Source organism: Microbacterium fluvii (assembly GCF_025515205.1).
In the GTDB taxonomy this organism is placed as follows: Bacteria; Actinomycetota; Actinomycetes; order Actinomycetales; family Microbacteriaceae; genus Microbacterium; species Microbacterium fluvii.
Map to the genome: position 1 here is coordinate 284,203 of NZ_JAOPFX010000001.1, position 230,686 is coordinate 514,888.

A 230,686-nucleotide genomic window follows, 5' to 3' on the forward strand; every position below is an offset into this window, starting at 1 on the left:
GACGCTCGCCCAGCCGTGCCCTGCGAGCACGTCGCGCACGAGGCTCAGCCGATGGCTGCTCCAGGTCACCGGCACGGTCACCGCGATCGCCTCGGGAATGCGCCCCTCGCGCTCGGCGACGGTGTCGACCACCCATGCCACGACGAGGGCGAACACCTCTTCCGGTCGCAGCCGCCGGTCGCCGGCGATGAGCGGAACGTCGTCGCCGATGCGGCGCTTGAACTCGCGGATGAGCCGCTCCGGCTCGGTGATCCCCCTGCGCTCGGCCGCATCGCCGAACAGCGGCTCGCCGCCGGCGACGAACATCGCGCTCGGAGCGCTGTCGGTATGGCGCCCCAGGGCGAAAGGGTTCACCTGAAGTGATCCATCGGGCGCCAATCGCGCCGTCGCGGCAGCCGTTCGCGTCATCCCCACGTCGACGGCCAGGTAGTACGACCCAGACATGCTTTCCCCCAGGCCGGATCCCCCCGAATCCGGTCTTTCGCGCCAGGTTCGCGCAACGCTGTGCGAGTGCCCCGGACACGACACCCCGCCCCGAAGGATCCGGTTGAGGGTGATTGAAGCCGATGGTACGCCTGCCGACAGCGCCTGGGAAGAGGCCCATTCGGGCGAATCGGATAATCCCGTTATCCCCTGTGACGCGGGGCTGGCACTCGCGTTGCATGAGTGCCAGCAACTGCCTAGACTGGCGTTAGCACTCTCAGGGTGTGGGTGCTAATCAGCTTTGAGAAAGAGGTAGACCGTGTCGGTTTCCATCAAGCCGCTCGAGGACCGCATCGTCATCAAGCAGGTCGAGGCCGAGCAGACCACGTCCAGCGGTCTGGTCATCCCCGACACCGCCAAGGAGAAGCCCCAGGAGGGCGAGGTCGTGGCGGTCGGCCCCGGTCGCATCGACGACAACGGCAACCGCGTTCCGCTCGACGTCGCCGTCGGCGATCGCGTGATCTACAGCAAGTACGGCGGCACCGAGGTCAAGTTCGGCGCCGACGAGTTCCTCGTGCTGTCGGCTCGCGACGTGCTGGCGGTCGTCGTCCGCTGAGCGGACGCGCACACGCGCTTTTCAGGGACCGGATGCTGCGGCATCCGGTCCCTTCTTCGTGTCGGGGCGGCGCCGGCGGCGACGGCATCCGTTCGCCCGGCTGCTGGCAGGAATCCTGCGACGAGCGGCAGGCGGCGCGGCCGAGGCGCCATGCGACCCGCCGTAGGCTGGGGAGGTGACGCCGATGGATCCCGCCCGTGAACGAGCCCTCGGCGGGGTCTACGCCTTCACCGCGTACCTGCTGTGGGGCTTTCTGCCGCTGTACTTCCTGCTGCTGGCGCCGACCGGCCCGTGGGAGGTCGTGGCGTGGCGGGTGCTGCTGTCGGTGGTCTTCTGCGCGCTGCTGCTCACGGTGACGCGCGGCTGGCCGGCGCTGATGAAGATCCTGCGCACGCCTCGGCTGCTCGTGTGGACGGCCGTGGCCGGAGCCCTCATCTACGTCAACTGGCAGGTCTACCTCATCGGCACCCTCACGGGGCACGTGATCGAGACGAGCCTCGGCTACTTCATCAACCCGATCGTCACGGTGCTGCTGGGCGTCGTCGTGCTGCGCGAGCGGCTGCGCATCACGCAGTGGGTCGCGATCGGCGTCGCCGCGCTCGCCGTCGGGGTGATCGTCGTCGGCTACGGCGCGTTCCCGTGGATCGCGCTGACCCTCGCCTTCTCGTTCGGGATCTACGGTCTCGTCAAGAAGCAGATCGGCCCATCGGTGGATGCGGTCAGCGGGCTGACCCTCGAGACCATGTGGCTCACGCCGGTCGCCGTCGTGCAGCTGCTCATCGTCGCCACGACGACCGGACTCACGATGGGCACGGCGGGCGCGGGGCATGCCGCACTGCTGTGCCTGGCCGGGGTCGTCACCGCCGTGCCGCTGCTGCTGTTCGCCGCCGGTGCCCGGCGGGCGCCGCTCAGCCTCGTGGGCATGCTGCAGTTCGTCGCGCCGATCCTGCAGTTCCTCATCGGAGCGTTCGTGCTGGGTGAGCCCATGCCGCTCGAGCGCTGGATCGGCTTCGGCCTGGTCTGGGTCGCGCTGATCCTGCTGACGGCCGACTCGCTCGTGGCCGCGCGGCGCGCACGCACGGCGGAGCAGCGGGCGGCCGCATCCGACGTCGCCGAGGTCGTGTAGACCCTCAGCGCACGAAGCGGGCGATTGCCTGGGTGGCCTCGGTGATCTTGAGCTCGGCCTCATCGCCCCCGGCGCGCGCCGCGTCGAGCACGCAGTGGCGCAGGTGATCGTCGAGCAGGCCCACCGCGACCGCCTCGAGGGCCGAGGTCAGCGCGCTGATCTGGGTGAGGATGTCGATGCAGTACTTCTCGTCTTCGACCATCTTGTGGATGCCGCGGGCCTGACCCTCGATGCGCTTGAGGCGATTGAGGTACTTGTCCTTGTCGGTGATGTAGCCGTGGTGCGCGTGCGTGGCGGTGTCGGTCATCGTGACTCCTCTGCAGAGCGGAAGCGGCGCAGCCGCAGGCTGTTGCCCACGACGAAGACGCTCGAGAACGCCATCGCGGCGCCCGCGATCATCGGGTTGAGAAGGCCCAGGGCGGCGAGCGGAATCGCCGCGACGTTGTAGGCGAAGGCCCAGAACAGGTTGACCCGGATCGTACCGAGGGTCGCCCGCGACAGCCGCACGGCGTCGGCGGCGGCGCGCAGGTCGCCGCGCACCAGGGTGATGTCGGAGGCCTGGATGGCGGCATCCGTTCCCGTGCCCATCGCGATGCCGAGATCGGCCTGCGCGAGGGCGGCGGCGTCGTTGACTCCGTCGCCGACCATCGCGACGGTGCGCCCCTCGCCCTGCAGGCGCTGGATCTCGGCGAGCTTGTCGGCCGGCAGCACGCCCGCGATCACCCGCTCGATCCCCACCGTGTGTGCCACCTGGCGGGCGACGGCCTCGTGGTCGCCGGTGAGGAGCACGGGCTCCAGACCCAGGTCGCGCAGCCGCGCGACGGCCTCCGCGCTGGTGGGCTTGACGGCGTCGGCGACCGTGAGCACTCCGCGCACCTCGCCGTCGACGGCGACGAACACGGCGGTGCGGCCGGCGGCCGCCGCGGCCTCGGCGGCTTCGCTCAGCGCGGTCGACGGATGCTGCGCCCACTCGGCCAGCAGCCGCTCGGTGCCGACGAGCACCGCGTGGCCCTCGACGGTGCCCGACACTCCGAGGCCCGGCAGGTTCTGGAACTGGTCGACCGGGGGGAGTGCTGCACCCTCCGCCCCGCCGCCGCGCGCGGCGCGGGCGATGGCCTGGGCGATCGGATGCTCGGAGGCGTCTTCGACGGCTCCGGCCAGGCGCAGCAGGTCGGCGGCGGAGGCCCCCGCATCCGTCACGACGTCGACGAGCTCCATGCGGCCGGTGGTCACGGTGCCGGTCTTGTCGAGCACGACGGTGTCGACGCGGCGGGTCGATTCGAGCACTTCGGGGCCCGTGATGAGGATGCCCAGCTGCGCGCCGCGGCCGGTGCCCACCAGCAGCGCGGTCGGGGTCGCGAGGCCCAGGGCGCAGGGGCACGCGATGATCAGCACCGCGACGGCCGCGGTGAAGGCCATCGCGACGTCGGCGCCCGAGACGAGCCAGCCGAGCAGGGTGAGCAGCGCGATCGCGAGCACGATCGGCACGAACACCGCCGAGATGCGGTCGGCGAGGCGCTGCACGGGAGCCTTGCCCGACTGCGCGTCTTCGACCATGCGCGCCATCTGCGCGAGCTGGGTGTCTGCGCCCACGCGGGTCGCGCGCACGACGAGGCGGCCGCCGGCGTTGACGGTCGCACCGACCACGCCGTCGCCGGGGGAGACCTCGACCGGCACCGACTCGCCCGTGATCATCGACGCGTCCACGGCCGACGAGCCCTCGGCCACGATGCCGTCGGTCGCGATCTTCTCGCCCGGTCGCACGACGAAGAGGTCGCCGACCTCGAGGGCGCCGATCGGCACGCGCTCCTCGGTGGTCTGCGTCAGCGGCAGCGATCCGGGGGTCGAGACGGTGCGGGTGCGCAGCACGGCGACCTCTTTCGCACCGAGCTCGAGCAGCGATCGCAGCGCCGCGCCTGCGCGGCGCTTGGAGCGCAGCTCGAAGTAGCGCCCCGCGAGCACGAACGTCGTCACGCCCGCCGCGACCTCGAAGTACACGTTGCCCAGGCCGTCGCCGGGCTGCACGGTCCACTCGAAGCCGTGCGTCATGCCGATCATGCCGGCGTGCCCGAAGAAGAGGGCCACGAGCGACCACAGATAGGCGGCCGAGACGCCGATCGAGATGAGCGTGTCCATCGTGGCGGCGCCGTGGCGCAGGTTGATCCACGTGGCGTGGTGGAACGGCCACGCCGCCCACAGCACCACCGGCGTCGCCAGCGCGAGCGAGACCCACTGCCACGCCGGGAACTGCCACGCGGGCACCATCGCCAGCACGATGACGGGCACGCTGAGCGCGATCGAGGCGATCAGCCGCGTGCGCATCGTGCGCAGCTCATCGCGGTGCGCGGCGGGCTCCGGCTCGGGCAGCTGGGCGGTGTAGCCGGTCTTCTCGACCTCGGCGATCAGCATCCGCGCGTCGACACCGGCGGGGGCGGTGACGAGAGCCTTCTCGGTGGCGTAGTTGACGGATGCGGTGACCCCGTCGATCTTGTTGAGCCTGCGCTCGATGCGGGCCGCGCACGAGGCGCACGTCATCCCGCCGATCTCGAGATCGATGCGGGTGTCGGCGGACATCAGACCCGGGCGGCGTCGTAGCCGGCCTCGTCGACCGCTGCGATCACCGCGGTGTCGTCGAGGGCGCCGGTCGAGGTCACGACGAGCCGGCCGGTCTGTGCGCTGACGTCGATGCCGTCGACGCCGGCGAGCTTGCCGACCTCGGTGCGCACGGCCTGCTCGCAGTGTCCGCAGCTCATTCCGGTCACCTGGAACTCGGTCACGGTCATGGGAATCCTCCTCGGATGGGTGTCTGCGGTACAACAAGGATACCCCTCAGGGGTATTCCCGCGGCGAGGGGCGGAAAACCGTGCGAAGCGGCAGCATCCGACCGTTATCGAAGTGAGATGTGCTTGTTTCACATCGTTAACGAATGGCAACATGCGCGAGACCCGGTCGCAGATAGGTTGAGACAACTGAGGCGGCGCCCGAGCCGTTTCCGTGTCCACCCATAGCAAGGAGCAACATGAGCGTTCTCACCCGCTCGCGCACCGCGAAGGTCCTCGGCGGCATCGCCCTGGTCGGCGCAAGCGCACTCGTCCTGGCCGGTTGTTCCGGCAGCAGCGAGCCCGAGGGCACGACGGCCGCCGAAGGCAGCGGCTTCGAGTTCCCGATCAACTGCGACGAGGCCGAGCCCGCGTCGTACACGCCGACCTACGAGTCGACCTCGACGGGCCCCGCCGAAGACCTCACCTACAAGATCGGCACGGCGCTGCCCGTCACCGGCAACCTCGCCTTCCTCGGCCCGCCCGAGATCGCGGGCACCGAGTACGCGGCTTCGGTCGTCAACGAGGCGGACAAGGGCGTCAACATCGACCTGATCCAGGGCGACTCGGGCGACACCGACAACAAGGCCTACGAGACCGAGATCCCGCGTCTGCTGGGTGAGGGCGCGACCGCCATCATCGGCGCCGCCTCCTCGGGCACCTCGCTGCAGTTCATCGACCAGGTCATCGCCGCCGACGCGATCCAGTTCTCGCCGGCCAACACCTCGGCCGCCTTCACGGGCTACGAGGACAACGGCCTGTACTGGCGCACCGCCCCCTCGGACGTGCTCCAGGGCGAGGTGCTCGGCAACCTGATCGGCGCCGACGGCAACGAGACGCTCGGCATGATCATCCTCAACGACTCGTACGGTACGGGCCTGGCCTGCTTCACCAAGAAGGCCTTCGAGGCTGCCGGTGGAGAGGTCGTCGCGGCGTCGCTCTACAACACGGGTGACACGAACTTCTCGGCTCAGGTCGAGGACGTTCTCGCGGCCAGCCCCGACGCGATCGCGCTGATCACGTTCGAAGAGGTCAAGACGATCATCCCCGAGCTCGTGGGTGCGGACTTCCCCGCCGAGAAGATGTACTTCGTCGACGGCAACCTCGCCAACTTCGGTGACGAGTTCGACGCCGGCACGCTCGCCGGCGCCAAGGGAACCTACCCGGCTGTCGACCCGGCGACCATCGCGGACTTCCGCGATGACCTGCAGGCGTTCGTCAAGAGCGAGGGCGACGCGGAGCTCGAGGACTTCACCTACGCTCCGGAGTCGTTCGACGCCGTGATCCTGCTCGCGCTGGCGGCCCTCGAGGCCGGCTCCTCGGCAGGTCCCGACGTCGCTGCGCACCTGCAGCAGGTCTCGGGCGGCACGGGTGACGGCACCAAGTGCACCACCTACGCCGAGTGCGCCGACATCATCATCGGAGGCGGCGTCGCCGACTACGACGGTGTCTCTGGCCCGATCACGTTCAACGAGGTCGGCGACCCGACCGAGGCGTCGATCGGTGTCTTCCAGTACGGGGACGACAACAACTACTCGTTCCTCAACGTCGGCTGATACCTGACACACAGCACAGGGGCCCCGGTCTTCGGACCGGGGCCCCTTCCTGTTGTGCCCTGCTTTCCTCCATGTGGCACACCTGATGGGGTCGGGGTGGCTCGAGGTCTTCATGTGTGCCACGTGGATGCCGGGGCGTGAAGCCCGGCGGGCCTCACTGCTTTCCATGTGGCACACCTGATGGGGTCGGGGTGGCTCGAGGTCTTCATGTGTGCCACGTGGATGCGGGGGCGTGAAGCCCGGTGGGCCTCACTGCTTTCCATGTGGCACACCTGGCGGGTTCGGGGTGGCCCGAGGCCTTCATGTGTGCCACGTGGATGCGGGGCGTGAAGCCCGGTGCGCGCCACGTGGCACACATGGCGATGTCGGGCGACGCTGAGGTCGTGAGGTGTGCCACCTGGATCACATGGATGCGGGGGCTTGCGCTGCGGAGTGCTTCGGGCGACCGGCGCGCGGGGTGAGGTCAGCCGGCGCGACGCCAACCACGGCGCGCCAGGGCCTCTGCGACGCGTGTGATTCCCGGCCTGCCGCGGCCCCGGATGTGCCCACCCGTGAGGCGCAGCACCTCCCAGCCTTCCGCGGTGAAGGCCGCATGCTTCTCGATGTCGCGCTGCCACTGCTCCCGGCTCACGCGATGCTGGTCGCCTTCGACCTCGACCAGTACGCGCCACTGGTGGTACGCAGCATCCGCGATTCCGAGCAGGGCGCCCGCCGCGTTGCGGATCTCGACGTCGAGGTCGGGTTCGGGCATGCCCGCAGCACAGGAGTGGATGCGGTACTCCGTCTCGAGAACAGACATGCTGCCGACGCGGACGTGGTCGATCGCGGTGAGCAGCCGGCCGGTTCCTGGGCGGACTCCCAACGAGATGGCCTCCCGCAGCTGCGCGATCGTCGTGATCTGCCGCGCCGGCTCGGGTCGACCCCGCTCGCCACGTGGGATGCGCACGAGCTCGTCGCCGAGGCGGATGAGATCGAGCACGTCGCAGTCGCTGCCGAGCGCTGCCCAGGCCGCGGCTGCATCGAGCACCGGAAGCGACTGCGCACTCGTGACACGGGCGAAGGGCTCGAGAAGCTTTCGGCCCCGCACGCCGCGAGCGCGCGGGGCGCGGCGGGGATCGACGACCCCCACCTCGAGGTCGGCGCCGTGACCGAGCGCGGTGGCTCCGTGGATGACGACCGCCGTACGTCCGATGAAGAACGCATGATGCGCCATCACCAGCCTGTAGGTGTGCGCGTCGCGCAGAACTCTCTCGCGCAGCGCCCGGTCGTGGGCGCCGGGCGCATCTTCGGAAGGAGACTCCTCCTTCTTCACGCGGCGCACGCCGTGGAAGGGCTGCTCCAGATCCTTCGCTGCGAGCCGAGAACCCGTGACGCCGAGTGCGCGGGCGGCGGCGGAGGTGAACTCACCGCCCAGCGCAGCGGGGAGGGGGATCGGTGGAACCGGCATCTCCACACGATGCCGCGCTCGCGGGTCGCTCGGCGCCGCGCAAGCGGATCGGGGGACAGTTCGCGGTCGACCCGAGTCAGGGGAGGAGTCTCCCGCGGTCGTGACCTGCCGACTCGGGCAGGGGCAGCATCCGTTCTCTTCCGCCAGGTGTGCCACATGGCGGGCTCGACCTACCCTGAGGTCCTCATGTGTGCCACATGGTCGAGTAGGCGGGAGGGCGCTCTCGCGCCAGGTGTGCCACATGGCGGGCTCGACCTACCCTGAGGTCCTCATGTGTGCCACGTGGTCGAGCAGGGCGGGAGGGCGCTCTCGCGCCAGGTGTGCCACATGGCGGGCTCGACCTACCCTGAGGTCCTCATGTGTGCCACATGGACAGAAAGACCAGGTAAGCAGAAGACAGAAAGACCAGAAGAAGGGAAGCCCCGGGGCAGCAACGACGAAGGGGCGGATGCCGCAGCATCCGCCCCCGAAAACCGCCGGCGTCAGGCGCCCAGGGTGCCCAGGTACAAGCCGATGACCTTGGGGTCGTTCAGCAGCTCGCGACCGGTGCCGGTGTAGGCGTCGCGGCCCTGGTCGAGCACGTATCCGCGGTCGCAGATCTGCAGGCAGCGGCGCGCGTTCTGCTCGACCATGATCGTGGTCACGCCCGCCTTGTTGATCTCCGAGACGCGCAGGAACGCCTCGTCCTGCCGCGAGGGCGACAGGCCCGCAGAGGGCTCGTCGAGCAGCAGCACGTGCGGGTCCATCATGAGCGCGCGGCCCATCGCGACCATCTGCCGCTCGCCGCCCGACAGCGACCCCGCCCGCTGCTGCAGGCGCTTGCCGAGATCGGGGAAGATCGACGTCACGAACTCGACGCGCTCGTTGAAGACCTTAGGCCGCTGGTAGGCGCCCATCTGCAGGTTCTCGGCGATCGTCAGCGAGGGGAACACGTTGTTGGTCTGCGGCACGAAGCCGACGCCCTTGCCGACGAGCCGGTTGGCGCGCAGGCCCGTGATCTCTTCGCCGTTGAGCAGCACCGAGCCCGAGCGCACCTTGACCTGGCCGAAGATCGCCTTGAGCATCGTCGACTTGCCGGCGCCGTTGGGGCCGATGATGCCGATGAGCTCGCCCTTGGCGGCGGTGAGGTTCGCGCCGTTGAGGATGTTCACCCCCGGCAGGTACCCCGCCACGACGTTGTCGAGCACGACGACGTTCTCGGCGGAGGCGGATGCTGCAGCCGCAGGCTGCGTCACGGTGTCGCTCACTTGGTCTCCTCCTCGCCGGAAGCAGCGCCCTCGCCGGAGTCGGCACGCGCCTCCTCGGCCTCGACGGCCGCGTTCAGCTCCTGCGCCGTCTCGACGAGCTCGGCCGCCTCGGCGGTCAGCTCGCCCTCGTAGCGGCCGGTCACGACGCCGAGGTCGACGTCCTGGTGCGCGCCGAGGTACGCGTCGATCACGGCCTGCTCGCGCATCACCGAGTCGGGCGGGCCCTCGGCCACGACCTTGCCCTCGGCCATCACGACGACCCAGTCGGCGATGTGGCGCACCATGTGCATGTCGTGCTCGACGAACACGACCGTCATGCCGAGGTCCTTGAGGTCGAGGATGTGGTCGAGCAGCGACTGCGTCAGGGCCGGGTTGACGCCGGCCATCGGCTCGTCGAGCATCACGAGGGTCGGGTCGCTCATCAGCGCGCGCGCCATCTCGAGGAGCTTGCGCTGACCGCCAGACAGCGACGCGGCGAAGTCCTGCTCCTTGGCGTCGAGCTTGAAGCGGGCGAGCAGATCGCGCGCCTTGTCTTCGATCTCGCGCTCCTGCTTGTTCCACGTGAACGGCAGGATGCTGCTCCAGATGCTCTCGCCGGTCTGCTTGGGCGCGCCGAGCTTCATGTTCTCGAGCACCGTGAGAAGGCCCAGCGACTTGGTCAGCTGAAACGTGCGCACCTGGCCCATGCGGGCCGTCTTGTAGGCGGGGATGCCCGACAGGTTCGTGCCGTCGAACGACCACGACCCCGTGTTGGGCTTGTCGAAGCCGGTGAGCAGGTTGAACAGCGTCGTCTTGCCGGCGCCGTTGGGTCCGATGAGCGCCGTGATGGCGCCCCGCGGGATCTCGAGGTGCTCGACGTCGACGGCCGTCAGGCCGCCGAAGACGCGCTTCACATCGTCGATGACGATGATCGGGTCGACCTTCTCGACACCGGGGCGGATCTCGCCCTTGTGCAGACCGGTCGCCTTCGGACGGGGGGTCGGGGGCACGACGTCAGCGGACAAAGGTCAGCTCCTTCTTGCTACCGAGGATGCCCTGCGGGCGGAAGATCACCAGCAGCATCAGCGCGACGCCCACCAGCACGAACACGAGCATCTGGCTCTGCTCCACCGTGAGGAAGGGCAGCCAGCCGGCGTTGACCATGGCCGGCAGCAGGTTCGAGAGGAACGCGCGCACCATCCAGAACAGCACGGCGCCCAGCACCGGGCCGAAGATGGTCGCCGCGCCGCCGAGCAGCAGGGCCGTCCACACATAGAACGTCTGCGACGTGACGTAGACGTTCGGGTTGACGTTGGTGCCCATCGCGGTGACGATGCCGCCCATCGCGATGATCACGCCGCCGACGATGAGGGCCTGCATCTTGAACGAGAACACGTTCTTGCCGAGCGAGCGGACCGCATCCTCGTCTTCGCGGATGCCGCGGATCACGCGGCCCCACGGGCTGCGCATGAGCAGCCACACGACGAGCATGACGATCGCGATCGTGATCGTGCCGACGATGATGACCCACCACTGGTCGGACTGGTAGGTCCACGGTCCGAAGCCCCACTTGCCCGGGGGCAGCGGGTTGCTCGCCCGGAAGCCGGCCTGGAAGCCCGAGAGGCCGTCGGCCGAGCCGGTGATCTCACGGCCCTTCGAGGTGAGGAAGATCAGTCGCAGCACCTCGGCGGCGGCGATCGTGACGATCGCCAGGTAGTCGCCGCGGAGGCGCAGCGTCGGGATGCCGAGGATGAGGGCGAACGCGACCGCGGCCACCAAGCCCACGAGAGCTGCCACCGGCCAGGCAAGGCCGAAGGTGAGGATCGAGATCGCGAAGCCGTAGGCGCCGATGGCCATGAAGCCGGCGACGCCCATGTTGAGCAGGCCCGCGAAGCCGAAGTGCACCGACAGGCCGATCGCGGCCAGGACGTAGCCCAGGGTCGCCGGGGCGAGGATCTGGGCGAGGGTGTTGTTGAGAATCTGCAGCCAGTTCATGTCTCGCCTATCCGATGCGCTCTCGGCGTCCGAGGATGCCCTGCGGACGGAACAGGAGGATGACGATCAGCACGACCAGCGCGCCGACGTACTTGAGGTCGGAGGGGATCCACAGGGTCGAGACCTCGACCAGAAGACCCACGATGATCGAGCCGACGAGGGCTCCGAACGCCGTTCCGAGCCCGCCGAGGGTGACCGCGGCGAAGATGAGCAGCAGGATGCTGGTGCCCATGTCCCACTTGATGCCGGGGCGGAAGTAGGCCCAGAGCACACCGGACAGACCCGCCAGGGCCGCCGCGACGATCCACACGACCCGCACGACCGCGTCGACGTCGATGCCGCTCGCCGCTGCCAGCGACGGGTTGTCGCTGACGGCGCGGGTGGCGCGGCCGATGCGGGTGCGCATGAGCCACCAGGCGAAGATGAGGATCACGAGGATCGAGACGCCCATGCTCACCACGTCGGTGATCGTGAGGCGGATCGGTCCGAGGCCGGGGATCACGGTCGAGACCGCCCCAGGCAGCTGCTCCGTGCCGCCGCCGATGAACATCTGGTAGAGGTAGCGCAGCGCCAGCGACAGGCCGATCGAGACGATCATGAGCTGGACCGTGCCGAGCCCCTTGCGTCTCAGCGGCCGCCAGAGGCCGGCATCCATTCCCCACCCGAACAGGGCCGAGACCACCACCGCCAAGACGATCGCGATCCAGATGTTCAGGTGCAGGGTCGTCGAGAACAGCAGCGCGGCCAGGGCGCCGAAGGTCACCATCTCGCCGTGCGCGAAGTTCGACAGGCCCGTCGTGCCGAACACGAGCGAGAGGCCGATGGCGGCGAGGGCCAGCATGAGGCCGAAGTTCAGGCCGTTGACCGCTCGTGAGACGAACTGGTCCCAGAAGCTCGCGGTCTGCCGTTCTGCCGCCGCGAGGGTGAAGTTGCGCGTGACGGTGCTCGTCGCGCCGAACTCCACCTCCTGCGTGAACTCGAAGCCCTCGGGGGCGGTCACCCCTGCCGGCAGGCTCGACTGCACGAGCTCGACGGTCCAGGTGCCCTCCTTGGTGGGCACGGGAACCCGCCAGCTGCCGTTCTCGGCGGTGGTCGCCTGGCCGGTGTAGTCGTCGCCGGTGACGACGATGGTCGCCCCCGCGATCGGCTCGCCGGCCGACTTCACATTGCCGGCGATGGCGTAGGGAAAGTCTTCTGGGTCCTCGCTGGCCGCGGATGCCGGAGCGGCGAAGCCGAACAGCAGCGCGAGGGCGAACAGCCCGGCGATCACGGACGCGAACGCACGCGAGGGAACTCTGTCAGCGAGCGATGGTCGGGTGATCGCCACTGGCACCTCCTTAGTGGGTGGTCGGCGCCGCGGAACCCGGAGGTGGCCTCGGCGACACCTGACCGTACCCAGCGATTGTTGCCTGTGTGTTTCCTGACCGCAACCGACGCGCGCACGCAGCGGTCACCGGAATGAAACCGTGATCTGGCGACTTAGAATCGATACGCGCGAAACGATGCAGGAGAACACATGGAGAACAGCGACCCGTTCGGCTTCGTCGGACTCACCTACGACGACGTGCTGCTTCTGCCAGGGCACACCGACGTCATCCCGAGCGAGGCCGATACGTCGTCGCGGGTGACGCGACGCATCACGGTCGCCACTCCGCTGCTGTCTGCGGCGATGGACACGGTGACCGAGGCCCGCCTCGCGATCGCCATCGCCCGAGAGGGAGGCCTCGGCATCCTTCATCGCAATGTCTCGATCGAAGACCAGGCTGCCATGGTCGACCAGGTCAAGCGCAGCGAGTCTGGGATGATCACCGACCCGATCACGACGACGCCCGACACCTCGATCGCCGAGGTCGACGCGCTGTGCGCGCAGTACCGCATCTCGGGGCTGCCGGTCGTCGACGACGACGGCAGGCTCGTGGGCATCGTCACCAACCGCGACATGCGCTTCGTCTCGGGCTTCGAGCGCCAGAGCACCAAGGTGCGCGACGTCATGACCAGCGAGGGCCTCATCACCGGCCCCGTCGGCATCGGCGCGAACGACGTCATCGCGACCTTCGCCAAGCACCGCGTCGAGAAGTTGCCGCTGGTCGACCCCGAGGGGAAGCTCGCGGGGCTCATCACCATCAAGGACTTCGACAAGAGCGAGAAGTACCCGCTCGCGACCAAGGACGAGCAGGGGCGCCTGCGCGTGGGCGCGGCGATCGGCTTCTTCGGCGACGCGTGGCAGCGCGCGGAGGCGCTGCGCGACGCGGGCGTCGACGTGCTCGTGGTCGACACGGCCAACGGCCAGTCGGCGGGCGTCATCGACATGGTGCGCCGCATCAAGGCCGACAGCTCGTTCGACCACATCGACGTCATCGGCGGCAACGTCGCCACCCGCGAGGGCGCGCAGGCGCTCGTGGATGCCGGGGCGGATGCTGTCAAGGTGGGCGTCGGACCGGGCTCCATCTGCACCACGCGCATCGTCGCCGGTGTCGGCGTGCCCCAGGTGACCGCCGTCTACGAGGCGTCGCTCGCGGCCCGCGAGGCCGGCGTGCCGATCATCGCCGACGGCGGCCTGCAGTACTCGGGCGACATCGCCAAGGCCCTCGTCGCGGGAGCCGACACCGTCATGCTCGGCTCGCTCCTGGCCGGCACCGACGAGTCGCCGGGCGAGATCGTGTTCCAGGGCGGCAAGCAGTTCAAGCTCTACCGCGGCATGGGGTCGCTGGGGGCGCTGCAGACCCGCGGCAAGAAGACGTCATATTCGAAGGACCGGTATTTTCAGGCCGATGTGCCCAGCGACGACAAGCTGATCCCCGAGGGCATCGAGGGGCAGGTCGCCTATCGAGGACCCGTCTCTGCCGTCGCGTACCAGCTCATCGGGGGCCTGAGGCAGTCGATGTTCTACGTCGGCGCCCGCACGATCGACGAGCTCAAGGCCAAGGGCCGGTTCGTGCGCATCACGGCGGCAGGACTCAAGGAGTCGCACCCGCACGACGTGCAGATCGTGGTCGAGGCTCCGAACTACAAGCGCTGAGACGGTTCGTTTCGTCTCGCTGCGCTCGCTCAACGCCCGGTGGGTGGCGGGCCAGTTCCGGGCGCCCCGCGAGGAGCGCAGCGACGAGACGAAACGGGGTGCTGTGCCGTTCCGGGCGCCCCGCGAGGAGCGCAGCGACGAGACGAAAAGGGGTGCTGTGCCGTTCCGGGCGTTGAGCGAGGAGCGCAGCGACGAGACGAAACGGGGTCAGGGCAGCCGGAACGCCGGAGCGGCCTGCGCCGTCGGATCCAGCGCGAGATCGGCCAGCACCGCACCGACCCCCGGCGCGAACTTGAACCCCTGACCCGAGAACCCCGCCCCCACCACGACCCGCCCGACCCGGTCGAGCACGAAGGCCTCGGTCGGGGTGGTCGTGTAGGTGCAGCTGATCGGCACGGCGGTGGCGGCATCCAATCCGGGGAACCACTCCCGCACATACTCGGCGAGTTCGGCCTGCCGCACCGGGGTGAAGCGGCGGGCGTCGGGGTCGACCTCGTCGCCGACGCAGTGGAAGCCCACCTTGACCCCCTCGCCGGGCGTCGGCATGCCATAGACGTTCGCCGGCCACGTGCCGGGCTCGACGAAGTGGTTGAACGACGGCCACGGCAGCGCCGGGTCGCGCGGGGCGAAATGCGCGGGGCTCTCTTCGGTGACCCGCAGCGGAGGCAGGCGGATGCCGCCCAGCACCCCCTCCGACCACGCACCCACCGTCACGACCACGACGTCTGCCCGCAGCGCCCCCGCCGGCGTGTGCAGGGTGACGCCGTCGGCGTCCTGCTCGACGGCGGTGACGGGGGAGTCCCACCGCACCTCGCCGCCGGCCGCGACCACCCGGCGCTCGAGCTCCCGCAGCGCCGCGGCCGCCCGTGCGACACCCGCGTCGGGCGAGTACAGCACCGTGTCGTCGAACCGCATGCCGGGCCAGCGCCGCTGCGCCTCGGCGGCGTCGAGCAGCTCGGCCGGGATGCCTCGGTCGCCGAGCGCCTCCGCGATGTCGGCGAGCCCGATGCCGACGCTGCCGAGGGCGGCGCCCGAGCCGTGCGAGACGAGGCCGTGCAGCCGCAGCAGCGGCTCGCCGTCGACCTCGCCGAGGGCGTCCCAGCCCTCGCGGGCGCGGGCGAGCAGGTCGAGGTAGTGCGCGTCGGCGTAGGCGTTGTTGAAGTTGCGGGTCTCGCCGTGCGAGGCGCCGCGGGTGTGGCCTCGGGCGAAGCGCTCCAGCACGATGGGCCGCTCGCCGCGGCGGGTGAGCGCCCAGGCCGTCGACATCCCCATGATCCCGCCCCCCACCACGACGATGCGCCTCGACGTCCGCGTCGGCGATCCAGGTGGCACACCTGGGGCCCTCCGTCGGGGTCGAGGCCGCGATGTGTGCCACATGGTGGGGCTCCTCTCGGCCGGGGTGACAGCATCCATTCTGGCGCCCCGCAGATGCCGGCGGTGCGGCGCCGATTCGGCGCTCAGGGCACCGCGAGTAGGCTGGGACGGTGAGCATGGAGATCGAGCTCGGTCGCGCCAAGCGCGCCCGCCGGGCCTACGCCTTCGACGACATCGCGGTCGTGCCCTCGCGGCGCACGCGCAACCCCGAGGACGTCTCGACGGGGTGGTCGATCGACGCGTTCGGGTTCGACATCCCGGTGCTGGGCGCCCCCATGGACTCGGTCATGAGCCCGCAGACCGCGATCATGCTCGGCCAGCTCGGCGGCCTCGGCGTGCTCGACCTCGAGGGCCTGTGGACGCGCTACGACGACCCCGAGCCGCTGCTGGCCGAGATCGCGTCGCTGGCGGATGCCGACGCCACCCGCCGCATGCAGGAGCTCTACGCCGAGCCCATCAAGCCCGAGCTGGTGCGCGACCGGCTCGCCGAGATCCGCGCGGCGGGCGTCACCGTCGCCGGCGCCCTCACGCCGCAGCGCACTCAGGAGCTCTACGAGACCGTCGTGGCCGCGGGCGTCGACCTCTTCGTCATCCGCGGCACGACCGTGTCGGCCGAGCACGTCTCGAGCGTCGAGCAGCCGCTGAACCTCAAGAAGTTCATCTACGACCTCGACGTGCCCGTCATCGTCGGCGGCGCCTCCACCTACACCGCCGCGCTCCACCTCATGCGCACGGGGGCGGCGGGCGTGCTCGTCGGCTTCGGCGGGGGAGCGGCCTCGACGACGCGCGCGACCCTCGGCATCCACGCTCCGATGGCCACGGCCGTCGCCGACGTCGCCGGCGCCCGTCGCGACTACCTCGACGAGTCGGGCGGCCGCTACGTGCACGTCATCGCCGACGGCGGCGTGGGAACGTCGGGCGACATCGTCAAGGCGCTCGCGATGGGTGCGGATGCTGTCATGCTCGGCGTCGCGCTGGCACGGGCCACCGACGCGCCGGGCCGCGGCTACCACTGGGGTCCGGAGGCGCACCACGCCAAGCTCCCCCGCGGCAACCGCGTGAAGGTCGACCAGGTCACGACGCTGGAGGCCGTGCTCTACGGCCCCGCGCCGATCGCCGACGGCACCGCGAACCTCATCGGGGCCCTGCGCAAGTCGATGGCCACCACCGGATACTCCGACCTCAAGGAGTTCCAGCGCGTCGAGGTCGTCGTCGCCCCCTACAGCGGCGGATGACCCAACCCGCAGTGCCCCCCGCAGACCTCGACCCCGAGGTCTTTCCGCCGACCCTGCGCGAAGTCATGCTGCGGCCGTGGTGGATCGCGATGCTCGGGGTCTGCCTCGTCGTCGCCGGCATCTTCGCGTGGCTCGGGCAGTGGCAGCTCTCGAGCGCCATCGACACCGACCCGCTGCCGCCGGGCACCACCGAGAGCGTCGAGCCGCTCGCCGACGTGCTCGCGCCGGGTGAGTACCTCGCCGAGCCGCTCGTGGGCCAGCGCGTCGAGGTCAGCGGCACGTGGGTCGAAGGCGACTTCATCGTGATCTCCTCGCGGTACAACGACGGCGTCGAGGGGTATTGGGTCACGGGGCAGCTGCGGGTCGACCCCGACACCGACACCGGCGCCGAAGGCCCCACGTCGGTCGCCGTCGCGATCGGGTGGGCGGCCACCGAGGCCGACGCCCAGGCCGCGGTGGATGCGTTGAATGCGCAGGCCACCGCATCCGCCGTCACGATCACGGGACGCATCATCTCGGACGAGGGTGTCGCGGTGCCGCGCGCCGACGAAGACCCGCTGAGTCTCACCCGCATGTCGCCCGCAGCCCTGCTATCGCGCTGGCACGACGTCGAGGGGCTCAACGTCTACCGCCCCTACCTCGCGTCGCAGACCGCCGACGGCGGCCTCATCGACATCGCCTCGCCCGCGCCCGATGAGGGGTCGGGCATCAACTGGCTCAACATCTTCTATGCGATCGAGTGGGCGATCTTCGCGGGTCTCGCGTTCTACATCTGGTACCGCCTGGCCAAAGACGCGTGGGAGCGCGAGCTCGAAGAGCTCGAAGAGGCATCCGCGCCGGGCGGGAGCGCCGCCGCGGGCCTTTAGACTGGAGGCATGCCCGCCCCCAAACTCGCCACGTTTCCGGCGATCCGCGGAGCGCTGAAGTTCTACCAGATCTGCTCGATCATCACGGGCGTCGGCCTGCTGCTGCTGTGCCTGGAGATGGTGCTGAAGTACACGCCGCTCGCGGTCGAGGTCTTCTTGGGCGGCTCCGGCGGATTCCTCTGGCTCGCTCCCGTCGTCGAGGGCCCCGACGGGCTCGTCTCGACCGGCGACGGCATCAACCTGTCGCTGGGCATCCTCATCGTGCACGGCTGGTTCTATGTCGTGTACCTCTTCGCCTGCTTCCGGCTGTGGTCGATGATGCGCTGGCCGTTCTGGCGCTTCCTGCTGCTGGCCTCCGGCGGCATCGTGCCCTTCGCATCCTTCTTCCTCGAGGCCCGAACCGCGCGCGACGTGCGGCGCTACCTCGACGAGCGCGAGGCGGCCGAGCTGCACTCGCGCGCCGAGCACTCGTCACTCACCCAACAGATCCCGACGGAGAACACCCGGTGACCGAACAGACCGAGACCTCCCAGCGCCCCGTGCTGGTCGTCGACTTCGGCGCGCAGTACGCGCAGCTGATCGCCCGACGCGTGCGCGAGGCGGGCGTGTACAGCGAGATCGTGCCGCACACCGCGACCGCCGCCGAGATCGCCGCGAAGGGCCCCGTCGCCCTCGTGCTGTCTGGGGGCCCCTCGTCGGTGTACGAAGAGGGCGCGCCCCGGCTCGACCCCGCCGTCTTCGACCTGGGCGTGCCGACCCTGGGCATCTGCTACGGCTTCCAGGTGATGGCCCAGACCCTCGGCGGCGAGGTCGCCAACACGGGCCTGCGCGAGTACGGAGCGACGGATGCTGCCCTCACCGGCGACGGCGGAGTGCTGCTGGGCGGTCAGCCGGCCGAGCAGAACGTCTGGATGAGCCACGGCGACCAGGTCTCCAAGGCCCCCGAGGGCTTCGAGGTGCTCGCCTCGACCGGCGCGACCAAGGTCGCGGCCTTCGGCAACTACGAGAAGTGCTTCTACGGCGTGCAGTGGCACCCCGAGGTCAAGCACTCCGACTACGGCCAGAAGGTGCTCGAGAACTTCCTGCACAAGGCCGCAGGTCTTGCCAACGACTGGAACAGCGGCAACGTCATCGCCGAGCAGGTCGCCCGCATCCGCGAGCAGGTCGGCACCGGCCGCGTGCTCTCGGCGCTGTCGGGCGGCGTCGACTCCGCCGTCTCGACGGCGCTCGTGCACGAAGCCGTCGGCGACCAGCTCGTCGCGGTGTTCATCGACCACGGGCTGCTCCGCAAGGGCGAGCGCGAGCAGGTCGAGCAGGACTACGTGGCCTCGACCGGCGTCCGGCTCATCACCGTCGACGCCCGAGAGACGTTCCTCTCGGCGCTCGCCGGTGTTTCCGACCCCGAGCAGAAGCGCAAGATCATCGGACGTGAGTTCATCCGCGCGTTCGAGAAGGTGCAGGCCGACCTCATCGCCGAAGCGGCGGCCGAGGGCGACCCCATCCGCTTCCTCGTGCAGGGAACTCTCTACCCCGACGTCGTCGAGTCGGGCGGCGGAACCGGCACCGCCAACATCAAGAGCCACCACAACGTCGGCGGCCTGCCGGAAGACCTGCAGTTCGAGCTCGTCGAGCCGCTGCGCACCCTCTTCAAAGACGAGGTGCGCGCGATCGGCCGCGAGCTCGGACTTCCGGCCGAGATCGTCGGCCGCCAGCCCTTTCCGGGGCCCGGCCTCGGCATCCGGATCGTGGGTGAGGTCACCGCTGACCGCCTCGAGATCCTGCGTGAGGCCGACGCCATCGCTCGGTTCGAGCTGACTCAGGCGGGCCTGGACGGCGAGATCTGGCAGTGCCCCGTGGTGCTCCTGGCCGACGTGCGCTCGGTGGGCGTGCAGGGCGACGGCCGCACCTACGGCCACCCGATCGTGCTGCGCCCGGTGTCGTCGGAAGACGCGATGACCGCCGACTGGACGCGCCTGCCCTACGACGTGCTCTCGAAGATCTCGAACCGCATCACCAACGAGGTGCGCGAGGTCAACCGGGTCGTGCTCGACGTCACGTCGAAGCCCCCGGGGACCATCGAGTGGGAATGAGACCGCTGTGCGCGAGACCGCGATCGCGTGCCGAGACCGGGGCCGCTGATCGCGGTCTCGGCCGGTGTGCGCGGTCTCGCGGTTGACGGGCGCGGTCTCGGTCAGCATCCGCGGTCTCGTCGTGCAGATGCAGTCTCGCGAATGAACCGGTGCGGGCGGCGAGCCCGCGGTGGTACTAATAGCGGTGTGGGGGAGCGGTTCGTCAAGCCGACGGCGATGGATGCTGCATTCAACAAGGCCGTCGGATGGTTCACGCGTATGGGCATGCCCATGGCGGGCAGCCGTGTGCTCGCCGTGCGCGGGCGCTCGAGCGGGCAGTGGCGCACGACCCCGGTCAACCCGCTCCGCGTGGCCGGATCGCGCTACCTCGTGGGGCCTCGGGGGCACGCGCAGTGGACCAAGAACCTGCGCGCCTCGGGCGAGGGCGAGCTGCGCGTCGGCCGCCGCGTCGAGCGGTTCACCGCGGTCGAGGTGCCCGATCATGAGAAGCCGCCGATCCTGCGTGCCTACCTCAAGGCGTGGGCCTGGGAGGTCGACCGGTTCTTCGAGCACCTCGACGCCGATGCGACCGACGCGGAGCTGCTGATCGTCGCCCCCGGCGTGCCCGTGTTCCGCATCGACCCGGCCTGAGGGCGTCGGCCTGCGGCTGCAGTCCGCAGCACCCGTTCGGCGGGGCGGCCTGCAGCATCCGTTCGGCGGCGGCATGCAGCATCCGTTCAGTCGTCGTAAATGGCGGCCTCGCGGCCCCACCCGGTCGCCATATGTGACGACTGAACGGATGGTGCGAACGTTCAGTCGTCGTAAATGGTGGCCTGCCGATCGCTGCGGCCGCCATACGTGACGACCGAGCGGATGCAGCCGGACTACCCGTTCCCAGTCGTCGTATATGGCGAGTTCTGAGTGCTTCCCGGTCGCCATATGTGACGACTGAGCGGATGCTGCGAACGTTCAGTCGTCGTAAATGGTGGCCTGCCGATCGCCGCGGCCGCCATACGTGGCGACTGAGCGGATGCAGCCCACCTCCGGTCACCCTTTAGTGCGACCGCGTCGGCGCTCCGGTCACACTATGTGGCGACCGCGGTCGCGCGGGGCAGGATGGGGGCATGGCGCAGTTCCCCGACGCGGAGTACCTGATCCTCTCGAGCCGGCTCATCCCCGGGCTCGACGGCGGCTACACGATCGCGACGCTCGCCCGCGCGCGGCAGCTCGCGGCGGCGGGCGTGGCCGGAGGCCGCGGGCCGCTGCTGCTGACTGTCGACCCCGGCGACCCCGACGCGCACGCCGAGCACCGGCGCGCCTTCGTGGAGCGGGGGGATGCGGCATCCGCCGAGCTGTTCCGCAACCTGTTCGATGAGGCGCTCGCCGACCGCGGCGGCGCCGCCGACTGGCTGATCGCGGCGGCGCACCCCGGCGATCTCGACCCCGCGCTGACCTACCGCCGCGTGCCGACCGGCGGTGGCGCGGTCGCGCTGCCGGTGATCGTCGGCGACCCCGACTGGCACATCTCGACCGCGCCGGTGGGCGTGCTCGACGCCCGCGGCGGAGTCGCCGGCGTCGTCGACGGGTTCGGCGCGCTGTACCGCGCGTGGCTCGACCACGTCGTGGCGGAGCTGCGCGCCGACGACCCCGCCCGGCCCGTGGTCGTGATCTGCGAATCGCGTCAGCTCGGCGAGCTGCTGGCCGGGTGGGACGACGCCGATGCGCGGCTCGTGCATGCCATCCACACGATCCACCTCGAGCCGCCGTACGCGCCGGATGCGCCGGTCAACGCGCTGTGGTCGCGCTGGTTCGACCTGGCCGAGCGCTTCGACGCCGTGCTGTGGCCGACGGCGCAGCAGCGCGACGAGGCCGCCGCGCGCTTCGGGCACGAGGGCGTGCACCTGGTCGTGCCGCACGCCGTGCCGGCCCTCGACGCCGTGGTGCCGGCCGATCGCCGCGACGCCGGCCGGGTCGTCATGCTCAACCGGCTCGCGCCCGGCAAGCGCATCGATCACGCGATCCGCGCGTTCGCCGAGGTCACCCGGCGCGTGCCAGACGCGACGCTCGACATCTACGGCGATGGCGCGCTCCGTGGGCAGCTGCAGCAGCTGATCGACGAGTCGGGGCTGACGGCATCCGTCGTGCTGCGCGGGGTCACCGATCAGCCCGGACGCGTGCTCGACGAGGCCGCGGTGCTGCTGTCGACCTCGGCCTACGAGGGCCAGGGGCTCTCGATCGCCGAGGCGCTCGTGCACGGCACGCCGGTCGTCAGCTACGACATCCGCTACGGCCCGCGCGATGCACTCGCCGACGGCGGAGGGATGCTGGTGCCCGACGGCGATGAGGCAGCCCTGGTCGAGGCGCTCGTGCGCGTGCTGCTCGACGACGGGGTGCGCACGGCGCTGGCCGCCGAGGCCGTGGTCGCGGCGCGCGCGCTCGACCCCGAGCACGTGATGGCCGCCCTGGCCTCGGCCGTCGCGGATGTGCTCGCGCGCCCCGCCCGCCGCTGACCCTCCACCCCCAGCATCCGCCCACCCCCTCCCCGCAACTTGGCACCTGTGGTCGCCTGAGGCCGGCCGGAAGCGGCAACAGCTGCCAACTCGCGGGAGGGGAGGGACGGCGAAGGGGCCGCTCGGATGAGCGGCCCCTTCGGTTACAGCAGGATCAGCTGTTACAGCAGGATCAGTTGTTCCCGCGGACGATCGCGATGATGCGCAGGATCTCGACGTAGAGCCAGACGACCGTGACCATGATGCCGAAGGCGCCCATCCACGCGAACTGGCGGGGAGCGCCGTTGCGCACGCCCTGCTGGATCGAGTCGAAGTCGAGCACGAGCGAGTAGGCGCCCATGATCACGACGAGCACGCCGATGATCAGGCCCAGCGGGATGCCGGCGATCTGCACCGTCGAGAGCATGCCGAACGCGCCACCGGCCAGCGGCACGTTGAAGAGCATGAGGCCCACGTTGATCAGCGAGAAGACCAGGTAGCCGATCATCGCGATCATGAAGACCTTGGTGGCCTTCTTCGACGCGCGCACCTTGCCGCTGGCGAACAGGGCCAGGGTGACGCCGACGACCGAGAGGGTCGCGAGCGTGGCCTGCAGCACGATGCCGGGCCAGATGAACTCGAAGAACGCCGAGATGCCGCCGACGAACAGGCCCTCGAAGGCCGCGTAGGCGAAGATCGCGCCAGGGCGGATCTTCTTGCGCGAGCCGAAGATCACGACCATCGACAGCACGAAGCCGCCGATCGCGCCGATGAGCCACGGCATCATCGTGGGCGAGGGGTTGGCGGCGGTGACGGGGGCCATCGTCCAGATCCAGCCGGCGACGGCGGTCACCAGCAGGATCGCGAACAGGCCGACCGTCTTGAAGACGGTGTCTTCGACCGTCATGCGGCCCGTGTCGACCGAGCCGGCCGCGGGGGCGGCGTACGCGCCCTCGAGGCGAGCCTGGGCGGCCGCATCGACGCCCTGGTGCGCGGTCGTCGAATACTGCGTAGCAGACCCGATGCCGGCGGCGTTCGCGCCACCGGGGTAGGACTGTACGGCCCGCTGGTCTTGGAAGGCCGGATTGTTGAATGCGGGGTTGGACGATGCCATGGCTTCGAACACACTCCAAAGAGGTTGAGAGGTCACAGCGCGGTGCTGTGAATCCACACTAACGGCACCCCGCCGCGCGCGGCAGTGTTCCGGCTGTGAGAGGCCTCAGAGCGTGCCCACGGGCGGGGCGGATGCGGGGGCCGCGGGTAGCCTGAAACGCATGGCCCGCACGCGCCCCCTCGTGATCGGCCACCGCGGATCGCCCGGGTATCGGCCGGAGCACTCGCGGTCGTCGTATGAGCTCGCGATCGCCTGCGGAGTCGACGCGGTCGAGCCCGACGTCGTGGTCTCTCGCGACGGGGTGCTCGTCGTGCGGCACGAGAACGAGATCTCGGGCACGACCGATGTGGCAGACCGGCCCGAGTTCGCCGATCGGCGCACGACGAAGACCGTCGACGGGGTGCGGCTGACCGGCTGGTTCACCGAAGACTTCACGTGGGACGAACTCTCGACGCTGCGCTGCCGCGAGCGGCTGCCCGCCCTGCGGCCGCACAGCGCCGCCTTCGACGATAGGGAGCCCGTGCTGCGACTGCGTGACGTGCTCGACCTCGTGCGCGCGGACTCCACCGTGCAGGGTCGGCAGATCGGCGTCGTGCTCGAGATCAAACACGCGACCCACTTCGCCGGCGCCGGGTGGAGCATGGCCGACCTCGTCGAGGCCGAGCTGCGCGCAGCGGGCTGGGCGGATGGCGCACTGCCGCTCGTGATCGAGTCGTTCGAGCAGACGGTGCTCGCAGAGCTGAGTGGCCGCGGCATCCGCGCAGAGCTCGTCTACCTGCTCGAGGCGAGCGGTCGGCCCGCCGATCTCGTCGCCGCGCACGGCGCCGCCGCCGCGACCTACGCGTTCGCCGCGAGCCCGCGCGGACTCGACGAGCTGGCCGGCGCGGTCGAGGGCATCAGCGTCGACAAGAAGATGATCCTCGCGCCCGACCGCCGAGGGCACGCCCGGGGGCCGAGCGCCGTCGTCGACGACGCCCACGACCGCGGCCTGCGCGTGTTCGCCTGGACATGCCGGCCAGAGAATACGTTCCTGGTGCGGCAGTTCCGCACCCCCGGCGGAAAGGCCGCGTTCGGAGACTACGAGGCGGAATGGCGGATGCTGGCGAGCTCAGGTGTCGACGGCGTCTTCGTCGACCATGCCGATCTCGGCGTGGAGTTCTTCCGATCAGACATAGCCGACACATAGAGTGGCCGTATGACCTCACCCGGCATCGTCGTCTCCGGCGTCCGTCGATCATTCGGTGCGGTGCAGGCGGTGCGCGATGTCACCCTCGAGGCCGAGGCCGGCAAGGTCACGGGCCTGGTCGGCCCGAACGGCTCGGGCAAGACGACGCTGCTGCTCATGCTCGCTTCGCTGCTGCAGCCCGACGACGGATCGATCCGCATCGACGGCATCGACCCCGTCGAAGACCCGCAGGCCGCCCGCGCCGTGCTCGGCTGGATGCCCGACAGCCTCGGCGCCTGGAACGCGCTGAGCGCCCGCGAGACGCTCGCGGTCACGGGGCGCCTCTACGATCTGCCGAAGGACACCGCCCGTGCCCGCGCGAATGCGCTGCTGGCCGAAGTGGGCCTCGTCGAGCTGGCCGACGCGCCGGCCCGCGTGCTCTCTCGAGGGCAGAAGCAGCGGCTGGGCCTCGCCCGCGCGCTCGTGCACGACCCGAAGGTGCTGCTGCTCGACGAGCCCGCGTCCGGGCTCGACCCGCAGGCGCGCATCGACCTGCGCGTGCTGCTGCGCCGCCTCGCCGACGACGGACGAACGATCCTCATCTCGAGCCACGTGCTGAGCGAGCTCGAAGAGGTCGTCGACGAAGCCGTCTTCCTCTTCCAGGGCGCCACCGTCTCGAGCGACCGCGTCGCCGCCGCGGCGACCCGCGGCCGGGCCTGGCGCATCCGGCTCGACACGACCGATGCCGTCGACGCGCAGCGCGAACGCGTGGGCGCCGCCCTCGGCATCCAGTCGCACCAGATCGGCATCGACCGGCGCGACCTGCTGCTGGCGATCGCGTCCGACGCCGACGCCGCCCGCACCCTGCGCGCGCTCGTGGCCGCCGACGTGCCGGTCGTCGAGTTCAGCGCCGCGACGGGCACGCTGGAACACACCTTTCTCGACCTCGGCGGAGGAGCCGCATGAACGCCGCGCGCATCGGCACTCTCATTCGCCTCGACCTGACGCAGCGTATGCGCAGCGTGGCATGGTACGTGCTGCTGGGCGTCTTCGCCCTCATCCTCGTGATCGTCACGGCCTTGTCGTTCCTCGTGTGGAGCGGCTACGACTACGGCGGCGGCGGGGTGTACTCCGTCGTGGTCTACATGATCCTGCTGCTGGTCGTGCTCGTCTCGCCGACCCTCAGCGGCAACGCGATCAACGGCGAGCGGGATGCCGCGACCCTCGCCCCCGTGCAGGTGACGCTCGTGACCACCGGCGAACTGATCGTCGCCAAGTTCCTCGCGGTGTGGCTGACCGGGCTCTCGTTCGTGCTGCTCGGCGTGCCCTTCATGCTCGTGGCCACCCTCGGCGGCGGCGTCGCGCCGCTGACCGTGCTGATCAGCCTGCTCGTGCTGATCGTCGAGGTCGCCGTCGTCGCGGCGATCGGCGTGGGCCTGTCGGGCGTGCTCGCCCGGCCGCTCTTCTCGGTCGCCTCCACCTATCTCGTCGTCGCGGCCCTGGTCGTCGGCACCCTCATCGCCTTCGGTCTAGGCGGCGCCGCCATCCGCTCCGAGTACACGAGCCATTACCGCTACGCCGAATACGACGAGAACGGCGCCATCGACCGGTGCGGTGAATGGACGACCGACACCTACGAGGTGCCGCGCTTCGATCACGTGTGGTGGATGCTGACGCCCAACCCCTTCGTGATCCTCGCCGACGCCGTGCCCACGACCTACGACCAGTGGGGCAACCCCGACAACCTGTTCGGTCAGATCAAGTACGGCATCCGCAGCGCCCAGAAGGCGCCGGAACTGGAGTCCACGTGGGACGACTGCAACCCCGGCGCCTACCAGGACGATCAGTGGCCGGCGGCGGAAGACGTCATCGACTCGACTGTTCCGAGCTGGTTCGTGGGGCTGGGGCTGCAGCTGCTGCTGGCCGCGGCGCTGCTGTGGTGGGCGTGGGGGCGCACGCGCACGCCCGCGCGCACACTGCCACCCGGCACGCGCATCGCCTGAGCGCTTCTCGCATCGAGGGGCCGCGGCGGCGGGCAGAGTGCGAACATGAGACGCAGATGAGAACGCGCTCGCGCATCTTTCCTGCCCGCACAGCCGCCGCATAGTCTCCGAGGGTCTGTCCCCTTCCCCAAGAAAGGCAGTGCCCCCTTGCAAAAGCGCATCTGGGCGGCGGTCGGCGTTCTCGCCCTCTCCGTGCCCTCGTCGGCGGCCATGGCCGCCTCCACCCCCGACGACGCATCGTCGCGTTTCGAACAGACCGGGTCGAGCGGAGTGATCGACTCGTCGTTCGTGCCCTCGTCGGTCGGCTCCGACGGCCGCGTCACCGTCATCGTCGAGATGACCGGCGACCCCGTCGCCGTCGTCGAAGCCGAGAAAGGTCGCGATCTGACCTCGGCCGAGAAGTCGACGGTCAAGAAGAACCTCAAGAGCAAGCAGGACAGCATCCGCGGCTCGATCACCGGCAAGGGCGGCAAGATCCAGGCCCAGATGCAGTCGGCGTACAACGGCATGCAGATCTCGGTGCCCGTCGCCGCCCTCGACGCCGTGGCAGAGCTGCCCGGCGTCGTCGCCGTGCACCCGGTGCGCACGCATCAGCTCGACAACGCCGTCTCTGTGCCGTTCCTCGGCGTGCCGCAGGTGTGGGAAGACACCGGCTACACCGGTGAGGGCGTGAAGGTCGCGATCCTCGACACCGGCATCGACTACACGCACGCCGACTTCGGCGGCCCCGGCACGGTGGAGGCGTTCGAGGCGGCTGCCGCGACCTCCGACCAGCCGGCCGACCCGGCGCTGTTCGGCCCCGACGCACCTCGGATCAAGGGCGGCATCGACCTCGTCGGCGACGACTACGACGCCGGCGGCGAGGGCGCCGCCCTCACTCCGCACCCCGACGCCAACCCGCTCGACTGCAACGGGCACGGCTCGCACGTGGCCGGCACCACCGGCGGCAGCGGCGTGACGGCAGACGGCGAGACCTACACCGGCGCCTACGACTCGACCACCTCGTCGAACACGTTCCGCGTCGGTCCCGGCGTCGCCCCCGAGGTCGACCTGTATGCCGTGCGCGTGTTCGGCTGCGAGGGCTCGACCGACGTCGTGGTTCCGGCCATCGACTGGGCCGTCGACAACGGCATGGACGTCATCAACATGTCGCTGGGCTCCTCGTTCGGCCGCGGTGACACCCCCGACGCCGTCGCCGCTTCGAACGCGGTCGGCGCGGGCGTGGTCGTCGTCGCCTCGGCGGGCAACTCGGGCCACAACCCGTACCTCACCGGCTCGCCCGGCACCGGCGACGGCGTGATCGCCGTGTCGGCCGTCGACAGCAGCGAGACCTTCCCCGGCGCCACGGTGACCGTCGACGGCAAGGCCGTCACGGCGATCAACGCCAACGGGGCATCGCTCGACGGGCTCGGCACTCTCGAGGTCGTGCGTCTGAAAGACATCGCGGGCACGGCAGAAGACGAGTCGCTCGGCTGCTCGGAGGCCGCCTACACGGCCAACGGGGTCGCCGCGGGCGAAGGTCAGCTCGCCGTCTCGGTGCGAGGCACCTGTGCGCGGGTGGCGAAGGCGATCTACGCGCAGCAGGCGGGCGCCGCCGCGGCGCTCATGGTCAACACGAGCACCGACCTGCCGCCCTACGAGGGCCAGATCACCTCGAACCCCGACACAGGCGAGGCCTACGAGGTGACGATCCCCTTCCTGGGCGTCTCGTCGACCGACGGCCCCACGTTCGTCACGGGCGCGACCGCGACCTTCGCCTCGGCGCAGATCGACAACCCAGGCTTCCGCAAGTACGCGTCGTTCAGCTCGTCCGGGCCGCGCAGCGGCGACAGCGGCATCAGCCCCGACGTCGCAGCTCCCGGTGTCTCGATCGCCTCGGCGGGGGTGGGCACGGGCAACGCCGCGGCCATCTACTCCGGCACCTCGATGGCAGCCCCGCACGTCGCGGGCGTCGCGGCGCTGTCGGTGCAGGCGCACCCGAAGTGGTCGGCGCCTGACGTGGCGGCATCCGTCGTCTCCACCGCCGACCCCGACAAGGTCGACGGGCAGAGCCTGACCCTCGGCGGCGTCGGCCTGGTCGACGCGGCCCAGGCGGTCGCGACGACCTCGACGGCCACCGGAGACGCGTTCCGCACCGACAGCGGCTGGGCGCGCGAGTCGGCGCTGAGCCTGGGCTTCCAGGAGTCCGACCGCTCGTTCGGCGGCATCAAGACCGTCACCGTGAGCAACAAGGGCAAGAAGTCGGTCACCTACACGGCGAGCACCGAAGCCTCGGCGGCATCCGTCGACGCGAAGGTGTCGGTGTGGCCGAAGAAGGTCACGGTGCGCGCGGGCGGCTCGGCGAAGATCTTCGTCAAGGTCTCGGCCGCGGCCTCGGCCGTGCCGGGGTCGCTCGCCGGAGACGAGTTCTCGTTCTCGGAGATCTCGGGCGACGTCGTGCTCACCTCGTCGGCCGAGACGCTGCGGGTGCCCTACCTCGTCGTCCCGCGTTCGCTCAGCGATGTGAGCGCGAAGACGACCACCAAGAAGGGCGCCACGACCGTCACGCTGACCAACCGGTCGAAGGCGCTCGCCGGTGTGGCCGACTTCTACCAGTGGGGTCTGAGCGACAAGAAGGACGCGACGGCGAGCCTGCCCGACACCGGGTACGACCTGCGTGCCGCGGGTGTGCAGAGCTACGACACGCCCTCGGGCGAGCTCGTGGTCTTCGCCCTCAGCACCCACAAGCGCTGGTCGAACGCGGCGGCGAACGAGTACGACGTGCCGATCGACGTGAACGGCGACGGCGAGGCCGACTGGATCCTCCTCTCGGCCGACTCGGGTGCTGTTCGCGCCGGCGACTACGACGGCTCGAGCGAGGTGTTCCTCTACGAGGTCGCCACCGGAGAGCTCAGCGCGACCGGCTTCGGGCCGCAGGCGCCCACCGACAGCAGCACGATCCTGCTGCCGGTGTTCGCCGAGCAGCTCGGCCTCACGGGTGCGTTCTCGTACAGCGCGCAGACCTACAGCTCGGAGGGCGGCGAAGACGCCATCTCGAGCTGGGCTGCCTACGACCTGAGCGCCCCCGCGGTGAGCAACGGCGACTACGTCACGGTGCCCACCAAGGGCAGCGTGAAGGTGCCGGTGTCGTACGACTCCGCGCAGCTGAAGGTGCAGAAGCCCCTCGGCAGCATGGTGGTCGTGGTCGACAACAAGGCCGGTGCGAGCGAGGCGCTGCTCCTCAAACGATGAGCGGATGCTGAACCCGGCGTGAAAGACGGCGGTCCGCTTCGGCGGGCCGCCGTCTTCTACATGCAGAGCTTGGGGGTGTCGGTGCGGCCGAAGCGATAGTCGTAGGTCGTGCCGTCGACCTCGACGATCACCTGCAGCCCCGCGACCTCGGCCTGCGTGTAGGTCTGCCCGGGCTTCGCGCAGCCGAGCGCGCCGTTGGGCCAGGTCACGGCCTCGGCGCTGACGAGGGCAGGCGTGCCGGTGGCGCCGCGCTCGGCGAGGTCGGCCTCGATCGCGGCCCAGCGGGCGGGGGAGACTTCTGTGGGTGCTGCCGACGGGGTCGAGGTCGGGCTCGGGCTGATCGGGCCGGGTGTGGTCGTGCGGAACGGCGGCCGGGTGGTCGCGGCATCATCGGTCATCGGTGCTCCTGCACAGGCGGAGAGGGCCAGGGCGCCGCACATGATCGCCGCGGCAGCGAGTCGTCGGAGCATGTGCACCTCCCCGGGGGTGCCGGCCAGCGTAGGCCGTGCGGCTGGGAGCGGCCTGCGGGCCGGGCGGCGGCATCCGCTCGCTCGGTCGTCACATACGGCGACCTCTTTCGCGCCGCGGTCGCCGTTTACGACGACTGAACAACCACCCTTTGCGTTCAGTCGTCACATACGGCGGCCTCGCGCGGGTTCGGGTCGCCATACGTGACGACTGAGCGGATGCTGCGAGCCACGGCCCCAGCCACGGGCCCAGCCACAGCCACGGCCACGGCACGGGTGAGGGCGGCCGCGAGCATCCGCCGCTCAGCGCGCCGTGGTGAGGATCGCCTCGCGGCGCTGCAGCAGGTCGCGGATGCGGCTCGCCACTGCATCCGCCCGTGCGGCGAGCTCTCCCGAGAGCACGACCAGCCGCGTGCGCAGGGCGTCGGCGTCGACACGGGCGCGGGCGATGCGGTCGCGCACCATCCAGTCGCTGAGGATGTTGTCGAACAGCACGTCGAACACGGCCAGCGTCTCGGAGATCTCGAGCCCGCGCACCCCGGCCGTGCTCAGGTCGGCGAGCTCGGCCGACAGGCGTTCGAGCGCGCGGTTGACGGTCGTGAAGGCGGCGGTCGTCTCGCTGATCCTCGAGTGCTTGATGAGGTCGGCGACCATCCCGCCGCCGAAGAACGTGTCGTAGGTCGACCAGCCGCCGGCGCTGTCGAGCTTGGCCATCGCGACGCCGAGGGCGGCGGATGCCGTCTTCAGCGCCTCGACCGCCTCACCGACTTCACGCTGCTCGGCCGCGGCCACGCCGAGCTCGTCGGCGATGCGGGCGAGCTCGGGGCCGTGCTCGGTCGCACGGAGGGCGGCGTCGTAGTCGGCGAGGGCAGACGCGTAGGCGGTCTCGACCCCGCCGAGCCCATCGCGCTCGGCGCGGATGCGGGTGGCCTCGGCCCTGGCCGAATCGAGCCGCGCCTGTGCCGCCGCGACGGCGTGGGCCGCGGCATCCGCTTCGGCGCGCTCCACCGCGAGGCGGTCGGGCGTGTCGCCGCGCAGCGCCGCCCACACCCGCGTGGGCGAGAAGCCCTCGAGCCTGCGCACATCGGCCTGCTCGACGCTCAGCCGCTGCTGCAGATCGGCCAGCTCGGAGTCGCGGGTGTCGGCGAGGCGCATCGCGACGTCGAGCTGCGCCGTGAGCTGCCCGTGTCGGGTGCGGGCTTCGGCCGCCGCGCGCACGGCATCGGCGAGGTGTGTGAGGTCGGGATCCACTCCGCCACTGTGCCGCAGCGGAGCCGCCGGTGCCAACCCGCCGCTCAGCAGCGGGTGCCCGAGATGCTCGTGGCGCACCCGAAGAAGTGGTGGCGCACCCGCGTGCGCAGCGCCGGGTGCGCTGAGAAGGCCTCGACCGACCGCTCGCCCGTGCCGTAGGCGTCGAGGTAGCGGTGCAGCATCCGATACTCCGCGGGATCCGACAGCAGCACGATGCCCGCCAGCGGCACGATCCAGCGCAGATAGGAGGTGTACGCCAGTCGCAGCAGTCGGTGCGGCGGCATCGTGACGTCGATGAGCGCGAAGACGCCGCCGGGGCGGAGCATGCGCGCGATCTCGTCGGCGAGCACGCGCGACTGCCGGTCGTCGAAGGTCTTGAGGCCGTAGGCGCTCACGACGACGTCGACCGAGGCGTCGGGCACCGAGCTCGACAGCGCATCTTCATGCAGCACGATCACGCGCTCGCCGAAGAGGTCGCGGTTGCGCGCCGCCGAGAGCGCGACCATCTGCGCCGAGAAGTCGATCGCCGTGAGCTCGGCTTCGGGAAAGCGGCGGACGATCTCGCCCCACGTCTCGCCGCGGCCGCTCATGAGGTCGACGACGGAGCGCGGCTGCCCGTCGCCGACCAGGCGCAGCAGCTGTCGGCGCCAGCGCGATGAGAAGCCGAACGACATCACGAGATTCATGCGGTCGTACGAGCGGGCCATGCGATCGAACAGGCCCTGTACGCGGTCTGCGTCGAAGAGGTCGTCGACCGGCGGGGCGAGCGTCACGCGCGCACCTCGCTCACCGGCGCCGGATGCTGCCTCCTGCCGTCGCGCGCGTCGACCAGCGCGCGTTCGAGGTCGGGCTCGCCGAACACGTACCCCGCCTCGGTGAGCACCTGTGGCAGCACCCACCGGCTCTTGGTGACGAGCTCCGGCTCGGTGCGCAGCGCCCACATGCCGAGCTCGAGCATCCCGCGGGTGACCGGCAGGCCGACGCGCGCGCCGGTGACCCGGCGGAGCGTCTGCATGAGGGTGCGGTTGTCGCTCGGCCGCGGCGACGCGATATTGATCGGGCCCGCGAGCCTGTCGTCGTCGCGGATGAATCGGATCGCCCCGACCACGTCGTCGATGTGCACCCAGCTGAACCTCTGGGCTCCGCCGGTGCGGTGCCACGGCGCGCGGCCCTGACCCGTGGGGTGCTCGCCGATGCCGCGATAGCGGCGGTGGGGCGGGCACCAGCCGTCGTAGTGCGTGCCGCCGAGGCCCGATCGGGCGAGGGCCAGCAGCATCCGCGTCGCCGGTCCGTCGCCGATCACGATCGCGATGCGCAGCGCCACGCGGCGCGTGCCCGGCAGGTCGCCGACGAACAGCTCATGCTCCCACGAGGTGGCGACATCGACCGAGAAGCCCTCTCCGAGCTCGCCGTCGGCCTCGGTCTGCGGGCGGTCGGTCGCGTGCCGGTAGATCGTCGCCGTCGACGCGTTGAGCCAGACGCGGGGCGGATGCTGCGCCGCGGCGATCGCATCGTGCAGCATGCGCGTCGTGCGCACGCGCGAATCGAGGATCTCGGCGCGGTTGCGGTCGGTGTAGCGGCAGTCGACCGACCTGCCGGCGAGGTTCACGACGACGTCGGCGCCGTCGACCGCGCGCCGGAGGGCTGCCTGGTCGCTCCAGGTGACCTCGGCGTCGCGGCCGACGCGACGCACGTCGTAGCCGTCGTGGGCGAAGGCGTCGGTCACGGCGCGGCCGATGAATCCGCTGGCGCCGGCGAGCACCGCGACGGGACGTGAAGTGTTCATGTCGCCACCGTATCGCATTTTATGAACGCGTTCAGAAAAATTCGGAGCGGCGATGGCAGACTCGACCAATGGCACCTGGGCAGCTCACTCGGCGATCCGCCGCGATCGTCGTCGCCGCGGTCGGAACGGCCCTCACGTTCGCCTTCGCGGCGTGGGCGGTCGTGCAGATCCTGTGGCTGAATCCGCTCGCGGCGGTGCCGGGGCGCACCTACGCAGAGATCGAGAGCGCACTCGCGCAGGCCAGCGAGACCCTGGCGCCGGGTGTCGTGGTCGGGGTGATGGCGCTCGGGCCGCTGTTCGCGGTCGGCCTGCTGATCGCGACGACGCTGTTCCGCCGGCCCGATCCGTGGTTCACCGGCCTTCTCTACATGGGGCTGCTCACGTTCGGCGCCGGCGCCTATTTCGTCGCGAGCTTCGGCCCCGGCATGGCGCTCGCCGACGCGTTCGGCATCAACGGAGGCGACTATTCACCCTGGGCGCGCCCGCTCTACATCGCGAGTGCGGCGTCGCTGGTGGGACTCATCGTGCTGACGATCGTGGGCGTCGCCCGCGGGTGGAGCGAGAACTCTCCGCAGCGTCGCGCCGGGTGAGCCGCGAGCCGCGGCGACCGCGGGCGCGACCTCACAGCGCCTGAGCCCCCAGCACGCTGAGCAGTCGCAGCTTCTCGGCGCTCTCCGACCCCGGAGCCGCCGTGTAGACGAGCAGGCGGTGCCCGCGGTCTTCGTCGAGCAGGGTCTGGCAGGCGAGGGTGAGCGCGCCGACCTCGGGGTGCACGTAGCGCTTCGTCTCGCGCGGGCGCAGGCCCACCTCGTGCAGCTCCCACACGCGGCGGAACTCGTCGTTCTCGCCCCGCAGCTGCTCGGCGAGGGCGGCGGCGCGGGAGTGCGGCCCGCGGGCCGCCGCGAACTGCCGCAGGCCCGAGGCGAACATCCTGCCGAGATAGTCGTGGTCGCGCGGGTCGTAGAGTGCGCGGGTGTCCGGATCGGTGAACCATCGGTAGCCGATGCTGCGCTGCGGGCCGCGGAAGCGGGTGAGGTCGCCGGTCAGCGCCACCGACGGGCCGGTCTGCCGCAGCGTCTCGCCGAGCTCGGTGACGATCTCGGCCGGGGTGTCGTGCAGCCGGTCGAAGATGCGCAGCAGGCCGGGGGAGACGTGGTCGTCGATTCCGCCGCGCGCCGGCGGCGCATGGCCGGCGAGGTGGAACAGGTGATCCCGCTCGTCGAGGGTCAGGTGCAGCCCCTGCGCGATCGCCGCGATCATCTGCTCGGAGGGCTGCGGCCCGCGCTGCTGCTCGAGGCGCGTGTAGTAGTCGGTCGACATGTGGCTGAGACCTGCGACCTCCTCGCGGCGCAGTCCGCCGGTGCGGCGGCGCGCGCCGGCAGGCAGCCCGACGTCGGCCGGCTGCAGCAGCTCGCGGCGGCGGCGAAGGAAGTCGGCGAGGGCCGGCCGATCGATCTCCATGACTCGTTTCTACCGTCCGGTCGGCGGCCGCATCCAGGGATCGAGCGTCCCTGGATACCTTTCCGGCACGCCGTGACGCTGGAGACATGCCTCGCACACCGATCGATATCGTCCTGCCCGACCTCACCAGCATCCGCGCCGTCGTCACCGGCGCCAGCGACGGGATGGGTCTGGTCATCGCCACCCGGCTCGCCGCGGCCGGCGCCACGCTGATCCTGCCCGTGCGTAACCGGACGAAGGGCGAGGCCGCCGTCGCGCGGATCCGCGCGCAAGTCGCCGACGCGCGCGTCGAGCTGCGCGACCTCGACCTCTCGTCGCTGGCGTCGGTCGCCGCCCTGGGTGCCGAGCTCGTCGCCGAGGGCCGCCCGATCCACCTGCTCGTCAACAACGCGGGCGTCATGACCCCGCCCGAGCGCCAGACCACGGCCGACGGGTTCGAGCTGCAGTTCGGCACCAACCACCTCGGCCACGTCGCCCTGGTCGCGCGCCTGCTGCCGCTGCTGCGGGCGGGGAGCGCCCGCGTGGTGTCGCAGGTGAGCATCGCGGCGAACCAGGGATCGATCAACTGGAGCGACCTCGAGTGGACCCGCAGCTACGACGGCATGCGCGCCTACAGTCAGTCGAAGATCGCGCTGGGCCTGTTCGCCCTCGAACTCGACCGCCGCAGCCGCGCGCTCGGCTGGGGCATCTCGAGCGCGCTGTCGCACCCCGGCATCGCGCCCACGAGCCTGCTCGCGGCCCGCCCCGAGCTGGGTCGCGTCGACGAGACGGCGGGGCGCCGGATCATTCGGATGCTGTCAGCCCGCGGCATCCTCGTCGGCACCGTCGCGACCGCTGCGCTCCCCGCCCTCCTGGCCGCGACGACCGCCGATGCCGGCGGCCGGTTCTTCGGGCCGAGCGGACCGGGGCACCTCGGCGGACGCCCGGCCGAGCAGAGGCTCTATTCGCGCCTGCGCAGCGCCGACGAGGCCGAGCGGGTCTGGCGCATGTCGGCCGAGCTGACCGGGCTGAGCCTCGACGGCACCGAGGGTCGCGGTGCGAGAATGGCGCGATGACGCGACTGGATGACGGCCCCTTCTTCCACGGCACGCGGGCAGTTCTGCAGGTCGGCGACCGGCTCACCGCCGGGCACCGGTCGAACTACCGCGACGAGGTCGTCATGAACCACGTCTACTTCACTGCGCTGCGCGACGGCGCGGGCCTTGCCGCCGAGCTCGCCGTGCTGCTGGGGCCCGCGGATGCCGAGCCGCACGTCTACCGCGTCGAGCCGACCGGCGACTTCGAGAACGACCCGAACGTGACCGACAAGAAGTTCCCGGGCAACCCCACCCGCTCCTTCCGCACGAGCGAGCCGCTGGTGGTCGTCGAAGAGGTCGTCGGCTGGACGCGGCTGACGCCCGCGGCGCTCGCCGAGTGGGCGACGCGGCTGGCCGCCCTGCACGAGAGCAACGCCGAGATCATCAACTGAGCGGCGCGGGCTCGGGCTCAGCCGCGCGACGTCGCGTTGACGCTGCCGGAGCGCTCCTGACCGCTCAGGCCCGCGATGGCCGCCATCATCCGCTCGGTGATCTCGCGCCGCGCCCTGCCGTCGGGAACGCCCTCGAGGTCGGCAAGGTCGAGGGCTTCGCCGAAGCGCACCTCGAGGCGCGGCCTGCCCAGCAGATGGCTCAACGGCGTGGTCGTGCCGGTGCCGATGAGCCCCACCGGCACGATCACCGCGCCCGTGTCGCGGGCCATCCACGCTGCTCCGCCATGGCCGTCGTGCAGCATCCCGTCGCGTGAGCGGGTGCCCTCGGGGAACACCGCGAACACGCTGCCGGCGCGAAGGATGCTGCTGCCCGCGTCGAGCGCCGCCCGGGCGTCGCGGCCGGTCGCCCGGTGCACCGGCACACCGCCGATCGACGTGAAGAACCAGCGTCGGAAGCGGCCGAGCACGCCGGAGCCCGTGAAGAACGACGCCTTGATGAGGAACTGCACGGGGCGTGCCGCGGAGGTCGGGATGATCACCGTGTCGAGCGCCGACAGGTGGTTGCTCGCCAGCAGCACCGGCCCGTGCGCCGGGATGTTCTCGCGGCCGACGATGCGCGGTCGGTAGAGAACCCAGAAGAGCGGCCGCAGCACCGCCCGCCCGATGAAGTAGACGGCGCCCGGTCGCGGAGCCCTGGTGGGGCTCGCCTGGTCAGTCGCGGTCACTTCGCCACCCTATCCGCCGTCTACGACCCGCCTGCGCGCGGTCCGGCTGATTCTCGTGACGCGGCTCAGGCCGCCATCGCCAGCTCGCCCATCCCCAGGGCGATGAGCAGCGACAGCACCGACAGCACCACCGACACCGGCACCATCACGGCGCGCTCCGGCTTGCTCGGCGAGATCGCGTTCATCACGATGCCGATCACGAAGTAGGCGAAGATCACCCACATCGCCACCTCTGAGAACGGCGCCGGAAAGACGTCGACGGCGCCGACGCGGTCCCACGCGATGAGGTCGATCAGGGCGTAGATCACGATCGACACCGCGCTGCCGATGCGCAGCCGCGCGGGCAGCACGCGGTGGCCGCCGCCCCACGCGAACCGGCCGAGCGGCGCGCCCAGGGCCAGTGCCAGCTGGAACACGGCGAGCAGGGCGAGCATCACGGTCAGCGCCAGCGCGAAAGGCATGGCTCTCACCGTAGCGGGGCTGCTATCGAACGGCGGCGAGCACTTCGTGTTCTTCGGCCGGCGTGAGCCCGGCGCGGCGGGGCCGGTCGATGCCGCGCGCGATCTCGTCGGCGAGGGCGCGGGTGAGCGTGTCGGCGAGCGGGCAGAGGGTGCCGCCGGTGGCGAGAAAGGCGGATCCGTCGCGCTGCGCGAACCCCGCATCCTCGATCGGCAGCCAGAGCGGCAGCGAGCGCGGGCCCGCCCAGTAGTTCACGCCGCGGGCGAGCAGTGCGTCGTCGTCGACGGCGACCAGCTCGCCGTCGAAGCCCGTCACGTCGCGGACGGCGTCGAGGAAATCGTGCATCGTGTGCACGGCGCCGACCGCGTTGACGACGCCGGTGAGGGGGATGCTGCCCGCCCGTGTGATCCACTGCGCGAGGTCGGCGACATCGATGACCTGCACGCAGCGCTGCTCCGTCGCGGGGATCAGCACCTCGCCGCCGCGGTGGAACCGCGCGGGCCAGTAGCCGAACCGGTCGCTCGGATCGCCGGGGCCGACGATGAGACCGGGCCGGGCGATCAGCAACCGGTCGCCGAGGCGGGTGGCCGACGCTCGCTCCGCGGCGACCTTCGCGTCGGGGTAGTCGACGAGATCGCGCGGCTCGACGAGCTCTGCTGCCTCATTTGCGCCCGGCGTGCTGTTGTCGGCGTACACCGACACGGTCGAGACGAGGGTCCAGTGGGCTGCGCTGTTGGCTAGAGCATCGACGGCGGGTTCGACGAGCCCCGGCTGGTACGCGAACTCGACCACTTCGTCCCACTCACGCGCTTGCACGCCGTCGTATGCGCCGGGCTCGAGCCGATCCCCGCGCACGAGCTCAACCCCGTGGGGCACGTCGCCCGAAGTGCCGCGCGCGAGGCACGTCACCTCGGCCCCGCTGTCGCGTGCCGCCCGAGCGACCTCGCGCCCGAGCCACCCCGTGCCGCCCAGCAGAAGAACGCGCCTCATGCGTGCCAGCTAACCGGGGATCGATCGCGAGTGTGGCCCCCTTCGCTGTCGGCGGAACCAGGTGTTGCAAAGGCTTGCGCTGGGTTCGCGGCCAGGCGTCGTCTTCCTACCCGAAACGCTGCCCCTATGGAACCGAGTACCCCGGCGCTGCTCGTGCTGGAGGCTGGCGTCAGCCACAAGCGGGTCCGTGACATCCGCCGCGATCTGTACGGGAGGGCCGGGTGGCGTCGAAGCGTCATCCCGCTGACACCTGGTGGCTTGCATGGGCCATATGCTCCTTCCATGGGGGACGAACAACGTTCAGTGCGTGTGAGCGCAATCGCGCGTGTCCTCGGCGCCCTCATCGCGGGCGGATTGCTGTTTGGCCTGGGCAAGGTCTCCGGGTCCCCCAGCGACTGGTGGGGCGACTGGTTGCGGTCGCCCGGTTTCGCCGGGATCGCCGCCGTTAGTGCCGCCGTTATCGCCTACGTGGCAGCCACCCTCACCGCCCGTTCCCAGCGTGATCAGTCCGAGAAGGACCGCGCCGAGCGGGTCAGATCTGAGAGAAAGTCCCAGTGGTGGTCGCGGGCGCAGTGGGCTCTCGACCTCATGAAGGAGTCTGATCCGGCTGCTCGGGAAATGGGCTTGCGATTTCTAGCCGCGCTCGCGCGGAGCGAGTGGGCTGGAGAACACGAGGGGGACATCGTCGCCGCGGCAAGCGGCGAGGCTCTCGACGCCAAGCGGGAACCGTCTTCGGTCGTGGCGCTCCGGCTTCTTCGCACAGGCGCTACACCGGCTGAGCGCCGGAACGGGGCTGAGATCCTGACAGCGCTCTTGCAGAGTGGCGTCGTTGCCGACGAGCTTGGGCCGGACGAAGCCGTTGCAGCGGCATCGGCGATCGCGACCTGGTTCGCCTCCGAAGGCGATCAATCCAACGTGTCTAGCGAACAGCCGTCAGAATGATTGAGAATGGAAGCGTGGAGGGGTCGTGAAATCAGCTCTGCGAAACAAGCGGGTTAGCCGAAAGTCCGGAAAGTCGTCCGACGCTGGCAGAGTCGAATCAAAGACTGGTCAGGACGGTCAGGCGCGTGTCCACCCGAAACCGCGAATGGTCGGGGGTGCCCTCACCGCTGGCAAGAAAGCCAGTGCGCCTAAGGCAGTATCCACCGCAGCGCCGGGTATGCAGATTGTGGACGCCGCCGTACTTGCTCAACTGATCGGAAAAGCAGCCACATCCAAACTGGCTGCCTCGGGGCAGCGACGCAGTGAGGCTCTTGTGGGCCAGTTGAAGACAGCGGGCCCAAATGATGTCGACTTCGTCATCGACGGCATGCCTGTCCAAGTGAAGTTCTACTCCAAGAGCGGGCGCGAGGTCACTCCGCCGGAACGTGCCGCGGCGGCGCAGGCACGCGTGTCGGCGGATGAGAAGCGCGGGCTTGAGACACCCGCTTGGATCAAAGAGCTCTCAAGCGGCGAGGGTTAGGGGAGGGGAGCTTTCTGCTCGGGTGAGTTCAGGCTGGTATACAGCTGGATTTCGACCGTTCTCAGACCACCAGGCCTCCCTCCGCGTCTGTCCACTTTCTGACCTGCGTAAGCACCACCGTTGGTCAGGCGACGAAGAATCACGAAGCCTCGTCTGAAGCATCCCTGCGATCGAACTCCTCCAACAGGTCGTCGTGCCTGACGGGGTGCGCAGTAGATCCCAGCAAGGGCATTGTCGGCGTGAGCTGAGGCAGATTATCGCGGGCGAAGTCAGTCCCGTGAATTGGGGCCCCGTCCGCGTTCCGGGTGGCTCGAAGGAGCCAATCCCACGAGTGGACGGCAATTCGGGAGTTCTCGTCGGAGAGCGCTCGCGAAGCCACCCGCTCCGCCGACGGATCGTCTCTTCCAATAACTACAAGCCCTGGTGCGCGATTGGTGAGACCGAAGAGTCCTAACTCGGTCTGCGCGTACGCGACGTTGGTCGTGAGCCACTCGCGCCAGTCGTTGATCTGTCCGACGGCGTGCCGAGTCGGCGTCGATAGCGAACCATCCCGGTTCAGGATCCTGTGTCGTGTGGCCTCAATCTCCACGGTTACCCACTGCGGCCCGACGCTGTTGAGTCCGAGGATTAGGAAGTCCGGAACCAGCTCCCCGCCGAGTCGCGGCTTGGGCACAACGTAAGTTCTCCACCCACCGACCACTGTCCGCGCGAGGAGCTGAGGGTACTGGGTCAGCACACGCTGAAGAGGCTCCTCCCGGTGCTCGCCAGCCTCCAAGAGTTCCTCGAGCGCCCGAATCCCCTCCGGAGGAGGCTGCAGCGCCGTCAGCTCATACTCGGATAGTCGGGCGTAGTTCGCGAAGTTGGTTGATCTCGAGGTCGTGGCGTTGCGGATCCGGGCGTCGACGGTGCGCTCCTGAGCTTCGTAGCCTTCTGACCCAAACCGAGCAACCACGTTGAGATGGTTCGGCCAGGCGCTTCGGGCGGGATGGCGGCGCATAATCACGCGGCCATCGCTTCGGATGCTACTTATGACCCGGTGGTCCCCACCTGCCCATCCCGGGCTCGTCACGATATCGCCAGGCTCCGGCTGAAGGCTCCGAAGTCCGCGAACCGTCATTACCATGTATCGTGCCGCGAACCACGCCGACACCTCCGCCTTTGTTCCAGTGATGAGGTGAGTGGTGGGTTCGAGACCGAGCTCCTCCTCTATCTCGGAGAGCACCTCGGGGATCTCTCTCGCGGGAGTCATCGTCTCAAGCAAAGCGGTTGACATGTTGGATCGCAGTATTGCCGCGGCGACCGGAGCCGGGGCCTGGGACGGAAGGTCGATGCCTAGCGCTTCGGCCAACGCCCGTTGCGTGTCCGTCGGCCCGCTCACGAGGGCGTCAAGTTTGTCGGCGATGAGCTTCCACTGCGGGATGGACTCAGCCGGCATGGCGGGTGTTCTCTGCTCGTGCAGTCGCGTGCGACCCGCTGCGATTATTGCTTGCAAAGTCGGCCACGCGAATCCGCCGACCGTCAGCCATGTGAGACTTCTCTGTCCCTCAGGTACTCATAGAGCATCGCCGGCAGCGCCTTCCCAAGTTCGGCGAACAGCCCGCTGTCGTTGAAAAGGGCGTCGATGAACGCAGGGGTCTCGTCTCTCACGCCGAGTAGAGCCTTTGTGAAGGCCTTCGGGAGCGCCGGGGATTCCGCGAACTGTTGTGGGCTATTGGCCGCCGCCTGGTTCGCGAGCTCCACATCCAGCGCGAGCTTGCCGACGATGTGGGTCATCTGCAGGTCGATGACGCCGACGCCGTGCTTGTCGCCGAGGCGTTCGTTGAGCTTCTGGATGATCTCTTCGAGCGCCGAGCGATACTTCTCATGGATCGCGCCTGATCCGATTGCGGCGATCGGATCCAAGCCTGGCCCCTGCTCGAGGTTGAGCTTGACCGCTTCGCCGGGGTTGATCTTGTACCCGACGAGCTGCACCTGCGAGATGTCGACCGGTTCGATGTAAGTCGCGGTGGACAGCTGCGGAAGGATACGGCGGAAGAAGTAGTGCCGGCGGGGCAGGTCGGTGTCTTCGAGGTTGCGGGCCTGGGAGATGAAGTCGTAGAACTTCACGAACTGGCCAGCATCCGCCTTGAACAGCTTCAACTCGTCCTGCTCAGCCTTGTCATCATCTAGGACCGCGGCGACCCACCGCTTTGAGAACCGATCTACCGCCGGCGCCGTGGCTGCCGACACCTTCGAGTTCGCGTTCACCCCACCGGCCAAGGCCGCGTCGAACGCCTGCTCCACCTCGGACATGTCGTAGATCCCCGAGCCGTCGAGCTTGCCGACGAGGTCGTAGATGAGGTTCGGGTCAGTCGTCGCGGTCAGCATCGCCTTCCGGTAGTAGGGCAGAAACGCGTCCAGCACCTCCTGGGGCTCATTGACGAAGTCGAGCACGAACGTCTTGCCCTTGCCCGGGTAGGTGCGGTTCAGCCGGGACAGGGTCTGCACTGCCTGCACGCCGCCGAGCTTCTTGTCGACGTACATCGCGACCAGGCGGGGCTGGTCGAACCCGGTCTGGAACTTCTCCGCCACGATCATCACGTTGTACGTCGCCGGCTTGAACGCCTCCGCGAGATCCGACGGCACCCCCGGGTTCTGAGTCCGCTCCGTCAGCCCCTCACCAACATCATCCGGGTCCTCGACAGTGCCGGAGAACGCAACCAGCGACCGCACACCCAACACGCCCGCATCCGAGATGTACTTGTCGAGGTACTTCTTCCAGCGCACAGCCTCGACACGCGACCCGGTAACGACCATCGCCTTCGCCTTGCCATCCAGCAGGGGCTGCACGAAGGTGCGGAAGTGGTCGACGACAATCTTCGCCTTCTGGCTGATGTTCGTCGGATGCAGCCTCACATACTGCACCAGCGCCTTCACCGCGGTCGACTCGTCAACCTCCCCGGCACCGTCGTATTCCGAATCGGGATGCTGCAGCTTCCAGGCCACCTTGTACGGGGTGTAGTTCTGCAGCACGTCGAGGATGAACTGCTCCTCGATCGCCTGCTGCATCGAATACAGGTCGAAGGGCTCCGGCAGATCGCCACCCTCCGGCACCCGCCCGAACAGTTCCAGGGTCTTCGCCTTCGGGGTGGCGGTGAAGGCGAAGTAGGAGATGTTCGGGGCTGAGGCGGTGACCTCCATCGCCCACTGCAGGTACGCTTCCGAATCGATCGGGGCACCCTCAGCGACCGCGGCCTGCTCGTCCGGGGACAGCACCTTCGTCAACGCCCCCGCGGTCGACCCGGTCTGCGACGAGTGGGCCTCGTCGGCGATCACCGCGAACCGGCGCCCCTGCAGCTCGGGCAGGGTCTGGATCGCGGTGATCAGCGCCTCGAACGACTGGATCGTCACGATCACGATGTTCTTGCCACTGGTCAGCGCGGCGGCGAGCTGCTTCGACTTCGCCTCGCCCGCATCCTTCGTGATCGACTGCACCACCCCCGCCTGCTTCTCGAACTGGCTGATCGCGTCCTGTAGCTGCTTGTCCAGCACCGTCCGGTCGGTGACCACCACGACCGTGTCGAACACCCGCGCGTTCGCCTCGTCGTGGAGCTGGGAGAGGCGGTGCGCGAGCCACGAGATCGAGTTCGTCTTCCCCGATCCCGCCGAGTGCTGCACCAGGTACCGGTTCCCCGGCCCTTCCACCCGAGCAGATTCGACCAGTCGGGTGACGGCCCGCCACTGGTGGTATCGCGGGAACAGCACCTTCTCCGTCTTGGTCTTCTTTCCCGTGTCGGGGTCGACATCGACCTCGACCTGCAGGTGCACGAACGACCCCAGCAACTGCAGCCAGGTATCGCGCTGCAGGATCTCCTCCCAGAAGTACGACGAGGCGGACCCGTCCGGGTTCACCGGGTTGCCCGCACCCTCGGCGGCGCCCTTGTTGAACGGCAAGAACCGGGTCGCGGCGCCGGCGAGCTTCGTCGTCATCCGCACCTCGGAGTTCGACACCACGAAGTGCACGAGCGACCGCTTCGCGAACGCGAACAACGGCTCACCCGCCGGTGACCGGTCGAACCGGTACTGGTCCACCGCGTTCCCGATCGGCTGCGTGAAGTCGGTCTTCACCTCGACCGTCGCGACCGGGATGCCGTTCACGAACAGCACCAGATCCAACGCCTTGTTCGGATGCTTCGCCGAGTAGTGCACCTGACGCATCACCCGCACCCGCATCTTCGCGTACGCCTCGAGCGTTTCCGGGTTCTGCGTGGTCGCCGGCCGGAACTGCGCCAACCGGAACTTCACCGCACCGCCATGAAGCGGCACCATCGAGAACCCTTCATGCAGGATCCGGATCGTGCCACCGTTCTTCAACGGGTCCAGATCCAGCGACTTCGCCAGGCGATTCAGGATGCTGGCGCCCGCGGCCGTGCGCTGCGCGTCGGTGTCGCCGGGGCGCACGACCTTCGCGAACTCAGTCGGCTGAGAATCCTCCAGCCAGCCGAGCACGTCGTCGGGGAACAGCGCGAGCTCACGGTTGTAGCCGGTGTCGGTCGGTGAGTACTCCCAGCCGTTCGCGGCGAGATGCTCGGCCATCTCGTTCTCCAGCACCGACTCCAGATGCGCTCCGGCAACACTGCTCATGCAGCCACCCCCACATCGATCTTCCCCGTCACCGCAGCAGAGATCAGCGCGGCGCGACGCTCACGCGCCAACCGGACACCCACCGCAGCGGTTGAGATCGCCTGATCGATCGCCGACGTCGCGCGTGCGATGTGTCTCACGATTGCCTCCTGCTCCTCGACCGGTGGCATAGCAACAACAATCCGTTCGAGCTTTTCGGCAGTGAGGTGCTGGATCGTGGACACGTTCGTGATCATGTCGAGCACCCCCGCCTCACGGATGACGTCGAGTTGGTATCCGAGGAAGCGAGTGAGGTCTCCTCTGATCGCTCGAACTCGGTTGACGGTCTTCTGGAATCCCCAGCCATCCATGTCCTCCTCGATCGGCGCGTTCACGCCGATCGATCCCCCTTCGACAACCACGAGGTCACCGGTCCGCAGGCTGAACTTCGCCTGCTCCGAAGGCGTGAACGGCATCGAGTTCACGTCCGAGAGATCCAATCCCTCGGCCTTTATGTTTGAAGCCCGGACATAGGGCAAGACGTCGCCGACAGTCCCCGCGAACTTTGCCTCATCAAGCATCTTCCCGAGCGTCACCTCGAACCATCGCGACAATCGCGATACCCGCCAATGGGAGGGCACGTCACCAAGCCAGGTCACGCCACTGGCTCGGAGTTCGGCGGCCGCATCAAGGCCACGGAGTACGACCCGTGCGATTACTGCGGCGCGGCGTTCGGTGAGGAGGGTGATGAGTTCCTCGTTCTTCGCGATGAACGCGTCGATCTGCGCCGTCTCCCGATCCAGGTAGTCCGCAATCGCCCGTTGCTCGGGCAGGGAAGGAAGTGCAATGGCAGCGGCCTTGATCGCGGTCGAGGTCATGCTCGGGAGTGCGGTGTCAGTTGCCCAGGCCCCGAACGGCAGCGTCGTCGCCCAGTAGTAGGCGAAACGAGGAAGGAGCCTCGAACGGTCGATGACGCTGTAGAACATCGTGTCGACCGTCCAGAACTTGCCATTGACGTAGAGCGGGCGGTCCACCGTGCCCTTTCTTCCCAAGAGCACCGATTCACCGTCGAACAGATAGCTCGAAGCGCGACGGAATTCGCCACCTGATCCGTAGACCGGGTACCCGCCCTCTTCGACCTCCACGCTGCTGTAATCCGCACCGTTTCCTATGCGCGCGAGACGCCCGAAGGTTGTCTTGCCCCAGCGGTCTGCGGGATGGACTGTCATCGCTCGACCGCCACGAGCATCGCACGGAGTTGGTCCATGACGGCGTCGAGGTCGCGGTCAATCTCCTCGAGCGGGCGAGGAGGGACGTACTGGTAGAAGTGGCGGGTGAAGGGAATCTCCGCGCCTTCCTTGGTCTTGGCGTGGTCGACCCACGCGTCGGGCACGTACGGGAGGACTTCGCGGGCGACGTACGCGTCGACGTCCTCATCCCAGGGCACGTTCTCGGTGTCGCGTAGCGAGGCATCCGGTTCCCGGTTCCCCTTGGCGTCGGTGCAGGTGTCGGCGCTGTCGTCCTGCTCGCCGAGCTCGGTCGTCACGGTCTTGAGCAGCGGTGCGGGGAGGATGAGGCCTTCGGCTTTCGCGGCATCCTTCAGCGCCTCCTGGAATTCGGCCCGGTTCTTCCACACCGTGTCGGTGCCGAGCCTGTCGAGGGCGGTGCGGAGAGCTGCGGCATCCGTCTCATTCAGCTTCTGGATGGCCTTGGCTTCGAAGACGGTGTCGATGCGTTCGGGCGTCGCCTGCCAGTTGAGCTTGAGAGGGCGCTCGACCGTGATGGTCCGGTAGAGGAAGTCCTCGTTGCGGAAGATCTTCGACTGCGCACTGTCCTCGAACCCGGCGTAGAGGCCGACGATGGTTTCGATGTCTTTGGGGGAGAGCTCGTTGCGCTTGGAGCCGAAGCCCTTGCGGAGCTTGGTGAACATCTCGCGGCCGTCGATGAGCTGCACCCGACCCTTGCGGTCGGTGTCCTTCCGGTTGGTGAGGACCCAGATGTAGGTGGAGATGCCGGTGTTGTAGAACATGTCCTTCGGCAGCCCGATGATCGCCTCGACGAGGTCGTTGTCGAGCAGCCACTTGCGGATGTTCGACTCCCCACCACCGGCGCCGCCGGAGAACAACGGGGACCCGTTGAGGACGATCGCCATGCGGGACCCGCCGTCTTCAGGTTTGCGCATCTTCGACACCAGGTGCAGCAGGAACAGCATCGCCCCGTCGCTGACAGCGGGGGTGCCGGCGCCGAAGCGGCCGTTGAAGCCGAGCTTGGTGTGTTCGTCGTCGACGTAGGTGCGCTGGTCTTTCCAGTCAACGCCGAAGGGCGGGTTGGACAGGCCGTAGTCGAACTTCTTGTCGTCGAAGTGGTCTTCGGTGAGGGTGTCGCCGAGGGCGATGTTGTCGACGTCCTGGCCCTTGATGACCATGTCGGCTTTGCAGATCGCGTACGACGCGTCGTTGTAGTCCTGCCCGTACAGGCTCAGCTGGATGCCGGGGTTCATGGTGCGCAGGTACTCGTCGGCGACGGAGAGCATCCCGCCGGTGCCGGCGGTCGGGTCGTAGATGGACCGCACCACACCCGCCTTCGACAGGGCGTCGTCGTCGAGGGCAAACAGCAGCTCGACCATGAGCTTGATGACTTCGCGCGGGGTGTAGTGGTCGCCGGCGGTCTCGTTCGACTTCTCGTTCGCGAACCGGATCAGCTCCTCGAACACGAGACCCATCTGGATGTTGGAGACCGTGCGGGGGTGGAAGTCGGCCTGCGCGAACTTCTCCGTCACCGCGAACAGCTTGTTCTTCTCTGCCAGCTTGTTCAGCGTCTTGTCGAACTCGAACCGCTCGAAGATATCTCGCACATTCGAGGAGAAACCTGCCAGGTAGGACGACAGGTTCGCACGGAGGTCGGCCGGGTCGGCGACAAGCTTGCCGAAATCGAACGGGGACGTGTTGTAGAACTGGTGGCCGGCGGCTTCCTGGAGCTTGATCGCCTGCAGCATCTCGGGGAGCGTCTCGATGCCCTTCGCGGCCTCGAGCACGGCGGGCTTGGTGTCGGCGAGGACGGCGTCGAGGCGGCGCAGCACCGTGAACGGGAGAACGACCGACCCGTACTCCGAGGGCTTGAACGGGCCGCGAAGAGACTCGGCGATGTTCCAGATGAAGGCGACGTGATTCACCACGGGCGGGCACTCCTGCTGTAGAGCTAGCGAAAGCGCGGCAGCAACGCCGCGAACCCTCCCATCCTGGCGTAATCGCAAGACGTTGCGTGCAGTGAGCCGTGGCCGCCCTCAAACTCCTCCGACATTCCTGAGTAGCCGTTCGTTCCGGCCATGCGGCAGAAGACTTCAGCCCCTCAGCGTGGTGCGGGCCCGTTTCTTGGGAAATGGCCACCGGCAGGCAGCCCGCAGGGTGAGCGGTCAGTTCTCCCCCATCGGCAAAGACCGGGCACGAGACAGAGGCGCGGGCCATAGATAACTGTCGGCGGCGTTCGAGAACCATGCCACGACGACGGCTTGTCGCCTATCTGTCAGATTGGAGCGTCGCCGACACAAGCCGCGCTACCTGGATCGACCCACTCCTATAACCAGTACCGGTGATGCTCCGCAACCGGAGCCCTGCAGGAAAACCGACCTAGCAATCCGTAAGCACCGCACTTATAGAAAACAGGAGGTGTCGGCGAGAACCTAGACTCGCGCGAGTCGGCGAAGTGTCTTTCGGTATTCCGCGATGAATGCGTCGATCGGCAGTTTGTCGGTTCCGTAGAAGGCCGCGGAGTCGATCCCGTAATCGTCTGACAGCTGCAACTCTCGTCTCAGCTCCTTAATCCGATTGCGGGCGACCTGCCTCCCGTCGCCGCCGTACGGCAGGTTGTATCGAGCGCGCTCGGACCGGGGCCGCGTACCCAGCAATGAACGGCGATTGACGGTTACCGTTCGCTCGACCACTGCCCGGCCGCCTCGATTGCTTGTTATCTCGACGGAGCAATCGAGCGCAGTGAGTCTTCTGCGCAGCTGCGCGAATGTGATCACCCGCTCGCCAGCTTCGATACCCCGGCTGTGCTGCAGAAGCCACTGGGCCATGAGTTGCACTTCGATGTCGCTCCGGTCTCCGTTGAACTTGTTCGCGCCAAGCCGATGTCCGGCGACTCGGACTGTCCATTTGAACAGTTCATCTTGTGAGGACGTCAGAACCAGTCCGTTCTCATCCATGAACGCCATCATCGAGACCAGTGCGGTGCGCTTGTTGCCGTTGTAGAACGGGTGGTTATGGATGACTGAGTGGGCGAGGGCAGCAGCCGCCATCTCGACCGTCGGATACTTTCGAAAAGTTCCTAGGCCCGCGGAGGGGCGGGCTGCGGCGCTCGACAGCAAGTCCGTGCTCCTGACGCCAGCAGGCGCAATCGGGTCTGGGGTGTCCTTGAAGTCCTGAGCAATCTGGTGGTGAATCTGCTCAATCTCGTCCGCGGTTAGGTATCGCAGCTCCTCCCGTGCGTGGCCTATCTCACGCCACGACATCGGCTGCTTTGCCTGCGAAGCAGCGGCTGTCGCCTCCTGCGCGGCTTCCCCTCGCTGCTGTTGCAAGGCGTCACTAGCCTTCATGGCTCGCTGGAAGCGAGCGAGTGCGCCCTTCGGGAGCCTCCTGGCGTTGGGGCCGATCGTGACACCGAGAGAGGTCGCCCATACCCTCAACTCGTCGCGCGACATGCCAAGAGTGCTGGACCAATACTCGACGAGGAGGCGATCCTTGAGGGGAGCTTCCCCGCACAGCGCGAAGGCGCGTCCGCGGTCCCCGGCACGGATCTCAGAATCGGCCGACGTTGGATAATCGATTCCACCGTCCCAGAGCATTAGGAGGACGTCGTCGACCTCGAGACTAAGCGCTCTCGCGAGACCCATAGGTGTAAGGCTCTTCTTGGCCAAGGCGATCCAATGCAATCCAATTAATGCGCACCGATGCGCAAAGTCCATTCTGTCGTATGCGTCAGGCACCAGCTCGCAGCCGATCGTCGCATAGCTAGGTTCTTCTTTGCGCGGCGCGTCTGGCTCCGTATGTGCGCCTGCACTACTCGCTTGATGCTGGGGCGCGGATGAACCCGACCAAGTCAGGTGCAACTGATAGGGCGCTTAGGCGCCAAGCCCGAGGTTCGCGACTGTTGACCCGGATATCAAGGATCGTGTGTTCCGGGGTGTCGCTCCGCGTCCTCTGTCAATCGCCAGACGCGACGGCGGGAGTCGAACCCGCAACGCACCCGGATATGAGCCGGGGCCCGGGGCCGCCCGGATCGCCGCGATGTGCCCCTTGGGGGGAACGGCTCCACGCTAACCCGGGGTGCCGACAGACACCAGAAGCGTGACCTGTGATTTCGCTTTGCGACGGCGGATTACCCCGGCGGCACCGAAGGCGCGGCGCCCCGCGCGCAGAGTAACGTGATGCCATGACGACGGCGACACGGCGGGGAATCCTCGCCGTCGTCACGGGCATCGTGCTCGTCGCGCTCGGGGCGGGCCTTGCTGCAGGAGTCTCCGACGCGCTCGGCATTCGCACCGAGAGCTCCGACGTGCTGCAGTCGCATGTGCCGGCGGCGACAGCATCCGCCGTCGCGTTCACACCGCCGCCGAGCATCACCGACATCACGACGAGCGCAGACACGCCACGGATGGATGCTGCGCTCGACGAACTGCGCGACGCCCTGGCCGACGCCGGCGCCACCGAGGGCACAGCCACCCTCGCTGTCGCGTGGAGCGAAGACACCGACGACGAGACCTACCGCCTCGCCGGCGCCGCCGACACGCTGCGGATCGAGGGGGCCTCCGAGACGGCGGCCGTGCGCGGCGTGTATGACCTGGCGGCGCAGATCCGCGCGGGGCGGGCGGTCGACGAACACCTGGGGGAGGAGGTGAGCTCGCGGCTGCCGCTGCGGATGGTCGACCTCGGCGCGGTGGGCGTCACCCCCGACGAGGCGGAGTGGGCGGCGGGCGACGACTATTCGCACGCGTCGAAGGCGTTCGCGAACGCGCTGCTGCCCGAGGCGCCCTATGTCGACGAGCAGGCGCTCGCCGCAGACTTCGACGACTTCGACACGTTCCTGCGCCGGTCGTTGGCCATCGGCTACAACGCCGTCGCGTTCCCCGGCTTCGTCGAATACGTCACGTTCGACGACGCACCGGGCGGTCCCGTCTATGCCGAGGGCGACGACCATCGCGACCAGGCGCTCGCGCTGCGCGCGGCGTTCACGCCGTTCTGGGAGCGGGCGCACGAGCTCGGCATGAAGGTGTATCTGCGCACCGACATGCTCACGCTCACGACTCCGCTCGAGCAGCACCTCACCGACGAGTTCGGCTCGCTCGACACGGCGAACCCCGAGCTGTGGCAGGTGTACGCCGCGGGCCTGGATGAACTGTACGCGGCGGCTCCGACACTCGACGGCGTGCTCATCCGCATCGGCGAAGCCGGCGCCGTGTACGACGTCGAGGGGTGGGACTACTACTCGAAGCTCGCCGTCACCGAGGTCGACCAGGTGCGCGCGATGCTCACGACCCTCACGGCGCAGGCCGAGGCGACCGACAACGAGGTGATCTTCCGCACCTGGAGCGTGGGGGTGGGCGCCGTCGGCGACATGCACACCGACCCCGCCGCCTACGACGAGGTGCTCGGCGGCATCGACTCGCCGGCGCTCATCGTGTCGACCAAGTACACGCTCGGCGACTTCTACAGCTGGCTGCCGCTCAACACCACGCTGGCGAGCGGCGACCAGCGCCGCATCATCGAATTCCAGAGCCGCCGCGAGTTCGAGAACTTCGGCGCCTTCCCCAACGACCTCGGCGCCGAGTACCGCTACGCGCTGCAGACCCTGCTCGCCGAGAATCCGCACATCGAGGGCATCTGGACCTGGACGCAAGACGGCGGCCCGTGGCGCGCCGGCCCGATGACGCTCTACCTCAAGACCGGGTTCTGGCAGCTGTACGAACTGAACACGCAGGTGGCAGCATCCCTCGCCCGCGACCCCGATGCCGACACCTCGGCGCTCACGACGGGGTGGGCGCGGCAGTTCAGCGACGACCCGGCGACGGTGCACGCGATCGCCGAGGCGATGACGCACTCGCGCGAGGCGATCACGCAGGGCCTGTATATCGGCCCGTTCGCCGAGAACCGCGTCTTCGCGATCGGGCTCGAGCCGCCGCCGATGATGTGGATCTTCGAGTGGGACATCGTCACGGGCGACTCCGCCGTGCTCGACGTCATCTCGACGATCGTGGGCGATCAGGTCGACGAGGCGATCGCCGGGGGCGAGACCGCGGTCGCGGCGGCCTCCCGCATGCGCGACCTCGTCGCCGGCACCGACGCCGCGACCTGGACCGACGCCGCCCAGCGCGAGGCGTTCATCGGGGCGCTCGACTACGAAGTCGACTCTCTGCGGATGCTGGGCGCCTACCGCGCGATGATCCTGCACCAGGGCGTGTGGCACCAGACCGGCAGCGAGGCCGCGCACGCGCAGTGGCAGCGTGACCGCGACACCTTCGTCGCCCTCGCCGACGAGCACCTCGCCACCTACACCGGCGATGTCGACCACCCCGCCTACAATCTGACCGCGGCCCTCCTCGGGGTCGAGCGCGCGGACCGTGACCTGGCGATGGCGTGGCAGGCCCGGGTGATGCTCGTGCTCGCCCTCGCGTGGCTCGTGATCGGCATGTTCTCGGCCCGCACGCGCCTGGTCGCCAAGCCCGGGGCGGCGGCGGCGCGCGCCTCGTGGCTCGCCTCGACCCGCCCGTGGCGCGCCCGCGAATCGACGCTCGGCATGCTGCCGCTCGACCGCTGGCTCATGGTGCTGGTGCCGGGGGCGCTGCTGGTGGGCACCCGCGGCATCCAGACGTCGTTCCTGTCGTGGGAGCACCTGGTTGTCGTGCTCGGCGCCTGGCTGCTGTTCCTGCTCGTGGTGCGCGCGCTCATCGGCCGGCGCTCGCCGTGGCCCGTGATCGCGGCGGTGGGCGGGGTGATCGTGCTGCGGTCGATCCTGCTGCTGTTCGCCCTGTCGTTCACCGGCCCCGGCGGCTATTGGTACGCGTTCTGGACCAACCCGGCCCTGCGCACCGCCTACATCACGGTCGCGTTCGCCCTCGCGGTGTGGCTGTTCGTCGCGGCGGGGTGGGCGCTGGTGGCGCAGTTCGGCCGGCGCCGGGCGACGGGCATGGTGCTCGCGGGCGTCGGCGCGGGGCTCGCGATCCCCGCTTCGGTGATCGCGGCGACGGGCCTCGAGACGAGCCTGACCGCCTGGAACGACGGCATGGGGCTGCTGCCGTGGGGGCTGTCGCGCATCCTCGGCATCACGGTGTACCTCGAGATCCCGGGCGCCACCGCCTGGTACGCCGCGGCGGCCGGGTTCGTCGTGCTGGCCGTCGGGCTCGGGCTGGCGCTGGTGCGCGGGCGCGGGGCGCAGGTGCCGGGGGAGTAGCGCGGGTCGAGGTGGCGGATCGGCGGGGCGGAGGGGGCAGCATCCGTCACTCCGGGCGGCTTCAGCACCAGCGGTCCGACAGATGAGCGGGCCGGCGGGCCGTCAGGCGACGTCGCGCTCGCCGGCGCGCACCGGCACGCTCCAGCGGTTGCCGGCGGGCGGCAGCACGCACACGTAGTGGTCGCTGAACGCGCACGGCGGCAGGTGGGCGCGGTTGAGGTCGACCGTCACGCGTCCGTCGGCAGACGGATGCGGCAGCCGCAGAAACCGAAAGCGATAGCTCTCTGAACCGCTGGTCGCATCGGCGAAGGCCGCGAACAGCTCGTCGCCGTCTTCTTCCACGGTGAGCTGCAGCTCGGCGCCGTCGAGGGCGAACCGCACGACGCCGTCGTAGGTCGTGGCCGAGGCGTGGCCGTCGACCGAGAGGGTGTCGGCGTCTCGGGCAGCGGGCTCGAAGAACCCCTCGACGTGCAGCGCCGGGTCGTAGTCGAAGCGACGGATGCTGGTGATCCCGCGCCGCGCGGCGGCCTCCGGATCGAGCACCCGCACCGCGACCGCCCCGTCACGCGCGAAGCCGCGCAGACGCAGGTCGCCGACAGTGAGGGTCTCACCGGGCGCGAGCACGACGCGGCCCGTGGGGAGCTCGCCGGTCGCGGCACCACCGTCGGTGTGCCAGAGACCAGGTGCACCCTCGAGCGGGCGGGGCGTCTCGTCGAGCCACTGCGTCAGGGCGAGCGAGGCGAGGCCGTAGGGGCTCAGCGCCGTGTCGTCTCGGCTCGCCCGCCACAGGGCGTCGCGCTGTTCATCGTTCATCACTCCAGCCTTCCGTCGCCCGCGCGAGTGGGTGCACCGTCCGTCATCTCGCGTCATCCGAGGTCACAATCCATATTGATACACCATTGAAACATTGGGATGAATAGCATGTGCCTATGGAAGAGCGAGACAGCGCCGAGATCGACGCGCTGACGCGTGCGCTCGACGTGCATTCCCTGCGCATCCTCGTCGCGATCGACGAGCAGGGATCCATCAGCGCGGCCGCCCGCGCGCTGGGCTTCACGCAGCCCACCATCACCCAGCACGTGCAGCGCCTCGAGTCCAAGCTCGGCGCCGTGCTGGTGGCGCGCACGGCGCGCTCGGCGCGACTCACCCCGGTCGGCTCGCTGCTGGCCGCGCATGCCCCCAGGATCGACGCGACCCTCACTGCGGCGGCCACGGAGCTGGCCGGGGTGTTGGGCAGGCGCGCCGGCACGGTGCGGTTCGCCGCCCCCGGCGATGTCATCGCGACGGTCGTGGCGCCCGCCATGGGGCGGCTCGCCGTCGACCTCGACGGCATCCAGGTGAGCGTGGTCGAGGCCGCCGACGCCGCCGAGGCGATCGAGCTCGTGCGCCGAGGTCAGGCCGACATCGCGATCGGCACCGACATCGCCGCCGCCGGCACCCGCCGCGTGACCCCGCGGCGCTCCGGGCTGCGCTCGACGTTCCTGTTCGCCGAAGAGATCGTGACCCTGACGACCTCCGCGGCCGAGGCGCCGCAGGCGCGCATCGATCCGGCCCTGCTGGTCGAGCGGCCGTGGATCCGCGGAGCCGTCGCCGACGCGATCGCACAGCAGCTCGGGCGCACCGCATCCGATCGAGACATCGTCACCGACCGCCCCGACGCCGCCGTCGCCCTCGCGATGCACGGCCTCGGCGACGCCTTCGTCGCCGAGAGCGCGCTGGCCGGCGTTCGAGTGGGCGAAGGGGTGCGCGCGCTCGGACTGAGCCCCGCCTTCACGCGGCGCACGACGGCGACTGTGCTCGTCGAGGCGGCCTCGATCCCGGCCGTCGCCGCAGCCCTGCGCGTGCTCGCCGACCACCGACCCACCCCCGTCGAGATCGACGCCCTCATCGACGTGCGCCGCCGCGCCGAGGGGCACCGAACCCGATTCCGCACCGCAGCACCCAGCACCACCACCCGCACCACCGCAGCACCCCGCACCACCGCAGCACACAGCATCACCACCGCAGCACCCATTGCACCGCCCGCAGCAACACCCGACGCAGAGGAGAGTCCTGCCATGCCGTTCCCGTCCCCCGCCCGCATCGCCCAGGCCGGAGCCGTCGCCGCCACCAGCGCACTGCTGCTGGCCGCCTGCGCCAGCCCCGCCGGCCCTGCCCCCAGCGGCAGCGTCGGCGCCGACACCGGAGAAGAGATCGACAGCATCACCGTCGCCCTCCCCGGCTCGCTGTCGAACCTCTATGTCGGCCAGGAGGCCGGCATCCTCAACTACTACATCGCCTCGATCGCGCAGGAGGGCCTGGTCTCGATCGATGCGAACGGGCAGCTCCAGCCGGGTCTCGCGGAGTCGTGGGAGCAGACCGACGACGTCACCTACGTCTACGAGCTGCGTGACGACGCCGAGTTCCAAGACGGCACGCCGGTCACCGCCGACGACGTCGTCTTCAGCCTCGAGCAGGCCCGTGACGAGACCAGCTCGCCCGGCCTGTCGTACTACCTCACCAACGTCGACACGGTCGAGAAGACCGGCGACGCCGAGGTGACGATCACCCTCAACGAGCCCGACGCCGCCTTCGCCGCCAACATGAGCACCGGCGGCGCCGCCTTCATCACATCGCAGGCGTTCTGGGAGGAGCACGACGGCGCGGTGGGCACCTCCGAGTCGCTGCTGCTGGGCTCTGGCCCCTACCAGGTCACCGAGTTCGCACCCGACTCGCACGTCACGCTCGAGCGCGTCGACACGTGGTGGGGGGAGCTGCCCAAGGTCAAAGAGATCGTCGTGAACTTCGTGCCAGACGAGTCGACGCGGCTGCTGGCCGCCCAGTCGGGCGACATCGACGTGGCCTTCAACGTGCCGCTCGCGCAGGCGACGCAGTGGGAGAACCTCGACACCATGCGCGTCGAGTACGTCAACGACCTCTCTTATGTGGGTCTCTACTTCAACACGAGCGTCGCGCCCTTCGACGACCCCAAGGTGCGCGAGGCGATCGCCCACTCGGTCGACCGCGAGACGTACGTCGAGAGCCTGCTCCGCGGCCACGGCGAGGCGGCGACGGCCATCATGACGCCCGAGTCGCTGGGCAAGGCCTACTCCGCCGACGAGGCGCGGGCAAAGCTCGCCGAGATCCCGCAGTGGGACTTCGACCTCGACGCCGCGAAGGCGGCACTGGCAGCATCCACCGTTCCCGATGGATTCGAAGCAGAGCTGCTCACCCCGAACACCGGCCCGCAGCTGGGCACCGCCGCGCAGGCCCTGTCGCAGCAGCTCGCCGAGATCGGCATCACCCTGAACGTGCGCGAAGTGCCGATCGAGGAGTGGCTCGCGAGCCTCGACCCCGCCGGCGACCACGGCGTGAACTTCATGTGGTACTTCTCGACGCTCGGCGACCCCGCCGAGGTGCCCAGCTACGTCGTCGGCGCCGGCAACCCCGCCGCCTACGACAACCCCGAGATCGTCGACCTGCTCTCGCAGGCCGGTGCCGAGAGCGACCCGGCGGCCCGCATCGACCTGCTGCTGCAGGTCGAGACGCTGCAGGCGCAGGATGCTGTCAACATCCCGCTCTGGTGGGGTCAGTCGGCGACGGCGTTCGCCAACGACCTGGGCATCAACGACTACAGCTCGTTCGCGTTCATCTCGTCGTGGCCGACCCAGCTGTACCGGGCGGCCGAGTGACCGAGTCGGGTTCACTCCGAGCACGCGCATCGCGCGGGCGACCCCTGGGTCGCCTGCTCGCGGTGCGCGTGCTCGGCATGCTCGCCGTGCTGTTCGTGCTGTCGGTGCTGATCTTCTCGCTCATGCACCTGGCCCCAGGCGACATCGTCAAGAACCTGCTGGGCAACCGCCCCGCCTCGCCCGAGGCGATCGCCGCCGTGCGGGCGCAGTACCGCCTCGATGACCCGCTGCCGGTGCAGTACCTCTCGTGGCTCGGCGGCGTCTTCACCGGCGACCTCGGCCAGTCGATCCGCCTGCAGGTGCCGGTCACTGTCGCGATCGGCAGTCGGATGGGGCTCACCCTGGCCCTCTGCGGCCTCGCCTTCGCCATCGCGCTCGTGGTCGCCGTGCCGCTGGGTGTGCGCAGCGCCGTGCGGGCGGGCGGCGTCGTCGACCGCGTCGCCAACGGCTTCGCGATCATCGGGCTGAGCGCCCCGACCTTCGCGGTGGGCCTCCTGCTGCTGTATGTCTTCGCCTACTACCTGCGCATCTTTCCGGTCTACGGCGCCGGCGACGGCGGCCTCGACACCCTGTGGCACCTCGTGCTGCCGGCCGTCACCCTCGCGCTCGGCCTCGGCGCAATCGTGCTCAAGCTCACCCGCACCGCCATGATCCGCGAGCTCGAGAGCGACTACGTCACCTTCGCGCGCGCCCGCGGCATCGGCGAACGCGCCGTCGAGCGCATCGCGCTGCGGGGGGCGGCCATCCCCATCGTCACCGGTGCGAGCCTCGTGCTCACCTTCCTCGTCGGCGGCACCGTGCTCGCCGAGACGACCTACGCCCTGCCGGGCCTCGGCACCCTCCTCCAGGACTCCGTGCTGTTCAAAGACATCGCCGTCGTGCAGTCGCTCACCCTGCTCATCGCCGTCGTCATCGCCGTGATCGCGCTGCTGGCCGACCTCGCCTACCTCATGCTCGATCCGCGCCTTCGGCGAACGGGGGTGCCGGCATGACCGCCGCCCTCACGCTGCTGCGCGCGACCCGCCCCCGCCGCCGGGCCCTGCCCGTCTCGGTGGTGCTGTCGCTCGGGCTGCTCGTGCTCGTCGTGCTCGCGGTGCTGTTCGGCGGGATGCTGTACCCCGACGCCATGCGGCAAGACATCCTCTCGGCACTTCTGCCCGCAGGAGCCGACGGGCATCCGCTCGGCACCGACGAACTCGGCCGCGACGTCTGGGCGATGACCGTCGCCGGAGCGTCGTCGGCGCTCGTCGGGCCGGTCTGCGTCGCGATCGGATCGATGATCCTCGGCATCGTGCTCGGCACCCTGGCCGGCTACGAGCGCGGCTGGCTCGACACCGTCATCAGCCGCTGGACCGACCTGCTGCTGGCCCTTCCCGTGCTGCTGGCCGCCATCGTCGTGTCTGGGCTGTTCGGCGGCGGCTACTGGGTGACCGTGGCGCTGCTCGTGCTGCTGTTCTCGCCCAGCGACATCCGCATCGTGCGCGCCGGCGTGCTCGAGCAGAGCGCGCGCCCCTATATCGAGGCGGCGCGGATGCTGTCGCTCTCGCGGTGGCGCGTGATGTTCCGGCACATCCTGCCCAACGTCTCGGTGCTCGTGATCACCAACGTCATGCTCAACATCGCCTTCGCGCTCGTCGCGTTCTCGTCGCTGTCGTTCCTGGGCGTCGGGGTCTCCCCAGGCACCGCCGACTGGGGGCGCCAGCTCACCGACAACCGCGCCATCATGTTCGACAATCCGGCGGCCGTCGTCGTGCCGGCCCTGCTCATCATCCTGGTCGCCTCGGCGGTCAACCTCGTGGGCGACTGGGCGGGGCAGCGGCTCTCGCAGGCGGGGAGGCTCACGTGAGCGGGGTCAGCATCCGGGGGCTTCGGGTGATCGGCCCCGAGCGCGAGATGGTCGCCGCTCTTGATGCCGAGATCGCGCCCGGCCACACCCTCGCCGTGATCGGCGAATCGGGCAGCGGCAAGACCCTCACCGCCAAGGCGCTCGTGGGGCTGCTGCCCCGCGGGTTCCGCGCCGAGGGCGCGGCCTCAGTGGCGGGGCGGGAGCTGCCGCTGGCCACGACCGGGTCGGCATGGCGCGCCGTTCGCGGCGGCACGGTCGCGCTGCTGCTGCAAGACCCCTTCACGAGCCTGTCGCCCGTGCACCGCTGCGGCGACCAGATCGCCTGGACCGTCGAGGCTGCCACCGGCGCGCGGCTTAGCCGCGCGGCCCGACTCGAGACGGCCGTCGCGCGCCTGGCCGAGGTCAAGCTGCCGCCCGAGGTCGCCCGCGCCTACCCGCATCAACTCTCCGGCGGCATGCGCCAGCGCGTCGCGATCGCGGCGGCCCTGGCCGCCGACCCCGAGCTGCTCATCGCCGACGAGCCGACCACGGCCCTCGACGCGTCGAACCAGGCGGAGATCCTCGATCTGCTGCGTGCGCTGCAGCAGCGGCGGCAGCTCAGCGTCGTGCTCATCTCGCACGACCTGGGGCTCGTCCGCGGCCGCACCGACGACGTGCTCGTCATGCGCCACGGCGAGGTCGTGGAGCGCGGCCGCACGGCCGACGTGCTGGCTGCGCCGCAGCATCCGTACACCCGTGCGCTGATCGCGGCCGACCCGGTGCTGGCCGCCGGTGCTGCGCCGGTCGTGCGGGATGTTCCCACCGGCCCGGCGCTGGTCGAGGTCTCGTCGCTCGTGAAGCAGTTCGGCGCGCGCACGGTGCTCGACGACGTGGCGCTGCGCATCGGCGAGGGCGAGATCGTCGGCGTCGTCGGAGAGTCGGGGTCGGGCAAGTCGACCCTCGCCCGCTGCATCGCCGGGCTCGAGCAGGAAGATGCCGGAACGATCACGTTCGCAGGCTCCGCCCTCGCCCCCGGCCGCGCGTCGCGCACGCCGGCGCAGATGCAGATCGTGTTCCAAGATCCTTACTCGTCGCTGAACCCGATGATGTCGATCGGGGCGATCCTGCGCGAGGCGCTCGCCGTGGCGAAGCGGCCGGCATCCGATGTCGCCGAGCTGCTCGAGACGGTGGGGCTCCCCGCCGAGTTCGCCGCCAAACGCCCCGCCGAGCTGTCGGGCGGTCAGCGGCAGCGCGTCGCGATCGCCCGGGCGCTGGCGCCGCGCCCGCGGCTGCTCATCTGCGATGAGTCGGTGTCGGCGCTGGATGTGTCGGTGCAGGCGGCGATCCTCGAGCTCATCGGGCGCCTGCGCGACGAGCTCGGCCTGTCGGTGCTGTTCATCTCGCACGACCTCGCCGTCGTGCGCATGCTCGCCGACTCGGTCGCCGTGCTGTGGGAGGGGCGCGTCGTCGAGACCGGCCCCTGCGCGCAGGTGCTGCACGACCCCGCCCACGACTACACCCGCATGCTGGTGGCCGCCGCCGCCCGCGAGAACACCTCGACCCGAGAGGACTGACGTGTCGGTCGCCCCGCTCACCGTCTCTGCCCAGCCCGCCGTCGGCGCGCTCCTGGATCAGGCCATCGAGGCCGTGGGGGAGCCGCGCGCCGAGCGCTGGCGCATCGACCGCACCGGGTATCGGCCCGAGCTCGTGGCGGCTCACGCCGGCGACGGCACGCTCGTCGGCGTCGCACTCACGACCGGTCGCCCCGCGACGGCGGCCACCAAGATCGTCGACGTGTGGGCGGCGGATGCGGGGGCCGCAGCATCCGTCATCGATGCGGTCGTCGCGCGTGCGCGACTGCGCGACGACGCCGTGGTCAAGTGGGAGCTCGCGCCGGGGCTGTCGCTGCCCTCGGCTGCTGTCGGGTTCGCGCCGATGCGCGAGCCGTGGGCCGCGGTGGGCACGGAAGACGTGCGCGGGTTCGCGCGGTGGCTGATCGAGGTGCCCCACGTCGAGCCCGGGTACTACGCGCAGACCACGATGTTCACGTGCGGGGCCGTGGCCGCGCTCATCGCGGCGGACGCCGGCGGGGTCTCGGGCTTCGGTGGGGCGGGGGATCGAGACCTCGAGCTGGAGTTCTGGCGCCGGGCGAGCAACTTTCCCGCGTGCGAGCCGGTCGGCCTCGCCGTCGCGCTGGCCGAGCGGGTCGGCTCGGGCGTCGAGGTCGCGCTCGACCACGACGGGCCCGTGCTGCTGGAGAGCTACGACGGGTTCGATCGGGCGTTCCGCGCCGAGCTGCAGGCCGAGTCGGTGCGCCGCGCCGGCGAGCTGGGCGTGCCGCTGCGGCGCGACCGGGTGGGCGTCGACGAGATCGCCCGCCGCGTGGGGGCGGGGGAGCGCGCGCTGCTGCTGATCGACGAGGAGCCCATGCACGGCGAGCACGGCCCGCACTGGATCGTCGCGCACGCCGCCGCCGGCGACCTCGTGCTCGTGCAGGAGCCCTGGATCAACCGCGCCACCGGTGAGACCTGGGTCGACGCGCACGACCTGCCCATCCGCCTGGCCGACCTCGAGCGGCTGGTCACCTGGAGCGAGTCGGGCTACCGGGGCGTGGTGTTCGCGGGCTGAGGGTCGGACAGGTGTGGTTGCGGTTCAGGTGTCGGATGCGGCGACCGGAGCAGGCAGCATCCGCCGCTCTCGTGTCGCTGCGCCCCAGCGGTCCGACAGATGGACGGTCGGGGCAGGGCTGAGCGGGGCCAGGGTGTTGTGCTCGGGTGTTGTGCTCGGGTGCGGTTGCGGTCCAGGTATCGGATGCGGCGACCTGGGCAGGCAGCATCCGTCACTTTCGTGTCGCTGCGCCCCAGCGCTCCGACAGATGGACGGGCGCGGGCTCAGAGGGTGCGGTCGAACGCGCCGTCGCGGGTCGAGACGATGTCTTTGCCGAGCGGCATGAGCGAGATCGGCACCATCTTGAAGTCGGCGATCGCCAGCGGGATGCCGATGATCGTGATGCACAGCGCGATCCCCGAGGCGATGTGGGCGAGGGCGAGCCACCAGCCGGCGAGGATCACCCAGATCACGTTGCCGAGGAACGAGCCCACGCCCGCCGTCGGCTTCGACACGATCTGGCGGCCGAACGGCCAGATCGCGTAGTTCGCCGTGCGGAACGACGCGATCGCCCACGGGATCGTGATGATCGGGATGAGCAGCAGCACCCCCGCCAGCACATAGCCGAGGAACAGCCAGAAACCGGCGAAGACCAGCCAGATGATGTTCAGAAGCGTGCGCATGGGGCGATTCTCTCAGGAGCGGATGCCGGGCGGCATCCCTTCGACCTCGCCCTCGCCCTCGCCCGAGGCGAGGAGATCGCGGCAGGCGAGGGCGGATTGCGGGGATTCGGTCCTCGCTTCGCGAAACCTCCTCGCCTCGAGCGAGGGCGGGCGGATGCTGCGGAGCACCGGTCAGGGCCGGGCAGCCCGCCGCTGGGCGTGACGCAGCAGGCCGACGAGGCCCGTGACGAGCACGAGCGCCCCCATGCCGAGCAGCCCGTAGGCGACGGCGCTGCCGGCGTCGAGGGTCTCGATCCACGACATGGCGGCGGTGCGACTGCCGGGGTCGCCGAGCGTGCGCAGCGCGATCAGCGCGATCGCGGCGAAGACGGCGCCCCACACGATGCCCGCCCAGCGGATGCGCGGCCGGGGCAGGGCGGTGTCGTCGTCGGGGGCGGCATCCGTCGCCTCATCGGGCGCCTGCGCGTTCAGCTCGAGAGTCTGTTCGATGTCGCTCATGATGCGTCCTCCTCCGCGGCTTCGACCAGGTAGATGCTGATCGATCCGGATGTCTGGTCGAGCGTGACCTGCTGCCGCGTGGTGGGCTCATCGACCGTCGAGAAGCGGTCGTCGAGAGCGAACCGACCGTCGGCGGTCGGGGTGGTCTCGACGCGTTCGACATCGACCGTCGCCCCGTCGGCCCGCTCGCGGTAGAGCTGCACCCAGGCATCGCCGAGGGTGGCCGTCAGATGCACCTCGACGCCCGCCTCGATGCGGATCTCGGTCGTGCCGGTGCCTTTGCGCACGGTGATCGGCTCGCCCTCGCCACCCGTGTCGAGCACGGTGATGCCGAGCCAGCCGAACGGCTGCGCGACGCTGGTGCGCTCGGGGGCCGCGTTGGAGATCCAGGTGTCGCCGAGCACGAGGTTCTTGCCGAGCGGGAGGGCGGCGACGCCTGCTCCGACCACGAGGAGCACGATCGCGACGAATGCGAGGAATCCGCTCCGGCGGCGCAGGGCGCCGGCAGCGAACATGCCGAGGCCGACCACCAGCGTCGCGCAGAACAGGCCCATCGCCGGGGCGAACGACCGGTCGGCGGCGGGCACCGACAGGGCCGTCACGGCTCCGAGCACGGCAGCCGCGCCGAGCACGACGGCGACGAACGCGGCGCTCGTGCGAGGGCTCGTCGCCCGGCGCACCCGCCGCCGCTCGGCCGCTTCTGCGGAGAACTGCGCGCCGTGCGCGTGGCGCTCGCGGCGCGCCTGCTCGCGGGCCGCGCGTGCGGCATCCTGCTGCTCCCGTCGCCACTGCGCGTCTTGCGCACGCCAGGCGGCGTGCTGCTCGCGCCAGGCCGCGAGCTCGTCGCTCGCCTGCTGCGCGTCGATCGGCGCCGAGTCGTCGATCGGCGCGGCGTCGTCGTACGGCTCGGCGCCTGAGTCTGAGGAGGCGATGGATGCCGGCTCGGTGGCGGCAGCATCCATCGCCTCGTCCTCCACCGTCGGATCCGCCCCCGAAGCGGACTCGTCGATGGAGGAGTCCGGGGCCTCGGATGCTGCGGAAGCCGTTCGCAGATCCGGCACAGGGGCACCCGGGGCACGGCGTGCGGAACGCACGATGAAGAAGACGAGACCGGCGATGACGGCGAGCCCGAGCACGCCGAAGAAGGCGAAGACGATCGCGCCGCGGGGATCGGCGAAGAGGGCGAGCGTGGGCAGCCCGAGCGCCACGGCGAGCGGCGCGGGGAGCAGCCCGGCGACGGCGAACAGCACGATGCCGATCGATGCGGCGGAGAAGCGTCCGCGCAGGGCGTCTTGCAGGTGGATGCGCCCGCCGAGGTCGGGGAGCACCGCCCACGCGACGGCGTACGCGAGAAGCGCCGGCAGCCCGAAGAGGGCGGTGACGACCAGGATGCCTCTGACGATCAGGGGATCGATGCGCAGCCGAGCGGCGACACCCGCGGCCACGCCGCCGATCCAGCCGTCGCCGCGCACGATGCCGATGCCCGAGGTCCACGCGAAGAAGCGGTTCGAGCGCGGCGGGGCGAGAGGCGGTGGGCCGGGGTCGGCCACGGCGGTGGTGGTCATGGATCGATCCTCTCGACAGGCCCGCCGCGCTGCCATGGGGGGATCCCCTGACTGACCCCTGATTCCCGCGGCCGCGCGTTCGCGGCGGCGACGCGGAGTGATTGGATGGCGGCATGTCGTCCGGTCCGCTCGTCTCCGCCGTGCGCCCCGCGCGCCCGCCGCGTCCTCCGCGCCCGCCCCGCATCGCCGCGGCCCCGCGCCCCGCGCTCGTGCGCCCGCGGGAATGCGCCGTCTCGGGCGTCTCGGCGGGGCTCGCCCGTCACCTCGGTGCCCCGGTCTGGGCGATCCGGGCGCTGTTCGTCGCGCTCGTTCCCGCTCTCGGGGCCGGCGTGCTGCTGTATGCGTGGTGCTGGGCGCTGATGCCGTGGGAGGCCGGGTCGCAGACGCCCGCCCGCCGAGCGCCCGTGGCGTGGATGCTGGTGGGCACGGCCGCGGTGCTGACGATCGTGGCGATGCCGATGCTGTCTGCGCTGTCGTCGCAGGGGTGGGTGGAAGGCTACGTGCCCTTCGGCGAGCTCAGCCTGACGGCCGTCACGGTCGTGCTCGTCGCGGCGATCGTCGCGCTGTCGGTGACGGCGGCGAGCTGGGCGACCTTCATCGATCGAGGCGACCCGAACCGAGGGCCGCGGCAGTCCGCGGCGGTGCGGTGGTCTGCCGCGGGCGTGCTGGCCGTGCTGCTGACGGTGTGCTGGCTCGCCCAGGGGCTGCGGGTGGTCGGCGTCGGCGTGCTCGTGCTCGGCCTGCTGCCGCTGGCCGGCATCCTGCTGATCGTGCTGGCCCCGCTCGCGGGTGCCTGGCGCGACCTCTCCGGAGAGCGGATCAAGCGCATCCGCGAGGAGCAGCGCGCCGAGATGGCCGCCCACCTGCACGACTCGGTGCTGCAGACGCTGGCGCTGATCCAGAATCGCTCAGGGGCATCGAGCGAGGTCTCGCGCCTGGCCAGGGCGCAGGAGCGCGAGCTGCGGGCCTGGCTCTACGACGGCGACGCGCCCGCCGACAGCGATCTGCCCACCGACCTGCGCGACTACGCCGGCGCGCTCGAACTCGACTACCCCGTGCGCATCGACGTCGTGTCGGCGGGCCTGTCGACCGAGCGCGCGAGCGGCGAGGTCGCCGCAGCGGCACGCGAGGCCATGCTCAACGCCGCGCGTCACGCCGGCGGCGAGGTCTCGGTCTACATCGAGGGCAGCGAGCGCGGCGTCGACGTCTATGTGCGCGACCGCGGAGCGGGATTCGACGTGGATGCCGTCGCCGACGACCGGCTCGGTGTGCGCCAGTCGATCGTCGGGCGCATGCGCAGGGTCGGCGGGTCGGCGACGGTGAAGTCCGGCGAGGGCGGCACCGAGGTGCATCTGAGCTTCACGGCGGGAGATGCCCGTGGCTGACAGCATCCGCGTCGTGATCGTCGACGACCATTCGATCTTCCGGTCGGGCCTGCGCAGCGACCTCGACCCGGCGATCGTCGTGGTCGGCGAGGCGGCGGACGTGCCCGCCGCGCTCGCCGTGATCGCCGACACGCGGCCCGACGTCGTGCTGCTCGACGTGCATCTGCCCGGCGGCGACGGCACCGGCGGCGAAGAGGTGATCCGCGGCAGCGGCGGGGTGGCGACCCGCTTTCTCGCGCTGAGCGTGTCGGACGCGGCCGAAGACGTCGTGCGGGTGATCCGCGCGGGGGCGCGGGGGTACATCACGAAGGGATCGTCGGCGGCCGAGGTGAGCCGGGCGGTTCAGACCGTCGCAGGCGGCGATGCCGTGTTCTCGCCGCGGCTCGCGGGATTCGTGCTCGATGCGTTCGGCGCCGTCGTCGGCGAGACGGCCACCGTCGACGACGAGCTCGACCGACTGTCTGCGCGGGAGCAGGAGGTCATGCGCCTCATCGCGCGCGGCTACGCCTACAAAGAGGCCGCGGCCGAGCTCTACATCTCGATCAAGACCGTCGAGACGCACGTCTCGGCGGTGCTGCGCAAGCTCCAGCTGTCGTCGCGGCACGAGCTGACGGTGTGGGCGTCGGAGCGACGCCTGCTCTGAGGCTGCAGGCCACGGCATCCGACTCGCCCTCGCCCTCGCCCGAGGCGAGGAGATTGCGGCGGGCGAGGGCGGATTGTGGGGATTCGGCCCTCGCTCCGCGAGATCTCCTCGCCTGAAGCGAGGGCGGGCGGATGCTGCGCCGGCGGCCGGGCCCGAGGCTCGGGTGTCGGGGCTCGCGCCTAGACTTGATGAGACATGAGCGACCCCATCAAGCCCGTCATCGTGGGCGCCACACCCGCCGGAGCCCGCCCCGACGAAGACCTGCTCGAGGGGCTCAACCCGCAGCAGCGCGAAGCGGTGACCTATCGCGGCCAGGCGCTGCTGATCGTCGCCGGAGCCGGGTCGGGCAAGACCAGTGTGCTGACGCGCCGCATCGCGTCGCTGCTGCGCGGACGAGAGGCGTGGCCCAGCCAGATCCTCGCGATCACCTTCACCAACAAGGCCGCAGGCGAGATGCGCGAGCGCGTCGAGCAGCTGGTGGGCGACAGTGCGCGCGGCATGTGGATCTCGACGTTCCACTCGGCGTGCGTGCGGATCCTGCGCCGCGAGGCCGAGCAGTTCGGGTTCACCAAGAGCTTCACGATCTACGACTCGGGCGACTCGCGTGCGCTCATCAAGCGCCTGGTCAAGCAGCACGAGGCCGATGCCTACGGCCTCACCCCGGCCGCCGTGCAGGGCAAGATCTCGAAGCTCAAGAACGAGTTGGCGGATGCCGAGAGCTACGCCCGCACGGCGAACCTCTCCGACCCCGCCGAGCGCCTGTTCGTCGAGATCTTCGGCGACTATCAGCGCGAGCTGCAGAAGGCCAACGCCTTCGACTTCGACGATCTCATCGGGCAGACGGTGTTCCTGTTCCGGGCCTTCCCGCACGTCGCCGACGTATACCGGCGGCGGTTCCGCCACATCCTCGTCGACGAGTATCAAGACACCAACCACGCGCAGTACGCGCTGATCCACGAGCTGACCCGGCCCGTGGTGGGCGCAGCATCCGAGCCGTATGCCAGCGGCGGCATGATGATCTTCGAGGCCGACCAGGCGCCCGAGCTCGAGGGGGCGTCGCTGACCGTCGTGGGCGACTCCGACCAGTCGATCTACGCCTTCCGCGGCGCCGACATCCGCAACATCAGCGAGTTCGAGCGCGACTTCCCGGGGGCGAAGGTGGTGCTGCTCGAGCAGAACTACCGGTCGACGCAGAACATCCTGAGCGCCGCCAACGCCGTGATCGGCCACAACTTCGACCGCAAAGACAAGAAGCTGTGGACCGACGTGGGCGAGGGCGAGAAGATCGTCGGCTTCACCGGCTATTCGCAGCACGATGAGGCCCAGTTCGTCGCCGACGAGGTCGAGACACTTCGCCGGGGCGGCCTCGACTATTCGCAGATGGCGATCTTCTACCGCACCAACTCGCAGTCGCGTGCGCTGGAAGAGATCCTCATCCGCGCCGCCGTGCCCTACAAGATCATGGGCGGCACCAAGTTCTATGAGCGCGCCGAGATCAAAGACGCCCTCGCCTACCTGATCGCCGTCGCCAATCCCGCCGACGAGATGGCGATGCGTCGCATCATCAACCGGCCGCGGCGCGGCATCGGCGACGTGACCATCGAGACGATCGCCCGCTACGCCGCCGACGAGCAGATCACCTTCCGCGATGCGCTCGCCAATGCCACCTCGCTCGGGGTCGGCCCCAAGATCCAGACCGCGATCACGCACCTCGACGCCGTTCTCGTGGAGGCGGCGGAGATCATGCTGCCCGCCTCGGGCGAGGTCGCCCCGCCGACGTCGGTGGCCGACGGCCTCAACGTGCTGCTGAACAAGAGCGGCTACCGCGACGCACTGCGCGCGAGCAAAGACGCGCAGGATGAGGCGCGGCTCGAGAACCTCGACGAGCTCGTCGCGGTCGCCCGCGAGTTCGCCCGCAATAACCCCGAGGGCACGCTGCTCGACTTCTTGACCGAGGTATCGCTGGTCGCAGACGCCGACGACCTCGACGACGCGTCGGGCTCGGTCTCGCTCATGACGCTGCACACGGCGAAGGGTCTCGAGTACGACGCCGTCTTCCTCACCGGCGTCGAGGAAGACCTCATTCCGCACCGCATCTCGGCGGGCGAGCCCGGCGGCCCGCAGGAGGAGCGGCGCCTCTTCTACGTCGGCATCACGCGTGCGCGCAAGCGCCTCTACCTCTCGCTCGCGATGACCCGCGCGCAGTTCGGCGAGGTGTCGGTGGCGATGCCCAGCCGCTTCCTGCAGGAGATCCCGGTGGACCTCATGCACTGGCGCCAGTCGCCGGGAGATGTCAACTCGCGCGGTGGCACGCAGTCGCGCGCGCTGAACGCGCGCCGCGGGTTCAGCGGCGGCTCGGGCGGTGGGCGCTACGGCGACGACCTCGTGCCGTTGCCCCGCCGCGAGAAGCCCGCGGGCGACCTCAGCCAGTTCGCCAATCGCATCCCGGCGAAGGTGCGCGACAACGGCGACATGGTCTTGGGCCCGGGTGACCGCATCCGTCACGACGATTTCGGCGAAGGACGCGTGGATGCCGTCACCGGCGAGGGCGCGAAGCGCGTCGCCCATGTGCGGTTCGACTCGGCAGGTGCCAAGAAGCTGCTGATCAAGATCGCCCCGATCGAGAAGCTGTAGATCGACTCCCCGCGCAACGCTTCCTGCTCGCATAGCAATCTGATAGATATGTGGCGAGGGGACCGGGCACTGATGCCCGGCGTCGGCCGAACCCCCGGACGGTCGACAGAGAGGATGGGATGCTCGTTCTCGCGCGTGCGCGGTCGCTGCGAGTGATCGTTCGGTTCGTCGTCGCGTCGCTGCTCGGTTCGCTATGGGTGTTCGGGGCGGCTGCACCCGTCGCCCCCGAAAGCGCCTCGATCTCCGGACGTGTGGAGTTTCCGGTCGGTGTCAGCACCGCCGAGGGGCAGACCTTCGTGGCGCTCTATTACTCGCACAGCCCGACTTGGTCGCTTTCGGAGACGGCGGTCGGGGCCGACGGGTCGTACACGATCAGTGGACTTGCGGCGGGAACGTATCTGGTCGAGTTCCGCTCCTCGGATCGAGCCGTGCTCGATGAGTGGTGGAACGGAGCGGAAGACGATGCCGACGCAGCCACCCGCATCGTCCTGCGTGCGGGAGAGACACGCTCACGCGTCGACGTGGTGCTGGAGGAGTCTGCGGTGCTCTCCGGCACGGTCTCGGTTCCCGACGGGGTAGACCGAGCGCAGGGGTCGACCGATGTCATCCTTCGTGGTGTCGATGGCGGGGGCACCTCATACACCGTGGGCGCCGACGGCGGCTTCCGTTTCATGGGTGTGAGGCCGGGGACGTATCGACTTGAGGTTCGCTCGTTCGACCTGCCGGTGCTGGACCAGTGGTGGGACGGTGGCGACGACTACAGCCACGCCACCCCGATCACACTCGGAACGGCCGAGAAACGAAGCGACATCCTCGTCACGCCCGCCCGGTCCGCGATCATCTCCGGCACCGTGACACTCCCGGAGGGGATCGACCCGGAGGTCGGGTCCACAACGGTTCTGGCGAGAACACTCGACGATCGGCTGCTCGGCTCGGCTTTCGTCGAGCGGGACGGGACGTACACGATCATCGGCCTGCCTCCGGGCCCGGTGAAGCTGAAGTTCGTCTCGAGCGGACGGCAGGTCGCCACCGAGTGGTGGCAGGATCAGCCTGACCTCGCATCGGCGACGGTTCTCAACCTCGCTCCCGAAGAGGTGAGGAACGATGTCGACGCGACGCTGGGCCCGGGGGCATCGATCAGCGGCTCTGTGCAGCTTCCGGACGGCGTGGACGGGAACTCGGGCACTGTCTGGGTATACGCCTACGCGGTGGGTGCACCGGAAAAGGCTGCCGCATCGACTTCCGTGAGGGGGAGCGACGGCTGGTTCTCCTTCCACGGGCTGACCCCGGGTGAGTACAAGCTCCAGTTCGTCCCCCAGAATCTCGCGGCCGTCGGCGAGTGGTGGCGTGATGCGCGCGACTTCTCCTCGGCGACAGTCATCGCCCTCGCGCCGGGGCAGGCGCGTGAAGCGGTGGATGCAGTGCTGTCGTCGCCGCCGCCCGCGACGCTCACGACGGCGACGCCGACGATCTCGGGCACGATCGCGTACGGGTCGACGTTGACGGCGAAGCCGGGTTCGTGGACGAGCGGCACGACCTTCACGTACCAGTGGTACGCGTCGGGCAAGGCGATCTCGGGGGCGACGAAGTCGACCTTCACGCTCGCTTCGGCGCAGAAGGCGAAGACGATCACCGTGAAGGTGACCGGTAAGAAGTCCGGTTACACGACGGTGTCGAAGACTTCGAAGGCCACGGCGAAGGTCGCGACGGTGGCGACGCCGAAGATCAGCGGCACGGCGAAGGTCGGCAAGAAGCTGACCGCGAAGCCGGGCACGTGGACGAGCGGCACGAAGTTCACGTACCAGTGGTACGTCGGCGGCAAGGCGATCTCGAAGGCGACGAAGTCCACCTTCACGCTGACCAAGAGCCAGAAGGGCAAGACGATCACGGTGAAGGTGACCGGCAAGAAGTCGGGCTACGCCACGGTCGCCAAGACCTCGAAGGCCACCGGCAAGGTGTAGCGCCCCGACATCTTCGCGGTCGTGAGTGGCCTCCCCTCATAGCTCTCTGATAGATATGAGGCAGAGACCGGACTGTGGGAGTCCGGCGCTGGGGGCGGGGCCTGGGGGCGCCGTCGAGGGGAATCTGCATGTCTGCACTTCTGCGCCGTCGTTCGGCGCGCTCGATCGCTCGACTCGCTGTCGCTGCGCTGGTGGGTTCTGCCCTCACCTTCGCCGTGGCCGCGCCGTCATCGGCCGCCGACAGCGGTGGCAGCGCACTGCCGGTGAGCACACAGCAGGGCGGCTCCGCTGCGGATGCTGCGCCTCTTGCGCCCCAGCCCGTGCCGGACCCGGCCGCGAACCCCGACCCCGATCCCTCTCCTGCGGCACCGCGCGCCGAGGACGACGCCGCGCACAAGCCGGCCAGTCCGAGCGGGGGCGTCGTCACACCCCGTTCGACCTCGCGGACCACGCTTGCGGCGGCGGCGACAGCATCGCTCTCGGGCACGGTGACGTTGCCGGCGGGTGTCAGCGCAGACCAGGGATCCACCTGGGTCTATGTCTACAAGGCGACCGAGGAATTCGAGACCTCGGGCTCTGCGTGGGTCGAGAACGACGGAACCTTCGTCGTGAACGATCTCGCGCCAGGCAGCTACAAGGTCGAGTTCACTTCCTGGGACCGGCCCGTCTTCGACGAGTGGTGGAACGACCAGCCCGATTTCGACTCGGCGACGACCATCACCCTCGCCTCCGGCCAGGCTCGCACGGGAATCGATGCGACGCTCAGCAAGTCGGCCACGATATCGGGAACGGTGACCTTCCCTGTCGGCGTCGATTCCTCCAGCGGCTACACGGACGTCAGCGTCTATACGGCCGGCGGGGAGTATGTCACCAGCGGATGGGTCGATGAAGAGGGCGACTACCTCGCCACCGGGCTTTCCGCCGGCGACTACAAGGTCAAGTTCGACGCCTCCGGCCTCCCCGTGGTCGACGAGTGGTGGGACGACGCCGCCGATCAGGCCTCGGCCACCGTGCTCACGCTCGCCTCCGGCGAGCAGCGCACCGGCATCGACGCAACGCTGGCGCAGGGTGCCTCGATCTCGGGCAAGGTGACCTTCCCGAACGGCTTCGATACGAGCAAGGGCAGCACCGAGGTCGATGTCTACACCGCCGACGACGGCTACAGCGCGGGCTACGCGAGCGTGGGCGCCGACGGCACCTTCCGCGTCGACGGCCTGCCTGCGGGCGACTACAAGGTGCGCTTCTCGTCGTGGGAGCGTGCGCTCCTCGACGAGTGGTGGAACGACAAGACCGACTTCGACTCGGCGACGACCGTCACCGTGACCACGGGGCAGGCCCTCGCGGGCATCAACGCGGCGCTGGCGAAGTCGGCGACCATCTCGGGCAAGGTCACTTTCCCCTCGGGCATCTCGCTGAGCTCGGGACACACGACCGTCTCGGCGTCGCCGACCGGCGGATCAGGAAACTACGAGTCCGCCTACGTCAACTCCGACGGCACCTACCGCATCACGGGGCTCACCGCGGGCTCGTACAAGGTCTACTTCTCGCCGTACGGCGTCGATGTGCTCGGCGAGTACTGGGACAACAAGGTCACGTGGGAAGACGCGACGATCATCACCCTCGCCGCCGGTGGCAGCAAGACCGGCGTGAGCGCGTCGCTGGCCAAGGCGTCGTCGGTCTCCGGCAAGGTCACCTTCCCGGCCGGCACTGTGCGCTCCGACTACGACACGAGCGTGCAGATCTACTCGACGACGGACTCCAACAGCTACCTGACGTCGGGATCCGTGGCAGCCAACGGCACCTACAAGGTGTCGGGTCTTGCCGCCGGCACGTACAAGGTGAAGTTCTCGACGACCGCCACGGGCGCAGCATCCGAATGGTGGGACAACAAGACCACTTTCGCCGCCGCGTCGAAGCTCACGCTGACCGCCGGTCAGGCCAAGACGGGCGTCAACGCGACGCTGGGGGCAGACGCCACGATCTCGGGCGTGCTCAGCTACCCCGAAGGCACGGAGCGGAGCTCGTCGACGGCGGGATACATCACGGCCCTCGCGGCCAGCGACCAGAGCTACGCCGGTTCGACCTACACGGATGCTGAGGGCAACTACTCGATCGCCGGTCTCGCTCCCGGGTCGTACAAGCTCGTGTTCTACCCGGATGAGTTCGGGTTCGCCCTCGAATGGTGGAACGACAAGGTCGACTTCCAGGCCGCGACGGCGGTGACCCTCACGGCGAACCAGGACAAGACCGGCATCAACGCGACGTTCGGCCGGGGCGCGTCGATCTCGGGCACGGTGACGGGCGGGCAGCTCGCCGACGGATACGGCGGCGCGATCGCCTATCGCCTCTCGTCTGACGGCACGTGGGACTTCGAATACTGGGTGGCCCTGCGCGGCGAGGGGGAGTACACGATCCCCGGACTTCGCCCCGGCACGTACACCGTGCAGTTCACCGATCAGATGGGCATGGGCGGCGGAAGGTCGGTCGAAGCCGCAGCCGAACCGGTGGAGCCGAAGACCGAGTGGTGGAACGACAAGCCCGATCAGCTGTCGGCGACCCGCATCACCCTCACTGCCGACCAGGCCCGCACGGGCATCGACGCCGATATCTCGACGACCGCTCCGGCGACGCTGAAGACGGCGACGCCGACGATCTCGGGCACGGTGGCGGTCGGGTCGAAGCTGACGGCGAAGCCGGGCACCTGGACGAGCGGCACGAAGCTCGCCTACCAGTGGTACGCGTCGGGCAAGGCGATCTCGAAGGCGACGAAGTCGACGTTCACACTGACGTCGGCGCAGAAGGCGAAGACGATCACCGTGAAGGTGACCGGCACGAAGTCCGGTTACACGACGGCGTCGAAGACCTCGAAGGCGTCGGTGAAGGTCGCGACGGTGGCGACGCCCAAGATCAGCGGCACGGCGAAGGTGGGCAAGAAGCTCACGGCGAAGCCGGGCACGTGGACGAGCGGCACCAAATTCACCTACCAGTGGTACGCGAGCGGCAAGGCGATCTCGAAGGCCACGAAGTCGACGTTCACGCTGACGAAGTCGCAGAAGGGCAAGACGATCACGGTGAAGGTGACCGGCAAGAAGTCGGGCTACGCCACGGTCGCCAAGACCTCCACCGCGACCGCCAAGGTCAAGTAACGCCCGCAGCGCGGGCCCGCCGCCCGCGCTGCGCGAGAAACCACTCCCGGTTCGAGACACACCGCCTGGCGCGATGTTTCGACCGGGAGTGGTTTTTCTCGTGGACACGGGCGTCGCCGGTGTGATATCCATCAAGGACGAGTTCGTGAGGGGACGAACTCGCTGCGGATTCTTGGGGGGATTCGATGACTTCTGCGCATCGACGCGCAGCATCCGGGCGCGTGCTCGGAATGCTGACGACAGCAGTTCTGACCGTTGCGGCACTGGTGGGGCTTGCGGCTCCCGCATCCGCCGTGGCGACCGGCACGATCACCGGCACCGTCTGGGACGACGGGGGTGAGCCGGCAGCCGATGTGCACGTCGCCGCGTACGCCGCGGGGCACTCCGCGCCGGCCGCCGAGGTGACGACGGACGACGACGGCGAATACGACCTCGCGGGCCTCGAACCGGGCATCTACACGGTCTCGTTCGAGTCGTGGGCCGAAGAGCCCACGCTCGTGCCGGAGTGGTGGGACGACGCCCCGGCCCGGGCGGCCGCGACGCCCATCACGGTGACGGCGGGCGTGACGACGGCCGACATCAGCCCGTACCTCAGCACATCGGCGGCCATCGAGGGGCGCGTGTCGGACGCCAACGACGACCCGCTCGCCGACGTGCGGGTGACGGCGGTGCCACAGATGCCCGGATACGAGTCATGGCAGCGCGAGACGACGACGGATGCGGCAGGCAACTACCGCATCGACGGTCTCGGTCCTGGCGAATACAAGGTGCGCTTCGAAGCCACCGACGAGTCGCCCAGCGTGCTCGCCGAATGGTGGAGCGACGCCGGCGACTCGGACGAGGCGACCACGATCGACGCCTTCTCGGGCTCGGTGATCAGCGGCGTCGACGCGCAGCTGACGCGCGCCGCCGCCTTCTCAGGTGTCGTCACCACGGCCGACGGCACACCGGTCTCGGGCGTGGACGTCGAGGCCTACTCCTACGACCCGCTCGACGACATCTGGCAGTACACCGCCTCGGTCGCCACCGACGTCGACGGCGCCTATCGCATCGGCGGGCTCGTCGCGGGCGACTACAAGGTGCACTTCGACGCGACGTATGCCGACACGGCCGTCGCGAGCCAGTGGTGGGACGCCGCGCTCACCCGCGGTGCGGCGACCCTCGTCAACGTCGAAGCCGGCAAGACGAACACCACCGTGAGCCCCGTGCTCGCCGCGGCCGGACGCGTTTCGGGGGTCGTCTCGGTGCGTGGGGTTCCCGCCGCCGGCGTCACCGTCACGGCGTACGCCTACGATGCCGAATCGGCGGCGTGGGACGAACTGGCCGAGACGACGAGCGGCACCGCAGGCGCCTACGCGATCGCGGGCCTCGCGCCCGGCACCTATCGCATCGGATTCGACGCATCGGCGACCGCCTACGCCGTCGACGCGGAGTGGTGGAAGGATGCGGCCACCATCGCCGCCGCGAATGACGTGGTCGTGACCGCCGGCGGCACCGTCTCGGGCATCAGCGGTGAGCTCGGCCAGCTCGCCACGCTGAAGTCGGCGACACCCACGATCAGCGGCACGGTGGCGTACGGCTCGACGGTGACGGCGAAGCCCGGCACGTGGACGAGCGGCACGACCTTCGCGTACCAGTGGTACGCGTCGGGCAAGGCGATCTCGGGGGCGACGAAGTCGACCTTCACGCTCGCTTCGGCGCAGAAGGCGAAGACGATCACCGTGAAGGTGACCGGTAAGAAGTCCGGTTACACGACGGTGTCGAAGACCTCGAAGGCCACGGCGAAGGTCGCGACGGTGGCGACGCCGAAGATCAGCGGCACGGCGAAGGTCGGCAAGAAGCTGACCGCGAAGCCGGGCACGTGGACGAGCGGCACGAAGTTCACGTACCAGTGGTACGCCGGCGGCAAGGCGATCTCGAAGGCGACGAAGTCCACCTTCACGCTGACCAGGAGCCAGAAGGGTAAGACGATCACGGTGAAGGTGACCGGCAAGAAGTCGGGCTACGCCACGGTCGCCAAGACCTCGAGGGCCACCGGCAAGGTGAAGTGACGCCCGCGACGTAGGCTGGCCGAATGGCACTGTTCTCGCGCAAGAAAGACCAGCACCCCGACGACGGCGTCGGCGGGGGAGATGACAGCGCCGTTCCGGATGCCGCGCCCGCGGCCTCCGAGCAGGTGCCGGAGGCCGACACGACCCCCGCCCCCGACGTGACGGTGCCCGACGTGACGGTGGAGGCCGTGCCGGCCGTGGGCATCTCGACCACGGCGTTCCGCGGGCTGGGCTCGCAGCATCCGTCGGACGCGCCGGCCGCCGCCGCCCCGACGATCCCCGTGCGCACGCCGCGCCCGCCGGCCGAGGCGCCCGCGCCCACCGAGACCGTCCCCGGACTCAAAGACAACGTGCTGCTGCGCCATGCCCTCGCCCAGCTCGCCGAGCAGAGCACGCCGCAAGACCTCATCCACGTCGGGCGCGCGCTGCTGCAGGGGCACCTTTTTCTGCGTATCAAGGGCGACGCGCGCACGCTCGTCTCCGAAGGCAAAGACCTGCCGCTGGGCATCGCGACCGTCGACGGCAAGCCGTATGTGCTGGCCTACTCGAGCGGCGCCGCGCTGAGCGAGAGCGTCGCGGCAGACGGCGACACCGACACCTCGGCCATGGGACAGCCCGTGACCACCGTGCTGCGCTACGCCCTCGGCGGCACCTACGAGGGCCTCATCATCGACCACGCCTCGGCTCCTCGACGGGCGATCCTGCCGCGGGAGTTCGTGCAGCGCATCATCGACTCGGCCGACCCGCAGCTGACCCTCAAGAAGCTCCTCGCCGCCCCGCGCACGCCCGAGACCGCCGCCGAGGTCGCCGCGGCGCTGACCACCGCGCCGATCTGGGTCGCCGTGAACACCGGCCCCGACGGACGCACCGGCATCGCCGAGACCCGCATGACCGACGGCGCGCGCTACGTCGAGGTGTACTCGCACCCCATCGAGGTCGCCGGCACGGGCCGCAGCGACAAGTCGGCGGCGATCCCGGCGGCCAAGCTCGCCGAGCTGCTGCGCACCGACGCGACGATCACGGGAGTGCTGGTCGACCCCGCGGGGCCGTGGATCCAGCTCGAGCGCGCCGACCTCGGGCCGCTGCTGGCGGTGACCGAGCCGAGCGACGGCGAGGGGTGACGACGGCGCGGCCGTGGCCCTAGGGTCGGACCCATGGCGTCGGAGCGCATCACCCTCACCGTGCCGGGCCCGCAGGGGGACCGCGAGGTGGGGCTGTCGAGCCCCAACCGCGTGATCTGGCCCGAGGCGAGCATCACCAAGCACGAGCTCGCCGAGTACTTCATCGCGGTCTCGGGGCCGTTCCTGGCTGCCAACGGGCACCGCCCGGTGTCGCTGGAGCGCTTTCCGGAGTCGATCGACGGCGAGCGGTTCTTCTCGAAGAACCCGCCGAAGGGCACGCCCGACTACGTCGATTCGGTGATGTGCACCTACAACAGCGGGCGGCGGCATCCGCAATTGGTGCTCACCGAGCCGGCGGCCATCGTGTGGGCCGCGCAGATGAACACCGTCGTGTTCCACCCGTGGGCCTCGCTCGCGGCCGACACCGACAACCCGGTCGAACTGCGCATCGACCTCGATCCGCAGCCCGGGACCGACTTCTCGGATGCTGCCGCCGTCGCCCCCGAACTGCGTGCGGTTCTGCGCGAAGCCGGGCTGGAGCCGTGGCTGAAGACGAGCGGAAACCGCGGCATCCATGTGTTCTGCCCGATCGAGCCGACCCACGAGTTCCTCGACGTGCGCCACGCCGTGATCGCCGCCGGCCGCGAGCTGGAGCGGCGGCTGCCCGACAAGGTGACGACCAACTGGTGGAAGGAGGAGCGCGGCGAGCGCATCTTCGTCGACTTCAACCAGGCCAACCGCGACCGTACGATGGCCGGCGCCTACAGCCCGCGGGCGCTGCCGACGGCGACGGTCGCGACGCCCATCACGTGGGATGAGCTCGCGGCCGGCGTCGACCCCACTGCCTTCACGGTGCGCACGGTGCCCGATCGGCTCGCCGAGATCGGCGACCCGTGGGCGCAGCTGCAGGACGCCCCTGGGCGCATCGACACGCTGCTGGAGTGGTGGCAGCGCGACCTCGACAACGGCCTCGGCGAACTGCCCTTCCCGCCGGAGTTCCCCAAGATGCCGGGCGAACCGCCCCGGGTGCAGCCCAGTCGTGCCCGCAGAGTCGAGGAGTGAGGGTGTTCGACTTCTTCGCCGCGTACCCGACGATCCTGCTGTTCGTGCTGGTCGGCATCGGCGCGGTGCTCGGACGTCTCCACGTGAAGGGGGTGTCGCTGGGGGCAGCGGGCGTGCTGTTCGCGGCGATCGGCCTGAACGCGTGGTCGGTCTCGCAGGGGGTCACCCAGGAGATCCCGGTCGCCGTCGGCGACCTCGGGGTGATCGTCTTCGCGTTCTGCACCGGGGTGATCGCCGGACCGGGGTTCTTCACGGCACTGAAGACGTCGTGGCAGATCATCCTCGCGGTGCTCGGGGTGGTCGTGCTCGCCTCCGTCGCCGGGTTCGCGCTCGGCTCGGCGTTGGGCGTCGCACCGGTCACGATCGCCGGAACGCTCGCCGGCGCCCTCACGAGCACCCCGGCCCTGGCGGCGACGGGCGGCAGCCCGGAGGCCACCGTCGGCTACGCGAGTGCCTACGTCTACGGCGTCGTCGCCGCGATGATCGCGGTGTCGCTGGCCCTGCGCGGACGCGGCTCCGACAGCGACACCCCGCAGCCGATCGTCGACAAGTCGGTGCGCATCGACACGGTCTCGCTGCCCACCGCGGGAGAGATCGCCCACCGCCATGGCGACCAGGTGACGTTCTCGCGCATCCGCGAGCACGGCGGCGCCTCGGCGCACGTCGCCGACGACGAGACGCCGCTGACGCAGGGCTCCGTGGTCAACGTCGTGGGCCCCCGCGACGAGGTCGACGCCGTCACGGCGGAGCTCGGCCACACCTCCTCGATCGACGTCATCGGGGAGCGCTCGACGCTCGACTACCGCCGCATCATCCTGTCGAACTCCCGCCTGGCCGGCCGCTCGATCTCGAGCCTCGGACTCAAGCAGAAATACGGCGCCTCGATCGCCCGCATCCGTCGAGGCGACATCGAGCTGGTCGCGAGCCCCGACATCGTCGTGCAGATCGGCGACCGCCTGCGCGTCGTCGGGCCCAAGAAGTCCATGCGCGACGTCACCGCCTACCTCGGCGACTCCGAGCGCGGCACCACCGACACCAACCCCGCCGCGACGGGGCTCGGCATCGTCGTGGGGCTGCTGATCGGCGTCGTGCAGGTGCCGCTGCCCGGCGGCGGCTCGTTCTCGCTCGGCTTCGCCGCGGGGGCCCTCGTCATCGGGCTGGTCGTCGGCCGCGTGCGCCGCATCGGCCCCGTCTCGATCTCGATGCCCCAGACCGCGGCGACGGTGCTCGCCGAGTTCGGGCTGCTCATCTTTCTCGCGTACGCCGGCACCAAGGCGGGTTCGCAGATCGTCTCGGCGATCGTCTCGGGCGAGGTCTTCACGCTGCTCGGCGTCGGCTTCGTCATGACCACGGTCTGCGTCGTGGGCACGTACGTCGCGGCCCGGCACGTGTTCCGCCTGGGCGGCACCCGCACCTCCGGCATCATCGGCGGCGCGCAGACGAACCCCGCGATCCTCGGCTTCGCCCAGACCCGCACCGACTACGACGCGCGGGTCGCCCTGGGCTACAGCCTCATCTACCCCGCCGCGATGGTGGTCAAGATCGTGCTCGCGCAGGTCATCATCCTGCTGTGAGGTGCAGCATCCGTCGATCGATTGCGGGGCGGCGATGCGGCGGTGGGTACCGGGCTGCGGCCGAGGTGGCGGTTTCGCGAGACCGCGTTCTGTCGCTGAGACCGGCCGCTGCAGGGGTGGTTTCGCGCGCAGGGGTGGGTTTCGGGTGGGCGTGGTGGGGTTTCGGTGCGCGGGGTGGGTCTTGTGGGGGTGCGGGCGGGGGGAGCATGGGCGGGGCGGATGCTGTCGGGCTGCGGCCGGCGTGCCGGTTTCGCGAGACCCGCGTCTGCGCGCGAGACCCTCGGCTGCGAGCGCGGCTTCGCGCGCAGGGGTGGGTTTCGGGTGGGAGTGGCGGGGTTTCGGTGCGCGGGGTGGGTCTTGTGGGGGTGCGGGCGGGGCGTATGCCGCCCGCCGGCTCAGATGCGCGGTGAGCCCCACTCGCGTTCGGTCAGGATGCGGGCGACGGTGAGGCCGATCGCGAGGGCGACCACGACCGAGACCGCCTCGACGCCGTACTGGATCGCGGGCACCGTGTCGCCGTCGATCATCGCGACGATCGCGCGGTAACTCGCCGCCCCCGGCACCATGATGAGTACGGCCGGCACCGTAAGTGTCACCCGCGGGGCGCTGAGCCACCGCGACTGCGTGAACGCGAGCACGCCGACCGCGAGGCCCGCGAGGGCCGCGGCGATGGGGGCGCCCAGGCCCACGTCGACGAGGGCGAGGCGGCCGAGATTGACCACGGCGCCGATCACGGCGGCGATCAGGGCGATGCGCAGCGGGGTCGAGAACAGCAGGGCGAAGCCGATCACGCCGACCGCGCCGGCGACGAAGCGCACGATCGACAGCAGCGGCTGCTCGAACTCGGGCGGCACGATCGTCACGGGGCTGCTGTGGAAGGTCGCCGCCACGGCCCACACCGCCGTGCCGGTGGCCAGCAGCACGAGGCACGCGTACACGACCCTGATCGTGCCGGCGTTGAGGTCGAGCCGTGCCAGGTCGAGGGCTCCGGTCACGAGCGGGAAGCCGGGCACGAGAAACAGCACGGCGCTGGTGAGTGCGGCGTCTTGGGCGGTGTCGCCGCCGAGGGTCCTGGACGCGGCCGAGACGGCCGTGAACACGACGAGCGCCGTCACGGCCGCGAGGAAGACGGTGAGGAACTCGTTCGTGCGGGCTCGTGCCAGCAGCATCCGCAGTCCCTGCCCCGCCGCGACCGCGATGCCGACCGTCAGCGCCTCGAACCAGCCGCCGTTGTTCAGCAGTGCGAAGGCCGCGCAGGCGGCCGCGGCGGCGAGTACCTTGAGCAGCGTCGGGTAGGGCGAGCGGGCGCTCTCGATGGCGTCGAGCTCGCGCTGCAGCTCGTGCGCCGTCGTTCCGTTCTCGACGTCGTGACTGAGCCGCTGCAGCAGGGTGATGCGATAGGCGTCGACCCCGGGGCGCACTTCGGCGACCCGTGTGCGATAGAGCGCGCCGCGGTGCGCCGTGAGCACGATGTCGGTCATGCCGACGCGGGTGTGCAGGTCATCGATGCCCAGGGCGAGGGCGACGCGCTTCATCGAGTCGCGCACGCGCGCCGACGAGGCGCCCGCGCCCAGCATGAGCCTGCCCAGCCGCAGCACGGCGTCGACCCGCGCGATGAAGAGCACGGGTTCGAGGCGCAGCTCGGAGGTCTCGGGGGAGGGGTCGCCGAATGCGTCGGGCATGCATCGATCCTGGCAGTCAGTCCAGCACGTCTGCCAGATCGTAGGCGGTCACGGTCTCGAGCTGGTCGAACGTGCACGATCGGGCGTCGCGGTCGGGCCGCCAGCGCTCGAATTGCACCGTGTGTCGGAACCTCGCGCCCTCGAGCTGGTCGTAGCGCACCTCGAGCACCCGCTCGGGGCGCAGCCGCACGAACGACACGTCTTTCGAGCCGCTGAACCGCGAACGGTCGGTCTCGCCCGTGATCGCGGTGCCCTCGTCGTCGCGCTCGACGAGCGGGGCGAGCTCGTCGACGAGCTCGAGGCGCTTCTGGTCGCTGAACGCAGCGACGCCTCCCACGTTGCGGAGGGTTCCTTCTCGGTCGAAGAGGCCGAGCAGCAGCGAGCCGACGCCCTGCCCCGACTTGTGCACACGGTAGCCGAGGGCGACGACATCGGCCGTGCGCGCGTGCTTGATCTTGAGCATCGTGCGCTTGCCCGGCGCATAGGGCTGATCGAGCGGCTTGGCCACGACGCCGTCGAGGCCGGCGCCCTCGAACTCGGCGAGCCATCGTCGGGCGAGGTCGGGGTCGCCGGTGGTGCGGGTGAGGTGCACGGGGTGCGGCACGGTGTCGAGCAGGTCGACGAGCTCTCGGCGCCGCGTCTCGAACGGCTCGGGCTGCAGGTCGCGCTCGCCGCGGGCGAGCAGGTCGAATGCGATGAACATCGCCGGCGTCTCGTGCGAGAGCAGCTCGACGCGCGATGCCGCCGGGTGGATGCGCTGAGACAGCGCGGGCCAATCGAGCCGCTGCGCACCCGGCTCGCCGAGCGCGACGACGATCTCGCCGTCGATCAGGCAGGGTTCGGGCAGAAGCTCGGCGAACGCGGCCACGAGTTCTGGAAAGTACCGGGTCAGCGGCTTCGCGCCCCGGCTGCCGATCTCGACGTCGGTGCCGTCCCACGACACCAGGGCGCGGAAGCCGTCCCACTTGGGCTCGAAGCTCAGCCCGGGCTTGCTCGGCACGGCGGCCATCGCTTTGGCGAGCATCGGCGCGGGGATCTCGTAGGCCATGCCCCCATCCTGGCCGGGGAGCGCCGCAGGCGGAATCCCCGCGCGGGGTGTCGCGGCAGCATCCGCCGGCCGTCGCGGTCGCCCGGATCAGGAGACTCGGCCGACACAGGTCGATTCGGCAGAATGTGACCTGCCTCGGCCGAATCACCTGATCTCGCACGAGCGGATGCGGTGGCACCCCGCATCCGCACCGTCTCTTCTCCGAGATCACCTGATCTCGCCCGACGGCGGAAGAGCGGCGGATGCTGCCCCTCGCGGCGTCAGTGGGTACGAGGGCGCATCGCGGCGCGCGGCGCCGCTGCGACCTGATGCCGCAGCATCCACACGCCGAATCGGCGGGCGGGCGTCGTCTCGGGCAGTTCGATGGGGCGCGGCGGGCGCTCGGCCCGGGAGAGTCGCAGCGCGATCTCGCGGTCGAGGTCGGCGGCGCGCCAGCGGTTGAGATAGTCGATGGTGTGCAGCGAGTTGTTCATGATCGTCTTCCTGCCGCGCGGTGCACGACGGCACCGGGTGGTCTCTGAGCAGGTTGCGGGCCGCGCAGCGGCGGCCCCGAGAGGTGAGTGCCTCATGCGATGCAGAGGCGGAACTCTGTTCTGTTGACATCCCTGACGTTACGAGGGGGTTCCGACATCGGCGTCGGCACCCGCGCGTGCGTCAGTGTGCGCCGGCGGGGCGATGCCCGTGCCGACGCACGTGGCGACCGGGCGCGGCGGGCGCGGGCGTGAGCGCGCGGCGGAGTCGTGCCCACAGGCCGACGCGTCCGCTCGTGGCGGCGGGCGTCGACTGCGCGGAGCGAGCACGCATCGCGGCGAGCTCACGGTTGGGCTCGTCGTGGCGGGTCGGGGTCAGCAGGGCGCTGACGAACGTGGCGTGGTACATCGTGACCTCCGATGGTCACGGATGAAGAGCGGGTCGGAGCCGTCCTGATACGCGTCAGGCGAAGGCGCTCATTCCGGTGATGTCGCGCCCGATCAGCAGCGCCTGCACGCTCTCGGTGCCCTCGTAGGTGTGGATCGCCTCGATGTCGGCCATGTGCTGCATGACGCCGTTCTCGAGCAGAATGCCGTTGCCGCCGAGCAGATCGCGTGCGGTCGAGGCGATGCGGCGCGCGGCGCGGGTGTTGTGGAACTTCGCGAGCGACGCCTGCGTCGGGCGCAGCCGGCCCGCGGTCTCGAGGTCGGCCATCCAGCGGCAGTAGAGCTGCATCGCGGTGAGGTCTTCGAGCATGTGCGTGAGGCGCTCCTGCACCATCTGGAACTTCGCGAGCGGCTTTCCGAACTGCACACGCTGCTGCGCGTAGCTGAGCGCGGCGTCGTAGCAGGCCGTCGCGTGGCCGAGCGCCGACCAGGCGACGCCGGAGCGCGTCGAGTACAGCACCGTCGAGGCGTCCTTGAAGCTCTTGGCCCCCGGCAGCACGGCATCGGCGGGCACGCGCACGCCGTCGAGCACGATGTGGGCCTGGTGGATGCCGCGCAGCGACGCCTTGCCGGTGATGACGGTGCCCGCGTAGCCGGGGGTCTCCTGCGGCACGAGGAAGCAGCGTACATGGCCGTGCTCGGGCGCCCCCTCGTCGTCGATGCGCGCCCAGACGAACGTGATGCCGCCCGATGCTCCGTTGCCGATCCACTTCTTGGCGCCGTCGATGACCCACCCCGCGGTCGCTGAGCCTGCCGAAGGGTCGCGCCGCGCCACGGTCTCGAGCGACACCGAGTCGGAGCCGTGGTCGGGCTCGGTGAGGGCGAACGAGCCGAGCACCTCGCCGCGGGCGAGCAGCACGAGGTACTGCTCCTGCTGCTGGGGGCTGCCGAAGAGGGCGAGCGTGCGCAGCGCGAGGCCGCCCTGCACCGCGAGGATCGTGCCGAGCGACCCGTCACCGCGGGAGATCTCCATGTTCACCAGGCCCGCCGCCAGCAGCGACATCGGGGTGAGCGAGGGGTGCGCGATGCCGTCGACGAACAGGTCGAGCTCGCCCATGCGGGCGGCCAGCTCCACGGGGTACTCCGCGGTGTCCCAGGCCTGCTGCATCCGATCGCCCACCTCGTCGATGAACGACTGCGCGCGCTGCCAGTGGGCGCGGTCGTCGGCGGGGATGTCGGCGAACGCGGCGTAGTAGTCGGTGCCGCGGCGCGCGAGCACGTCGTAGCCTTCGACCGACTGACCGGGGCGCGGGGTGAACTCGGGCATGACTGCTCCTTCGGGTCCCCCTCAGTGTAATGGAACTCAATCCCGCCCTGCATGGCACTCAGTACCAACCCCCTCCCGCAAGTTGGCACCTCCGGTCGCCTCGGAGCCGGGCGGAGCGGCAAGAGGTGCCAACTCGCGGGGGGAAAGGGCGGATGCTTCGCGCGGCGTAGCCTGAAGGGGTGCCGCAGCTGAGCCCTCACCTGAAGACCGTGCCGGGCAGCGGCATCCGCCGCATCTTCGAGATCGCACTGAACCTCGAGGGCGTCACCTTCCTCGCCGTCGGCGAACCCGACATGCCGATCGCTCCGCACATCGCCGAGGCCGCGAAGCGGGCGTGGGACGACGACGACACGAACTACACCGCCAACGCGGGCATCCCGGCGCTGCGCCACGCCTTCGCCGACCGGTTCGCCGCCGTGCACGGCGCGGCCCTTGACCCCGAGCGGGTGTGGGTCACCGTCGGCGGCACGCAGGCGCTGCACCAGGCGGTCGGGCTCGTGCTCGGCCCGGGCGACGAGGTGCTCGTGCCCGACCCCGGCTACACGACGTTCTCGATGAGCCCGCGGATGCTCAGCGCCGTGCCGGTGCCCTATGCGCTGCGCCCTGAGGCCGCGTTCCTGCCCGAGATCGAGCGGCTCGAGCAGTTGATCACCCCTCGGACCCGCGCGCTCATCGTCAACTCGCCCTCCAACCCGCTCGGCACCGTCGTCGACGAGGCGCTCGCGCGCGAGCTGCTGGCCTTCGCCGAGCGGCACGACCTGTGGGTCATCAGCGACGAGGTGTACGAACAGCTCACGTGGGGCGGCCCGCACGTGAGTCTCACGGCGCTCGACACCGCCGCCGGCGGCGGCCGCGTGCTCGGCGTGTTCTCACTGTCGAAGACATATGCCATGACCGGCATCCGCATCGGCTTCCTCATCACGCCCCGCGGCATCGACCACGAGCTGCGCACCGTGCAGGAGGCGATGATCGCGTGCGTCTCGGTGCCAGACCAGCGCGCCGGCGTCGCCGCGCTCGCCGGCGATCAGTCGGCGGTCGAGGCCGCCCGCACCCATTACCGGGGCAACCTCGAGGCCGCGACCGCGCTGCTCGATGAGCGCGGCATCCGCTATCGCGAGCCCGACGGCGCCTTCTATCTGTGGATCGACGTGTCGCACGCGTCGGGTGGCGACGTCGCGGCGTGGGCCGAGCGGTTCCTGCGGGAGCAGCTCGTCGCCGTCGCACCCGGCTCGGCGTTCGGCGCGGCGGGGGAGGGCTGGATCCGCGTGTGCGCGGCGGCCTCGCGCGCCGACCTGCTGCACGGGCTGAGCCTGCTGCCCGCGCCCTGACCGAGCGGCCTCAGCCGAGTTCGGCGGCGAGCCTGCGGGCGACCTCGGCCGACGGCATCCGCTTCGGGAAGACCGCCACGACGACCTCGTCATCCCCCGCGTCGGATGCCGGCAGCACGCCGAACCGTCGGCGCACGTCGTCGAGCGCGTCGCGCAGGGTCGACGCCGGCACCTTCGCGGTGCCGCGGAGCAGCTGGCGCAGCACGTGGTTGTGCACGGCGGTCACGAGGGCGGCGAACCCCACGGCGTCGAGCGGGTCGATGCCGGGCAGGGCGCGGCGCAGGTAGTCGTCGAAGATGCGCTCGTAGCGGAAGACCATGACGATCTCGCGCTCTCGGAGCGCCGGCACCTCGCGCACGATCGCGTAGCGGCGGCGGGCGAGGTCGGGGTCGGCGGCGAAATGGCGGAAGACGTCGAGCGACACCTCGCACACCGCGGCCCACGGGTCGGGGTGGCGCACATCGAGAGCTGCCGGGAGGCTCTCGAGCAGCGCCTCATGATCGGCGAAGACCACGTCTTCCTTCCCGCCGAACTGACGGAAGAAGGTCGAGCGCGAGATTCCGGCCGCCTGCGCGATCTGCTCGACGCTCGTGGCATCGAACCCCTGGCGCGCGAACAGGTCGATCGCCGCGGCCGCGACGGCCGTGCGGGGGTCGGATGCTGCCAGCTCGCTCATGATGACCAGAGCCTAGCGCCGCATCGCGCACGCTCATCCGAACAGGCCGCGGTCATTCGCGCACAGACAGGGGTATTAGGCTGGGGGATTGGTCGAGATATCTCGACATCAAGACGTTTTTCGCGTCACCACCCACATTCGCCCCACCGAAGGATTGCACTGTGGATCTCTACGAGTACCAGGCACGAGACCTTTTCGAGAAGTACGAGGTGCCGGTGCTCGCCGGCATCGTCGCGGACACGCCGGAGGAGGTGCGGGCCGCAGCCGAGAAGATCGGCGGTGTCGTCGTCGTCAAGGCGCAGGTCAAGACCGGCGGCCGCGGCAAGGCCGGCGGCGTGAAGGTCGCCAAGACCCCCGATGAGGCCTACGAGGCCGCCAAGTCCATCCTGGGCCTGGACATCAAGGGCCACATCGTCAAGCGCGTCATGGTCGCCCAGGGCGCCCAGATCGAGAAGGAGTACTACTTCTCGGTGCTGCTCGACCGCGCCAACCGCTCGTACCTGTCGCTGTGCTCGGTCGAAGGCGGCATGGAGATCGAGGAGCTCGCCGTCGAGCGCCCCGACGCGCTCGCCCGCGTCGAGGTCGACCCGCTGCAGGGCATCGACGCCGCCAAGGCGCTCGAGATCGCGAAGGCTGCGAAGTTCGACGACGAGACGGCCGCCAAGGTCGCCGACGTGTTCGTCAAGCTCTTCGACGTCTACAAGGGCGAGGGCGCGACCCTCGTCGAGGTCAACCCGCTCATCCAGGATGCTGCGGGCAACATCATCGCGCTCGACGGCAAGGTGACCCTCGACGACAACGCCACCGAGGTGCGCCACCCCGAGCACGAAGAGCTCGAAGACAAGGACTCGGCCGACCCGCTCGAGGCCAAGGCCAAGGCTGCCGGCCTGAACTACGTCAAGCTCGACGGTCAGGTCGGCATCATCGGCAACGGCGCGGGTCTGGTCATGTCGACCCTCGACGTCGTGGCCTACGCCGGCGAGAACCACGGTGGCGTCAAGCCCGCCAACTTCCTCGACATCGGCGGCGGCGCCTCGGCGACGGTCATGGCCGCGGGCCTGGACGTCATCCTCGGCGATGAGCAGGTCAAGAGCGTCTTCGTCAACGTCTTCGGCGGCATCACGTCGTGCGTCGCGGTCGCGGAGGGCATCGTCAAGGCCCTCGAGATCCTCGGCGACACCGCCACCAAGCCCCTGGTCGTGCGCCTCGACGGCAACCAGGTCGAAGAGGGCCGCGCGATCCTCGCGGCCGCGAACAACCCCCTCGTCACCCTCGCCGCAGGCATGGACGAGGGCGCCGACAAGGCCGCCGAGCTGGCGAACGCCTGAGCCGCAGCATCCGGAATTCGAAGGACTGAGACAACAATGTCGATCTATCTCAACAAGGACTCCAAGGTCATCGTCCAGGGCATCACCGGCGGCGAGGGCACCAAGCACACGGCGCTCATGCTCAAGGCGGGCACCAACGTCGTCGGCGGCGTGAACGCGCGCAAGGCCGGCACGACCGTCTCGCACACCGATGCCGCGGGCAACCCGGTGGAGCTCCCCGTCTTCGCCTCGGTCGCCGAGGCGATCGCGGCCACCGGCGCCGACGTGTCGATCGCTTTCGTGCCCCCCGCGTTCACGAAGGACGCGATGGTCGAGGCCATCGACACCGACATCCCGCTGCTGGTGGTCATCACCGAGGGCGTGCCGGTGGGCGACACCGCCGAGGCCTGGGCCTACGCCAAGAGCCGCGGCAACAAGACCCGCATCATCGGCCCGAACTGCCCAGGCATCATCACGCCGGGCGAGGCGCTCGTCGGCATCACGCCGGCGAACATCACCGGCAAGGGCCCGATCGGCCTCGTGTCGAAGTCGGGCACGCTGACCTACCAGATGATGTTCGAGCTGCGCGACCTCGGCTTCTCGACCGCCATCGGCATCGGCGGCGACCCGATCATCGGCACGACGCACATCGATGCGCTCGAGGCGTTCGAGGCCGACCCCGAGACCAAGGCGATCGTCATGATCGGCGAGATCGGCGGCGACGCCGAGGAGCGTGCGGCCGAGTACATCAAGGCGCACGTCACCAAGCCCGTCGTGGGCTACGTGGCCGGCTTCACCGCCCCCGAGGGCAAGACGATGGGCCACGCCGGCGCCATCGTCTCGGGCTCGGCCGGTACGGCGCAGGCCAAGAAGGAGGCCCTCGAGGCCGCCGGCGTGCGCGTGGGCAAGACGCCGAGCGAGACCGCCGCTCTCATGCGCGAGATCATCGAGGCTCTGTAACCGGAGTTGTTTCGGAGGGCGGGATGCTGCAGCATCCCGCCCTCCGTCGCTTCCGGGCCGTTATCGTGGACAGATGCCGCTGACCGGACAGTACAAGCCCAGCACCGCCGAATGGGCCCGCACCCAGGCCGAGAGATACGAGGCCTCCGGGGGCACCGAGGCGAACCTGCTGCGCGGCGTGCCGATCATCGTGCTGACCACGGTCGGCGCCAAGACCGGCGGCCTGCGCAAGACGGCTCTCATGCGCGTCGAGCACGACGGCGACTACGCGATCGTCGCGTCGAAGGGCGGCACCCCAGACAACCCCGCGTGGTACCACAACGTCGTCGCGCACCCGCACGTCGAGTTGCAGGACGGCGCAGACAAGCGCGACTACACGGCCCGCGAGCTCGCCGGCTCCGAGCGCGACCAGTGGTGGGCGCGCGCCGTCGCGGTGTGGCCCGACTACGCGACCTACCAGACCAAGACCGACCGGCTCATCCCCGTGTTCGTGCTGGAGCCGCTCGAAGACTGACGATGCGGATGCTGCGGCCGCAGCATCCGCTCAGCTCATGCCACGCCGAGCATCGCCTCGATGGGCCCGCGGGCGAAGAAGATCACGAAGCCGGCGCCGACCACCCACAGCAGCGGGTGGATCTGCTTGGCCTTGCCCGAGAATGCGTGCAGCACGATCCAGCTGACGAAGCCCGCGCCGATGCCGTTGGCGATCGAGTAGGTCATCGGCATGACGGTGGCGGTGAGGAACACCGGCAGCAGCACGCGGAAGTCGGTGAAGTCGATCTTCTGGATCTGCGTGAGCATCATCGCGCCCACGAGCACGAGGGCTGCGGCGGCCACGGCGCCCGGCACGAGCGAGGTGAGCGGTGTGAAGAACATCGCCAGCAGGAACATCGCACCGGTCACGACCGAGGCGAGGCCCGTGCGGGCGCCCTCGCCGATGCCCGAACCCGACTCGACGAACACGGTCGCCGACGACGATGAGGTGCCGCCGCCGACGATGGCGCCGACGCCCTCGACGACGAGCGCCGACTTGATGCGCGGGAAATCGCCCTTCTTGTCGGCGAGACCCGCTTCTTCTGCGAGGCCGGTCATGGTGCCCATCGCGTCGAAGAAGTTCGAGAAGAGCAGCGTGAAGACGAACATCACGAGCGCGACGACCGTCACCCGCTGCAGGTCGAACGAGAAGTCGACGGCGCCGACGAGGCTGAGGTCGGGAAGGGCCACGATGCCGCCGGCGAAGCCGAAGTCGAGACCGAACGGCCAGATCGCGTTGAAGACCACCGCCAGGAGCGTTCCGCCGACCAGGGCGATGAGGATCGCGCCCTTGACCCGCAGCGCGATGAGCACGCCGCCGGCGAGCAGCGTGATGATGAACAGGAGGGTCGGGAGGGTCGCGACCGAGCCGCCGACGCCGAGGTCGACCGGCGGCGAGGCGTTGCCGGTGGCGGTGACGAAGCCGGCGTTGACGAAGCCGATGAAGGCGATGAACAGGCCGATGCCGACCGTGATCGCGAGTTTGAGCTGCACCGGCACGGCGTCGAAGATCAGCTTTCGCAGACCGGTCGCGGCGAGCAGCACGATGATGACGCCGTTGATGATCACGAGGGCCATGGCCTCGGGCCACGTGACCGAGCCGACCACCGAGAACGCCAGGAACGCATTGATGCCCAGGCCCGCCGCGAAGGCGAACGGCAGCCTCGTGATCACACCGAACAGCACGGTCATGACGCCGGCGGTCAGCGCGGTGGATGCGGCGACGGCAGAGCCCGACAGCACGGTGCCGGCGACGTCTTCGGTCGACAGGATCAGCGGGTTGAGGATGACGATGTAGGCCATCGTCACGAAGGTGACCAGGCCGCCTCGGATCTCGGTGCCGATGCTCGATCCGCGGGCGCTGATCTCGAAGAAGCGATCGAGGGTGCCGGGGGATTCGGTCTTCGTGCTGGTCATGTCGCACACCTCCGCGCACGAGGTTACTCGGTAGGGTCGATGGCGCATGTACCGCCTGACCGTCGCAATTCTCGCCGCCTTCGACGCACTCGTCGCGGCGGCCGTCGGGCTCGTCGCGATCCTGGCTCCCCTGACCCTCATCTGGGTCGTGCAGTTCGGCGGCGATTGGGCCGCACTGTGGCCGAGCACCGCCGCGATCTGGCAGTTCGGCCACCTCGTGCCGCTCGCGATCACGCTGCCCGACGAGTATCTGGCCGTCACCGGCATCTCGGCGGATGCGGCATCGTTCACCCTCTCGCTCGCTCCGCTCGCGTTCACGGCCTTCACCGCGATCTTCGCGGCCCGTTCCGGCCGGCGTGCGGCGCGCGCCGACGCCTGGGGCTCGGGGGTGCTCAGCGGCGCCGTGGTGTTCGCCGCGATCGCCTGGGCGGTGTGGTTCACGAGCGGCTCGGCCGTGGCTCAGGTGACGCCGTGGCACGCGATCGCGCTGCCGACGCTCGTGTTCGCGCTGCCCTCGTTGGCCGCCGCCGTCGCGCTGGAGTGGAAAGAGGGCGGCGGACTCATCGCCCGCATCGCCGATCGGTTCGAGGCGATCGAGGGCGGCTGGGGCACGCTGCCCTACGCCACGGCCCGCGGCATCGGCATCGTCGCGATGGGACTGGTCGGGTCGGGGGCCGTGGTGACGGCGCTGGCGATCGTGCTGCACGCCGACCAGGCCGTGGCGCTCTACGAGGCGAGCAACCTCGACGCCGCAGGGGCGACCGTCATGACCCTCGCCCAGCTCGCCTACCTTCCCACCCTGGTCGTGTGGGGGCTGTCGTTCGTCGCCGGCCCGGGGTTCGCGCTCGGCGCGGGCACCGCGGTGTCTCCCGCGGCGACGCAGCTGGGCGTCGTGCCGCCGTTCCCGGTGCTGGGTGCCGTGCCGCAGTCGACCGGTTCGTGGATGCTGCTGCTCGCGCTCCTGCCGGTGGCCGCCGGCGTGCTCGGCGGGCTGCGCACGCGCCGACATTTCGCCGCTCACGGCGATCCGGGGCCGTGGCCGCTGCGCGCGGGCGCCGCGGCGCTCATCGCACTCGTCGCGGCGGGCTTCGCCGCGCTGCTGGCGGCGCTGGCGTCGGGGTCGCTCGGCCCCGGCGTGCTCGCCGTCGTCGGCCCTGAGCCCGGCCCCGTCGCCCTCGCCGTGGGCCTCGAGGTGGCGCTGGGCGCGGGCATCGTGCTGCTCGCACCGCGCTCGAACGCCGACCTCGAGCATCCCCTCGCCTCGGGCGAGGAGTTCTCGCGGAGCGAGGACGCCTTCGGGGCAGGGGGCCCTCTGCTCGCCGGATCTCCTCGCTTCGAGCGAGGAGCGGGGGCGGATGCCGACGCCTTCGCGACCCTCGATCTCACGGCCGAGTCGGTCGGTCTCGGCGAGGCCGAGCCCGCGGCCGCGCCCCCGACGGACGAGGGCCCCGACGGCGAGGAGACGCTGGATCTCGGGCCCCGCGGGCCGCGGCTAGACTGATCCGGTGCTCACGGTCGCCGTCCTCATCTCGGGCACGGGGTCGAATCTGCGCGCGCTGCTCGATGCGGCAGCAGCCGCCGACTTCCCCGCGCGCGTGGTCGTCGTCGGCGCCGACCGCGATGCCGATGGGCTCGCCCACGCCGAGGAGTTCGGCATCCCCTCGTTCACGGTGCCGTTCACGCACTACGCGACCCGCGAGGAGTGGGGCCGCGAGCTCGGTGCGCAGCTGGAGGTCTGGCAGCCCGACCTCGTCGTGCTGAGCGGACTCATGCGCCTGCTGCCGACGGAGCTCGTCGAGCGCTGGGCGCCGCAGCTGATCAACACGCACCCCGCCTACCTCCCCGAGTTCCCTGGAGCCCACGGCGTGCGCGACGCGCTCGCCGCCGGCGTCACCGAGACCGGCGCGAGCGTCATCGTCGTCGACGGCGGCGTCGACACCGGGCCGATCCTCGCCCAGGAGCGCGTGCCCGTGCTCCCCGGCGACACCGAGCACACCCTCCACGAGCGCATCAAGCCCGTCGAGCGGCGCCTGCTGATCGAGACCGTGCGGCAGATCGCCGCGGGCGAGCTCGACCTTGCGGCGACAGCATCCGCCCCGTCTTGAACACCCACCCACAGGAGAACCTCCATGGCCGGACCGAGCCACGACCCGTCCCTCTACCGTGAACGCGATGTCGTGCCGATCCGGCGTGCGCTGGTGTCGGTGAGCGACAAGACGAACCTGCTCGAACTCGCCGAGGCGCTCGCCGGCGCCGGGGTCGAGATCGTCTCGACCGGCTCGACCGCCGCGACCATCCGCGACGCGGGCTTCGCCGTCACCGACGTGGCCGCCGTGACCGGGTTCCCCGAATCGCTCGACGGGCGCGTGAAGACCCTGCACCCCGGCGTGCACGCTGGGCTGCTGGCCGACCGGCGCCTCGAAGACCACGAGCGGCAGCTCGAGCAGCTGGGCATCAAGCCGTTCGAGCTCGTCGTCGTCAACCTCTACCCATTCGTCGAGACCGTCGCCTCCGGCGCGGCCGGCGACGACGTGGTCGAGCAGATCGACATCGGGGGGCCCGCCATGGTGCGCGCGTCGGCGAAGAACTTCGCCAACGTCGCGATCGTCGTCTCGCCCGAGTCGTACCCGGCCGTCATCGCCTCGATCGACGCCGGCGGCACGTCTCTCTCGCAGCGTCGCGACCTGGCGGCCCGCGCCTTCGCGCACACGGCGGCCTACGACCGCGCCGTCGCGGAGTGGTTCAGCGAAGAGACCCTCGCCTCCGAAGAGACCCTGCCGCAGCACCTCACGATCAAGGCCGAGCGCCTCGAGACCCTGCGCTACGGCGAGAACTCGCACCAGCGCGCCGCGATCTACACGCGCATCGGCGGCCACGGCATCGCCCAGGCGACACAGCTGCAGGGCAAGGAGATGTCGTACAACAACTACGTCGACGCCGACGCGGCCCTGCGCGCGGCCTACGACCTGGTCAAGCCCGCCGTCGCGATCATCAAGCACGCGAACCCCTGCGGCATCGCCGTCGCCGCCCCGCAGGCGCTCGACCCGATCGCCTCGGCGCACCTGCGCGCCCACGAGTGCGACCCGGTGTCGGCCTTCGGCGGGGTGATCGCCGCCAACCGCACCGTGACCCTCAAGATGGCCGAGAACCTGCGCGACATCTTCACCGAGGTGATCGTGGCGCCCGACTTCGAGCCCGAGGCGCTGCAGCTGTTCCGCCTCAAGAAGAATCTGCGCGTGCTCAAGCTCCCCGCCGACTGGCAGCAGGAGCGCATGGACGTGCGCCTGGTGTCGGGCGGTCTGCTGCTGCAGGATGCCGACCGGTTCCCGGCCGAGATCGAGTCGCTCGTCGACTCGTGGCAGCTCGTCACGGGCGAGCGCCCCGCCGACGACCAGCTGGCGAACCTCTCGTTCGCGTGGAAGACGTGCCGCGCCGTCAAGTCCAACGCGATCGTGCTCGCGAAGGCCTCGGCGACCGTCGGCATCGGCATGGGCCAGGTCAACCGCGTCGACTCGTGCCGCCTGGCGGTGGAGCGTGCGGGTGAGCGGGCCGCGGGGTCGGTCGCAGCATCCGACGCGTTCTTCCCCTTCGCCGACGGGCCGCAGGTGCTCATCGACGCCGGCATCACGACGATCATCCAGCCGGGCGGATCGGTGCGCGACCAGGAGGTCATCGACGCCGCGCAGGCCGCCGGCGTGACGATGTACTTCACGGGCGAGCGCCACTTCTTCCACTGAGCTCGTCGGGTCGGCCGACTGCCGAGATCAGGTGATCTCGGCAGCGCAGGTCGTTCGGGCGCGGATCGTCCTGTGCTGGCCGAATCACCTGATCTGGTCGAAGCGGATGCTGCCACCGCCGTGTCCGATTTCCGCGAGCCGAGGGGGTCGGGGCGTGTCAGGCTAGGGACATGCCCACCGCAGCCATGACCTTCGACGAGCGCTACCGCGCGATCGACGCGCGCGACGCGCGCTTCGACGGGCAGTTCGTCACGGCGGTGCGCTCCACCGGCATCTACTGCCGCCCGTCGTGTCCCGCACGCACACCGAAGCCCGCGAACGTCACGTTCTACCCGACCTCGGCGGCAGCGCACGAGGCCGGCTACCGCGCGTGCAAGCGGTGCCTGCCCGAAGCCGCTCCCGGCTCGCCGGAGTGGAACCTCCGCGGCGACGCCGCCGCCCGCGCCATGCGGCTCATCGCCGACGGCGTCGTCGAGCGCGAGGGCGTGCCCGGCCTCGCGGCGCGCCTGGGATATTCGAGCCGTCACCTCACGCGGATGCTGTCGGCCGAGCTCGGCGCGGGGCCGCTGGCCCTGGCCCGCGCCCACCGCGCGCACACGGCGCGGATGCTGCTGGTCGGCACCGACCTGCCCGCCGCCGATGTCGCCTTCTCGGCGGGGTTCGCCAGCATCCGCCAGTTCAACGACACGGTGCGCGAGGTGTTCGGGCTCACGCCGCTCGAACTGCGGGCGCGGCGGCCGGCGGGCGGCGTGCGGTCGCGCGGCGAGGGTGACCCCTCGACAGGGCAGGGGACCGGGGGAGGCTCGGCGACCGGGGGAGCGTCAGCGGCGGGAGGCTCGCTCGGCGAGATCGTGCTCGCGCTGCCCTACCGGCCGCCGTTCGACGCCGCGGGGCTGTTCGCCTGGATGTCGGCTCGCGCGCTCCCGGGCGTCGAGCACGCCGACGAGACCTCGTTCGTCCGCACGCTGCGGCTGCCGGCCGGTCCCGCGTGGTTCGAGCTGCGCGCCGACGGCGACCGGATGCGGCTGCGTGCGCGCCTGACGGCCCTCCGCGACCTGCCGGTGCTCGTCGCCCGTGCGCGGCGGCTGTTCGACCTCGACGCCGACCCCGTGGCCGTCGATGCGGCGCTGTCGCAGCATCCGGAGCTCGCACCGCTGGTCGCGCAGACCCCTGGCATGCGTGTGCCGGGAGCCGCCGACCCGCACGAGATGCTCATCCGCGCGATGGTCGGCCAGCAGATCACCGTCGTCGCGGCCCGCACGGCGCTCACCGGCCTCGCCGACGCGCTCGGCGAGCGGGTCGAGGGCGACGGCTGCGAGAGCGTGCTGTTCCCCACGATGGCGGCGATCGCCGAACGCGGCCACGAGGTGCTGCGGGGGCCCGCCGCACGCATCCGTGCGATCACGGGAGCGGCGGCCGCCCTCGCCGACGGCTCGCTCGTGCTCACCTCCGGCGACGACGGCGCGGCCCAGCGCGCGGCGCTGCTCGCGATGCCCGGCATCGGCCCGTGGACCGCCGATTACGTGCGGATGCGGGTGCTCGGCGACCCCGACATCACCCTGCCGGGCGACGTCGCGGTGCGCGCCGGGGCGGCCGCCGTCGGCATCCCGTCCGATCCGCGCGGCTACGAGGCGTGGGCGTCGCGCACCGCGCCGTGGCGCTCGTACGCGACGGCGCATCTGTGGCGCGCCGCGCCGGTGCGGCCTGCCCACGCGGCTCGCGCGAACCGCATCGACCTCCCCGACCCGATCGTGCACAAGGAGCCCTCATGACCGCCCTCATCCAGACCGTCGCGACCCCCGACGGCGCCTTCACACTGCTGGTCGACGACCGGCAGCGGGTGCTCGCCAGCGGCTGGACGGCCGACCCCGCCGCGATCCTCGCGCGGGTCAAGGCCGCCCCCGCCGACATCGCAGACGGCGAGACGGATGCCGCAGCCGCCGTCGCCGCCTACTACGCGGGCGACCTCGCCGCCCTCGACGCCGTCGAGGTCTCGCAGCCCGGCACCGCCCTCCAGCAGGCGGGGTGGGCGGCGCTGCGGCGCATCGCGCCGGGGCGCCCGCTGAGCTACAGCGAGTTCGCTGCGGCCCTCGGCCAGCCGCGGGCCGTGCGGGCAGCGGCATCCATCTGCGCCCGCAACGCGCCCGCCCTGTTCGTGCCGTGCCACCGCGTACTGCGCGGCGATGGGAGTCTCGGCGGCTTCGCATGGGGCGTCGAGGTCAAGCGCAGCCTGCTCGAGCGCGAAGCCGAGGCGGCCGCCGCGGCGGCCTGAGCCGCTTCGCCGCCACCCACAGCATCCTCGGAAAGACGATCACCGGATCGCTCGACGCCGCCGTCTCCTGCCCCCAGTGCGGCGACGTCGTCTTGCTCGGTCTTCCATGTGGCACACATAGCGGGTTCAGCACGCCCCGAGCCCTTCATGTGTGCCACATGGTTGCCGAGAGAGGCGGATGCTGTCGCCACCAGGTGTGCCACATGGGCACTTCGAGGGTGGTCGAGCCCTTCATGTGTGCCACATGGTTGGGAAGAGGGGGAGGGCGCAGGGCGAGGGCGAAGGGCGAGGGCGCAGGGCGAGGGCGCAGGGCGAGGGCGCAGGGCGAGGGCGAAGGGCGAGGGCATGGCGGCGAGGTTGCACCCAGGCAACTCACAGGCTTAAGCTGGAGGGCTGTCGCGTCGCTCCGGCGACCGACGGTCCCGTCAACCGATTCCAGGAGGAAGCAATGTATCCGGTCATCGTCTCAACGAAGCCCGCCGCCATCCTCCCCGTCGGGGGACGTCGGACCCACGAGGGATAGTCGACATATCGACTCCTGACGCGGCATAGTCCCGCCTCCTCTCGCGTTCTCTCCGACAGGGCTGCACGTTCCTGCGGCTGCGCCGCGCCCTGCCCTCCGTCGCCATCGCGACTTCGCACCACCACTCCCACAAGGCGCTCATGACCACGCAATCCCCGCTCAGACTCTCCACACCCAGAGCCCTGGCGCGCATCATCCCCTTCGCCCGGCCCGCTTTCGGCCGCCTCATCGCAGGCATGGGCGCCGCCTTCGGCGCGGCCCTGGTGAGCCTGCTCATCCCGCTCGTGCTGCAGGCCGCCGTCGATGGCCCGATGGCCTCCGGCGACGTGGGCCTCATCGTCTGGGCGTCCGTCGGTGTGCTCGCCCTCGGCGTGCTCGAGGCGCTGTTCGTGTACCTGCGCCGCGCCTTCGTGCTGACGCCGGCGACCCGTGTCGAATACGACATGCGCATGACCTTCTACAAGCGGCTGCAGCGGCTGCCGGTGTCGTTCCACGACAAGTGGCAGTCGGGGCAGCTGCTCAGCCGCATGATGCAGGACATCAACCTCATCCGCCGCTGGCTCGCGTTCGGCCTGATCCTGCTCGTGGTCAACGTGCTGACCATCATCATCGGCGCGTTCCTGCTGTTCCGCTGGCACTGGGCGCTGGGCACCACCTTCATCGTCGTCTCGATCCCGCTGTGGTTCTTCGGCTATCGCTTCGAGCGCCGCTACGGCGTGCTCGCACGCCAGAGCCAGGACCAGGCCGGCGACCTCGCGACCGCCGTCGAAGAGAGCGTGCACGGCATCCGCGTGCTCAAGGCGTTCGGCCGCGGCAAGCACGCGCTGCAGAAGTTCGCCCGCCAGGTCGAATCGCTCAAGCAGACCGAGCTCGGCAAGGCCCGAGAAGTGGGCGTGCTGTGGTTCTGGCTCGAGGTCGTGCCGATGGTCGCCTTCGCCCTGTGCCTGCTCATCGGCATCTGGCTGGCCAGCACCGGCCAGCTCACCGTCGGCGAGCTGTTCGCGTTCTTCGCGATGGCCACTGCCCTGCGCTGGCCGCTCGAGTCGCTCGGCTTCCTCTTCTCGTTCCTCGTCGACGCGCGCACCGCGACCGACCGCATCTTCGAGGTGCTCGACGAAGAGAACGACATCGTCGACCCCGAGAACCCGGCGACCATCGCCGAGCCTCGAGGCGAGCTCGCGTTCCGCGGCGTGCATTTCCGCTATCAGGATGCCGCCGCCACCGAGCGCGACCTGCTCGACGGCGTCGACCTCGTGCTCGAGCCTGGCGAGACGATGGCCCTCGTGGGCCTGACCGGCTCGGGCAAGACCACCCTGACGACCCTGCCGACGCGCCTGTACGACGTGACCGACGGGGCCGTCGAACTCGACGGCGTCGACGTGCGCGACCTGCGGCTCGAAGAGCTGCGCCGCCACATCTCGATGGCGTTCGAAGACGCGACGCTGTTCTCGGCATCCGTCCGCGAGAACGTCCTGCTCGGACGCGACGACCTCGACGTGCGCAGCCCCGAGGCCGACGCCGTGCTGGCCGAGGCGCTCGAGATCGCGCAGGCCGGCTTCGTGCACGACCTCCCCGAGGGCGTCGACACGACCGTCGGCGAAGAGGGACTGAGCCTGTCGGGCGGTCAGCGGCAGCGCCTGGCGCTCGCCCGCGCCGTCGCCGCGCGCCCCGCCGTGCTCGTGCTCGACGACCCGCTGTCGGCGCTCGACGTCGACACCGAGGCGCTCGTCGAGGCGGCGCTGCGCCGCGTGCTGGCCACGACGACAGCGCTCATCATCGCGCACCGCCCGTCGACGGTCGCGCTCGCCGACCGCGTCGCGGTGCTCGAAGACGGCCGCATCACGGCGGTGGGCACCCACCACGAGCTGCTGCGAGACAGCGCGCACTACCGGCACGTCATCTCGAGCCTCGAGGCCGAGGAGCAGCGCCAGAAAGAGCTTCGATACGAGCCGTACGGCTCGGCCCGCGAAACGGAGGTGAACCGATGACCCCCTCGACCGTTCAGGGCACCCGCGGCGAAGACCGCCACGAGTACACCAAGGAGGAGAGCAAGGCGATCCGCACCCGCTCGCTGCGGCTGCTCGGCTCGCTCATCTCGCCGATGAAGGGCCTGGTCGCCCTCACGGCGCTCGTACTGGTCGCCTCCACCGGCCTGCGGGTGCTCGGCCCCGCCCTCATCGCCTACGGCATCGACACGGCGCTGCCGGCGGCGGTCGATCAGGCCGACTGGATGCCGGCCTTCGGCGTCGTGGCCGTCTACATCGTCACGGGTGTCGCCGGTGCCGCGCTGATCGGCTGGTTCACGGTGCTGTCGGCACGGCTCACCCAGGCCGTGCTGATGAACCTGCGCACGCGCATCTTCCGTCACACGCAGCGCCTGAGCCTCGAGTTCCACGAGACCTACACCTCTGGGCGCATCATCTCGCGCCAGACCAGTGACCTCGAATCGATCAGGGAACTGCTCGACGGCGGCCTCAACCAGCTCGTGCAGGGCTCGCTCTACGGCATCTTCACCCTCGTCGCGCTGTTCCTGCTCGACTGGCAGAGCGGCGCGGTGCTCGTGCTCATGGGCGTGCCGCTGGCTCTGCTCATGCGGTGGTTCTACCTCGAGTCGCAGAAGGGCTTCCGCCTCTCTCGGGTCGTGAGCGCGCGGCTGATCGTGCAGTTCGTCGAGACGATGACCGGCATCCGCGCCGTCAAGGCGTTCCGCAAAGAGAAGCGCAACGACGAGGAGTTCGGCGACATCGCCGACGAATACCGCTCGGTCAACCTGAAGCTCGTCAAGCTCTACGGCGTGCTCGACCCCGGACTGATCCTGCTCGCGAACATCACGATGGCGGTCGTGCTGCTGTGGGGCGGCCTGCGGGTCGTCGACGGGGGCCTCGAGATCGGCGTGCTGCTGGCGGCCGTGCTCTACATCCGCAACTTCTTCAGCCCGCTGGAGGAGATCGCGATGTTCCTGAACTCCTACCAGTCGGCGAACGCCGCGCTCGAGAAGGTGTCGGGTGTGCTGGAAGAGGAGCCGACCGTGCCCGACCCGGCCGCGCCGGTCGACCTCTGGACCTCGAAGGGCCACATCCGCTTCGACGACGTCGAGTTCGGCTACGGCTCCGATCGCATCGTGCTGCCCGACTTCTCGCTCGACATCCCGGCGGGTCAGACGATCGCCCTGGTCGGCACGACGGGCGCCGGCAAGTCGACGCTCGCCAAGCTCGTCTCGCGGTTCTACGACCCGACCAAGGGCGCGGTGACCCTCGACGGGGTCGACCTGCGGTCGCTGCATCCGAAAGACCTGCGCAGGGCCATCGTCATGGTGACGCAGGAGGCCTACCTGTTCAGCGGCACCGTCGCCGACAACATCGCGCTCGGCAAGCCCGACGCGACGCTCGACGAGATCCAGGCGGCCGCCCGCGCGGTCGGCGCGCACGGGTTCATCTCGGCGCTCCCCGACGGCTATGCCACCGACGTCAACAAGCGCGGCGGCCGGGTCTCGGCCGGGCAGCGCCAGTTGATCTCGTTCGCCCGGGCGTTCCTGGCGGATCCGGCGGTGCTCATCCTCGATGAGGCCACGGCTTCCCTCGACATCCCGAGCGAGCGGCAGATCCAGGAGGCCCTGCAGACGCTGCTGGCCGACCGCACGGCGATCATCATCGCGCACCGCCTGTCGACGGTCGCGATCGCCGATCGGGTGCTCGTGATGGAGCACGGCCGCATCATCGAAGACGACACCCCCGCCGAGCTCATCGCGGGCACGGGCAAGTTCGCGCAGCTGCACGCCGCCTGGCGCGAGTCGCTGGTCTGAGCTCGGTGCCCTGAGCGCGCGAGACCGCGCGTGCGCACCGAGACCCCGCCCGGCCGGCAGGGTCTCGGTGACAGCGGGCGGTCTCGGGCGTGGAGCGAGGGGTCTCGCGACCCGCGGTCAGGCCGCGGGACCCTCGCGCACCACCCGCACCGACCCGGTCGGCACCGTCACCGAACCCGAGACCGCAGCCCTCGTGAGCAGCTCGACACCGGTGGCCGGCACGACGGCGTCGGCGGCGGAGTGGTTGATCAGGAACAGCCACGACCGGCCGCCCGCGCCGACGCGGCGCACGGCCTCGACGCCGGCGACGACGGGGACGGATGCTGTCACCCCGGCATCCGCGACGACCCGCTCGACCAGAGCGTCGAACCCTTCGGCGACCTCGGCCGACACGTACCAGGCCGCCCCTGCGCCGACGGCGCGGCGCGTCACGGCGGGAAGCCCCGCCAGGTCTCCGGAGGCGTAGCTGTCGACCACCTCGGTGCCCGGCAGTGCCCGCACGCGGGAGGTCCACTCCCGCGCCACCGCGCCCGACGACAGCGGCACCGACTCGCCGTCGAGGAGCGGCGCGAACTCCTCGCCGAACACCCCCAGGAGCGAGCGGAACGCCCCGGGGTAGCCGCCGGTGATCACGCGGTTCTCGGGGTCGGCGATGCCCGCCAGATGCTCGATCACCACCACGGCGCCGCCCGATGCCGCCGCGGCCAGAGCAGCCGCATCCGCCTCAGACACCGAGTACATCGTCGGCACGACCAGCAGTCGGTACCCCGACAGGTCGGCGCGCGGCGGAACGACGTCGGGCACGAGACCGAGCGCCGACAGTGCTTCGTGCCACGCACGGGCGGCGCGCGGCAGCGCGTGGTCGTGCAGCGGCTTTTCGCCCTCTTCCCACGCCCAGTCCGACGGGATGTCGCACACCAGCGCGGCCGAAGAGGGCGCCACGAGCGACCCGGCGACTTCGGCCAGGCGATCCAGAGAAGATCCCAGATCGGCGACCTCGGCGAACTGCCGGGTCTCGGCCCCCGCGTGCGGCACCATGCCCGAGTGGTACTGCTCGACCCCCGACGCCGACGCGCGCCACTGGAAGAAGAGAGCACCGTCGGCGCCGTGGGCGATGTGCGCCAGGCTGTGGCGCGTGAGTTCGCCCGGCGCCTTCGGCGCGTTGCGCGGCTGCCAGTTGACCGCTCCCGCGGCGTGCTCCATCACGAGCCACGGCTTCGACCGGTCGAGCCCGCGCGCCCGCGAGGCGACGAAGGCCAGCTCGCGCTCTCGGCGCGGGTCGGCGGCGCGCGTGTAGTGGTCGATCGCGACGACGTCGAGATCGCTCTGCCAGTCGGCGTAGTCGGCGACCGAGCCGCCGACCGTGAGCATGAGGTTGGTCGTGATCGGCGTCGTCACCCCGGCGGCCTGCAGCGCCGCGCGCTCGCGGCGGTACTGCCCGCCCAGCTCGTCGCTCGCGAACCGGTCGAACGCCAGCAGCAGCGACGGGTTCTGCCCCGACTCGCTCGCGAGCGGCGCCGTCACGTCGTCGAACGAGCGGTAGCGCAGCCCCCACACCGCCGTCCCCCACGCGCGGTTGAGCTCGTCGATCGTGCCGTAGCGCTCCCGCGCCCAGCGCGAGAACGCCGCCGACGACGCGTCGCAGTAGCAGAGCCGGTTGCCCCCGCCGATCTCGTTCGACACGTGCCACATGCGCACAGCCGGATGCTGCCCGTACCGCTCGCCGAGCCGCCGCGCGATCCGCGTCGAATACTCGTGCCACACCGGGTGGCTCGCGCACCAGCCCAGGCGCCCGCCGGGGTGGAACCGGTGCCCCGTGCGGTCGACCGGGATGATCTCGGGGTGCGCGCGCTGCAGCCACAGCGGGGGAGCGGCGGTCGGGGTGGCCAGGTCGATCCCGATGCCGGCGTCGTGCAGCATGCCGACGATGCGGTCGAACCAGCCCCACTCCCACACGTCGTCGTCGACCTCGAGAAAGGCCCACGCGAACACCCCGAGCGTCACGGTGTTGACCTTGGCGCGGCGCATCAGCGCGATGTCGTCGCGCCAGATGTCTTCCGTCCACTGCTCGGGGTTGTAGTCGCCGCCGAACAGCAGCGCGTCTGATCTCACCCCGCCACCGCGACGGCGGCGGCGAGCGGATGCTGCGCCGGCAGGTCGGCCAGCGCCACCGCGCCGTCGAGGCCCTCGCCGGCGGCGTCGACGAGGTCGATCGCGAGATCGGTGGCGGCGAGGCGCTCGGCGAAGGCGGCCCGCAGCGCCCCGGAGCGGAAGACGCCGCCCAGGGCGCACACGCGCAGCACCGGGTCGTCGTCGCGGTGCACGCGGCGCAGAGCCGTCGTCACGCTGTGCGCGAGGTGCGCGGCGGCGCGGGCCGTGATGTCACGGGCGACACCGTCGACGGCACTGAGCTCGGCGACGTGCCGGGCGAAGGCTGCGATCGTCGCGACGCGGTCGTCGGCGGTCTGCAGGCTGATGTAGGCCTCGCTGAGGTCGGGCCAGTGCTGCTCGGCAATCGTCCGCAGCGCCGTCGGACGCGCGCGGCCGTCGTAGTCGCGCATGACGGCGTCGAGGGCTTCGCGGCCGATCCAGTAGCCGCTGCCTGCATCGCCGATGAGATAGCCCCAGCCGTCGACCCGTGCGACGGCGTCGGCACCGACGGCGAGGGTCACGACCCCGGTGCCCGCGGCCACCACGGCGCCCCGGCTGTCGCCGAGGGCGCCCAGGAACGACGTCGTCGAGTCGTGGGCCAGGATCGTGCGGGCCACCTCGGTGCCCGCCAGCAGCTCCTGCAGCGCCGCCGCGTCGGTGCCGGCGGAGGTCAGCCCCGAGACCCCGGCGGCGACGACCGAGACGGGCGCCCCGGTGTGCGCGAGGGCCGCGCGGGTGACCGCCGCGAGCTGGGGCAGCAGCGGCTCGGAGGTGCGGATGCCGGGGAAGACCTCGTCGACCTCGCCGCCCGCCCACCGCACGCGGGTCTTGATGCCGGTCTGCCCCGCGTCGATGGCGAGGACGCCCTCGGGTGTGCTCATGCGGATGCCTTCTCCCGAAGTTCGAGGTACGTGTCTCGCAGGTAGGCGCCCGCGGGCTTGCCGTAGGGGCAGTAGTCGTCGTTGCCGGCGGCGTCCGCTTCGGCGTAGAGCCTGGCCGGCCAGTCCCAGAGCATGGTTCCCGCGACCCAGTCGCGCCGCCCGATCGCCTCGTACATGGCGCGGTAGTAGCGCAGCTGCTCGGCACCCGACGGCTCGCCGGGCAGAGCCCAGTCGTTGGGGCGCGCGGGCGATCCGGTGCGGCTCGGGCAGCCGGCCTCCATGAAGAAGAACGGCTTGCCGGATGCCGCCACCACCGGCGCGATGCGGTCGAGCTGCTCGTCCCACTCGTCGATCGGGTAGTAGCCGCTCGACGAGATGACATCGACCGCGTCCCACCAGGTGAGCCGGTCTTCCTGGTACTTGTCGCAGTTGTAGGTGATCGGGCCCGAGTAGACCTCGCGCACCTCGGCGACGAGGGCCCGCCACTCGGCCTCGCGCGCGTCGGCGCGCACCATCTCGCAGCCGATGCAGAGCATCTCGCAGCCCTCGGCCTCGGCCAGGCGTGCGGCGTGCACGATGAAGGCCGTGTACGAGGCGAACCACTCGCCCCACGTCGGCTCGCCTGGCACATCCCGGTCGAAGAACCCGATGTGGGCGCGCCATGCGCCGTCGGCGACGTTGACCACCGGTTTCAGGCACACCTTCAGCCCGAGATCGTGCGCCGCACGGATGGCGTGCACGATCTCGTCGTCGGTCACCGTCGGCGCCTCGTCGAACGGGATCTCGGTCGAGATCGGCGTCTGCTGCAGCGCCGCGTAGGCCAGCGCCGTCCAGTTCACGCCGTGATCGGCCATGGCGCGCATCGACGCGTCGGCGTCGGGGCCCGTCCAGGTGCCGCGCACCCCGGTCCACCCCCACGTCATGCCGCAGACGGGGCCGTCGAGCACGCTCACGAGGTCACCAGCTGGTTCGCGCTGCGCAGCACCCGGGGGTCGGCCAGCGCCGCCGCGTCGAGCAGGCCCGCGCCGGTGACGAGCACCTCGGCGCTCTCGCCGGCCAGGAGGGTGATCAGGCCGTCGACGGCGTGCGCCTCGGGGTGCACCTTGTCGACGAGCAGCGCCACATCGCGGGCGAGCGCGTCGGCGGTGATCGTGACGAGCGTGCCGCCGTCGGCGGGAGCGGTCTCGACCCGCAGCGCCTGGGCAGGCAGCGCCGAATCCCGCGGCTCCGCGAAGAACCAGAAGCCCCGCACGGGGCCCGCAGCGGCCTCGAGCAGCTCGGCGCCCTCGGCACCGGCCGCGGCGACGCCGGCCGGGATCACGACGGTCGCGCTGCCCCAGGGCTCCACCGAGAACGGCAGCTCGGCAGCATCCTGCTCCGCGCCGTCGAACGACAGTCGGCGCACCCGCAGCGTTCCGGTCCACGCCTCGGCGGTGTCGTTGCCGAGCACGGCGGCCAGGCCCTCATCGCGCGGCTGAACGGTGACCACCCGCGGCGCGAACGCCGCCCGCAGCGCGTGGAAGAGCGGCTTGGCCCGGCCGTCGCCGTCGATCGCGGCCCACGAGGTGACCGGCCAGCAGTCGTTGAGCTGCCAGACGATCGCGCCCATCGTGTGCGGCGCCCAGGATCGGAAGTGCTCGAGCGCCGTGCGCACCGCGATCGCCTGGTTGAGCTGCATCGCCCAGTGCCAGTCCTCCATCGCCGAAGGCATGCGGAAGTGCGGCAGCAGTCCATCGGTGAGCTTGGCGTTTCCCTCCATCGCCTTCTGGTGCACGATCATGCCGGGCGACTCGGGGGTCAGCGGATCATCGTCGAGCCAGTCGGTCAGCGTCGTCCACGCGGGCGGCCCCTGCCAGCCGAACTCGGCGACGAAGCGTGGGCGGTGCTCGCGGTAGGTCGGCCAGTCACGGCGGTTCCACTGCTCCCACAGGTGCATCGTGCCGTGGGCCTCGTCGTTCGGATGCGGCCCTGTCTGAACCGTGCCGTCCCACCCCATGCCGGGACTGAAGGGGCTGCCGGGGGCGTAGGTCACGTGCGGGGCGAGCTCGGCGACGAGCTCCGGGAACAGCTCGTAGTAGTAGTGCGCGCCCCAGGTCGCGCCGTCGAGGCGCAGCTTCCAGTTCCAGTCCTCGTAGCCCCACAGGTTCTCGTTGTTGCCGGTGAGCAGCACGAGCGAGGCGTGCGAGGCGAGGCGCACGACGTTCTCGCGGGCCTCGGCCTCGATCTCGGAGCGCAGCGGCTCCTCTTCGGGGTAGGCGGCGCACGCGAAGAGGAAGTCCTGCCAGGTGAGAAGGCCCAGCTCGTCGCACACGTCGTAGAAGTCGTCGGACTCGTACAGCCCGCCGCCCCACACGCGGATGAGGTTGAGGTTGCCCTCGACCGCCTGCCGCAGCCGATTCTCGTACCGGGCCCGGTCGACCCGCACCGGCAGCGCGTCGTCGGGGATCCAGTTGACGCCCTTGACGAACACCGGGCGGTCGTTGACCACCAGGGTGAACGGGGCGCCCGTCTCGTCGGGGGTCGTGTCCCAGTGCACGGTGCGGAACCCGACGCGGCGGGAGGTCTCGTCGACCACGTCGCCCGCGGCCGCCAGCGAGACCTCGACGTCGTACAGCGGCTGCGCGCCGTGCCCGACCGGCCACCAGCGCTCGACCTCGTCGAGCTCCACCCGCACAGTGACGGTGTCGCCGTCGACGGATGCGGCGGCCTCGCGCCCCGCGACCCGCACCGTCAGCGAGAGGTCGGCGGCCGCATCCGCCCTCTCGACGGATGCCGTGACCTCGACCGAGCCGCCGTCGCCGTCGGGGGTCGCCACGACGCGCACGTCGCGCAGGCGCGCCGTCGACCACGACTCGAGCCGAACGGCGCCGACAAGGCCGCTCGTGAAGGTCGCGATACCCCAGTCCCAGCCGAAGTTGCACGCGGACTTGCGGATCGCCTCGTAGGGCAGCGGATAGGGCCGCGGGCGTGCGCCGAGCTCGAGGCTCTGCGCGTTGGCATAGGGCACGGGCGCGCTGAACGCGACGACCAGCTCGTTCTCGCCGTCGATCAGCAGGTCGTCGACGCCGTAGCGGTACGAGCGATGCTGGTTGGCGACCTCGCCGAGCACGGTGCCGTTGAGGCTGATCGCGGCGACGGTGTCGACGCCGGCGAAGACGAGGTCGTGTCGCTCGGCGTCGTCGGGGCTCCATGCGAACGTCGTGCGGTAGGTCCAGTCGACCAGGCCGATCCACGCGAGGGCGGCCTCGTTCGCGCCGCGGTACGGGTCGGCGATGACGCCCGCCTCGAGCAGATCGGTGTGCACGCAGCCGGGCACGGTGGCGGGCACGACGGCGACGGCGATCGCATCGGGTGCGGGACCGGATGCTGCGCGCAGCGTCCATCCGTCGTGCAGGGTGCGGCGGGTGAGGGTCACTTGACGGCTCCCGAGGTCAGGCCCTTGTAGATCCAGCGCTGCAGCAGCAGGAACGCGATGAGGGTGGGGATGATGACGAGGATCGTGCCGGCGGCGATGACCTCCCACTGCGCGCCGAACGGTCCCTTGAACCGGAACAGCGACGTGGAGATCATGCCCTGGCTCGGCAGGTACAGGAACGGGGCGTAGAACTCGTTGTAGACCGCGATGCCCTTGATGATGACGACCGTTGCGATGGCCGGCTTCAGCAGCGGCAGCACGATGCGCCAGTAGATCGTCCAGCGGTTCGCGCCGTCGATCATCGCGGCCTCGTCGAGCGAGATCGGGATCGATTGCATGAACTGGATGAACAGGTACAGCGCGATCACGTCGGTGCCCATGAACAGCAGGATCAGTGCCGCCTTGGTGTCGTAGAGACCCAGACCGTTGATCAACTGGAAGGTCGCCACCTGGCTCGTGACCGAGGGGATGAGGGTCGCGATGAGGAAGAGGGCCATGACGACCTTCTTGCCGCGGAAGGCGAACCGGTCGAGCGCGTAGGCGGCCATCGTGCCGATGAAGATCGTGCCCACGAGCGAGACGGCCAGCACGATGAGCGTGTTGACGAAGCCCTCGAGCATCTTGCCGCTGGTGAACGCCGTGACGAAGTTGTCGAAGTTGAACCAGTCGCTGGGCAGGTCGAAGGGGCCCGTCTGGGCGTACTCCTGCTTGGTCTTCAGGCTCGCGAACAGCAGCACCGACAGGGGCAGCAGCGTCACGACGCTCGCGACGACCAGGCTCACGTACTTCGCCGTCGTCGCGCTCATCTGGCGCATCCGCATGCCGAACGTCAGGCCCTTGGTATAGGCCGGTGTAGTCGTCACGTCAGGTCCACCTTCTCGTCGGGGAAGAGCTTTCGCTGGATCGCCGTGACGATCAGCACGATGATCAGCAGCACCACCGCCATCGCCGAGGCCAGGCCCACCTGGCGGAAGCTGAAGGCGGTCTGCAGCGTCTGGATGACGAAGGTCGACGAGCCGTTCGCGCCGCCGGTCATGATGAACGGGATCTCGAACACCGAGAGGCTGCCGGCGATCGCGAGGATGAACGAGAGGCCGATGACGCGGCGGATGCCGGGGAAGATGATCGCCCAGAACTGCTGCCAGCGGGTCGCGCCGTCGAGTTCGGCCGCCTCGTAGAGCTCGTGCGGGATCGACTGGATCGCCCCGAGGAAGAGCACGAAGTTCATGCCGGTGTAGCGCCAGACGCTCGTGCCGGCCAGCGACCAGTTGACGATGTCGGGGTTTCCCAGCCACTGCGGCGGGTCGGCGACGCCGAACCACGACAGCACCGTGTCGAGGGTTCCGCCGGGCTGGAACAGGTAGAGGAAGACGAAGCCGATCGCGACGCCGTTGATGAGGTAGGGGAAGAAGAGGATGCCGCGGAAGAGGTTCGAGAACCGGGTCGCGAAGCTGAGGATCGTCGCGAAGTACAGGGCGATGGCCATCTGCGCGAACGAGGCGACGAAGTAGTAGAGGCTCACGAAGAAGACACTGAAGATCTTCGGATTGGTGAACACCTCGATGTAGTTCTCGAGGCCGACGATGTTCTTGGTGCGGTCGATGCCGTCCCAGTCGGTGATCGAGTAGTAGAAGAGGTTCGCCGCCGGCCAGTAGGTGAAGGTCAGCAGCAGCACGAGGGCGGCCGCGAGGAACAGCCAGGGGGTGAGGCCCCGCACGAGCCGGCGCCCGCGGGGGACCAGGGGCCGGCCCCCGCCGGTTCCGCGGATCGCTCCGCGGAACCGGCGGGAACTGACCGCCGGGGAGAGGACGGCGGGAGCTCCGGCCGGAGCGCCGCCTTGAGAGGTGATCGACATGTGAGTTCCCGCCGTCCTTGGGGGTCAGCCCGCGAGCTTCTGGACCGAGGCGCCCCACGCCGAGTTGAGCTCGGCGAAGTAGCTGTCCTTATCGCCGTCGGCGGCGCCGCGGGCGATGTCGATCAGCTTCTGGCGGTAGATCGGGCCGTAGAGGTCGACCTGCGAGTCGTTCGCCGTGTCGGCCAGCAGGCTCTCGCTGCCCGACGGCGCCGGGTTGATCTCGAGAAGCTGCACGCCCGCGTCGGAGAAGTCCTGCAGGTTGGTCGGCAGCTCCTTGTCCAGGAGCGGCGAGATCATGCCCTGGTCCTCGGTGTAGCCCGAGTCGGCGACGACCCACTGGATCCACGCCCACGCAGCGGCCTTGGACTTCGAGAACTTGCTCACGGCGAGGTTGTAGTCGCCGCCGATGACGGCATACTGGGTGCCGCCGACGTTGGCCGGGAACGCCATGTAGCCGATGTCGTCGGCCGACGCGCCGTTGTCCTCAGCCGCCGCCTGCATCTGCGAGATGGCCCACGAGCCCAGCGGCATCGTGGCGATCTTGCCGGTGCCGAGGTCGACCTTCGACTGCTCCCAGTTGGTGGTCAGCGGGTCGTCTTCGGTCAGGCCCGCAGCGACGGTGTCGTAGGTCAGCGAGTCGATCGCGTACATGTCGGTGCCCTCGGTCCACGGTGCCTCGTCGTGGGCGAGCGTCATGTTCGCGTCGGGGTCGTTCGAGATTGCGCCGAGGTTGCCGAAGCTCTGGGTCAGCGGCCAGCCGTCCTTGTAGTTGGTGTACATCGGGATGGCGTCGGTGTTGTCCTTGATCGCCTGCAGATCGTCGAGCCACTCCTGCTCGCTCGTCGGCAGCGTCGACAGGCCCGCAGCCTCCCAGACCTTCTTGTTGTAGACGATGCCGTTGGCGTTGCCGCCCCACGCGATGCCGTACTGCGTGCCGTCGTAGCTGGCGGCCGGGAGGAAGCGGTAGGTGTCTTCGAAGTCGGCCGTCTGACCCAGCGGCTCGAGGAACTGCTCGTACTGATCGGGCTGGATGGCGGGGATGCCGATGACGTCGCCGAAGTTGTTGGTGCTCATGCGGGTGAGCATCTCGCCGGCGTAGTCGGTGATGCCCTCCACCGTGACGTTCACGTCGGGGTACTTCTTGTTGAACTCGGCGATCCACCCGTCGAAGGTGCCGTCTTCGACGAGGTCGGTGCGCCACGTGACGACCTTGACGTCGCCCGACACCTCCCCGTCGATCGTGTTGCCGTCGCCGCTCGCTTCGCCGGTGCTCGAGCCCGAGCAGCCGGCGAGGGCGACGCCGGCGACGGTGAGCAGGGCCAGGCCTGCCAGCGTCTTGCGTGCCATGTGATGTCTCCTATCGGTTCACCCTTGAACTGCACGATGCGGTCCGTCGCATCGTCGCGGGTCCTTCGCGAGGTCAGGTTAGACACCTCGAGAGGCGCTCCGCAAGACCCGAATGTCAACGCTGTCTCTGTCTGTCCGCTCAGAATCGGCTGCATCTAAATCAGTATTTATCAGGGATATTGCTGCGTCTCATTCGAACTTCGCCGCCCGAATGTCCCACCCAATGTCCTACGTCGACATTGCGCCGTTCGATGCTATGTTGGAGCCGTTCCGACGAAGGGGCCGACAGATGGCAGTGCAGCAGCGCGCGACGCTCGAAGACGTCGCGAGGCTCGCCGGGGTGAGCTCGAAGACGGTCTCGCGCGTGTTCACGCACCGCGACCTGGTCGCCCCCGAGACGGTCGAGCGCGTACTCACGGCGGCCAAGCGGCTGCGGTTCCGGCCGAACACGCTCGCGAGGAGCCTGCGCCGCGGCGGCGGCACGAACACCATCGGGTTCATCATGGGCGAGCTCGGCAACCCCTTCTACTACAAGGTCGCCGCCGGCATCGAGAAAGAGCTCGCCGCGAGCGGCTACGCGCTCGTCGTCGCCACCACCGACGACACCCCCGAGGGCGAGGAGCGGGTGGCCGACGCGCTGCTGGCGCAGCGCATCGGGGCGCTGCTGCTGATCCCGGTGGCCGACGATCAGTCCTATCTCGAGGGCGAGCGGCAGCTGGGCACCCCCGTCATCACGATCGACCGCCCCGCCCGCAATCTCGTGGCCGACGCCGTCGTGCTCGAGAACCACCGCGGGGTCTTCGACGCCACGACGCGGCTGCTGGCCGCCGGTCATCGGCGCATCGGGTACGTGTGCAACCCGGCATCCGTCTACACGCAGTCAGAGCGCCTGCGCGGCTACCGCGACGCGCTCGCCGCCTACGGCATCACCGATTCGCACCGCTGGGAGCGGCTGCTCGACGACCTGTCGACGCCCGCCGACCACCTGGTGACAGACCTGATGGACTCCGACGACGCGCCGACGGCGCTGATCACCGGCAACAACCGGGTGACGGTCGCGGCGCTGCGGGTGATGCGCGACCGCGGCGACGACCGCACGGCGCTCATCGGCTTCGACGACTTCGACACCGCGGACGTGCTCGGAGTCACCGTCATCAGCTACGACCCGCTCGAGCTCGGCCGCCGCGCCGCGCGGATCGCGATCGAGCGCATGGGCGACCCGGCCGGCTTCACGCAGCAGGTGGCGCTCGACACCTGGATCGTCGAGCGCGGCACGGGCGAGCGCGCCCCCAGTGAGAGGACCCCGGCATGAGCATCATCCACCTCGAGGCCCACGGCGTCGCCGTCGTGCTGGAGCACGGCGACGGGCGGCTGCCCCGCGTGGTGCACTGGGGGCCGGCACTGGGCGAGACCACGCCCGGCGGCCTCGACGCGCTCTCGGCGGCGCTCAGCCGTCAGAGCGCGCCCGGCACCCTCGATGCGGCGTGGCAGGTGAGCCTGTCGCCGCAGGAGGGCGACGGGTTCACCGGCAGGCCTGGCCTGCAGCTGCGGCGCCGGGGCGTGCTGCACCACCCGCGCTGGGTCGTCGAGGGCGAACCCACGGTCGCCGCGGCGTCGGTCTCGGTGACCGCCGCCGACGCCGCGTCGGGGCTGCGCCTGGTCGCGACGCTCGCGATCGACACCGGGGGAGTCGTGTGGGCCCGACAGCGGCTCGAACTCGCCGCCGACGCCGACGAGCCCGTCGAGATCGAGTGGCTCGAGCCCACGATGCCGGTGCCCTCCACGGTCGACACCCTGTTGACCTTCGGCGGCCGGTGGACCCGCGAGAAGCGCCCCGTCTCGCTGGCGTTCCCCCCAGGATCGTCGGTGCGGCAGTCGCGCCGCGGCCGGCCGGGGCACGACAGCCCCGTCGCGATCATCGCGTCGCGCGGGCCCGCGCGGTGGGGCGAGGGCGAGGTGTGGGGAGCCCACGCGGCCTGGTCGTCCGACGCCACCTACCGCACTGATCGCGTCACCGACGCCATCACGCTCCTCGGCGCCGGCGAGATGCTCCGCCCCGGCGAGCTCGTGCTGCAGCCGGGAGAGTCGACCTCGTCGCCGGGGATCGCGTTCGTCTACAGCGACGGCGGACTCGACGGCTTCGCCTGGCGCGTGCACGAATGGATGCGGGCGAGGCCGCAGCATCCGCGCACCCCGCGTCCGCTCGTGCTCAACACGTGGGAGGCCGTGTATTTCGACCACGACCCCGCGCGCCTGATCGCCCTCGCCGAGCGGGCAGCGGGCGTGGGCATCGAGCGGTTCGTGCTCGACGACGGCTGGTTCGCCGGCCGCCGCAACGACTCGACGAGCCTCGGCGACTGGGTCGTCGACCGCACCGTCTGGCCGGAGGGGCTCGAGCCGCTCGCCGACCGCGTGCACGAGCTGGGCATGCAGTTCGGTCTGTGGTTCGAGCCCGAGATGGTGAGCCTCGACTCCGACCTCGCCCGCGCGCACCCGGAGTGGCTGCTGCACGACCCTGGGCACCTCGATCACCCCGACGAGCTGTCGTGGCGGCAGCAGTACGTGCTCGACCTCGCGAACCCCGGGGCCTTCGCGCACGTGCTCGGCCAGATCTCCGCGCTCGTAGACGCGCTCGGCATCGACTTCATCAAGTGGGACCACAACCGCGACCTCGTCGACAGCGTGCACGACGGGCGCCCTGGGGGCCACGCGCAGATGCTCGCGGTCTACGAGCTGATCCGCGAGCTCAAGCGGCGGCATCCGGGGCTGGAGATCGAGTCGTGCTCGAGCGGGGGCGCACGCACCGACCTCGGAATCCTCGACGTGACCGACCGGGTGTGGGCCAGCGACTCGAACGACCCGATCGAGCGGCAGGACATCCAGCGGTGGACGGGGCTGCTGCTGCCCCCTGAGCTCGTCGGGGCGCACGTCGGCCCCACCGACTCGCACAGCTCGGGCCGGCGCACTTCGCTCGCGCTGCGCATGGCGACGAGCCTCATGGGCTCGGCCGGCTTCGAGTGGGACATCGCCTCGTGCGACGACGACGAGCTCGCCGCGATCGCCCGCTTCGCCGCCCTCTACACCGAGCTGCGCCCTGTGCTGCACACGGGCGTCGTGCGGCACCCCGAGCTTCGGGACCCTGCCTGGCGGGCGACGGCGCACGTCACCGCCGACGAGGCGGTCGTGATCGTCGCGACGGTGGCCTCGCTCGAAGACGCACGGGCCGAGCGGCTGCGCATCCCGGGGCTCGCGCCCGACCGCACCTACCGTGTGCGGGTGCGCCGAGAGATCGGCGAGGCCGCCTACGGCTGGATCGCCCCGGAGTGGTTCACCGCGGGCGAGATCACCCTGCCCGGCGCGGTGCTCGAGCGCGTGGGTCTGCAGCTGCCGACGCTGTGGCCCGCCCAGGCGTTCGTGCTGCACCTGCAGGCCCAGCCCTGAGAACAGGTGATCTCGCCGAGACAGGTCGTTCGGCGCCGGAACTACCTGTTACGGCCGAATCACCTGATCTCAGCGGGCGGATGCGGCGACCGCGGCGCGGTCGGTGAACCAGCGCGCGTAGACCTCTTCGAGCTGTGGCGCGAAGCCGCCGTCGAGCACGACCTGGGAGCCGAGGTAGGCGAACGCCTCGTTCGCCTCGGCCGCCTCGTCGCCGCCGGCGGAGGCGGCGATCTGCACGTGCACCGGGTCGTCTTCGGCGATGCGCTGCACCTCGAGGGAGACCAGCGCGTCCACCCGCGCGCGCTCGTCGTCACCCAGGCGTGCGTAGGCGGCGTGCAGCAGCTCGTGCGCCGCCGTCACGAGCATCAGGGCGGCATCGCCCTCGCGGAGGATGTAGATGCGGTCCACGCTCAGGTAGCACCCGGCGTGATAGAGGTCGCCCGGCAGCTCCTGCCCGTCCGAGCACACCTGGGCGATCTCGGCGGCATCGGCGATGTAGGGCTCGGACTCGTAGAACAGCGCTCTGCCGTCGTCGGTCAGCGCCAGTTCGTCGGCGATCGCGACCGCCTCGGGCTGCGGCTCGGGGATGCGCACGAGCGAGCGGCTCCCCGGCACATTGTCGGCGACCCACAGTCGGGCGGCGCCGGGAAGGGCCCCCACGAGCATGGTGCCGAGAAACACGACGGCGAGAAGGATGCTGACCACCGACAGCACGCGGGCGGTGCGCCTCCCCGAGGCCCGCGACTGCGCGGCCGGCTCTCGGCGGTCGTCGGCGGACTCGAAGAACGTCACGTGGCCCCTTCTGCGCGCACCCGTCTCGGGGCGCGGCCGCTCCCCGGGGTATCTTGATATCGAGACATTACCGCTCGCGAACAGAGAGACGGACGAGTGACCGAGCCCACCATCATCTATACGCACACCGACGAAGCCCCGGCACTGGCCACCGCCTCGTTCCTGCCCATCATCCAGGCGGTCACCCGCACCGCGGGTGTCGACATCGAGACCCGCGACATCTCGCTGGCCGGCCGCATCCTCGCGGCGTTCCCGCAGCGGCTCACGCCCGAGCAGCAGGTGGGCGACGCGCTCGCCGAGCTCGGCGGCCTGGCCACGCTCCCCGAGGCCAACATCATCAAGCTGCCGAACATCTCGGCATCCATCCCGCAGCTGAAGGCCGCGATCGCCGAGCTCCAGTCGCAGGGCTACGACATCCCCGACTACCCCGACGAGGCCTCCTCGATCGAGGAGAAGGACGTGCGGGCTCGCTACGACCGCATCAAGGGCTCCGCCGTGAACCCGGTGCTGCGCGAGGGCAACAGCGACCGCCGCGCGCCGCTGTCGGTCAAGAACTACGCGCGCAAACACCCGCACCGCAACAAGGCGTTCGAAGGCGGCTCGAAGACCCACGTCGCGACGATGGGCCACGACGACTTCAAGAGCAACGAGAAGTCGTGGGTGGCCGCCCACGACGACGTGCTGACGATCCAGCACGTCGCCGCCGACGGCACCGTCACGGTGCTCAAGGACGGCCTCAAGGTACTGCCGCGCGAGATCGTCGATGCGACGTTCCTGTCGGCATCCGCCCTCGACGCGTTCCTCGCCGAGACGCTGAAGGAGGCCGAAGAGGGCGACCTGCTCTACTCGGTGCACCTGAAGGCCACCATGATGAAGGTCAGCGACCCGATCATCTTCGGCCACGTCGTGAAGGCCTACTTCGCCGACGTCTTCGCCCGCTACGGCGACAAGATCGCCGCCGCCGGCCTCACGCCCAACAACGGTCTCGGCTCGATCCTCTCCGGCCTCGCCGGCGTCGACGGCGGCGAGGAGATCACCGCCGCGTTCACCGAGGCCCTCGCCGCGGGCGCGCGTCTGTCGTACGTCAACAGCGACAAGGGCATCACCAACCTTCACGTGCCCTCCGACGTCATCGTCGACGCCTCCATGCCCGCCCTCGTGCGCAACGGCGGCAAGCTGTGGGGCGTCGACGGCTCCGAGGCCGACACGCTCGCCGTCATCCCCGACTCGTCGTACGCCGGGGTCTACCAGGCGGTGATCGACGACGTGAAGGCCAACGGCCCGCTCGACCCGACCACGATCGGCACCGTGCCGAACGTGGGTCTCATGGCACAGGCCGCCGAGGAGTACGGCAGCCATGACAAGACCTTCGAGATCGCCTCGGCCGGCACGGTGCGGATCGTCGACGGCAGCGGAGAGGTCGTCATCGAGCACGAGGTCGGCGCCGGCGACATCTGGCGCGCGACGCAGACCAAGTACCTGCCGGTCGTCGACTGGGTGCGCCTCGCCGTCAGCCGCGCCCGCGCCACCGGCGCCCCCGCCGTGTTCTGGCTCGACGTCAACCGCGCGCACGACGCGCAGATCATCGCGAAGGTCTACCAGGCGCTCGCGACCATGGACACCCACGGGGTCGAGCTCAGCATCCTGTCGCCGGCGGAGGCCACCCGCTACACGCTGGCGCGCATGCGCCATGGCCTGGACACCATCTCGGTCACCGGCAACGTGCTGCGCGACTACCTCACGGACCTCTTCCCCATCCTCGAGGTGGGAACGAGCGCCAAGATGCTCTCGATCGTGCCGCTGCTCGCGGGCGGTGGTCTGTTCGAGACCGGTGCGGGCGGCTCGGCGCCCAAGCACGTGCAGCAGCTGGTCGAAGAGAACTACCTGCGCTGGGACTCGCTGGGCGAGTTCTTCGCCCTCGCCGCGTCGCTCGAGCACCTCTCGGAGTTCGCCGGCAACCCGAAGGCCAAGGTGCTCGCCGACACGCTCGACGCCGCCACCGGCACGTTCCTCGAGAACGACAAGTCGCCCGGCCGCGCCCTCGGCACGATCGACAACCGCGGCTCGCACTTCTACCTCGCCCTGTACTGGGCGCAGGAGCTGGCGCAGCAGACCGCGGATGCCGAGCTGGCCGCCGCCTTCGCGCCGGTCGCCGAGAAGCTCGCGGCGGCCGAGCAGCAGATCGTCGAGGAGCTGCTGGCCGTGCAGGGCTCGCACGCCGAGATCGGCGGCTACTACCGCCCCGACACGGCGCTGGTCGAGGGCGTCATGCGCCCGTCGGCGACGCTGAACGGCATCATCGACGCCATCTGAGGTCGCACTTTCGAGGGGCGGATGCTGCGGCATCCGCCCCTCGTCGTGTGCGCGCCTCGGTCAGAGGCGGATCTCGGCGACGACCTCGCCGAACTCGGTCTCGTCGACCGGGGTGAAGCCCACGCGGGAGAAGAACTTCTCGGGGCCGTCGTCGCCGGCCTCGTAGATGACGTCGACGTGGTCGAAGCCGCGCTCGCGGGCCTCGTCGATGAGCTTCTCGACGGCGAAGCGGCCGACACCCCGCCCCTGGTCGTCGGCGTCGACGTTGATGCGCCACAGCACCGAGCGGAAGTGCTCCTGCGGAGCGTCGGGGTCGAAGCCGGCGCTCACGAAGCCGACGACCTCGTCGCCGTCGAGCACGACACGCTGCCACGAGGTCGCGGGGTTGATCACGGTCGCCGCGATCGCGTAGCTCTCCAGCGCGAGGAAGCGCTCCTGCCCCGGCTTGAGCGACAGGGTGTTCACCGCGACGATCGTGGTCGCCGAGAGTTCTTCGAGACGCAACTGGCCCATGTGCTCAGGGTAACCGGGTTTTCAGGCACCCCGCACGGCGGGTCGGTGAACACTTGTCACGAACTCGGTCTGTCGCAGCCACTGGTGCGACTGCCCGCCCTCGTGCTCGTTGTGCGGGTAGACGGCGATCTGCTTGGTCGCACCGGCGTAGTGGTTGAACGCCGCGTACACGGTGGAGGGAGGGCAGATCGGGTCGAGCAGGCCCACCGAGAACAGCGCGGGGGCGGTGGCCCTGCGCGCCATGTTGACGCCGTCGAAGTACGACAGCGTCTCGAACACGCGGTCTTCTGCGCCGCGGTGCACCGAGAGGTAGCGCACGACCTCCTGGTAGGGGTCGCCGCCGGTCATGCCGACCGCCCGCTCGAAGTGGCACAGGAACGGCACGTCGGTGAGCACCGCCGTCACACCGTCGGCCAGCGCGCCGGCGGCCAGCGCGATGCCGCCGCCCTGGCTGCCGCCGACGACGGCGATGTGCTCCGTGTCGATGCCCGGCAGCTGCCGCACGGCATCGACGGCGCGCACGGCGTCGGTGAACACGCGCCGGTAGTAGTAGTCGGCGGGGCTCTCGATGCCGCGGGTCATGAACCCGGTCGACGACGGACCCGTGCCGTGGGGGTCGGGGGTGTCGCCGCCGCTGCCCCACATCGACCCCTGCCCGCGGGTGTCCATGAACAGGTGCGCGTAGCCGGCCGATGCCCAGCCGAGCCGCTCCACGGGCAGCCCGCGGCCGCCGCCGTAGCCGTTGTACTCGACGACCGCCGGCAGCGGGCCGTCGATGCCGACCGGCAGCGTGAGCCACGCCTTGATGGGATCGCCCGCGAAACCGGGGAAGGTGACGTCGAAGACCTCGAGGGTGCGGAACGGGGATGCTTCGGCCACCACCGTCACGTCGTCGCCGTGCGCGCGGGCCTCGGTCAGCGTGGTCGACCAGAAGTCGTCGAAGTCCGCGGGCTCGCGGACGTCGGGGGCGTAGGTCTCGAGTTCGGCGGGGGAGAGGTCGAAGCGCGGCACGCGTCTCAGCGTAGCGGCGCGATGGCCGCGACCGGGATCAGGCGTGCACCCACACCTCGGTGCCCACCGGCGCCCAGTCGTACACGAACTTCGCCACATCGACGGGCATGTTGACGCAGCCGTGGCTCATCGGGTGGCCGAAGTTGTTGTGCCAGTAGGCGCCGTGGAAGGCCTCGTCGCCGTTGTAGTACGAGATCCACGGCACGTTCTCGGTGAGGTAGCCGAACGACGGGCCGCCCATGTCCTGGATGCGCACCTTCGCGTAGATGCGGAAGTGCCCCTGGTCGGTCGGGGTGCCCGACTTGCCCGACGAGATCGCGTAGGAGCGGAACACCTTGCCGTTCTGGAAGAGGTAGGCCGTCTGCGTGCTCAGGTCGACTTCGAGGCGCCGCGCGTAGGCGGTCGTGTCGAAGGGCGTCTGGGCCACCTCGAGGCGGTAGACGCCGTTGCCCTCGGCCAGCTGCGCGGCGAAGCGCTCGGCCACGTGGTCGGTCGACAGCAGCTCGCGGCCCTCGACGCCCTCGACGTCGGTGCGCAGCACCTTGCCGTCGGTGTCGGTGATCGTGACGGCGTTGACGGCCTTGCGATCGACCTTCTTCGGGAGCCCGTCGACGACCTTCTGGATCGCACTCTGGTCGACGGCGATGTCGAAGCCGCCGCCGGTGGCAGGCGTCACGGTGATCCATGAGGCGGCCGTGGCGGCCTTGACCTTGACGGTGCGCTCCTTGCCGACATAGAAGCCGGCCTTCGAGATCGCCGTGTTCAGCTGGTCGACCGTCGCCTGTGCAGTCTCGGTCGTCGTCGCCGGCGTCACCGGCGCCTGCGTCGGGTCGACCTCCACCCGCGTCCGGCCGGCGTCGAACGCCGCCTGCAGCGCCTGCTGCAGGGCGCTCACGTCGATGCCCTCGCCGTCGACGGCGGGGGTCACGGCGTACTCGCCGGCGTCGGCATCGAAGGCGATCGTCGCATCGACCGGGTCGGTATAGAGCTCGGGGGCCGCGGCGCGCAGCACGGATGCCGCCGCCTCCGCGTCGACATGCACGTCGGCGTCGGTCGTCGCGTTCCACGCGGTGACGTTCCACATCGGGTGCTCGGCGAAGGCCGCGTCGGCGAGGGCCTTCGCGTCGACGCTCGCGCCGAGGTCGGCTCCGGTCACTTCGGCGTCTCCGCCGGCGCCGGTGAGCACGATGGTGGTGTCGGCCAGCCGGCTCTGGATGGCATCGGCGGCTGCCCCGGAGGTGAGTCCGCCGATACCCACACCGGCGACCGCGGTGCCCGGGGCCACCAGCACGAGCGAACTCGCGACCAGGCCGACGACGGCGACGGCAGCGGGAACACCGATCCACCAGCCCAGGTGGCGCTTCTTGGGTTCGGGCTCTGCGGGGGCCCACGCGTAGGTGGGCTCGGAGCCGTCGCCGCCGGGCGTCTCGCCCGACTCGGGCTTGGTGGCCAGATCGGTCACGCCTGCACCCCCCGGTTTCGCTGATGTGGTCACCCCATGGTAAGCGAGCCCCGATAACGATCGGGTAACCGCGTCGAACAGACGGATTTCAGGGGTTGCGGAAAGTATGTTCGTAAGGTGTACTAACAAACATGGTTCCGACGGAGGCGCAACACGACCGGTCGTTCGGGCGCACTCTGCGCCAGGGGCGCAAGGTGCTCCCCGAGCACGCACGCGGGCACAACCGCTCGCTCGTGCTGCAGACGCTCTTCCACGGCGGCGCCATGAGCAGGGCCGATCTCTCCCGTGAAACGGGGCTGACGCGCGTCACGATCTCCGACCTCGTCGCCGAGCTCATCGTCGACGGGTTCGTCGCCGAGTTCGGCATGCGCGAGGTCTCGGGCCCGGGAAAGCCGGCGATCCTGGTCGACCTCGACCGCGACGGCCACCGCATCGTCGGCCTCGACCTGTCGGGATCCGACACCTTCGACGGCGCCATCCTCACCCTCGACGGCGACATCGTCGCGCGTCGATCGGTGCCGGTGCCCGCCGACGCGCCGTCGGTGATCGACACCGTCATCGCGCTGGCCCGTGAGCTCGTCGACGACGCGCACGCCCCCGTGCTCGGGATCGGCGTCGGCACCCCCGGTGTCGTCGGCGACCGCGGCGTCATCCTCACCGCCCCCAACCTCGGCTGGGTGGGCTTCGACCTCGAGGGCGCGCTCTCGTCGGCCCTCGGCCTGCCGGTACTGGTGGCCAACGACGCCAACGCGGCGGTGCTCGCCGAATACACCTTCGGCGGTGCCGGCGACGACGTGCTGCTGGTCAAGGTCGGCCGAGGCGTCGGCTCGGGCCTGCTCTCGGGCGGCCAGCCGATGCGCGGCGCGCACTATGCCGCCGGTGAGATCGGCCACGTCACGGTCGGCACCGACGGCGGTCCCCGGTGCGTCTGCGGCAAGATCGGCTGCCTCGAGGCGTGGCTGGCGGTGCCGGCACTGTCGAGCCGGCTGGCGGCAGCATCCGCCGACGAACGCGAGGGAGTGCTGCGCGACGCGGGCGAACGCCTCGGCATCGCCCTGGCGCCCGTGGTCGGCGCCCTCGACGTGTCGGAGATCGTGCTCTCCGGCCCAGAAGAACTTCTCGGCGGACCCCTCGCGGGGGCCACCGCCGAGACGCTCCGAGCGCGCACGCTCGCCGAGTTCCACGACGGCGTGCGGGTTCGGATGACGACGCAAGGCCAGGACATCGTCCTGCGCGGAGCGGCCGTCATGGTCCTGTCCGGACAACTCGGGGTGTCGTAGCAGCAGGACGACCCTCATCCCCTGGGCGGGCCACCCGGTCCCTCCCAACACCACTGAGAGACGAAGGAACACACATGAACAAGAAGCTCGGAGCACTCGCGCTTCTCGGCGCGTCCGCCATCGTGCTCGCCGGCTGCTCGAGCAGCGGCACGCCCGAGGAGTCGGCCACGCCCGAGGCCGGCGAGATCCGCGTCTGGCTGGTCGGCACCGACACGCCGAAGGAGGCGCGCGAGTACCTGGTCGACACGTTCGCTGAGCAGAACCCCGGTTCGACGCTGGTCATCGAAGAGCAGCAGTGGACGGGCCTGGTCGACAAGCTCACGACGAGCCTGTCGTCCAACGACACCCCCGACATCGTCGAGATGGGCAACACGCAGGCCGCGGCCTTCACCTCGTCGGGTGCTCTCCTGAGCCTGGACGACATCAAGGCCGACCTCGGCGGTGATGACCTGCTCGACGGCTTCGTCGAGGCAGGATCCTGGGACGGCTCGCTGTACGCGGCCCCCTACTACTCGGGTGCGCGTGTCGTGTTCTACAACACCGACATGTACGACGAGGCCGGCATCGAGGTTCCCACGACGCTCGACGACTACGTCGCGGCGGGCAAGACCCTCGCCACCGAGCTCGACGGCGTCTCGGGCGTCTACTTCCCCGGCAAGGACTGGTACAACGCCCTTCCCTTCGTGTGGGAGAACGGCGGCGAGGTCGCGGTCGTCGGCGACGACGGCACGTGGGACGCGCAGCTGTCGAGCGACGCCTCGATCGCGGGCCTGACCCAGGTGCAGGACCTCATGGTCAACGCCTCGCTGGCCCCCAAGGACGGCGACGAGACCGAGTCGTGGGTGCCCTTCCGCACCGAGAAGGCGGCGACCCTGTCGGCTCCCAGCTGGGCCTACTGGTCGATCGTGGCCGATGAGGACGGCAAGGACACCGCCGTCGTCGACTCCACGGGCTACTACGCCCTCCCCGGCAAGGACGGCGGCGCCGCGCAGGTGTTCGCCGGCGGCTCGAACGTCGGCATCGCGGCGAAGTCGGCTCACCCCGAGCTCGCCAAGAGCGCGCTGGAGATCATGCTGAGCGAGGACTACCAGTCGATCCTCGCCGGCGCCGGCCTCGTGCCCGCCCTGAAGTCGCTGGGCAGCCAGGTCGCCGCGGCGACCCCGGAGCTGGCGACCGTGATCGCGGATGCCGCCGCCAACGCCAAGCTGACCCCCGCATCGCCCAAGTGGGCCGATGTCGAGGCCAAGGGCATCATGCAGGACCTCTTCGTCAACATCGCCAACGGCGGTGACGTCGCGGCCCTCGCAGCCGAGGCCGACTCGCAGATCGAGTCCATCCTCAACGGCTGATGACACCTCGGGGCGCCCCATGGGATCGTGGGGCGCCCCGATCCATGTCCACCCCACGAGCAATCCCACCCACGAAAGGAGCACGAGATGGCCAACGCGACGCTCACCGCTCCGGTGGCGAGCGACCCTGAGACCGCCCCCCGCCGCTCCGCCGGCCGCTGGCGAGTCGGCACCCCCCTCGCACTTCTCGCACCCTCCCTGATCATGCTGGCCGTCTTCATCGGCTGGCCGCTGATCCAGATGATCGTGATGTCCTTCCAGGAATACGGTCGTCCGCAGATCTTCGGAGCCCCCGCCGAGTTCGTCGGCTTCGACAACTACATCGCCGTGCTCACCGACGCCGAGTTCTGGACCGTGCTCGGCCGCAGCGTCGGCCTGTGCATCGCGTGCGTGAGCGCCACGATGCTGCTCGGCATGCTGATCGCCCTCATGATGACCAAGCTCGGCGGGGTCATGCGCACCGTCGTGTCGGTCGGGCTGCTGCTGGCGTGGGCCATGCCGGCTCTGACCGCGACCATCGTCTGGGGCTGGATCTTCGACACGCAGTACGGCCTGGTCAACTGGGTGCTCACTCAGCTGACCGGCACCGACTGGACAGGTCACAGCTGGCTGAGCGAGCCGCTGAGCTTCTTCACCGTCGCCGCCATCATCATCACATGGGGCGCCATCCCGTTCGTGGCCTTCACGGCCTACGCCGGTCTCACCCAGGTTCCCGACGAGGTGCTCGAGGCGGCATCCATCGACGGCGCCGGCGCCTTCCAGCGCTTCCGCTTCATCACGCTGCCCTACATCCGCTCGGTGCTGATGGTGCTGCTGATCCTGCAGATCATCTGGGACCTGCGCGTGTTCGCCCAGATCTACGCGCTGCAGACGATCGGCGGCGTCCGGGCCGACACCAACACGATCGGCGTCTACATCTACTCCGTGTCGATGGCCACCGGCGACCTCGGTGCCGGCGGCGCCATCTCGGTGATCCTCGTGATCATCATGCTGCTCATCTCGGCCTACTACATCCGGTCGATGCTCAAGGAGGACCGCTCATGAGCACCCTCACTGCGGCACGCCCCACGGCAGCCGCCCCCGCCCGCCCCCGCCGCGCGGGCCGCACCCGCAAGCGCGTCGGCAAGGTGCTGCTGAACATCGCCGCTCTCGTCGTGTTCGTGTGCTCGGTGTTCCCCGTCTACTGGATGCTGAACACGTCGTTCCTGCCGAACTCGGCGATCACCGCCGAGACGCCGCACCTGTGGCCGGACGAGTTCACGGTGGGCAACTACGTCAAGGCGTTCCAGAACGGCGGGTTCCTCCCGGCGCTCGGAGTCTCGCTGAGCGTGACCCTCATCACCGTCGCCGTCGCGCTGATGTTCGCGTTCTTCGCCTCCATCGCCGTCTCGCGCTACAAGTTCCGCAGCCGCACGACATTCATCGTGGCGATCCTCGCCATCCAGATGATCCCCGCCGAGGCGCTCATCATCTCGATGTTCCGCGTGCTCGACGGCTGGCACCTGCTCAACACGATCATCGGTCTGAGCTTCGTCTACATCGCCCTCGTGCTGCCGTTCACCATCTGGACCCTCCGCGGGTTCGTCTCGGGGGTGCCGGCAGAGCTCGAAGAGGCGGCCATGATCGACGGATGCAGCCGCACCGGCGCGTTCTGGCGCATCACGTTCCCGCTGCTCGCGCCCGGCCTCATCGCCACCGGCGTGTTCGCCTTCATCCAGGCGTGGAACGAGTTCGTCTTCGCCCTCGTGATCATGACCAGGCCCGAGGCGCAGACGCTGCCCATCTGGCTGCGCTCCTTCGTTCAGGCCACGAAGGCGACCGACTGGTCGACGGTGATGGCGGCATCCACTCTGATGGCCATTCCCGTGATCGTCTTCTTCCTGATCGTTCAGCACCGCATGACCAGCGGACTCGTCTCCGGGGCGGTCAAGGGCTGATGAGAGTCGGACTTGACGTCGGCGGCACCAAGACCGACGCCGTGCTCGTCGATCGCGGGGGAGAGGTCGTCGCCCGCGTGCGGCGCGCCACCGGGTTCGGCCCCGAGGCCGTCGTGCAGACCATCGTCGGCGCCGTCGACGAGCTGTCGGCGGAGGCCGGAGCGCCCCGCATCCGCTCGGTCGGCATCGGCATTCCTGGGCAGGTGGAGCTGGGCTCGGGCAGAGTCGTGCACGCCGTGAACCTCGGGGTCGAGAAGCTCGATCTCGCCGAGGCCGTCGGCGGGATGCTGGGGCTGCCGGTCGGCGTCGAGAACGACGTCAAGGCGGCCGCGCTCGGGGCGTACTCGCTGCACGGCGCGCGCGGATCGATGGCGTACCTCAACCTCGGCACCGGGATCGCAGCGGGGATCGTGACCGACGGGCGCCTGTATCGGGGCGCCCGCGGAACCGCCGGCGAGGTCGGCCACATCTCGGTCGACCCGCACGGGCCGCTGTGCCGGTGCGGTCAGCGCGGCTGCATCGAGGCGTTCGCCGGCGGCGGCGCCATCGCCGCCCGCTGGAGCCGCGCGTCGGCGCTGCCGGTGCGCGACGTGTTCGACGCGGCCGAGGCCGGCGACCCCGAGGCACGGGCGCTGCGGGAGGGGCTGGCCTACGGCGTCGCCTCGGCCGTGCGCGTGCTCGTGCTGACCGCCGACGTCGATGCGGTCGTGTTCGGCGGCGGGCTCACCGCCCTCGGCGACCGGCTCGTCGACGACGTGCGCGCGGAGCTCGCCGCAAGCGCCGAGGCATCGGGATTCCTGCGTTCGCTGCGGCTGGGGGAGCGGGTCGAGCTGCTGCCCGCAGGCTCTGCCGCAGCCGCCATCGGCGCCGCGCTGGTCGGCGCCGCCATCGAGCCCGAGGAGGCACTGACCCATGGCTGAGATCATCATCGTCCCCGACGAGGCGGCAGGAGGCGCGCTCGTCGCCGACGAGATCGTGCGGCTGATCACCGCGACGCCCGACGCGGTGCTGGGGCTCGCGACCGGCTCGACGCCGGTGCCGGTGTACGCGGCGCTGCGCGAGCGCATCGGCGGCGTCGACGTGTCGCGCGTGCGCGGCTTCGCCCTCGACGAGTACGTCGGCATCGACCCCGCCCACCCCGAGAGCTACCGCTCGGTCATCACGCGCGAGGTCGTCGAGCCGCTCGGGCTCGACCCGGCACTCATCCGCACTCCGAACGGGGCGCTCGAGGGCATCGCGCACGCCGGCGACGACTACGAGGCGGCCATCACGGCGGCCGGCGGCATCGATCTGCAGATCCTCGGCATCGGCACCGACGGCCACATCGGCTTCAACGAGCCCGGCTCGTCGTTCGCCTCGCTCACCCGCGTGAAGACCCTCACGCAGCAGACCCGCGAAGACAACGCGCGCTTCTTCGACTCGATCGACGACGTGCCGCTGCACTGCATCACGCAGGGCCTGGGCACCATCATGCGCGCCCGCCATCTCGTGCTGCTCGCGTTCGGCGAGGGCAAGGCCGAGGCGCTGGCGGGAGCCGTCGAGGGCCCCGTGAGCGCGTCGCTCCCGGGGTCGGCGATCCAGCTGCATCCGCACGTGACGGTCGTCGTCGACGAACCGGGCGCCGCGCGCCTGGCCCACGCCGACTACTACCGCTACGCCCTCGCGAACAAGCCGGCCTGGCAGGGGCTGTAGCCCCGCCTTTCCCGCGACTTGGCAGCTGTTGCCGCTTGTGGGGCGGGGCGAGCGACGGGCGCTGCCAACTCGCGGGGGCGTGAGCGGCGAGTTCCGCGGCGTGCTCGGTAGCCTTCGGGCATGACGGATGCTGCGACCTCCACCCGACGCGTGACCACCTGGATCGTCGCGGGAGGCCTGCTGCTGCTCGTCGCCGCGCTGGGCATCGTATCGGCGGTGCTGGCCGCGTCGTACGAGGAGCCCGACATCCGCGCTGCGCTGTGGATCGATCTCGCCGCGGCGGTGGTGCTGGCGGTGGCCTGCGGGCTCTACGCGTTCGGGCTGCGCCGCGGCGAGAGCGCGGTGGGGCGCCGGCCGTTCGGCGTCGTGGCGCTCGTGCTGCTGGCGGTGTGCCAGGTGGGCTACACGCTGTGGTGGATGTCGCCCGGCGGGTACGGCGCCGGTGTCGGCGCGGCGGTGACGCAGGCGATGATCCAGCTCGTGATCGCGGTTCTCACGCTGCTCGCGGTGATCGCGGTCGCCACGGCCCGCGCCGTGCCTGGGCGGTGGCGGTGGATGCCGCTGATCGCGTGGGGCGCGTGGATCGTGCTCTGGCTGCTGCTGGGCACGGTGCTCGTGATGGTGCTGCCCGCCTCGGGCGGCATCCCCTGGCTGGGTGTGCTGCTCGCGCTCGTCTTCCCCGGTTCGGTCGGCGTGGCCTCGATCGTGCTCGGGCTGCGGGGTATGCCGGCCGCCGCGCCGGAGGCGCCAGCATCCGCCTCCGCCGGCTGACCCGGCGGCACCTTCGGCCTCAGGCGCCTGCGGTCGCAGAACCTGCGGTCTGGGGGTCGGAACGCCGCAGGTTGTGTGACAGGAGGATGGCGCGAGTCGCAGAAGCTGCGCCTTTGCCCGCTCGAACCCGCAGGTTGTGCGACCTGAGGGTGTGGCCGGTCGCGGAAGATGCGGTTGGGGCGGCGCTGACCCCGCAGGTTGTGCGACCGCCGGAAGGGGCGGTGCGGGATGGGGCCTCCCGAATCCGCAGGTTCTGTGACCGAGCACGGACGCCGGTCACACTATAGGGTGACCCGCGGTCGCCGGGCGGCAGAGGGCGTCACCGTGCGGGGGTGGAGCGCGACGGCTCCGACGATGGCGAAGCGGATGCTGACGCCCCCGCGGCCGACGCCGCAGGGTCGACGGCCGCGCCGCGGGCCTTGCGACCCCGCAGCGCCCGGTCGATCGCAGCTCCGCGGCGCGAGGTCTTCTCCCACTGTGACAGAGCGACGGCCAGCAGCAGCGACACCCCGTAGAACAGGTCGTTGACCCACCGCGGCGACCCCGCCAACTGCAGGCCCTTGATGCCGACGGCCAGCACGTACATCGCCACGATCGTGCCGAGCACGTTGAACCGGCCGCCCTTGAACTGCGTCGAGCCCAGGAACACCGCAGTCAGCGCCGGCAGCAGGAAGCTGGGACCGACCGTCGGGTCGCCCGCGTTGAGGCGGCTCGTGAGCAGGGCTCCGGCGAGGGCGGCGAGGGCGCCACCTGCGACAAGGGTGCCGATGCGGATGCGCTCGACCTGCACTCCCGCCAGGCGCGCGGCGTCGGGGTTGAAGCCGACGGCGTACATGCGGCGGCCAGAGGGCGTGCGCTCGAGCACGTACCAGGTGACGAGGGCGACGCCGGCGAGCGTCCACACCGGCACCGTGATGCCCAGGAACGACGCCGTCGCGATCTCGCGGTAGGCGGGGTCGAGCCCGAGGATCTGCTGGCTCCCAGAGACCCACGCCATGCCCGCGAGCAGGATCGAGCTCATGCCGAGGGTCGCGATGATCGGCTCGACCTTCAGGCGGGTGATCACGAGCGCCGTGACGAGCCCGATGAGGGCGCCGGCGACGAGCACGGCCGGCAGCTGCAGGGCGATCGGCAGGCCCGCCTTGCCCAGCATCCACGCCGACAGGATCGCCGAGAAGCCCACCTGCGCGCCGATCGCGAGGTTCAGGGAGCCCGCCACCAGGGGGATGAGCGCCGCGATCGCGGCGATGCCGGTGAGCGCCTCGGCGTCGAGCAGCGAACGCCACACACCGGGCTGGAGGAACTTCTCGGGGATCCAGATCGAGAAGACGACGAACAGGACGATGAAGATGTAGATCGCGCTGATGTTGCGGAACGACAGGGCGCGCAGGATGTCGGCACGGGCGGTGCTCACGGGTGCTCCTCGGGGGCGGGGACGGATGCGGGGGAGTCGGGCAGGCCGTAGCCTTCGGCGATGAGGCGGTGCTCGGTGAGGTCGGAGCCTGCGAGCACGGCGGCGGCGCGGCCGTCGCGCATGACGACGACGCGGTCGCAGACGGCCAGCAGCTCTTTCGCGTCGGACGAGCTGACCAGCACGGCGGTGCCGCCCTCGGCACCGCGGGCGATGGCGTCGTAGATCGTCGCCTTGGCGCCGATGTCGACGCCCTGCGTGGGTTCGTCGAGCAGCAGCACGGCCGGGCGGTCGCGCAGCGACCGGGCCATCACGATCTTCTGCTGATTGCCGCCGCTGAACAGCGAGATGCGCTGCTCCCCCCGGCCGGGCCGCACGTCGTAGTCGGCGAGGAGCGCGTCGACCTCGGCGCGCTCGCGGCGACGCGAGATGAGCCCGAGCGGCCCGGTGAGGGTCTTCAGCTGCGGCAGGGTGAGGTTCTCTCTGGCCGACAGCTCGCGCACGACGCCCAGGTGCGCGCGGTCGCCCGGCGCGAAGGCGAGCCCGCGGCGCAGGCTCTCGGCGGGCGAGCGGCGCGGGTAGGGCGCTCCCGCGACGGCGAACGCGTCGGCATCCGCCTGGATCGCCCCGTACAGCAGCGCCGGCACGGCCTCGCGGCCCGAGCCCAGCACTCCGGCGACGCCGACGACCTCGCCGGGCTGCAGATCGAGGTCGAGGTGCGCGACGCTGCCGCCGCGGAGCCCCCGCACCGACAGCGCGGCGTCGCCGTCGCGGCGGTGCGAGCGGTGCTGTTCGCGGGAGAGGGATGCGGCATCCGCCCCCGTGATCAGCTCGATCAGCCGCGACTCGCCCACCTCGGCGACGGGCGCGTCGGCGACCTTTCGGCCGTCGCGGAGCACCACGATGCGGTCGGAGAGGCTCAGCACCTCGTCGAGGCGGTGCGAGACGAACACGATGCCGGTGCCGGCGGCGGCCAGGCGCCGCACGGCCTCGAACAGCACCTCGACCTCGCCGCGGTGCAGCGACTCGGTGGGCTCATCGAGGAAGAGCACGTTCGCGCGATGCGTCCAGCCGTCGAGGGCCCGGCTGATCGCGACGACGGCGCGCTGCGCGGGAGTCAGCCGGCGCACCGGCACGTCGACGTCGAAGACGGGGCCGAACTGCGCGACGAGCTCGCGTGCTCGCGCATTCGTGTCGCGGTCGCCGTATGGTGCGACCGCGGACAGTCCCGTCCCTCGGCGCAGCGCGAGGTTCTCGGCGGCGGTGAGGTCTGCGATGAGCCCCAGGTCCTGGTGGATGAAGTGCAGCTCGGCGCCGCCGTCGAGCGAGACCGTGCCGGCGTCGGACGAGTAGACGCCGGCGAGGATCTTGACGAGCGTCGACTTGCCCGACCCGTTGTGGCCGACGACCGAGACGATCTCGCCGGGGTGGACGTCGAGGTCGACGCGGTCGAGCGCCGTGAGGCCGGGGAAGGCCTTGACGAGGCCCTCGACGCGAAGGAGGGGGCGTTTCTCAGCCACGGGGTGCTCCTGTCGGAAGGGGGTGGGGAGGCGCGAGGCGGGCGCCTCCCCACCGCTGGGGGATCAGTCGACGAGCCAGTTGGCCGCGAAGCGGTCCTGGTAGTCGGCGATCGCGACGTAGCCGACCACCGGGTCTTCCGGCGCGTTGGCCTGCTCGGTGACGCGGGTCAGGGTCGAGGCACGGGTGGCCACGTCGGGCCACTCGTAGTCCTGGCCGCCCATCTCGCGCAGCAGCTGGTCGAGCACGGTCCACATCATGAGGTTCAGGTCGACCGACAGCGTCGCGTCCTGGTCTCCCGCGGCGACCTGCTCGTTGTTCGGCGGAGCCGTCCACATGCCGATGCCCGGCACGTCGATGCCGGCGAGCTCGAGCTTGGACGGCAGACCGATCTGCACCTCGTCGACGGCGGCGATGAAGTACTCCGTCTGCGGGTTCGCCTGCAGGTCGCTGATGACGCGGTCGGCCGCCGTCGAGCCGAGCTCGGCGATCGGGATGTCGACGACACGCAGCTCGCACTCGGGGCAGAGCTCGGCGACCTTGGACTGCGCCCCCTCCAGTTCGTACTTCGAGAACGGGAACTCGGGCACGTTGTAGAAGACGAGGTCTTCGGCGCCGCCCGATCGGGCGATCGCCGCGGCACCCAGCACCTGCCCGTTCGTGGTCATCCACTCCGGGCCGTTGAAGGCCTCGGGCAGCCCGTACTCGACGGTGTTCATGACCGAGCCGCTCACGATCGGGATGCCGAGGGCGTCGAGCTGCTCGATCTGCGACTCGAAGAAGATCGGGTCGAGGGTGATGTTGATGACGCCGTCGGGGGCGAGCTCGACGACCGTGTTCATCGCCGTGTTGACGCTCTGCGCGTCGCGGCCGGTCTCCACGCGTTCGAGCTTCAGGCCGAGGAGCTCGGCCGGAGCCTGCAGGTTGTTCCACATCACGGCGCTGACGGGCGTGCCCACGTCGAGGTACACGACGTGCGCGCCCTCCTTCACGGGAGCGTCCAGCGGCTCGTCGATGAGGAGGTTCTTCTCGCCCTCGCCGTTCCACGGAACGAGGAACTCCTCGGCGGCGGCGACCGCGTCGGAGCCGGCGGCGCCGGCATCCGCCGAGGTCTCCTCGGGCTCAGAGCCGCCCGAGCATGCCGTGAGCAGCAGCGCTCCGGCGGCCACGAGTGCCGCGGCGCGGGTCTTGCGGATCGATCGTGAGTGCATCGTCGCACGTCCTTTCATCGGGTGTTGCAGGGTTCAGAAGGGGTACTGTTGAATGCGGGACTGCACCGTGACCCACTGGGTGTCGGTGAAGGCCTCGATGTTGGCCTCGTGGCCGCCGAAGCGGGCGCCGGTACCGGAGTGGCCGGTGCCGCCGAACGGGGCCTGCGCCTCGTCGTCGACCGTCTGGTCGTTGATGTGCAGGATGCCGGTGGAGATCTGGTCACCGAGTTCGAGGGCGCGGAACGCGTCGCCGGCGAGGATCGCGACCGACAGGCCGTACTCGCTCGCGTTGACGAGGTCCACGGCCTCGTCGATGTCGTCGAAGCGCAGCACGGGAGCCACGGGGCCGAAGATCTCCTGCGTGAAGGCGGAGTGGTCGCTGCGCACGTCGCCGAGCACCGTCGGCTGGTAGAACAGCTCGTCGTACGTGCCGCCGGCCAGCAGGCTCGCGCCCGCTGCGAGCGTCTCGCTCACGATGCCGTGCACGCGGTCGCGCTGCTTCGCGTCGATGATCGGGCCGAGGGGAGCGCCGGTGGCGGGGTCGGCCGCGACGAGCGCCTCGGCCTTCGCGGCCAGCAGCGCCGTGTACTCGTCGTAGATGTCGGCGTGCACGAGGTGTCGGCCCGTGGTCATGCAGATCTGCCCCTGGTGCAGGAACGATCCCCATGCGCCGGCGGATGCTGCCGCCGCCACGTCGACGTCGGGCATCACGATCATGGCGTTGTTGCCGCCGAGCTCGAGGTGCGCGCGCTTGAGCTGACGTCCCGCGCGCTCGCCGATGGCGCGGCCCGCCTGCGTCGAGCCGGTGAACGAGATAACGGGCACGGCCGGGTGGTCGATGAGCGCCGTGGCGACCTCGACGCCGCCGGGGACGACGGCGAAGAGGCCCTCGGGCAGTCCCGCCTCTTCGAGGAGGGCCGCCAGGAACAGTCCGCCGGCGATCGAGGTGCGAGGGTCGGGCTTGAGCACGACGGCGTTGCCGAGCGCGAGCGCCGGGAACACCGAGCGGGCGGCGAGGATTGCCGGGAAGTTGAAGGGCGAGATGACCCCGACCACGCCCACGGGGCGCCGGCGGGCGAGGCTCAGCCGCGGGTGCGACGAGGTCAGCAGCTGCCCGTAGGGCATCGTCGCGGTGGCGGCCGCCTGGTGCAGTTCGCTCGTGACCAGCCCCACCTCGAAGGCGGCCTTGCCCTGCGCGGAGCCCGCCTCGTCGACGAGCCAGCCGGCGAGGGTCTCGCCGCGCTCCTCCAGGAGGGCGGCGGCGCGGCGCATGACCGCGGCCCGCTCCTGCGCGGGGCGTGCCGCCCAGTCGTGCTGCACAGCATCCGCCCGCTCGATCGCGTCGATCATGTCTGCGGGGCCGCCGATGCCGATCTCGGCGATCGCGTCGCCGGTGGCGGGCGAGGTCACCGTCGCGGTGCCCTCGAAGTGCACCCAGCCCCCCACATATCCGCGGCCGTTCCAGGTCTCCTGTGCGAAGAACGTCATCGTGTCTCCCGTCTGCTTCATCGCTGCAGGCAACGCTCTCAATCGGCGCGTGCGGTCGACCCGGCGTTTCGTGCACCGGGACCGGCGTTTTGTGCACGGCGGCGGATCGGCGTTGTGTGATCGGCGTTTTGTGCACGGCTCGACGACCCCGGTTCTGCCCAGGGGAGGGCTCGGCTATCGTGGACAGCCACGTAGGAGGCGAACGTGGATGTTCTCGAGGCTGAGAGCGCCGACGACTGGGAGACGGTCGTGAGCGGGTGCTTCGTCCCGCTGCGCTGCGCCGGATTCGAGGCGCGGTTCACCGGACGCATGGAGCACGTCGCCCTCGATCCTCGGCTGTCGGTGTCGATGGTGACCACGTGCGGCACGAGCGCCGACCGCACCGAGCGCCTGGCCGACCGCGCCAACAGCGACGACATCCATCTGTCGCTGCAGCGGTCCTCCAGCGGCACCGTCGTCGCCGACGGGCAGTCGGCCTCGGTGCGGAAGGGATCGGTCACCGTCTACGCGACCGACCGCCCCTACTACCTCGACTACTCGCGCCCAGATCAGCAGCAGCTGATCGTGCAGGTCTCGCGGCGCTCACTGGGGCTGCCGGTCGAGATGATCGAAGACGCCATGCGGCGCCTGGCTCTGCCCGACGGCTGGCGGGCGCCGGCCGCGCGCAACCTCTTCTCCTATGCCGCCGTGACCCTCGAAGACGCCCGCGAGTCGACCGCCGAGACGATGCGCGACCTCGCCTCCGTCATGATCCGCTCGTCGTTCGGCGAGGGCAGCGGCGTGCCCAGGACCTCGGGAGGCCTGCGGCATGCCGTGCAGGAGTACTTCCGCATCCACGCGACCCGCTCGGGCATCGACATGGACCAGATCGCTCGCGAGCACTTCGTCTCGCGTCGTCGGCTCTACCAGGTGTTCGAAGAGGTGGGGCAGTCGCCGGCCACCTTCCTGCGCACCGAGCGGCTGCGCCGTGCCCGGCGGCTGCTGAGCGACGCGCCCGATCGCACGATCGAGTGGATCGCCTACGAATCGGGCTTCCGCGACCTCACGACCTTCACGCGGGCGTTCCGCCGCGAGCACGGCTGCACGCCGCGCGAGTGGCGCTCACAGGCGACCCTCGCCGCCTGACCGTCTTTCCCCTCCCGCAAGTTGGCAGCTGTTGCCGTCTGCGAGGGGCGGGAGGCGGCAGAAGCTGCCAAGTTGCGGGGTGATGATCGCCGCTGCCCCCGCCGCTTGCGACCGCGGGCCGTCTTCACCTCCCGCAACTTGGCGGCTGTCGCCGCCTGGGGCCCCGGGCAGGCGACAGGAGGTGCCAAGTCGCGGGATGGGATCGCCGCCGACCAGCTCAGGCGTCGAAGACCTTGCCTGGGTTGAGGATGCCGACGGGGTCGAACACCTGCTTGATGGCGCGCTGCAGCTGCCACTGGTCGTCGCCGAGCTCGTCGCGCAGCCACCGGCGCTTGAGCACGCCCACCCCGTGCTCGCCGGTGAGGGTGCCGCCCAGGCGCAGTGCGGCGCGGAAGAGATCGTCGGCCGCGGCCCAGATGTGCTCGGGCACGAGGTCTGTCGCGGTCCCTGAGTCTGTCGCGGTCCCTGAGCCTGCCGAAGCCCCTGAGTCGGCCGCGGTCCCTGAGCCTGTCGAAGGGGCGAACACGAAGTTCGGGTGCAAGTTGCCGTCGCCGGCGTGGGCGACCGTGGGGATCACGATGCCGTACTCCCGCTCGATGCGGGCGATCTCGTCGAACATCGCCGGCAGCGCGCTGCGCGGCACCGCGACGTCTTCGATGAGCGTCGTGCCGAGCGCCTCCATCGCGGGGTGCATCGAGCGCCGGATCGCCAGCAGCCGCTCGCCCTCGGCGGCATCGTGCGTCACGGCGACTTCGCCTCCGGCGCCGCTCAGCACGGCGGCGATGGCATCGGCCTCGGCCGCCGCGGCGGGGCCGTCGGTCTGGATCGTCAGCTGCGCGGCACCTTCGGCGGGCGCGGGCAGTGCGAGCAGGGCGTGCACGGCTGCCAGGGAGGCGGCATCCATCAGCTCCATGACCGCCGGCTGCACACCGGAAGCCGTCACGGCCGCCGATGCCGCCGCGGCGGCCCGCACGTCGGCGAAGGTCGCCGCGAGCGTGCAGACGGCGCCCGGCACGAGGCGGCGGAGCTTGAGGGTCGCGCCGACGACGACGCCGAGGGTGCCCTCTGAGCCGATCATGAGTGAGGTGAGGTCGTAGCCGGCGACGCCCTTGACGGTGCGGTGCCCGAGGCGCACGAGGCGTCCGTCGGCCAGCACGACGTCGAGTCCCAGCACCGCGTCGCGCACGACGCCGTACTTCGCGCACAGCAGGCCCCCGGCGCCGGTGGCGATGTTGCCGCCGACGGTCGAGATGGCCCTGCTCGCCGGGTCGGGCGCCCACCACAGCCCGTGCGGGGCGAGCGCGGCGTTGAGGTCGGCGTTGATGATGCCCGGCTCGACGACGGCGATGAGGTCGTCGGCGCGCACCTCGACGATGCGGTCCATGCCGCGCACCGACAGGGCGATCTCGCCGCCGCCGGTGTTGGCGGCGCCCGCGAGCCCCGTGCCCGCGCCGCGGGTGACGACGGGGGTGGCGGTGGCGGTGGCGATGCGCAGCGTCTGCTGCACGTCGGCGACGGATGCGGCGCGCACGACCGCCAGCGGAGCCTCGGGCGCCGCGTGGCCCGACTTGTCGGCCCTGGCCTCGTTGAGCGCCTCGGGCGAGGTGTCGACGCGCTCGCCGAGGGCCTCGCGCAGCTGCGCGACGACGCCGGCGGACGCGGTCACGCGAACCGGCGGCGTCCGGCGATCACGCCCACCGTCACGGCGATGACGCCGAAGGCGAGCCCCACCCAGGCGGCGCCCATGCTCCACCACGCGATCGTCGCCGACACGTAGACGAGCAGCTCGACGACGGCCCGCACGAACGGGTGCACGCCCAGGACGGCACGCGGCGACACGAACAGCGCCCACACCAGGATCGCGACCACGGGTGCGCCGATGCCGGCGACGATGTTCCACGGCAGCGGCCACGACACGAAGCCCCAGAGGGCGAGCGAGCCGAAGGCGAACAGCTCGCACACGAACGCGAGGATGTCGATCGCCGACAGCGGCGCACGGGTTCCGGGCGCGAGCTGTGCGGGCGCGGGCTGCGCGGGCGCGCTGGGTGCGACGTGGGGCAGGTCGGACATGGCCTCCAGTCTACTTCTGCCCATGTGGCACACCTCGCGGGCTCACTCCCGCCCGAGGCCCCCAGGTGTGCCACATGGTGAGGGGGAGGGGGGTCAGAGGTCGCGGGAGCCGGCGGTCCAGACGGCGCGGACGTCGAGGTCGGCCGACAGCAGCACGGCGTCGGCCCAGCGGCCAGGGGCGAGCGAGCCGAGGTCGTCGCCACGGCCGACCGCGCGGGCGGGGGTCGAGGTGAGGGCTGCGACGGCGTCGGGCAGGGCGACCCCGGCCGCGACGGTCAGGCGCAGCGCCGCATCCTGGGTGAGCGTCGACCCGGCGATCGCGCCGCCTTCGACGAGCCGCGCGACCCCGTCGCGCACGTCGACGCCGAGCCCGCCCAGCTCGTACCGGCCGTCTGGGTGGCCCGCGGCGGCCATCGCGTCGGTGATCAGCGCGATGCGGCCAGGCGCGGCGGCGAAGGCGATGCGCACGACCTCCGGATGCAGGTGCACGCCGTCGGCGATCACCTCGAGCGTCACGCGGGCATCGGCCGCCGCAGCGGCCACGGGCCCGGGGTCGCGGTGGTGCAGCCCCGGCATGGCGTTGAAGGCGTGGGTGAGGATCGTCGCGCCCGCGTCGAACGCCGCGGCGGCCTGCGCGTAGTCGGCCGACGTGTGCCCGACCGCCGCCGTGGCGCCCGCGGCCACGACCAGGCGCACGGCGTCGAGCCCTCCGGGGAGCTCTGGGGCGAGCGTGATCTGGCGGATGCTGCCGCCCCCCGCCGCCAGCAGCCTTTCCACGGCGTCCGTTGCGGGCGCCCGCAGCAGCTCGGGGGTGTGCGCGCCCTTGCGCGCGAGGTCGAGGAAGGGCCCCTCCAGGTGCGACCCGAGGATGTCGGGATCGCTCGCGACGAGGTCTGCGACCATCGTGGCGCGCCGCTCGAGGTCGGGAAGCGCCGCCGTCACGAGCGAGACGACGGCGCGGGTCGTGCCGTGGGCGCGGTGCAGTGCCCGCGCGGCGCGGATCGCGTCCGGCCCGTCGTCGTAGGCGAACCCACCCCCGCCGTGCCCGTGGATGTCGATGAACCCGGGGGTCAGCACGGCACCGGGGCCGGCGACCGCGGTCGCGTCGACCACGACCTCTGCCGCATCCGATGCCTCGCTGCCGGACGTCGCCGCGACGGATGCCGCAGCATCCGCTCGCCAGCCGTCACCGGTGCCGGTTGCGACGACCCTGCCGTCGGCGAAGCGAACCCACGCGTCGTCGACCACGCGGCCGGCGTCGACGAGCCGCGCGGAGTGGATGACGCCATTCATCTCAGCCCCGCCAGTCGATCTCGGGCAGGCGGGTGAAGCCGATGCCGCGGCTGGTCCAGAGCGCGGCGAGGCCGCCGACGCGCTCGCGGAACGACTCCCACGTGCGCTGCGACGTAGCCCCGAGGGGCGGCGACCACGCGGCCTCGGCCGCCGCGCCGATGCGGGGGAAGGCCATCGCGTCGATGTCGGCGAGGGTGCTCAGGGTCTCGGCCCACAGCGGCGCCTCGACGCCGAGGATCTCCGCGTCGGAGACGCCGTCGACCACGCTCGCCGGATCCCACTCGTACGCCTGGCGTGCCGGCACGATGCCGGCCCATTGCAGGCCGAGTGGGGCGTCGGCGGCGTACTTCATGTCGAGGTAGATCGCGTCGGCGGGGGAGAGGATGACCTGCCCACCGCGCGCGACGAAGGCACGGGTCTTGTCGTCCATGCCGTCGATCGGCGTGCGGAAACCCCAGTACTGGCCGACCGTGCCGGGCGAGAGCCCCGCGGCGGCGCCGGCCTCGTGCCACGTGATCGGCGTCTTGCCGAGGCCCTCGACGATGGCGGTGGCGCGGGCCATGAAGTGCGCGAAGTCGTCGGCGGGGGTGCCCAGGGCCTCGTCGCCGCCGACGTGCAGGTAGGGGCCGGGGGTGAGGGCGGCCACCTCGCCGAGCACGTCGGCCAGGAACGCGTAGGTCACCTCGTCGTGGATGCGCAGCGACGAGAAGCCCACGGCGAGACCCTGGAACGGCGCGCCGTTCACCGGCTCGTCGCCTCCGTACACGCGCAGGATCTCCCGCATCTCGTCGGTGACGACGGGCTCTTCGCTGAGCTCGGGGTAGGCGAGGGTCACGGCGTGGGTGTGCCCAGGCATGTCGATCTCGGGAACGACGGTCATGTGGTTCGCGGCGGCGTGGGCGACGATCTCCCGGTAGTCGTCGTGCGTGTAGAAGCCGCCGGGCTCGCCGCCGATCGCGGTGCGCGATCCCTGTTCGGTCAGCAGCGGCCGGCTGTCGATCCGCAGCCGCCACCCCTGGTCGTCGCTCAGGTGCAGGTGCAGGTGGTTGAACTTCAGTGCGGCGGCGCGGTCGATGTAGGCCTTCACCGTCGCGACGGGGTGGAAGTGCCGTGCGACGTCGAGCATGACGCCGCGGTAGGTGAACCGCGGTGCGTCGGCGATCTCGACGGCCGGCACGAGCCAGCCCTCGTCGTCGGCGACCAGCAGCTGCACGAGTGTGTGCACGCCGTAGAAGAGGCCCGCAGCATCGGCTCCCTCGATGCGCACGCCCGCCGCGTCGGCGGTCAGCCGGTACGACTCGGGCGCGCCGCCGGCGGCGAGAGCCAGATCGACGGCCGAGGCGACTCCGCCGGCCGCATCCAGGAGGAGCGGTGAACCCGCGCGCTCGGCCAGAAGCGCGCGCAGCAGGGCGGCGGCCTCGGCATCGCCGGTCACGGCGGTGGCCGCGTCGAGGCGGAACGGTGCCGCATCGACGACGGTGACGGCGGCGGGGGCGGGCACGAGGGGCAGGTCAGGCACGCGGCATCCGATCAGTAAGGATTCCTAACAAAAGGATGCTGCCAGCCTAGCCGCGGGGCGCGTCGCGCGCACCTGCGGTGTCGGTCGCATCCGTTATGCTCGGGGTGTCGCGACTGGCGTTGAGGTGGACCACCACCGGGGAGCGACCGACAACGGCATTCGACCGCGCGCCTGGGCCGATGCGGGACACCCCTTTCCGAAAGCCGTCGTCAGGAGATCGCCATGACCGATCAGTACTTCAACGCCCCGCTCGCCGAGGTCGACCCCGAGATCGCCCAGGTGCTCGAGCGCGAGCTCGAGCGTCAGCGCGGGTATCTCGAGATGATCGCCTCCGAGAACTTCGTGCCCGTCTCTGTGCTGCAGTCGCAGGGCTCGGTGCTCACCAACAAGTACGCCGAGGGCTACCCCGGCCGCCGCTACTACGGCGGCTGCGAAGAGGTCGACGTCGCAGAAGAGCTCGCGATCGCGCGCGCGAAGTCGCTGTTCGGCGCCGAGTTCGCCAACGTGCAGCCGCACTCGGGGGCTTCGGCGAACGCCGCCGTGCTGCACGCCATCGCCCGCCCCGGCGACACGCTGCTGGGCCTGTCGCTCGACCAGGGCGGCCACCTCACGCACGGCATGAAGATCAACTTCTCGGGCCGCCTCTACAACATCGTCGCCTACGGGGTCGACCCCGCCACCAGCATCATCGACATGGACGAGGTGCGGCGCCTGGCGATCGAGCACCAGCCCAAGGTCATCATCGCCGGCTGGTCGGCCTACCCCCGTCAGCTCGACTTCGCCGCGTTCCGCGCGATCGCCGACGAGGTCGGGGCGCTGCTCTGGGTCGACATGGCGCACTTCGCCGGTCTCGTCGCGGCGGGCCTGCACCCGAGCCCCGTGCCGCACGCGCACGTCGTGAGCTCCACCGTGCACAAGACGATCGGCGGCCCCCGATCGGGCTTCATCCTCACCAACGACGCCGAGATCGCCAAGAAGATCAACTCCGCCGTCTTCCCCGGTCAGCAGGGCGGCCCGCTCATGCACGTGATCGCCGCCAAGGCCACCGCCTTCAAGCTCGCCGCGACCCCCGAGTTCCGCGAGCGCCAGGAGCGCGTCGTCCGAGGCGCCGCGATCCTCGCCGAGCGCCTCTCCCAGCAGGACGTGAAGGATGCCGGCATCGCCGTGCGCTCGGGCGGCACCGACGTGCACCTCGTGCTCGTCGACCTGCGCGAGGCCGAGATCGACGGCAAGCAGGCAGAAGACCTGCTGCACGAGATCCACATCACCGTCAACCGCAACGCCGTGCCCAACGACCCCCGGCCCCCGATGGTCACCTCGGGCCTGCGCATCGGCACCCCGGCTCTCGCCACCCGCGGCTTCGGCGACGCCGAGTTCACCGAGGTCGCCGACGTGATCGCCCTGGCCCTGCAGCCCGGCGCCGACGTCGAGGCCCTCCGCACCCGCGTCGCTGCCCTGACGGCGGCGTTCCCGCTCTACCCGGGCCTGCAGCAGTAGCGATCAGGGGGCCGAGACCCACGTTCGGCCCCGAGACCCAGCATCCGCTGCCCGAGACCTGCGTTCGGTACCGAAACCCACCGGCACAGCCCGGGTCTCGGGCGGCAGGGTGGGTCTCGCGCAACGGCACAGTGCCCCGCACCCGGCACAACGACAGGAGACACCATGACCGCGAACATGCTCGACGGCGTCGCCACGGCGACCGCGATCAAGCAGGAGCTGAAGGAGCGCGTCGCCGCCCTCGCGGCGCAGGGCGTCGTGCCGGGGCTGGGCACACTCCTGGTCGGCGACGACCCGGCGTCGCGCTCGTACGTGACCGGCAAGCACCGCGACTGCGCCGAGGTGGGGGTGGCCTCCATCTCGGTCGAGCTGCCGGCATCCGCCTCGCAGGAAGAGATCGCCTCGGCGGTGCGGGGCCTGAACGAAGACCCCGCCGTGACCGGGTTCATCGTGCAGCTGCCGCTGCCGGCGGGCATCGACGAGAACGCGATCCTCGAGCTCATCGATCCCGCGAAGGATGCCGACGGCCTGCACCCGACCAACCTCGGGCGCCTCGTGCTCGGGGTCGACCCCGCCGCCGCGATCGACGCGCCCCTGCCGTGCACGCCGGCCGGCATCGTGGAGCTGCTCGTGCGGCACGGCGTCGAGATCGCCGGGAAGCACGTGACGATCATCGGCCGCGGCATCACGGTCGGCCGCCCGCTCGGGCTGCTGCTGACCCGCAAGGGCACCGACGCGACCGTGACCCTCACCCACTCGCGCACGGCGGACCTCGCCGCCGAAGTGCGCCGCGCCGACATCGTCGTGGCCGCCGTGGGGCAGCCGCACCTCGTGCAGGCCGAGTGGGTCAAGCCCGGCGCCGCCGTGCTCGATGTCGGGGTCACCCGCGTCGGCACGACCGAGTCGGGCAGGGCCAAGCTCGCCGGAGACGTCGACCCCGCCGTCGCGGAGGTCGCCGGCTGGCTCTCGCCGAACCCCGGCGGAGTCGGACCGATGACCCGCGCGATGCTCGTCGCGAACGTCGTCGAGGCCGCAGAGCGCTCCATCGCCTGACGCGGGGGCGGATGCTGCCGCTCCCGCGTCTCAGGCGGTGAACCGCGCGAGGAACTCGCGCGTGCGCGCCTCGCGGGGCGCGCCGAACAGCTGCGCCGGCGGTCCCTCCTCGACGATGGTGCCGGCGTCGAGGAACACGACGCGGTCGGCCACGTCGCGGGCGAAGGCCATCTCGTGGGTCGCCATGAGGATCGTCGTGCCCTCGGCGGCGAGCTGCCGCACGAGCTCGAGCACTTCGCCGACGAGTTCGGGGTCGAGGGCCGAGGTGACCTCGTCGAGCAGCAGCAGCTCGGGGTCGGTGGCGATCGCCCGAACGATCGCGGCGCGCTGCTGCTGGCCGCCGGAGAGCCGGTCGGGGTGCGCCTTCGCGAATTCGGCCAGGCCGATGCGCTGCAGCAGATCCCGCGCGCGCTCCTCGGCCTCGCGCCGCGGCATCCGGTGCACGACCCGCGAGGCGAGCGTCACGTTGTCGAGCACCGTCAGGTGCGGAAACAGGTTGTAACTCTGGAACACCGCACCGAACCGCGCACGCACCCGGTTGGCGTCGACGCGGGGGTCGGAGATGTCGTCGTCGTCGAGCCAGATCTGCCCGTCGTCGATCGGCTCGAGCAGGTTGAGGCAGCGCAGCAGCGTCGACTTCCCCGATCCGCTCGCGCCGATGAGGGCCACCACCTCGTGCCGGTCGAGCGACAGGTCGACCCCGCGGAGCACCTCGCGGTCGCCGAAGGACTTGACGACGGCCTCCGCCCGCAGCAGCGCGCTCACAGGATCGATCCCGCCTGCTCGCGGCGGCGCAGTCGCGCCGTGTACCAGTCGGTCAGGCGGATCGTGGGGATCGCCAGGAGGATGAAGAGGATGCCGGCGACCACATACGGCGTGAAGTTGTAGCTCTGCGAGGCTTCGATCTGCGCCGCGCGCACGGCATCCATCGCCCCGAGGATCGAGATGAGCCCCACATCCTTCTGCATCGAGATGAAGTCGTTCATGAGGGGAGGAGTGATCTTGCGCAGCGCCTGCGGCAGCACGACGCGGCCGAGGGTCTGCACGTAGCCGAGGCCCAGCGCCCGGGCGGCGAGCCGCTGCGACGGGTGCACGGCCTCGATGCCGGCGCGGATGACCTCGGAGACGTAGGCGGAATAGGTGAGGGTGATCGCCAGCACACCCAGCCACAGCGGCGGGATGCGCGTGTTCGCGATCGTTGGGAGCCCGAAGCCGATGAGGTAGGCGACGATGATGAACGGCAGCCCGCGGAAGACGTCGGTGTAGGCGGCCGTGAGCACCCGCACCGGGAAGAACACGGGGCCGGGAAGCGTCCGCAGCGTCGCGAGCAGGAGCGCCGAGATCGCCACGGTGACGACCGAGACGGCGAGCACCTGCAGGTTGAACAGGAACCCCTCCCACACACGGGGGAGCGCCTCGAGGGCGATCTGCGGGTTGAAGAACGCCTGCTGCACCGCCGCCCAGCCGGGAGTCGTGAACAGCGTGAGCCACACGATCGCCGCGAACGCGAGCGTCGAGACGATCGCAACGAGCACCGATCGGCGCTCCCGCTCGCGGCGGTAGGCGCGCCGCTCGAGCTCGAGCGCGCTCGGGGAGTGCGAGGTCACGGAACGACGTTAGCCCAGTGCGGTCACTGCAGCTGCGGCACGCCCTCGGTCAGCACCGAGAGCCACTTCTCCTCGAGCTCGGCCAGCGTGCCGTTCTCGCGCAGCGTGTCGACGGCGGCGGTCACCGATGCCGTCAGCGGGGAGTCCTTGGCCAGCAGCAGACCCCACTGGTCGGGCACGCCCGCGGCGGGGAGCTCGCCGACCATGAACGAGTCGTCGATGTAGAAGTTGGCCGCGACGTACGCCGTCGGGGTGTCGAGCACGATCGCGTCGATCTGGTTCGCCGTGAGGGCGGCGACGGCGTCTTCGTTCGAGTTGTACAGCTGCGCGTCGGTGTCGGGGGCGATGGCCTGCTCGATCGTCGTCGCGCTCGTCGAGCCCGCCATCGCGCCGAGCACGAGTCCCTTCAGGCCCGCGATGTCGGTCACATCGTCGGCCGCGCCGCCCTTGATGGCGACCACCGCCTGGCTCGCCTCGAAGTAGGGCGACGAGAAGTCGACGGCCTGCTTGCGCTCGTCGGTGATCGTGTACTGCTGGATGTTGAAGTCGAAGCTCTTCGGCCCCGGCGCGATCGCCGCCTCGAAGCTCGTGCGCACCCACACCACGTCGTCGTGCTCGAAGCCGAGCTCGTCGGCCACCGCGTAGGCGACCGCTGCCTCGAAGCCCTCGTCCGACTCGGGGTCGTCGTCGATCACGTAGGGCTCGTAGGCCGTCTCGCCGGTGGCGATCGTGAGCTTGCCCGGGGTGATGTACGCGTCGGCCGGCACCTCGTCGGACGACGACGACGCGGATGCCGCCGGCTCCGCGGTGCCGGAGGCGCACCCGGCCAGCACGAGAGCCGCGGCGGTGGCCGCGACGAGGGTCAGAGAACGCAGGACAGGGCGCGACATGATGCCTCCGGGTCGGGGTGCGGCCCGTCCGCGTGCTGTGCGACGGTCGCCGTGACACCCATCCTCTCGCGCCGGAGGCCGGCCGAGGTCATCCGTGGTCGGTTTGTTACACGGCGTGCAACATCGTGCGCGAGTCCGAGCGCGCTCAGCCCAAGTCGTCCAGCATCCTGCGCTGCTCGGCCGTGAGCCCGTCGTTCAGCTCCGCCCGCCCCTCGGCTGCCGCCGGCGACGCGGGGCTAGTGGCCGCGGCATCCGTCTTCGATCCGCGGATGCCGCCGGTCGCGCTGTCATAGAGCGCACCCGCGCGCGCCTCGACCTTGTCGTCGATCGCGTCGTAGATGATCCAGGCGATCAGCAGCGCAATCGGGGGGAGCACCCAGCCCCAGAAGAAGCCGCGCACGTTCACGCCGCTGAGCAGCACCACCAGCACCCAGACGATCAGCTCGACGATGAACACGAGCGCGAACTGCACGAGCTTCTCGCCCGCCTTCGTGCGCTCGTGGGCGCTCTTGGCGGCCCTCGACGAGAACCACCGCGAGATGACCGGCTTGACCCACAGGGTCAGAGCCGTCAGCAGCAGCGCGGCCCACAGCGCCGCCCAGCCGACCGAGACGCTCGGCAGCAGCCAGCCCACGACCAGCAGCACGGCGACGTCGAACACGTAGAGCGAGGCGAACCGCACGATCCAGGTCTTCATGCCCCCAGGGTGCCACGCCGCAGGCCCCGCGGCGAGGATCTCAGCGGATCGACACGAGACGGGTCACATCGTCGTCCGGCAGCACGTCGGCCACGGCGGTGACCTCCATCTCGACGAGGTCGGCGCGGCCGGAGAGCACGTTGAGGAACGCGGTGTCGGCGGCATCGCGGCCCGTCGCGATGCGCACGAGCGTGTCGCGGGGTGCGAGCGTCGTGGCATCGACCACCCGCCAGGCGCCCTCTACCCACGCCTCGGCGACGGCGTGGAAGTCCATCGGATCGAGCCCGGGGGCATAGACCGAGACCAGGCGCGCAGGCACCCCGGATGCCCGCAGCAACGCCACGCACAGGTGCGCGTAATCGCGGCACACGCCCTGGCGGTTCAGCAGCGTGCGCACCGCGCCGTCGGTGGGAAGGCTCGAGCCGCTGACGTAGGCCAGGCGCGTGCCGACCCACGACGAGATGGCCGCCAGAAGCTCTGCCGGGTCGGTGATGCCGGCGAACTCCGCCGCGGCGGTGGGGGCGAGCGTGTCGGACTCGGCGTAGCGGCTGGGCCTGCCGTAGGCGAGCAGCTCGGACTCCTCGGCGGGCAGGGGCGCGGCGATGCCCTCGACCGAGGCCGAGTACTCGACGACGAGCTCGCCGGGGGCGACGGTCATGCGGTGCAGCCGTCCGCCGTGCGCATCGGCGAGTGCTGTCCACTCCACCGGCGCGCCGTCGAGGGTCGCCGTGAAGCTCTCGGCGGCGCCCGGATGCTGAGCGCTCACCGCGATGGCGAACACGAGGTCGGCAGTCTCGTCGATGGTCAGCATCACTCGGCTCGTGACATCTCGCTGCATGCGCACAGCCTAGGATGTTCGTGGCCGGTTCCGGCCGAACCCCCGACTCGACGCAGCGATGCGGCGTGCGCCGCCGCCTCGCGGAGGATGACGCATGCCCACCTACGACGAAGACCGCGCAGCCTGGGTGGCTCGCGAACAGCTCGCCGAGCGGATGATCCCCTACATCGGATCCCTCTATCGCGATCGCGGCGTCGTCACCTCGCTGCACGGGCACCGCCTCATCAACCTGTCGGTCACCGGCATCCTCGAGGCGCACGAGCGCGTCGAGCAGCTCGGTCACGCCGAGATCCCCCTGGAAGACACGCTGGAGGTGCTGCGGGGTCTGCGCGCCGTGGCACCTGGTCCCGCCTCGCTCGATGTCGCACGGCTGGCCGACGGCTACCGCGCGCACGGCGGCGACCTCGAGGACTACCTGGCGGCGCAGCTCGAGCCCGTGCTCACGGGGGAGCTGCCCCGAGACGCCGGCGCCGACGTCGTGCTCTACGGCTTCGGGCGCATCGGGCGCCTCCTCGCCCGCATCCTCATCGCGCACGCCGGCGGCGGCCACGGTCTGCGCCTGCGCGCGATCGTGGTGCGCAAGGGCGCCGAGAACGACCTCGTCAAGCGGGCGAGCCTGCTGGCCCGCGACTCCGTGCACGGGCCGTTCGCCGGCTCGGTCGAGGTCGACGAGGAGCAGCAGCAGATCATCGCGAACGGCACCCGCATCCAGGTCATCTATGCGAACGACCCGGCCGCCGTCGACTACACCGCCTACGGCATCCGCGATGCCGTCGTCGTCGACAACACCGGCCGCTGGCGCGACGAGGAGGGGCTGTCGCAGCACCTGCGCTCGACCGGCGTCGCCCGCGTGCTCCTGACCGCACCCGGCAAGGGCGCGATCAAGAACATCGTGCACGGCATCAACCACGACGCGATCGATGCGGCCGACCGCATCCTGTCGGCCGCCTCGTGCACGACCAACGCGATCACGCCGGTGCTGCTGGCGATCGACGAGGCCTATGGCGTGGTGCGCGGTCACGTCGAGACGGTGCATTCATTCACCAACGACCAGAACCTCATCGACAACTTCCACAAGGGAGACCGCCGCGGACGGTCGGCGGTGCTCAACATGGTCATCACCGAGACGGGAGCAGCCAAGGCGGTCGCCAAGGCCCTGCCGCAGCTCGAGGGCAAGCTCACCGGCAGCGCGATCCGCGTGCCCACGCCCGACGTGTCGCTGGCGGTGCTGCACCTGACCGTCGAGCGCCCGACCGACAAGGCCGAGGTCAACGACTACCTGCGCCGCGTGTCGCTGCACTCGCGCCTGCGCCAGCAGATCGACTACGTCGAGTCGCCCGAGGTGGTCTCCACCGACTTCGTCGGCTCGCATCGCGCGGGCATCGTCGACGGCCTCGCGACGGTCGCCGACGGAACCACGATCATCCTCTACGTCTGGTACGACAACGAGTTCGGCTACTCGTCGCAGGTCGTGCGGGTGCTCGAGGCGATGAGCGGCACGCACCCGATCGTGCTGCCCGAGCGCGCCGTGGTGAGGCTCGAGCGCTGAGCGCGATGTCGGCGGTGCGCGCCATGATGGGCAGATGGACGACCACGCATCGCCGCGCGCGCGGCGAGGCGATCGTGCCGCCGGCGCGGTGCTCGCCGAGCGCCTACGGTCGCATCGGCTGACGGCTCCTGCCCGCACCGTCGTCGACGCCGCCGAGCACCTCCTCGCCACGCAGGCGCAGGAGTTCTGGGGCGGCCGGTGGGCGCTGGCCGCCCGCACACGGGGCAGACTCTCGCTCCGAGACGTCGACGCGGCGTTCGACCGCGGCGAACTCGTGCGCACGTGGACGATGCGCGGCACCCTGCACATCGTGCCTCCGCACGACGCCGCATGGATGCTGTCGCTGACGACCGCGCGCCAGCAGAAGCAGTGGGCGGTCGTGCACCGGGGTGTCGGGCTCGCCGAAGACGATCTGGTGACCGCCGAGCGAGCCGTGCGCGCGGCCCTCGGCGGCGGCAACAGGCTCACGCGGGCGGAGTTCGGCGCCGTGCTCGCCGGCGCAGGAGTCGATCCCGTCGGCATGCGGGGCAATCTCGTGCTGTCGGCCCTCGCGATCCGCGGGGTCGTCGTGCTCGGGCCCGTCGTGCCGAGGGACGGCGCGCCCACGCGCGACCAGTACGTCGTGGCTGCCGACGGCGGTGCCGTGCACACCCCCGACGACCCGCTGGCCGAGTTCTTCGTGCGCTACATCACGGGGCACGGCCCCGCCGGTGCCAGAGACTTCGCCTGGTGGTCGGGGTTGCCGCTCGGGGTCGCCCGCGACGCCGAGGAACGGGCGGCCGGGTCTGGCCGGCTCACGCGGGTCGGCGACGCGCTGTGGGTCGCCGCCGAGCGGCCGCGCCGGCAGTCGGTGCCTCGCGTGGTGGCGCTGCCGCCCTTCGAGGAGTACTACCTGTCGTACGCCGACCGCTCGCTGCCGTGCATCCCCGAGTTCGCCGCGGCGGTGGGGCCGACCCAGAACGGCATCGTGCACCCCGTGATCGTCGCAGACGGACTGATCGTGGGCACCTGGGCGCACTCGCACGCGGTCGGGCGGCACGCCCAGCATCCGACCGCCGAAGTGTTCGCGCCCGATGCGGCGCCCGCCGACGAGGTGGCCGCCGCGCTCGCACGCTACCGCGACTTCGTCGTGGCGTGACTGCTCAGCGGCCCGCGTGCCGCTCGAGGAAGGCGTAGACCTCGCCCGCATCGACGCCGGGGAAGGCGCCGCGGGGGAGGGGCGAGAACATCTGCTGGTGCACGCGGGCGCTCGGCCACGCGCGGCCCTCCCATCGGGCGGTGAGATCCTCGTCGGGGCGACGGCAGCACGACTCATCGGGGCACTGCGAGATCGCCCGCTTCTGGGTCTCGCGGCCGCGGAACCACTTCGCGTCGTCGAAGGGCACGCCCACCGTGATCGAGAACTCGCCCTCGGCGGTCGTGCCGGTCTGCGTCGAGCACCAGAACGAGCCGGCCGGGGTGTCGGTGTACTGGTAGTGCTCGGTCGTGCGGTTGTGCTCTTCGAAGGCGGAGCGGGCCAGGAACCACCGGCAGGCGACCTGCCCCTCGATCGACCCCGTGACGTCTTCGGGGAGCGGCAGCCCGTCGTTCTCGTACACGCGGTTGATCGCGCCGTTGCCGTCGACCCGCAGGAAGTGCAGCGGGATGCCGAGGTGCTCGGTGAGCAGGTTCGACATGCGCATCGCAGCGGCCTCGTGGGTCACCCCGAACGCGTCGCGGAAGTCTTCGACGGCGAGGTTGCGCTCGCGCTTGGCCTGCTCGAGAAAGCCCACCGACGCCGTCTCTGGCATGAGGCAGCAGGCGGCGTAGTAGTTGATCTCGAGGCGCTGCCAGAGGAACTCGGCATAGTCGGTGGGCGGCTTGTGCCCGAGCAGGCGGTGCGCCATCGCCTGCAGCGCCATGGAGCGCAGGCCATGGCCGCCGGGGATCGACGCCGGCGGCAGGTAGATGCGCCCGTGCTCGAGGTCGGTCACCGAGCGTGCGGAGTGCGGCAGGTCGCTGACGTAGATGAGCTCGAACCCCAGCTGCTCGGCCATGATGCCCACGGTGCGGTGCTTGAGGGCGCCGGAGAGGTGCCCGGCGGCCTTGAGCTGCCTCTCGGCGAGCTTCTCGATGTCGGGCAGGTAGTTGTTGACCTCGCGCATGCGCAGACGCTGCTCGGTGTTGGCGCGGCGCGCCTCCTCGGGCGTCGCGATGGCCTCGCGCTCACGGCGCTCGAGCTCGCGGTGCAGCCCGAGGATCGACTCGATCGTCTCGTCGGTCATGCCCTTGGTGACTTTGACGGCGGGCACCCCGAGGCGGCGGAACACGGTGCTCGCCTGCGCACGCTCCAACTCGATCTCCAGCGCCGCGCGCTGGTTGGGCGGCTCGGTCGACAGCAGGTCGGCGACCTCGACCCCCGTGGCGGTGGCGATCGCCTGCAGCAGCGACAGCTTCGGCTCGCGCTTGCCGTTCTCGATGAGGCTCAGCTGGCTGCCGGCGACCCCGACCAGCGCGCCCAGCTCGTCGAGCGTGAACCCGTGCTGGATCCGCTGATGACGGATGCGGTGGCCCAGGGTGGACAGTTCGAGCGCGGTGGCGGGCATTCCTTGATGGTATCGAAAGAATCGGCATTCTTTTGACCTGGAATCGAGGAAAGAGATGACCCTCCGCGCGCAGAGTGGAATCCAAGCCCGAATCTGACGGCATCGAAGGAGCAGCAATGGCCATCGCGGAGATCTTCACCCGACCCGAGTCCCTCGGCGCGAACGGCTACGTGCCGACGTTCGGCGCCCGTCCGCAACTCGACGGCGACGGCGCGGCCGCACTCTTCGCGTGGGTCGACGAGATCGCCGCCCTCACTCAGCCCGACAGCATCCACTGGATCGACGGCTCCCGCGCCGAGAACGAGGCGCTGCTGCGCGAGCAGGTCGACGAGGGCAAGCTCATCAAGCTCAACCCGGAGTGGCGGCCCGGCTCGTACCTGGCCCGCTCGCACCCGAGCGACGTCGCTCGCACCGAGGGGCGCACCTTCATCGCCTCCGAGAACGAAGAAGACGCCGGACCGACCAACAACTGGGCAGAGCCCACGCAGATGCGCGCGAAGCTGAACGACCTGTTCGAAGGGTCGATGCGCGGCCGCACGATGTACGTCGTGCCCTTCTCGATGGGTGCCGTCGGCGGACCGCTCTCGCACATCGGCGTGCAGGTCACCGACAGCGCTTACGCCGTCACCTCGATCGGCATCATGACGCGCGTCGGCTCCGACGTGCTTCGGGAGATCGCCGGCGGGGCGCCGTGGGTCAAGACCGTGCACACCGTCGGGGCGCCGCTCGAGCCGGGGGAGCAGGATGCCCTCTGGCCCTGCAACGACGACAAGTACATCGTGCACTTCCCCGACACGCTCGAGGTCTACTCCTACGGCTCGGGCTACGGCGGGAATGCGATACTCGCCAAGAAGTGCTTCGCGCTGCGCATCGCCTCGGTCATCGGCCGTGACGAGGGCTGGCTGGCCGAGCACATGCTGCTCATCCGCGTCATCTCGCCCGCGGGCAAGGCCTACCACGTCGCGGCGGCGTTCCCCTCGGCCTGCGGCAAGACCAACCTCGCGATGCTCCGCCCGACGATCCCCGGCTGGCGCGTCGAGACCCTCGGCGACGACATCGCGTGGCTGCGCCCAGGCGCCGACGGGCGCCTGTGGGCGATCAACCCCGAGGCCGGCTTCTTCGGCGTCGCCCCCGGCACCGGCGAGTCGACCAACGTCACCGCCGTCGAGACGCTGTGGGGCAACACGATCTTCACCAACGTCGCGCTGCGCCCCGACGGCGATGTGTGGTGGGAGGGCCTGACCGACACCGCTCCCGCCGAGCTCACCGACTGGGAGGGCAACCCCTGGACGCCCGATTCGGGGCGTCCCGCGGCGCACCCGAACTCGCGCTTCACGGTCAGTGCCGCACAATGCCCGCAGATCGCCGACGACTGGGACGCCCCCGAGGGCGTGCCGCTCGACGCGATCCTGTTCGGCGGCCGCCGCGCCACCAACGTGCCGCTCGTGGTCGAGGCCACCGACTGGGCGCACGGCGTGTTCATCGGCTCGAACATCTCGTCGGAGCGCACCGCCGCCGCCGAGGGCACCGTGGGGGAGCTGCGTCGCGACCCGTTCGCGATGCTCCCCTTCTGCGGCTACAACATGGCCGACTACTTCGGCCACTGGCTCAGCGTCGGCCAGAAGCTGCGGTTCGACCGCGCCCCGCGCATCTTCCAGGTCAACTGGTTCCGCAAGGGCACCGACGGCCGGTTCCTGTGGCCGGGCTTCGGCGACAACTCGCGCGTCGTCGACTGGATCATCCGCCGCATCGAGGGCGAGGTCGGCGCCGTCGACACCCCGATCGGCCGCCTCCCGGTGAGTGCCGACCTCAACCTCGACGGGATCGAGGTGCCCCAGGCCGACCTCGACGAGCTGTTCGCGATCGACGCCGACTCGTGGCTGCAGGAGGCCGACCTCACCGAGGAGTTCTACTCCACGTTCGAGGGCCGCGTCCCCGCCCAGCTCTACGCCGAACTCGCCGCCCTGCGGTACCGCCTGCAGCGCGCCTGATCCGCGCGGCGGCTGCTCTCCGCCGCCGAGCGGATGCTGCCGCTCAGACCAGCAGCTGGTGCTGGGCCAGGTCGCGATAGAGCGGAGTCGATTCGACGAGCTCGGCGTGCGTGCCCTGGCCGACGACGCGGCCGTGGTCGAGCACGACGATGAGGTCGCTGTCGACGACCGTCGACAGGCGGTGGGCGATGACCACGAGCGTGCGGCCGGAGGCGACTGCGTCGATGGCCTCCCGCATCCGCTGCTCGTTGAGGCCGTCGAGCGATGAGGTCGACTCGTCGAGCAGCAGGATCGGGGGAGCGGCCAGCAGAGCCCGCGCGATCGCGAGCCGCTGGCGCTCGCCGCCCGAGAGCATGACGCCCGACTCGCCGACGGGGGCCTGAAGGCCCAGCTCGCTGCGCTCGAGCACCTCGCCGAGGTTGACGGCGCGCAGCACGCGCTCGCAATCGGCGTCGGATGCGGAGGGCGAGGCGAGCCGGAGGTTCTCGGCGAGGGTGCCCGCGAGCGTCGGGGCATCCTGCTCGACGTAGCCCAGCTGCGCGCGCAGCTCGCCGCGGTCGAGGGCGCGCACGTCGGCGCCTCCCAGCAGGATCGCGCCGCCGGTCGGGTCGTAGAACCGCTCGATGAGGGCGAGCGTCGTCGACTTGCCCGCGCCGGAGGGACCCACCAGTGCCACCCGCGCTCCGCGCGGCACCGAGAACGAGACGCCGCGCAGCACCTCGTCGGCGTCGGGGATCTCGATCCGCTCGCCCGCGTCGACGTGCGCGTCGGCGAGCGTGCGCTGGGCCTCGGCCTCGGCCGACCGCCGCGCGGCCACCACCGCCTCGGGGTAGGCGAATCGCACGTCGCGGAACTCGATCGCGGGGGAGTCGGCAGCATCCGTCGTCGGCGTCGCCTCACGTCGAAGGGTGGCCGCGATCTCGGCGTCGCGGTCGGTCTCGGTGGGCAGATCGAGGATCTGCTGGATGCGCCCGAGGGCGCCCAGTGCCTGGTTGACCGAGGTGAACGCGCCGAAGAACGACCCGAGCGGACCCACGAGCATGAACAGGAACATCACGAAGGTCACCAGGGCCGCGACCGAGATCGAGCCGGCGGCGACCCGCAGCCCGCCGACGCCGAGCACGACCAGCAGCGACAGCTGCAGGGCGACGCCGGCGATGGGCACGACGAGCGCCGACGCCTTGGCGACGGTCACGCCCTGGTCGTACGCCTGGCTCGCGAGTTGAGAGATCGCGGCCTCCTCGCGCTCGCCCGCTCCCGCGGCTCGCACCGTGCGGATCGACCCGACGGCGCGCTCGACCCCAGAGGCCAGTTCGCCCACGCGCTCCTGCTGGGCGGCGGTCGCCTTGCGGATGCGGCTGCTGAGCACTCCGACCGCCGCGATCGACAGTCCGATCACGATGACGATGAGCCCGAGGAGGGCGGGGTCGATGACGGCCATCGCCACGATCGCCCCGATGAAGATGAGGCCGTTGCCCACGGCATCCGCGAGGCCCTGCGTGAGCACGGCGTACAGCAGCGTCGTGTCGGTGCCCACGCGAGAGACGAGGTCTCCGGTGCGGCGGGCGTCGAACTCGCCGATCGGCAGGTGCAGGATGCGGCCGATGAGCTTGCGACGAGACGAGTAGACGACCGCTGTGCCGGTGCGCTGCAGCAGGTAGTGCTGATAGCCCGAGACGATCGAGCTCACCACGACGAGGCCCACGATGGCCCAGACGAGGATGCCGAGGGCCTCCTGCGCCTCGACGCGCCCGATGACCGCGCCCACCAGCAGCGGCTGCAGCAGGGTCGTGACGGCGCCGACGACGCTGAGTGCCGCGACGACGCCGAGCACGCCCTTGTGCTCCAGCAGGAACGGGATCAGCTGCTTCAGGCTCGCGCGCGGACCGTCGTCGGCGGTGCGGCGGCGGCCGCGGCGAGCGGGTGTGGTGGTGGACATGGGGATCCCCTTCGCAGGAGTGGGTGCGGCGGGCGAAAGCCCTACCTACGACCGTACTTCTTGTGCGCGGTCTGCCTGGTCACGCCCAGGGCGGCAATGTCGGATGCTGCCGCTACCCTTGAGCGAGTGCCCGCACCCGTGATCTCCGCGCAGAACCTCGTCAAGGCCTACAAGGTCAAGGGAAAGCCCGACTTCGTCGCCGTCGACGGCTTGAGCTTCGAGGTGGCGCCTGGGGAGTCGTTCGGCCTGCTCGGCCCGAACGGGGCCGGCAAGTCCACGACGATGAAGATGATCGGCGCCGTCTCGACGCGCACCGGCGGCGACCTCGAGATCCTCGGCCTCGACCCCGACCGCTACGGGCCCGAGATCCGCTCCCGCCTGGGCGTCGTGCCCCAGCAGGACAACCTCGACGGCGAGCTCAACGCCCGCGAGAACCTCTACATCTACGGACGCTACTTCGGCCTGCCCGGCAAGGTCTGCCATCAGAAGGCCGACGAGCTGCTGGCGTTCGCCCAGCTCGAAGACAAGGCCAAGAGCAAGGTCGACGCGCTCTCTGGGGGCATGAAGCGGCGCCTCACGATCGCCCGCGGCCTCATCAACGACCCTCGGATCCTGCTGCTCGACGAGCCCACGACGGGCCTCGACCCGCAGGCGCGCCACGTGCTGTGGGACCGCCTCTTCCGCCTCAAGGAGCGCGGCACGACGCTCGTGCTGACGACCCACTACATGGATGAGGCCGAGCAGCTGTGCGACCGCCTCATCGTCGTCGACGAGGGGCGCATCATGGCCGAGGGCACCCCAGCTTCGCTCATCCGCGAGCACTCCAGCCGCGAGGTGCTCGAGGTGCGCTTCGGCTCGTCGCGCAACGAAGAGGTCGCCCCTCGGCTTCGCGGCCTCGGCGATCGCGTCGAAGTGCTGCCCGACCGCATCCTCGTCTACACCGCCGACGGCGAGGCGGTGCTCGAGCGCATCACGCAGGAGGGCCTCGAGCCGCTGACGAGCCTCGTGCGCCGCTCGAGCCTGGAAGACGTCTTCCTGCGGCTGACCGGAAGGTCGCTGATCGAATGACCCTTCGACAGGCTCAGGGACCGGATCCGGCCCAGGGACCGGATCCGGCGACCCACCCGACGCTCGACGAGCTGCAGGCCGAGGCCCTCGAGTGGGGCCGCAAGCCGCGCTCGCGCGGCACCTGGTACGTCACCGAGCACATCGTGCGCGCCATGCGCGCCTACGGCTGGACGATCATCGTCGGCGCCCTCGGGCAGCCGATCCTCTACCTCCTCGGTCTCGCCGTGGGCCTGGCAGCCCTCATCGCCGCGCCGATCGACGACGCGGGGCAGCAGGTGCCCTATCTCGTCTTCGTCGCGCCGGCCCTCCTGGCGACCGCGGCGATCGCCGTGGCCAGCGAGGAGTTCACCTACCCCGTCATGCAGGGCTTCAAGTGGCGCCGCTACTTCTACGGCTTCAACGCGTCGCCGCTGTCGAGCCCGCAGATCGCCAACGGCGTCGTGATCGGCGCGGGGGCGCGGATGCTGCTCGCCGTGGCCGCGTACTACCTCTTCGTCTGGATCTTCTTCGCATGGCTTCACCCCGGCGTCACCGATCCGGCCACGGCATGGCTGTCGGTGCCGATCGGACTTCTCGGCGGCCTCGCGTTCGGCGTGCCGCTGATGGCATATGCCGGGTCGCTCGAGGAGGACACGGGGCAGTTCGCCCTCGTGCAGCGGTTCATCTTCATGCCGATGTTCCTGTTCTCCGGCACGTTCTACCCGCTGTCGGTGCTGCCGGTGTGGCTGCAGTGGATCGGCTGGATCTCGCCGCTGTGGCACGCGTCCGAACTCGGCCGCGTCGTCACCTACGGCAAGCCGGTCGAGCCCTGGCTCGTCGCCGTGCACCTCGGCTACCTCCTCGTCCTCGCCGTCGGCGGCATGATCCTCGCCCGCCGCATCTTCACCCGGAGGCTCGCGAAGTGACCGCCGCATCCATCGACGCCATCGACGCGCCCGCCCGCCGCGGCGGAGTGCAGGCGCTGTGGGCCGGCAACCCGCAGGCCGTCGTGCAGCGCGGCCTCATCGCGGCGCGCTCATCGAGCTGGGCGGTCGTGCTCTCGGGCTTCTTCGAGCCGGTCTTCTACCTCGCCTCGATGGGGCTGGGCCTGGGCTCGCTGATCGGCGACGTCGAGACCGCCGGCGGCATCGAGGTTTCGTACGCGGCCTTCATCGCGCCGGCGCTGCTGGCCGTGTCGGCGATGAACGGCGCGATCTACGACTCGACGTGGAACGTCTTCTTCAAGATGAACTACGGCAAGCTCTACGAGGGGATGCTGGCGACCTCGCTCGGTCCGCTCGACGTCGCACTCGGCGGGATCCTCTACGCGCTGCTGCGAGGACTGGCATATGCCACGGGGTTCATGATCATCATGCAGATCCTCGGGCTGAACCTCGCCCCCACCGCGATCCTCGCGATCCCGGCGGTGCTGCTGATCGCGTTCGGCTTCGCGAGTCTGGGTATGGCCGTCACGAGCTACATGAAGACCTTCCAGCAGATGGACTGGATCAACATCGTGCTGCTGCCGATGTTCCTCTTCTCGGCGACGCTCTATCCGATCACGGTCTACCCCGAGTGGGTGCAGGGCGTCATCATGGCCTTCCCGCTGTGGCACGGCGTCGAGCTCATCCGCGGGTTCACCACCGGCGTCATGAGCCCCGACATGGGATGGCACATCCTGTATTACGTCGTCATGATCGCCGTCGGGCTCGTGTTCACGACCAAGCGCCTGCGCGCCCTGTTCCTCGGCTGAGGCCGGGGCCGCAGCATCCGCTTCTGTTCGACGAGCCCGCGGCGGCCGCCAGTCGGTCCGACTGAGCGGCCCGGAGGCTCACCTTCAGTCGTCACGTATGGCGACCTCCGGCGCGTCACGGTCGCCGTTTACGACGACTGAACGAGCGGGTCTGATGTTCAGTCGTCACAGATGGCGACCGGGAGCGCCACGCGGTCGCTATATACGACGACTGAACGAGAGGGCCGGGTGTGCGGGCGTGGACGTCGCGAGCAGCCCCGCCGGTCAGAGCAGGCCGCGGCGGGCGAGCTCGGGGCGCACGCCCTCGGCGAACCAGTAGGCCTCTTCGAGGTGCGGGTAGCCCGACAGGATGAACTCGGCGATGCCGACCCGCCGGTACTGGTCGATGAGGTCGGCCACCTCCGCGAAACTGCCGACGAGGGCCGTGCCGGCGCCGCCGCGCACGAGCCCCGCGCCCGCCCAGACGCCGGGGTGCACCTCGAGGTCGTCGCGGGTGGTGCCGGCGCCGATGAGCGCGTGCTGGCGGCGCTGGCCGACCGATCCGGAGGCGGCGAACTGCGCGCGCTTGCGCGCCACGAGCTCGGGGTCGAGGCCGGCCACGAGCGCGTCGGCGATCGCCCACGCCTCGCCTGCGGTCGGCCGCGCGATCACGTGGAAGCGGATGCCGTAGCGCAGCGCTCTGCCCCGCTCCGCGGCGCATTCCTCCACTCGGGCGATCTTCTCGGCGACCTGCGCGGGCGGCTCGCCCCAGGTGAGGAAGACGTCGGCGTGCTGCGCGGCGACCTCGACGGCCGCATCCGACGATCCACCGAGGTAGATCTCGGGAACCCGGGCGACGGGGGAGATGTAGGCGTCGTCGAGGTCGTAGAACTCGCCGCGGTGGGTGACGCGCTCGCCCGTCCACAGCCGACGCAGGATCGCGATGTACTCCGCGGCCCTGCGGTACCGTCCGTCGTGGCCGATGTGGTCGCCGAAGCGGCGCTGCTCGGCATCTTCTCCGCCCGTGACGACGTTGATGCGCAGGCGCCCGTCGCTGACGTTCTGGAAGGTCGAGGTCACCTGCGCCTGCAGCGTCGGCGAGACGAGCCCTGGCCGTACCGCGACGAGGTAGTCGAGGCGGCGGGTGTGCTGGGTGAGCGCCGTCGCGATCGTCCAGCCCTCTTCGTTGCCTCCGCCGGTGGGCACGAGCACGGCGTCGTAGTCCAGCTGCTCGGCGGCGCGGGCGATCTGGGCGAGGTAGGCGATGTCGGGACGCCGGGCGGCGATGCCGACGCGGGCCGGGTCGTTGTCGGTGGCGCTTCCCTGGCTGAGGTCGGTGCGCGAGTCGCCGGTGAGGGGGAGGAACCAGTCCAGGCTGACGGTCGACGGCGTGGCCACGGTGCTCCTCCCGCGCCCCGGCTGTCGCGGCGCGCCCCCAGGCTAGGCGGCGGTGTCGCCCGGGCGTCGCCGCATGACCGACTGTGACGCGCCCGGCACGAGAAAGCGGATGCTGCCGGCCACCGGGGCCGACAGCATCCGCTTCGAATGGGGTTACAGCGAGCCGGTCTCGCCCAGGCCGATGCCGGCGTCGTAGTCGACGTCTTTGGTCTCTTTCGAGAGCAGGAGCGCGACGAGGGTGAGCAGGCTCGCCCCGGTGAGGTAGACACCGACCATCCAGGGCTGGCCTCCCGCCGCCGCCCACAGGGCGACCGCGACGATCGGCGCGAGGGCCGCGCCGAGGATCGACGAGACGTTGTAGGCGACCGCCGAGCCGGTGTAGCGGACGTTCGTCGGGAACAGCTCGGGCAGGATCGCGCCCATCGGGCCGAAGGTGGCGCCCATCAGCATGAAGCCGAAGATGAGGAAGGCCTGCACGAGCGCGCCGGTGAACTTCGGATCTGCCTGCGGCAGCAGGAACACGTTGAACAGCAGCCCGAACACCGCGATGCCCGCCGTGACCCAGATCAGGAGCTTTCGGCGGCCGATCGCATCGGCGATGGGGCCGGAGAGCAGCGTGAAGATGCCGAAGAAGACCACGCCGATGATCTGCATGAACACGAAGTCGGTGTAGCCGAAGCCGAGGCCTGCGACATACGTGCCGGGGTCGAACGGCGTGCCGGCGGCTTCGGCGGCCGCCTGCGCGCCCTCGAGGGTCGCCTTGGTGCCGTACGACAGCGTGAAGTTGGTCATCAGGTAGAACAGCACGTAGGTCGCCAGCATGATGAACGTGCCGAGGATCAGCTGCCACCAGTGCTTGCGGACGGTCTCACCCAGGGGGAACTTGCGCAGTGCGCCGGACTTCTCGGCCTTCGAGAAGGTCTCGGACTCGACCAGGCGCAGGCGCACCCACAGGCCCACGATCACCATGACGGCCGAGAACCAGAACGGCACGCGCCAGCCCCACGAGAGGAACTCCTCGGAGCGCTGCGCCGTTCCGTCGGGGTGCGGCAGGGCGAAGTTGATCACGAGGAACACCGTGTTGGCGATGATGAAGCCGATCGGGGCGCCCAACTGCGGGAAGGTGCCGTACCAGGCGCGCTTGCCCTTCGGTGCGTTCTCGGTGGCGACCAGGGCGGCCCCCGACCACTCGCCGCCGAGCGCGAAGCCCTGCGCGAGACGCAGCACGAGCAGCAGGAGCGCTGCCCACCAGCCGATGTCGTTGTAGGTGGGGAGGCATCCGATGAGGAACGTCGCGATGCCCATCGTCAGGAGGGAGGTCACGAGGGTCGCCTTGCGGCCGAAGCGGTCGCCGAAGTGCCCGAAGATGATGGCGCCGATGGGGCGCGCGATCATCGCGGCGCCGAAGACGGCGAACGACGAGAGTAGAGCCGTGGTGTCGTCGCCGGTCGGGAAGAAGAGGATGGGGAAGACGAGGACGGCCGCGGTCGCGTACGCGTAGAAGTCGTAGAACTCGATCGTCGTGCCGATGAGGCTGGCGGTGATGACGCGCGAGCGGGGATTGGCCGGTGCGGTGGTGGGGGAAGCGGTGGACATGCGTGTCTCAGATAACTGTCGAAGTGAACGAGACGTCCTTGTGGAACGAGCCGGTGTGGCCGTGCGGAGCGGGGGTGATGCAGCGGGCAGCCGAAGAGGGCACCGGGGCGCAGACGGAGTCGCCGGCGCACAAACCTCGAGTCTACGCCTGTGTGCGCGGGCCCCGGCCCGCCGGGGTCAGCGCCAGATGACGGCGAGGCCCGCGTTGAGCAGGGTCAGTGCGCCGATCGACCAGAAGATCGCCGGCGGCAGGCTGCCGGTCTTGCGCTGGCGCGCCGAGCCGATGCCCAGCAGGGCGCCGATCACCAGCAGCACCGCGAACTTCACGCCGAGCTTGGTGTAGTTCAGGTCGTACTCGATGCCCCACGGGGCGGCCAGGGCGAGGCCTGCGACGGCGGCGATCACCATGCCCCACGTCATCAGCTTCGTGACGCGGATGCGGTGGGCGACCGCCTCGACCACCCACGAGCCGAAGAGCACGGCGAAGCCGATCAGGTGGATGAAGACGACGATGTGGCGCAGGATCTCCATGCCATCAGTATAACTGAAGGATGCGGGGCGGCACGCTGCTTTTCGTCTCGTCGCTGCGCTCCTCGCTCAACGCCCGGTTCACCCCCGGGCGTTGAGCGAGCGCAGCGAGACGAAACGTCAGCGCGGTGAGCTCACGCGCCCGCGCAGCGCCCGCAGCACCAGCGCCGTGCGCACGGCCGCGTCCGCGGCCTCGGCGCCCTTGTCCTCCTTCGAGCCGGGCAGGCCCGCCCGATCGAGTCCCTGCTGCTCGTCGTCGAGGGTGAGCACACCGAAGCCGACCGGCTTGCCGGTGTCGAGCGCGACCCGGGTGAGCCCGTCGGTGGCGGCGTTCGAGACGAACTCGAAGTGCGGCGTTCCCCCGCGGATGATGACGCCGAGGGCGACGACCGCGTCGGCTCCGGCCTCCAGTGCGGCCTTCGCCACGACCGGCAACTCGAACGAGCCCGCGACGCGCACGACGCGCCAGTCCGCGCCCGACTCGGCGAGCACCCGCTCGGCGCCGGCGATCATGCCGTCGGTGATGACGGGGTGCCAGGTACCTGCGACGATGACGACGCTCAGGCCTGCGGCATCCGTCCCGCCCGTGATGGGCGCTCCCTTGCCGCTCATGCGTGGCTCTCCTTCATCCGGTCGAGGGCGTCGGCGAGGTCGCCGTCGTCGATGATGTGACCCATGCGGTCGCGCTTGGTCTGCAGGTACTGGTGGTTGTTCGGGCCGACGCCCACCAGCAGCGGCACCTGCTCGACGACCTCGAGGCCGAGCTCGCGCAGCTGGGCGACCTTGTCGGTGTTGTTGGTGAGCAGGCGCACCTTCTCGATGCCGAGGTCGGCCAGCATCCCCGCCGCCGCGGCGTAGTCGCGGGCGTCGGCCGGAAGGCCCAGCGCGAGGTTGGCGTCGACGGTGTCGAGCCCGCGCTCCTGCAGCGAGTAGGCGCGCAGCTTGTTGATCAGGCCGATGCCGCGGCCCTCGTGGCCGCGCATGTAGATGACGACGCCGCCGTCCTGCTCGATGGCGTCGAGGGCGGCGTCGAGCTGCGGCCCGCACTCGCACTTGAGCGAGTCGAACGCCTCGCCGGTGAGGCACTCCGAGTGCACCCGCACGAGCGGGGCGTCGGCGGTGAGCTCACCCGACACGATCGCGAGGTGGTCGGTGCCGGTGACGCGGTCCTTGTACGCGAGGAAGCGGAACTCGCCGTGCGAGGTCGGCACCTTCGCCTCGGCGCGCAGGCTCACGCGGCGCTTGTGGGGCGCGCCCGACGGCTCGCTGCGCGGGTGGTGCTCGTCGAGATGGGCGGCCAGCTGCTCGATCGTGATGACCAGCACGCCGTCGCGCTCGCCGAGGTCGAGGAGCCCGGGCATCCGCATCATCGACCCGTCGTCGGCGACGACTTCGGCGATGGCGCCGACCGGCTCGAGGCCCGCGAGCTGCATGAGCTCGACGGCGGCCTCGGTGTGCCCTGCACGCTCGCGCACGCCGCCCTCGACGGCCCGCAAGGGCAGCACGTGGCCGGGGCGGATGACGCTCGTCGGCACCGAGGCGGGGTCGGCGAGCACGTTCAGGGTGTGCGCGCGGTCGCCCGCGCTGATGCCGGTCGACACGCGGTCGGCCGCATCGACGCTCACGGTGTAGGCGGTGCCGCGGGCGTCTTCGTTCACCTCGACCATCGGCGGGAGGTCGAGCCGGTCGGCCCACTCCGCCGGCATCGGGGCGCAGATGAAGCCGCTGGAGTGACGCACCGTCCAGGCGATCCACTCCGGGGTCGCGAGCTGGGCCGACAGGATCACGTCGCCCTCGTTCTCGCGGTTCTCATCGTCCGCGACGATGACGGGGCGGCCCTGGCGGAGCGCTTCGAGGGCTTCGGGGATGGTGGCAAGGCTCATCGGGAGCCTCCTTCGTTCTGGATGGATCTGAAAGCGAGCAGGCGCTGCACGTGGCGGGCCAGGATGTCGGTCTCGAGGTTGACGCGGTCGCCGGGCTGCAGGGCGCCGAGGGTGGTCGCGGCGAGGGTCTCGGGGATGAGCGAGATCTCGAACCAGTGCTCTGCGGCATCCGCCGGCGAGGCGTCGCTGACCGTGAGCGAGGTGCCGTCGACGGCGATCGAGCCCTTATCGACGACGAGGGCGGCGAGGGATGCGGGCAGGCCGATGCGCAGCACGCGCCACTGCGCGCCCGGCCGCACCTCGAGCACCTCGCCGGTGCCGTCGATGTGCCCCTGCACGATGTGGCCGCCCAGGCGTCCGTGCGCGGCGGTCGCCCGCTCGATGTTGACGGCGCGCCCGGCGGCGACCCCCTCGAGCGTCGACATGTCGAGCGTCTGCTTCATGACATCGGCGGTGAACCCGTCGGCGCTCCGGTCGACGACGGTGAGGCACACGCCGCTCACGGCGATCGAGTCGCCGTGCGCAGCATCCGTCACCGCGAGGGGAGCGCGCACCGTGAGACGCACGCCGTCGCCCGACGGCTCGACGGCCGTGATCCGGCCGATCTCTTCGATGATGCCGGTGAACATTCAGTGCTCCTTCTCGTCTGCGATGCGCGGCCTCGCGACGACGAGCAGGTCGTCGCCCAGCCGTTCGAGCTCGACGATCTCGAGCCGCACCTGCGCGTCGATCGTCTCGACGCCGAGCCCGCGCAGGGCGGGGCGATCGGTGCCGTCGGCGCCGTACCCGATGAGGGTCGGCGCGATGTAGGCGAGCACCTCGTCGGCAAGGCCCGCGCGCACGAAGGCGCTCGCGATCGTCGGGCCGCCCTCGACGAACACCCGCTGCACTCCGCGCTCGCGGAGCTCGGCCAGCACCGACGCCGACACGTCGTCGCCGTGCTCGCCGAAGAGGTTCGCGCCCGAGCGGTGCAGCACGGTTCGCGGATGCCGGAGCACCAGCGCGTCGTCGGGGATCGCGCGGTCACCGAGCACGACCGGGGCGGGCTGTGTCTCGTAGAGAGTGCCGTCGGGGCGGCGGGCGGTGAGGGCGGGGTCGTCGGCCAGCAGCGTGCCGGTGCCGACGACGATCGCGTCGGCCTGCGCGCGGCGGCGGTGCACGTCGGCGCGCGCGGCGGGCCCCGTGATCCATCGGCTCGTGCCGTCGGCCGCGGCGGCGCGACCGTCGAGGCTCTGCGCCCATTTGACCGTCACATGGGGTCGGCCAAGCCGCTGCACCGTGAGCCAGTCGTGCAGCAGGGCATCGGCATCCGCCGCGAGCACACCCGCTTCGACGTCGACCCCCGCTTCACGCAGCCGCTCGGCTCCACCCGACGACGCGTCGCCCGGGTCGCCCACGGCATAGACCACGCGGGCGACGCCGGCGTCGATGAGCGCCTGCGCGCACGGACCGGTGCGGCCGTGATGGTTGCACGGCTCGAGGGTCACGACGGCGGTGGCGCCGCGGGTCTGGGCACGAGTCAGGTGCGACAGCGCGTCGACCTCGGCATGCGCCGTGCCGGCTCCGCGGTGCCAGCCCTCGGCGATCACGCCGCCGTCGGGGGAGAGGATGACGGCGCCCACCTGCGGGTTCACCCCGCGCGGGCCTCTGCCCGCGATCTCGAGCGCGTGTGCCATCGCGGCGCGCTCCGCCTCGGGGCGCGCGATCGCGGGGCGCTCGGTGCGCTCTGCGTGGTTCGCGGTCATCCGTCTTCCTGCCGTCGGGTGGACCGAGGCTCGGGAGGCAATGCCGTCGGCGGCGCGCCAGGCGCCGCTCGTGCTGCCTCCCATCCGGACTAGCGACAGCACACGCTGTCGCATCACCGTCGGTTCCGGAATTCCACCGGATCGGCGTCGGCGGCATCCGATGGATGCGGGTGCCTTCGCTCGCGGACTGTCACCGCCGGTTCGGATTCTCACCGACCCCGGAGCACGTTGATGCTCTGAGTCTACTCAACGCCCTCGACGTCGTTTCATTCCGCTTCACGCGGATGCGGTCACCGCGCGACGCGACCGGTGCGGGCGCTCGTCTGAGATGCCGTCGTATACCCGGACTTCTTGCCGGTCACCTTCACCGAGATGCGGTCGCCGCCTTGACGCCACGTGAGCGTGAACGACTTCCTGGTCGCCCCCTTGATGGCCGTCCCGTTCGCATACCACTGGTAGGTGAAGGCGGTGCCGCTGGTCCACGTGCCGTGCGCGGCGGTGAGCTTCTTGCCGACTTTGCGGGTGCCCAGAATCGTGGGCGTCTTTGTCGTGAGAGCGCCGGCGGCGACGACCCGGCTGGCGCTCGTGTGGCTCTGTGTCGCGTATCCGGCCTTCTTGCCGGTGACCGTGACAGAGAGGCGCTTGCCGCGGTCGGCAGCAGTCGGCGTGTAACTCGACTTCGTCGCGCCCGAGATCCGCTCGCCATTGCGGGACCACGCGTAGGTGAAGGCCGTGCCGGCAGTCCACTTCCCCGTCGAGACCGTCACGGAGGAGCCGACGCGTGCCGTCTTGGGGAGGGTGGGAGCGCTCGAGTAGGGCATCGCTGCGACCGTGAAGTCTTCGACTGTCACACGGCCTTCCGGCAGCGAGAGAGATGCCGTCGTCGACGTGTCGTATTCCGTCGAGGGCAGGACGGCGAGCTTCACCTTGCCGCCGGAGGGCACCTCGATCTCGTAATAGCCGTCTTCGTCGGTCGACGCATTCGGGTCGTCGGTGGTGAACGTCGCACCCTGTCGGGTGCTCACCACCATGCCGGCGACGCCCTCGCCGGTTAGCGCGGACGTGACTCGGCCGCGCACGACCGAGACGTCGCGTCCGAGCACCGTTCCCGCCTTCGTCGTGACGTCGACGGCACCTCCGGCCGAGACCGTGTAGAGCGTCGCCGCCGTCGCATCGCGGGTGCCCAGTGGTGCGTAGCTGAAGAGCGCCTTGGTCTGCCAGTGCTGCGCGTCGCCGATGCGCAGGCGGTAGGTGCCGGCGGGAAGGCCCTCGATGACGAACCGGCCGTCGAGGCCTGCGAACGTGCTCGCCACATCCACCCCGTCGGGAGTCTGGGCCGTGACGAATGCGCCGCGGTCGGGCTGGCCCGCCCGGGTGACGACCCCGACGATCGTGGCTCGATCGGCCGGCAGCGTCCTGGTCACCCGCACGTCGATCGTGGTGGTGGTGCTCGGGGCGAGGGTGAACACGCGGGCGGTCTGCAAAGACGTGCCGCCGACCCACTGCGCGTCGTATCGCGCCCTCGTCGACGTGGAGTACATCTCCTGCACTCTCAACCGGTAGTCGCCGGTGGGCAGATCGCGGCCGAGGAAGCTGTAGTCGCCATAGGCGTCGGTGAACGCCTCCGCGATGTACTCGCCGTCCGCGTCGTAGGCGGCCACCGTCAGACCCTCGACGGGTTCTCCGCGCGGCCCGGTCACCTTCCCCTCGATCGCCGACCACGGGTCGGAGTACTTCGCGGGCATCTCATGTGCGATGCGGGTCTCGACGCCGTCCGTGACGGTCACGGGGGTCGCGCCTGCGCTCGTGAATGCGCCGCCGTACCAGGACGTCCGCGCGCCCGATGCGCTGAACTTCACGAGATACTCGCCCGGCGCGAGCGGGTCGGTGCGGAACGAGCCGTTCACCGACGAGAAAGGGCCTCCCCACACCGCGTTGAGGTCGCGGTCGTAGACCGTGAACGAGCCCGATCCCTTCGCGCCGGCGGGAAGAGTGACCGTCCCGACGATGCGCGCCCACTTGGTCAGCGTGAAGTCGCGCGTCGTCACCTCGCCGAGGGTGACGGCGACCGTCTGCTCGGTGGGCTGATGGGTGTACTCGGGCGTCGTGAGTGTGTACTCGTCGGTCGTGAGGCCGCTGAACTCGTAGCGACCGTTCGCGTCGGTGGCCACCGAGTACTCGGTGATCTGCGCCGAGTCGATCGAGATGCTCACTTCCGGGATCGGGGCGCCCGTTGTCGCATCGCGGACGGTGCCGACGATCCTCCCCGGTGCCGGCGCGGTCCACGACAGGCGGACGTCGTCGCCGTAGCCGATCGTCACGGTCTCGGCGGCATCCGCGTCGAGCACGCCGGGGTACCAGTTCTCCACGGAGCTGCGCGTTGCGCCCATGCGGAGCTTGTAGGTGCCAGGCCAGACGCGGGTCGAGGTGACGCTGCCGGCGTCGTTCACATAGGCCCAGTTCCCATAGCCGCCGTCGACCGGCTCCAGTGAGACGCGCGCGCCGGCGGGGGCACCCGTGATCGACGTGGTGATCGTCGCCAGCGGGTCGAGCATCAGGTCGGATCGTGTCTCACCCCGAGACGCGCGAACGGCCACCGCATCCGTCCCCGTGATATCGACGTAAGGCGAAGAATAGGTCGTCGTCGTCAGGGTGTACTGGCCGCCGTCGCGGAGATCGTCGAGACGGAATTCGCCGTCGGCATCCGTCCTGGCCTGCAGGCTGCGATCCGGACCGCTCGCGTTGATCGATGTGGAAGCGATCGGCTTCCCCGTGACGCTGTCGGTCAGTCGACCCACGATGCTGACGGTGACATAGCCGACGTCCCACGAGACCGACTGGGCCTCGGTGCCGACCTCGAGGGTGCGCGTCGCGGTGTCGAAGCTCTGCCAGCGGTTTCCAGAGGTGAAGGTCAGGTCATATGTGCCGGGATCGAGGACGGCGAAGGAGAAGGACCCGTCGGTGGCGACGGTCGAGGTGCCGACGACCGCGGCATCGGTCGCTGTGCGAGCGGTGACCTTGGAGCCGGCGGCGATCGCGCCGCCGGCATGCGTGATGTGGCCGGAGACCGCCGGAGCGGTGTCGGCGACGGCGGGCGCGATGGCTGCGAACAGCACGAGGGAAGCGGTGACCAGACCGCACACCAAGGTGCGGAGGGTGCGGCGGACAGAGGTCACGGGCGCCTTTCGGGTGAGGCGTCGTGCGGCGGGATCCCCAGCCTTCCGCCGACGTCGGCGTGCGATGAAGCTGAGAAGATCCTATGTTCCGGACAGGCGTATCCGGAACGCCTATTTCAGCAGCCGCGACAGCCGCCGGTCGGCGAGGATCTTGCCTCCGGTCTGGCAGGTGGGGCAGTACTCCAGCGAGTTGTCGGCGAAGAACACGCTGCGCACGGTGTCTCCGCACACGGGGCACGTCTCGCCGCGGCGTCCGTGCACCTGCATTCCGCGGCGCTTGGCGTCTTTGAGGTCGGCCGGAGGCTTGCCGGATGCGGTGGCCACCGCATCCGTCAGCGTCGCCGTCATGGCGGCGAAGAGCCGGTCGATCTCGGCGTCGTCGAGGCTCGCCGCGAGCGTGTAGGGCGACGTGTGCGCGGCGTGCAGGATCTCGTCGGAGTAGGCGTTGCCCACGCCCGCGATGATCGACTGGTCGCGCAGCACGCCCTTGATCTGCGTGCGGCGGCCGGCCAGCAGCGCCGCGAACGCGTCACGCGTGAAGGCAGGATCGAGCGGATCGGGGCCGAGCCGGGCGATGCCTGGGACGTCGGCGGGCTCGCGGGCGACGTAGACGGCGAGCGACTTCTTGGTGCCTGCCTCGGTGAGGTCGAACCCCGCCCCGTCGTCGAAGGCGACCCGCAGGGCGATCGGCGTCTTGCCCGGGCGGATGATCGTCGAGGGCAGCTGCTCGTACCAGCGCAGCCAGCCGGCCTTGGCGAGGTGGAAGATCAGGTGCGGGCCGGTGGTAGAGAGATCGATGAACTTGCCGTGGCGGGCCGCGCCGGTGATGGTCGCACCGACGAGCGCGTCGATGGGCGGGTCGTAGGTCTTGAGGGCCGCGATGTTCGCGACCGAGGCCTTGGTGACGGTCAGGCCCGTGGTGCGCTCGCCGAGGAAGTCGACCAGTCCCTGCACCTCGGGCATCTCGGGCATGGGCTCATCCTGCCACTGCGGCGATCGGGTCGCCCAGCACGGCCCACGGCTGCGGCGTGCGGTCGTCGTCGCGCAGCAGCGCCGCCGCCCAGCCGTCGTCGCGGCCGGTCGGGCTGACGAGCGCCTGGCGACGGTAGCCCTCGAAGGCGAAGCCCAGCGCACGGGCGACCTTGGCCGAGGCGACGTTGCCGGCCACGGCATGCCATTCGATGCGCACGAGGTCGGCGCCCTCCGGCGAGAACCCCCAGTCGACGACGGCGCGCGCCGCTTCGGTCAGCAGCCCCCGCCCGCGTGCCTCTGCCGCCATCCAGTAGCCGATCTCGCCGTCGCCGCTGCCGCTCAGGCGGTACAGGCCGATCATCCCGACCAGCACGCCCTGCTCGCGCATCGCCCAGGTCAGGTGCACCGCCTCATCCCACTCGCGGGCGACCTTGGGCACGAACTCCTCGGCGTGCCGGCGCTCGTAGGGCGAGGGCACCGTCGTGTAGCGCTGGATATCGGCATCCTGGCATGCGGCATAGATCGCCTCGACGTCGGCGTCGGTCGGCACCGACAGCTCGAGGCGCGCGGTGCGCAGCACGACGGGTCGCATCCCGCCACTGTAGCCCGCGGCATCCGCCCGCCCGCCCGCCTGTCGTGAGATCAGGAGATCTCGCCGACGCAGGTCGTTTCGCGTCGGAACGACCTGTCTCAGCCGAATCACCTGATCTGGCGATCGAGGGTCAGCCGAATCACCTGATCCGGCGAGCGAGGGTGGGCCCAATCACCTGATCCGGCGAGCGGACCGCGACGCTCAGCGCCGGCGCAGCAGCCCGACCTTGTCGTAGACGTCGGCCAGCGTCGCGTCGGCGACGGATGCGGCCCGGTCTGCGTTCGCGGCCAGCACCCGGTCGAGTTCGGCGGGGTCGGCCAGCAGTTCGAGCGCGCGCTCGCGCACGGGGCCGAACTCGTTCACCACGACCTCGGCGAGCCCCTTCTTGAAGTCGCCGTAGCCGCGGCCCGCGTACTCGTCCTCGATCGCGGGGATCTGGCGGCCGGTCAGGGCCGCATAGATCACGAGCAGGTTCGAGACGCCGGGCTTGGCCTCGCGGTCGTAGCGCACCGAGCCCTCCGAGTCGGTCACGGCGCGCATGACCTTCTTGGCCGAGACGGCGGGGTCGTCGAGCATCCAGAGCACACCGGCATCCGACTCGGCCGACTTCGACATCTTCGCCGTGGGGTTCTGCAGGTCGTAGATGCGCGCGGTCTCCTGCTGGATCACCGGCATCGGCACCGTGAAGGTCGTGCCGTAGCGCGAGTTGAAGCGCTCGGCCAGGTCGCGGGTGAGCTCGACGTGCTGCTTCTGGTCGTCGCCGACCGGCACGATGTCGGTCTGGTAGAGCAGGATGTCGGCGGCCATCAGCACCGGATAGGTGAACAGGCCCACGTTGGTCGCGTCGGCGCCGTAGCGGGCCGACTTGTCTTTGAACTGCGTCATGCGCCCGGCTTCGCCGAACCCGGTGATGGTCGACAGCACCCAGGCGAGCTCGGCGTGGGCCGACACGTGCGACTGCACATAGAGCGTCGACCGCGACGGCTCGATGCCGGCGGCGATGTACTGCGCGGCGGTGCGGCGCGTCTTCTCGCGCAGCTCGGCGGGGTCGTTGGGCTGGGTGAGGGCGTGGAGGTCGACGACCGAGAAGAACGCCTCGTACGAGTCCTGCAGCTCGCGCCACTGCATGAGCGCCCCGATGTAGTTGCCGATCTGAAGCGAGTCGGCCGAGGGCTGCATTCCGGAGTAGAGGCGCGGTTTGTTCACCTGCCCAGTCTACGGAAGCGGATGCGGCAGCCCGCGGCGACGACGGGCCCAAAGACCCTACTGGCGCTGCCGGCCCCCACGTAGCGTGCGAATGACGGGGAACCCACCCCGGGAAGCGGTGCGACGATGCGAACCGAACAGCCGACTCTGGCGCCCACGATGCGCGCGGCCTTCTTCGTCTCCGACAGCACCGGCATCTCGGCGGAGACCCTCGGCAGCGCACTGCTGGCGAACTTCCCCGGGGTCGGGTTCACCCACCGCACCATCCCCTTCGTCGACGACGTCACGGCGGCGCACGCGGCCGTCGCTGAGATCGACCGCGCCTACGCCGATGGGCGGCACCCGCTCGTGTTCACGACGGTGAAGCGGGCGGCGGTGCGCGAGATCCTCGCGGGCTCCAGGGGAGCGGTGATCGACCTCCTGGCCGGCCACCTCGCCGAGCTCGAGGGCCGGCTGCAGCAGCCGGCGAACGAAGACCCGGGGCAGTACCACGGCATGGGCGACGTCGAGCGCTATCACGCGCGCATGCGCGCCGTGGAATACGCCATCGAGCACGACGACGGGCAGACCGCGCGCGCACTCGACGCGGCGCAGCTGATCCTCGTGGCCCCCTCCCGGTGCGGCAAGACGCCGACGAGCATGTACCTGGCCCTGCAGTACGGACTGCTGGTGGCCAACTATCCGCTGACCGACGACGACTTCCCCGCCGAAGGGCTGCCGCGGGCGATCGCCCCGTTCGCCGAACGCTGTTTCGGCATCACGACGACGCCGGCACGGCTCAGCCAGGTGCGCACCCAGCGCCGCCCGTCGTCGCACTACGCGAGCCTCGCGCAGTGCACCCTCGAACTCCGCCGGGCAGAAGACCTGTTCTGGCGGTTCCGCATCCCGTTCGTGAACTCCTCGACGAAGAGCGTCGAGGAGATGTCGGCCGTCATCCTGCAGACGATGCGCCTGCGCGGCGGCCAGGAGTGAAGGTGATCCAGATGAGCAACATCCTGTGGTTCCACGACATCGGCATGGGCGATCTGCCCCAGGTCGGCGGCAAGAACGCGTCGCTGGGCGAGATGGTCTCGCAGTTGGGCGACCTCGGCGTCCACGTGCCCGACGGCTTCGCCACGACCGCCGACGCCTATCGGGGGTTCCTCGCCGAAGGCGGCCTCATGGACCGCATCCGCGACGCCGTCGGCGCCCTCGACATCGACGACGTCGCCGAGCTCGCCAGGGTCGGCGCCCAGGTGCGCACCTGGATCGAAGAGCAGCCCTTCCCGCCCGACCTCGAGCGCGACATCCGCGACGCGTTCGCGACGATCGTCGCGCGCGACGCCGACCCCGACCAGGTCACCTGGGCGGTGCGCTCGAGCGCCACCGCCGAAGACCTCCCCGACGCCTCGTTCGCGGGCCAGCAGGAGACCTACCTCAACATCGGCGGCATCGAGAACATCATGGATGCCGTCCGCCACGTGTTCGCGTCGCTGTACAACGACCGGGCGATCGCCTACCGCGTGCACAACGGGTTCGACCACGACGACGTGGCGCTGTCTGCCGGAGTCCAGCGCATGGTGCGCTCCGACATCGGGGCCTCGGGTGTCATGTTCACCGTCGACACCGAGTCGGGGTTCGACCGCGCCGTGTTCGTCACGAGCGCGTACGGACTGGGGGAGTCGGTCGTGCAGGGCGCGGTCAACCCCGACGAGTTCTACGTCTTCAAGCCCGCGCTGCGGGCGGGGCGCCCGGCGATCCTCACCCGCCAGGTGGGCGAGAAGGCGGTGGCGCTGCGCTACGGCGAGGGGGTCGGCGTGCAGACCTCGACGGTGTTCGTCGACGTGCCGGAGGCCGAACGGCGGCGCTTCAGCATCACCGACGCCGACGTCGAGCAGCTCGCGCGCCAGGCGCTCGTGATCGAGGGCCACTACGGCCGCGCGATGGACATCGAGTGGGCCAAAGACGGCGTGACCGGTGAGATCTTCATCGTTCAGGCGCGGCCCGAGACGGTGGTCTCGCGCGCCGACGGCGCCGTGATCCGCCGGTTCGTGCTGCACGAGCGCGGTGACGTGCTGATCACCGGCCGCGCCATCGGCCAGCGCATCGGCACCGGCCCCGTGCGTGTGCTCGACTCGATCGCGCACATGGACCGCTTCCAGGCGGGCGACGTGCTGGTGGCCGACATGACCGACCCCGACTGGGAGCCGATCATGAAGAAGGCGTCGGCGATCGTGACGAACCGCGGCGGGCGCACCTGCCACGCGGCGATCATCGCGCGAGAGCTCGGCATCCCTGCGGTCGTCGGCACCGGTGGGGCCACCCGCACCCTCGTCGACGGCACACAGGTCACCGTCTCGTGCGCCGAGGGCGACGACGGCTTCGTCTACGACGGGGTGCTGGCGTTCACCGAGGAGGAGACCAGGCTCGACGAGATGCCCGAGATCGGCACCCGCATCATGATGAACGTGGGCACGCCCGACCAGGCGTTCGCGTTCTCGAAGCTGCCGAACAGGGGAGTGGGCCTGGCCCGCCTCGAGTTCATCATCAACCGCCAGATCGGCATCCACCCGAGGGCCCTGCTCGAGCACGACACCCTGCCCGTCGACCTCCGCACCGAGATCGACGAGCGCATCGCCGCGTACCCGTCGCCGCGCGAGTTCTTCGTGCAGCGCGTGGCGGAGGGGGTCTCCACGATCGCGGCGGCCTTCGCGCCCGACCCGGTGATCGTGCGGATGAGCGACTTCAAGACCAACGAGTACGCGAACCTGCTCGGCGGCGACCGCTACGAGCCGCGCGAGGAGAACCCCATGCTCGGCTGGCGCGGCGCGTCGAGGTACGTGACGCCCGAGTTCCGTGCGTGCTTCGAGATGGAGTGCGAGGCCTTCCGCTACGTGCGCGAGCAGATGGGGCTCACGAACCTCAAGGTCATGGTGCCGTTCGTGCGCACCGTGGCCGAGGGGCAGGCGGTCGTCGACCTGCTCGCCGAGAACGGCCTCCGCCGCGGCGAGAACGGGCTCGAGGTCATCATGATGTGCGAGATCCCGTCGAACGCGATCCTCGCCGACGAGTTCCTCGACGTCTTCGACGGCTTCTCGATCGGCTCCAACGACATGACGCAGCTGATGCTGGGCCTCGACCGCGACTCGTCGCTGGTCGCGGCGACCTTCGACGAGCGCAACCCCGCCGTGCTCAAGGTGCTCGAGATGGCCATCGAGGCGTGCAACCGCCGCGGAAAGTACATCGGCATCTGCGGGCAGGGCCCGAGCGATCACCCCGACCTGGCGGCGTGGCTGCTCGAGCGGGGCATCGGCTCGATGTCGCTGAACCCCGACACGGTGGTGCAGACGTGGCTGCAGCTGGCCAGAGTGCCGGCGGCTGCCCGCTAGGTCAGGCGCCCAGGGTGTAGTCGGCCACGACGGGGGCGTGGTCGCTCCACCGGGTGTCCCACGAAGGGGCTCGCACGACGCGGTAGTCGACGACCCGCCGTGCGAGCTCCGGCGTGGCCAGGTGGTAGTCGATGCGCCAGCCGGTGTCGTTGTCGAATGCCTTGCCGCGGTTCGACCACCACGTGTAGGGGCCGTTGACCTCGCCGGCGAAGCGCCTGCCCACATCGACCCAGCCGAGACCCGTGCCCGTCGAGCCGTCGACGCCCGAGACGGGTTCGCCCGCCGCGCCCAGGAACCGGTCGAAGTAGGCGCGCTCGCGGGGGAGGAAGCCCGACTTCTTGACGTTGCCCTTCCAGTTGCGGATGTCGAGCTCGCGGTGACCCACGTTGAGGTCTCCCATGATGAGGCTGAGCGCAGCGGATGCCTGCAGCTGTGGCATCCGCTTCTCCATCGCGTCGAGGAACGCCCACTTCGCGTCCTGCTTGGGGGTGTCGGCCTCGCCGGTGTGCACATAGGCGCTGACGATCACGACGCGCTCGCCGTCGATGTCGAAGTCGGCCTCGATCCAGCGGCCGGCCGAGTCGAGCGGCTCGGGGCCGAGCACCTTGCGCACCTCGACCGAGGGGAGTCGGCTGGCGACGGCGACGCCCGCGCGGCCCTTGGCGAGAGCCTCGTCGTTGACGATCTGCCAGCCGGGCAGCGCCGCCCGCAGCTCTGCCTCGGTGGCACGCACCTCTTGCAGCGCCATGATGTCGACGCCGGCCGTTTCGAGCCAGTCGATCATGCCCTTGCGGGCGGCGGCACGGATGCCGTTGACGTTGACGGAGGCGATGCGAACGGATCCAGACACGACCGCCAGCCTAACGGCGGCCGCCGACATCGCTCAGTCGAACAGCGACCCGTGGTGCGGTGCGGGAGGGGCGGCCGCCCTGATCTGGTCGAGCTCCTGCTCGGCCTCACGCAGCGCGCGACGGGCCATCGGGACGCGGTACCACGGCGCCTGCGCGCGGGCCTCGCGGGCCGTCCGCAGCCGCACCTCGGCCGCCGTCAGGAGCGCCGCATGCTCGGCGGCGAGCCGCTCGGACTCGCTCTGGTGCAGCAGGGGGAGGTTCTCGTCCTGCGCCGTGACGGCGATCCACGCGGCCGCGACCAGCAGGATGATGCCGATGATGCGGAACCACAGCAGGAGCCCCACGAAGATCGCGAAGGTGGCCAGCAGCGGGTTCGACGGTGTGTAGATGAGCAGCAGGCCCGCCCCGATCTGCAGCACCGTGATCGCGCCGCCGCCCAGCAGCGCACCTGGCCAGATGGTGCGCCAGTGCAGCGTGGTGCCGGTCAGGAAGCGGAAGAGGGCGGCCAGGGCAGCCGAGAACAGCGCGAACGAGACCGCGATCGAGGCTGCGCGCACGCCGAACTGGTACCAGGTCGACGACTCGTCCCAGCCGAGCAGCCCGAAGATCCAGCTGATCGCGACCGTTCCCACCGAGCTGACGGCGGAGCCGGCGAGCAGGGCGAAGCCGAAGACGAAGGCCGCGACGAAGTCGCCGCCCTTGAGGATGAAGTAGTTGCGCCGGTCGGGCGGGATGCCGAAGATGTCGCGCACCGCCCGCCGGGCGAAGGTCACGAAGCCGATCGCCGTCCAGATGGCGGTGATCAGGGCGATGAGACCCGTGACGGCGAGCACACCGGTGCTCTCGGTGGCGATCTGGGTCACCTGCGCCGTGGTGAAAAGCCCCGAGCCGTCGTCGCTGATGAGCCCGGGGATGTAGCCGTTGATCACGCCGATGAGCGCGTGGATCGCCTCAGGACTTCCACCGAGCCAGAGCCCCGCGATGGCGAAGGCGACGTAGATCACCGCGAAGATCGCGAACAGCGCCTGGTAGCTCACCCCGGCGGCGAGGAGGAACCCGTTGTGCTGCAGGAAGTGCCGCCATACCCGCACCGGGAACCATGCCAGCGTGCGCTCGGTGAGCCGGGTGGCGCGCGAGATCGGCGCATCGAACCGCTTGCGCAGCTCGCTCTGGGTGGCCTCCCAGCGCTGCCGCAGCGACTCCTCCTCGCGCGCGGCCGCGTCGGCGGCATCCTGAGCCACGTCGTGGCTCGCGCGGCTCGGCCTGTCGGTCACGCTCACAGACTACTCAGGGCAGTGCGGGTGGAGTCGACGGGCGCGGATGCCGTCGCTCAGGCGTGACCGCGCAGCACCGCCTGCTTGACCTCGGCGATGGCCTTCGTGACCTCGATGCCACGGGGGCACGCCTCGGTGCAGTTGAAGGTCGTACGGCAGCGCCACACGCCCTCCTTGTCGTTGAGGATGTCCAGACGCGCATCGCCCGCGTCGTCGCGCGAGTCGAAGATGAAGCGGTGCGCGTTGACGATCGCGGCGGGGCCGAAGTACTGGCCGTCGGTCCAGAACACGGGGCACGACGAGGTGCACGCGGCGCACAGGATGCACTTGGTGGTGTCGTCGAAGATCTCGCGGTTGGCGATCGACTGGATGCGCTCCTTGCCGGGCTCCGGCGTCGAGTTCGCGATGAGGAAGGGCTTGACCTCGCGGTAGGCGGCGAAGAACGGATCCATGTCGACGACGAGGTCCTTCTCCAGCGGCAGACCCTTGATCGCCTCGACGTAGATCGGCTGCGAGATGTCGAGATCCTTGATGAGGGTCTTGCACGCGAGCCGGTTGCGGCCGTTGATGCGCATCGCGTCGGAGCCGCAGATACCGTGGGCGCACGAGCGGCGGAATGTCAGCGAGCCGTCGACCTCCCACTTGATCTTGTGCAGCGCATCGAGCACGCGGTCGGTGGGGTAGAGCTCCACGTCGTAGTCGACCCAGCGCGGCTCTTCGTCGACCTCGGGGTCGAAGCGGCGGATGATGAAGGTGACGAGGTACGACTGGATCGGGGCTTCGCCGCCGGTCTCGACGACGGCGTCCTGCTCGACGGTGCCCTTTTCAACGACAGCGGTCGACATCAGTACTTCCTCTCCATCGGGGGGTAGTTCAACTCGCCCTTGTCGTTCTTAGTGAACACGACCGGCTTCCAGTCCAGCTTGATGTGGTCCTCGGGGTCGGGCGAGTGGGGGTCGCCGGTGAGGTAGGCCATCGTGTGCTGCATGTACTGCGTGTCGTCGCGGTCGGGGTAGTCCTCGCGCATGTGGCCGCCGCGGCTCTCCTTGCGGTTGCGGGCGGCGTAGGCGACGATCTCGGCGAGATCCAGCAGGAACCCGAGTTCGACCGCCTCGAGCAGGTCGGTGTTGAACCGCTTGCCCTTGTCGTCGACGTGCACGTTCTGGTACCGCTGGCGCAGGTCGTGGATCGTGCCCATGACGTTGGTCAGGGTCTCCTCCGTGCGGAAGACCTGGGCGTTGGCGTCCATCTCCTCCTGCAGCTTCTTGCGCAGCACGGCGACGCGCTCGGTGCCCGTGTTGGTGCGCAGCTTCTCGAGCATGTCGCGCACCTCGGCGGCCGGATCCTCCGGCAGCGGCACGAAGTCGGCTGTCTGGACGTACTCGACGGCGTTGCGGCCGCTGCGCTTGCCGAAGACGTTGATGTCCAGCAGCGAGTTCGTGCCGAGGCGGTTGGCGCCGTGCACCGAGACGCACGCGCACTCGCCCGCGGCGTAGAGGCCCGGCACGACGGTCGTGTTGTCGGCGAGCACCTCGCCGGCGTTGTTGGTGGGGATGCCGCCCATCGCGTAGTGGGCGGTCGGCATCACCGGGACCGGCTCGACGACCGGGTCGACGCCGAGATACGTGCGGGCGAACTCGGTGATGTCGGGGAGCTTCGTCTCGAGCACCTCGGCGCCCAGGTGCGTGCAGTCGAGGTAGACGTAGTCCTTGTGGGGGCCGGCGCCGCGGCCCTCGAGCACCTCTTTGACCATGCAGCGGGCGACGATGTCGCGCGGGGCGAGGTCTTTGATGGTGGGTGCGTAGCGCTCCATGAAGCGCTCGCCCGAGGCGTTGCGCAGGATCGCGCCCTCACCGCGGGCGCCCTCGGTGAGCAGGATGCCGAGGCCTGCCAGGCCCGTCGGGTGGAACTGGAAGAACTCGATGTCTTCCAGCGGCAGGCCCTTGCGCCAGACGATCCCCACGCCGTCGCCGGTGAGGGTGTGCGCGTTGGAGGTCGTCTTGTAGATCTTGCCGAAGCCGCCGGTGGCGAAGATGACGGCCTTGGAGTGGAAGACGTGCAGCTCGCCGGTGGCCAGCTCGTACGCGACGACGCCGGCGACCTGGGTCTTGCCCTCGTCGTCCTTCACGGTGATGAGATCGAGCGCGTAGAACTCGTTGAAGAAGTTGATGCCGAGCTTGACGCAGTTCTGGAAGAGCGTCTGCAGGATCATGTGACCGGTGCGGTCGGCGGCGTAGCACGCGCGCCGGACGGGCGTCTTGCCGTGGTCGGCGGTGTGACCGCCGAACCGGCGCTGGTCGATCTTGCCCTCGGGCGTGCGGTTGAAGGGAAGGCCCATGTTCTCGAGGTCGATGACCGCGTCGATGGCCTCCTTCGCGAGGATCTCGGCAGCATCCTGGTCGACGAGGTAGTCGCCGCCCTTGACGGTGTCGAAGGTGTGCCACTCCCACGAGTCCTCTTCGACGTTCGCGAGGGCCGCCGCCATGCCGCCCTGCGCCGCGCCGGTGTGCGAGCGGGTCGGATACAGCTTCGTGATGACGGCGGTCTTCGCGCCGGGGCCGGCTTCGATCGCCGCGCGCATTCCGGCGCCACCGGCGCCCACGATGACGATGTCGAACTGGTGGTAGTGGACGCCGTCCTTGACGACGGAATCGGCGGTCTGCGTGCTCACTGGATGTATGCCTTCGTTCTTGCTCTTGTCGCCTCGGTGGTGCGCGGGCTCAGCCCTGGCACATCTCCCACAGCGAGCTGTCGCTGGTCACGCCCAGGCAGGGGTCGAACGTGAAGACCACGAGGGTGCCGAGGATGATGAGGAATCCCGCGGCGAGCCAGATGGCCCACACGAGGGTCTTGCGCACGCCGGAGTGCGTGACGTAGTCGTTGACGATCGTGCGCATGCCGTTGGCGCCGTGGATGAACGCCAGCCACAGCATCAGCACGTCCCACCACTGCCAGAACGGGGTGGCGAACTTGCCGACGACGAACGCGAAGTCGATCTGGTGGATGCCGGTGCCGGTCAGCAGGTTCACGAACAGGTGGCCGAAGATCAGCACGACCAGCAGCACGCCGGAGGCGCGCATGTAGACCCAGCCCCACTTCTCGAGGTTGGGGCCCTTGCGGCGCGGAGCGGAGTGGGGGGCACGGGGGTCGGCGATGGCGGTCATCAGTGGCCTCCTCCGACGTTCGCGAAGACATTCATGAGGTGGCGGGGGGCGAAGCCGAGCATCGTCACGGCCCAGACGGCGATGACGCCCCACCAGAGCTGGCGCTGGTACTTCGCGCCCTTCGACCAGAAGTCGACCAGGATGATGCGCAGGCCGTTGAACGCGTGGTAGGCGATGGCTGCGACCAGCACGACCTCGCCGACGCCCATGATCGGGTTCTTGTAGGTGCCGATGACCGCGTCGTACGCCTCGGGCGAGACGCGGATGAGTGCCGTGTCGAGCACGTGCACCAGCAGGAAGAAGAAGATCGCGACACCGGTGATGCGGTGCAGCACCCACGACCACATTCCTTCGCGGCCGCGGTACAGCGTCCCACGAGGAACACGTGAAGTTGTCTCTGACACCGATGGTGTGAGGCGTGCTGGAGCAGACACGGCCGTCCTCCCTGGATCGAACATGGTGCGGGGGCTGAACGATGCCCCTCGGAGGACTTCGTCCCCAGCGTCGCACGGGCGCTCAGAGTCCATCTTATTGCCGCCTCTGAGAGGGTGGCGACGAAGGGGAACCTAACCAGCGACGATTCCGGCGGCACCTTCGCACACGGAAAGAAGCGGGTAATTTGCCGGTGCGCGGCCGATACTGTGGAGCGCATGGCTGAACCGCTGAGCGACTTCCATGCGATCATCCCGGCCGGCGGCATCGGCAGCAGGCTGTGGCCGCTCTCGCGCGCCGACGCCCCGAAGTTCCTGCACGACCTGACCGGATCGGGCCATTCGCTGCTGCGAGACACGTGGGATCGACTCGAGCCGCTGGCGGGTCCGGAGCGCATCTCGGTCGTCACCGGGCGGGCGCACCGTGCCGCCGTCGAGGCGCAGCTGCCCGGCATCCCCGATCGCAACGTCTTCCTCGAATCCGAGCCGCGCGATTCGACGGCGGCGATCGGCCTGGCCGCCGCCGTGCTCGCGCGCCGCGAGCCCGACATCGTGATCGGCTCGTTCGCCGCCGACCACGTCATCCGGGTGCCGCACCTCTTCGACTGGGCGGTGCGGCAGGCGGTGGCCACCGCCCGCGAGGGCTACATCACCACGGTGGGCATCCAGCCCACCGAGCCCTCGATCGGCTTCGGGTACATCCGCAAGGGCGGCGAGCTCGTCGTCGACGGGGCGCCGGAGGCCGCCCTGGTGGAGAGCTTCGTCGAGAAGCCAGACCTCGAGACGGCCAAGGCCTACTTCGCCGACCGCTCGTACCTGTGGAACGCCGGCATGTTCATCTCGCGGGCCGACGTGCTGCTGGCCGAGATCGCCGCGAACCGTCCGGAGCTGCACGCGGGCATCGTCGAGCTCGCCGAGGCCTGGGACGACCGCGACCTGCGCGGCCCCGCCGTCGACCGCATCTGGCCGACCCTGGAGAAGATCGCGATCGACTATTCGGTGGCGGAGCCCGCGGCCGCCAAGGGCCGGCTGGCCGTGATCCCCGGCCACTTCGACTGGGACGACGTGGGGGATTTCGCGAGCCTCGCCAAGCTCAATTCGCACGGCCACAAGAACGATCTGGCGATCCTCGGCGAGAACGCGCGCATCCTCTCCGATGCCGCCAGCGGGATCGTGGTGAGCCAGACCACGAGGGTCATCAGCCTCATCGGCGTCAAGGACATCGTCGTGGTCGACACCCCCGATGCGCTGCTGGTGACCACCAGCGAGAACGCGCAGCGGGTCAAGGGGGTCGTCGACGCGCTCAAGCTCACGGGCCACGGCGAGGTGCTCTGAGCGGGCGGTGAATCGCGGCGGTATCGGGCTTATTGCGTCTTTGTAACCATTGCCCGCCCAACCCGGCATCTGGGCGCAACCGGGCCGTCACATTGGGTAACTTCCAAGAGGTCCCGCGAAATCCGCGGGTTCATCTCTGGAGGCCCGAGTTGACCATCTCTACCAAGAAGCGCGTGCTGGGCGGCCTTGTCGCCGCGGGCATGTTCGTCGCCCTCGCCGGGTGCGCATCCGCACCGGAGGAGACCACCCCGTCCGCCGAGGCGACGTCCGACGTCGTCGAAGGCTTCAAGCCCTGCCTGATCTCCGACGCGGGCGGCTGGAACGACAAGTCGTTCAACCAGTCGGCCAAGGAGGGCCTGGACGCCGCTCTCGAGGAGCTCGGCATCGAGGGTCTCGAGCTCGAGTCGACCTCTGAGAACGACTACGGCCCCAACATGGAAGAGGCCGTGGCGCAGGGCTGCACGTTCATCGTCTCGGTCGGCTTCAACCTCTCGGCGGCCACCGTCGAGTCGGCGACCGCGAACCCCGACCTCGAGTACGCGATCATCGACGACTGGGCCGACAACGACTTCGACGGCACCACCGACGCTCCCAACATCAAGCCCCTCGTCTTCGACACCGCGCAGGCGGCCTACCTCGGCGGCTACGCGTCGGCGGCATGGTCGGCGCAGTCGGGTGTGAACAAGGTCGGCACCTTCGGCGGCATGCAGATCCCGTCGGTCGCCGTGTTCATGGACGGCTTCCAGCTGGGTGTCGAGAAGTACAACGAGGACAAGGGCGCCGACGTCGCCGTCTTCGGCTGGGACACCACCACTCAGAAGGGCTCGTTCACGGGCGGCTTCGACGCCAACGACACCGCCAAGCAGACCGCGCAGGGCGTGCTCGACCAGGGCGTCGACGTGCTGCTTCCGGTCGGCGGCCCGATCTACCAGAGCGCGGCGGCGGCCATCGCCGACAGCGGTGACAAGACCGTCATGCTCGGCGTCGACAGCGACCTCGCCGTCGCCGACTCGAGCGTGGCCGACATCACGCTGGTCTCGATCATGAAGGCGATCGATGTCGCCGTGCACGACGCGACCGTCTCGGCCGCGACGGGCGAGTTCGACGTGACGCCGTACGTCGGCACGCTGGAGAACGAGGGCGTCAAGCTCTCGAGCTTCCACGACTTCGAGTCGCAGCTGCCCGACGGCCTCCTCGACGAGCTGGCCGCCCTGCAGGAGCAGATCATCTCCGGTGACATCACCGTGGAGTCGCCGAACTCCCCGTGATGCGCTGACGCGACGGCGGTCGGTCGGGTGCCTGTCATCCGGCCGACCGCCGTGCTTTCTGCCGAGGAACGGACTGGATAAGGTGCACATATGAAGCTCGAGCTCCGCGGGATCACCAAGCGATTCGGCAGCCTCGTCGCCAACGATCACATCGATCTCACCGTCGAACCCGGGCAGATCCATGCCCTCCTCGGTGAGAACGGCGCGGGCAAATCCACTCTCATGAACGTGCTGTACGGCCTCTATCAGGCCGACGAGGGGGAGGTGCTCCTCGACGAGGTCGAGCAGCATTTCCGCGGCCCCGGCGACGCCATGGCCGCCGGCATCGGCATGGTGCACCAGCACTTCATGCTGATCCCCGTCTTCACCGTCGCCGAGAACGTCATGCTCGGCCACGAGGACACCAAGGGCCTCGGCTCGCTCGACCTCGCGAAGGCGCGAGAGCACGTGCGCGCCGTCGCCGCGCGGTTCGGCTTCCACATCGACCCCGACGCGCTGGTGGGCGATCTGCCCGTCGGCGTGCAGCAGCGGGTCGAGATCATCAAGGCGCTCTCGCGCGACGCGAAGGTGCTCGTGTTCGACGAGCCCACCGCCGTGCTCACGCCGCAGGAGACCGACGAGCTCATGGGCATCATGCGGCAGCTCCGAGACGAGGGCACCGCGATCGTGTTCATCACCCACAAGCTGCGCGAAGTGCGCGAGGTCGCCGACCGTATCACCGTCATCCGCCTGGGAAAGGTGGTGGGGGAGGCCTCGCCGACCGCGACCAACGCCGAGCTCGCTTCGCTCATGGTCGGCCGCGCGGTCGAACTGACCGTGCACAAAGACGCGCCGACCCTCGGCGAGGGCGGCCTCGAAGTCAGAGACCTGCGGGTGCTCACCCCGGCCGGCGCCGTCGTGGTCGACGGCGTGAGCTTCGACGTGCGCCCGGGTGAGGTGCTGGCCGTCGCGGGTGTGCAGGGCAACGGCCAGACCGAGCTCGTCGAGGCGATCGTGGGCCTGGCCCCGCGCGTCGAGGGGTCGATCAGCCTGGGCGGCACCGAGCTCGTGGGCCGCAGCGTCCGCGCGATCCTCGACGAAGGCGTGGGGTTCGTGCCGGAGGACCGCACGGAAGACGGCCTGGTCGCCGGCTTCTCGGTCGCCGAGAACCTCATCCTCGACCGTTCCACCGATCCGGAGTTCGTCCGAGCGGGCACGCTGCGCCGCGACGCGCTACAGGAGTTCGCGGTCGGCCGCATCGAGGAGTTCGACATCCGCACGCAGGGTGCGCAGACTCCCGCCGGCGCCCTCTCCGGCGGCAACCAGCAGAAGGTCGTGATCGCCCGGGAGCTCAGCCGCGACCTCAAGCTGCTCGTGGCCGCCCAGCCGACCCGCGGCGTCGACGTGGGGTCGATCGAGTTCATCCACAAGCGCATCATCGAGACGAGGGATGCCGGCATCCCGGTCGTCGTCGTCTCGACCGAGCTCGACGAGGTCGCCGCCCTCGCCGACCGCATCGCGGTGATGTACCGCGGAACGGTCGTCGGGATCGTGCCAGGCGACACGTCGCGCGAGACGCTCGGCCTGATGATGGCCGGCGCATCCGACCCGGAGGTGGCCGCATGAGCCCGCAGTCGTCCGAGAGCAGCGAATCGGCGCTGCCCCCCGAGCAGCTGCCGCCCGTGGCGGGGCCCCTCACCGGCAACGAGCCCCCTGGGCCGCCCCGGTCGAGCATCTTCGTCAAGGAGCTGCTCCGAGGCAGCGCCGTCACCACGATCCTCGCGATCGTGCTGGCGATGATCGTCGGCGGCATCCTGATCGCCCTCACCGACGAAGACGTGCAGGCGGCCTCCGTCTACTTCTTCGCCCGCCCCGGCGACACGATCGTCGCGATCTGGAGCTCGGTCTCGGGCGGCTACATCGCCCTCTTCCGCGGTGCCGTGTTCAACCCGACCGCGGCGGACTTCGCCGCGCAGATCCGGCCGCTGACCAATGCGCTCGGCTTCGCCGCGCCGCTGATCGCGGCGGGCCTGGGCGTCGCACTCGCGTTCCGCGTGGGCCTGTTCAACATCGGCGCCCGCGGACAGATGCTCATCGGCGCGATGTTCGCGGGGCTGTTCGCCTTCAACCTCGACCTGCCGATGTGGCTGCACCTGCCGCTGACGCTCGCCGCCGGCATCGTCGGCGGCGCCCTGTGGGGAGGCCTGGTGGGGCTCCTCAAAGCCCGCACCGGCGCCCACGAGGTGATCCTCACGATCATGCTCAACTACATCGCCTACTACCTGGTGGTGTGGATGATCCGCACCCCCGGGCTGCTGCAGCGCGAGGGCACCAACCAGCCCATCACGGCGGCCACGCCCGAGACGGCGCAGTTCCCCGATCTGCTCGGCCCGGAGTTCCCGCGGCTCGACTGGGGCTTCGTGATCGTCATCATCGCGACGGTGATCGTGTGGTGGGTGATCGAGCGCTCGAGCCTGGGCCTGCGCATGCGCGCCGTCGGCGAGAACCCGCACGCCGCCCGTGCCGCCGGCATCAGCGTGCAGCGCATCTACGTCTACGCGATGCTGTTCGCCGGAGGCCTCGCGGGGCTCGCGGCGATGAACCAGATCCAGGGCAACGTGACCACCGGCTTCACGGCAGCCATCGACGCCGGCATCGGCTTCGACGCCATCACGGTGGCCCTGCTCGGCCGCAGCCGTGCATGGGGGACCTTCGCCGCCGGCATCCTGTTCGGCATGCTCAAGGCCGGGTCGTTCTCGATGCAGGCCCAGGGCATCCCGGTCGACATCGTGCTGGTCGTGCAGTCGCTGATCGTGCTGTTCATCGCGGCGCCGCCGCTGCTGCGCACGATCTTCTTCCTGCCCAAGACCGATGCTGAGAAGGCCGCGAAGGCGAGAGCCAAGGCCGCGAAGCGCAAGGCGGTGACCGCATGAGCACTCTCGCCCCGACGGATGCCGCAGACGGCACGGTGCAGCTGGCCACCGTGCGCGAGCGCCACTTCAAGGTGCCGATCGTGCTGGCGGCTGCCACCGTGCTGCTGGCGGCGCTGTTCCTGTTCGTCCCTCGGGACGGCGTCAGCACGTTCCGCGGCGGCGGCGCCCTCCCCGACGTCGCCCTGCCGACCGCGACCACCAGTTGGATCGTGGTTGCCCTGCTCGCGGTGCTCGCGATCTGGTCGTTCGTCGACGCGTGGGCCTACCGCAAGCCGGCGCTGTGGATCTCGATCACCTTCGGCGTGCTGGCGGTGTTCGCCTTCCTGGTGTGGTCGGCAGCCGGCGGACTCGTGCCGATCTCGAGCCTGCTGTTCGGTGCCGTCTCGCTGTCGGTGCCGCTCGTCTTCGGCGCCCTCGGCGGCGTCATCGGCGAGCGGGCGGGCGTGGTCAACGTCGCGATCGAGGGTCAGCTGCTGCTGGGCGCCTTCTCGGCGGCGCTGCTGGCGAGCATCACGCATAACCCCTATGTGGGCCTCATCGGCGCGATGATCGGCGGCGTGCTGGTCTCGTTCGTGCTGGCCGCGTTCGCGATCAAGTACCTCGTCGACCAGGTGATCGTCGGTGTCGTGCTCAACGTGCTCGTGACGGGGCTGACCGGCTTCCTCTACGGCGCGCTGCTCGTGCCCAACGAAGAGCTGCTGAACCGCCCCGTGCGCTTCACGCGGATGCCGATCCCGTTCCTCTCCGACATCCCGATCATCGGGCCGGTGCTGTTCGACCAGACCTTCATCGTCTACCTGATGTACGTCACGGTCGCCGTCGTGGCGTGGGCGCTCTACCGCACCAAGTGGGGCCTGCGGCTGCGCGCCGTCGGCGAGCACCCGACAGCGGCCGACACCGTCGGCATCCGTGTCAACCCGACGAGGTTCTGGAACGTGTCGCTCGCCGGCGCGATCGCCGGCATCGGCGGGGCGTACTTCACCCTCGTCTCGGTGCCGCAGTTCGGCAAGGAGATGACGGCGGGCCTCGGCTTCATCGCCCTGGCGGCCGTGATCTTCGGCCGGTGGGACCCGATCAGGGCGACCCTCGCGGCCCTGCTGTTCGGGTTCGCGACCAACCTGCAGAACCTGCTGACGGTGCTGAAGACGCCGATCCCCAGCGAGTTCATGCTCATGCTGCCCTACGTGGTCACGATCCTCGCCGTCGCCGGCTTCGCCGGGCAGATCCGAGGTCCCGCCGCATCGGGCAAGCCGTACATCAAGGGGTGACGATGACCGACATCGACTGGGACGAGCTGCGCGCCGTCGCCACCGAGGCGATGCAGAAGGCGTATGCCCCGTACTCGCGCTACCGGGTGGGGGCCGCGGCCCTCGTGGCCGACGGGCGCATCGTGTCGGGGTGCAACGTCGAGAACGCGTCGTACGGCGTCGGCCTGTGCGCCGAGTGCGCCCTCGTCGGCGACCTGCACATGACCGGCGGCGGCCAGCTCGTGGCCTTCGTGTGCGTCAACAACGACGGGCAGACCATCATGCCGTGCGGTCGCTGTCGGCAGCTGCTCTACGAGTTCTCGCTGCCGGGGATGCTGCTGGAGACCGTCTCGGGGATCCGCACGATCGACGAGGTGCTCCCAGACGCCTTCGGCCCCCGCGACCTCGAGGAGGCCGCCCGATGACGGGCGTGGAGCCGCCTGCGGTGAGCGGAGTCGAACCGTTCGACGCCGTCGACGTCATCCGCGCGAAGCGCGACGGGGGGGCTGTGCGCGAGCCCGCGCTGCGCTGGATGGTCGACGCGTACACGCGCGGCTACGTGACCGACCCGCAGATGGCGGCGTTCGCGATGGCGGTGCTCCTGAACGGCATGCAGCGCGACGAGATCCGCGTCATGACCGACGCGATGATCGCCTCGGGGGAGCGGATGAGCTTCGCCGGGCTCGGCAAGCCCACCGCCGACAAGCACTCCACCGGCGGCGTCGGCGACAAGATCACCCTGCCGCTCGCACCGCTCGTGGCCGTGTTCGGCGTCGCCGTGCCGCAGCTGTCCGGCCGCGGCCTCGGCCACACCGGCGGCACGCTCGACAAGCTCGAGTCGATCCCGGGCTGGCGTGCGGCCCTGAGCAACGACGAGCTGTTCGCCCAGCTGCGCGACGTGGGCGCCGTGATCTGCGCGGCGGGCTCGGGCCTTGCCCCCGCCGACAAGAAGCTCTATGCCCTGCGCGACGTGACCGGCACGGTCGAGGCCATTCCGCTGATCGCCTCGAGCATCATGTCGAAGAAGATCGCCGAGGGCACCGACTCGCTCGTGCTCGACGTCAAGTTCGGCTCGGGCGCCTTCATGCGCGACATCGACCGCGCCCGCGAGCTTGCCCGCACGATGGTCGCCCTCGGCACCGACTCGGGGGTGAAGACCACCGCGCTGCTGACCGACATGAACACGCCGCTTGGCCTCGCGATCGGCAACGCCAACGAGGTGCGCGAATCGGTCGAGGTGCTCTCAGGCGGCGGCCCCGCCGACGTCGTCGAGCTCACGGTGGCCCTCGCCCGCGAGATGCTCACGATGGCGGGCCAGCCCGATGCCGACGTCGAGAAGGCGCTGGCCGACGGCCGCGCGATGGACGTCTGGCGCCGCATGATCAGAGCCCAAGACGGCGACCCGGATGCCGTGCTGCCGGTGCCGCGCGAGACGCACGTGGTCACGGCATCCGCCGCCGGCGTGATCGCCCGCATGGACGCGCTGCCCTTCGGCGTCGCGGCCTGGCGGCTGGGCGCCGGCCGCGCCCGCGCACAGGATCCGGTGGTGCACGCCGCCGGCATCGACCTGCACGTCAAGCCGGGCGACACGGTGGCCGCCGGCCAGCCGGTGTTCACCCTGTCGGCCGACGACCCCGCCCGCTTCGCGCGTGCCCTCGAGGCGATCGAGGGGGCGTGGGAGATCGGCGACGAAGCGCCGGAGCCCACCGCGATCGTCCGCGAGCGCATCACGGCGTAACCCGGCGTTCAGGCTGATCGAGTAGCGTCGCAGGGGCGCCTCGCACGTCGCGCCACGAAGGAGACACCCACATGCCCATCGACCAGCACGGCGACGCCCTTCTGCAGGGGATCTCGATCCGCAGCCTCCCCAAGGTGTCGCTGCACGATCACCTCGACGGCGGCCTGCGCCCGCAGACGATCATCGAGCTGGCCGACGACATCGACCTCGAGGTGCCCACCGACGACGCCGACGACCTCGCCGACTGGTTCGCCGAGAAGAGCGACTCCGGGTCGCTCGTCGAGTACCTCAAGACCTTCGACCTGTCGACGGCGGTCATGCAGACCGAGGAGGGGCTGCGCCGCGTCGCGCGCGAGTTCGTCGAAGACCTCGCCGCCGACGGCGTGATCTACGGCGAGGTGCGCTGGGCGCCCGAGCAGCACCTGTCGCGCGGGCTCAGCCTCGACGAGGTCGTGGAGGCCGTGCAGCAGGGCATCGAGGAGGGCGAGGACGCGGCCGCCGACCGCGGCGTCGACATCCGCGTGGGTCAGCTCATCACCGCGATGCGCCACACCGACCGGTCGCTGGAGATCGCCGAGCTCGCCGTCGACTGGCGCGACCGCGGCGCCGTGGGGTTCGACATCGCCGGGCCAGAAGACGGGTTCCTCCCGTCGCGTCACCGCGCGGCCTTCGACTACCTCGCCGCCGAGTTCTTCCCCGCGACGGTGCACGCCGGCGAGGCGGCGGGGCTCGACAGCATCCGCTCCGCCCTCATCGACGGCCGCGCCCTGCGGCTCGGCCACGGCGTGCGCATCGCGGAAGACCTCGAGGTCGTCTCGCGCGAGGGCGAGGACGTGTTCGTCGAATTCGGCGACCTGGCCCGCTGGGTGCGCGACCGCGAGATCCCGCTGGAGCTCTCGCCCTCGTCGAACCTGCAGACCGGCGCGATCGCGGCATGGGGCACGACCCTCGTCGACCACCCGTTCGACCTGCTCTACCAGCTGGGCTTCGCCGTCACCGTCAACGTCGACAACCGCACGATGAGCGCCACCTCGCTCACCCGCGAGCTGGCCCTGCTGGCCGAGACGTTCGACTACGACCTCGACGACCTGCAGACCTTCCAGCTCAACGCCGCCGCGGGCGCCTTCCTGCCGGTCGAGGAGCGCGAAGAGCTCATCGAGCTGATCGCGGAGGGCTTCCGCCGCTGACGGATGCCGCAGCTCACCGCCGCGCGACGCCCGGATGGGTCGCGAGGTACTCCTCGAAAGCCTCTGCCGACGTGCGCGTCGGGGTGAAGCCGAACTCGCTCTTGAGCTTCGCGTTGTCGAGCACGGGGCGGTAGCGCAGGAACCCGACCTGCTCCGGTCCGTGCACGGTGAGCCGCAGCGCGCGGCCGACCCGCAGCGCCGCGGCGAGCACACCGGCGGGCACCGTGAGCGTCTTCTTGCCCAGTCGCGCCGCGATCTCGCCGACCGTGAGCCTGCCGTCGCCGGCGACGTTGTAGATGCCGGCGGGGCCGCCGGTGGCGGCCCGCGCCATCGCGGCTGCGACGTCGTCGACCCACACGAACACGAACGGCGAGTCGGAGCCGCGCACCGCGAGGATGCGAGGGCCGTCCCACAGCGCCGTGATCTGGTTGCGCACGGTGGGCCCGAGGATCGTGCCGATGCGGAACACCACCTGCTCGAGCTCAGGGTGCTCGCCTCTGGCCTCCGCGAGCATCTCCTCGACCAGGCGCTTGTGCTTCGAGTAGGGGAACTCGTCGTTGCCCCGCACCGGGTCGCTCTCGCGCAGCCACTCGGGGCTGTCGGGGTGGTAGCCGTACGCCGCGCCCGACGACGACACCACGATGCGCCGCACGCCGGCGTCGAGGCACGCGTCGATCACGTTGCGCGAGCCCTCGACGTCGACGCGGTACTCGAGGTCGTGGTCGCGGCCGGGGCTGACGATGGCCGCCAGGTGCACGACGACGTCGGCCTCGTGCCGGCGCATCAGGTCGGCGAGGCCCGCCGCCCGAGTGACGTCGCCCTCGTCGTAGTCGACGCCCTCGATCGGGTGCTCGGGCGCCCTCACGTCGACCGCCACGACCTTCTCGACCCCGGGGTGGGCCACGAGTGTCGCGGCGACGTGCGAGCCGAGAAAGCCGGCGCCGCCGGTGAGCAGCACGCGCGTCATGAGACCGCCTCGGCAGCATCCGAGGTTCCCACCGTCGCGTGCCGCGACGCGTCGCCGCGCGCAGACCCCGTGCGGCGCCGCGTGTGCCGCGCCCACAGACCCGCGACGATGAGCCCCGCGATGATGTCCCAGATGCCCCACCAGCCGGCGACGATGGCCATGCCGCCGAGCCCGCCGAAGAACGTGAAGACGAGGCCGAGGCCCAGCCCCGCATTGCGGATGCCGACCTCGAAGGTCATCGCCTTGCGCTCGCGGGTACCCAGGCCCCCGACGACGGCGGTGCCGTAGCCGATCGCCAGCGCGACGGCGTCGTGGATCGTCACGACCAGCACGATGATGCCGAACACGGTCACGAAGTGCGCCCAGTTGCCGGCGAGGGCGGCCACGATGAAGCCGACCAGCGCCAGCAGAGAGAACCATTTGACGAACGGCTGCACCTTCGCCGCGACGGCGGGGAGCTTCGCGCGGATCAGCAGCCCCGCGAAGAACGGCAGGCCGATGATCAGCAGGATCTCGAGCAGCATCTGCCAGCCGTTGAGCGACACGGCCTGCAGGAGGGCGCGGGTGTCGTCGCGCAGCGACCCCCAGAAGGCGATCGCGAACGGCATCGTGAAGATGTAGATGAGGTTTCCCACTGCCGTCATCGACACCGACAGCGCCACGTTGCCGCCGGAGCGGTGCGTGAGCACCTGCGAGATGTTGCCGGGCGGGCAGCACGCCACGAGGATCATGCCGAGCGCCATCGACGGCGGGATCGGCAGCACGAGGGTCAGCGCCGTGGTGACCGCCGGCAGCACGAGCAGCTGCGCGAGGATCGCGATGACGAACGGCTTGGGCTTGCGCAGCACGACCTTGAAGTCGTCGGGCGACGTGTCGAGCGCGATCCCCAGCATGATCAGGCCCAGCACGACGTTGAGGATCACGAGCGTGCCCGGCGTGAAGTTGAGGACGACGGCGTCCGGGTTCATGGGGTCACTTCTTCCTGGGGGAGCGGATGCTGCGTGCGCCGGCACCGGCCAGGCTCGAGGCGGCCTCCCTGACGGCGCGGCGGTAGGCGTCTTTGTTCACGTAGTACGACATGCGCGCGAGCCCCAGGTACCGGTAGCCGCCGGTGAGATCGGGCCACGGGGAGCCGGTGACCCGCGCGCGGAACGCGGCGGCCGCGTCGGGGTCGTCCCGCACGGCCGCGAGGTAGCCCGCGATCAGCTCGGCCTGCTCGTAGCGCCCCTGCCAGCCGATGCCGGAGGCCTCGATCATGCCCATGACGTAGAGCCCGTTGAACGACGGCGGGAAGACGTTGAGGAACAGCCGCGGGGCCGCCCCCGTCCAGTTGAGCTCCGCGCGGTCGACGAACGGGTAGTCGAGGGTGTAGCCGGTGGCCAGCAGCACGGTGTCGTACTCGGCGCTCGATCCGTCACGGAAGTGCACGGTGCGCCCGTCGAACCGGTCGATGTCCGGCACGATCCGCAGGTCGCCCTGGCCCAGGTGATTCAGGATCAGGGTGTTGACGATCGGGTGCGACTCGTAGATGCGGTAGTCGGGCCGGGGGAAGCCGAAGCGCACCGGGTCGCCCGTGAAGGCCCGCAGCACCCGCGTGTCGACGAACTGCTTGATCCGCGCCGGCAGCGGACGACCCTGATTGAGGGTGTCGGACGGCCGGCCGAAGAGGTACCGCGGCACGAAGTAGTAGCCCCGTCGCACGCTCATGTCGACGGAGGCGGCGTGGTGCACGGCGTCGACGGCGATGTCGCAGCCCGAGTTGCCGGCGCCGATGATGAGCACCCGCTTGCCGCTCAGCTGCGTCGCGGTCTTGTAGGCCGAGGTGTGCAGCAGCTCGCCGGTGAACTCGCCGGGGAAGTCGGGCACGAAGGGCTCGGCGAGGGTGCCGTTGGCGAGGATCACCCCGTCGTAGCGCTCCGAGACCGGCTCCCCGGTCCCTGAGCCTGTCGAAGGGGCGGCGTGCAGCATCCATCCGCCGTCGTCGGTGCGCTCCAGGCGCGTGACCTTCGTCTCGAAGCGGAAGGATGCGGTGAGCCCGAAGTGGTCGGCGTAGTCGCGGAAGTAGCCGATCAGCTCGCGGTGGCTCGGGTAGTCGGCCGTGGAGCGCATCGGGAACTCGGCGAACTCGGTGGTCGTGCGCGACGAGATGAGGTGGGCCGACTCGTACATCGTCGAGCGGGGGTTCTCGATGTCCCACAGCCCGCCGACGCCGCGTGAGGCCTCGTAGCCGTCGAACGCGATGCCCGCCTTCTGCAGGGCGCGGGCCGCTGCCAGGCCGGACGGCCCGGCGCCGATGACGGCGTAGCGCTGCGGCATGTCGTGACTCTCCCTCGGGTCGGCAACCTCTCGATGGTAGTCGCTGCGAGGGCGTGCTCCCGTCACGGGGTCTGTGGGGCGATCTCGCCGATCCAGGAGCCGACCGTCTGGGTGATCTGGTCGGTCATCTCCTCGTCGGAGATCGTGGGGGTGCCGTCGCCGGCCTGCAGCCCGTAATCGCCGAACGACGAGTGGCTCGCCCCGGGGATCTCGACCATCCACGCGTCGGCCGGCAGCAGGTGGCGGGCGTCGTCGATCTTGGCGGGGGTCGACAGCCCGTCTTCGCTGCCCGAGAGGCTGAGCGTCGGCAGGTCGCTGCCCGAGACGTCGGCGGAGCAGTACGAGGCGAACAGGGCGAGCGCGTCGGCGTCGCCGGCCAGCATGCACGCCCGCACGCCGCCGAGCGAGTGGCCGCCCACCGCCCACGCGTCGATGTCGGGGGCGAGCCCCGTGAAGGCGTCGAGCGGCCGCAGGTCGAAGAACGCGAGGTTCAGCCAGGGCCTGGTGATGACCACCGTGACGCCTGCGTCCTCGACGAGGCCCGACAGCTTCGACGCGTACGCCCACGGGTCGACCTTGGCGCCGGGGATGAACACCAGGCCGACGGTGGAGGCGCCGTCTGCGGGCGCGAGCACGATGCCCGCCGCGTCGTCGGTGATCTCGATCGCGTCGTCGGCCTTCACGGCCGCGAGCGGCTCTGCCTCGGCGGCCATCACGCCGACCTGGCTCCAGATCACGATGCCGACGACCGCGGCGACGATCACGCCGCCGATGATCCCGAGCGTCCAGCGCAGCCAGCGGCGCCTCGGCCGCGTCTTCTTCGTCACGCCGACGAGTCTAGGCGGGCCTCACAGCGCCGACTGGCGCGCCGCGACGGCCGCCTCGACGCGCGCGAAGAGCGGATGCTGCGACTCGAGCCCTGTCACCTCGGCGGTCAGCGTCGCGGCGTCCTTCTCGCGCAGCATCCGCTGCAGGTCGACCGACTGCGGGTCCTCGGGGTCGTCGAAGGCGAGCGCCGCGCCCATCGCGGCGACGAGCGCGTCGACGCCGAGATCCCGCTCGGCGGCCTCGGCCGCGGGTCCCACGAACCGCTCGTGCCGCGAGAGCTTGCGCAGCGGCTGACGGCCCACCCGCCAGACGGTGTCGGGAAGGGCGGGGTTGCGGAAGCGCTCCAGGATCGTCGCGCGGTAGGCGGCGAGGTCGGCCGGGTCGAGTCCGTGCTTGGCGGCCAGCAGCGCCGAGGTCTCTTCGAGGGCGGCGGCCACCTTCTCGGCGATCGCGTCATCGGCGAGGGCGTCGCTGATGCGCTCGATGCCGGCCTGGGCCCCGAAGTAGGCCGTGGTCGCGTGCCCGGTGTTGACGGTGAAGAGCTTGCGCTCGATGTAGGGCGCCAGATCGTCGACGAAGTGCGCGCCGGGGATCGTCGGCGGGTCGTCGCCGAACGGCGGCCGCTCGATCGCCCACTCGAAGAAGGGCTCGACGGTCACATCGACGCCCCCGCCCTCCGGCTGGGCCGGCACGATGCGGTCGACCGCCGTGTTGGCGAAGACGGCCCTGGCACTGAGGGCATCCCACGCCTCGCCGGCCTGGGCCATGATCTCGTCTCGGAGCAGGTCGGTGGCGTTGATGGCGTTCTCGCATGCCATCACCTGCAGCGGGGGAGCGGAGGGGTCGCGCAGCACGAGGGCGGCGAGGATGTGCGGGGCGACGATCTTCAGGATCGTCGGGCCGACCGCCGTGGTGACCACATTGGCCGAAGCGATCTCGTCGACGACGGCCTCGGCATCCGTCTGGCTGTTGATGGCGCGAAAGCCCGTGACGACCCGGTCGCGGCCGCCCGCACCCACTTCGTGCACGGTGTAGCTGTCGACGGCGTTGATGGCGTCGACGAGGGGCGCGGCGACGTCGGAGAAGACGAGGTCGTACCCGCCCTCGTGCAGCAGCAGGCCGACGAAGCCTCGGCCGATGTTGCCCGCACCGAAGTGCACGGCCTTCATGACACGCCGGCCTGCGAGATGAGGCTGAACAGCTCTTCGGGCGAGGTCGCCTGCTTCAGACGCTCGACGTTGTCGGTCTCGGAGAACAGGATCGCGATCTGCGAGAGGATCTCGAGGTGCTCGTCGCCCTTGCCGGCGATGCCGATGACGAAGGTCACCGGTTCGCCGTCCCAGTCGACGCCGCCGTCGTACCGGACGACCGACAGCGCCGAGTCGAGGATCGTGTTCTTGGTCTCGTTGGTGCCGTGCGGGATCGCCAGTTCATTGCCCATGTAGGTCGACACCGTGGCCTCGCGCTGCTGCATGGCGTCGAAGTAGCCGCTCGTGACGGCGCCGGCCGCCTCGAGGATGTCGGCGGCCTCCCGCAGTGCATCCACCTTCTCGACGCTGCCGGGGTGGATGCGCACCTGGCCGATGCTGAGAACCTCGCGTGACATGGGGACTGCCTTCCTCGTTGCGGTGGGGGAGAAGCGCTCCGGGGCCGGGGGATCGGTCGCCGCCCAGCCCCGGAGCGGTCGGATGCGGCTACGCGCCGCCGTCGTGCTGGCCGCGCACGAGATCGACGACTTCGTCGTAGCGCGGCGAGTTCATGAAGTTGTCGACCGAGACGTGCACGGCGTCGGGCGTGCGCTGCCTGGCCCGCTCAGTGAGCTGGTTCTGCGTGATGACCAGATCGGCCGAGCCGTCGAGGTTGGCGATCGCCTTGTTGACGACGGTGACCCCTTCGATACCGGCCTGCTTGATCTTGTTGCGCAGCACGCTCGCGCCCATGGCCGACGAGCCCATGCCCGCGTCGCACGCGAACACGATGCTCTTGATCTCGTGGGTCGTGGCCACCGACGGCCCTGCTTCGCCTCCGGCCTGCGTGGCGGCACCGCCGCGCATGCCCTCCAGCACCGAGGATCCCTTGCCCTTGGCGGCCTCGGTCTGTGTGATGGCGGCGCCGAACGCATCGTCGGTGGAGGCCATCGCGGCGAGGTCGCGCTTGCGCGAGGCCCGCAGGATGACCGCCGAGACCAAGAAGGTGACCGCCGCCGACAGCAGCACCGACAGCCACACCACCATGAGATTCGGCACCCCGCCCGCGGCCGGATTGATCGCCTGGCCGGTGACGGCGATGATGCTGCCAGGGGCAGCCGGAGCCGCCAGCGATCCTCCGAACAGCATGTTCGTCGTGACGCCGGTCGCACCGCCCGCGATGAGGGCGAGGATCAGCATCGGCTTCATGAGGGCGTACGGGAAGTACACCTCGTGGATCCCGCCCACGAACTGGATCAGCGCGGCGCCGGGGGCCGAGGCGCGGGCCGCGCCGATGCCGAAGAACGTGAAGGCGAGCAGCAGGCCGACACCGGGGCCGGGGTTGGCCTCGAGCAGGAACAGGATCGACGAGCCCTCGTCGGCGGCCTGCTGGAGGCCGAGCGGGGTCAGCACGCCGTGGTTGATGGCGTTGTTGAGGAAGAACACCTTCGCCGGCTCGATGACGATGCTCGTCAGCGGCAGCAGGTTCATCGACACCAGCCAGTTCACGGCGGTGCTGAGGATGTCCATGATGCTGTTGACCAGCCAGGCGATCGGGTAGAAGCCCACGATCATCATCACGAAGCCCCAGATGCCGGCCGAGAACATGTTGACGAGCATCTCGAAGCCCGCCTTGATCTTGCCCTCCCACAGCGAGTCGAGCCACCTCATCGAGTAGGCGCACAGCGGGGCCATGATCATCGCGCCGATGAACATGTGCACCTCACCGAGCGTCGACGCGTTCGGGTCGGCGGCCAGCAGCTGCTCGTTGAACTGCGCGACGAGGTAATCCGATCCCGCGATCGCACCGAACGTGCCGATCGAGGCCACCACGCCGCCGCGCACTCCGTAGACGATCGAGCCGCCCGTGTAGGCGATGAGGAGGGGCAGCAGGTAGTGGATGAACGGACCGACGATCGTCGCCAGCGCGGGCACCGGAGTGAAGCCCACCTCGATGAAGAACATCGTCACGATGCCCCACGCGATCAGCGCGGGGATGTTCGGCATGATCATGCCGGAAAGGAACGTGCCGAAGCGCTGAACGCCGACCCGAGCCCTTCCCGCCGTGGTGGGTGTAGACGCCGTTGTCATTGCTGTCCCTCCTTCTGCGGGTTCTCAGCCCGCGTTCGTGTCGCGGGCGGCGGCATCGCGTGCCGCCTCTCGCGCTGATGCCGCATCCGCGGCGTCGAGCGCTGCCGCGGCGATGCGCTTCGCATCGTCGAGGGTGTGCTCGAGAAGTGAAGCCCGCACGTCGGCGAGCGCGGTCGGGGCCATCGACAGGCTCGTGGCGCCGAGACCCACCAGCACGACCGCCAGCAGCGGGTCGGCCGCAGCCTCACCGCAGATGCCGACGGGCTTGCCGTTGGCCCTGCCGCCCTCGCCGGTGGCCTGGATCAGGCGCAGCACCGCGGGGTGCCACGGGTCCTGGTAGCTCGACACCGAGCCGAGCAGTCGGTCGGCGGCCATCGTGTACTGGGTGAGGTCGTTGGTGCCGATCGAGGCGAAGTCGGCGACGGCCAGCACACGGTCGGCCAGCAGGGCCGCGGCGGGAACCTCGACCATGACGCCCGCCGTCTTCACTCCGTACTCGCGGGCGAGCTCCGTGAAGTACTCGGCCTCTTCGACGGTGGCCACCATCGGCGCCATCACCCACAGGTCGGCCTCGGTCGCAGCATCCGCTTCGGCGAGCGCCGTGAGCTGCTCGCGCAGGATGTCTTCGCTTGCCCGCAGCGACCGGATGCCTCGCAGGCCCAGCGCGGGGTTCTCTTCGTGGGCGTCGTTGAGGAAGGCCAGCGGCTTGTCGGCGCCGGCGTCGAGCACGCGCACGACCACCTTCTTGCCGGGGAAGGCGGCCAGCAGCTTCGTGTACGACTCCTTCTGCTGCGCCACCGTCGGCGCGTGGGTCGAGCTCAGGAAGAGGAACTCGGTGCGGAACAGCCCCACCCCCTCTGCGCCCAGCGCGGCGGCCTCCTCGGCGCCCTCGGGCTTTCCGAGGTTGGCCAGCAGCGGCACGGCCGTGCCGTCTTTGAGCGCACCGGGGGTCAGCGGGGCCGATGCCGCCGCCGCGCGCGCGTCGGCCCGGTTCTGCGCCTGCGCCAGCTCGTCGGCGGTCGGGTTCGTGGTCACGACGCCCTTGGCTGCGTCGACGATGACGGTCTCGCCGTCGGCGAGGTCCTTCGCGGCGGCGGCGCCGACCACCGCCACGATCGACTTCTCGCGGGCGAGGATCGCGGTGTGCGACGTGGGCCCGCCGTCGCTGGTGACCAGGGCCAGCACCTGATCGAGGTCGAGCAGCGCCGTGTCGGCGGGGGCGAGGTCTTTCGCGACGAGCACGAACGGGTGGCCGGGGTCGGGCACGCCGGGGGCGGGCACACCCCGCAGGTGGGCGATGACGCGCTGGGCGACGTCGTCGAGGTCGGCGGCGCGCTCGCCGAGGTAGCCGCCCATGGCGGTGAGCTGGTCGCGGAACCACGCGAAGGCGTCGGCCACGGCCCACTCGCCGGTCCTGCCCTGCTTCACCCGGTTGTCGACCTCCATCGCCAGCGACGGGTCTTCTGCCATCATCGCCTGCGCCTCGAGCACATCGCGGGCCTTGCCGCCCGCCTGCGCTCCGCGCTGCTCGAGCTCGCGCGCGACGGCGGCGACCGCCTCGTGCACGCGGGCCAGCTCCTCGTCGGCGCCGATCGTGCTGGGCGCGTCACTGGGGGCCGGCAGCGGCTCCGCCATGCGTGCGACGGGTCCCTGCGCGACGCCCAGGCCGATTCCCACTCCTCGCAACTCGGTCATCATCACTCCGCATCGTGGTCGGTCGACAGCAGTTCGCTGAGGGTGTCCAGGGTCGCCTCTGCCGTCTCGCCATCGGCCGTGAGCGTCACATAGTCGCCCTGCTCGATGCCCAGGGCGATGACGCCGAGAATGCTCGCGGCGTTGACGGGGGCACCCGCATCCTTCGCGATCGTCACCGGGATGCCGGAGTCCTTCGCCGCCTGGGCGAACAGCTTCGCGGGGCGCGCGTGCAGCCCATGCGCCGATCCGATGCGGACGGTGCGGGATTGAGTCGCCATGAGGGGTCCTTTCCAGTCACATGTCAGGTCGCGTTGCCCGCGGTCGGAACTGTCCCCCCGGAGGTTCCGACCGCGCCGAGGACGAGTGCGAGCGTCCGCGTGCCGTCGATGTCGTTGAACACGTCATCGGGCAGCAGCACGACGGTGGTGCCGCGTGCCGCGGCGTGGCGCTCGATGCGATCGAGCGCGTGGGCGAGGTGCGGGCCGACCAGCACGACATCGGCGGCGTCGAGATCGATCGGAAGCGACTGCTCGGTGCCGGCGAAGGCCGTGTAGTCCAGACCCCGGTCATGCGCGGCGTGCCGCACGCGCTGTGCGACGAAGGTGCTGGACGCGCCTGCACCGCAGATCACCAGGATCCTCATCGACCTGCCTCCTCGGCCCCATTCTTGTGACCGTGGCAGGCGGAGGCAACCATCCGTGCTTCCGCGGGGGCGGAAGCCATCCGTGGTTGACTGGCCGAGTGACCCGCGCGCGCCAGGACCGCCTGCTCGGCCTGCTTCTGCGCGAGCCCGAGTGGGCGACGGCGGCCGTGCTCGCCGATGCTCTCGGAGTGACTCCGCGCAGCATCCGCTCGTATGTCACGGCCGTCAACGCGCGCGTGCCGTCGGGCGGGGCCGTCGAGTCGGGTCCGCAGGGCTACCGTGCGGGAGCGGATGCGGCTGCCGCCCTGCGCGCCTCGTCCGAGGCCGGCACGCCCCGCGACCGCCTGCACACCCTCGTGCGGACGCTCCTGGCCGCCCCGGACGGCATCGACGTGTTCGAGACGGCCGATCGCCTGCACGTGAGCCCCGCGACCCTCGACGCCGATCTCGCGCGGGTACGGGGACTGCTCGGCGGCACCGAGCTGACCCTCGAGCGCTCCGCCGCCCGCGCCAGGCTGCGCGGCACCGAGGTCGCCCAGCGGCGCCTGCTGTCGCGCCTCGCGCACGACGAGATGGATGCCGGCTCGTTCGACCTCGCGGCCCTCCGGCGGACCCTCGGCGCCCAGTCGGTCGGCGCGCAGGCGTTCGGTCCCTTCAAGACCGACCTGGTCGCCGAGCTCGGCGGGCTCGGCTACTTCGTCAACGAGGTGGGCATCGGCGATGTCGTCATGCACATCGCGATCGCCGCCGACCGCGTCGTCCAGCACAGAGATCTGCCGCCCGACGACCGCGTCGACGGCGATCCCGCCCGCCGCGCGGTCGCCGGCATCCTGGGCGAGCTCACCGAACGCCACCTCGGCGTGCGGCTGGGCGGCGGCGACCGCGAGCACCTCGCGACGCTCGTGCTCACCCGTGTCGTCGCCCCCGGCACCGGTGCTCCGCGGGGCACGGCGGGCCTGGACCCCGAGGTCGAAGAGGCCGTGCGGGCCGTCGTCGACGAGGCGGCGGCGGAGTTCCTCGTCGACATCGCGCACGAGGACTTCATCGAGCGCTTCGCGCTGCACGTGCAGAACCTGCGCGCGAGGGCCCGCGAGCAGACATGGTCGCGCAACCCGCTCACGCGGTCGCTCAAAGCGTCGTATCCGATGATCTTCGAGGTCGCCGTGTTCATCGCGAGCGGCCTGCAGGAGCGGCTGGGCATCCCGCTGCTCGACGACGAGATCGCCTACATCGCGATGCATGTCGGCGGGCGGCTGGAGCGCAGCCGGCGCGCCGACGGGCTGCTGACGGCGACCATCGTGTGCCCCGGATACTACGAGCTGCACGAGCTGCTGCGCTCGAGTGTCGACCGCTCGCTCGGGCAGGCGATCGAGGTCGTCGGGGTCGACACCCGGATCGACCCCGAGTGGGCGGCGATCGACAGCGACCTCGTGCTGACCACGATCGATCCGCCGTCGCCGGGTGATCGGTTCGTGCGTATCCAGCCGTTCCTCACCGACGGCGACATCGAACGCGTGCAGGCGGCCGCCTCCCGGGTGCGCAGGGCGCGGCGGCTCGCGCGCCTGCGCGCAGAGCTCGAGCGCTACTTCTCGCCCGACGCGTTCCTGCACGGCGGCAGCGCCGACGCCGACGAAGAGGCGGTGATCCGCAGCCTCGGCTCGCTCCTGGTGGCGCAGGGCGTCATCGACCAGGACTACGTCGAGCGCACGATCCAGCGCGAGCAGCTCTCATCGACCGCCTTCACCGATGCCCTCGCCGTCCCGCACGCGCTCGGCATGACCGCCACCCGCACTTCGATCGCGATCGGCATCGCCGACCCCTCGATCCCGTGGGGCGACGGGCGCGTGCAGGTCGTGGCGATGGTCGCCTTCTCCGAGAGCGACCGCGAGGCGTTCCAGACCGTGTTCGAGCAGTTCGTCGAGGTCTTCAGCGAGCGCGAGAGCGTGCAGCGCATCGTCCGCCGCGCGACGGACTTCCCCGGGTTCCTCGACGAGCTCGTCGCCGTCATCGACGGCTGACCCGGCGCGCGGTCGGGGCGGGTCAGGCGGAGGCCTGGTGCCGGGCGAGGCGGGCGTCCAGGCCCATCCGCACGGCCGGCCACTCGTGCGGGAGGATCGAGTACACCACCGTGTCGCGCAGAGAGTCGCCAGGGCCGAGGCGGTGGTTGCGCAGCACGCCGTCCTGCTTCGCGCCCAGACGCTCGATCGCGGCCCGCGACTGCCGGTTGTGGAAGTGCGTCAGCAGCACCACGGCGATCGCGTCGCACTCGTCGAAGGCGTGACCCAGCAGCATCCGCTTCATCGCCGGGTTGACGGCCGTGCCCTGCGCCGTCGGCGAGATCCAGGTGTAGCCGATCTCGACGTGCCGGTTGGGCTGGTCGATGTTGCAGAACGAGGTCATGCCGACCACGCGCCCCGTGTCGAGACGGCGCACCGCGAAGGGGTTCATCATGCCCGTGTCGCGCAGGGCGAACCGGCGCGCGATCTCGTCGCCGACCTCGTCGGGGCGCGGCACCGAGGTGTACCAGGCATGCTCGAGCCCGACGGCGGCCTCGGCGAGTTCGGCCTCGTGCTCGGCCGCCAGCGGCTCGAGCCGCACGAACGCATTCTGCAGGGTGACCGGGGTCGAGAAGTCCACGCCCCGAGCCTACGGCCCTCAGCCCTCAGCCCTCAGCCCTCGAGACTGCAACGGGCCGACGAGACAGCGGGCCGCACCCGCAGCCTCGTCCGGCAGATGCAGTCTCGCGAGGAGGGGCGGGGTCAGAGCGCGTCGAGCAGGGCGCGCGTGCCGGCGGCCAGGGCCGCGGCGCGGGCGTCGGCGTCGTCGGCCGAGTCGCCGCGCACGTCGAGATACAGCTTGAGCTTGGGCTCGGTGCCGCTCGGCCGCACGATCAGCCGAGACCCGCCCTCGAGCCAGAACCTCAGCACATCGCCCGAGGGCTCGCCCTCGGGGGCCTCGGCGAGGTCTTCGACGCGCTCCACGGCGATGCCGCCGACCTCCGACGGATGCTGCGCCCGCAGCGCCGCCATGATGCGGCCGATCTGCGAGAGGTCGTCCACCCTCACCGAGACCTGGTCGCTCGCGAACCACCCGAACGTGTCGCCGAATTCGGCGAGCAGGTCGGCGACCGAGCCGCCGCGCCCACGGGCCTCGGCGATCAGCCCCAGCATCGCGATCGCGGCCGAGATGCCGTCCTTGTCTCGGACGGTGTCGGGGTTGACGAGGTAGCCGAGGGCCTCCTCGAAGCCGAACACGAGCCCGGGGGCGCGTGAGATCCACTTGAAGCCGGTCAGCGTCGTGTGGAAGTCGAGGCCGAAGTGCTCGGCCACCGCTCCGAGCCCGGGCGAGGAGACCAGGGAGCACGCGAGGCTGCGCCCCGACACATCGCCCTCCGCCGCGGCCAGCCGCGCCGCCCGCCAGCCCAGCAGCAGGCCGATCTGGTTGCCGGTGAGGCGGCGCCAGCCGCCCTCGGCCCCGCCGTCGGGGATCGCGACGGCGAGCCGGTCGGCATCCGGGTCGTTCGCGATGATGAACTCGGCACCCGCCTCCCGCGCCGCCTCGAAGGCGAGGTCCATCGCCCCCGGCTCCTCGGGGTTGGGGAAGGCGACCGTCGGAAACGCCCCGTCGGGCTCGAGCTGGGCGGCCACGGGCACCGGTCGGGGGTAGCCGGCGGCATCCAGGATCCGCGCGAACGTCTCCCAGCCCACGCCGTGCATCGCCGTGTACACCCAGGTGGTGTCCGCCGCGGACTCCGGCGCGGGCGCGACGGCCGCGGTCGCCTCGACGTAGGCCTCGACCAGCGACTCCGGCGCGATCTCGTACCCGACCGAGCGGGCCAGGCGCGCGACATCGCCCTCGTCGGCGACGCGCTGGATGTGCGCGGCGATCTCGGCGTCGGCCGGCGGCACGATCTGCGAGCCTTCATCGGCGCCGCCGAGGTACACCTTGTAGCCGTTGTCGTCGGGCGGATTGTGGCTGGCGGTCACCATGACGCCGGCCGCGGCGTCGAGGTGGCGCACCGCGAAGGCCAGCACGGGCGTGGGCAGGAGGCGCGGCAGCAGCACGGCGCGAAGCCCTGCGCCGGCGAAGATCTCGGCCGAGTCGCGCGCGAACACGTCGGAGTTGCGCCGCCCGTCGTACCCCACGACCACGGTCGGCGCGTCGCCGGGCGCGGCCTTCTCGACGAGGTAGGCGGCCAGGCCAGCCGCCGCCTGGGCGACCAGCACGCGGTTCATGCGGTTGCTGCCCGCCCCGAGCCTGCCTCGGAGCCCCGCCGTGCCGAAGGCGAGGCGCGTCGAGAAGCGGTCGTCGAGGTCGGCGATGGCCGCCGCATCCCCCTCCTGCGCCGCCTCGAGCACCGCCTGCAGCTCCTCGCGGGTGACCGGGTCTGGGTCCTGCGCGAGCCAGGCGGATGCTGCGGCCACGGCGTCCATCAGAGTGCCCCGATCACCCTGGCGAGCAGATCCGAGATCACCGGCTCGGCCTCGCGGCCGGCGTCGATGACCTCCTGATGGCTCAGCGGAGTCGTCTGGATGCCGGCGGCCATGTTCGTGATGAGCGAGAAGCCGAGCACCTCCATTCCGGCCTGGCGCGCGGCGATGGCTTCGAGGGCGGTCGACATGCCGACGATGTGGCCGCCGATGGTCTTGGCCATGCGCACCTCGGCCGGCGTCTCGTACTGCGGACCGGTGAACTGGCAGTACACGCCCTCATCGAGCGACGGGTCGATCGAGCGGGCGAGGTCGCGCAGGCGCAGCGCGTAGAGGTCGGTGAGGTCGACGAAGGTGGCGCCCTCGAGCGGCGTCGAGCCGGTGAGGTTGATGTGATCGCTGATCAGCACCGGGGTGCCCGGCTTCCAGGTCGGCTTGATGCCGCCGGCGCCGTTGGTGAGCACCATCGTGCGGGCTCCCGTCGCCGCGGCCGTGCGCACGCTGTGCACGACGCGGCGGGGTCCGTGGCCCTCGTAGAAGTGCGTGCGTGCGCCGATGACGAGCACCCGCCTGCCCCGAGGGGTGACGACGCTGCGGAGCGTCCCGACGTGGCCTTCGAGGGCCGGCTTGCTGAAGCCGGTGACCTCGGTCGCCGGGATCGTGGCCGTGGTCTCGCCGACGAGCTCGGCCGCCTTGCCCCAGCCGCTGCCGAGCGTCAGGGCGATGTCGTGACGGTCCACGCCGGTGAGGCGGGCGATGTCGTCGGCGGCCTGCGCGGCGACCTCGAACGGGTCGGCGTCTGTGGAGTCGAGTGGGTTGTGGGACATGCCCCCACTCTAGGGTTCGGCCCAGTGCTCGCGGCAGGGGAGAATGGAGCACATGTCCGTGAGCTTCGAGCGCACCCAGAGCGTCGCCATCATCGGCGGCGGACCCGGCGGATACGAGGCGGCGCTGGCCGCGGCGCAGCTGGGCGCCGAGGTGACCCTCGTCGAGCGGGCGGGCGTCGGGGGCTCCGCCGTCATCACCGACGTCGTGCCGTCGAAGTCGCTCATCGCGACCGCCGACGCCGCCGTCGCGATCGCCGCGGCGAGCGATCTGGGTGTGCAGCTGTTCGCCAAAGACGCCTCCGGGGCGCCGCTCAAGCCCGAGATCGCGATCAACCTGCGCGCCGTCAACAAGCGCCTTCTGTCGCTGGCCCGCCAGCAGTCCGACGACATGCGCGCCGCGCTCGTGGCTGCGGGCGTGCGCATCGTCAACGGCCACGGGCGTCTGCTGGACCGCAACTCGGTCGTCGTGTCGACCGAGGCGGGCGGCACGGACTTCGAGCGCATCCAGGCCGACACCCTCGTCGTCTCGGTCGGGGCATCGCCGCGCGAGCTGCCGCAGGCCCAGCCCGACGGCGAGCGCATCCTCACCTGGACCCAGCTCTACGACATGAAGGCGCTCCCCGAGCACCTCATCGTGGTCGGCTCCGGCGTCACCGGCGCGGAGTTCGCCGGCGCCTACATGAACCTCGGCGCCAAGGTCACCCTCGTCTCGAGCCGCGACCAGGTGCTGCCTGGGGAGGACCGCGACGCGGCGGCCGTGCTCGAGCGCGTGTTCACCCGCGGCGGCATGACGGTGCTCGGCAAGTCGCGCGCCGACCGCGTCGAGCGGGTCGGCGACGGCGTCGTGGTGCATCTTGCCGACGGCCGCACGGTCGAGGGCAGCCACTGCCTCATGGCGGTCGGGTCGATCCCCAACACCCAGGGGATCGGACTCGAGGAGGCCGGCGTGCAGCTGACGGCATCCGGTCACATCCAGGTCAACCGCGTCGCGCGCACGTCGGTTCCCAACATCTATGCCGCCGGCGACTGCACGACCTTCGTGCCGCTGGCCTCGGTCGCCTCGATGCAGGGTCGCACCGCGATCTTCCACGCCCTCGGCGACACCGTGATCCCGCTCGACCGCCGCCGCATCACCAGCAACATCTTCACCGCTCCCGAGATCGCGACCGTCGGGCTGTCGGAGCGCGACGTCGAGGCGGGCGTCATCAACGGCGTCGTGCACAAGCTGCCGATCTCGTCGAACCCGCGGGCCAAGATGGTGGGCACTACCGACGGCTTCGTCAAGATCATCGCGCGGCAGGGCTCTGGAAGCGTCATGGGCGGCGTCATCGTGGCCCCTCGCGCGTCGGAGCTCATCTACCCGATCGCGATCGCCGTCGAGCGGCGCCTGACGGTCGATCAGCTCTCGCGCGTGTTCGCGGTCTACCCGTCGCTCACCGGCAGCATCACCGACGCCGCCCGCGCCATGCACATCGTCGATCGGGGCATGGACCACGACGCGTAGACGGATGCGGTGGCCACCGCATCCGCTCAGTCCTCCGGGTCGATCTCGACGGCGAAGGCGCCCTGCTCGCCGCCGCTGTCGAGGTCGATCGAGAGCTGGTCGACGACCTCGACGCCGATCTCGGTGCGGCTCCCGCAGGTGATCGCGATCGGATCCTGGTGCGGCTCGACCGAGGTGTCGCCGCTGATGGTCGCGAAGACCCTCGCCGGCCCCGCGCACTCGACGCGTACGATGTGCAGGCCAGGGTCGAGCGTGCCGTCGCGCCACATCAGCGGGTAGACCGCGCCCGGCGGACCGAAGCCGCCCGACATCCGCGAGCGCGCGTGGATGTCGGCGCCGTCGATCTCGAAGTAGTCCTGCCATTCGTCGCGCTCGAACGCCTGCCCGAACGCGGCCGCGGTGAAGGGCACCGCGCGGTCGTGGCGGGTCGTGGCGAAGCGCACCCTGGTGACATCGGTGAGGAACCCGTCGTAGGCGATCGAGCCTGGCACCCCCGTGCAGTCGACGTCGAGCACGTCGGAGGTGGCGCCGTTGTCGGCGAAGACCAGCACGTCGAACTGCGCGGTGCCGCCGCCGAAGCAGGCGATCTCGATGCGGTCGACGAGCGTCTCGAGGTCGAACGTCATGCCCACGGTCGCCTGGCCCGCGGGGCTCGTGCGCCCCGAGATCGTGCCCACGACGGCCGTGTCGGCCGCGTAGTCGGCCAGCGTCGCATCGGTCCAGCGGCCCCCGGCCACGTCGCCGCCGCTCGGCTGCGGCGCGCACCCCGACAGTGCGACGACGGCGCCGAGGGCGGCGATCAGGATGCGGCGGCGCATGCCCTCACGATAGGTGCGCCGCCGCGCCGTGTCACGAGATGGTGAGCAGCTGGTGGCCGGCCGACACCGTCGTGCCGGGGTTCGCGTCGATCGCGCCGACGACGCCGTCTTTGTGGGCCTGGATGGGCTGCTCCATCTTCATGGCCTCGAGCACGACCACGAGGTCGCCCTTGACGACCTGCTGGCCGTCTTCGACGGCGACCTTGACGATGGTGGCCTGCATGGGGGCCTTGACCGAGTCGCCCGATGCCCCGGCGTTGGCGGTCGTCGCGTGCGAGCGCCGCGAGGGCGGCACCGCGGCGGGGCGGCCCGCCGCAGCCGGCGTGCTCACGATGCGGTCGGGAAGGCTCACCTCGAGGCGCTTGCCGGCGACCTCGACGACGACGGTGTGACGCGTGGCGGCCGGCTGCGGGTCGCCGAGCTCGCCGTCCCACGGCGGGATGTCGTTCACGAACTCGGTCTCGATCCACCGAGTGAAGACGCCGAACGTGCCGTCCTCGGCGGTGAAGGCGGGGTCGCGCACGACGGCGCGGTGGAACGGCAGCACGGTCGGCAGCCCGGCGACCTCGAACTCGTCGAGCGCGCGGCGCGCGCGCTCGAGCGCCTCGGCGCGATCGCGGCCGGTCACGATGATCTTGGCCAGCAGCGAGTCGAACGCACCAGAGACCTCGTCGCCGGCGGTCACCCCGGAGTCGAGCCGAAGGCCGGGGCCGCCGAAGGTCTTGAACACGCGGATCGGGCCGGGCTGGGGGAGGAAGCCCCGACCGGGGTCTTCTCCGTTGATGCGGAACTCGATCGAGTGGCCCACCGGCTCGGGGTCGCCGTAGCCGAGCTCTTCGCCTTCGGCGATGCGGAACTGCTCGCGCACGAGGTCGAGGCCGGTGACCTCCTCCGAGACGGGATGCTCGACCTGCAGGCGCGTGTTGACCTCGAGGAACGAGATGGTGCCGTCGGCGCCGATGAGGAACTCGCACGTGCCCGCGCCGACGTAGCCGACCTCCCGCAGGATCGCCTTCGATGCGGTGTAGAGGATCTCGGTCTGCTCGGGGGTGAGGAAGGGCGCGGGGGCCTCTTCGACGAGCTTCTGGTGCCGGCGCTGCAGGGAGCAGTCGCGCGTGGAGACAACGACGACGGTGCCGGCGGCATCCGCCAGGCACTGCGTCTCGACGTGACGCGGCTTGTCGAGGTACTTCTCGACGAAGCACTCGCCGCGGCCGAACGCCGTGATCGCCTCGCGGGTCGCCGACTCGAAGAGCTCGGCGACCTCGTCGAGTTCGCGGGCGACCTTGAGTCCGCGCCCTCCGCCGCCGTAGGCGGCCTTGATCGCGATGGGCAGACCGTGCTCCTGTGCGAAGGCGATGACCTCGTCGGCGCCGGCGACCGGACCGGGGGTGCCGGGGGCCAGCGGCGCGCCGACCTTCTCGGCGACGTGTCGGGCGGTCACCTTGTCGCCCAGGGCCTCGATGGCCTCGGGGCTCGGGCCGATCCAGACCAGACCCGCACCGATGACGGCGCGGGCGAAGTCGGCGTTCTCGGCGAGGAAGCCGTAGCCGGGGTGCACGGCGTCGGCACCGGAGCGGCGTGCGACCGAGAGGATCTTCTCGATCGAGAGGTAGGTGTCGGCGCTGGTCGCGCCGTCGAGGGCGTAGGCCTCATCCGCCAGGCGCACGTGCAGGGCATCGCGGTCCTGGTCGGCGTACACGGCGACGGAGGCCTTGCCGGCGTCGCGCGCGGCGCGGATGATGCGGACGGCGATCTCGCCGCGGTTCGCGATGAGGACCTTGGCGATCTGGGGCATGGATGCCAGCCTACTGGCGGCTAGCGACCCCTTTTTGACTGCCCTGCACAAGAAAAGCCGAAAATCGTTTCGCGGACCCTACGAACGATTCCACAGGGTCGGCCACTCCACGCCGAGTTCGCGCACCAGTCGGCGCAGCGTCGAGAGCGACATCCCGACGACGGTCGACGGCTCTCCGTCCACGTGCGAGATGAAGGGCCCCCCGAGGCTGTCGATCGTGAAGGCGCCGGCGACGTGCAGCGGCTCTCCGGTGGCGACGTAGGCGGCGATCTCGTCGTCGGTCACCTCGGCGAAGGTGACGGATGCCGCCGCCACCGCGTGGGCCTCGACAGGATCCGCCCCGGGCCGCAGCCGATAGACGCTGTGCCCGGAGTGCAGCACTCCGGTGCGGCCGCGCATCGCGTGCCAGCGCGCCGTGGCCACCTCGGGAGTGAGGGGCTTGCCGAGCACCTGCCCGTCGATCTCGAACATCGAGTCGCCTCCAATCACGAGCCCATCGAAGGCGGGATCGTCGGCGGCGAGGCGTGCGGCGACCTCGGCGGCCTTGCGGCGCGCCAGCAGCAGCACGTGGGCATCGGGCGCGAGCGTGCTCTCGTGGGCCTCGACGGCGGCCACGACGGCGTCTTCGTCGACGTCGGGGGAGCGGGTCTCGGGTTCGATGCCGGCCTGACGCAGCAGCATGAGGCGGGCGGGTGAGGTGGAGGCCAGGAGCACACGCATGGCTCTCAGCGTACGGGCGGGCCACAGCCCAGGTGTGCGAGCATCGGAGGATGGATGCCGGCGACCTCATCGACCTCGACATCACCGGCGTCGCCCACGGCGGCGTGTTCGTCGGCCGCCATGAGGGGCGGGTCGTATTCGTGCCCGACACGATCCCCGGCGAGCGGGTGCGGGTGCGGCTCACCGACACCGCCAAGCGCTCCTTCTGGCGCGGCGAGGCGATCGAGGTGCTCGACGCGTCGGCCCATCGCGTGCCGCACGTGTGGCGCCAGGCCGACATCGACACACCGCCCGAGGCGCGCCCCGGCGGCGCCGACTTCGGGCACATCGCGCTGCCGCGCCAGCGCACGCTCAAACTCGAGGTGCTCGTCGACGCGCTGGAGCGGTTCGGCAAGGTGCGGCTGCCGGTGGCGATCGAGGGCGCCCTCGAGGCGGCCGGCGCCGACGGCGTGGTCTCGAACGAGACAGCGGACGGCACGCGCTGGCGCACCCGCGTGGGGCTGCACGTCGACGACGAGGGCCGCGTCGGTCCGTTCGCGGCCCGCAGCCACCGTGTCGTGGAGGTCGACGATCATCCGCTGGCCACCGAAGCCGTCGAGGCGGCCGCTCTCGCGCTCGGCCGGGGCGAACCGGGGCGCATCGATCTCGTGCAGCCCTCCGACGGGCGGGTGCGCGTCATCGCGCACCCCGACCAGGCGCGGAAGGCACGGCGCGGCCGCGGCGTGCGGCGGCCGCAGCCGACGGCATCCGAGGTCGTCGTCGAACGCGTCGACGGTCGCGACTTCCGCGTCGACGCGACGGGCTTCTGGCAGGTGCACCGCCTCGCGGCGCACTCGCTGTCGGCGACGGTGAAGGCCATGCTGCGCGAGACCCGCGCCGACGGGCCGGCGATCGACCCCGACGCGTGGCACCTCGACCTCTACGGCGGTGTGGGCCTGTTCGCCGCGGCCCTCGGCGACCTCGGCGGCTCGGCCACCCGCGTGACCACCGTCGAATCCGACGCGCGGGCGACCGAGCACGCCGGCGAGAACCTGGCGGAATGGATCGGCGCGCGCGCCGAGACCGACCGTGTCGACCGCTGGATCGCGCGGCTGGGCGCCCAGGCGTCGGCCGCGCAGCGCGAGCAGCTCTCGCGCGGCGTCGTGCTGCTGGATCCGCCCCGTGCGGGCGCGGGCCGGCAGGTCGTCGAAGGCGTGGCCGCGCTGGCCCCTTCGACCGTCATCTACGTGGCGTGCGACCCGGTCGCCCTCGCCCGAGACCTCGGCACCTTCGGCGAGCTCGGCTACCGGCCGACGCGCGTGCACGCGCTCGACCTCTTCCCCGCCTCGCACCACCTCGAGGCCGTCGCGGTGCTCGCGCGCGGCTGAGGGCCGGTGGGGCGGCCGCGCGCTAGCCTGAAGCAATGACGCGCGTGGCCCTCATCGACGACCACGAATCCGTGCGCCTGGGCCTCGAGGCGGCCTGCGCCAGGGCCGGCACCAAGAAGGTCGTCTTCTCGGGCAGCTCGGTCGACGCCTACCTCGACTGGCGCGCGTTCAGCAAGGCGCCGCCCGCCGACGTGGTCGTGCTCGATCTGACGCTCGGCGACGGCACGACGGTCACCGAGAACGTCACCCGCGTCGTGCGCGACGGATCGAGCGTCATCATCCACAGCGTCGCCGACCGCCCGGCCTCCGTGCGCGAGGCGCTCGCCGCCGGCGCCGTCGGGGTCGTGAGCAAGTCGTCGCCGATCGACGACGTCATCGCCGCGATCCGCACGGTGGCGCGCGGCGAGGTGCTCAACAACGTCGAATGGGCCAGCGCTGTCGAAGGCGACCGGGCGTTCGCCGACGCGCAGCTGTCGGGGCGCGAGCGCGAGGTGCTGCGCCTGTACGCCGCCGGGCTGCCGCTGAAGGTCGTCGCCGACCGGCTCGGCATCGCCTACTCCACCGCGAAGGAGAACATCACGCGGGTGCGCATGAAGTACGTCGACGTCGGGCGGCCCGCGCCGACGAAGGTCGATCTGCTGCGCCGGGCGATGGAAGACGGCATCCTCGCGTCGCCGTCGGACGAGGCAGGACCGACCGGTGACGGCTGACGCCGGTCAGGGCCCCGTCATCGGCACTCCCGTCACCGGGCCGCGGCCCGCGCCCCCCGACAGCGCGCTCGACGTCGCGTGGGGCCAGGTGCGCATCGGCGGCGGCGCCCCGACGACGCTCGGCTCGTTCACGCGCCGCCGCATCGAGCGGGTCATCACGCTCGCCGTCGGCGGCGGGTCGCTGGTGCTCGGCGTGCAGGCCTTCCTGGCGGCGCTCGGGCCGGGCATCGAGCTCCCAGGCTGGCACCTTCCGCTCGTGCTGCTGTGCTTCGTTCCGCTGGGCCTCATGCTCGTCGCCTGCGCCGTCGGCCGCCTCGTGGGAGTCGCGGCAGGGATGTTCGCGTCGGCGTTCGTGCTGACCCTGCTGCTGTGGCCGTTCGCGACCGCCGGTGCCGCCGCCGCCGCGACGACGACCCAGCCCTGGATCTGGTACCTCGTCAACATCGCGACCGTCTCGACCGTGCTGGCCTTCCCGCTCGCGCTGCAGGTGGTCTGGACGATCGGCATTCCCGTGCTCTACGGGGTGGTCGTGCTCGTGCAGATCGGATTCGCCCAGAAGTACCTCGTGGGCATCGCCCTCGACGTCTCGTTCGCTCTGATCCTCGGTGGGATGCTGTGGGCGCTCGGCTGGATGTTCCGCTCGATCGCCGCCGGCGTCGATGCCGCCCGCGGGCAGGTCGTCGAGTCCTATGCCCTCGCCGCAGCGGAGGATGCCCGCGAGCAGGAGCGCGTCGCGGTCGCCGCCCTCATGCACGACAGCGTGCTGGCGGCGCTCATCGCCGCCGAGCGTGCGCACTCGCCCCGTGAGCGTGATCTGGCCGTGGGCATGGCGAGGGAGGCGCTGACGCGCCTGGCGAACACCGAGCGCGATCTGCACGAGGGCAGCGATGCGGCGACGGATGCCGCGGCCATCGCCGCCGACATCGAGCACACGGCGCGCGAGCTCGGCGTCGACCTGTCGGTCGAGCGGACCATTGCGGAGAATGTCGCGATGGTGCCGGGGAGGGTCGCTCGCGCCCTGGTGCTCGCCTCTGCGCAGGCCGTCGCCAACGCCGTGCAGCACGCTGACGGAGCCGGCCTGACGGTCGCCGTCGGCGGCGACAGCGATCCCGTGCGCGTGCGCATCGAGATCGCCGACGACGGCACCGGCTTCGACCTGGCCAGCGTCCCAGACGACCGGCTCGGCATCCGTGCCTCGATCATCGCGCGCGTGGCCGCCGTCGGCGGCACCGCCCGCATCCGCTCGGACGAGCAGGGCACACGCGTCGTGCTGTCGTGGCAGGAGGATCCCCAGTGATCAGCGTCCGCCGCATCCTCGTCATCCTCGCCGTCGCCTTCACGGCCTATCTCGCCGCGCGCGGCCTGTGGTGGACCGAGCCGATCCCGTACCCGGCGATCGTGGTCACGACCCTCGGCTTCTACCTCGTCTCGACCTGGCTGTGCATCTGGTGGGATCCGGGAGCGCACGATGCGGCCAGGCACTCGCGCCAGCTGCCGGTATGGGCCTGCGTCATCGCGCTCGCCGACGCCGTGATCGTGCCCAGCGCGGTCGCCGTGGGCGTCGGAGCGGCGTCGCGCACCGAGTCGTTCGCCACCTGGTACCTCGGCGGCATCGGGGCGCTCATGACGATCGTGATGGTGCGCCGGCGCCCTTGGATCGCCTGGATCGGCATCGCCGCGCTCGGCATCGCCTCGATGGTGTGGATGGGTCCGCCGGCGGCCCTCGCGCTGGGCCTCGTGGGATCGGTCGTGTGGGTCGCGCTCGCGCAGCTGCTCGTGATGTCGACCGACCGTGCCGCCGCCGACACCGAGCACCTCGCCCAGCTGCAGCGTGCGGCGTCGGCGTGGCAGGCCTCGCAGACCGTCCGGCAGCGGGAGCGGCGCGTGCAGGTGCAGCGTGCGCTCGCGACCGCCGGACCCGTGCTCGCCCGCACCATCGCCACGAGCGGGATGCTCACTGACGCCGAGCGCGCCGACGCGCGTCTGGCCGAGGGGAGCCTGCGCGACGAGCTTCGCGGCGGCCGGCTGCTCGACGACGTGGTGCGCGCCGAGCTCGACGCGGCCCGGCGCCGCGGTGCTCACGTCACGATGCTCGACGAGGGCGGCCTCGAGGCGCTCGACGACGCGTCGCTCGGGCTCATCCGGGCGGAGCTGGCCTCGACGCTGCGCGACGCCAGTTCGGAGCGGCTCTACATCCGCACGTCGCCGCATGATTCGGTCGCCGTCACCGTCGTGGGGCGATCGGGATCGGGTCAGGGGCTCTCCGACGAGGATGCCGTGGACCTGTGGCGCGAGATCGCGCTGCCGCCCCGCGACTGAACTCCGATGCGGCGCCGACGAGGCGCGCCGAACCTCTCGCTCCCGTCCCGATAAGGGGAGGGGTGTTCGGGACGGGAGCGAAGAGGAGAGGCGAGGGGCGGCGAAGCCGCCCGCCCCTCGCCTGGCGGACCGGTTACCCGAAAACCGTCCGCGGTGGCCGAACCTGGAACGTCGTCCTTGGGGGTGACGACAGGCCAGCCGAACGCAGAAGCGTTCCAGCAGAACAATTCTGCGTCGGGGGCAAGAGGTGTGTCTGTAGGTATTTCGGGGGACAAAGCCTCAGCGCGCGTGGCGCCAGCCGAGCTCCCGCGCAAGGGGCCGGCGCAGCGCGCGCCGGGTCTGCATCCACGCCGACGTCGACGGGGCGTCGTCGGCGGTCGCCGCGTCGACCTCGCCCGCGTACGCCTCACTGACCACGGCGATGAGGGCCGCGAGCTCTTCTGCGCTCGGGGCCCCGCGGCGCACCTCCACCGACACGGCGCCGGTCGCCCCGCTCTCCTGCGCGCTCACAGCGGGATGTTCCCGTGCTTCTTGGGCGGCAGCTCGGCCCGCTTGCCCCGCAGGGCCCGCAGCGACTTCGCGATCATGACGCGGGTCTGCGCCGGCTCGATGATGCCGTCGAGTTCGCCGCGCTCGGCCGCCAGGAACGGCGAGGCCACGTTGTAGGTGTACTCGTTGGCGAGCTTCGTGCGCACCGCCGCGACGTCTTCTCCCGCCTCTTCTGCGCGCTTGAGCTCACCGCGGTAGAGGATGTTGACGGCGCCCTGCCCGCCCATCACGGCGATCTCGGCCGTCGGCCAGGCGAGGTTGATGTCGGCTCCCAGCTGCTTGGAGCCCATCACGATGTAGGCGCCACCGTAGGCCTTGCGCAGGATCACCGTGACGAGGGGCACGGTCGCCTCGGCGTAGGCGTAGAGCAGCTTCGCGCCGCGGCGGATGACGCCCGTCCACTCCTGGTCGGTGCCCGGCAGGTAGCCGGGCACGTCGACGAGGGTCACGATCGGGATCGAGAACGCATCGCAGAACCGCACGAAGCGGCTGGCCTTCTCGCCGGCGTCGATGTTGAGGGTTCCGGCCATCTGCGACGGCTGGTTCGCGATGACGCCGACGGTGCGCCCCTCGACGCGGCCGAAGCCGATGACGATGTTGGGGGCGAACAGCGGCTGCACCTCGAGGAAGTCCTCGGCATCGACGAGCCGGCGGATGACCTCGTGGATGTCGTAGGGCTGGTTGGGCGAGTCGGGGATGATCGCGTTCAGCGAGCGATCGGCATCCGTCGTCTCGAAATCGAAGCCGCTCTCGTACGCGGGGGCGTCGGCCAGGTTGTTGTCGGGCAGGAAGCCGACGAGCGTGCGGGCGTAGTCGATCGCGTCGTCTTCGTCGTCGGCGAGGTAGTGCGCGACGCCGGAGCGGGTGTTGTGGGTGTGGGCGCCGCCGAGCTCCTCCATGCCGACGTCTTCGCCGGTGACGGTCTTGATGACGTCGGGGCCGGTGACGAACATCTGGCTGGTCTTGTCGACCATGATGACGAAGTCGGTGAGGGCGGGGGAGTACACGGCGCCGCCGGCCGCGGGGCCCATGATGATCGAGATCTGCGGGATCACCCCGGACGCGCGGGTGTTGAGGCGGAAGATCTCGCCGTACTTGCCGAGGGCGACGACGCCTTCCTGGATGCGCGCGCCACCCGAGTCGAGGATGCCGATGATCGGGATGCCGCTGCGCAGGGCCAGTTCCATGACCTTGATGATCTTCTCGCCGGCGACTTCGCCGAGGGAGCCGCCGAAGGTCGTGAAGTCCTGCGAGTACACGGCGACCGTGCGGCCGTGGATCGTGCCCATGCCGGTGACGACGGAGTCGCCGTAGGGGCGCGCTCGGTCCATGCCGAACGCCGTCGTGCGGTGGCGCACGTATTCGTCGAGCTCGACGAAGCTGCCCTGGTCGAGCAGCAGCTCGATGCGCTCGCGCGCGGTCATCTTGCCCTTGGCGGACTGCTTGGCGTGCGACACCGCTTCGGCATCGACGACCGCCTCCTGGTACCGCGCCCGGAGGTCCGCGATCTTGCCGGCGGTGGTGGAGAGGTCGGGTTCGGTCACGGGTTCCACCCTAGCGGCGGCCTCCCGCGAGGTCTTGGAGGGTTCGCACAAGGGGTCGCCGGGTTCTGTGTGACCGGGTTCCACCATCCCTCCCGCCCCGCCGCCGCGGGCGGCGCGTAGGGTGGCGGGATGAGCGAGGGATATCCCAGGGCGGCCGCCGTCAGCCCCCGATTGCAGGTCGTCGAATCGACGGGCTCGACCAACGCCGATCTCGTCGAGCTGGTCACTCGGGTCGACCAGGAGCTGCTTCCGCACCTGTCTGTCGTGCTCACCCGCGACCAGCGCGCGGGGCGCGGGCGCCTCGATCGCAGCTGGACCGCGCCGGCGGGGACGGCGCTGGCCGTCTCGGTGCTGCTGCGCGTGCCCGACCTCCCCACGCATGCACGCGGCTGGATTCCGCTCCTCGCGGGCGACGCCATGGCGCACGCGGTCGGAGGGCAGCTGCGCGACGGAGGGCACTCCGTCGCGCTCAAGTGGCCCAACGATGTGCTGCTCGACGGAGCCAAGCTGTGCGGCATCCTCGCCGAGGCCGTGCCGCACCACCCCGACGCGGTCGTGGTCGGGGCGGGCGTGAACACCACCATGACGCCGGCCGATCTGCCCGTCGCGACGGCGACCTCGTTCGCCGCGGTCGGACTGACCGTCGATGAGGATCGCCTGCTGGCCGACTATCTCGAGGCACTGGCGGCAGCGCTCGACCGACTGGTCGCGGCCGGAGGCGACGCCGAGGCGGCGGGACTGCGCGCGCAGGTGCAGGAGCGCTGCGCCACCGTGGGCGGCGACGTGCGCGTCGCGCTGCCCGACGGCTCGACGCTCGAGGGCGCGGCGCGGCGCATCGACCCCGACGGCCGGCTGGTCGTCGAGCCCGCGACCGGCGGCGAGGTCGCCGTGTCCGCCGGCGACGTCGTGCACGTGCGCTGAGCAGCGACGGCGGCGAGGGTCGGCGCGGCAGCACGCCTCGGGCGCGGGGCTCGCACAGAATGGACCCATGACCCAGCCGCCGACGATCGGGGGGCGCCCGCTCACCCCGGCGTTCGGCGTGCCCACTCCCGAGCTGCGCATCGCGCGCCTGCGCGGTCACGCCCGCAGGCTCTTCTGGTCGGCGTTCGTGCTCGTCGCGGTCGCCGGGGCGACCGGCTACTTCTACGGCAACCTGCCCGATCCCTTCGAGAACTGGATGCTGCTGACCGCCGCCGCCGTGGTGATCCTGCTGCTCGTGCTCCTGCCCTTCCTCGCGTGGCGGACCCACACCTACACGATCACGACGCGCCGCGTCATCGAGCGCAGCGGGCTGTTCGGGGCGACCAGGCGCGAGCTGACGCACGTGCGCGGCTACACGATCCAGGTGCGCCGCGGCCCGCTGCAGCGGCTGTGGCGCTCGGGGACCCTCACCCTGTCCAACGGCGTCGACGAGCCGATCAGGCTGCGCGACATCCCGCAGGTGCTGCTCGTGCACGAAGTGCTCATCGACCAGGTGGAGGTCAATCAGATCCTCGCCCACCGCGACGCGCAGAACCTTCCGCCCGCCCCGGCGTGATCGGCGCCGAGGCGGCTCGCCGGGTGCGGGACAATGTCAGGGTGGGAAGGAGCGGCATGTCGCTGCGAGTCGGAGTGATCGGCGGAGGCCAGCTGGCCAGGATGATGATCGCGCCCGCGGTCGAACTCGGGGTGGAGCTTCGGGTGCTCGCCGAAGACGAGGGCATGGCCGCATCCCTCGCGGCGACCGCCGTCGGCGACTACCGCGACGCCGCTGCGGTGCTCGCCTTCGCCCACGATGTCGACGTCGTCACCTTCGACCACGAGCATGTGCCGCAGCCCGTGCTGCGCGCCCTCGTCGACGCCGGGGTCGCCGTGCACCCCGGCCCCGACGCGCTGCAGTTCGCGCAGGACAAGATCGCGATGCGCACGCGGCTCGCAGAGCTCGGCGCCCCGCAGCCCGACTGGGCGGCCGTCACCGGCACCGACCAGCTGCAGGAGTTCCTCGACGCGCACGGCGGCAGGGCCGTCGTGAAGACGCCCCGAGGCGGGTACGACGGCAAAGGCGTGCGGGTGGTCTCGCGCGCCGAGGAGGCCGTCGACTGGTTCACGGCCCTCGCCGAAGACGCCAACGGCGGCGCGCTGCTGGTCGAGGAGCTTGTGGACTTCACCCGCGAACTCGCCCAGCAGGTCGCCCGCCGCCCCAGCGGAGAGGTGCGCGCCTATCCCGTCGTGGAGACGGTGCAGCGCGGCGGCGTGTGCGCCGAGGTGATCGCGCCCGCGCCGCACGCGAGCGAGCGTCTCGTCGAGGTCGCCGCGCGCATCGGCGTCGGCATCGCGGAGGGGCTGGGCGTGACCGGGATGCTCGCGGTCGAGCTGTTCGAGACCACCGACGACAGGCTGCTGGTCAACGAGCTCGCGATGCGCCCGCACAACAGCGGCCACTGGTCGCAGGACGGCGCGGTGACCGGCCAGTTCGAGCAGCACCTGCGCGCCGTGCTCGATCTGCCGCTCGGCGACCCCGCCGCCCTGGCGCCCTGGTCGGTGATGGTCAACATCCTCGGCGGCCCGACCCGCGGATCGCTGTCCGAGCGCTTCGCCGGCGCGATGGCGGAGCACCCGGAGGCGAAGATCCACACCTACGGCAAGCAGCCGCGGCCAGGACGCAAGGTCGGTCACGTCAACACGGTCGGCGACGACCTCGACGACGTGACCTACCAGGCCAGGGCGGCCGCCGCGCATTTCGACGGCTGAGCGGCGCGCGCCGTTCCGGCCGATTGCCAGGGTCGCGCCCTACCCTGGGTGGGTGACTCGCCCGCTGCACTCCTCCGACGCGCCCCTGGTCGGGGTGGTCATGGGCTCCGACTCCGACTGGCGGGTCATGAGCGACGCCTCGCAGATCCTCAGTGACTTCGGCATCGCGCACGAGGTCGAGGTCGTCTCGGCGCACCGCACCCCCGACAAGCTGATGAGCTACGGCCGAGAGGCTCGCACCCGCGGCCTGAAGGCGATCGTCGCCGGCGCCGGCGGCGCGGCGCACCTGCCGGGGATGCTCGCCTCGCTCACCGCCGTGCCCGTGATCGGCGTGCCGGTGCAGCTGGCCACCCTCGACGGCCTCGACTCGCTGCTGAGCATCGTGCAGATGCCCGCCGGCATCCCGGTCGCCACCGTCTCGATCAACGGCGCCCGCAACGCGGGCCTTCTCGCTGCACGCATCATCGGCACCTCCGACGAGCAGGTCGCGAACCGGCTGGAGCACTACGCCCGCGACCTCCAGGCCCAGGTCGAGCTGAAGAACGAGCGCCTCAAGGCCTCTCTCGACCAGCCGCAGGGTCTGTCGTGAGCGTGTCGGCCCCCTCGCGGCCGGCCGCCCGAACGGTCCGCCGCCCCCTCGTCGAGGAGCGGCCGCTGCGCCACCCCGATCTCACCTCGCCGCAGGTGATGACCAGGCGCGGCTGGTGGCTGGTCGTGCTCAACTTCCTCTTCCCCGGGAGCGCCCAGGCGGTCGCCGGAAACCGCCGACTCGCGAAGATCGGACTGGGCGCGACCCTCGCGATGTGGGCGCTCATCGCGCTCGCCGTCGTCTCGGCGATGCTGTGGCGCCAGGCGCTGGTGGCGTTCGCGACGAACTGGTTCGTGCTGCTGGCTGCCCAGGTGCTGCTGATCGGCTACGCGATCCTCTGGGTCGTGCTCACGATCGACACGCTGCGGCTCGTCACGCTCGTGCGCACGGGCCGGATCGCCCGCTTCGGCATCGCGGTGACCGCGATCGTGCTGATGGTCGTCTCGGGCGGAACGGCGGCCTACGCCTCCACGGTCGCCGGGTCCACGCGCGACGCCCTCGGCGCGATCTTCGGGGCCAGTGGCCCCTCGGTGCCGCCCTCCGACGGCTACTACAACATCCTGCTGCTCGGCGCCGACAGCGCGAAGGGCCGCGACCACATGCTGTTCGACAGCATCTCGGTCGTCTCGGTCAACGCCGACACCGGCGCGGTCACGATCACCGGCATCCCCCGCGACATGCGCAACGTGCCGTTCTCGGAGGGCCCCATGCAGGACCTCTACCCGAACGGGCACGAGGGGCATTCCGACGCCTACTGCGGCTGGGACAACAAGATCAACCAGCTCAACACCGAAGTCGGCCAGTGCATGGACGGCGAGGCGATGTACCCGGATGCCGCGGCCAACGGCTCGACGCCGGGCATCGAGGCGACCAAGGACGCGGCAGAAGGCGTGCTCGGCATCGAGATCCCGTACTACGTCTTCATCGACATGGACGGCTTCGCCGCCCTCATCGACGCGCTCGGCGGCGTCGACATCACGGTCGACGAGCGGCTGCCCACGGGGGCGATCCACCAGAACGCCGACGGCTCGCTGTCGGGCGTCAAGGGCTGGATCGAAGTCGGCGAGCAGCACATGGACGGCGACACCGCGCAGTGGTACGCCCGCTCCCGCTACACCACCAGCGACTGGAGTCGCATGCAGCGGCAGCGGCAGCTGCAGCAGGCGATCCTCGCGCAGTTCACCCCCGCCAATGTGCTCACGCGGTTCCAGAGCATCGCGGCGGCGGGGACCGAGATCGTCAACACCGACATCCCGCAGGATCTGATCCCGTATCTGTCCGAGCTCGCCCTCAAGGCGAAGGAGCAGAAGGTCACGACGATCGAGCTGGTGTACGAGAGCGCGGGCGGCATCGGCGTCGACCCCGACGACCCCGACTTCGACTTCATCCACTCCTACCTCGACGGCGTGCTCCACCCGCCCACGCCCACTGCGACGCCGGAGGGGTAGCCGGTGACCGCGACGCTGCGGGTGCTGCTGGACCAGCTGACCGCTCCCACCGACCCCGACCTGGCAGTCGCGACCCGTGAACTGACCGCGGGGCTGATCGCCGGCGCTCCGACCGGGTGCGAGGTCGAGGGGATCATCCCGAGCGCACCCGACGAGGTGTTCGCGCAGGCCTCCCTGTCGGATCTCGCGGCCGTGCACCGCACGGCGCTCGCGCGCCGAGAGCTCGGCGCCACCCTCGCGCTCGGCAGCGCGGGCGGGATCGGCGGGGGCATGATCCACTCGCCGACGCTCCTGGCCCCCCTCGTCAAGCACGACAGGGTGCACGACAACGACCAGACGGTCGTGACGCTGTGGGACCTGCGCCCCTGGGAGGCCCCGGACGAGCTGTCGCGCACGAGCGTGGCGTGGCATCGGTCGATGCTCAAGCGGGCCGTCAAGCACGCCGACGCCGTCGTGGTCCCCACCCACGCCATGGCGCAGCGCCTGGGGTCTTTCGCGAAGCTCGGCAGCCGCATCCGCGTCATCGGCGGGGCGGCCGGCTCCGACCTGCGGGTGCCCTCCGACGAGATCGGCAGGCGCCGAGAGCTCGGACTTCCCGACGGGTTCGTGCTGATGGCCGGCACCGTCGCGGCATCGGATGCCCTCGCCACCGGCTTGGCGGCGCTCGGGGCGTCGGGCATCGACATCCCGGTCGTCGTCATCGACGCGGGCGAGGGGGAGGAGCCGGCGATCGTCGAGCTGGCCGCCTCGGGCGGAGTGCCGGAGCGCCGCGTGCACGTGCGAGGGCCGCTGTCGGTGCACGACAGGGCCGCGGTGTACGCGGCATCCGTCGCCTACCTCGCGCCCTCGCGGCGTCATGCCTTCCCCTGGCGTGCGCTCGATGCGCTGGCCCTGGGCGTGCCCGTGCTGGCGGTCGACTCTCCCGTGCATCGCGAGATCGTCGTCGACGGGGGAGTGCTCACCGGCGGCGACGATCCCAGCGGCACCGACGATCGCGACGCCCTGGCGGCGGCGCTGCTCGACGCCCTCGGATCGACCGAGGCGATCACCCGTCTGGGCGTGATGTCGGCCGATCGGGGTCGCGTGTTCTCGTGGCGCGAAGCGGCCGAGCGAGTGTGGCAGCTGCACGCCGACCTGTGACCTGCGAGCGCCGTCGAAGTTCGCTGTGAGCCCGGCGTGTCGCGACGGGATCTCGATTGCCGGTGGTAATCACCCGTCACTTCCGCCACACTGTTCACATGCGTCCCCCCGCAGACAACGTTTCAGCAAGAGTCCGCCACTGGATGGCCGTGGCCCTCGCGATGGTGCTCGCCGTCGCCGGGTTGGCGCTGGTCGCCCCCGCCGACGAGGCCGAGGCGGCGTCGCTGCCCGCCTCGATCCTCGAGGGCGGCTACATCATCAGCGACGAGGCGTTCTTCGACGGCGACGCGATGACGGCGTCGCAGATCCAGAAGTTCCTCAACGCCAAGGTCACCACGTGCAAGTCGACCAACTCGGCGCTGCCGTGCCTGAAGAGCTTCACGGGCACCCTGCCGGCCAAGGCCGCCGACAAGTACTGCAAGGCGATCGCGAAGAAGACGGGCGCGACGGCGGCGCAGGTCATCGCCGCCGTGGCCGTGGCCTGCAACATCAGCCCCAAGGTGATCCTCGTGATGCTCCAGAAGGAGCAGGGCCTGGTCACCTCGACGGCGCCGTCGTCGTGGGCGTACCGCGCCGCGATGGGGCAGTCCTGCCCCGACACCGCGCCGTGCGACGCCGCCGCGGCCGGCTTCATCAACCAGGTGTATCTGGGGGCGCGTCAGCAGCAGATCTACGCGAAGAACCCGACCTCGTTCAACTACCGCGCGGGGCAGGTGAACACCATCAAGTGGCACCCCTCGAGCTCGTGCGGAACCTCGAAGGTGTACATCCAGAACCAGGCGACGGCGAACCTCTACATCTACACGCCGTACCGCGCGAACGTGGCGGCGCTCGCCGCCGGCTACGGCACGGGCGACAGCTGCTCGGCCTACGGCAACCGCAACTTCTACAACTACTACGTGTCGTGGTTCGAGCCGACCGCCTCGACGTCGACAGGCGCGCCCGCGCTGGTGAAGGCGTGCCAGCAGCCGCTGGCGGCAGACATCGCCTCATCGAGCGGCACGGGAACCGTCACGAGCGACACCCTCAACGCCCGCACGGCGCCCACCCTGGTCTGCTCGAGCGGCATGACCACGCTCAAGAAGGGCGCCAAGGTCACCGTCACGGGCAAGTACTCCGGCTGGACGCGCGCGAAGACCTCGGCGGGCGACACCGTGTGGCTCTCGAGCGCGTACCTGAAGCTCACCGACACCAGCGCGCCGGCAGGCAGCTCCAGCCCGTGCGCCGTGCCGTCGGCGTCGAGCATCACCGCGGCCTCCGGCACCGTGCAGGTGACGACCTCGAGCCTCAACGTGCGCACGGCGCCGTCGACCTCGTGCGACACCGGCAAGATCCAGCTCGCGCAGGGCGTGAAGGCCACGCTCACCGGCACCTACGGGGTGTGGTGGCAGATCACCTACTCCGGCAAGAGCTACTGGGCCCACAGCGACTACCTCGCCGTCGTCGCGGCCGTCGAGCCGGTTCCCAGTGCCACCGCGACCCCGAAGCCGACGGCGTCGGCCACGGCGACCCCCAAGCCCACCACCAGCGCCACGCCGACCGCGACGCCGACGCCGACAGCGTCTGCCGACCCGTGCACCGTCTCGACCTCGGGGCTCAAGAGCGCGAGCGGCACCTACGTCGTGAAGTCCGGCACCATCACGGCACGAAAGGCCCCGTCGACCTCGTGCGCCAAGGGTGCCGTCAAGGCGACCTCGACGACCGTCATGACGCGCACCGGCACGTTCAAGGACTTCACCAGAGTCAAGATCGGGTCGTCGACACTGTGGGTCAAGACGAGCCAGATCACCGCCGCCACGGTGGTCTACACCAACGCCAAGGTCAACTTCCGAGCGAAGGCCTCGACGTCCTCGACGTCGTACAAGATGCTCGCCAAGGGCACCAAGGCCGTCAAGATCGGCACGAGCGGTGTGTGGCGCAAGGTCATCATCGGCTCGAAGATCGGCTGGGTGCACTCCGCGTACCTCACGACCACGAAGCCGACCACCTCGACCACGACGTCAAAGAGCATGACCACCACGGCCTCGGTCAACCTGCGCTCAGGGGCCTCGACGTCCACCAAGAGCCTCACCGTGCTGACGAAGGGCACGAAGGTGACGGTCACCTCGTCGAGTGGCGTGTGGCGCAAGGTCAAGGTCGGCAGCCGCACCGGCTGGGTGCATTCGGCCTACCTCAAGTGACCGGGGGCGGCGCCCGCTCGAGTAGGCGGGCTCCCAGCATCCGTTCGGTTAGGATGGCGGATGGTTCGTCGCGGATAGGGAATCCGGCGACCGCAAGGATTTCTCTGTGACCACCATCGACACGAACGCGTTCGAAACCCCGGGGCGCGGCCGCGGACTGCTGGACGTCTTCAGGTACCGCTACCTGCTGCGTCTGCTCATCGGCAAGACCACGTCGCTGCGCTACCGCAACTCCGTGCTGGGCTGGTTCTGGTCGTACGTGCGACCGACCGTGCAGTTCCTGGTCTATTACCTCGTGGTCGGCCAGATCATGCAGATGCACCGCAGCGTGGAGTCGTTCCCGCTGTACCTGTTCAGCGGCATCGTGGTCGTCAACCTCTTCAACGAGGCGTTCTCGGCGGCGACCGGGTCGATCGTGAGCAACAAGGCGCTGGTGCGCAAGATCTACCTTCCGCGGGAGCTGTTCCCGATCGCGGCGATCGTCGGAGCGTTCATCCACTTCCTCCCGCAGCTCGCCGTGCTGCTGATCGTGGCGGTGTTCCTGTTCGGCTGGGTGCCGACCTTCGCCTCCATCGGGCTGATCCTCGCGGGCCTCGTGCTCGTGCTGGCTTTCATCCTGGGCATCGGGCTCTTCTTCTCCGCGCTCAACGTGCGCTACCGCGACGCCTCGAACGTCGTCGAGATCATCCGCACGATCGCGACGTGGTCGTCGCCGATCCTCTACACGTGGATCATGGTCTACGACATCACCGAGAACGCGCGGTGGATCTTCAACCTCTACATGGCCAACCCCATCACGGTCGCCGTGGAGTTCTTCCACCAGGCGTTCTGGGAGACGACGGTCTCGGCCGCCGATCGTCACGGGTGGCCGCCCGACATGATGTGGCACGTGCTGGCCGCGGTCGCCATCGCGATCTTCAGCCTCATCGTCGGCCAGTACGTCTTCCGCCGCTCCGAGCGCACCTTCGCACAGGACCTGTGATGCCCCAGCAGACCACCGAACCTCAGCCGCGCATCGTGGTGGACCACGTCTCGAAGTGGTTCAACAAGCGCAGCAGCCGCTCGTTCAAAGACGCCTTCATCAACGTGATCCGCCGCAGGCCCGTGCGCTCGCAGCAGTTCCAGGCGCTCAAAGACGTGACGTTCTCGATCGGCGAGGGCGAGTCGGTGGCCGTGATGGGCCTGAACGGGTCGGGCAAGTCGACGACGCTCAAGCTCGTCTCGGGCGTGCTCGAGCCGGACGAGGGCCGCATCCTCACGCGAGGTCGCGTCGCCGGACTCATCGAGGTGGGAGCCGGCTTCCACCCCGACCTCACGGGTCGGGAGAACGTCTTCCTCAACGCCGCGATCCTCGGGATGAGCGAGAAGGAGACGAAGGAGCGCTTCGACGAGATCCTCGCGTTCAGCGAGATCGGCGACTTCATCGACCAGGAGGTCAAGCACTACTCCTCGGGCATGTTCATGCGTCTCGCCTTCAGCGTCGCCATCCACGTCGAGCTCGACGTGCTGCTGGTCGACGAGGTGCTGGCGGTGGGCGACGCGCCCTTCCGGGCGAAGTGCAACGCGAAGCTCAAGGAGCTCGCCGAGCGCGGCGTCACCATGATGGTCGTCAGCCACAGCAAGGGGCAGGTCAAGCAGCTGTGCACCCGCGGAATCGTCATCCGCAAGGGCGAGGTCGTCTTCGACGGGGCCATCGGCGAAGCTCTCGAGGTGCTCGAGCAGGGCTGAGAGCCACGCGCCGCGGCTCCGCCGACACACAGCGTCGCGCCCGTGTGCGTTTCTCGAGGGTCGCCTAGACTGCGAAAGTTCGCGCGACGACCGCGTGCAGCAGAACAGGACTCCCCGGTGCAGACGACGACGCCTTCCCCTCGACCCGCCCGCTGGATGCGTATGGCCGCCGCGGCGGTGGCCACGATCGGACTGATGGTGGCGGGTCTGTCCGCGCCGGCGCAGGCGGAAGCGCCCTTCGTGCTCTCCGGTCGCATCGTGGACGCGACCGACGCGCCGGTGGTCGGCGCCACCGTGTCGGCGCCGCGCGCGTGCCAGTGCGGCGACATCGCCGACATCCCCGCGGCCTCGGCGACCACCGACGCCGATGGGCGCTTCTCGGTCACGGTGCGCGACGTCGACACGGCGCAGCTGCAGGTCGCAGGCCCGGCGCCGTTCGTCCGATCGATCCTGACGGTCGACGGGGAGCTGGCGCCGGGCGGCGGCGGCGACATGGAGAGCTGGCGCAGCTTCACGGCGGGCGCCGCGCTCGGCGACCTCGAACTCCAGCGCGGCGTGCGCCTCAGCGGCGTCGTGAACGTGACGGGCTTCCCGGCTGCCGGGAGCGGCTTCATCTCGATCTCGGGCGGTGCGAGCGGCTACTACTCCGCGACCTACGCCCTCGCCGACGGCACCCGGACGTGGGAGACGTACGTGCCGCAGGGCTCGTACGCCGTGACCGCCTACGGCGCGTCGCGCAACGCGGCCTACGCCGGCGGTGGGCAGGTCGCCGTCGGTTCCGCGGGGGCCGCTGCCGGGACGGTCGCGATCGCCGGGACCGGCTACGCCGTGCGCGGCACCGCGGTCGACCCCGACGGTCGGGCGGCCGCCGGCGTGATCGTCGATCTGTATCCCGTGGACGGCGGCATCAACCGCGGGGGCGTGCTGACCGACGCGGCCGGTGTCTACACGGTCGTCGACGTGCCGGCGGCGACCTACCGCATCTCACTGCAGAACAGCGTCGATGAAGACCCGAACACCGGCTACGGCTACTGGCCGGGCCTGGTGGACTACGACGACGCCGGGCAGTTCACCGTCGGCGGCGCCGCGGGTGTCAAGACGGTGGCAGGCAGCGTCACCATCGAGCGCAATGCGCCGAGTGAGCCGCGCAGCGTCACCGCCACGGCGTCGGATGCCGCCGCCACGGTGTCGTGGACGACGCCGGCGAAGACGGGCGCGATCTACGGTCGCCTCTACAAGTACACGGTCACCGCCGCGCCCGGCGGGCAGACCGTGGTCGTCGACGGCACCGAGCACACGGCGCAGTTCTCCGGTCTCACCAACGGCACCGCCTACTCCTTCACGGTCGTCGCCTCGAACGGATTCGGCGACTCTCCGGCTTCTGCGTCGTCGAACACCGTGACCCCCGGTGCGGCGGCGACGGCACCCGGCGCGCCGACCGGGGTCACCGCGAACCCCGGCAACGCCCAGGCCGTCGTGTCGTTCACGGCCCCGACCGCAGACGGCGGGTCGCCGATCACCGGGTACACCGTCACGGCGAGCCCGGGCGGTGCGAAGGCGACCGTCGCCGCGTCCGCACGCAGCGCGACGGTGTCGGGCCTTGCCAACGGCACGACCTACACCTTCACGGTCACCGCCGCCAACGCGATCGGGTCTTCTCCGGCATCCGCCCCGTCGGCCGCGGTCACTCCGATCACGACGCCGTCGGCACCGCGCAGCCCCGCAGCCACGTCGGGCAGCAAGACGGCGACCGTGACGTGGACCGCGCCGTCGTCGACGGGCGGATCGACGATCTCGGGATACGAGGTCACGGCGAGCCCCGGCGGCAAGAAGGTGACCGTCTCGGGCACCGCGCGCTCGGCGTCGGTGACGGGCCTGACCAACGGCACCGCCTACACCTTCACCGTCAAGGCGAAGAACGCGGCCGGCCCGTCGGCCGCCTCCGCCAAGACGAGCGCCGTCACCCCCTCGACCGTGACCAGCGCGCCGCGCAGCGTCAAGGCCACCGCCGGAACGAAGAAGGCCACGGTCAGCTGGACGGCCCCGTCCTCGACGGGCGGCGCGACCGTCACGAACTACAAGGTCACCGCGAGCCCCGGCGGGAAGAGCGTGACGGTCTCCGGGTCGGCGCGGAAGGCGACCGTCACGGGCTTGAAGAGCGGGACGAAGTACACGTTCACCGTCAAGGCCAAGAACGTGCGCGGATGGTCGGCCGCCTCGGCGAAGAGCACCGCGGTGAAGGTGCGCTGAAGCCCCGAGGAACCGACGTCGCGGCAGCGGCTCAGCGTCGGCGGCGCGCGTAGCGCGCCTCGACGGCGTCTTTGACGGGCGCCCACCATTCCTCGTGCTCGCGGTACCAGTCGATCGTGGCGACCAGGCCCGCCTCGAAGTCCCGGTACCGCGGTTCCCAGCCGAGCTCGGTGCGCAGCTTCGTGGCGTCGATGGCGTAGCGCAGGTCGTGGCCAGGTCGGTCGGCGACGTGATCGTAGGCGCCGGGGGGCTGCCCCATCACGGTGAGGATGAGCTCGATGACCTCTCGGTTGCTGCGTTCGCCCTCGGCGCCGATGAGGTAGGTCTCGCCGATCTCGCCGCGGTCGAGGATCGTGAGCACGGCTGCGCAGTGGTCGTCGGCGTGGATCCAGTCGCGTACGTTGCGCCCCGCGCCGTAGAGCTGGGGGCGCAGGCCCCGCAGCACGTTCGTGATCTGCCGGGGGATGAACTTCTCGACGTGCTGGTACGGGCCGTAGTTGTTGGAGCAGTTCGAGATCGTCGCGCGCACTCCGAACGAGCGCACCCAGGCGCGCACCAGCAGGTCGCTGCCGGCCTTGGTCGCCGAGTACGGCGAGGAGGGGTTGTAGGGGGAGCTCTCGGTGAATCGCGCAGGGTCGTCGAGCTCCAGGTCGCCGTACACCTCGTCGGTCGAGATGTGGTGGTACCGGGTGCCGTGCCGACGGGCGGCCTCCAGCAGCGTGTAGGTGCCGACGATGTTGGTGTCCAGGAACGGCCGAGGGTCGTGCAGCGAGTTGTCGTTGTGCGACTCGGCGGCGCAGTGCACCACCGCATCCGCGTCGGCGAACAGGCCGTCGACCAGTGCGGCGTCGCAGATGTCGCCGCGCACGAACGCGAACCGCTCGCCCGGCAGGCCGCGGAGCGAGGCGAGGGTGCCGGCGTAGGTGAGCTTGTCGAGCACCGTGACGTGGTGATCGGTGTGCGCCAGCACGTGGTGCACGAGGTTCGACCCGATGAAGCCTGCGCCTCCGGTCACGAGCAGGCGAGCCATCGACGTCCTCTCCTGGCCAGGGCACGAAGCCGCGATCGCTCCCATCGTCGCATGCCCGCGCCGCGCGTGGCGGTTCGGCGCGTGCCGGTAGGCTCGGGCCCGATGAGCAACGCAGCCGAACGGATTCTCGTCAGGGCCGGCAAGAACCCGCTCACGCCGATGACGGCGGAGCGGTCGCTCGCGATCAGCCCCACGGGGGTGTTCGGCACCAACGCCGGCAACATGCTGTTCTACACCGGCGCGTGGCGCACGCTCCTCACCGACGACGCCGACCTCGTCGCCGACGGGTACGCCATGGAGCGAGAGGATGCTGCCGGCGCTGCCGACCGCATCAGCGACGGCTTCGATCGCGTGGTCATTCCGCTGGCCAACGCCTTCCGAGGGAGCTTCGTCGCTCACCTGGAGCGGCTCACCGAGGTGGTGCGCGGACTGCGCGTGCCGGTGACCGTGCTCGGCATCGGCGCCCAGCGCAAGCTCGACGCGGGGGTGGACTCGATGCCCGACGAGGTGCGCACGGCGGCGAAGGCGTTCGTCGGCGCGGTGCTCGACCGTTCGCCGTCGATCGGGGTGCGCGGTGAGGTGACCCGTGACTTCCTGACCGACCTCGGGTTCGACGACGCGAACATCGACGTGATCGGATGTCCGTCGCTCTACGGCTTCGGCGGCGACGGCACGCTGAAGGCGGCCGGCGACGTGGCCTCCGATGCCGCGATCGCCGTGACCTACTCGCCGTACCTGCGCGACATCGGTCCGTTCGTGCGCGAGGTGACAGGCGCCTACCGCGACAGCTACGTCGTGCCGCAGACGGTCGAGGCGCTCGCGCTGATGCTGTGGGGAGAGCCCACGCGCTACGCGGGCAACCCCGATCTGCCCGAGAGCGACGCCCACGAGTTGTACCGGTCGGACCGGATGCGCTTCTTCGTCGACGCCACGACGTGGATCGACACGCTGCGGGACCGCGATCTGGTCGTCGGCACCCGCATCCACGGCACGATCGCCGGGCTGCTGGCGGGCGTGCCGTCGATCCTGATCGCGCACGACACCCGCACCCTCGAGCTCGCGCGGTTCCACGCCATCCCGCACCTGCCCAAGCACGCGCTGCGCCGGGTCGATCTGCAGCGGTGGTACCAGCAGTCGGATTTCGCCGGTTTCACCGCGGCGCACGCCGGCAATGTCGCGGTCTATCGCGACTTCCTGCACCGGCACGGTCTCGCGCACACGCTCGACCAGGAGAACACGCGCTTCGACCGCGAACTGGCGACGCTCGAGCTGGCGCCGCCGGTGCGCACGCGGTTCGCCGCGGGCGCGGCAGGGCGTCGACCCCTCGCGGCGCGCTGGCGTCACCGGGTCTCGGGCGCGCTGAAGACGGTGCGAGGGCGATAGGGCGCACGACCGGGTGCGTCGGCGGAGGGGCGCGCGGTGAACTGCGGCGGGCTCAGCGCTTGCGCATCTGCTCGACCTGCACGGTCACGATCTGACCGGTCAGGTCGCTGGCCAGCACCTGGAGGCTCACCGACGCGACGTCATCGGGGTCGAGAAGGCTGTCTTCCGGCTCCTCGCCGAAGGCCTTCGTGCGCATCGGAGTGCGCGTGCGCTGCGGATTGATGCAGTTGACGCGCACGCCGTCCGGCGCCCATTCCTCGGAGAGGGCCTGCGTCAGGTTGACGATGGCGGCCTTGCTCGCCGAGTAGATCCCGTAGTTCGCCCGTCCGCGCGTGTGCGAGCTGGAGGTGAACAGAAGCAGCTGGCCGCCCGTCTGGGTGAGGTACTCGTGTGCGGCGCGGGCCACGAACACCGGTGCGACGAAGTTCGTCTCGATGCTCGCCGCGATGTCGTCGACGTCGGTCTCGGTCAGCGGTCCCATCTGCAGCACGCCGGCCGACATCACGACGAGGTCGATCCGCCCCGCCGCACGGTGGGCACTCGCAAGCGCATCCTGCACCTGCGCGGGGGAGCGCACATCGGTGCCCGTGCTGGAGCGGCTGAACTCGTGCACCTGGGCGCCCGCCCGCGCGGCGAGATCGCCGATGCTCTTGCCGATGCCGTAGCTGCCGCCGAAGACGACGACGACCTTGCCGTCCAGATCGGGAAGCTCGTCGACGGCCGAGAGGCTCTCGGACTGCAGCTGGAAGAGCTTGTCGGCGATATGCACGTCGATCGGCTCGGTGATCTTCATGTTCTCGGCCGAGCCTTCGACGACGTAGATCGGCACGTGCGGAAGGTAGGTGAACACCACGCCGCAGTCGTCGGTGGCGTGAAAGGTCTTGTCCTGCTCTGCCAGGCGATACGCCTCGCGGATCGTGCCGAGCCGGAACGCCTGCGGGGTCTGGCCGCGGCGCAGGGTGGAGCGATCAGGGATGTTCGTGATGTGCGAGGCCGCATCGATCTCGATGATCGTGTCGGCCGAGGGGATCGCGACATCCACGGCGTCGTAGTCGTCGAGCGCCTCGACGCAGTCCTCGAGGATGCGATCGCTCACGAACGGCCGCACCGCGTCGTGGAGGATGACCTTGGTCGCGGGATCGTCGCCGAGCACGGCCAGCGCTGCCTGCGTCGAGTCGTTGCGGCTGAGTCCGCCCGGGATGATCCTGGTCAGCTTGGGGAAGCGCTCAGGGTCTTTGAGGCTGTCGAGTTCGCTGAGCGAGCCGGAGTTCATCACGATGACGACCTCGTCGATGACGGGGCTCGCGTTGACGACGTCGAGGGTGTGCTCGACGATCGCCTTGCCCGCGATCTTGATGAGCTGCTTGGGGATGCCGAGCCCGACACGTACGCCGATGCCACCGGCGAGAATGACGGCGACGGTGCGGGTCGGGGGCATCGAGAGTTCCTTGCGATGTGAGCGTCCTGGCGTGCCTCCATCCTACGGCGCGTGCGTTGCTGGCAGAGATCGGGCGGGGCGATGCGAGAATCGTCCTCATGACGGCGGGATTCCTGACGACGTCGCGCACGCGCTCGAGGGCGGAGCGGCGGCAGCGCGGTCGTCGGGAGCCCGGGGCGGAGATGATCGAACGCTCGAGCTTCCGGCCCGATGTCCAGGGCCTTCGGGCCGTCGCGGTGGGCGTCGTTGTGCTCTTCCACGCGAATCTGTCGCTGTTCAAGGGCGGGTTCGTCGGCGTCGACGTCTTCTTCGTGATCTCGGGCTTCCTGATCACGGGGATCCTGCTGCGCGAGGCCGAGCGCACCGGTCGCGTGCGGCTCAGCGAGTTCTACGCGAAGCGCGCGCGCCGCATCCTGCCCGCCGCGACCGTCGTTCTGATCGCGACCCTCGTGCTCACGGTGGTCTTCCTCCCGCAGATCCGCTGGGAGTCGATCGGCGTCGAGGCGCTCGCCTCCGCCTTCTACGTCGTGAA

General features: G+C 70.4%; 190 protein-coding genes, 1 tRNA gene and 2 riboswitches (2 of these 193 running past the window's edge). Of the genes, 92 read left to right on the forward strand and 99 right to left on the reverse strand.

Features of this window, described 5'->3' with window-relative positions; genetic code table 11:
- On the reverse strand, positions 1-354 hold the beginning of the coding sequence (locus OAW74_RS01340) for an Hsp70 family protein (protein ID WP_262872531.1). Its footprint begins 1,551 nt before the window's first position; the window shows 354 of its 1,905 coding nt (coding positions 1-354); it begins with the start codon at positions 352-354; its stop codon lies off the left edge, out of view.
- 388 nt (positions 355-742) lie between these two features.
- Here OAW74_RS01340 and groES point away from each other — a divergent pair, with 388 nt between their 5' ends.
- Both groES and rarD read left to right on the forward strand, forming a co-directional pair.
- A complete protein-coding gene (groES, locus tag OAW74_RS01345) occupies positions 743-1,039 on the forward strand; it encodes a co-chaperone GroES (protein WP_053548534.1) in 297 nt (98 codons plus the stop codon).
- A 175-nt stretch (positions 1,040-1,214) separates the two neighbouring features.
- Positions 1,215-2,165: an EamA family transporter RarD gene (gene rarD / locus OAW74_RS01350; protein ID WP_262872532.1), complete on the forward strand. Its 951-nt coding sequence runs from the start codon at positions 1,215-1,217 to the stop codon at positions 2,163-2,165.
- A 4-nt stretch (positions 2,166-2,169) separates the two neighbouring features.
- On the opposite strand, the gene OAW74_RS01355 is transcribed toward rarD, so the two are convergent.
- The 3 genes from OAW74_RS01355 to OAW74_RS01365 are packed head-to-tail and all read right to left on the reverse strand — an operon-like array spanning position 2,170 to position 4,948.
- Positions 2,170-2,472 (reverse strand): metal-sensitive transcriptional regulator, encoded by a 303-nt coding sequence (locus tag OAW74_RS01355; RefSeq protein ID WP_262872533.1) that lies wholly within the window; start codon positions 2,470-2,472, stop codon positions 2,170-2,172.
- Positions 2,469-4,739 (reverse strand): heavy metal translocating P-type ATPase, encoded by a 2,271-nt coding sequence (locus OAW74_RS01360; protein ID WP_262872534.1) that lies wholly within the window; start codon positions 4,737-4,739, stop codon positions 2,469-2,471. The genes OAW74_RS01355 and OAW74_RS01360 overlap by 4 nt, the downstream gene beginning before the upstream one ends.
- Positions 4,739-4,948: a heavy-metal-associated domain-containing protein gene (locus OAW74_RS01365; protein WP_262872535.1), complete on the reverse strand. Its 210-nt coding sequence runs from the start codon at positions 4,946-4,948 to the stop codon at positions 4,739-4,741. Before OAW74_RS01365 ends, OAW74_RS01360 begins: the two co-directional genes overlap by 1 nt.
- Before the next feature lie 236 nt (positions 4,949-5,184).
- Here OAW74_RS01365 and OAW74_RS01370 point away from each other — a divergent pair, with 236 nt between their 5' ends.
- On the forward strand, positions 5,185-6,540 hold the full coding sequence (locus OAW74_RS01370) for an ABC transporter substrate-binding protein (RefSeq protein WP_262872536.1): 1,356 nt from the start codon (positions 5,185-5,187) through the stop codon (positions 6,538-6,540).
- Positions 6,541-7,003: 463 nt separating this feature from the next.
- Here the strand turns inward: OAW74_RS01370 and OAW74_RS01375 are convergent, their stop codons facing one another.
- From OAW74_RS01375 to OAW74_RS01395, 5 genes are all read right to left on the reverse strand, one after another.
- Positions 7,004-7,987 (reverse strand): hypothetical protein, encoded by a 984-nt coding sequence (locus OAW74_RS01375; protein ID WP_262872537.1) that lies wholly within the window; start codon positions 7,985-7,987, stop codon positions 7,004-7,006.
- 482 nt (positions 7,988-8,469) lie between these two features.
- Positions 8,470-9,234: an ABC transporter ATP-binding protein gene (locus OAW74_RS01380; protein ID WP_262872538.1), complete on the reverse strand. Its 765-nt coding sequence runs from the start codon at positions 9,232-9,234 to the stop codon at positions 8,470-8,472.
- Positions 9,231-10,223, reverse strand: coding sequence for an ABC transporter ATP-binding protein (locus OAW74_RS01385; protein ID WP_378733100.1), 993 nt, complete (start codon positions 10,221-10,223; stop codon positions 9,231-9,233). Before OAW74_RS01385 ends, OAW74_RS01380 begins: the two co-directional genes overlap by 4 nt.
- A gap of 4 nt (positions 10,224-10,227) precedes the next feature.
- The gene (locus tag OAW74_RS01390; protein ID WP_262872540.1) at positions 10,228-11,208 is read right to left on the reverse strand and encodes a branched-chain amino acid ABC transporter permease; all 981 of its coding nucleotides are present in this window, start codon (positions 11,206-11,208) and stop codon (positions 10,228-10,230) included.
- Between the two features lie 7 nt (positions 11,209-11,215).
- Positions 11,216-12,535: a branched-chain amino acid ABC transporter permease gene (locus tag OAW74_RS01395; RefSeq protein WP_262872541.1), complete on the reverse strand. Its 1,320-nt coding sequence runs from the start codon at positions 12,533-12,535 to the stop codon at positions 11,216-11,218.
- A 189-nt stretch (positions 12,536-12,724) separates the two neighbouring features.
- Here OAW74_RS01395 and guaB point away from each other — a divergent pair, with 189 nt between their 5' ends.
- A complete protein-coding gene (gene guaB / locus OAW74_RS01400) occupies positions 12,725-14,227 on the forward strand; it encodes an IMP dehydrogenase (RefSeq protein WP_262872542.1) in 1,503 nt (500 codons plus the stop codon).
- Positions 14,228-14,434: 207 nt separating this feature from the next.
- On the opposite strand, the gene OAW74_RS01405 is transcribed toward guaB, so the two are convergent.
- Positions 14,435-15,559, reverse strand: coding sequence for an FAD-dependent oxidoreductase (locus tag OAW74_RS01405; RefSeq protein ID WP_262872543.1), 1,125 nt, complete (start codon positions 15,557-15,559; stop codon positions 14,435-14,437).
- A gap of 158 nt (positions 15,560-15,717) precedes the next feature.
- Between OAW74_RS01405 and OAW74_RS01410 the strand changes: the two genes are divergently transcribed.
- The 6 genes from OAW74_RS01410 (at position 15,718) to OAW74_RS01435 (ending at position 22,281) form a co-directional block, all read left to right on the forward strand.
- Positions 15,718-16,836: a GuaB3 family IMP dehydrogenase-related protein gene (locus OAW74_RS01410; RefSeq protein WP_262873898.1), complete on the forward strand. Its 1,119-nt coding sequence runs from the start codon at positions 15,718-15,720 to the stop codon at positions 16,834-16,836.
- The gene (locus tag OAW74_RS01415) at positions 16,833-17,702 is read left to right on the forward strand and encodes an SURF1 family protein (protein ID WP_378733106.1); all 870 of its coding nucleotides are present in this window, start codon (positions 16,833-16,835) and stop codon (positions 17,700-17,702) included. Before OAW74_RS01410 ends, OAW74_RS01415 begins: the two co-directional genes overlap by 4 nt.
- Positions 17,703-17,711: 9 nt before the next feature.
- The gene (locus OAW74_RS01420; protein WP_262872544.1) at positions 17,712-18,212 is read left to right on the forward strand and encodes a DUF3817 domain-containing protein; all 501 of its coding nucleotides are present in this window, start codon (positions 17,712-17,714) and stop codon (positions 18,210-18,212) included.
- Positions 18,209-19,792: a glutamine-hydrolyzing GMP synthase gene (guaA, locus tag OAW74_RS01425; RefSeq protein WP_262872545.1), complete on the forward strand. Its 1,584-nt coding sequence runs from the start codon at positions 18,209-18,211 to the stop codon at positions 19,790-19,792. Before OAW74_RS01420 ends, guaA begins: the two co-directional genes overlap by 4 nt.
- A gap of 186 nt (positions 19,793-19,978) precedes the next feature.
- A complete protein-coding gene (locus OAW74_RS01430) occupies positions 19,979-20,422 on the forward strand; it encodes a nitroreductase family deazaflavin-dependent oxidoreductase (protein ID WP_262872546.1) in 444 nt (147 codons plus the stop codon).
- 473 nt (positions 20,423-20,895) lie between these two features.
- Positions 20,896-22,281 carry a glycosyltransferase gene (locus tag OAW74_RS01435; protein ID WP_262872547.1) on the forward strand — a complete coding sequence of 462 codons (1,386 nt, stop codon included), beginning with the start codon at positions 20,896-20,898 and terminating at the stop codon, positions 22,279-22,281.
- A gap of 172 nt (positions 22,282-22,453) precedes the next feature.
- Here OAW74_RS01435 and OAW74_RS01440 read toward each other — a convergent pair whose 3' ends face one another.
- Positions 22,454-23,374 carry a Bax inhibitor-1/YccA family protein gene (locus OAW74_RS01440; RefSeq protein WP_262872548.1) on the reverse strand — a complete coding sequence of 307 codons (921 nt, stop codon included), beginning with the start codon at positions 23,372-23,374 and terminating at the stop codon, positions 22,454-22,456.
- Positions 23,375-23,534: 160 nt separating this feature from the next.
- Here OAW74_RS01440 and OAW74_RS01445 point away from each other — a divergent pair, with 160 nt between their 5' ends.
- The 4 genes from OAW74_RS01445 (at position 23,535) to OAW74_RS01460 (ending at position 29,773) form a co-directional block, all read left to right on the forward strand.
- A complete protein-coding gene (locus OAW74_RS01445) occupies positions 23,535-24,560 on the forward strand; it encodes a glycerophosphodiester phosphodiesterase family protein (protein WP_262872549.1) in 1,026 nt (341 codons plus the stop codon).
- A 9-nt stretch (positions 24,561-24,569) separates the two neighbouring features.
- A complete protein-coding gene (locus OAW74_RS01450; RefSeq protein WP_262872550.1) occupies positions 24,570-25,505 on the forward strand; it encodes an ABC transporter ATP-binding protein in 936 nt (311 codons plus the stop codon).
- The gene (locus OAW74_RS01455) at positions 25,502-26,542 is read left to right on the forward strand and encodes an ABC transporter permease (RefSeq protein ID WP_262872551.1); all 1,041 of its coding nucleotides are present in this window, start codon (positions 25,502-25,504) and stop codon (positions 26,540-26,542) included. The genes OAW74_RS01450 and OAW74_RS01455 overlap by 4 nt, the downstream gene beginning before the upstream one ends.
- Positions 26,543-26,689: 147 nt before the next feature.
- Complete coding sequence (locus tag OAW74_RS01460) at positions 26,690-29,773, forward strand: S8 family peptidase (protein WP_262872552.1); 3,084 nt, start codon at positions 26,690-26,692, stop codon at positions 29,771-29,773.
- A 56-nt stretch (positions 29,774-29,829) separates the two neighbouring features.
- On the opposite strand, the gene OAW74_RS01465 is transcribed toward OAW74_RS01460, so the two are convergent.
- The 4 genes from OAW74_RS01465 to OAW74_RS01480 all read right to left on the reverse strand — a co-directional run bounded on the left by OAW74_RS01465 (position 29,830) and on the right by OAW74_RS01480 (position 33,277).
- Positions 29,830-30,171, reverse strand: coding sequence for a hypothetical protein (locus tag OAW74_RS01465; protein ID WP_262872553.1), 342 nt, complete (start codon positions 30,169-30,171; stop codon positions 29,830-29,832).
- Between the two features lie 372 nt (positions 30,172-30,543).
- Positions 30,544-31,491, reverse strand: a complete 948-nt coding sequence (locus tag OAW74_RS01470) for a hypothetical protein (protein ID WP_262872554.1) — start codon at positions 31,489-31,491, stop codon at positions 30,544-30,546.
- A 44-nt stretch (positions 31,492-31,535) separates the two neighbouring features.
- Positions 31,536-32,264 (reverse strand): class I SAM-dependent methyltransferase, encoded by a 729-nt coding sequence (locus tag OAW74_RS01475; RefSeq protein WP_262872555.1) that lies wholly within the window; start codon positions 32,262-32,264, stop codon positions 31,536-31,538.
- Entirely contained in the window at positions 32,261-33,277 is a 1,017-nt protein-coding gene (locus tag OAW74_RS01480) for an epimerase (RefSeq protein ID WP_262872556.1), read from the reverse strand. Before OAW74_RS01480 ends, OAW74_RS01475 begins: the two co-directional genes overlap by 4 nt.
- Before the next feature lie 68 nt (positions 33,278-33,345).
- Here OAW74_RS01480 and OAW74_RS01485 point away from each other — a divergent pair, with 68 nt between their 5' ends.
- The gene (locus tag OAW74_RS01485; RefSeq protein ID WP_262872558.1) at positions 33,346-33,867 is read left to right on the forward strand and encodes a hypothetical protein; all 522 of its coding nucleotides are present in this window, start codon (positions 33,346-33,348) and stop codon (positions 33,865-33,867) included.
- A 31-nt stretch (positions 33,868-33,898) separates the two neighbouring features.
- Here OAW74_RS01485 and OAW74_RS01490 read toward each other — a convergent pair whose 3' ends face one another.
- Entirely contained in the window at positions 33,899-34,738 is an 840-nt protein-coding gene (locus OAW74_RS01490) for a helix-turn-helix transcriptional regulator (RefSeq protein ID WP_262872559.1), read from the reverse strand.
- A gap of 86 nt (positions 34,739-34,824) precedes the next feature.
- Between OAW74_RS01490 and OAW74_RS01495 the strand changes: the two genes are divergently transcribed.
- Complete coding sequence (locus tag OAW74_RS01495; RefSeq protein ID WP_262872560.1) at positions 34,825-35,793, forward strand: SDR family oxidoreductase; 969 nt, start codon at positions 34,825-34,827, stop codon at positions 35,791-35,793.
- The gene (gene arr, locus OAW74_RS01500; RefSeq protein ID WP_262872561.1) at positions 35,790-36,206 is read left to right on the forward strand and encodes an NAD(+)--rifampin ADP-ribosyltransferase; all 417 of its coding nucleotides are present in this window, start codon (positions 35,790-35,792) and stop codon (positions 36,204-36,206) included. The genes OAW74_RS01495 and arr overlap by 4 nt, the downstream gene beginning before the upstream one ends.
- Before the next feature lie 17 nt (positions 36,207-36,223).
- Here the strand turns inward: arr and OAW74_RS01505 are convergent, their stop codons facing one another.
- The 3 genes from OAW74_RS01505 to OAW74_RS01515 form a co-directional block, all read right to left on the reverse strand.
- Entirely contained in the window at positions 36,224-36,931 is a 708-nt protein-coding gene (locus OAW74_RS01505) for a lysophospholipid acyltransferase family protein (protein ID WP_262872562.1), read from the reverse strand.
- Between the two features lie 65 nt (positions 36,932-36,996).
- A complete protein-coding gene (locus OAW74_RS01510; RefSeq protein WP_262872563.1) occupies positions 36,997-37,392 on the reverse strand; it encodes a hypothetical protein in 396 nt (131 codons plus the stop codon).
- Between the two features lie 22 nt (positions 37,393-37,414).
- Positions 37,415-38,380, reverse strand: a complete 966-nt coding sequence (locus tag OAW74_RS01515) for an NAD-dependent epimerase/dehydratase family protein (protein ID WP_262872564.1) — start codon at positions 38,378-38,380, stop codon at positions 37,415-37,417.
- Between the two features lie 282 nt (positions 38,381-38,662).
- Here OAW74_RS01515 and OAW74_RS01520 point away from each other — a divergent pair, with 282 nt between their 5' ends.
- On the forward strand, positions 38,663-39,322 hold the full coding sequence (locus tag OAW74_RS01520; protein ID WP_262872565.1) for a hypothetical protein: 660 nt from the start codon (positions 38,663-38,665) through the stop codon (positions 39,320-39,322).
- A 217-nt stretch (positions 39,323-39,539) separates the two neighbouring features.
- Positions 39,540-39,842, forward strand: coding sequence for a hypothetical protein (locus OAW74_RS01525; protein ID WP_262872566.1), 303 nt, complete (start codon positions 39,540-39,542; stop codon positions 39,840-39,842).
- Positions 39,843-39,981: 139 nt separating this feature from the next.
- Here OAW74_RS01525 and OAW74_RS01530 read toward each other — a convergent pair whose 3' ends face one another.
- The 6 genes from OAW74_RS01530 to OAW74_RS01555 form a co-directional block, all read right to left on the reverse strand.
- Positions 39,982-41,277 carry a DUF4263 domain-containing protein gene (locus OAW74_RS01530; protein ID WP_262872567.1) on the reverse strand — a complete coding sequence of 432 codons (1,296 nt, stop codon included), beginning with the start codon at positions 41,275-41,277 and terminating at the stop codon, positions 39,982-39,984.
- A gap of 83 nt (positions 41,278-41,360) precedes the next feature.
- On the reverse strand, positions 41,361-44,465 hold the full coding sequence (locus OAW74_RS01535; protein WP_262872568.1) for a type I restriction endonuclease subunit R: 3,105 nt from the start codon (positions 44,463-44,465) through the stop codon (positions 41,361-41,363).
- Positions 44,462-45,673 (reverse strand): restriction endonuclease subunit S, encoded by a 1,212-nt coding sequence (locus OAW74_RS01540; RefSeq protein WP_262872569.1) that lies wholly within the window; start codon positions 45,671-45,673, stop codon positions 44,462-44,464. The genes OAW74_RS01535 and OAW74_RS01540 overlap by 4 nt, the downstream gene beginning before the upstream one ends.
- The gene (locus tag OAW74_RS01545; protein ID WP_262872570.1) at positions 45,670-47,619 is read right to left on the reverse strand and encodes a type I restriction-modification system subunit M; all 1,950 of its coding nucleotides are present in this window, start codon (positions 47,617-47,619) and stop codon (positions 45,670-45,672) included. Before OAW74_RS01545 ends, OAW74_RS01540 begins: the two co-directional genes overlap by 4 nt.
- 504 nt (positions 47,620-48,123) lie before the next feature.
- Positions 48,124-49,359, reverse strand: a complete 1,236-nt coding sequence (locus OAW74_RS01550) for a type II toxin-antitoxin system death-on-curing family toxin (protein ID WP_262872571.1) — start codon at positions 49,357-49,359, stop codon at positions 48,124-48,126.
- Between the two features lie 297 nt (positions 49,360-49,656).
- Positions 49,657-49,729 (reverse strand) — tRNA-Met (locus tag OAW74_RS01555).
- A 145-nt stretch (positions 49,730-49,874) separates the two neighbouring features.
- On the opposite strand from OAW74_RS01555, the gene OAW74_RS01560 reads away from it, so the two are divergent.
- The gene (locus tag OAW74_RS01560) at positions 49,875-52,889 is read left to right on the forward strand and encodes a hypothetical protein (protein WP_262872572.1); all 3,015 of its coding nucleotides are present in this window, start codon (positions 49,875-49,877) and stop codon (positions 52,887-52,889) included.
- Positions 52,890-52,991: 102 nt separating this feature from the next.
- Here the strand turns inward: OAW74_RS01560 and OAW74_RS01565 are convergent, their stop codons facing one another.
- On the reverse strand, positions 52,992-53,702 hold the full coding sequence (locus OAW74_RS01565; protein ID WP_262872573.1) for a DUF1684 domain-containing protein: 711 nt from the start codon (positions 53,700-53,702) through the stop codon (positions 52,992-52,994).
- Positions 53,703-53,818: 116 nt separating this feature from the next.
- On the opposite strand from OAW74_RS01565, the gene OAW74_RS01570 reads away from it, so the two are divergent.
- The 5 genes from OAW74_RS01570 (at position 53,819) to OAW74_RS01590 (ending at position 61,013) form a co-directional block, all read left to right on the forward strand.
- Positions 53,819-56,560 carry an ABC transporter substrate-binding protein gene (locus OAW74_RS01570; protein WP_262872574.1) on the forward strand — a complete coding sequence of 914 codons (2,742 nt, stop codon included), beginning with the start codon at positions 53,819-53,821 and terminating at the stop codon, positions 56,558-56,560.
- A 62-nt stretch (positions 56,561-56,622) separates the two neighbouring features.
- Positions 56,623-57,552, forward strand: coding sequence for an ABC transporter permease (locus tag OAW74_RS01575; protein WP_262872575.1), 930 nt, complete (start codon positions 56,623-56,625; stop codon positions 57,550-57,552).
- On the forward strand, positions 57,549-58,406 hold the full coding sequence (locus OAW74_RS01580; RefSeq protein ID WP_262872576.1) for an ABC transporter permease: 858 nt from the start codon (positions 57,549-57,551) through the stop codon (positions 58,404-58,406). The genes OAW74_RS01575 and OAW74_RS01580 overlap by 4 nt, the downstream gene beginning before the upstream one ends.
- A complete protein-coding gene (locus OAW74_RS01585) occupies positions 58,403-59,959 on the forward strand; it encodes a dipeptide ABC transporter ATP-binding protein (RefSeq protein WP_262872577.1) in 1,557 nt (518 codons plus the stop codon). The genes OAW74_RS01580 and OAW74_RS01585 overlap by 4 nt, the downstream gene beginning before the upstream one ends.
- Position 59,960: 1 nt before the next feature.
- Positions 59,961-61,013: a peptidase C39 family protein gene (locus tag OAW74_RS01590; RefSeq protein ID WP_262872578.1), complete on the forward strand. Its 1,053-nt coding sequence runs from the start codon at positions 59,961-59,963 to the stop codon at positions 61,011-61,013.
- A 263-nt stretch (positions 61,014-61,276) separates the two neighbouring features.
- On the opposite strand, the gene OAW74_RS01595 is transcribed toward OAW74_RS01590, so the two are convergent.
- The 3 genes from OAW74_RS01595 to OAW74_RS01605 all read right to left on the reverse strand — a co-directional run bounded on the left by OAW74_RS01595 (position 61,277) and on the right by OAW74_RS01605 (position 63,738).
- On the reverse strand, positions 61,277-61,675 hold the full coding sequence (locus tag OAW74_RS01595; protein WP_262872579.1) for a YccF domain-containing protein: 399 nt from the start codon (positions 61,673-61,675) through the stop codon (positions 61,277-61,279).
- Between the two features lie 171 nt (positions 61,676-61,846).
- On the reverse strand, positions 61,847-62,173 hold the full coding sequence (locus OAW74_RS01600; RefSeq protein WP_262872580.1) for a hypothetical protein: 327 nt from the start codon (positions 62,171-62,173) through the stop codon (positions 61,847-61,849).
- Positions 62,170-63,738, reverse strand: coding sequence for a PspC domain-containing protein (locus OAW74_RS01605; protein WP_262872581.1), 1,569 nt, complete (start codon positions 63,736-63,738; stop codon positions 62,170-62,172). Before OAW74_RS01605 ends, OAW74_RS01600 begins: the two co-directional genes overlap by 4 nt.
- Before the next feature lie 113 nt (positions 63,739-63,851).
- On the opposite strand from OAW74_RS01605, the gene OAW74_RS01610 reads away from it, so the two are divergent.
- From OAW74_RS01610 to OAW74_RS01650, 9 genes are all read left to right on the forward strand, one after another.
- The gene (locus OAW74_RS01610; protein WP_262872582.1) at positions 63,852-65,123 is read left to right on the forward strand and encodes an ATP-binding protein; all 1,272 of its coding nucleotides are present in this window, start codon (positions 63,852-63,854) and stop codon (positions 65,121-65,123) included.
- Positions 65,110-65,766, forward strand: a complete 657-nt coding sequence (locus OAW74_RS01615) for a response regulator (protein ID WP_262872583.1) — start codon at positions 65,110-65,112, stop codon at positions 65,764-65,766. Before OAW74_RS01610 ends, OAW74_RS01615 begins: the two co-directional genes overlap by 14 nt.
- A gap of 195 nt (positions 65,767-65,961) precedes the next feature.
- Positions 65,962-68,400, forward strand: coding sequence for an ATP-dependent helicase (locus OAW74_RS01620; RefSeq protein ID WP_262872584.1), 2,439 nt, complete (start codon positions 65,962-65,964; stop codon positions 68,398-68,400).
- 119 nt (positions 68,401-68,519) lie between these two features.
- Positions 68,520-70,361 (forward strand): carboxypeptidase-like regulatory domain-containing protein, encoded by a 1,842-nt coding sequence (locus OAW74_RS01625; RefSeq protein ID WP_262872585.1) that lies wholly within the window; start codon positions 68,520-68,522, stop codon positions 70,359-70,361.
- A gap of 128 nt (positions 70,362-70,489) precedes the next feature.
- Positions 70,490-73,507, forward strand: a complete 3,018-nt coding sequence (locus OAW74_RS01630; RefSeq protein WP_262872586.1) for a hypothetical protein — start codon at positions 70,490-70,492, stop codon at positions 73,505-73,507.
- Between the two features lie 185 nt (positions 73,508-73,692).
- Positions 73,693-75,558 carry a carboxypeptidase regulatory-like domain-containing protein gene (locus OAW74_RS01635; RefSeq protein WP_262872587.1) on the forward strand — a complete coding sequence of 622 codons (1,866 nt, stop codon included), beginning with the start codon at positions 73,693-73,695 and terminating at the stop codon, positions 75,556-75,558.
- A gap of 23 nt (positions 75,559-75,581) precedes the next feature.
- A complete protein-coding gene (locus OAW74_RS01640) occupies positions 75,582-76,679 on the forward strand; it encodes an SseB family protein (RefSeq protein WP_262872588.1) in 1,098 nt (365 codons plus the stop codon).
- 33 nt (positions 76,680-76,712) lie between these two features.
- Positions 76,713-77,741 carry a non-homologous end-joining DNA ligase gene (gene ligD / locus OAW74_RS01645; RefSeq protein WP_262872589.1) on the forward strand — a complete coding sequence of 343 codons (1,029 nt, stop codon included), beginning with the start codon at positions 76,713-76,715 and terminating at the stop codon, positions 77,739-77,741.
- Positions 77,738-79,315 (forward strand): aspartate:alanine exchanger family transporter, encoded by a 1,578-nt coding sequence (locus OAW74_RS01650; RefSeq protein ID WP_262872590.1) that lies wholly within the window; start codon positions 77,738-77,740, stop codon positions 79,313-79,315. Before ligD ends, OAW74_RS01650 begins: the two co-directional genes overlap by 4 nt.
- Before the next feature lie 395 nt (positions 79,316-79,710).
- Here OAW74_RS01650 and OAW74_RS01655 read toward each other — a convergent pair whose 3' ends face one another.
- The 5 genes from OAW74_RS01655 to OAW74_RS01675 form a co-directional block, all read right to left on the reverse strand.
- Positions 79,711-80,997, reverse strand: a complete 1,287-nt coding sequence (locus OAW74_RS01655) for a threonine/serine exporter family protein (protein ID WP_262872591.1) — start codon at positions 80,995-80,997, stop codon at positions 79,711-79,713.
- 16 nt (positions 80,998-81,013) lie between these two features.
- On the reverse strand, positions 81,014-82,045 hold the full coding sequence (locus OAW74_RS01660) for an ATP-dependent DNA ligase (RefSeq protein WP_262872592.1): 1,032 nt from the start codon (positions 82,043-82,045) through the stop codon (positions 81,014-81,016).
- 260 nt (positions 82,046-82,305) lie between these two features.
- Entirely contained in the window at positions 82,306-82,518 is a 213-nt protein-coding gene (locus OAW74_RS01665; RefSeq protein WP_262872593.1) for a hypothetical protein, read from the reverse strand.
- A gap of 181 nt (positions 82,519-82,699) precedes the next feature.
- The gene (locus OAW74_RS01670; RefSeq protein ID WP_262872594.1) at positions 82,700-82,924 is read right to left on the reverse strand and encodes a hypothetical protein; all 225 of its coding nucleotides are present in this window, start codon (positions 82,922-82,924) and stop codon (positions 82,700-82,702) included.
- Between the two features lie 54 nt (positions 82,925-82,978).
- On the reverse strand, positions 82,979-84,229 hold the full coding sequence (locus OAW74_RS01675) for an acyl-CoA dehydrogenase family protein (protein ID WP_262872595.1): 1,251 nt from the start codon (positions 84,227-84,229) through the stop codon (positions 82,979-82,981).
- Between the two features lie 179 nt (positions 84,230-84,408).
- Between OAW74_RS01675 and OAW74_RS01680 the strand changes: the two genes are divergently transcribed.
- Complete coding sequence (locus OAW74_RS01680; protein ID WP_262872596.1) at positions 84,409-85,557, forward strand: pyridoxal phosphate-dependent aminotransferase; 1,149 nt, start codon at positions 84,409-84,411, stop codon at positions 85,555-85,557.
- Between the two features lie 10 nt (positions 85,558-85,567).
- Here the strand turns inward: OAW74_RS01680 and OAW74_RS01685 are convergent, their stop codons facing one another.
- Positions 85,568-86,233 (reverse strand): TetR/AcrR family transcriptional regulator, encoded by a 666-nt coding sequence (locus OAW74_RS01685; RefSeq protein WP_262872597.1) that lies wholly within the window; start codon positions 86,231-86,233, stop codon positions 85,568-85,570.
- Positions 86,234-86,394: 161 nt separating this feature from the next.
- On the opposite strand from OAW74_RS01685, the gene sucC reads away from it, so the two are divergent.
- The 3 genes from sucC (at position 86,395) to OAW74_RS01700 (ending at position 89,014) form a co-directional block, all read left to right on the forward strand.
- Positions 86,395-87,561 (forward strand): ADP-forming succinate--CoA ligase subunit beta, encoded by a 1,167-nt coding sequence (gene sucC / locus OAW74_RS01690; protein WP_262872598.1) that lies wholly within the window; start codon positions 86,395-86,397, stop codon positions 87,559-87,561.
- A gap of 36 nt (positions 87,562-87,597) precedes the next feature.
- The gene (sucD, locus tag OAW74_RS01695) at positions 87,598-88,500 is read left to right on the forward strand and encodes a succinate--CoA ligase subunit alpha (protein ID WP_262872599.1); all 903 of its coding nucleotides are present in this window, start codon (positions 87,598-87,600) and stop codon (positions 88,498-88,500) included.
- Between the two features lie 73 nt (positions 88,501-88,573).
- Complete coding sequence (locus OAW74_RS01700) at positions 88,574-89,014, forward strand: nitroreductase family deazaflavin-dependent oxidoreductase (protein WP_262872600.1); 441 nt, start codon at positions 88,574-88,576, stop codon at positions 89,012-89,014.
- Positions 89,015-89,049: 35 nt separating this feature from the next.
- Here OAW74_RS01700 and OAW74_RS01705 read toward each other — a convergent pair whose 3' ends face one another.
- Entirely contained in the window at positions 89,050-90,450 is a 1,401-nt protein-coding gene (locus OAW74_RS01705) for an NCS2 family permease (RefSeq protein ID WP_262872601.1), read from the reverse strand.
- Between the two features lie 46 nt (positions 90,451-90,496).
- Between OAW74_RS01705 and OAW74_RS01710 the strand changes: the two genes are divergently transcribed.
- From OAW74_RS01710 to OAW74_RS01740, 7 genes are all read left to right on the forward strand, one after another.
- Positions 90,497-91,951, forward strand: a complete 1,455-nt coding sequence (locus OAW74_RS01710) for a cell division protein PerM (RefSeq protein WP_262872602.1) — start codon at positions 90,497-90,499, stop codon at positions 91,949-91,951.
- Between the two features lie 4 nt (positions 91,952-91,955).
- The gene (gene purN, locus OAW74_RS01715) at positions 91,956-92,555 is read left to right on the forward strand and encodes a phosphoribosylglycinamide formyltransferase (protein WP_262872603.1); all 600 of its coding nucleotides are present in this window, start codon (positions 91,956-91,958) and stop codon (positions 92,553-92,555) included.
- 24 nt (positions 92,556-92,579) lie between these two features.
- Positions 92,580-94,187: a bifunctional phosphoribosylaminoimidazolecarboxamide formyltransferase/IMP cyclohydrolase gene (gene purH / locus OAW74_RS01720; RefSeq protein ID WP_262872604.1), complete on the forward strand. Its 1,608-nt coding sequence runs from the start codon at positions 92,580-92,582 to the stop codon at positions 94,185-94,187.
- 170 nt (positions 94,188-94,357) lie between these two features.
- Positions 94,358-95,959, forward strand: coding sequence for a DNA-3-methyladenine glycosylase 2 family protein (locus tag OAW74_RS01725; RefSeq protein ID WP_262872605.1), 1,602 nt, complete (start codon positions 94,358-94,360; stop codon positions 95,957-95,959).
- Positions 95,956-96,459 carry a methylated-DNA--[protein]-cysteine S-methyltransferase gene (locus OAW74_RS01730; RefSeq protein WP_262872606.1) on the forward strand — a complete coding sequence of 168 codons (504 nt, stop codon included), beginning with the start codon at positions 95,956-95,958 and terminating at the stop codon, positions 96,457-96,459. The genes OAW74_RS01725 and OAW74_RS01730 overlap by 4 nt, the downstream gene beginning before the upstream one ends.
- Positions 96,460-97,122: 663 nt before the next feature.
- Positions 97,123-98,970 carry an ABC transporter ATP-binding protein gene (locus tag OAW74_RS01735; RefSeq protein WP_262872607.1) on the forward strand — a complete coding sequence of 616 codons (1,848 nt, stop codon included), beginning with the start codon at positions 97,123-97,125 and terminating at the stop codon, positions 98,968-98,970.
- Positions 98,967-100,784 carry an ABC transporter ATP-binding protein gene (locus OAW74_RS01740; protein ID WP_262872608.1) on the forward strand — a complete coding sequence of 606 codons (1,818 nt, stop codon included), beginning with the start codon at positions 98,967-98,969 and terminating at the stop codon, positions 100,782-100,784. Before OAW74_RS01735 ends, OAW74_RS01740 begins: the two co-directional genes overlap by 4 nt.
- Before the next feature lie 117 nt (positions 100,785-100,901).
- Here the strand turns inward: OAW74_RS01740 and OAW74_RS01745 are convergent, their stop codons facing one another.
- The 7 genes from OAW74_RS01745 to OAW74_RS01775 are packed head-to-tail and all read right to left on the reverse strand — an operon-like array spanning position 100,902 to position 110,433.
- Positions 100,902-102,896: a beta-galactosidase gene (locus OAW74_RS01745; protein WP_262872609.1), complete on the reverse strand. Its 1,995-nt coding sequence runs from the start codon at positions 102,894-102,896 to the stop codon at positions 100,902-100,904.
- Entirely contained in the window at positions 102,893-103,816 is a 924-nt protein-coding gene (locus OAW74_RS01750; RefSeq protein WP_262872610.1) for an N-acetylglucosamine kinase, read from the reverse strand. Before OAW74_RS01750 ends, OAW74_RS01745 begins: the two co-directional genes overlap by 4 nt.
- The gene (locus tag OAW74_RS01755) at positions 103,813-104,769 is read right to left on the reverse strand and encodes a glycoside hydrolase family 113 (RefSeq protein ID WP_392390879.1); all 957 of its coding nucleotides are present in this window, start codon (positions 104,767-104,769) and stop codon (positions 103,813-103,815) included. Before OAW74_RS01755 ends, OAW74_RS01750 begins: the two co-directional genes overlap by 4 nt.
- Positions 104,766-107,231, reverse strand: coding sequence for a glycoside hydrolase family 2 protein (locus OAW74_RS01760; RefSeq protein WP_262872611.1), 2,466 nt, complete (start codon positions 107,229-107,231; stop codon positions 104,766-104,768). Before OAW74_RS01760 ends, OAW74_RS01755 begins: the two co-directional genes overlap by 4 nt.
- On the reverse strand, positions 107,228-108,046 hold the full coding sequence (locus tag OAW74_RS01765; RefSeq protein WP_378733652.1) for a carbohydrate ABC transporter permease: 819 nt from the start codon (positions 108,044-108,046) through the stop codon (positions 107,228-107,230). Before OAW74_RS01765 ends, OAW74_RS01760 begins: the two co-directional genes overlap by 4 nt.
- A 44-nt stretch (positions 108,047-108,090) precedes the next feature.
- Positions 108,091-109,086, reverse strand: a complete 996-nt coding sequence (locus tag OAW74_RS01770) for a carbohydrate ABC transporter permease (protein WP_262872613.1) — start codon at positions 109,084-109,086, stop codon at positions 108,091-108,093.
- Between the two features lie 24 nt (positions 109,087-109,110).
- Entirely contained in the window at positions 109,111-110,433 is a 1,323-nt protein-coding gene (locus OAW74_RS01775; protein WP_262872614.1) for an ABC transporter substrate-binding protein, read from the reverse strand.
- Positions 110,434-110,722: 289 nt separating this feature from the next.
- Here OAW74_RS01775 and OAW74_RS01780 point away from each other — a divergent pair, with 289 nt between their 5' ends.
- Together OAW74_RS01780 and OAW74_RS01785 are read left to right on the forward strand one after the other, a co-directional pair.
- On the forward strand, positions 110,723-111,745 hold the full coding sequence (locus OAW74_RS01780; RefSeq protein WP_262872615.1) for a LacI family DNA-binding transcriptional regulator: 1,023 nt from the start codon (positions 110,723-110,725) through the stop codon (positions 111,743-111,745).
- Complete coding sequence (locus OAW74_RS01785; protein WP_262872616.1) at positions 111,742-113,874, forward strand: alpha-galactosidase; 2,133 nt, start codon at positions 111,742-111,744, stop codon at positions 113,872-113,874. Before OAW74_RS01780 ends, OAW74_RS01785 begins: the two co-directional genes overlap by 4 nt.
- 69 nt (positions 113,875-113,943) lie before the next feature.
- On the opposite strand, the gene OAW74_RS01790 is transcribed toward OAW74_RS01785, so the two are convergent.
- Complete coding sequence (locus tag OAW74_RS01790) at positions 113,944-114,666, reverse strand: hypothetical protein (RefSeq protein WP_262872617.1); 723 nt, start codon at positions 114,664-114,666, stop codon at positions 113,944-113,946.
- Between the two features lie 96 nt (positions 114,667-114,762).
- On the opposite strand from OAW74_RS01790, the gene OAW74_RS01795 reads away from it, so the two are divergent.
- The gene (locus OAW74_RS01795) at positions 114,763-116,979 is read left to right on the forward strand and encodes an NADP-dependent isocitrate dehydrogenase (protein ID WP_262872618.1); all 2,217 of its coding nucleotides are present in this window, start codon (positions 114,763-114,765) and stop codon (positions 116,977-116,979) included.
- A 60-nt stretch (positions 116,980-117,039) separates the two neighbouring features.
- Here OAW74_RS01795 and OAW74_RS01800 read toward each other — a convergent pair whose 3' ends face one another.
- From OAW74_RS01800 to OAW74_RS01810, 3 genes are read right to left on the reverse strand one after another with little or no spacing between them, the layout of a single operon-like run.
- A complete protein-coding gene (locus OAW74_RS01800; RefSeq protein ID WP_262872619.1) occupies positions 117,040-117,492 on the reverse strand; it encodes a GNAT family N-acetyltransferase in 453 nt (150 codons plus the stop codon).
- A gap of 21 nt (positions 117,493-117,513) precedes the next feature.
- Positions 117,514-118,503, reverse strand: a complete 990-nt coding sequence (locus OAW74_RS01805) for an acetylxylan esterase (RefSeq protein WP_262872620.1) — start codon at positions 118,501-118,503, stop codon at positions 117,514-117,516.
- A gap of 37 nt (positions 118,504-118,540) precedes the next feature.
- A complete protein-coding gene (locus OAW74_RS01810) occupies positions 118,541-119,965 on the reverse strand; it encodes a L,D-transpeptidase family protein (protein ID WP_262872621.1) in 1,425 nt (474 codons plus the stop codon).
- A gap of 131 nt (positions 119,966-120,096) precedes the next feature.
- On the opposite strand from OAW74_RS01810, the gene OAW74_RS01815 reads away from it, so the two are divergent.
- From OAW74_RS01815 to OAW74_RS01845, 7 genes are all read left to right on the forward strand, one after another.
- A complete protein-coding gene (locus OAW74_RS01815; RefSeq protein ID WP_262872622.1) occupies positions 120,097-121,245 on the forward strand; it encodes an ROK family transcriptional regulator in 1,149 nt (382 codons plus the stop codon).
- A gap of 74 nt (positions 121,246-121,319) precedes the next feature.
- Positions 121,320-122,594 (forward strand): extracellular solute-binding protein, encoded by a 1,275-nt coding sequence (locus OAW74_RS01820; RefSeq protein WP_262872623.1) that lies wholly within the window; start codon positions 121,320-121,322, stop codon positions 122,592-122,594.
- A gap of 87 nt (positions 122,595-122,681) precedes the next feature.
- Entirely contained in the window at positions 122,682-123,638 is a 957-nt protein-coding gene (locus OAW74_RS01825) for a carbohydrate ABC transporter permease (protein WP_262872624.1), read from the forward strand.
- Complete coding sequence (locus OAW74_RS01830) at positions 123,635-124,531, forward strand: carbohydrate ABC transporter permease (RefSeq protein WP_262872625.1); 897 nt, start codon at positions 123,635-123,637, stop codon at positions 124,529-124,531. The genes OAW74_RS01825 and OAW74_RS01830 overlap by 4 nt, the downstream gene beginning before the upstream one ends.
- Positions 124,531-125,451, forward strand: a complete 921-nt coding sequence (locus tag OAW74_RS01835) for an ROK family protein (protein WP_262872626.1) — start codon at positions 124,531-124,533, stop codon at positions 125,449-125,451. The genes OAW74_RS01830 and OAW74_RS01835 overlap by 1 nt, the downstream gene beginning before the upstream one ends.
- Positions 125,444-126,223 (forward strand): glucosamine-6-phosphate deaminase, encoded by a 780-nt coding sequence (locus tag OAW74_RS01840; protein ID WP_262872627.1) that lies wholly within the window; start codon positions 125,444-125,446, stop codon positions 126,221-126,223. The genes OAW74_RS01835 and OAW74_RS01840 overlap by 8 nt, the downstream gene beginning before the upstream one ends.
- Positions 126,224-126,343: 120 nt before the next feature.
- On the forward strand, positions 126,344-126,994 hold the full coding sequence (locus OAW74_RS01845) for a hypothetical protein (protein ID WP_262872628.1): 651 nt from the start codon (positions 126,344-126,346) through the stop codon (positions 126,992-126,994).
- 319 nt (positions 126,995-127,313) lie between these two features.
- On the opposite strand, the gene OAW74_RS01850 is transcribed toward OAW74_RS01845, so the two are convergent.
- The 4 genes from OAW74_RS01850 to OAW74_RS01865 form a co-directional block, all read right to left on the reverse strand.
- Positions 127,314-128,408, reverse strand: a complete 1,095-nt coding sequence (locus OAW74_RS01850; protein WP_262872629.1) for an ABC transporter permease — start codon at positions 128,406-128,408, stop codon at positions 127,314-127,316.
- Positions 128,405-129,925, reverse strand: a complete 1,521-nt coding sequence (locus OAW74_RS01855) for a sugar ABC transporter ATP-binding protein (RefSeq protein WP_262872630.1) — start codon at positions 129,923-129,925, stop codon at positions 128,405-128,407. Before OAW74_RS01855 ends, OAW74_RS01850 begins: the two co-directional genes overlap by 4 nt.
- 63 nt (positions 129,926-129,988) lie before the next feature.
- Positions 129,989-131,134 carry a sugar ABC transporter substrate-binding protein gene (locus tag OAW74_RS01860; protein ID WP_262872631.1) on the reverse strand — a complete coding sequence of 382 codons (1,146 nt, stop codon included), beginning with the start codon at positions 131,132-131,134 and terminating at the stop codon, positions 129,989-129,991.
- A gap of 33 nt (positions 131,135-131,167) precedes the next feature.
- Positions 131,168-132,643, reverse strand: coding sequence for an aldehyde dehydrogenase family protein (locus OAW74_RS01865; RefSeq protein ID WP_262872632.1), 1,476 nt, complete (start codon positions 132,641-132,643; stop codon positions 131,168-131,170).
- A gap of 183 nt (positions 132,644-132,826) precedes the next feature.
- Between OAW74_RS01865 and OAW74_RS01870 the strand changes: the two genes are divergently transcribed.
- The gene (locus OAW74_RS01870) at positions 132,827-133,747 is read left to right on the forward strand and encodes a helix-turn-helix domain-containing protein (RefSeq protein ID WP_262872633.1); all 921 of its coding nucleotides are present in this window, start codon (positions 132,827-132,829) and stop codon (positions 133,745-133,747) included.
- A 217-nt stretch (positions 133,748-133,964) separates the two neighbouring features.
- On the opposite strand, the gene OAW74_RS01875 is transcribed toward OAW74_RS01870, so the two are convergent.
- The 4 genes from OAW74_RS01875 to OAW74_RS01890 form a co-directional block, all read right to left on the reverse strand.
- Positions 133,965-135,413, reverse strand: coding sequence for an FAD-binding oxidoreductase (locus tag OAW74_RS01875; RefSeq protein ID WP_262872634.1), 1,449 nt, complete (start codon positions 135,411-135,413; stop codon positions 133,965-133,967).
- Positions 135,410-135,817: a YrdB family protein gene (locus tag OAW74_RS01880; protein ID WP_262872635.1), complete on the reverse strand. Its 408-nt coding sequence runs from the start codon at positions 135,815-135,817 to the stop codon at positions 135,410-135,412. Before OAW74_RS01880 ends, OAW74_RS01875 begins: the two co-directional genes overlap by 4 nt.
- A gap of 93 nt (positions 135,818-135,910) precedes the next feature.
- Positions 135,911-137,110 (reverse strand): N-acetylglucosamine-6-phosphate deacetylase, encoded by a 1,200-nt coding sequence (nagA, locus tag OAW74_RS01885; RefSeq protein WP_262872636.1) that lies wholly within the window; start codon positions 137,108-137,110, stop codon positions 135,911-135,913.
- Between the two features lies 1 nt (position 137,111).
- Positions 137,112-138,629: a beta-N-acetylhexosaminidase gene (locus tag OAW74_RS01890; protein WP_262872637.1), complete on the reverse strand. Its 1,518-nt coding sequence runs from the start codon at positions 138,627-138,629 to the stop codon at positions 137,112-137,114.
- Positions 138,630-138,728: 99 nt separating this feature from the next.
- Positions 138,729-138,813, forward strand: a riboswitch (ZMP/ZTP riboswitch).
- A gap of 38 nt (positions 138,814-138,851) precedes the next feature.
- Between OAW74_RS01890 and glyA the strand changes: the two genes are divergently transcribed.
- Positions 138,852-140,126: a serine hydroxymethyltransferase gene (gene glyA / locus OAW74_RS01895; RefSeq protein ID WP_262872638.1), complete on the forward strand. Its 1,275-nt coding sequence runs from the start codon at positions 138,852-138,854 to the stop codon at positions 140,124-140,126.
- A 165-nt stretch (positions 140,127-140,291) separates the two neighbouring features.
- Positions 140,292-141,179 (forward strand): bifunctional methylenetetrahydrofolate dehydrogenase/methenyltetrahydrofolate cyclohydrolase, encoded by an 888-nt coding sequence (locus tag OAW74_RS01900; RefSeq protein ID WP_262872639.1) that lies wholly within the window; start codon positions 140,292-140,294, stop codon positions 141,177-141,179.
- A gap of 30 nt (positions 141,180-141,209) precedes the next feature.
- Here OAW74_RS01900 and OAW74_RS01905 read toward each other — a convergent pair whose 3' ends face one another.
- The 5 genes from OAW74_RS01905 to OAW74_RS01925 all read right to left on the reverse strand — a co-directional run bounded on the left by OAW74_RS01905 (position 141,210) and on the right by OAW74_RS01925 (position 145,211).
- Positions 141,210-141,944 carry an amino acid ABC transporter ATP-binding protein gene (locus OAW74_RS01905; protein ID WP_262872640.1) on the reverse strand — a complete coding sequence of 245 codons (735 nt, stop codon included), beginning with the start codon at positions 141,942-141,944 and terminating at the stop codon, positions 141,210-141,212.
- Positions 141,941-142,786 (reverse strand): amino acid ABC transporter permease, encoded by an 846-nt coding sequence (locus OAW74_RS01910; RefSeq protein ID WP_262872641.1) that lies wholly within the window; start codon positions 142,784-142,786, stop codon positions 141,941-141,943. Before OAW74_RS01910 ends, OAW74_RS01905 begins: the two co-directional genes overlap by 4 nt.
- 23 nt (positions 142,787-142,809) lie before the next feature.
- On the reverse strand, positions 142,810-143,676 hold the full coding sequence (locus OAW74_RS01915; RefSeq protein ID WP_262872642.1) for an ABC transporter substrate-binding protein: 867 nt from the start codon (positions 143,674-143,676) through the stop codon (positions 142,810-142,812).
- 145 nt (positions 143,677-143,821) lie between these two features.
- Positions 143,822-144,373, reverse strand: coding sequence for a hypothetical protein (locus tag OAW74_RS01920; protein WP_262872643.1), 552 nt, complete (start codon positions 144,371-144,373; stop codon positions 143,822-143,824).
- 40 nt (positions 144,374-144,413) lie between these two features.
- The gene (locus OAW74_RS01925) at positions 144,414-145,211 is read right to left on the reverse strand and encodes a transglutaminase-like domain-containing protein (protein WP_262872644.1); all 798 of its coding nucleotides are present in this window, start codon (positions 145,209-145,211) and stop codon (positions 144,414-144,416) included.
- A 94-nt stretch (positions 145,212-145,305) separates the two neighbouring features.
- On the opposite strand from OAW74_RS01925, the gene OAW74_RS01930 reads away from it, so the two are divergent.
- Together OAW74_RS01930 and OAW74_RS01935 are read left to right on the forward strand one after the other, a co-directional pair.
- Entirely contained in the window at positions 145,306-146,760 is a 1,455-nt protein-coding gene (locus OAW74_RS01930) for a glyceraldehyde-3-phosphate dehydrogenase (protein WP_262872645.1), read from the forward strand.
- 34 nt (positions 146,761-146,794) lie between these two features.
- Complete coding sequence (locus OAW74_RS01935; protein ID WP_262872646.1) at positions 146,795-147,898, forward strand: winged helix DNA-binding domain-containing protein; 1,104 nt, start codon at positions 146,795-146,797, stop codon at positions 147,896-147,898.
- Positions 147,899-147,902: 4 nt separating this feature from the next.
- On the opposite strand, the gene OAW74_RS01940 is transcribed toward OAW74_RS01935, so the two are convergent.
- Positions 147,903-149,345 carry a helix-turn-helix transcriptional regulator gene (locus OAW74_RS01940; RefSeq protein WP_262872647.1) on the reverse strand — a complete coding sequence of 481 codons (1,443 nt, stop codon included), beginning with the start codon at positions 149,343-149,345 and terminating at the stop codon, positions 147,903-147,905.
- Positions 149,346-149,461: 116 nt separating this feature from the next.
- On the opposite strand from OAW74_RS01940, the gene OAW74_RS01945 reads away from it, so the two are divergent.
- A complete protein-coding gene (locus OAW74_RS01945; RefSeq protein ID WP_262872648.1) occupies positions 149,462-151,336 on the forward strand; it encodes a phosphoenolpyruvate carboxykinase (GTP) in 1,875 nt (624 codons plus the stop codon).
- 43 nt (positions 151,337-151,379) lie between these two features.
- On the opposite strand, the gene OAW74_RS01950 is transcribed toward OAW74_RS01945, so the two are convergent.
- Positions 151,380-153,275, reverse strand: a complete 1,896-nt coding sequence (locus tag OAW74_RS01950; RefSeq protein ID WP_262872649.1) for an ABC transporter ATP-binding protein — start codon at positions 153,273-153,275, stop codon at positions 151,380-151,382.
- 126 nt (positions 153,276-153,401) lie between these two features.
- On the opposite strand from OAW74_RS01950, the gene OAW74_RS01955 reads away from it, so the two are divergent.
- From OAW74_RS01955 to OAW74_RS01965, 3 genes are read left to right on the forward strand one after another with little or no spacing between them, the layout of a single operon-like run.
- On the forward strand, positions 153,402-154,343 hold the full coding sequence (locus tag OAW74_RS01955; protein WP_262872650.1) for an ABC transporter ATP-binding protein: 942 nt from the start codon (positions 153,402-153,404) through the stop codon (positions 154,341-154,343).
- A complete protein-coding gene (locus OAW74_RS01960) occupies positions 154,340-155,248 on the forward strand; it encodes an ABC transporter permease (RefSeq protein WP_262872651.1) in 909 nt (302 codons plus the stop codon). The genes OAW74_RS01955 and OAW74_RS01960 overlap by 4 nt, the downstream gene beginning before the upstream one ends.
- Positions 155,245-156,075 carry an ABC transporter permease gene (locus OAW74_RS01965; RefSeq protein ID WP_262872652.1) on the forward strand — a complete coding sequence of 277 codons (831 nt, stop codon included), beginning with the start codon at positions 155,245-155,247 and terminating at the stop codon, positions 156,073-156,075. The genes OAW74_RS01960 and OAW74_RS01965 overlap by 4 nt, the downstream gene beginning before the upstream one ends.
- Before the next feature lie 264 nt (positions 156,076-156,339).
- Here the strand turns inward: OAW74_RS01965 and OAW74_RS01970 are convergent, their stop codons facing one another.
- From OAW74_RS01970 to trpS, 11 genes are all read right to left on the reverse strand, one after another.
- Positions 156,340-157,452, reverse strand: coding sequence for an LLM class flavin-dependent oxidoreductase (locus OAW74_RS01970; protein ID WP_262872653.1), 1,113 nt, complete (start codon positions 157,450-157,452; stop codon positions 156,340-156,342).
- Between the two features lie 153 nt (positions 157,453-157,605).
- Entirely contained in the window at positions 157,606-159,048 is a 1,443-nt protein-coding gene (locus OAW74_RS01975; RefSeq protein WP_262872654.1) for an MFS transporter, read from the reverse strand.
- Between the two features lie 177 nt (positions 159,049-159,225).
- Entirely contained in the window at positions 159,226-159,579 is a 354-nt protein-coding gene (locus OAW74_RS01980) for a Fe-S protein (protein WP_262872655.1), read from the reverse strand.
- A 117-nt stretch (positions 159,580-159,696) separates the two neighbouring features.
- Positions 159,697-160,188, reverse strand: coding sequence for a 6,7-dimethyl-8-ribityllumazine synthase (gene ribH / locus OAW74_RS01985; protein WP_262872656.1), 492 nt, complete (start codon positions 160,186-160,188; stop codon positions 159,697-159,699).
- Positions 160,185-161,459, reverse strand: a complete 1,275-nt coding sequence (gene ribA, locus OAW74_RS01990) for a GTP cyclohydrolase II (protein ID WP_262872657.1) — start codon at positions 161,457-161,459, stop codon at positions 160,185-160,187. Before ribA ends, ribH begins: the two co-directional genes overlap by 4 nt.
- The gene (locus tag OAW74_RS01995; RefSeq protein WP_262872658.1) at positions 161,456-162,088 is read right to left on the reverse strand and encodes a riboflavin synthase; all 633 of its coding nucleotides are present in this window, start codon (positions 162,086-162,088) and stop codon (positions 161,456-161,458) included. The genes ribA and OAW74_RS01995 overlap by 4 nt, the downstream gene beginning before the upstream one ends.
- Complete coding sequence (gene ribD / locus OAW74_RS02000; RefSeq protein ID WP_262873901.1) at positions 162,089-163,135, reverse strand: bifunctional diaminohydroxyphosphoribosylaminopyrimidine deaminase/5-amino-6-(5-phosphoribosylamino)uracil reductase RibD; 1,047 nt, start codon at positions 163,133-163,135, stop codon at positions 162,089-162,091.
- A 136-nt stretch (positions 163,136-163,271) separates the two neighbouring features.
- A riboswitch (FMN riboswitch) is annotated at positions 163,272-163,434 on the reverse strand.
- A gap of 60 nt (positions 163,435-163,494) precedes the next feature.
- The gene (locus tag OAW74_RS02005) at positions 163,495-166,380 is read right to left on the reverse strand and encodes a carboxypeptidase regulatory-like domain-containing protein (protein WP_262872659.1); all 2,886 of its coding nucleotides are present in this window, start codon (positions 166,378-166,380) and stop codon (positions 163,495-163,497) included.
- A gap of 111 nt (positions 166,381-166,491) precedes the next feature.
- Positions 166,492-167,352: an Fpg/Nei family DNA glycosylase gene (locus OAW74_RS02010; protein ID WP_262872660.1), complete on the reverse strand. Its 861-nt coding sequence runs from the start codon at positions 167,350-167,352 to the stop codon at positions 166,492-166,494.
- Between the two features lie 4 nt (positions 167,353-167,356).
- Positions 167,357-167,944: a GNAT family N-acetyltransferase gene (locus tag OAW74_RS02015; RefSeq protein ID WP_262872661.1), complete on the reverse strand. Its 588-nt coding sequence runs from the start codon at positions 167,942-167,944 to the stop codon at positions 167,357-167,359.
- A 201-nt stretch (positions 167,945-168,145) separates the two neighbouring features.
- Positions 168,146-169,150: a tryptophan--tRNA ligase gene (gene trpS, locus OAW74_RS02020; protein WP_262872662.1), complete on the reverse strand. Its 1,005-nt coding sequence runs from the start codon at positions 169,148-169,150 to the stop codon at positions 168,146-168,148.
- A 126-nt stretch (positions 169,151-169,276) separates the two neighbouring features.
- On the opposite strand from trpS, the gene OAW74_RS02025 reads away from it, so the two are divergent.
- Positions 169,277-170,122 carry a pyruvate, water dikinase regulatory protein gene (locus OAW74_RS02025; RefSeq protein ID WP_262872663.1) on the forward strand — a complete coding sequence of 282 codons (846 nt, stop codon included), beginning with the start codon at positions 169,277-169,279 and terminating at the stop codon, positions 170,120-170,122.
- Positions 170,123-170,133: 11 nt separating this feature from the next.
- On the forward strand, positions 170,134-172,518 hold the full coding sequence (ppsA, locus tag OAW74_RS02030; protein ID WP_262872664.1) for a phosphoenolpyruvate synthase: 2,385 nt from the start codon (positions 170,134-170,136) through the stop codon (positions 172,516-172,518).
- A 1-nt stretch (position 172,519) separates the two neighbouring features.
- Here the strand turns inward: ppsA and OAW74_RS02035 are convergent, their stop codons facing one another.
- Genes OAW74_RS02035 through sdhC form a run of 6 tightly spaced genes read right to left on the reverse strand, consistent with a single transcriptional unit; the run spans position 172,520 to position 178,241 of the window.
- On the reverse strand, positions 172,520-173,398 hold the full coding sequence (locus OAW74_RS02035; RefSeq protein WP_378733184.1) for an exodeoxyribonuclease III: 879 nt from the start codon (positions 173,396-173,398) through the stop codon (positions 172,520-172,522).
- A 3-nt stretch (positions 173,399-173,401) separates the two neighbouring features.
- Positions 173,402-174,643, reverse strand: a complete 1,242-nt coding sequence (locus tag OAW74_RS02040) for a YihY/virulence factor BrkB family protein (protein WP_262872666.1) — start codon at positions 174,641-174,643, stop codon at positions 173,402-173,404.
- Positions 174,644-174,699: 56 nt separating this feature from the next.
- Positions 174,700-175,488, reverse strand: a complete 789-nt coding sequence (locus OAW74_RS02045) for a succinate dehydrogenase iron-sulfur subunit (RefSeq protein ID WP_262872667.1) — start codon at positions 175,486-175,488, stop codon at positions 174,700-174,702.
- Positions 175,488-177,314 carry a succinate dehydrogenase flavoprotein subunit gene (sdhA, locus tag OAW74_RS02050; protein ID WP_262872668.1) on the reverse strand — a complete coding sequence of 609 codons (1,827 nt, stop codon included), beginning with the start codon at positions 177,312-177,314 and terminating at the stop codon, positions 175,488-175,490. The genes OAW74_RS02045 and sdhA overlap by 1 nt, the downstream gene beginning before the upstream one ends.
- A gap of 49 nt (positions 177,315-177,363) precedes the next feature.
- Complete coding sequence (locus OAW74_RS02055; RefSeq protein ID WP_262872669.1) at positions 177,364-177,807, reverse strand: succinate dehydrogenase hydrophobic membrane anchor subunit; 444 nt, start codon at positions 177,805-177,807, stop codon at positions 177,364-177,366.
- Entirely contained in the window at positions 177,807-178,241 is a 435-nt protein-coding gene (sdhC, locus tag OAW74_RS02060) for a succinate dehydrogenase, cytochrome b556 subunit (protein ID WP_262872670.1), read from the reverse strand. Before sdhC ends, OAW74_RS02055 begins: the two co-directional genes overlap by 1 nt.
- A gap of 216 nt (positions 178,242-178,457) precedes the next feature.
- Here sdhC and OAW74_RS02065 point away from each other — a divergent pair, with 216 nt between their 5' ends.
- From OAW74_RS02065 to OAW74_RS02100, 8 genes are all read left to right on the forward strand, one after another.
- A complete protein-coding gene (locus OAW74_RS02065; protein ID WP_262872671.1) occupies positions 178,458-179,573 on the forward strand; it encodes a mannose-1-phosphate guanylyltransferase in 1,116 nt (371 codons plus the stop codon).
- Between the two features lie 149 nt (positions 179,574-179,722).
- Positions 179,723-180,841 (forward strand): BMP family lipoprotein, encoded by a 1,119-nt coding sequence (locus OAW74_RS02070; protein ID WP_262872672.1) that lies wholly within the window; start codon positions 179,723-179,725, stop codon positions 180,839-180,841.
- Between the two features lie 90 nt (positions 180,842-180,931).
- Positions 180,932-182,446 carry an ABC transporter ATP-binding protein gene (locus tag OAW74_RS02075; protein WP_262872673.1) on the forward strand — a complete coding sequence of 505 codons (1,515 nt, stop codon included), beginning with the start codon at positions 180,932-180,934 and terminating at the stop codon, positions 182,444-182,446.
- On the forward strand, positions 182,443-183,753 hold the full coding sequence (locus OAW74_RS02080) for an ABC transporter permease (protein ID WP_262872674.1): 1,311 nt from the start codon (positions 182,443-182,445) through the stop codon (positions 183,751-183,753). The genes OAW74_RS02075 and OAW74_RS02080 overlap by 4 nt, the downstream gene beginning before the upstream one ends.
- Positions 183,750-185,021, forward strand: a complete 1,272-nt coding sequence (locus tag OAW74_RS02085) for an ABC transporter permease (protein WP_262872675.1) — start codon at positions 183,750-183,752, stop codon at positions 185,019-185,021. The genes OAW74_RS02080 and OAW74_RS02085 overlap by 4 nt, the downstream gene beginning before the upstream one ends.
- A gap of 2 nt (positions 185,022-185,023) precedes the next feature.
- Complete coding sequence (locus OAW74_RS02090) at positions 185,024-185,425, forward strand: cytidine deaminase (RefSeq protein WP_262872676.1); 402 nt, start codon at positions 185,024-185,026, stop codon at positions 185,423-185,425.
- On the forward strand, positions 185,422-186,738 hold the full coding sequence (locus tag OAW74_RS02095) for a thymidine phosphorylase (RefSeq protein WP_262872677.1): 1,317 nt from the start codon (positions 185,422-185,424) through the stop codon (positions 186,736-186,738). Before OAW74_RS02090 ends, OAW74_RS02095 begins: the two co-directional genes overlap by 4 nt.
- Positions 186,739-186,809: 71 nt before the next feature.
- Positions 186,810-187,925 (forward strand): adenosine deaminase, encoded by a 1,116-nt coding sequence (locus OAW74_RS02100; RefSeq protein WP_262872678.1) that lies wholly within the window; start codon positions 186,810-186,812, stop codon positions 187,923-187,925.
- A 13-nt stretch (positions 187,926-187,938) separates the two neighbouring features.
- On the opposite strand, the gene OAW74_RS02105 is transcribed toward OAW74_RS02100, so the two are convergent.
- The 10 genes from OAW74_RS02105 to OAW74_RS02150 form a co-directional block, all read right to left on the reverse strand.
- The gene (locus tag OAW74_RS02105) at positions 187,939-188,892 is read right to left on the reverse strand and encodes an SDR family oxidoreductase (RefSeq protein WP_262872679.1); all 954 of its coding nucleotides are present in this window, start codon (positions 188,890-188,892) and stop codon (positions 187,939-187,941) included.
- Positions 188,889-189,860: a bile acid:sodium symporter family protein gene (locus OAW74_RS02110; protein ID WP_262872680.1), complete on the reverse strand. Its 972-nt coding sequence runs from the start codon at positions 189,858-189,860 to the stop codon at positions 188,889-188,891. Before OAW74_RS02110 ends, OAW74_RS02105 begins: the two co-directional genes overlap by 4 nt.
- 4 nt (positions 189,861-189,864) lie before the next feature.
- Positions 189,865-191,208 carry a flavin-containing monooxygenase gene (locus OAW74_RS02115; RefSeq protein ID WP_262872681.1) on the reverse strand — a complete coding sequence of 448 codons (1,344 nt, stop codon included), beginning with the start codon at positions 191,206-191,208 and terminating at the stop codon, positions 189,865-189,867.
- A gap of 62 nt (positions 191,209-191,270) precedes the next feature.
- A complete protein-coding gene (locus OAW74_RS02120) occupies positions 191,271-192,035 on the reverse strand; it encodes an alpha/beta hydrolase (protein ID WP_262872682.1) in 765 nt (254 codons plus the stop codon).
- Positions 192,036-192,056: 21 nt separating this feature from the next.
- Positions 192,057-193,205 (reverse strand): mannitol-1-phosphate 5-dehydrogenase, encoded by a 1,149-nt coding sequence (locus tag OAW74_RS02125; RefSeq protein WP_262872683.1) that lies wholly within the window; start codon positions 193,203-193,205, stop codon positions 192,057-192,059.
- Positions 193,202-193,642 carry a PTS sugar transporter subunit IIA gene (locus OAW74_RS02130; RefSeq protein ID WP_262872684.1) on the reverse strand — a complete coding sequence of 147 codons (441 nt, stop codon included), beginning with the start codon at positions 193,640-193,642 and terminating at the stop codon, positions 193,202-193,204. The genes OAW74_RS02125 and OAW74_RS02130 overlap by 4 nt, the downstream gene beginning before the upstream one ends.
- Before the next feature lie 88 nt (positions 193,643-193,730).
- Positions 193,731-195,314, reverse strand: coding sequence for a PTS mannitol transporter subunit IICB (locus tag OAW74_RS02135; RefSeq protein WP_262872685.1), 1,584 nt, complete (start codon positions 195,312-195,314; stop codon positions 193,731-193,733).
- A gap of 24 nt (positions 195,315-195,338) precedes the next feature.
- Positions 195,339-197,009, reverse strand: coding sequence for a phosphoenolpyruvate--protein phosphotransferase (gene ptsP / locus OAW74_RS02140; RefSeq protein ID WP_262872686.1), 1,671 nt, complete (start codon positions 197,007-197,009; stop codon positions 195,339-195,341).
- A gap of 2 nt (positions 197,010-197,011) precedes the next feature.
- Positions 197,012-197,287 (reverse strand): HPr family phosphocarrier protein, encoded by a 276-nt coding sequence (locus OAW74_RS02145; protein WP_262872687.1) that lies wholly within the window; start codon positions 197,285-197,287, stop codon positions 197,012-197,014.
- 23 nt (positions 197,288-197,310) lie between these two features.
- Complete coding sequence (locus tag OAW74_RS02150) at positions 197,311-197,652, reverse strand: PTS sugar transporter subunit IIB (RefSeq protein WP_262872688.1); 342 nt, start codon at positions 197,650-197,652, stop codon at positions 197,311-197,313.
- Positions 197,653-197,750: 98 nt separating this feature from the next.
- Here OAW74_RS02150 and OAW74_RS02155 point away from each other — a divergent pair, with 98 nt between their 5' ends.
- Complete coding sequence (locus OAW74_RS02155) at positions 197,751-199,670, forward strand: BglG family transcription antiterminator (RefSeq protein ID WP_262872689.1); 1,920 nt, start codon at positions 197,751-197,753, stop codon at positions 199,668-199,670.
- A gap of 22 nt (positions 199,671-199,692) precedes the next feature.
- Here OAW74_RS02155 and OAW74_RS02160 read toward each other — a convergent pair whose 3' ends face one another.
- The 3 genes from OAW74_RS02160 to OAW74_RS02170 all read right to left on the reverse strand — a co-directional run bounded on the left by OAW74_RS02160 (position 199,693) and on the right by OAW74_RS02170 (position 202,909).
- Positions 199,693-200,289 (reverse strand): GNAT family N-acetyltransferase, encoded by a 597-nt coding sequence (locus tag OAW74_RS02160; protein ID WP_262872690.1) that lies wholly within the window; start codon positions 200,287-200,289, stop codon positions 199,693-199,695.
- A gap of 122 nt (positions 200,290-200,411) precedes the next feature.
- Positions 200,412-202,085 carry a phospho-sugar mutase gene (locus tag OAW74_RS02165; RefSeq protein WP_262872691.1) on the reverse strand — a complete coding sequence of 558 codons (1,674 nt, stop codon included), beginning with the start codon at positions 202,083-202,085 and terminating at the stop codon, positions 200,412-200,414.
- Positions 202,085-202,909, reverse strand: coding sequence for a purine-nucleoside phosphorylase (locus tag OAW74_RS02170; protein ID WP_262872692.1), 825 nt, complete (start codon positions 202,907-202,909; stop codon positions 202,085-202,087). Before OAW74_RS02170 ends, OAW74_RS02165 begins: the two co-directional genes overlap by 1 nt.
- A gap of 43 nt (positions 202,910-202,952) precedes the next feature.
- Between OAW74_RS02170 and OAW74_RS02175 the strand changes: the two genes are divergently transcribed.
- On the forward strand, positions 202,953-204,413 hold the full coding sequence (locus tag OAW74_RS02175) for an NAD(P)H-quinone dehydrogenase (RefSeq protein ID WP_262872693.1): 1,461 nt from the start codon (positions 202,953-202,955) through the stop codon (positions 204,411-204,413).
- A 26-nt stretch (positions 204,414-204,439) separates the two neighbouring features.
- On the opposite strand, the gene OAW74_RS02180 is transcribed toward OAW74_RS02175, so the two are convergent.
- The 3 genes from OAW74_RS02180 to OAW74_RS02190 form a co-directional block, all read right to left on the reverse strand.
- The gene (locus OAW74_RS02180; RefSeq protein WP_262872694.1) at positions 204,440-205,231 is read right to left on the reverse strand and encodes a hypothetical protein; all 792 of its coding nucleotides are present in this window, start codon (positions 205,229-205,231) and stop codon (positions 204,440-204,442) included.
- 31 nt (positions 205,232-205,262) lie between these two features.
- Positions 205,263-207,029, reverse strand: coding sequence for an acetyl/propionyl/methylcrotonyl-CoA carboxylase subunit alpha (locus tag OAW74_RS02185; protein ID WP_262872695.1), 1,767 nt, complete (start codon positions 207,027-207,029; stop codon positions 205,263-205,265).
- 78 nt (positions 207,030-207,107) lie between these two features.
- Positions 207,108-207,749: a Maf family protein gene (locus OAW74_RS02190; protein WP_262872696.1), complete on the reverse strand. Its 642-nt coding sequence runs from the start codon at positions 207,747-207,749 to the stop codon at positions 207,108-207,110.
- 50 nt (positions 207,750-207,799) lie between these two features.
- Here OAW74_RS02190 and OAW74_RS02195 point away from each other — a divergent pair, with 50 nt between their 5' ends.
- The 4 genes from OAW74_RS02195 to OAW74_RS02210 are packed head-to-tail and all read left to right on the forward strand — an operon-like array spanning position 207,800 to position 212,145.
- Positions 207,800-209,116 (forward strand): class I SAM-dependent RNA methyltransferase, encoded by a 1,317-nt coding sequence (locus OAW74_RS02195; protein ID WP_262872697.1) that lies wholly within the window; start codon positions 207,800-207,802, stop codon positions 209,114-209,116.
- 35 nt (positions 209,117-209,151) lie between these two features.
- Positions 209,152-209,826 carry a response regulator transcription factor gene (locus OAW74_RS02200; RefSeq protein ID WP_262872698.1) on the forward strand — a complete coding sequence of 225 codons (675 nt, stop codon included), beginning with the start codon at positions 209,152-209,154 and terminating at the stop codon, positions 209,824-209,826.
- Entirely contained in the window at positions 209,816-211,123 is a 1,308-nt protein-coding gene (locus tag OAW74_RS02205) for a sensor histidine kinase (RefSeq protein WP_262872699.1), read from the forward strand. Before OAW74_RS02200 ends, OAW74_RS02205 begins: the two co-directional genes overlap by 11 nt.
- Positions 211,120-212,145, forward strand: coding sequence for a hypothetical protein (locus OAW74_RS02210; protein WP_262872700.1), 1,026 nt, complete (start codon positions 211,120-211,122; stop codon positions 212,143-212,145). Before OAW74_RS02205 ends, OAW74_RS02210 begins: the two co-directional genes overlap by 4 nt.
- Positions 212,146-212,424: 279 nt before the next feature.
- On the opposite strand, the gene OAW74_RS02215 is transcribed toward OAW74_RS02210, so the two are convergent.
- A complete protein-coding gene (locus OAW74_RS02215) occupies positions 212,425-212,655 on the reverse strand; it encodes an acyl-CoA carboxylase epsilon subunit (RefSeq protein ID WP_262872701.1) in 231 nt (76 codons plus the stop codon).
- Entirely contained in the window at positions 212,652-214,247 is a 1,596-nt protein-coding gene (locus OAW74_RS02220; RefSeq protein ID WP_262872702.1) for an acyl-CoA carboxylase subunit beta, read from the reverse strand. The genes OAW74_RS02215 and OAW74_RS02220 overlap by 4 nt, the downstream gene beginning before the upstream one ends.
- 120 nt (positions 214,248-214,367) lie before the next feature.
- Here OAW74_RS02220 and OAW74_RS02225 point away from each other — a divergent pair, with 120 nt between their 5' ends.
- The 10 genes from OAW74_RS02225 (at position 214,368) to OAW74_RS02270 (ending at position 226,303) form a co-directional block, all read left to right on the forward strand.
- Positions 214,368-215,159: a biotin--[acetyl-CoA-carboxylase] ligase gene (locus tag OAW74_RS02225; protein WP_262872703.1), complete on the forward strand. Its 792-nt coding sequence runs from the start codon at positions 214,368-214,370 to the stop codon at positions 215,157-215,159.
- Between the two features lie 67 nt (positions 215,160-215,226).
- Entirely contained in the window at positions 215,227-215,775 is a 549-nt protein-coding gene (locus OAW74_RS02230) for a PH domain-containing protein (protein ID WP_262872704.1), read from the forward strand.
- A gap of 56 nt (positions 215,776-215,831) precedes the next feature.
- On the forward strand, positions 215,832-216,968 hold the full coding sequence (locus OAW74_RS02235; protein ID WP_262872705.1) for a 5-(carboxyamino)imidazole ribonucleotide synthase: 1,137 nt from the start codon (positions 215,832-215,834) through the stop codon (positions 216,966-216,968).
- A 100-nt stretch (positions 216,969-217,068) separates the two neighbouring features.
- Entirely contained in the window at positions 217,069-217,557 is a 489-nt protein-coding gene (gene purE, locus OAW74_RS02240) for a 5-(carboxyamino)imidazole ribonucleotide mutase (RefSeq protein WP_262873902.1), read from the forward strand.
- Entirely contained in the window at positions 217,554-219,005 is a 1,452-nt protein-coding gene (locus OAW74_RS02245; protein WP_262872706.1) for an LCP family protein, read from the forward strand. Before purE ends, OAW74_RS02245 begins: the two co-directional genes overlap by 4 nt.
- Positions 219,006-219,008: 3 nt before the next feature.
- Positions 219,009-220,145 carry a glycosyltransferase gene (locus OAW74_RS02250; RefSeq protein ID WP_262872707.1) on the forward strand — a complete coding sequence of 379 codons (1,137 nt, stop codon included), beginning with the start codon at positions 219,009-219,011 and terminating at the stop codon, positions 220,143-220,145.
- A 143-nt stretch (positions 220,146-220,288) separates the two neighbouring features.
- Positions 220,289-222,325 (forward strand): SH3 domain-containing protein, encoded by a 2,037-nt coding sequence (locus OAW74_RS02255; RefSeq protein WP_262872708.1) that lies wholly within the window; start codon positions 220,289-220,291, stop codon positions 222,323-222,325.
- Between the two features lie 106 nt (positions 222,326-222,431).
- Complete coding sequence (locus OAW74_RS02260) at positions 222,432-223,307, forward strand: ABC transporter permease (protein ID WP_262872709.1); 876 nt, start codon at positions 222,432-222,434, stop codon at positions 223,305-223,307.
- The gene (locus OAW74_RS02265) at positions 223,307-224,053 is read left to right on the forward strand and encodes an ABC transporter ATP-binding protein (RefSeq protein WP_262872710.1); all 747 of its coding nucleotides are present in this window, start codon (positions 223,307-223,309) and stop codon (positions 224,051-224,053) included. Before OAW74_RS02260 ends, OAW74_RS02265 begins: the two co-directional genes overlap by 1 nt.
- A gap of 162 nt (positions 224,054-224,215) precedes the next feature.
- Positions 224,216-226,303, forward strand: coding sequence for a fibronectin type III domain-containing protein (locus OAW74_RS02270; RefSeq protein ID WP_262872711.1), 2,088 nt, complete (start codon positions 224,216-224,218; stop codon positions 226,301-226,303).
- A 31-nt stretch (positions 226,304-226,334) separates the two neighbouring features.
- On the opposite strand, the gene rfbB is transcribed toward OAW74_RS02270, so the two are convergent.
- Positions 226,335-227,333, reverse strand: coding sequence for a dTDP-glucose 4,6-dehydratase (rfbB, locus tag OAW74_RS02275; protein ID WP_262872712.1), 999 nt, complete (start codon positions 227,331-227,333; stop codon positions 226,335-226,337).
- Positions 227,334-227,435: 102 nt separating this feature from the next.
- Between rfbB and OAW74_RS02280 the strand changes: the two genes are divergently transcribed.
- A complete protein-coding gene (locus OAW74_RS02280; protein WP_262872713.1) occupies positions 227,436-228,716 on the forward strand; it encodes a polysaccharide pyruvyl transferase family protein in 1,281 nt (426 codons plus the stop codon).
- 52 nt (positions 228,717-228,768) lie between these two features.
- On the opposite strand, the gene OAW74_RS02285 is transcribed toward OAW74_RS02280, so the two are convergent.
- Positions 228,769-230,154 carry a bifunctional cytidylyltransferase/SDR family oxidoreductase gene (locus OAW74_RS02285; RefSeq protein WP_262872714.1) on the reverse strand — a complete coding sequence of 462 codons (1,386 nt, stop codon included), beginning with the start codon at positions 230,152-230,154 and terminating at the stop codon, positions 228,769-228,771.
- Between the two features lie 98 nt (positions 230,155-230,252).
- Here OAW74_RS02285 and OAW74_RS02290 point away from each other — a divergent pair, with 98 nt between their 5' ends.
- On the forward strand, positions 230,253-230,686 hold the 5' portion of the coding sequence (locus OAW74_RS02290) for an acyltransferase family protein (RefSeq protein WP_262872715.1). It continues 1,780 nt past the right edge of the window; the window shows 434 of its 2,214 coding nt (coding positions 1-434); it begins with the start codon at positions 230,253-230,255; its stop codon lies off the right edge, out of view.

What these genes read in the sequence shown, in the direction of transcription:
- OAW74_RS01945 (WP_262872648.1), top strand. Translation starts at nt 149,462, where the DNA reads ATGGCCATCGCGGAGATCTTCACCCGACCCGAGTCCCTCGGCGCGAAC.
- OAW74_RS02100 (WP_262872678.1), top strand. Translation starts at nt 186,810, where the DNA reads ATGCCCATCGACCAGCACGGCGACGCCCTTCTGCAGGGGATCTCGATC.
- OAW74_RS01960 (WP_262872651.1), top strand. Translation starts at nt 154,340, where the DNA reads ATGACCCTTCGACAGGCTCAGGGACCGGATCCGGCCCAGGGACCGGAT.
- OAW74_RS01830 (WP_262872625.1), top strand. Translation starts at nt 123,635, where the DNA reads ATGAGCACCCTCACTGCGGCACGCCCCACGGCAGCCGCCCCCGCCCGC.
- OAW74_RS01920 (WP_262872643.1), bottom strand. Translation starts at nt 144,373, where the DNA reads ATGAAGACCTGGATCGTGCGGTTCGCCTCGCTCTACGTGTTCGACGTC.
- OAW74_RS02110 (WP_262872680.1), bottom strand. Translation starts at nt 189,860, where the DNA reads ATGAACCCGGACGCCGTCGTCCTCAACTTCACGCCGGGCACGCTCGTG.
- OAW74_RS01355 (WP_262872533.1), bottom strand. Translation starts at nt 2,472, where the DNA reads ATGACCGACACCGCCACGCACGCGCACCACGGCTACATCACCGACAAG.
- OAW74_RS01685 (WP_262872597.1), bottom strand. Translation starts at nt 86,233, where the DNA reads ATGAGCGAGCTGGCAGCATCCGACCCCCGCACGGCCGTCGCGGCCGCG.
- OAW74_RS01635 (WP_262872587.1), top strand. Translation starts at nt 73,693, where the DNA reads ATGACTTCTGCGCATCGACGCGCAGCATCCGGGCGCGTGCTCGGAATG.
- OAW74_RS02280 (WP_262872713.1), top strand. Translation starts at nt 227,436, where the DNA reads ATGAGCAACGCAGCCGAACGGATTCTCGTCAGGGCCGGCAAGAACCCG.
- OAW74_RS01915 (WP_262872642.1), bottom strand. Translation starts at nt 143,676, where the DNA reads ATGTCGCGCCCTGTCCTGCGTTCTCTGACCCTCGTCGCGGCCACCGCC.
- guaB (WP_262872542.1), top strand. Translation starts at nt 12,725, where the DNA reads ATGGAGAACAGCGACCCGTTCGGCTTCGTCGGACTCACCTACGACGAC.
- OAW74_RS02225 (WP_262872703.1), top strand. Translation starts at nt 214,368, where the DNA reads ATGAGCGAGGGATATCCCAGGGCGGCCGCCGTCAGCCCCCGATTGCAG.
- OAW74_RS02265 (WP_262872710.1), top strand. Translation starts at nt 223,307, where the DNA reads ATGCCCCAGCAGACCACCGAACCTCAGCCGCGCATCGTGGTGGACCAC.
- ribH (WP_262872656.1), bottom strand. Translation starts at nt 160,188, where the DNA reads ATGAGCGGCAAGGGAGCGCCCATCACGGGCGGGACGGATGCCGCAGGC.
- OAW74_RS01370 (WP_262872536.1), top strand. Translation starts at nt 5,185, where the DNA reads ATGAGCGTTCTCACCCGCTCGCGCACCGCGAAGGTCCTCGGCGGCATC.
- OAW74_RS01620 (WP_262872584.1), top strand. Translation starts at nt 65,962, where the DNA reads ATGAGCGACCCCATCAAGCCCGTCATCGTGGGCGCCACACCCGCCGGA.
- OAW74_RS01815 (WP_262872622.1), top strand. Translation starts at nt 120,097, where the DNA reads ATGGTTCCGACGGAGGCGCAACACGACCGGTCGTTCGGGCGCACTCTG.
- rfbB (WP_262872712.1), bottom strand. Translation starts at nt 227,333, where the DNA reads ATGGCTCGCCTGCTCGTGACCGGAGGCGCAGGCTTCATCGGGTCGAAC.
- nagA (WP_262872636.1), bottom strand. Translation starts at nt 137,110, where the DNA reads ATGAATGGCGTCATCCACTCCGCGCGGCTCGTCGACGCCGGCCGCGTG.
- OAW74_RS02235 (WP_262872705.1), top strand. Translation starts at nt 215,832, where the DNA reads ATGTCGCTGCGAGTCGGAGTGATCGGCGGAGGCCAGCTGGCCAGGATG.
- OAW74_RS02150 (WP_262872688.1), bottom strand. Translation starts at nt 197,652, where the DNA reads ATGAGGATCCTGGTGATCTGCGGTGCAGGCGCGTCCAGCACCTTCGTC.
- OAW74_RS01535 (WP_262872568.1), bottom strand. Translation starts at nt 44,465, where the DNA reads ATGAGCAGTGTTGCCGGAGCGCATCTGGAGTCGGTGCTGGAGAACGAG.
- OAW74_RS02270 (WP_262872711.1), top strand. Translation starts at nt 224,216, where the DNA reads ATGGCCGCCGCGGCGGTGGCCACGATCGGACTGATGGTGGCGGGTCTG.
- OAW74_RS01900 (WP_262872639.1), top strand. Translation starts at nt 140,292, where the DNA reads ATGACCGCGAACATGCTCGACGGCGTCGCCACGGCGACCGCGATCAAG.
- ribD (WP_262873901.1), bottom strand. Translation starts at nt 163,135, where the DNA reads ATGGCACACGCGCTCGAGATCGCGGGCAGAGGCCCGCGCGGGGTGAAC.
- OAW74_RS01660 (WP_262872592.1), bottom strand. Translation starts at nt 82,045, where the DNA reads ATGGCCTACGAGATCCCCGCGCCGATGCTCGCCAAAGCGATGGCCGCC.
- OAW74_RS01530 (WP_262872567.1), bottom strand. Translation starts at nt 41,277, where the DNA reads ATGCCGGCTGAGTCCATCCCGCAGTGGAAGCTCATCGCCGACAAACTT.
- OAW74_RS01705 (WP_262872601.1), bottom strand. Translation starts at nt 90,450, where the DNA reads ATGACCAGCACGAAGACCGAATCCCCCGGCACCCTCGATCGCTTCTTC.
- OAW74_RS02025 (WP_262872663.1), top strand. Translation starts at nt 169,277, where the DNA reads ATGCGAACCGAACAGCCGACTCTGGCGCCCACGATGCGCGCGGCCTTC.
- OAW74_RS01540 (WP_262872569.1), bottom strand. Translation starts at nt 45,673, where the DNA reads ATGACAGTCCATCCCGCAGACCGCTGGGGCAAGACAACCTTCGGGCGT.
- OAW74_RS01420 (WP_262872544.1), top strand. Translation starts at nt 17,712, where the DNA reads ATGCCCGCCCCCAAACTCGCCACGTTTCCGGCGATCCGCGGAGCGCTG.
- OAW74_RS01600 (WP_262872580.1), bottom strand. Translation starts at nt 62,173, where the DNA reads ATGAGCGACATCGAACAGACTCTCGAGCTGAACGCGCAGGCGCCCGAT.
- OAW74_RS01625 (WP_262872585.1), top strand. Translation starts at nt 68,520, where the DNA reads ATGCTCGTTCTCGCGCGTGCGCGGTCGCTGCGAGTGATCGTTCGGTTC.
- OAW74_RS01770 (WP_262872613.1), bottom strand. Translation starts at nt 109,086, where the DNA reads ATGTCGATCACCTCTCAAGGCGGCGCTCCGGCCGGAGCTCCCGCCGTC.
- OAW74_RS01655 (WP_262872591.1), bottom strand. Translation starts at nt 80,997, where the DNA reads ATGCCCGACGCATTCGGCGACCCCTCCCCCGAGACCTCCGAGCTGCGC.
- OAW74_RS01740 (WP_262872608.1), top strand. Translation starts at nt 98,967, where the DNA reads ATGACCCCCTCGACCGTTCAGGGCACCCGCGGCGAAGACCGCCACGAG.
- OAW74_RS02190 (WP_262872696.1), bottom strand. Translation starts at nt 207,749, where the DNA reads ATGCGTGTGCTCCTGGCCTCCACCTCACCCGCCCGCCTCATGCTGCTG.
- OAW74_RS01820 (WP_262872623.1), top strand. Translation starts at nt 121,320, where the DNA reads ATGAACAAGAAGCTCGGAGCACTCGCGCTTCTCGGCGCGTCCGCCATC.
- OAW74_RS02075 (WP_262872673.1), top strand. Translation starts at nt 180,932, where the DNA reads ATGAAGCTCGAGCTCCGCGGGATCACCAAGCGATTCGGCAGCCTCGTC.
- OAW74_RS01675 (WP_262872595.1), bottom strand. Translation starts at nt 84,229, where the DNA reads ATGCCCGAGTTCACCCCGCGCCCCGGTCAGTCGGTCGAAGGCTACGAC.
- OAW74_RS02170 (WP_262872692.1), bottom strand. Translation starts at nt 202,909, where the DNA reads ATGTCCCACAACCCACTCGACTCCACAGACGCCGACCCGTTCGAGGTC.
- OAW74_RS01455 (WP_262872551.1), top strand. Translation starts at nt 25,502, where the DNA reads ATGAACGCCGCGCGCATCGGCACTCTCATTCGCCTCGACCTGACGCAG.
- OAW74_RS02175 (WP_262872693.1), top strand. Translation starts at nt 202,953, where the DNA reads ATGGAGCACATGTCCGTGAGCTTCGAGCGCACCCAGAGCGTCGCCATC.
- OAW74_RS02095 (WP_262872677.1), top strand. Translation starts at nt 185,422, where the DNA reads ATGACGGGCGTGGAGCCGCCTGCGGTGAGCGGAGTCGAACCGTTCGAC.
- glyA (WP_262872638.1), top strand. Translation starts at nt 138,852, where the DNA reads ATGACCGATCAGTACTTCAACGCCCCGCTCGCCGAGGTCGACCCCGAG.
- OAW74_RS01435 (WP_262872547.1), top strand. Translation starts at nt 20,896, where the DNA reads ATGGCGCAGTTCCCCGACGCGGAGTACCTGATCCTCTCGAGCCGGCTC.
- OAW74_RS01980 (WP_262872655.1), bottom strand. Translation starts at nt 159,579, where the DNA reads ATGGAGATCCTGCGCCACATCGTCGTCTTCATCCACCTGATCGGCTTC.
- OAW74_RS01840 (WP_262872627.1), top strand. Translation starts at nt 125,444, where the DNA reads ATGGCTGAGATCATCATCGTCCCCGACGAGGCGGCAGGAGGCGCGCTC.
- OAW74_RS01520 (WP_262872565.1), top strand. Translation starts at nt 38,663, where the DNA reads ATGGGGGACGAACAACGTTCAGTGCGTGTGAGCGCAATCGCGCGTGTC.
- purE (WP_262873902.1), top strand. Translation starts at nt 217,069, where the DNA reads ATGGGCTCCGACTCCGACTGGCGGGTCATGAGCGACGCCTCGCAGATC.
- OAW74_RS02180 (WP_262872694.1), bottom strand. Translation starts at nt 205,231, where the DNA reads ATGCGCCGCCGCATCCTGATCGCCGCCCTCGGCGCCGTCGTCGCACTG.
- OAW74_RS01465 (WP_262872553.1), bottom strand. Translation starts at nt 30,171, where the DNA reads ATGACCGATGATGCCGCGACCACCCGGCCGCCGTTCCGCACGACCACA.
- OAW74_RS01360 (WP_262872534.1), bottom strand. Translation starts at nt 4,739, where the DNA reads ATGTCCGCCGACACCCGCATCGATCTCGAGATCGGCGGGATGACGTGC.
- OAW74_RS01775 (WP_262872614.1), bottom strand. Translation starts at nt 110,433, where the DNA reads ATGGCACGCAAGACGCTGGCAGGCCTGGCCCTGCTCACCGTCGCCGGC.
- ligD (WP_262872589.1), top strand. Translation starts at nt 76,713, where the DNA reads ATGGCGTCGGAGCGCATCACCCTCACCGTGCCGGGCCCGCAGGGGGAC.
- OAW74_RS02105 (WP_262872679.1), bottom strand. Translation starts at nt 188,892, where the DNA reads ATGACGCGCGTGCTGCTCACCGGCGGCGCCGGCTTTCTCGGCTCGCAC.
- OAW74_RS01860 (WP_262872631.1), bottom strand. Translation starts at nt 131,134, where the DNA reads ATGCACTCACGATCGATCCGCAAGACCCGCGCCGCGGCACTCGTGGCC.
- OAW74_RS01490 (WP_262872559.1), bottom strand. Translation starts at nt 34,738, where the DNA reads ATGGAGATCGATCGGCCGGCCCTCGCCGACTTCCTTCGCCGCCGCCGC.
- OAW74_RS02255 (WP_262872708.1), top strand. Translation starts at nt 220,289, where the DNA reads ATGGCCGTGGCCCTCGCGATGGTGCTCGCCGTCGCCGGGTTGGCGCTG.
- OAW74_RS01515 (WP_262872564.1), bottom strand. Translation starts at nt 38,380, where the DNA reads ATGAGGCGCGTTCTTCTGCTGGGCGGCACGGGGTGGCTCGGGCGCGAG.
- OAW74_RS02285 (WP_262872714.1), bottom strand. Translation starts at nt 230,154, where the DNA reads ATGCCCCCGACCCGCACCGTCGCCGTCATTCTCGCCGGTGGCATCGGC.
- OAW74_RS01580 (WP_262872576.1), top strand. Translation starts at nt 57,549, where the DNA reads ATGACCGCCGCCCTCACGCTGCTGCGCGCGACCCGCCCCCGCCGCCGG.
- OAW74_RS01390 (WP_262872540.1), bottom strand. Translation starts at nt 11,208, where the DNA reads ATGAACTGGCTGCAGATTCTCAACAACACCCTCGCCCAGATCCTCGCC.
- OAW74_RS02145 (WP_262872687.1), bottom strand. Translation starts at nt 197,287, where the DNA reads ATGGCGACTCAATCCCGCACCGTCCGCATCGGATCGGCGCATGGGCTG.
- OAW74_RS01510 (WP_262872563.1), bottom strand. Translation starts at nt 37,392, where the DNA reads ATGCCTTTCGCGCTGGCGCTGACCGTGATGCTCGCCCTGCTCGCCGTG.
- purH (WP_262872604.1), top strand. Translation starts at nt 92,580, where the DNA reads ATGGCCGGACCGAGCCACGACCCGTCCCTCTACCGTGAACGCGATGTC.
- OAW74_RS01525 (WP_262872566.1), top strand. Translation starts at nt 39,540, where the DNA reads ATGCAGATTGTGGACGCCGCCGTACTTGCTCAACTGATCGGAAAAGCA.
- OAW74_RS02135 (WP_262872685.1), bottom strand. Translation starts at nt 195,314, where the DNA reads ATGACAACGGCGTCTACACCCACCACGGCGGGAAGGGCTCGGGTCGGC.
- OAW74_RS01935 (WP_262872646.1), top strand. Translation starts at nt 146,795, where the DNA reads ATGGACGACCACGCATCGCCGCGCGCGCGGCGAGGCGATCGTGCCGCC.
- OAW74_RS02055 (WP_262872669.1), bottom strand. Translation starts at nt 177,807, where the DNA reads ATGACCGCCATCGCCGACCCCCGTGCCCCCCACTCCGCTCCGCGCCGC.
- OAW74_RS01440 (WP_262872548.1), bottom strand. Translation starts at nt 23,374, where the DNA reads ATGGCATCGTCCAACCCCGCATTCAACAATCCGGCCTTCCAAGACCAG.
- OAW74_RS01565 (WP_262872573.1), bottom strand. Translation starts at nt 53,702, where the DNA reads ATGAACGATGAACAGCGCGACGCCCTGTGGCGGGCGAGCCGAGACGAC.
- OAW74_RS01495 (WP_262872560.1), top strand. Translation starts at nt 34,825, where the DNA reads ATGCCTCGCACACCGATCGATATCGTCCTGCCCGACCTCACCAGCATC.
- OAW74_RS01485 (WP_262872558.1), top strand. Translation starts at nt 33,346, where the DNA reads ATGGCACCTGGGCAGCTCACTCGGCGATCCGCCGCGATCGTCGTCGCC.
- OAW74_RS02015 (WP_262872661.1), bottom strand. Translation starts at nt 167,944, where the DNA reads ATGCGACCCGTCGTGCTGCGCACCGCGCGCCTCGAGCTGTCGGTGCCG.
- OAW74_RS01835 (WP_262872626.1), top strand. Translation starts at nt 124,531, where the DNA reads ATGAGAGTCGGACTTGACGTCGGCGGCACCAAGACCGACGCCGTGCTC.
- arr (WP_262872561.1), top strand. Translation starts at nt 35,790, where the DNA reads ATGACGCGACTGGATGACGGCCCCTTCTTCCACGGCACGCGGGCAGTT.
- OAW74_RS02065 (WP_262872671.1), top strand. Translation starts at nt 178,458, where the DNA reads ATGGCTGAACCGCTGAGCGACTTCCATGCGATCATCCCGGCCGGCGGC.
- OAW74_RS01560 (WP_262872572.1), top strand. Translation starts at nt 49,875, where the DNA reads ATGACGACGGCGACACGGCGGGGAATCCTCGCCGTCGTCACGGGCATC.
- OAW74_RS01765 (WP_378733652.1), bottom strand. Translation starts at nt 108,046, where the DNA reads ATGCGCCAGATGAGCGCGACGACGGCGAAGTACGTGAGCCTGGTCGTC.
- ptsP (WP_262872686.1), bottom strand. Translation starts at nt 197,009, where the DNA reads ATGACCGAGTTGCGAGGAGTGGGAATCGGCCTGGGCGTCGCGCAGGGA.
- OAW74_RS01880 (WP_262872635.1), bottom strand. Translation starts at nt 135,817, where the DNA reads ATGTCCGACCTGCCCCACGTCGCACCCAGCGCGCCCGCGCAGCCCGCG.
- OAW74_RS02195 (WP_262872697.1), top strand. Translation starts at nt 207,800, where the DNA reads ATGGATGCCGGCGACCTCATCGACCTCGACATCACCGGCGTCGCCCAC.
- OAW74_RS01735 (WP_262872607.1), top strand. Translation starts at nt 97,123, where the DNA reads ATGACCACGCAATCCCCGCTCAGACTCTCCACACCCAGAGCCCTGGCG.
- OAW74_RS01930 (WP_262872645.1), top strand. Translation starts at nt 145,306, where the DNA reads ATGCCCACCTACGACGAAGACCGCGCAGCCTGGGTGGCTCGCGAACAG.
- OAW74_RS01950 (WP_262872649.1), bottom strand. Translation starts at nt 153,275, where the DNA reads ATGTCCACCACCACACCCGCTCGCCGCGGCCGCCGCCGCACCGCCGAC.
- ppsA (WP_262872664.1), top strand. Translation starts at nt 170,134, where the DNA reads ATGAGCAACATCCTGTGGTTCCACGACATCGGCATGGGCGATCTGCCC.
- OAW74_RS02125 (WP_262872683.1), bottom strand. Translation starts at nt 193,205, where the DNA reads ATGAAGGCCGTGCACTTCGGTGCGGGCAACATCGGCCGAGGCTTCGTC.
- OAW74_RS02090 (WP_262872676.1), top strand. Translation starts at nt 185,024, where the DNA reads ATGACCGACATCGACTGGGACGAGCTGCGCGCCGTCGCCACCGAGGCG.
- OAW74_RS01615 (WP_262872583.1), top strand. Translation starts at nt 65,110, where the DNA reads ATGCCCGTGGCTGACAGCATCCGCGTCGTGATCGTCGACGACCATTCG.
- OAW74_RS01445 (WP_262872549.1), top strand. Translation starts at nt 23,535, where the DNA reads ATGGCCCGCACGCGCCCCCTCGTGATCGGCCACCGCGGATCGCCCGGG.
- OAW74_RS01975 (WP_262872654.1), bottom strand. Translation starts at nt 159,048, where the DNA reads ATGTCCACCGCTTCCCCCACCACCGCACCGGCCAATCCCCGCTCGCGC.
- OAW74_RS02115 (WP_262872681.1), bottom strand. Translation starts at nt 191,208, where the DNA reads ATGCCGCAGCGCTACGCCGTCATCGGCGCCGGGCCGTCCGGCCTGGCA.
- OAW74_RS01670 (WP_262872594.1), bottom strand. Translation starts at nt 82,924, where the DNA reads ATGTACCACGCCACGTTCGTCAGCGCCCTGCTGACCCCGACCCGCCAC.
- OAW74_RS01610 (WP_262872582.1), top strand. Translation starts at nt 63,852, where the DNA reads ATGTCGTCCGGTCCGCTCGTCTCCGCCGTGCGCCCCGCGCGCCCGCCG.
- sucD (WP_262872599.1), top strand. Translation starts at nt 87,598, where the DNA reads ATGTCGATCTATCTCAACAAGGACTCCAAGGTCATCGTCCAGGGCATC.
- OAW74_RS01925 (WP_262872644.1), bottom strand. Translation starts at nt 145,211, where the DNA reads ATGCAGCGAGATGTCACGAGCCGAGTGATGCTGACCATCGACGAGACT.
- OAW74_RS01375 (WP_262872537.1), bottom strand. Translation starts at nt 7,987, where the DNA reads ATGCCGGTTCCACCGATCCCCCTCCCCGCTGCGCTGGGCGGTGAGTTC.
- OAW74_RS02130 (WP_262872684.1), bottom strand. Translation starts at nt 193,642, where the DNA reads ATGTCACGCGAGGTTCTCAGCATCGGCCAGGTGCGCATCCACCCCGGC.
- OAW74_RS01940 (WP_262872647.1), bottom strand. Translation starts at nt 149,345, where the DNA reads ATGCCCGCCACCGCGCTCGAACTGTCCACCCTGGGCCACCGCATCCGT.
- OAW74_RS01665 (WP_262872593.1), bottom strand. Translation starts at nt 82,518, where the DNA reads ATGAACAACTCGCTGCACACCATCGACTATCTCAACCGCTGGCGCGCC.
- OAW74_RS01630 (WP_262872586.1), top strand. Translation starts at nt 70,490, where the DNA reads ATGTCTGCACTTCTGCGCCGTCGTTCGGCGCGCTCGATCGCTCGACTC.
- OAW74_RS02035 (WP_378733184.1), bottom strand. Translation starts at nt 173,398, where the DNA reads ATGTCGGCGGCCGCCGTTAGGCTGGCGGTCGTGTCTGGATCCGTTCGC.
- OAW74_RS02185 (WP_262872695.1), bottom strand. Translation starts at nt 207,029, where the DNA reads ATGCCCCAGATCGCCAAGGTCCTCATCGCGAACCGCGGCGAGATCGCC.
- OAW74_RS01780 (WP_262872615.1), top strand. Translation starts at nt 110,723, where the DNA reads ATGGCAGTGCAGCAGCGCGCGACGCTCGAAGACGTCGCGAGGCTCGCC.
- OAW74_RS01845 (WP_262872628.1), top strand. Translation starts at nt 126,344, where the DNA reads ATGACGGATGCTGCGACCTCCACCCGACGCGTGACCACCTGGATCGTC.
- OAW74_RS01730 (WP_262872606.1), top strand. Translation starts at nt 95,956, where the DNA reads ATGACCGCCCTCATCCAGACCGTCGCGACCCCCGACGGCGCCTTCACA.
- OAW74_RS01365 (WP_262872535.1), bottom strand. Translation starts at nt 4,948, where the DNA reads ATGACCGTGACCGAGTTCCAGGTGACCGGAATGAGCTGCGGACACTGC.
- OAW74_RS01595 (WP_262872579.1), bottom strand. Translation starts at nt 61,675, where the DNA reads ATGCGCACGCTTCTGAACATCATCTGGCTGGTCTTCGCCGGTTTCTGG.
- OAW74_RS01800 (WP_262872619.1), bottom strand. Translation starts at nt 117,492, where the DNA reads ATGGGCCAGTTGCGTCTCGAAGAACTCTCGGCGACCACGATCGTCGCG.
- OAW74_RS02045 (WP_262872667.1), bottom strand. Translation starts at nt 175,488, where the DNA reads ATGTCGACCGCTGTCGTTGAAAAGGGCACCGTCGAGCAGGACGCCGTC.
- OAW74_RS02230 (WP_262872704.1), top strand. Translation starts at nt 215,227, where the DNA reads ATGACCCAGCCGCCGACGATCGGGGGGCGCCCGCTCACCCCGGCGTTC.
- OAW74_RS02080 (WP_262872674.1), top strand. Translation starts at nt 182,443, where the DNA reads ATGAGCCCGCAGTCGTCCGAGAGCAGCGAATCGGCGCTGCCCCCCGAG.
- OAW74_RS02200 (WP_262872698.1), top strand. Translation starts at nt 209,152, where the DNA reads ATGACGCGCGTGGCCCTCATCGACGACCACGAATCCGTGCGCCTGGGC.
- OAW74_RS01725 (WP_262872605.1), top strand. Translation starts at nt 94,358, where the DNA reads ATGCCCACCGCAGCCATGACCTTCGACGAGCGCTACCGCGCGATCGAC.
- OAW74_RS01450 (WP_262872550.1), top strand. Translation starts at nt 24,570, where the DNA reads ATGACCTCACCCGGCATCGTCGTCTCCGGCGTCCGTCGATCATTCGGT.
- OAW74_RS01785 (WP_262872616.1), top strand. Translation starts at nt 111,742, where the DNA reads ATGAGCATCATCCACCTCGAGGCCCACGGCGTCGCCGTCGTGCTGGAG.
- OAW74_RS01865 (WP_262872632.1), bottom strand. Translation starts at nt 132,643, where the DNA reads ATGAAGCAGACGGGAGACACGATGACGTTCTTCGCACAGGAGACCTGG.
- OAW74_RS01480 (WP_262872556.1), bottom strand. Translation starts at nt 33,277, where the DNA reads ATGAACACTTCACGTCCCGTCGCGGTGCTCGCCGGCGCCAGCGGATTC.
- OAW74_RS01995 (WP_262872658.1), bottom strand. Translation starts at nt 162,088, where the DNA reads ATGTTCACCGGCATCATCGAAGAGATCGGCCGGATCACGGCCGTCGAG.
- OAW74_RS01570 (WP_262872574.1), top strand. Translation starts at nt 53,819, where the DNA reads ATGGAAGAGCGAGACAGCGCCGAGATCGACGCGCTGACGCGTGCGCTC.
- OAW74_RS01710 (WP_262872602.1), top strand. Translation starts at nt 90,497, where the DNA reads ATGTACCGCCTGACCGTCGCAATTCTCGCCGCCTTCGACGCACTCGTC.
- OAW74_RS02010 (WP_262872660.1), bottom strand. Translation starts at nt 167,352, where the DNA reads ATGCCCGAGATGCCCGAGGTGCAGGGACTGGTCGACTTCCTCGGCGAG.
- OAW74_RS02085 (WP_262872675.1), top strand. Translation starts at nt 183,750, where the DNA reads ATGAGCACTCTCGCCCCGACGGATGCCGCAGACGGCACGGTGCAGCTG.
- OAW74_RS01750 (WP_262872610.1), bottom strand. Translation starts at nt 103,816, where the DNA reads ATGAGCACACCCGAGGGCGTCCTCGCCATCGACGCGGGGCAGACCGGC.
- OAW74_RS01640 (WP_262872588.1), top strand. Translation starts at nt 75,582, where the DNA reads ATGGCACTGTTCTCGCGCAAGAAAGACCAGCACCCCGACGACGGCGTC.
- OAW74_RS02165 (WP_262872691.1), bottom strand. Translation starts at nt 202,085, where the DNA reads ATGGACGCCGTGGCCGCAGCATCCGCCTGGCTCGCGCAGGACCCAGAC.
- OAW74_RS01825 (WP_262872624.1), top strand. Translation starts at nt 122,682, where the DNA reads ATGGCCAACGCGACGCTCACCGCTCCGGTGGCGAGCGACCCTGAGACC.
- OAW74_RS01700 (WP_262872600.1), top strand. Translation starts at nt 88,574, where the DNA reads ATGCCGCTGACCGGACAGTACAAGCCCAGCACCGCCGAATGGGCCCGC.
- OAW74_RS01415 (WP_378733106.1), top strand. Translation starts at nt 16,833, where the DNA reads ATGACCCAACCCGCAGTGCCCCCCGCAGACCTCGACCCCGAGGTCTTT.
- OAW74_RS01410 (WP_262873898.1), top strand. Translation starts at nt 15,718, where the DNA reads ATGGAGATCGAGCTCGGTCGCGCCAAGCGCGCCCGCCGGGCCTACGCC.
- OAW74_RS01605 (WP_262872581.1), bottom strand. Translation starts at nt 63,738, where the DNA reads ATGACCACCACCGCCGTGGCCGACCCCGGCCCACCGCCTCTCGCCCCG.
- ribA (WP_262872657.1), bottom strand. Translation starts at nt 161,459, where the DNA reads ATGAGCCTTGCCACCATCCCCGAAGCCCTCGAAGCGCTCCGCCAGGGC.